Annotated in this window: 216 protein-coding genes, 5 tRNA genes, 3 rRNA genes and 1 pseudogene (2 of these 225 only partly in view); 78 read left to right on the forward strand and 147 right to left on the reverse strand. The window is 34.3% G+C overall.

Annotation, left to right across the window (positions count from 1 at the left end):
- The 10 genes from HQN62_RS17405 to HQN62_RS17450 form a co-directional block, all read right to left on the reverse strand.
- Nucleotides 1-2,229 carry the 5' portion of an SLBB domain-containing protein gene (locus HQN62_RS17405; RefSeq protein ID WP_173505308.1) on the reverse strand. It extends 297 nt beyond the left edge of the window, so 2,229 of the gene's 2,526 nt are visible here — the first part of the coding sequence; the start codon lies at nt 2,227-2,229; its stop codon lies beyond the left edge, outside the window.
- A gap of 384 nt (nt 2,230-2,613) precedes the next feature.
- On the reverse strand, nt 2,614-3,084 hold the full coding sequence (locus HQN62_RS17410; protein ID WP_173505309.1) for a UpxY family transcription antiterminator: 471 nt from the start codon (nt 3,082-3,084) through the stop codon (nt 2,614-2,616).
- Nucleotides 3,085-3,379: 295 nt separating this feature from the next.
- A complete protein-coding gene (gene rfbB, locus HQN62_RS17415) occupies nt 3,380-4,426 on the reverse strand; it encodes a dTDP-glucose 4,6-dehydratase (RefSeq protein ID WP_173505310.1) in 1,047 nt (348 codons plus the stop codon).
- Between the two features lie 158 nt (nt 4,427-4,584).
- A complete protein-coding gene (locus tag HQN62_RS17420; protein WP_173505311.1) occupies nt 4,585-5,868 on the reverse strand; it encodes a nucleotide sugar dehydrogenase in 1,284 nt (427 codons plus the stop codon).
- A gap of 319 nt (nt 5,869-6,187) precedes the next feature.
- Nucleotides 6,188-7,579 carry a UDP-glucose 6-dehydrogenase gene (locus HQN62_RS17425; RefSeq protein WP_173505312.1) on the reverse strand — a complete coding sequence of 464 codons (1,392 nt, stop codon included), beginning with the start codon at nt 7,577-7,579 and terminating at the stop codon, nt 6,188-6,190.
- 68 nt (nt 7,580-7,647) lie between these two features.
- Nucleotides 7,648-8,634 (reverse strand): SDR family oxidoreductase, encoded by a 987-nt coding sequence (locus HQN62_RS17430; protein WP_254454452.1) that lies wholly within the window; start codon nt 8,632-8,634, stop codon nt 7,648-7,650.
- A 29-nt stretch (nt 8,635-8,663) separates the two neighbouring features.
- Complete coding sequence (locus tag HQN62_RS17435) at nt 8,664-11,111, reverse strand: polysaccharide biosynthesis tyrosine autokinase (RefSeq protein ID WP_173505313.1); 2,448 nt, start codon at nt 11,109-11,111, stop codon at nt 8,664-8,666.
- A gap of 15 nt (nt 11,112-11,126) precedes the next feature.
- Nucleotides 11,127-11,918, reverse strand: coding sequence for a polysaccharide biosynthesis/export family protein (locus tag HQN62_RS17440; RefSeq protein ID WP_116797200.1), 792 nt, complete (start codon nt 11,916-11,918; stop codon nt 11,127-11,129).
- Nucleotides 11,919-11,987: 69 nt separating this feature from the next.
- Nucleotides 11,988-12,608, reverse strand: coding sequence for a recombination mediator RecR (gene recR, locus HQN62_RS17445; protein WP_116797199.1), 621 nt, complete (start codon nt 12,606-12,608; stop codon nt 11,988-11,990).
- A gap of 274 nt (nt 12,609-12,882) precedes the next feature.
- Nucleotides 12,883-13,248, reverse strand: a complete 366-nt coding sequence (locus HQN62_RS17450) for a CoA-binding protein (RefSeq protein ID WP_173505597.1) — start codon at nt 13,246-13,248, stop codon at nt 12,883-12,885.
- Nucleotides 13,249-13,461: 213 nt separating this feature from the next.
- On the opposite strand from HQN62_RS17450, the gene HQN62_RS17455 reads away from it, so the two are divergent.
- The gene (locus HQN62_RS17455) at nt 13,462-14,091 is read left to right on the forward strand and encodes a MarC family NAAT transporter (protein ID WP_116797198.1); all 630 of its coding nucleotides are present in this window, start codon (nt 13,462-13,464) and stop codon (nt 14,089-14,091) included.
- Between the two features lie 85 nt (nt 14,092-14,176).
- On the opposite strand, the gene ctlX is transcribed toward HQN62_RS17455, so the two are convergent.
- The 37 genes from ctlX to rpsL all read right to left on the reverse strand — a co-directional run bounded on the left by ctlX (nt 14,177) and on the right by rpsL (nt 37,683).
- Nucleotides 14,177-15,112, reverse strand: coding sequence for a citrulline utilization hydrolase CtlX (gene ctlX / locus HQN62_RS17460; protein WP_116798464.1), 936 nt, complete (start codon nt 15,110-15,112; stop codon nt 14,177-14,179).
- A 159-nt stretch (nt 15,113-15,271) separates the two neighbouring features.
- Nucleotides 15,272-16,186, reverse strand: coding sequence for a dimethylarginine dimethylaminohydrolase family protein (locus HQN62_RS17465; protein ID WP_116797197.1), 915 nt, complete (start codon nt 16,184-16,186; stop codon nt 15,272-15,274).
- Between the two features lie 72 nt (nt 16,187-16,258).
- Nucleotides 16,259-17,533 carry a citrate synthase gene (locus HQN62_RS17470; protein ID WP_111411018.1) on the reverse strand — a complete coding sequence of 425 codons (1,275 nt, stop codon included), beginning with the start codon at nt 17,531-17,533 and terminating at the stop codon, nt 16,259-16,261.
- 154 nt (nt 17,534-17,687) lie between these two features.
- Nucleotides 17,688-18,980, reverse strand: coding sequence for a phosphopyruvate hydratase (eno, locus tag HQN62_RS17475; protein WP_173505314.1), 1,293 nt, complete (start codon nt 18,978-18,980; stop codon nt 17,688-17,690).
- A gap of 118 nt (nt 18,981-19,098) precedes the next feature.
- Nucleotides 19,099-20,202, reverse strand: a complete 1,104-nt coding sequence (carA, locus tag HQN62_RS17480; protein WP_116797195.1) for a glutamine-hydrolyzing carbamoyl-phosphate synthase small subunit — start codon at nt 20,200-20,202, stop codon at nt 19,099-19,101.
- Nucleotides 20,203-20,494: 292 nt separating this feature from the next.
- Nucleotides 20,495-20,983, reverse strand: coding sequence for a 50S ribosomal protein L17 (rplQ, locus tag HQN62_RS17485; RefSeq protein ID WP_100433336.1), 489 nt, complete (start codon nt 20,981-20,983; stop codon nt 20,495-20,497).
- Between the two features lie 36 nt (nt 20,984-21,019).
- On the reverse strand, nt 21,020-22,012 hold the full coding sequence (locus HQN62_RS17490; RefSeq protein ID WP_035637337.1) for a DNA-directed RNA polymerase subunit alpha: 993 nt from the start codon (nt 22,010-22,012) through the stop codon (nt 21,020-21,022).
- 21 nt (nt 22,013-22,033) lie between these two features.
- On the reverse strand, nt 22,034-22,639 hold the full coding sequence (gene rpsD / locus HQN62_RS17495; protein ID WP_111411022.1) for a 30S ribosomal protein S4: 606 nt from the start codon (nt 22,637-22,639) through the stop codon (nt 22,034-22,036).
- Nucleotides 22,640-22,731: 92 nt separating this feature from the next.
- A complete protein-coding gene (rpsK, locus tag HQN62_RS17500) occupies nt 22,732-23,115 on the reverse strand; it encodes a 30S ribosomal protein S11 (RefSeq protein ID WP_024981527.1) in 384 nt (127 codons plus the stop codon).
- A gap of 8 nt (nt 23,116-23,123) precedes the next feature.
- The gene (gene rpsM / locus HQN62_RS17505) at nt 23,124-23,498 is read right to left on the reverse strand and encodes a 30S ribosomal protein S13 (RefSeq protein WP_100433334.1); all 375 of its coding nucleotides are present in this window, start codon (nt 23,496-23,498) and stop codon (nt 23,124-23,126) included.
- Nucleotides 23,499-23,500: 2 nt separating this feature from the next.
- Nucleotides 23,501-23,617 (reverse strand): type B 50S ribosomal protein L36, encoded by a 117-nt coding sequence (ykgO, locus tag HQN62_RS17510; protein WP_008992256.1) that lies wholly within the window; start codon nt 23,615-23,617, stop codon nt 23,501-23,503.
- 12 nt (nt 23,618-23,629) lie between these two features.
- Complete coding sequence (gene infA / locus HQN62_RS17515; protein ID WP_007136545.1) at nt 23,630-23,845, reverse strand: translation initiation factor IF-1; 216 nt, start codon at nt 23,843-23,845, stop codon at nt 23,630-23,632.
- A gap of 3 nt (nt 23,846-23,848) precedes the next feature.
- Complete coding sequence (gene secY / locus HQN62_RS17520; protein ID WP_111411023.1) at nt 23,849-25,195, reverse strand: preprotein translocase subunit SecY; 1,347 nt, start codon at nt 25,193-25,195, stop codon at nt 23,849-23,851.
- 13 nt (nt 25,196-25,208) lie between these two features.
- On the reverse strand, nt 25,209-25,661 hold the full coding sequence (gene rplO, locus HQN62_RS17525; protein ID WP_100433332.1) for a 50S ribosomal protein L15: 453 nt from the start codon (nt 25,659-25,661) through the stop codon (nt 25,209-25,211).
- 11 nt (nt 25,662-25,672) lie between these two features.
- Nucleotides 25,673-25,855 carry a 50S ribosomal protein L30 gene (rpmD, locus tag HQN62_RS17530; protein WP_026706255.1) on the reverse strand — a complete coding sequence of 61 codons (183 nt, stop codon included), beginning with the start codon at nt 25,853-25,855 and terminating at the stop codon, nt 25,673-25,675.
- A gap of 12 nt (nt 25,856-25,867) precedes the next feature.
- Nucleotides 25,868-26,392, reverse strand: a complete 525-nt coding sequence (rpsE, locus tag HQN62_RS17535; protein ID WP_116797193.1) for a 30S ribosomal protein S5 — start codon at nt 26,390-26,392, stop codon at nt 25,868-25,870.
- A 3-nt stretch (nt 26,393-26,395) separates the two neighbouring features.
- Nucleotides 26,396-26,746, reverse strand: a complete 351-nt coding sequence (gene rplR / locus HQN62_RS17540; RefSeq protein WP_116797192.1) for a 50S ribosomal protein L18 — start codon at nt 26,744-26,746, stop codon at nt 26,396-26,398.
- Between the two features lie 11 nt (nt 26,747-26,757).
- The gene (gene rplF, locus HQN62_RS17545; RefSeq protein WP_111411025.1) at nt 26,758-27,300 is read right to left on the reverse strand and encodes a 50S ribosomal protein L6; all 543 of its coding nucleotides are present in this window, start codon (nt 27,298-27,300) and stop codon (nt 26,758-26,760) included.
- An 18-nt stretch (nt 27,301-27,318) separates the two neighbouring features.
- Nucleotides 27,319-27,717, reverse strand: coding sequence for a 30S ribosomal protein S8 (rpsH, locus tag HQN62_RS17550; protein WP_077377752.1), 399 nt, complete (start codon nt 27,715-27,717; stop codon nt 27,319-27,321).
- Between the two features lie 109 nt (nt 27,718-27,826).
- Nucleotides 27,827-28,096 carry a 30S ribosomal protein S14 gene (gene rpsN, locus HQN62_RS17555; RefSeq protein ID WP_026707007.1) on the reverse strand — a complete coding sequence of 90 codons (270 nt, stop codon included), beginning with the start codon at nt 28,094-28,096 and terminating at the stop codon, nt 27,827-27,829.
- Between the two features lie 3 nt (nt 28,097-28,099).
- Complete coding sequence (gene rplE / locus HQN62_RS17560; RefSeq protein ID WP_077377755.1) at nt 28,100-28,651, reverse strand: 50S ribosomal protein L5; 552 nt, start codon at nt 28,649-28,651, stop codon at nt 28,100-28,102.
- Nucleotides 28,652-28,653: 2 nt separating this feature from the next.
- A complete protein-coding gene (gene rplX, locus HQN62_RS17565) occupies nt 28,654-28,968 on the reverse strand; it encodes a 50S ribosomal protein L24 (RefSeq protein ID WP_035668111.1) in 315 nt (104 codons plus the stop codon).
- Between the two features lie 11 nt (nt 28,969-28,979).
- The gene (rplN, locus tag HQN62_RS17570) at nt 28,980-29,348 is read right to left on the reverse strand and encodes a 50S ribosomal protein L14 (protein ID WP_007803649.1); all 369 of its coding nucleotides are present in this window, start codon (nt 29,346-29,348) and stop codon (nt 28,980-28,982) included.
- A 2-nt stretch (nt 29,349-29,350) separates the two neighbouring features.
- Nucleotides 29,351-29,611: a 30S ribosomal protein S17 gene (rpsQ, locus tag HQN62_RS17575; RefSeq protein ID WP_026707010.1), complete on the reverse strand. Its 261-nt coding sequence runs from the start codon at nt 29,609-29,611 to the stop codon at nt 29,351-29,353.
- A gap of 12 nt (nt 29,612-29,623) precedes the next feature.
- The gene (rpmC, locus tag HQN62_RS17580) at nt 29,624-29,815 is read right to left on the reverse strand and encodes a 50S ribosomal protein L29 (RefSeq protein WP_035668115.1); all 192 of its coding nucleotides are present in this window, start codon (nt 29,813-29,815) and stop codon (nt 29,624-29,626) included.
- 13 nt (nt 29,816-29,828) lie between these two features.
- Entirely contained in the window at nt 29,829-30,254 is a 426-nt protein-coding gene (rplP, locus tag HQN62_RS17585) for a 50S ribosomal protein L16 (RefSeq protein WP_100433326.1), read from the reverse strand.
- 19 nt (nt 30,255-30,273) lie between these two features.
- Entirely contained in the window at nt 30,274-31,026 is a 753-nt protein-coding gene (rpsC, locus tag HQN62_RS17590; protein ID WP_116797190.1) for a 30S ribosomal protein S3, read from the reverse strand.
- A 5-nt stretch (nt 31,027-31,031) separates the two neighbouring features.
- Nucleotides 31,032-31,445 carry a 50S ribosomal protein L22 gene (gene rplV / locus HQN62_RS17595; protein WP_007803631.1) on the reverse strand — a complete coding sequence of 138 codons (414 nt, stop codon included), beginning with the start codon at nt 31,443-31,445 and terminating at the stop codon, nt 31,032-31,034.
- Nucleotides 31,446-31,451: 6 nt separating this feature from the next.
- Entirely contained in the window at nt 31,452-31,730 is a 279-nt protein-coding gene (gene rpsS, locus HQN62_RS17600; protein WP_035637298.1) for a 30S ribosomal protein S19, read from the reverse strand.
- A gap of 6 nt (nt 31,731-31,736) precedes the next feature.
- Nucleotides 31,737-32,561 (reverse strand): 50S ribosomal protein L2, encoded by an 825-nt coding sequence (rplB, locus tag HQN62_RS17605; protein ID WP_077377767.1) that lies wholly within the window; start codon nt 32,559-32,561, stop codon nt 31,737-31,739.
- 6 nt (nt 32,562-32,567) lie between these two features.
- A complete protein-coding gene (gene rplW / locus HQN62_RS17610; RefSeq protein ID WP_077377770.1) occupies nt 32,568-32,858 on the reverse strand; it encodes a 50S ribosomal protein L23 in 291 nt (96 codons plus the stop codon).
- 6 nt (nt 32,859-32,864) lie between these two features.
- Entirely contained in the window at nt 32,865-33,494 is a 630-nt protein-coding gene (rplD, locus tag HQN62_RS17615; RefSeq protein ID WP_116797189.1) for a 50S ribosomal protein L4, read from the reverse strand.
- The gene (gene rplC / locus HQN62_RS17620; RefSeq protein ID WP_077377776.1) at nt 33,494-34,111 is read right to left on the reverse strand and encodes a 50S ribosomal protein L3; all 618 of its coding nucleotides are present in this window, start codon (nt 34,109-34,111) and stop codon (nt 33,494-33,496) included. The genes rplD and rplC overlap by 1 nt, the downstream gene beginning before the upstream one ends.
- A 154-nt stretch (nt 34,112-34,265) precedes the next feature.
- A complete protein-coding gene (rpsJ, locus tag HQN62_RS17625) occupies nt 34,266-34,571 on the reverse strand; it encodes a 30S ribosomal protein S10 (protein ID WP_007803605.1) in 306 nt (101 codons plus the stop codon).
- A gap of 11 nt (nt 34,572-34,582) precedes the next feature.
- Nucleotides 34,583-36,739 carry an elongation factor G gene (fusA, locus tag HQN62_RS17630; RefSeq protein WP_116797188.1) on the reverse strand — a complete coding sequence of 719 codons (2,157 nt, stop codon included), beginning with the start codon at nt 36,737-36,739 and terminating at the stop codon, nt 34,583-34,585.
- Nucleotides 36,740-36,749: 10 nt separating this feature from the next.
- The gene (gene rpsG, locus HQN62_RS17635; RefSeq protein WP_035637287.1) at nt 36,750-37,226 is read right to left on the reverse strand and encodes a 30S ribosomal protein S7; all 477 of its coding nucleotides are present in this window, start codon (nt 37,224-37,226) and stop codon (nt 36,750-36,752) included.
- A gap of 73 nt (nt 37,227-37,299) precedes the next feature.
- Nucleotides 37,300-37,683, reverse strand: a complete 384-nt coding sequence (rpsL, locus tag HQN62_RS17640; RefSeq protein ID WP_007136570.1) for a 30S ribosomal protein S12 — start codon at nt 37,681-37,683, stop codon at nt 37,300-37,302.
- 268 nt (nt 37,684-37,951) lie between these two features.
- On the opposite strand from rpsL, the gene HQN62_RS17645 reads away from it, so the two are divergent.
- The 4 genes from HQN62_RS17645 to rlmB all read left to right on the forward strand — a co-directional run bounded on the left by HQN62_RS17645 (nt 37,952) and on the right by rlmB (nt 45,296).
- Nucleotides 37,952-39,649, forward strand: coding sequence for a BamA/TamA family outer membrane protein (locus tag HQN62_RS17645; protein ID WP_254454453.1), 1,698 nt, complete (start codon nt 37,952-37,954; stop codon nt 39,647-39,649).
- 84 nt (nt 39,650-39,733) lie between these two features.
- Nucleotides 39,734-42,994: a SusC/RagA family TonB-linked outer membrane protein gene (locus HQN62_RS17650; RefSeq protein WP_173505315.1), complete on the forward strand. Its 3,261-nt coding sequence runs from the start codon at nt 39,734-39,736 to the stop codon at nt 42,992-42,994.
- Nucleotides 42,995-42,997: 3 nt separating this feature from the next.
- Nucleotides 42,998-44,476: a SusD/RagB family nutrient-binding outer membrane lipoprotein gene (locus HQN62_RS17655; RefSeq protein WP_173505316.1), complete on the forward strand. Its 1,479-nt coding sequence runs from the start codon at nt 42,998-43,000 to the stop codon at nt 44,474-44,476.
- An 85-nt stretch (nt 44,477-44,561) separates the two neighbouring features.
- The gene (gene rlmB, locus HQN62_RS17660) at nt 44,562-45,296 is read left to right on the forward strand and encodes a 23S rRNA (guanosine(2251)-2'-O)-methyltransferase RlmB (RefSeq protein WP_116797184.1); all 735 of its coding nucleotides are present in this window, start codon (nt 44,562-44,564) and stop codon (nt 45,294-45,296) included.
- A gap of 68 nt (nt 45,297-45,364) precedes the next feature.
- Here the strand turns inward: rlmB and HQN62_RS17665 are convergent, their stop codons facing one another.
- Nucleotides 45,365-46,162 (reverse strand): rhomboid family intramembrane serine protease, encoded by a 798-nt coding sequence (locus tag HQN62_RS17665; RefSeq protein ID WP_173505317.1) that lies wholly within the window; start codon nt 46,160-46,162, stop codon nt 45,365-45,367.
- 250 nt (nt 46,163-46,412) lie between these two features.
- Between HQN62_RS17665 and HQN62_RS17670 the strand changes: the two genes are divergently transcribed.
- Entirely contained in the window at nt 46,413-47,690 is a 1,278-nt protein-coding gene (locus HQN62_RS17670) for a replication-associated recombination protein A (protein WP_173505318.1), read from the forward strand.
- 54 nt (nt 47,691-47,744) lie between these two features.
- On the opposite strand, the gene HQN62_RS17675 is transcribed toward HQN62_RS17670, so the two are convergent.
- The 14 genes from HQN62_RS17675 to HQN62_RS17740 form a co-directional block, all read right to left on the reverse strand.
- Complete coding sequence (locus HQN62_RS17675; protein WP_116797181.1) at nt 47,745-48,524, reverse strand: hypothetical protein; 780 nt, start codon at nt 48,522-48,524, stop codon at nt 47,745-47,747.
- 3 nt (nt 48,525-48,527) lie between these two features.
- On the reverse strand, nt 48,528-49,217 hold the full coding sequence (locus tag HQN62_RS17680) for a YjjG family noncanonical pyrimidine nucleotidase (RefSeq protein ID WP_116797180.1): 690 nt from the start codon (nt 49,215-49,217) through the stop codon (nt 48,528-48,530).
- Nucleotides 49,218-49,226: 9 nt separating this feature from the next.
- Nucleotides 49,227-49,685 (reverse strand): RES family NAD+ phosphorylase, encoded by a 459-nt coding sequence (locus tag HQN62_RS17685; protein ID WP_173505319.1) that lies wholly within the window; start codon nt 49,683-49,685, stop codon nt 49,227-49,229.
- Nucleotides 49,685-50,188 (reverse strand): type II RES/Xre toxin-antitoxin system antitoxin, encoded by a 504-nt coding sequence (gene parS, locus HQN62_RS17690; protein ID WP_173505320.1) that lies wholly within the window; start codon nt 50,186-50,188, stop codon nt 49,685-49,687. Before parS ends, HQN62_RS17685 begins: the two co-directional genes overlap by 1 nt.
- Nucleotides 50,189-50,241: 53 nt before the next feature.
- Complete coding sequence (gene radC, locus HQN62_RS17695; protein ID WP_173505321.1) at nt 50,242-50,964, reverse strand: RadC family protein; 723 nt, start codon at nt 50,962-50,964, stop codon at nt 50,242-50,244.
- Nucleotides 50,965-51,008: 44 nt separating this feature from the next.
- A complete protein-coding gene (locus tag HQN62_RS17700; protein WP_116797176.1) occupies nt 51,009-51,482 on the reverse strand; it encodes a GNAT family N-acetyltransferase in 474 nt (157 codons plus the stop codon).
- Between the two features lie 153 nt (nt 51,483-51,635).
- Complete coding sequence (locus HQN62_RS17705; RefSeq protein WP_173505322.1) at nt 51,636-52,991, reverse strand: UDP-N-acetylmuramate--L-alanine ligase; 1,356 nt, start codon at nt 52,989-52,991, stop codon at nt 51,636-51,638.
- Nucleotides 52,992-53,051: 60 nt separating this feature from the next.
- Nucleotides 53,052-53,741: a tetratricopeptide repeat protein gene (locus HQN62_RS17710; protein ID WP_173505323.1), complete on the reverse strand. Its 690-nt coding sequence runs from the start codon at nt 53,739-53,741 to the stop codon at nt 53,052-53,054.
- A gap of 174 nt (nt 53,742-53,915) precedes the next feature.
- Nucleotides 53,916-54,356: a carboxymuconolactone decarboxylase family protein gene (locus HQN62_RS17715; protein ID WP_173505324.1), complete on the reverse strand. Its 441-nt coding sequence runs from the start codon at nt 54,354-54,356 to the stop codon at nt 53,916-53,918.
- Between the two features lie 68 nt (nt 54,357-54,424).
- Complete coding sequence (locus HQN62_RS17720) at nt 54,425-55,000, reverse strand: Crp/Fnr family transcriptional regulator (protein WP_173505325.1); 576 nt, start codon at nt 54,998-55,000, stop codon at nt 54,425-54,427.
- Between the two features lie 50 nt (nt 55,001-55,050).
- Nucleotides 55,051-55,629 carry a YdeI/OmpD-associated family protein gene (locus tag HQN62_RS17725; protein WP_173505326.1) on the reverse strand — a complete coding sequence of 193 codons (579 nt, stop codon included), beginning with the start codon at nt 55,627-55,629 and terminating at the stop codon, nt 55,051-55,053.
- Between the two features lie 35 nt (nt 55,630-55,664).
- On the reverse strand, nt 55,665-56,837 hold the full coding sequence (locus tag HQN62_RS17730) for an acetyltransferase domain-containing protein (protein WP_173505327.1): 1,173 nt from the start codon (nt 56,835-56,837) through the stop codon (nt 55,665-55,667).
- Between the two features lie 213 nt (nt 56,838-57,050).
- Nucleotides 57,051-57,695, reverse strand: a complete 645-nt coding sequence (locus HQN62_RS17735; RefSeq protein WP_173505328.1) for a hypothetical protein — start codon at nt 57,693-57,695, stop codon at nt 57,051-57,053.
- A 115-nt stretch (nt 57,696-57,810) separates the two neighbouring features.
- Nucleotides 57,811-59,721, reverse strand: a complete 1,911-nt coding sequence (locus tag HQN62_RS17740; RefSeq protein WP_173505329.1) for a M48 family metallopeptidase — start codon at nt 59,719-59,721, stop codon at nt 57,811-57,813.
- Nucleotides 59,722-60,168: 447 nt separating this feature from the next.
- Here HQN62_RS17740 and HQN62_RS17745 point away from each other — a divergent pair, with 447 nt between their 5' ends.
- Nucleotides 60,169-60,984 (forward strand): UDP-2,3-diacylglucosamine diphosphatase, encoded by an 816-nt coding sequence (locus HQN62_RS17745; RefSeq protein ID WP_173505330.1) that lies wholly within the window; start codon nt 60,169-60,171, stop codon nt 60,982-60,984.
- A 311-nt stretch (nt 60,985-61,295) separates the two neighbouring features.
- Nucleotides 61,296-62,285, forward strand: a complete 990-nt coding sequence (locus HQN62_RS17750) for a glycosyltransferase family protein (protein WP_173505331.1) — start codon at nt 61,296-61,298, stop codon at nt 62,283-62,285.
- Between the two features lie 80 nt (nt 62,286-62,365).
- On the opposite strand, the gene HQN62_RS17755 is transcribed toward HQN62_RS17750, so the two are convergent.
- The 5 genes from HQN62_RS17755 to hpt form a co-directional block, all read right to left on the reverse strand.
- Nucleotides 62,366-64,522: a S46 family peptidase gene (locus tag HQN62_RS17755; protein ID WP_173505332.1), complete on the reverse strand. Its 2,157-nt coding sequence runs from the start codon at nt 64,520-64,522 to the stop codon at nt 62,366-62,368.
- Nucleotides 64,523-64,698: 176 nt separating this feature from the next.
- Complete coding sequence (gene obgE / locus HQN62_RS17760; RefSeq protein WP_111411051.1) at nt 64,699-65,700, reverse strand: GTPase ObgE; 1,002 nt, start codon at nt 65,698-65,700, stop codon at nt 64,699-64,701.
- Between the two features lie 78 nt (nt 65,701-65,778).
- On the reverse strand, nt 65,779-67,008 hold the full coding sequence (locus HQN62_RS17765; protein ID WP_243412100.1) for a hemolysin family protein: 1,230 nt from the start codon (nt 67,006-67,008) through the stop codon (nt 65,779-65,781).
- A gap of 284 nt (nt 67,009-67,292) precedes the next feature.
- Entirely contained in the window at nt 67,293-67,865 is a 573-nt protein-coding gene (locus HQN62_RS17770) for an adenylate kinase (RefSeq protein WP_116797163.1), read from the reverse strand.
- Between the two features lie 31 nt (nt 67,866-67,896).
- Complete coding sequence (hpt, locus tag HQN62_RS17775) at nt 67,897-68,427, reverse strand: hypoxanthine phosphoribosyltransferase (protein WP_116798462.1); 531 nt, start codon at nt 68,425-68,427, stop codon at nt 67,897-67,899.
- A gap of 88 nt (nt 68,428-68,515) precedes the next feature.
- Here hpt and HQN62_RS17780 point away from each other — a divergent pair, with 88 nt between their 5' ends.
- The 12 genes and pseudogenes from HQN62_RS17780 (at nt 68,516) to HQN62_RS17835 (ending at nt 77,439) form a co-directional block, all read left to right on the forward strand.
- A complete protein-coding gene (locus HQN62_RS17780) occupies nt 68,516-69,064 on the forward strand; it encodes a hypothetical protein (RefSeq protein WP_254454454.1) in 549 nt (182 codons plus the stop codon).
- A gap of 65 nt (nt 69,065-69,129) precedes the next feature.
- Complete coding sequence (locus HQN62_RS17785; protein WP_116797162.1) at nt 69,130-69,390, forward strand: DUF6364 family protein; 261 nt, start codon at nt 69,130-69,132, stop codon at nt 69,388-69,390.
- Nucleotides 69,387-69,803 carry a type II toxin-antitoxin system VapC family toxin gene (locus HQN62_RS17790; protein WP_116797161.1) on the forward strand — a complete coding sequence of 139 codons (417 nt, stop codon included), beginning with the start codon at nt 69,387-69,389 and terminating at the stop codon, nt 69,801-69,803. The genes HQN62_RS17785 and HQN62_RS17790 overlap by 4 nt, the downstream gene beginning before the upstream one ends.
- A gap of 54 nt (nt 69,804-69,857) precedes the next feature.
- Entirely contained in the window at nt 69,858-71,015 is a 1,158-nt protein-coding gene (locus HQN62_RS17795; protein ID WP_173505333.1) for a 5-(carboxyamino)imidazole ribonucleotide synthase, read from the forward strand.
- A 79-nt stretch (nt 71,016-71,094) separates the two neighbouring features.
- The gene (gene purE / locus HQN62_RS17800; RefSeq protein WP_173505334.1) at nt 71,095-71,580 is read left to right on the forward strand and encodes a 5-(carboxyamino)imidazole ribonucleotide mutase; all 486 of its coding nucleotides are present in this window, start codon (nt 71,095-71,097) and stop codon (nt 71,578-71,580) included.
- A 307-nt stretch (nt 71,581-71,887) separates the two neighbouring features.
- Nucleotides 71,888-73,915, forward strand: a complete 2,028-nt coding sequence (locus tag HQN62_RS17805; RefSeq protein WP_173505335.1) for a M3 family metallopeptidase — start codon at nt 71,888-71,890, stop codon at nt 73,913-73,915.
- A gap of 136 nt (nt 73,916-74,051) precedes the next feature.
- Entirely contained in the window at nt 74,052-74,555 is a 504-nt protein-coding gene (locus HQN62_RS17810; protein ID WP_173505336.1) for a GbsR/MarR family transcriptional regulator, read from the forward strand.
- Nucleotides 74,556-74,622: 67 nt separating this feature from the next.
- Complete coding sequence (locus HQN62_RS17815; protein ID WP_173505337.1) at nt 74,623-74,970, forward strand: hypothetical protein; 348 nt, start codon at nt 74,623-74,625, stop codon at nt 74,968-74,970.
- Entirely contained in the window at nt 74,967-75,314 is a 348-nt protein-coding gene (locus HQN62_RS17820; RefSeq protein ID WP_173505338.1) for a hypothetical protein, read from the forward strand. The genes HQN62_RS17815 and HQN62_RS17820 overlap by 4 nt, the downstream gene beginning before the upstream one ends.
- 19 nt (nt 75,315-75,333) lie before the next feature.
- Entirely contained in the window at nt 75,334-75,705 is a 372-nt protein-coding gene (locus HQN62_RS17825) for a hypothetical protein (protein ID WP_173505339.1), read from the forward strand.
- A 372-nt stretch (nt 75,706-76,077) separates the two neighbouring features.
- Nucleotides 76,078-76,988, forward strand: a pseudogene (locus tag HQN62_RS17830) (TIGR01777 family oxidoreductase).
- A 1-nt stretch (nt 76,989) separates the two neighbouring features.
- Nucleotides 76,990-77,439 carry an SRPBCC family protein gene (locus HQN62_RS17835; protein ID WP_173505340.1) on the forward strand — a complete coding sequence of 150 codons (450 nt, stop codon included), beginning with the start codon at nt 76,990-76,992 and terminating at the stop codon, nt 77,437-77,439.
- On the opposite strand, the gene HQN62_RS17840 is transcribed toward HQN62_RS17835, so the two are convergent.
- On the reverse strand, nt 77,436-78,551 hold the full coding sequence (locus HQN62_RS17840; RefSeq protein WP_116798459.1) for an ATP-binding protein: 1,116 nt from the start codon (nt 78,549-78,551) through the stop codon (nt 77,436-77,438). The genes HQN62_RS17835 and HQN62_RS17840 overlap by 4 nt on opposite strands.
- A 114-nt stretch (nt 78,552-78,665) precedes the next feature.
- Complete coding sequence (locus HQN62_RS17845) at nt 78,666-79,493, reverse strand: UbiA prenyltransferase family protein (protein ID WP_173505341.1); 828 nt, start codon at nt 79,491-79,493, stop codon at nt 78,666-78,668.
- Between the two features lie 236 nt (nt 79,494-79,729).
- Here HQN62_RS17845 and gcvP point away from each other — a divergent pair, with 236 nt between their 5' ends.
- From gcvP to HQN62_RS17880, 7 genes are all read left to right on the forward strand, one after another.
- Nucleotides 79,730-82,579: an aminomethyl-transferring glycine dehydrogenase gene (gene gcvP / locus HQN62_RS17850; RefSeq protein ID WP_173505342.1), complete on the forward strand. Its 2,850-nt coding sequence runs from the start codon at nt 79,730-79,732 to the stop codon at nt 82,577-82,579.
- A gap of 423 nt (nt 82,580-83,002) precedes the next feature.
- Nucleotides 83,003-83,665, forward strand: a complete 663-nt coding sequence (locus HQN62_RS17855) for a TonB-dependent receptor plug domain-containing protein (RefSeq protein WP_173505343.1) — start codon at nt 83,003-83,005, stop codon at nt 83,663-83,665.
- Nucleotides 83,666-84,188: 523 nt separating this feature from the next.
- Entirely contained in the window at nt 84,189-85,247 is a 1,059-nt protein-coding gene (locus HQN62_RS17860) for a 3-oxoacyl-ACP synthase III family protein (protein WP_116797147.1), read from the forward strand.
- A 208-nt stretch (nt 85,248-85,455) separates the two neighbouring features.
- Nucleotides 85,456-85,980 carry a class I SAM-dependent methyltransferase gene (locus HQN62_RS17865; protein ID WP_116797146.1) on the forward strand — a complete coding sequence of 175 codons (525 nt, stop codon included), beginning with the start codon at nt 85,456-85,458 and terminating at the stop codon, nt 85,978-85,980.
- Between the two features lie 48 nt (nt 85,981-86,028).
- Nucleotides 86,029-86,877, forward strand: a complete 849-nt coding sequence (locus HQN62_RS17870) for a glycosyltransferase family 2 protein (protein ID WP_173505344.1) — start codon at nt 86,029-86,031, stop codon at nt 86,875-86,877.
- Between the two features lie 69 nt (nt 86,878-86,946).
- Entirely contained in the window at nt 86,947-87,696 is a 750-nt protein-coding gene (locus HQN62_RS17875) for an MlaE family ABC transporter permease (RefSeq protein WP_116797144.1), read from the forward strand.
- Complete coding sequence (locus HQN62_RS17880) at nt 87,693-88,454, forward strand: ABC transporter ATP-binding protein (RefSeq protein ID WP_116797143.1); 762 nt, start codon at nt 87,693-87,695, stop codon at nt 88,452-88,454. The genes HQN62_RS17875 and HQN62_RS17880 overlap by 4 nt, the downstream gene beginning before the upstream one ends.
- Before the next feature lies 1 nt (nt 88,455).
- Here HQN62_RS17880 and HQN62_RS17885 read toward each other — a convergent pair whose 3' ends face one another.
- The 5 genes from HQN62_RS17885 to HQN62_RS17905 form a co-directional block, all read right to left on the reverse strand.
- Complete coding sequence (locus HQN62_RS17885; RefSeq protein WP_173505345.1) at nt 88,456-89,379, reverse strand: EamA family transporter; 924 nt, start codon at nt 89,377-89,379, stop codon at nt 88,456-88,458.
- Between the two features lie 109 nt (nt 89,380-89,488).
- Nucleotides 89,489-90,547, reverse strand: a complete 1,059-nt coding sequence (locus HQN62_RS17890) for a mannose-1-phosphate guanylyltransferase (RefSeq protein WP_116797139.1) — start codon at nt 90,545-90,547, stop codon at nt 89,489-89,491.
- Between the two features lie 40 nt (nt 90,548-90,587).
- Nucleotides 90,588-91,187 carry a SprT-like domain-containing protein gene (locus HQN62_RS17895; RefSeq protein ID WP_173505346.1) on the reverse strand — a complete coding sequence of 200 codons (600 nt, stop codon included), beginning with the start codon at nt 91,185-91,187 and terminating at the stop codon, nt 90,588-90,590.
- A gap of 93 nt (nt 91,188-91,280) precedes the next feature.
- Nucleotides 91,281-92,534, reverse strand: a complete 1,254-nt coding sequence (locus tag HQN62_RS17900) for a hypothetical protein (RefSeq protein ID WP_173505347.1) — start codon at nt 92,532-92,534, stop codon at nt 91,281-91,283.
- A gap of 77 nt (nt 92,535-92,611) precedes the next feature.
- Nucleotides 92,612-93,289 (reverse strand): SDR family NAD(P)-dependent oxidoreductase, encoded by a 678-nt coding sequence (locus HQN62_RS17905; RefSeq protein WP_173505348.1) that lies wholly within the window; start codon nt 93,287-93,289, stop codon nt 92,612-92,614.
- Nucleotides 93,290-93,472: 183 nt separating this feature from the next.
- Here HQN62_RS17905 and HQN62_RS17910 point away from each other — a divergent pair, with 183 nt between their 5' ends.
- Together HQN62_RS17910 and HQN62_RS17915 are read left to right on the forward strand one after the other, a co-directional pair.
- Nucleotides 93,473-93,871, forward strand: a complete 399-nt coding sequence (locus HQN62_RS17910; protein WP_173505349.1) for a ribosomal maturation YjgA family protein — start codon at nt 93,473-93,475, stop codon at nt 93,869-93,871.
- Between the two features lie 56 nt (nt 93,872-93,927).
- Entirely contained in the window at nt 93,928-94,500 is a 573-nt protein-coding gene (locus HQN62_RS17915; protein ID WP_173505350.1) for a GNAT family acetyltransferase, read from the forward strand.
- On the opposite strand, the gene HQN62_RS17920 is transcribed toward HQN62_RS17915, so the two are convergent.
- From HQN62_RS17920 to HQN62_RS17980, 13 genes are all read right to left on the reverse strand, one after another.
- Nucleotides 94,490-95,140, reverse strand: coding sequence for a hypothetical protein (locus HQN62_RS17920; RefSeq protein WP_173505351.1), 651 nt, complete (start codon nt 95,138-95,140; stop codon nt 94,490-94,492). The genes HQN62_RS17915 and HQN62_RS17920 overlap by 11 nt on opposite strands.
- Nucleotides 95,141-96,022, reverse strand: a complete 882-nt coding sequence (locus HQN62_RS17925) for an ATP-grasp domain-containing protein (protein WP_371811618.1) — start codon at nt 96,020-96,022, stop codon at nt 95,141-95,143. It lies immediately after the preceding gene.
- Between the two features lie 181 nt (nt 96,023-96,203).
- Nucleotides 96,204-96,914, reverse strand: a complete 711-nt coding sequence (locus tag HQN62_RS17930; RefSeq protein ID WP_173505353.1) for an NRDE family protein — start codon at nt 96,912-96,914, stop codon at nt 96,204-96,206.
- Nucleotides 96,902-97,390, reverse strand: coding sequence for a DinB family protein (locus HQN62_RS17935; protein WP_173505354.1), 489 nt, complete (start codon nt 97,388-97,390; stop codon nt 96,902-96,904). The genes HQN62_RS17930 and HQN62_RS17935 overlap by 13 nt, the downstream gene beginning before the upstream one ends.
- A 1-nt stretch (nt 97,391) precedes the next feature.
- Complete coding sequence (locus HQN62_RS17940) at nt 97,392-97,781, reverse strand: DoxX family protein (RefSeq protein ID WP_173505355.1); 390 nt, start codon at nt 97,779-97,781, stop codon at nt 97,392-97,394.
- Nucleotides 97,782-97,787: 6 nt separating this feature from the next.
- Nucleotides 97,788-98,249, reverse strand: coding sequence for a YHS domain-containing (seleno)protein (locus HQN62_RS17945; protein WP_173505356.1), 462 nt, complete (start codon nt 98,247-98,249; stop codon nt 97,788-97,790).
- A 102-nt stretch (nt 98,250-98,351) separates the two neighbouring features.
- Complete coding sequence (locus HQN62_RS17950) at nt 98,352-99,233, reverse strand: helix-turn-helix domain-containing protein (protein WP_173505357.1); 882 nt, start codon at nt 99,231-99,233, stop codon at nt 98,352-98,354.
- Between the two features lie 24 nt (nt 99,234-99,257).
- Entirely contained in the window at nt 99,258-99,887 is a 630-nt protein-coding gene (locus HQN62_RS17955; RefSeq protein WP_173505358.1) for a pyridoxamine 5'-phosphate oxidase family protein, read from the reverse strand.
- Between the two features lie 6 nt (nt 99,888-99,893).
- Nucleotides 99,894-100,307 carry a nuclear transport factor 2 family protein gene (locus HQN62_RS17960; protein WP_173505359.1) on the reverse strand — a complete coding sequence of 138 codons (414 nt, stop codon included), beginning with the start codon at nt 100,305-100,307 and terminating at the stop codon, nt 99,894-99,896.
- A gap of 18 nt (nt 100,308-100,325) precedes the next feature.
- Complete coding sequence (locus HQN62_RS17965; RefSeq protein WP_173505360.1) at nt 100,326-100,961, reverse strand: thioredoxin family protein; 636 nt, start codon at nt 100,959-100,961, stop codon at nt 100,326-100,328.
- A 296-nt stretch (nt 100,962-101,257) separates the two neighbouring features.
- Complete coding sequence (locus tag HQN62_RS17970) at nt 101,258-101,794, reverse strand: carboxymuconolactone decarboxylase family protein (RefSeq protein ID WP_173505361.1); 537 nt, start codon at nt 101,792-101,794, stop codon at nt 101,258-101,260.
- A gap of 115 nt (nt 101,795-101,909) precedes the next feature.
- Nucleotides 101,910-102,587, reverse strand: a complete 678-nt coding sequence (locus HQN62_RS17975; protein ID WP_173505362.1) for a Crp/Fnr family transcriptional regulator — start codon at nt 102,585-102,587, stop codon at nt 101,910-101,912.
- 133 nt (nt 102,588-102,720) lie between these two features.
- Nucleotides 102,721-103,860 carry an acyl-CoA dehydrogenase gene (locus HQN62_RS17980; protein ID WP_173505363.1) on the reverse strand — a complete coding sequence of 380 codons (1,140 nt, stop codon included), beginning with the start codon at nt 103,858-103,860 and terminating at the stop codon, nt 102,721-102,723.
- A gap of 96 nt (nt 103,861-103,956) precedes the next feature.
- Between HQN62_RS17980 and HQN62_RS17985 the strand changes: the two genes are divergently transcribed.
- From HQN62_RS17985 to HQN62_RS18000, 4 genes are all read left to right on the forward strand, one after another.
- Nucleotides 103,957-105,024, forward strand: coding sequence for an anhydro-N-acetylmuramic acid kinase (locus tag HQN62_RS17985; RefSeq protein ID WP_173505364.1), 1,068 nt, complete (start codon nt 103,957-103,959; stop codon nt 105,022-105,024).
- Between the two features lie 258 nt (nt 105,025-105,282).
- Nucleotides 105,283-105,858, forward strand: a complete 576-nt coding sequence (locus tag HQN62_RS17990) for a chalcone isomerase family protein (protein ID WP_116797120.1) — start codon at nt 105,283-105,285, stop codon at nt 105,856-105,858.
- A 257-nt stretch (nt 105,859-106,115) separates the two neighbouring features.
- The gene (locus tag HQN62_RS17995; RefSeq protein ID WP_116797119.1) at nt 106,116-107,342 is read left to right on the forward strand and encodes a Glu/Leu/Phe/Val dehydrogenase dimerization domain-containing protein; all 1,227 of its coding nucleotides are present in this window, start codon (nt 106,116-106,118) and stop codon (nt 107,340-107,342) included.
- A 174-nt stretch (nt 107,343-107,516) separates the two neighbouring features.
- Entirely contained in the window at nt 107,517-108,428 is a 912-nt protein-coding gene (locus HQN62_RS18000) for an energy transducer TonB (RefSeq protein WP_173505365.1), read from the forward strand.
- 486 nt (nt 108,429-108,914) lie between these two features.
- Here the strand turns inward: HQN62_RS18000 and HQN62_RS18005 are convergent, their stop codons facing one another.
- Both HQN62_RS18005 and HQN62_RS18010 read right to left on the reverse strand, forming a co-directional pair.
- Entirely contained in the window at nt 108,915-109,310 is a 396-nt protein-coding gene (locus HQN62_RS18005; protein ID WP_173505366.1) for an ExbD/TolR family protein, read from the reverse strand.
- Nucleotides 109,311-109,313: 3 nt separating this feature from the next.
- Entirely contained in the window at nt 109,314-110,009 is a 696-nt protein-coding gene (locus tag HQN62_RS18010) for a MotA/TolQ/ExbB proton channel family protein (protein WP_116797116.1), read from the reverse strand.
- A 128-nt stretch (nt 110,010-110,137) separates the two neighbouring features.
- Here HQN62_RS18010 and HQN62_RS18015 point away from each other — a divergent pair, with 128 nt between their 5' ends.
- Both HQN62_RS18015 and HQN62_RS18020 read left to right on the forward strand, forming a co-directional pair.
- The gene (locus tag HQN62_RS18015; RefSeq protein ID WP_173505367.1) at nt 110,138-111,373 is read left to right on the forward strand and encodes a bifunctional folylpolyglutamate synthase/dihydrofolate synthase; all 1,236 of its coding nucleotides are present in this window, start codon (nt 110,138-110,140) and stop codon (nt 111,371-111,373) included.
- Between the two features lie 216 nt (nt 111,374-111,589).
- Nucleotides 111,590-112,288: a hypothetical protein gene (locus HQN62_RS18020; RefSeq protein ID WP_173505368.1), complete on the forward strand. Its 699-nt coding sequence runs from the start codon at nt 111,590-111,592 to the stop codon at nt 112,286-112,288.
- Between the two features lie 101 nt (nt 112,289-112,389).
- Here HQN62_RS18020 and HQN62_RS18025 read toward each other — a convergent pair whose 3' ends face one another.
- From HQN62_RS18025 to HQN62_RS18045, 5 genes are all read right to left on the reverse strand, one after another.
- Nucleotides 112,390-113,367 carry an MlaD family protein gene (locus HQN62_RS18025; RefSeq protein ID WP_173505369.1) on the reverse strand — a complete coding sequence of 326 codons (978 nt, stop codon included), beginning with the start codon at nt 113,365-113,367 and terminating at the stop codon, nt 112,390-112,392.
- A gap of 3 nt (nt 113,368-113,370) precedes the next feature.
- Nucleotides 113,371-114,147 (reverse strand): ABC transporter ATP-binding protein, encoded by a 777-nt coding sequence (locus tag HQN62_RS18030; protein WP_173505370.1) that lies wholly within the window; start codon nt 114,145-114,147, stop codon nt 113,371-113,373.
- A 2-nt stretch (nt 114,148-114,149) separates the two neighbouring features.
- Nucleotides 114,150-114,944, reverse strand: a complete 795-nt coding sequence (locus tag HQN62_RS18035; protein ID WP_173505371.1) for an MlaE family ABC transporter permease — start codon at nt 114,942-114,944, stop codon at nt 114,150-114,152.
- A 234-nt stretch (nt 114,945-115,178) separates the two neighbouring features.
- The gene (locus HQN62_RS18040; protein WP_173505372.1) at nt 115,179-117,935 is read right to left on the reverse strand and encodes an AsmA family protein; all 2,757 of its coding nucleotides are present in this window, start codon (nt 117,933-117,935) and stop codon (nt 115,179-115,181) included.
- Between the two features lie 228 nt (nt 117,936-118,163).
- Nucleotides 118,164-118,745, reverse strand: coding sequence for a MiaE family protein (locus tag HQN62_RS18045; RefSeq protein WP_116797109.1), 582 nt, complete (start codon nt 118,743-118,745; stop codon nt 118,164-118,166).
- 110 nt (nt 118,746-118,855) lie between these two features.
- Between HQN62_RS18045 and HQN62_RS18050 the strand changes: the two genes are divergently transcribed.
- Both HQN62_RS18050 and HQN62_RS18055 read left to right on the forward strand, forming a co-directional pair.
- Nucleotides 118,856-120,106 (forward strand): glycosyltransferase, encoded by a 1,251-nt coding sequence (locus HQN62_RS18050; protein ID WP_173505373.1) that lies wholly within the window; start codon nt 118,856-118,858, stop codon nt 120,104-120,106.
- A 276-nt stretch (nt 120,107-120,382) separates the two neighbouring features.
- Nucleotides 120,383-120,457, forward strand: a tRNA-Val gene (locus HQN62_RS18055).
- On the opposite strand, the gene HQN62_RS18060 is transcribed toward HQN62_RS18055, so the two are convergent.
- The 3 genes from HQN62_RS18060 to mobA form a co-directional block, all read right to left on the reverse strand.
- Entirely contained in the window at nt 120,448-121,971 is a 1,524-nt protein-coding gene (locus tag HQN62_RS18060) for a recombinase family protein (RefSeq protein WP_173505374.1), read from the reverse strand. The two genes, HQN62_RS18055 and HQN62_RS18060, sit on opposite strands and share 10 nt — an antisense overlap.
- Nucleotides 121,955-122,110, reverse strand: coding sequence for a hypothetical protein (locus HQN62_RS18065; protein WP_173505375.1), 156 nt, complete (start codon nt 122,108-122,110; stop codon nt 121,955-121,957). Before HQN62_RS18065 ends, HQN62_RS18060 begins: the two co-directional genes overlap by 17 nt.
- A 383-nt stretch (nt 122,111-122,493) precedes the next feature.
- Nucleotides 122,494-122,931, reverse strand: a complete 438-nt coding sequence (gene mobA / locus HQN62_RS18070; RefSeq protein WP_173505376.1) for a conjugal transfer protein MobA — start codon at nt 122,929-122,931, stop codon at nt 122,494-122,496.
- 218 nt (nt 122,932-123,149) lie between these two features.
- Between mobA and HQN62_RS18075 the strand changes: the two genes are divergently transcribed.
- Nucleotides 123,150-123,830 carry a nucleotidyl transferase AbiEii/AbiGii toxin family protein gene (locus HQN62_RS18075; RefSeq protein ID WP_077376663.1) on the forward strand — a complete coding sequence of 227 codons (681 nt, stop codon included), beginning with the start codon at nt 123,150-123,152 and terminating at the stop codon, nt 123,828-123,830.
- 39 nt (nt 123,831-123,869) lie between these two features.
- A complete protein-coding gene (locus tag HQN62_RS18080; RefSeq protein ID WP_173505377.1) occupies nt 123,870-124,187 on the forward strand; it encodes a DUF6922 domain-containing protein in 318 nt (105 codons plus the stop codon).
- Between the two features lie 7 nt (nt 124,188-124,194).
- Here HQN62_RS18080 and HQN62_RS18085 read toward each other — a convergent pair whose 3' ends face one another.
- Nucleotides 124,195-124,671, reverse strand: coding sequence for a hypothetical protein (locus tag HQN62_RS18085; protein ID WP_173505378.1), 477 nt, complete (start codon nt 124,669-124,671; stop codon nt 124,195-124,197).
- A 613-nt stretch (nt 124,672-125,284) separates the two neighbouring features.
- Here HQN62_RS18085 and HQN62_RS18090 point away from each other — a divergent pair.
- Complete coding sequence (locus HQN62_RS18090) at nt 125,285-125,614, forward strand: hypothetical protein (RefSeq protein WP_173505379.1); 330 nt, start codon at nt 125,285-125,287, stop codon at nt 125,612-125,614.
- On the opposite strand, the gene HQN62_RS18095 is transcribed toward HQN62_RS18090, so the two are convergent.
- From HQN62_RS18095 to HQN62_RS18105, 3 genes are read right to left on the reverse strand one after another with little or no spacing between them, the layout of a single operon-like run.
- Entirely contained in the window at nt 125,611-125,955 is a 345-nt protein-coding gene (locus HQN62_RS18095) for a hypothetical protein (protein WP_173505380.1), read from the reverse strand. The two genes, HQN62_RS18090 and HQN62_RS18095, sit on opposite strands and share 4 nt — an antisense overlap.
- Before the next feature lie 21 nt (nt 125,956-125,976).
- The gene (locus HQN62_RS18100; protein ID WP_173505381.1) at nt 125,977-126,345 is read right to left on the reverse strand and encodes a hypothetical protein; all 369 of its coding nucleotides are present in this window, start codon (nt 126,343-126,345) and stop codon (nt 125,977-125,979) included.
- Nucleotides 126,346-126,350: 5 nt separating this feature from the next.
- Entirely contained in the window at nt 126,351-127,214 is an 864-nt protein-coding gene (locus HQN62_RS18105; RefSeq protein WP_173505382.1) for a hypothetical protein, read from the reverse strand.
- A 170-nt stretch (nt 127,215-127,384) separates the two neighbouring features.
- On the opposite strand from HQN62_RS18105, the gene HQN62_RS18110 reads away from it, so the two are divergent.
- From HQN62_RS18110 to HQN62_RS18145, 8 genes are all read left to right on the forward strand, one after another.
- Nucleotides 127,385-127,777 carry a helix-turn-helix domain-containing protein gene (locus HQN62_RS18110; protein ID WP_173505383.1) on the forward strand — a complete coding sequence of 131 codons (393 nt, stop codon included), beginning with the start codon at nt 127,385-127,387 and terminating at the stop codon, nt 127,775-127,777.
- Nucleotides 127,778-127,887: 110 nt separating this feature from the next.
- Nucleotides 127,888-128,145, forward strand: coding sequence for a hypothetical protein (locus HQN62_RS18115; RefSeq protein WP_173505384.1), 258 nt, complete (start codon nt 127,888-127,890; stop codon nt 128,143-128,145).
- 469 nt (nt 128,146-128,614) lie between these two features.
- Nucleotides 128,615-129,070, forward strand: a complete 456-nt coding sequence (locus HQN62_RS18120; RefSeq protein ID WP_173505385.1) for a hypothetical protein — start codon at nt 128,615-128,617, stop codon at nt 129,068-129,070.
- Between the two features lie 292 nt (nt 129,071-129,362).
- Nucleotides 129,363-129,767, forward strand: a complete 405-nt coding sequence (locus tag HQN62_RS18125; RefSeq protein WP_173505386.1) for a DUF3293 domain-containing protein — start codon at nt 129,363-129,365, stop codon at nt 129,765-129,767.
- A gap of 6 nt (nt 129,768-129,773) precedes the next feature.
- Nucleotides 129,774-130,205 (forward strand): hypothetical protein, encoded by a 432-nt coding sequence (locus HQN62_RS18130; protein ID WP_173505387.1) that lies wholly within the window; start codon nt 129,774-129,776, stop codon nt 130,203-130,205.
- Between the two features lie 273 nt (nt 130,206-130,478).
- A complete protein-coding gene (locus tag HQN62_RS18135) occupies nt 130,479-130,640 on the forward strand; it encodes a hypothetical protein (RefSeq protein ID WP_173505388.1) in 162 nt (53 codons plus the stop codon).
- A 15-nt stretch (nt 130,641-130,655) separates the two neighbouring features.
- The gene (locus HQN62_RS18140) at nt 130,656-132,083 is read left to right on the forward strand and encodes a phospholipase D-like domain-containing protein (protein ID WP_173505389.1); all 1,428 of its coding nucleotides are present in this window, start codon (nt 130,656-130,658) and stop codon (nt 132,081-132,083) included.
- Nucleotides 132,073-133,257: a leucine-rich repeat domain-containing protein gene (locus HQN62_RS18145; protein ID WP_173505390.1), complete on the forward strand. Its 1,185-nt coding sequence runs from the start codon at nt 132,073-132,075 to the stop codon at nt 133,255-133,257. The genes HQN62_RS18140 and HQN62_RS18145 overlap by 11 nt, the downstream gene beginning before the upstream one ends.
- Nucleotides 133,258-133,648: 391 nt before the next feature.
- On the opposite strand, the gene HQN62_RS18150 is transcribed toward HQN62_RS18145, so the two are convergent.
- The 8 genes from HQN62_RS18150 to HQN62_RS18185 all read right to left on the reverse strand — a co-directional run bounded on the left by HQN62_RS18150 (nt 133,649) and on the right by HQN62_RS18185 (nt 140,910).
- Nucleotides 133,649-134,182: a hypothetical protein gene (locus tag HQN62_RS18150; protein ID WP_173505391.1), complete on the reverse strand. Its 534-nt coding sequence runs from the start codon at nt 134,180-134,182 to the stop codon at nt 133,649-133,651.
- 10 nt (nt 134,183-134,192) lie between these two features.
- Nucleotides 134,193-134,585: a hypothetical protein gene (locus HQN62_RS18155; protein ID WP_173505392.1), complete on the reverse strand. Its 393-nt coding sequence runs from the start codon at nt 134,583-134,585 to the stop codon at nt 134,193-134,195.
- A 27-nt stretch (nt 134,586-134,612) separates the two neighbouring features.
- Nucleotides 134,613-134,966, reverse strand: coding sequence for a hypothetical protein (locus HQN62_RS18160; RefSeq protein ID WP_173505393.1), 354 nt, complete (start codon nt 134,964-134,966; stop codon nt 134,613-134,615).
- A gap of 102 nt (nt 134,967-135,068) precedes the next feature.
- Complete coding sequence (locus HQN62_RS18165) at nt 135,069-138,086, reverse strand: CHAT domain-containing protein (protein ID WP_173505394.1); 3,018 nt, start codon at nt 138,084-138,086, stop codon at nt 135,069-135,071.
- Complete coding sequence (locus HQN62_RS18170) at nt 138,077-139,216, reverse strand: outer membrane protein assembly factor BamD (protein WP_173505395.1); 1,140 nt, start codon at nt 139,214-139,216, stop codon at nt 138,077-138,079. Before HQN62_RS18170 ends, HQN62_RS18165 begins: the two co-directional genes overlap by 10 nt.
- Nucleotides 139,217-139,218: 2 nt before the next feature.
- A complete protein-coding gene (locus HQN62_RS18175; protein WP_173505396.1) occupies nt 139,219-139,848 on the reverse strand; it encodes a sigma-70 family RNA polymerase sigma factor in 630 nt (209 codons plus the stop codon).
- A gap of 155 nt (nt 139,849-140,003) precedes the next feature.
- A complete protein-coding gene (locus tag HQN62_RS18180) occupies nt 140,004-140,411 on the reverse strand; it encodes a hypothetical protein (RefSeq protein WP_173505397.1) in 408 nt (135 codons plus the stop codon).
- Between the two features lie 76 nt (nt 140,412-140,487).
- A complete protein-coding gene (locus HQN62_RS18185; RefSeq protein WP_173505398.1) occupies nt 140,488-140,910 on the reverse strand; it encodes a hypothetical protein in 423 nt (140 codons plus the stop codon).
- A gap of 1,166 nt (nt 140,911-142,076) precedes the next feature.
- On the opposite strand from HQN62_RS18185, the gene HQN62_RS18190 reads away from it, so the two are divergent.
- Genes HQN62_RS18190 through HQN62_RS18200 form a run of 3 tightly spaced genes read left to right on the forward strand, consistent with a single transcriptional unit; the run spans nt 142,077 to nt 146,856 of the window.
- Nucleotides 142,077-142,862, forward strand: a complete 786-nt coding sequence (locus tag HQN62_RS18190; RefSeq protein ID WP_173504448.1) for a type IV toxin-antitoxin system AbiEi family antitoxin — start codon at nt 142,077-142,079, stop codon at nt 142,860-142,862.
- The gene (locus HQN62_RS18195; RefSeq protein WP_254454455.1) at nt 142,853-143,803 is read left to right on the forward strand and encodes a nucleotidyl transferase AbiEii/AbiGii toxin family protein; all 951 of its coding nucleotides are present in this window, start codon (nt 142,853-142,855) and stop codon (nt 143,801-143,803) included. Before HQN62_RS18190 ends, HQN62_RS18195 begins: the two co-directional genes overlap by 10 nt.
- 53 nt (nt 143,804-143,856) lie before the next feature.
- Nucleotides 143,857-146,856, forward strand: a complete 3,000-nt coding sequence (locus HQN62_RS18200; protein WP_173505399.1) for a DEAD/DEAH box helicase — start codon at nt 143,857-143,859, stop codon at nt 146,854-146,856.
- Here HQN62_RS18200 and HQN62_RS18205 read toward each other — a convergent pair.
- Nucleotides 146,819-147,649 (reverse strand): hypothetical protein, encoded by an 831-nt coding sequence (locus HQN62_RS18205; RefSeq protein ID WP_173505400.1) that lies wholly within the window; start codon nt 147,647-147,649, stop codon nt 146,819-146,821. The two genes, HQN62_RS18200 and HQN62_RS18205, sit on opposite strands and share 38 nt — an antisense overlap.
- 939 nt (nt 147,650-148,588) lie before the next feature.
- Between HQN62_RS18205 and HQN62_RS18210 the strand changes: the two genes are divergently transcribed.
- The 3 genes from HQN62_RS18210 (at nt 148,589) to HQN62_RS18220 (ending at nt 152,159) form a co-directional block, all read left to right on the forward strand.
- A complete protein-coding gene (locus HQN62_RS18210) occupies nt 148,589-149,362 on the forward strand; it encodes a polysaccharide deacetylase family protein (RefSeq protein ID WP_173505401.1) in 774 nt (257 codons plus the stop codon).
- 188 nt (nt 149,363-149,550) lie between these two features.
- On the forward strand, nt 149,551-150,738 hold the full coding sequence (locus HQN62_RS18215) for a hypothetical protein (RefSeq protein ID WP_173505402.1): 1,188 nt from the start codon (nt 149,551-149,553) through the stop codon (nt 150,736-150,738).
- An 11-nt stretch (nt 150,739-150,749) separates the two neighbouring features.
- Complete coding sequence (locus HQN62_RS18220; protein WP_173505403.1) at nt 150,750-152,159, forward strand: hypothetical protein; 1,410 nt, start codon at nt 150,750-150,752, stop codon at nt 152,157-152,159.
- A 295-nt stretch (nt 152,160-152,454) separates the two neighbouring features.
- Here HQN62_RS18220 and HQN62_RS18225 read toward each other — a convergent pair whose 3' ends face one another.
- The 3 genes from HQN62_RS18225 to HQN62_RS18235 all read right to left on the reverse strand — a co-directional run bounded on the left by HQN62_RS18225 (nt 152,455) and on the right by HQN62_RS18235 (nt 156,257).
- The gene (locus tag HQN62_RS18225; RefSeq protein ID WP_173505404.1) at nt 152,455-153,510 is read right to left on the reverse strand and encodes a serine hydrolase domain-containing protein; all 1,056 of its coding nucleotides are present in this window, start codon (nt 153,508-153,510) and stop codon (nt 152,455-152,457) included.
- 61 nt (nt 153,511-153,571) lie between these two features.
- Nucleotides 153,572-154,906: a sensor histidine kinase gene (locus HQN62_RS18230; protein WP_173505405.1), complete on the reverse strand. Its 1,335-nt coding sequence runs from the start codon at nt 154,904-154,906 to the stop codon at nt 153,572-153,574.
- A 1-nt stretch (nt 154,907) separates the two neighbouring features.
- On the reverse strand, nt 154,908-156,257 hold the full coding sequence (locus HQN62_RS18235; protein ID WP_173505406.1) for a sigma-54-dependent transcriptional regulator: 1,350 nt from the start codon (nt 156,255-156,257) through the stop codon (nt 154,908-154,910).
- A gap of 141 nt (nt 156,258-156,398) precedes the next feature.
- On the opposite strand from HQN62_RS18235, the gene HQN62_RS18240 reads away from it, so the two are divergent.
- From HQN62_RS18240 to HQN62_RS18260, 5 genes are all read left to right on the forward strand, one after another.
- On the forward strand, nt 156,399-157,637 hold the full coding sequence (locus HQN62_RS18240) for an efflux RND transporter periplasmic adaptor subunit (protein WP_173505407.1): 1,239 nt from the start codon (nt 156,399-156,401) through the stop codon (nt 157,635-157,637).
- 73 nt (nt 157,638-157,710) lie between these two features.
- A complete protein-coding gene (locus HQN62_RS18245) occupies nt 157,711-158,412 on the forward strand; it encodes an ABC transporter ATP-binding protein (RefSeq protein WP_116797087.1) in 702 nt (233 codons plus the stop codon).
- A 180-nt stretch (nt 158,413-158,592) separates the two neighbouring features.
- Nucleotides 158,593-160,950, forward strand: coding sequence for an ABC transporter permease (locus HQN62_RS18250; protein ID WP_371811619.1), 2,358 nt, complete (start codon nt 158,593-158,595; stop codon nt 160,948-160,950).
- 47 nt (nt 160,951-160,997) lie between these two features.
- Nucleotides 160,998-163,415 carry an ABC transporter permease gene (locus tag HQN62_RS18255; protein ID WP_173505409.1) on the forward strand — a complete coding sequence of 806 codons (2,418 nt, stop codon included), beginning with the start codon at nt 160,998-161,000 and terminating at the stop codon, nt 163,413-163,415.
- Nucleotides 163,408-164,712 carry a TolC family protein gene (locus HQN62_RS18260; protein WP_173505410.1) on the forward strand — a complete coding sequence of 435 codons (1,305 nt, stop codon included), beginning with the start codon at nt 163,408-163,410 and terminating at the stop codon, nt 164,710-164,712. The genes HQN62_RS18255 and HQN62_RS18260 overlap by 8 nt, the downstream gene beginning before the upstream one ends.
- Nucleotides 164,713-164,953: 241 nt before the next feature.
- Here HQN62_RS18260 and HQN62_RS18265 read toward each other — a convergent pair whose 3' ends face one another.
- From HQN62_RS18265 to HQN62_RS18275, 3 genes are all read right to left on the reverse strand, one after another.
- Nucleotides 164,954-166,411, reverse strand: a complete 1,458-nt coding sequence (locus HQN62_RS18265; protein WP_173505411.1) for an FAD-dependent oxidoreductase — start codon at nt 166,409-166,411, stop codon at nt 164,954-164,956.
- 368 nt (nt 166,412-166,779) lie between these two features.
- Nucleotides 166,780-168,435 (reverse strand): serine hydrolase domain-containing protein, encoded by a 1,656-nt coding sequence (locus HQN62_RS18270; protein ID WP_173505412.1) that lies wholly within the window; start codon nt 168,433-168,435, stop codon nt 166,780-166,782.
- 322 nt (nt 168,436-168,757) lie between these two features.
- Complete coding sequence (locus HQN62_RS18275; protein WP_173505413.1) at nt 168,758-169,513, reverse strand: NUDIX hydrolase; 756 nt, start codon at nt 169,511-169,513, stop codon at nt 168,758-168,760.
- Nucleotides 169,514-169,990: 477 nt separating this feature from the next.
- Here HQN62_RS18275 and HQN62_RS18280 point away from each other — a divergent pair, with 477 nt between their 5' ends.
- The 8 genes from HQN62_RS18280 to HQN62_RS18315 all read left to right on the forward strand — a co-directional run bounded on the left by HQN62_RS18280 (nt 169,991) and on the right by HQN62_RS18315 (nt 178,106).
- Nucleotides 169,991-172,321 (forward strand): glycoside hydrolase family 3 C-terminal domain-containing protein, encoded by a 2,331-nt coding sequence (locus tag HQN62_RS18280; RefSeq protein ID WP_217362501.1) that lies wholly within the window; start codon nt 169,991-169,993, stop codon nt 172,319-172,321.
- Nucleotides 172,322-172,414: 93 nt separating this feature from the next.
- On the forward strand, nt 172,415-173,557 hold the full coding sequence (locus tag HQN62_RS18285) for an acyltransferase family protein (protein WP_173505414.1): 1,143 nt from the start codon (nt 172,415-172,417) through the stop codon (nt 173,555-173,557).
- A 373-nt stretch (nt 173,558-173,930) separates the two neighbouring features.
- Entirely contained in the window at nt 173,931-174,758 is an 828-nt protein-coding gene (locus HQN62_RS18290) for a helix-turn-helix domain-containing protein (protein WP_173505415.1), read from the forward strand.
- Nucleotides 174,759-174,849: 91 nt separating this feature from the next.
- Nucleotides 174,850-175,410, forward strand: a complete 561-nt coding sequence (locus tag HQN62_RS18295) for a sugar O-acetyltransferase (protein ID WP_173505416.1) — start codon at nt 174,850-174,852, stop codon at nt 175,408-175,410.
- Nucleotides 175,411-175,485: 75 nt separating this feature from the next.
- Nucleotides 175,486-175,902: a cupin domain-containing protein gene (locus HQN62_RS18300; protein ID WP_254454456.1), complete on the forward strand. Its 417-nt coding sequence runs from the start codon at nt 175,486-175,488 to the stop codon at nt 175,900-175,902.
- Between the two features lie 75 nt (nt 175,903-175,977).
- A complete protein-coding gene (locus HQN62_RS18305; RefSeq protein ID WP_173505418.1) occupies nt 175,978-176,586 on the forward strand; it encodes a carboxymuconolactone decarboxylase family protein in 609 nt (202 codons plus the stop codon).
- Nucleotides 176,587-176,671: 85 nt separating this feature from the next.
- Entirely contained in the window at nt 176,672-177,634 is a 963-nt protein-coding gene (locus HQN62_RS18310) for an alpha/beta hydrolase (RefSeq protein ID WP_254454457.1), read from the forward strand.
- A gap of 10 nt (nt 177,635-177,644) precedes the next feature.
- On the forward strand, nt 177,645-178,106 hold the full coding sequence (locus HQN62_RS18315) for a cyclophilin-like fold protein (RefSeq protein ID WP_173505420.1): 462 nt from the start codon (nt 177,645-177,647) through the stop codon (nt 178,104-178,106).
- 398 nt (nt 178,107-178,504) lie between these two features.
- Here the strand turns inward: HQN62_RS18315 and HQN62_RS18320 are convergent, their stop codons facing one another.
- The 11 genes from HQN62_RS18320 to HQN62_RS18370 form a co-directional block, all read right to left on the reverse strand.
- On the reverse strand, nt 178,505-179,440 hold the full coding sequence (locus HQN62_RS18320; RefSeq protein WP_173505421.1) for a sialate O-acetylesterase: 936 nt from the start codon (nt 179,438-179,440) through the stop codon (nt 178,505-178,507).
- A gap of 6 nt (nt 179,441-179,446) precedes the next feature.
- Complete coding sequence (locus tag HQN62_RS18325) at nt 179,447-181,666, reverse strand: glycoside hydrolase family 3 N-terminal domain-containing protein (RefSeq protein ID WP_173505422.1); 2,220 nt, start codon at nt 181,664-181,666, stop codon at nt 179,447-179,449.
- Between the two features lie 181 nt (nt 181,667-181,847).
- The gene (locus HQN62_RS18330) at nt 181,848-183,587 is read right to left on the reverse strand and encodes a cellulase family glycosylhydrolase (RefSeq protein WP_371811621.1); all 1,740 of its coding nucleotides are present in this window, start codon (nt 183,585-183,587) and stop codon (nt 181,848-181,850) included.
- 198 nt (nt 183,588-183,785) lie between these two features.
- On the reverse strand, nt 183,786-185,243 hold the full coding sequence (locus HQN62_RS18335; RefSeq protein ID WP_173505423.1) for a glycoside hydrolase family 30 protein: 1,458 nt from the start codon (nt 185,241-185,243) through the stop codon (nt 183,786-183,788).
- Nucleotides 185,244-185,283: 40 nt separating this feature from the next.
- Nucleotides 185,284-186,750: a glycoside hydrolase family 30 protein gene (locus HQN62_RS18340; RefSeq protein ID WP_173505424.1), complete on the reverse strand. Its 1,467-nt coding sequence runs from the start codon at nt 186,748-186,750 to the stop codon at nt 185,284-185,286.
- Between the two features lie 3 nt (nt 186,751-186,753).
- Nucleotides 186,754-187,599 carry an endonuclease/exonuclease/phosphatase family protein gene (locus tag HQN62_RS18345; RefSeq protein ID WP_173505425.1) on the reverse strand — a complete coding sequence of 282 codons (846 nt, stop codon included), beginning with the start codon at nt 187,597-187,599 and terminating at the stop codon, nt 186,754-186,756.
- Nucleotides 187,600-187,734: 135 nt separating this feature from the next.
- Entirely contained in the window at nt 187,735-188,841 is a 1,107-nt protein-coding gene (locus HQN62_RS18350) for a glycoside hydrolase family 16 protein (RefSeq protein WP_116797069.1), read from the reverse strand.
- Nucleotides 188,842-188,920: 79 nt separating this feature from the next.
- On the reverse strand, nt 188,921-189,880 hold the full coding sequence (locus HQN62_RS18355) for a hypothetical protein (RefSeq protein WP_116797068.1): 960 nt from the start codon (nt 189,878-189,880) through the stop codon (nt 188,921-188,923).
- Between the two features lie 7 nt (nt 189,881-189,887).
- Entirely contained in the window at nt 189,888-190,970 is a 1,083-nt protein-coding gene (locus HQN62_RS18360; protein ID WP_173505426.1) for a hypothetical protein, read from the reverse strand.
- Nucleotides 190,971-190,984: 14 nt separating this feature from the next.
- Complete coding sequence (locus HQN62_RS18365) at nt 190,985-192,493, reverse strand: RagB/SusD family nutrient uptake outer membrane protein (RefSeq protein WP_173505427.1); 1,509 nt, start codon at nt 192,491-192,493, stop codon at nt 190,985-190,987.
- A gap of 14 nt (nt 192,494-192,507) precedes the next feature.
- Nucleotides 192,508-195,618, reverse strand: a complete 3,111-nt coding sequence (locus tag HQN62_RS18370) for a SusC/RagA family TonB-linked outer membrane protein (RefSeq protein WP_116797065.1) — start codon at nt 195,616-195,618, stop codon at nt 192,508-192,510.
- A 357-nt stretch (nt 195,619-195,975) separates the two neighbouring features.
- Here HQN62_RS18370 and HQN62_RS18375 point away from each other — a divergent pair, with 357 nt between their 5' ends.
- Nucleotides 195,976-198,873 carry a helix-turn-helix and ligand-binding sensor domain-containing protein gene (locus tag HQN62_RS18375; RefSeq protein WP_254454458.1) on the forward strand — a complete coding sequence of 966 codons (2,898 nt, stop codon included), beginning with the start codon at nt 195,976-195,978 and terminating at the stop codon, nt 198,871-198,873.
- Nucleotides 198,874-198,921: 48 nt separating this feature from the next.
- On the opposite strand, the gene HQN62_RS18380 is transcribed toward HQN62_RS18375, so the two are convergent.
- Both HQN62_RS18380 and gldJ read right to left on the reverse strand, forming a co-directional pair.
- Nucleotides 198,922-200,208: a UDP-N-acetylmuramoyl-tripeptide--D-alanyl-D-alanine ligase gene (locus HQN62_RS18380; RefSeq protein WP_173505428.1), complete on the reverse strand. Its 1,287-nt coding sequence runs from the start codon at nt 200,206-200,208 to the stop codon at nt 198,922-198,924.
- A 65-nt stretch (nt 200,209-200,273) separates the two neighbouring features.
- Nucleotides 200,274-201,974, reverse strand: coding sequence for a gliding motility lipoprotein GldJ (gene gldJ / locus HQN62_RS18385; RefSeq protein WP_116797062.1), 1,701 nt, complete (start codon nt 201,972-201,974; stop codon nt 200,274-200,276).
- 216 nt (nt 201,975-202,190) lie between these two features.
- On the opposite strand from gldJ, the gene porU reads away from it, so the two are divergent.
- The 5 genes from porU to HQN62_RS18410 all read left to right on the forward strand — a co-directional run bounded on the left by porU (nt 202,191) and on the right by HQN62_RS18410 (nt 210,612).
- Nucleotides 202,191-206,018, forward strand: coding sequence for a type IX secretion system sortase PorU (gene porU, locus HQN62_RS18390; protein WP_173505429.1), 3,828 nt, complete (start codon nt 202,191-202,193; stop codon nt 206,016-206,018).
- 42 nt (nt 206,019-206,060) lie between these two features.
- Nucleotides 206,061-207,224, forward strand: a complete 1,164-nt coding sequence (gene porV, locus HQN62_RS18395; protein WP_173505430.1) for a type IX secretion system outer membrane channel protein PorV — start codon at nt 206,061-206,063, stop codon at nt 207,222-207,224.
- Nucleotides 207,225-207,342: 118 nt separating this feature from the next.
- Nucleotides 207,343-207,825, forward strand: coding sequence for a cytidine deaminase (cdd, locus tag HQN62_RS18400; protein ID WP_173505431.1), 483 nt, complete (start codon nt 207,343-207,345; stop codon nt 207,823-207,825).
- A gap of 161 nt (nt 207,826-207,986) precedes the next feature.
- The gene (gene pdhA, locus HQN62_RS18405; RefSeq protein ID WP_111411594.1) at nt 207,987-208,985 is read left to right on the forward strand and encodes a pyruvate dehydrogenase (acetyl-transferring) E1 component subunit alpha; all 999 of its coding nucleotides are present in this window, start codon (nt 207,987-207,989) and stop codon (nt 208,983-208,985) included.
- Nucleotides 208,986-208,992: 7 nt separating this feature from the next.
- Nucleotides 208,993-210,612, forward strand: a complete 1,620-nt coding sequence (locus HQN62_RS18410) for a pyruvate dehydrogenase complex dihydrolipoamide acetyltransferase (RefSeq protein WP_173505432.1) — start codon at nt 208,993-208,995, stop codon at nt 210,610-210,612.
- 463 nt (nt 210,613-211,075) lie between these two features.
- Here HQN62_RS18410 and HQN62_RS18415 read toward each other — a convergent pair whose 3' ends face one another.
- Nucleotides 211,076-211,480, reverse strand: a complete 405-nt coding sequence (locus HQN62_RS18415) for a T9SS type A sorting domain-containing protein (RefSeq protein ID WP_173505433.1) — start codon at nt 211,478-211,480, stop codon at nt 211,076-211,078.
- A gap of 242 nt (nt 211,481-211,722) precedes the next feature.
- Between HQN62_RS18415 and HQN62_RS18420 the strand changes: the two genes are divergently transcribed.
- The 3 genes from HQN62_RS18420 to HQN62_RS18425 all read left to right on the forward strand — a co-directional run bounded on the left by HQN62_RS18420 (nt 211,723) and on the right by HQN62_RS18425 (nt 213,045).
- Nucleotides 211,723-212,070, forward strand: a complete 348-nt coding sequence (locus tag HQN62_RS18420) for an ISAon1 family transposase N-terminal region protein (RefSeq protein ID WP_173505434.1) — start codon at nt 211,723-211,725, stop codon at nt 212,068-212,070.
- A gap of 145 nt (nt 212,071-212,215) precedes the next feature.
- Complete coding sequence (locus tag HQN62_RS19185; protein ID WP_483299257.1) at nt 212,216-212,428, forward strand: hypothetical protein; 213 nt, start codon at nt 212,216-212,218, stop codon at nt 212,426-212,428.
- A complete protein-coding gene (locus HQN62_RS18425; protein WP_483299258.1) occupies nt 212,425-213,045 on the forward strand; it encodes an ISAon1 family transposase in 621 nt (206 codons plus the stop codon). The genes HQN62_RS19185 and HQN62_RS18425 overlap by 4 nt, the downstream gene beginning before the upstream one ends.
- A gap of 96 nt (nt 213,046-213,141) precedes the next feature.
- Here HQN62_RS18425 and HQN62_RS18430 read toward each other — a convergent pair.
- The 9 genes from HQN62_RS18430 to HQN62_RS18470 form a co-directional block, all read right to left on the reverse strand.
- Nucleotides 213,142-213,227 (reverse strand) — tRNA-Leu (locus HQN62_RS18430).
- A 7-nt stretch (nt 213,228-213,234) separates the two neighbouring features.
- Nucleotides 213,235-213,307 (reverse strand) — tRNA-Phe (locus HQN62_RS18435).
- A gap of 61 nt (nt 213,308-213,368) precedes the next feature.
- Nucleotides 213,369-213,478, reverse strand: a 5S ribosomal RNA gene (gene rrf, locus HQN62_RS18440).
- Between the two features lie 176 nt (nt 213,479-213,654).
- Nucleotides 213,655-216,539 (reverse strand): 23S ribosomal RNA (locus HQN62_RS18445).
- A gap of 126 nt (nt 216,540-216,665) precedes the next feature.
- Nucleotides 216,666-216,739 (reverse strand) — tRNA-Ala (locus tag HQN62_RS18450).
- Between the two features lie 94 nt (nt 216,740-216,833).
- Nucleotides 216,834-216,907, reverse strand: a tRNA-Ile gene (locus tag HQN62_RS18455).
- A 147-nt stretch (nt 216,908-217,054) separates the two neighbouring features.
- A 16S ribosomal RNA gene (locus HQN62_RS18460) occupies nt 217,055-218,568 on the reverse strand.
- Together the 16S, 23S and 5S rRNA genes with 4 tRNA genes alongside form the textbook arrangement of a ribosomal RNA operon.
- Nucleotides 218,569-219,429: 861 nt before the next feature.
- Nucleotides 219,430-220,665 (reverse strand): ABC transporter permease, encoded by a 1,236-nt coding sequence (locus HQN62_RS18465; protein ID WP_173505435.1) that lies wholly within the window; start codon nt 220,663-220,665, stop codon nt 219,430-219,432.
- Between the two features lie 107 nt (nt 220,666-220,772).
- Nucleotides 220,773-221,267: a YkgJ family cysteine cluster protein gene (locus HQN62_RS18470; RefSeq protein WP_173505436.1), complete on the reverse strand. Its 495-nt coding sequence runs from the start codon at nt 221,265-221,267 to the stop codon at nt 220,773-220,775.
- Between the two features lie 74 nt (nt 221,268-221,341).
- On the opposite strand from HQN62_RS18470, the gene HQN62_RS18475 reads away from it, so the two are divergent.
- The gene (locus tag HQN62_RS18475) at nt 221,342-222,049 is read left to right on the forward strand and encodes a class I SAM-dependent methyltransferase (RefSeq protein ID WP_173505437.1); all 708 of its coding nucleotides are present in this window, start codon (nt 221,342-221,344) and stop codon (nt 222,047-222,049) included.
- 86 nt (nt 222,050-222,135) lie between these two features.
- On the opposite strand, the gene HQN62_RS18480 is transcribed toward HQN62_RS18475, so the two are convergent.
- From HQN62_RS18480 to HQN62_RS18515, 8 genes are all read right to left on the reverse strand, one after another.
- Nucleotides 222,136-222,534 (reverse strand): energy transducer TonB, encoded by a 399-nt coding sequence (locus HQN62_RS18480; RefSeq protein WP_116797055.1) that lies wholly within the window; start codon nt 222,532-222,534, stop codon nt 222,136-222,138.
- A 389-nt stretch (nt 222,535-222,923) separates the two neighbouring features.
- The gene (locus HQN62_RS18485) at nt 222,924-223,556 is read right to left on the reverse strand and encodes a 7-carboxy-7-deazaguanine synthase QueE (protein ID WP_173505438.1); all 633 of its coding nucleotides are present in this window, start codon (nt 223,554-223,556) and stop codon (nt 222,924-222,926) included.
- Between the two features lie 162 nt (nt 223,557-223,718).
- A complete protein-coding gene (locus HQN62_RS18490) occupies nt 223,719-225,392 on the reverse strand; it encodes a tetratricopeptide repeat protein (RefSeq protein WP_173505439.1) in 1,674 nt (557 codons plus the stop codon).
- A 20-nt stretch (nt 225,393-225,412) separates the two neighbouring features.
- A complete protein-coding gene (locus tag HQN62_RS18495) occupies nt 225,413-226,336 on the reverse strand; it encodes a PstS family phosphate ABC transporter substrate-binding protein (protein ID WP_173505440.1) in 924 nt (307 codons plus the stop codon).
- Between the two features lie 232 nt (nt 226,337-226,568).
- Nucleotides 226,569-227,366, reverse strand: coding sequence for an energy transducer TonB (locus tag HQN62_RS18500; RefSeq protein ID WP_116797050.1), 798 nt, complete (start codon nt 227,364-227,366; stop codon nt 226,569-226,571).
- A 30-nt stretch (nt 227,367-227,396) separates the two neighbouring features.
- A complete protein-coding gene (locus HQN62_RS18505) occupies nt 227,397-227,966 on the reverse strand; it encodes an ExbD/TolR family protein (protein ID WP_116797049.1) in 570 nt (189 codons plus the stop codon).
- A 19-nt stretch (nt 227,967-227,985) separates the two neighbouring features.
- Nucleotides 227,986-228,609, reverse strand: a complete 624-nt coding sequence (locus HQN62_RS18510) for an ExbD/TolR family protein (RefSeq protein ID WP_116797048.1) — start codon at nt 228,607-228,609, stop codon at nt 227,986-227,988.
- 42 nt (nt 228,610-228,651) lie between these two features.
- Nucleotides 228,652-229,476, reverse strand: coding sequence for a MotA/TolQ/ExbB proton channel family protein (locus HQN62_RS18515; protein WP_116797047.1), 825 nt, complete (start codon nt 229,474-229,476; stop codon nt 228,652-228,654).
- Nucleotides 229,477-229,840: 364 nt separating this feature from the next.
- Between HQN62_RS18515 and HQN62_RS18520 the strand changes: the two genes are divergently transcribed.
- Nucleotides 229,841-230,686, forward strand: the 5' portion of a protein-coding gene (locus HQN62_RS18520; protein WP_173505441.1) for a helicase HerA-like domain-containing protein. 663 nt of this gene lie beyond the right edge of the window; the window shows 846 of its 1,509 coding nt (coding positions 1-846); the start codon lies at nt 229,841-229,843; its stop codon lies off the right edge, out of view.

Raw genomic sequence — 230,686 nt, forward strand, 5'->3', positions numbered from 1 at the left:
AAGCACATTTCCAGTTATTTTTACACTTTCATTATAAGTAGCTACTTCTATCTCATCTCCCGGCAAAAGAGTTATGTTGGTATTGTTGGAAGGATCTTTAATGATTTTTCTCCAATCTACTGGAATTGTAGCATATTTCTTTTCTTCCAATAATTTTTTAGCCAATTTATTTTGAATGGTATCCGATTTTACACCCGAACCGTTATTTTTATCACCTGCTTTTAATTGATCACTTTCAACATCACTAATTTTGGAGCTCACATTCATACTCACATTCTCCAAATCTTCAATTTGTTTGCCTTTGATAGGTCTCTTAATCTTTACACCGTCCAAATCAGCTACAGAGGTCAATCCGCCTGCTCTTTGAATGACATCATAAATTTTTTCTTTTTTACTGGCCAGAACATACTTTCCAGTATAGGCAACTGCCCCTGTTATTTTTACCATTTCTGGTTTTTCAAACACGGCCATTCTTCTAACATTAATTACATCATAAGGCTCTAATACAAAGTTTTTTATTTGTTCGTTAGATTCAGCAGTAATTTCAAGATTAAACAATGTAGAACGGTTGGGATCAGTATCATTAATGGTATCCGATTTAATCATACGGGCTACCTCAACATGTTTGGATGCAGAACCTTTTAAACCTCCTGCTTCAATCAATAGATCATTCAAGGTCAAACGATCATGATAATCATAAACCCCAGGCATTTTAACCTCACCATCTATCGTTATTTTATACTCTTCTCTAAAGTCTAAAATTGAATATACCGTTACTTTATCTTCTTTACGCAAAGCAATATCAGCATCCATGTCGCCAGACAAAGCTTTCTCCAAATTGACATTGACTATCTCAGTGGTCAGATCAGATTTCAATCGCACAATTATAGCCCTTTTCTTGTAGGCATCTTCTTTTAGTCCCTCGGCTTGTCGAACCAAATCCGAAAAACGCATTCCTTCATAAAAGGAGTAAGTATCCGGTCTAAAAACAGCTCCTTCAATGATGATACGATTTTCAAAACGGTTCAAAATTTTCGAAACACGATATACATCACCATTCAAAGGAGTATAACTGCCGTATTGCGCCGCTTGTATATCAGCCACCTTAAACTCTTTCCCTGTTTTTTGCAAAACATTTACCGACGCGGTATAAGCAAATTCATTAAATCCCGAAGCAAAATTTAATAAATCAGAAAAATGCTCCCCTTTTTTCATTTCAAAAATCCCGGGACGCTTTACCTGTCCATCAACCGTAACTCGATTGACATAAGCCGGAATCCGAATAACATCATTATCCTTTAAACCAACATTATCCGATTGATTGCCACTCACCAAAAAACGGTAAATGTCTATATTCTTATAGACCTTATTGTTTCGAATCAACTCTATGTTTCTATAACTTCCATTTTTCCCGGGACCTCCGCCCAAAAATAAAGCGTTGTAAACCGTCGCCAAAGAGGAGATAGAATAATTTCCGGGTTGTCTACTTCCGATAATCGTTACTTTAATGGTACGAATGCGGCTTAAACTTACACTAACTTGAGATTGTCCCGAACGCACCGTACTATAGATTCGCGCGATGGCTCCTTTTATTTTTTGAGTGGCCGCCTCAATAGTCATACCTGACACAGCAATTTGTCCAACGTATTGGATATTGACTTTTCCTTCCACAGATACAGGTACATTATCATCAAACTCTTGTACACCGTTTACGCTCACTTGTAATTCATCTCCAGGCCCTAAAACATAATTTACGGGCGTAGCCAACTTCAAATTGGGTTGAAAATTCAAGGTGGGGTTATCAAACAACTCCGAACCAAAAACAAGCGAATTCAAACTGTCTTTTACCTTCTTGTTTTCTATTTTTTCCTGTTTTCGTTGGGTATCTTCACTATCATCTTGTTCATCTTCCGACTCAGAATCTTTTGATTTCTTCTTGCTTGTTTTTTTATCTGTCGTCGCTTTGGCCGCTTCCGGAAGAGCCAAACGTTTTTTCAATTTGGCAAATTCTGTAGCACTCATACCTTTTGATAACGCCATAGATTCCGCTTGATCAATGGATACATTATTACTTTGCAATTGTGATTTTATCTTGGCAATATCCCCATCGGATAAATAATCTACTCTTACGGTGCTTAAGTCATTCCCTTTTAAAATATCCTGAGCCATCAAAGAAGAACTCTGAAAAAGAGCCACTAAAAGGACAATTGCTGTAATTATTTTTTTCATATTTGAATACTATTTTGGATATTATAGCTTAATAAATTAAAATTTTATATTTTTTACGTAATAATTACGTAATTTACTTTTGCAAATTATTTAATGATACTTCTCTACTCACTCCACACAAATCACAATCCATTTTTCAGTCCTTTACACGGCTTCGCCACAGTGAGTCCCAATTTGGTTCACCGATTTTTAATAATTTGCAAATTTATACTAAAAAAAAGGATTTTTCCCTCTTTTTACTGCATTGATTTGCTGTTTTTATTCAAAACTTTAATCAAAAACTAAAAACAACACAAATGACTCACCATCAAATAATTAAAAACAATAATCACTTTTTTTATACCTTAATCTGTTTGGCGTGACTATACTTTGTATAAAAAATAATCATTTTATTTTCTTTTCGACCTTAAGAATACATCCTAAAGACTCCAAGACGAGTACATAATGATTCTGTTTTACTTCTTGAACTATGGCCGATTGTGCTACAAATGGCCCTGATTCCAATACTATTTTATCCCCTTTTTGCCATTTGTCTACCATGACTTCAAAAGTTTCCGGTACATTCAACCAATCTTGTATCGCTTGAATCTCATTTTCCTTTACAATGGCAGGTTTTCCTAACCAAAATAAATAACGAATCGCACCAGGAATCTCAAAAATAACATTTCGTTCCTTTTCATTGACTTGAACAAAAATATAGGAATTAAACAACGGAACTTCTATTTTCTTTTTGCGATCCGACCATTGTCTAACTTTAGTGATGAAAGGACAATAGGCTGTAATCCCTATTTCAGTCAACCGTTCCGCAACTTTCTTTTCCCACTTGGGTTTGGTGTAAACTACGTACCAGTTCATTTTTTTTTCTCTTATTAATTCCTTTATATACGTAATTCAATCTCTTTTAAAAATCCACATCCATACAAGACACACCCCCCAACCCCTCTCGAGAGGGGAGTTACCCCCCGTAATCGTTAAATATTTTTCTTTTCAAAACAAAATTTTAAAAAAATACAATGTTTTTTTTTGATACTGAATTTCTTATTAGCACTCACAACTCATAACTCATAACCCACAACTCACTTGTCACCTCGAGCGCAGTCGAGAGGTACTTCTAACTATTCACTTCTTACCATTCACTATTCACAAAATCCTACGAATACTGCTTCTCATAATAAGAAGCATAAGCCCCAGAAGTCACATTATTCAACCAATCTTGGTTATTCAAATACCAATCAATGGTAATTTCCAATCCTTGCTCAAAAGTAACCGATGGTTTCCAGCCCAACTGGGTGTTAATTTTGGATGCATCAATGGCATAACGCAAATCATGACCTGGTCTGTCTTTCACGTAAGTGATCAATTGAGCCGACTCACCTGTAGTTCTCCCCAACTTTTGATCCATAATTTGGCACAATACTTTAACCAAATCAATGTTTTTCCATTCATTAAAACCTCCAATATTGTAAGTTTCATGATTTTTACCGTCGTGAAAAACCAAATCGATAGCCACGGCATGGTCTTTTACAAACAACCAATCTCTAGTATAATTCCCATCTCCATAAACGGGTAATGGCTTATTGTTGATGATATTATTGATAAACAAGGGAATCAATTTTTCAGGAAAATGAAAAGGTCCGTAATTATTGGAACAATTAGTAATTACATACGGCAATCCGTATGTTTCCCCATAAGCTCTCACAAAGTGATCTGAACTCGCTTTGGAGGCCGAATAAGGTGAATTAGGATCATAAGCAGTAGTTTCTGTAAATAACCCTTCAGCGCCTAGCGAACCATAAACCTCATCGGTACTCACATGATAAAAACGCTTGCCTTCAAAGTTCCCCAACCATTGCTTTTTGGCCGCATTCAATAAATTCATCGTTCCAATCACATTGGTTTTCACAAAAGCCAAAGGATCTTCAATAGAGCGATCCACATGCGATTCGGCAGCGAGATGAATCACTCCGTCAAACTGTTGATTTTGAAACAATGTATCGATAAAGCTTTCATTGGTAATATCTCCTTTTACAAAAGTATAATTCGGTTCATTCTCAATATCCTTGATATTTTCCAAATTCCCGGCATACGTCAAGGCATCCAAATTAAATATTTGATAGTTTGGATAATTTTGCACAAATCGTCTTACGACATGTGAACCAATAAACCCCGCTCCTCCTGTAATAAGTATCTTTTTCATTTTTTTATATTTTCTGTTTTTCTGCTCTCTGTATTCTGCTTTCTGAATTCTGCCAACTGTTATCTTTATTCCATTTTCTTTTCAAATTGACATTGCCATTGTTTTTTCCGACTTTTTTAAACTCACTACTCACAACCCACTTCTCACCACTCAAAACCCTACAACCTCCCATCAACCCCATCCGTCAAAATACCTTTAACATCATAAAGCACGCTACATTTTTCCCTCAACAAATTAATGTCCAAATTCAAAAACGCTGTATGGGCAACACCCAAAACTATTGCATCAAAACTAGTCTTTGCAACATCATTTACCATTGTTAAACCATATTCGTGTTGCACCTCAGCAGGATTGGCCCAAGGATCAAAAATAGTCACTTGAATTCCATAATCTTCTAATGCCTTTATCACATCAACAATCTTCGTATTCCGAACATCAGGGCAATTTTCTTTGAAAGTAATTCCCAGCATTAACAAACGAGCACCATTGATAGTCACTCCTTTTTTAATCATTAGCTTCACTACTTGCGAAGCCACATATTCGCCCATACTATCATTCAAACGACGTCCAGCCAAAATTATTTCCGGATGATACCCTTTTTCTTGAGCTTTTTGGGCTAAATAATAGGGATCAACTCCTATGCAATGTCCACCAACCAAACCCGGCTTAAATGGCAAAAAATTCCATTTGGTACCCGCCGCTTTAAGTACAGCAGCAGTATCAATGTCTAAAAGATTAAAAATTTTGGCTAATTCATTGACAAAAGCAATATTGATATCTCTTTGGGAATTTTCGATTACCTTGGCTGCCTCAGCCACTTTTATGGAAGGCGCGAGATGTGTTCCCGCTTTGATAACCGATTGATACAATTCATTTACTTTTTGCCCAATCTTAGGTGTGGATCCTGAAGTTATCTTTAAAATTTTCTCTACTGTGTGTTCCTTATCACCTGGATTAATTCGTTCTGGAGAATAGCCCGCAAAAAAATCGACATTGAATTGCAATCCCGAAACTTTTTCTAAAACGGGTACACATTCCTCCTCGGTAACACCTGGATAAACGGTCGACTCATAAATAACGATATCTCCTTTTTTCAAAACAGACCCTACTGTTTCGCTGGACTTGTATAATGGGATTAAATCGGGTCGATTATTTTTGTCTACTGGAGTAGGAACTGTAACAATATAATAATTACAATTGGCGATGTCGGCTATTTGTGAAGAACAATACAATCCTTTTTCATTGCTTGGTTTTGAAATCAAAACTTTTTGCAAAGTTTCATCATCAACTTCAAGCGTACTGTCGGTTCCCGACTGTAACGCCTCAACTCTTGATGTATTAATATCAAAACCTACAACTGAAAATTGGGTAGCAAATAATCGAGCCAAAGGCAAACCAACATAACCCAAACCTATTACTGCAATTTTTATGTCTTTATTCAATTTCTTAAACTATTGTTGGTTTTAAAAGTCCTATTCATTAAAACAGAGTGATTAGAAATATGTTTCCATAAATGCTACACAACTTTCCTCCGAATTAAGCTCACAAAGGTACAAAAAATAAGAATCCGTTTGAATCAAAAATAAGCCCCATACAATGCAAAAAAAAGATTTTTATAAACTAAAATTGTAAACAACTAATAGTCAATAAAAATCTTTTTTCAACAATAGCAAATTAAAGCTAAAAATCACTGTTTTTGGTGATGTCCAATACTATAAAAAAAGAAAATTCTATACATCTTTTTAGTATACTTTAAGAACATTAAGAACCTATTGCCTGATACACAAAACCAATACTTTCCAATTCCGATTTATTCAATATATTTCTTCCATCAAAAATAAAAGCGGGTTTTTGCATCCCATCATATATCTTTTGCCAATCATAAGTTACAAATTCATCCCACTCCGTAAGTACTGCGATAGCATGTGCTTTTTCACAAGATAAATAGGGATCATCAAAAGTAAATATGCTTTTTGCATTCTCCACTGCCGTTCTTGTTTCTAAATAATCCAAGTCTGAAAGTATCTTTTTACGAGACACTTTGGGGTCATAAACCGCAATTTTGGCCTGTTCGTTAATCAAATCATCAGCCACATATATTGCCGCAGATTCTCTGGTGTCATTGGTGTCTTTCTTGAAAGCCCAACCCAAAAAAGCAATCTTTTTATCGGCAACAGTATTGTATAATGTTTGCACGATGTTATTCGAGAAACGACGTTTTTGATGGTCGTTCATAATAATTACTTGTTCCCAATAATCGGCTACTTCATTCAGTCCATAAGATTTTGCAATATATACCAAATTCAATATGTCTTTTTGAAAACATGAACCACCAAATCCCACTGAAGCTTTCAGAAATTTAGGTCCTATACGACTATCCATTCCTATGGCTTTAGCAACTTCATTGACATCGGCTCCTGTTTTTTCACAAAGCTCAGACATAGCATTGATAGATGAAATCCTTTGTGCCAAAAAAGCATTAGCTGTCAATTTGGATAACTCGGAGGACCAAACATTGGTAGTCAATATTTTTTCTGGGCTTACCCAATTAGAATACACATCAACCAAAGCTTGAATTGCTTTTTGTCCCTCTTCTGTAGTATCTCCCCCTATTAAAATACGGTCTGGATTTAATAAATCCTGAACTGCAGTACCTTCGGCCAAAAATTCTGGATTTGACAGAATCTGAAACTGCACTCCATTTCCGGTAGTGTCAAGAATGCTTTTAATAGCCTCGGCAGTACGAACTGGTAAAGTAGATTTTTCCACAACTATTTTATTGCTTTTGGCAACTCTGGCAATCTGTCTGGCACACAATTCAATATATTTCAAATCAGCAGCCATACCTTTTCCTTTCCCGTAGGTTTTTGTAGGCGTATTTACCGATATAAAAATAATTTGAGCTTCGTTTATTGCCTTATCCACTTCGGTGGAAAAAAATAAGTTTCTCCCTCTGGCTTCAGCAACAATAGCATCCAATCCAGGCTCATAAATTGGAATATTATCCGTATTCTCATCATTCCATGCCGCAATTCTTTCTGTATTCAGATCTACAACTGTAACTTGAATGTGAGGGCATTTTTGCGCTATAACGGCCATGGTTGGTCCTCCAACATATCCTGCCCCGATGCAACAAATTTTTGTAATTTTCATATTGTTGTTCTATTTCTCAATTCTTTATTCTTTATTCTGCGTTCTGCGTTCTGAAATCCGCTACCTAATTATCTGCTAAGATTCTCCCAATACCAGCCTACAGCTTCCTTCAGTCCTTCTTGCAAGGAAAATTTCGGATTATATCCTAAAATTACTTTAGCTTTATCTATACTGGCTAATGAATGGGGAATATCACCCTCCCTAGTTGGGTCATATTCAATTGCTACATCAGCAATCTTTGGATCATACTCTGCCAAAAAAGTTTTCAAATAACCTACCAAATCATTCAAGGTATTACGATCGCCAAAAGCGGTATTATAAACAGTATTTACAGCTTCTGGCTTTTTTGTAGTCATTGCTAACTCATTCATCTGAATTACATTATCGATATAGGTGAAATCTCGCGAATAATTCCCATCACCATTTATTTTTGGACTTTCGTGCTGCATTAATTGCAAAACAAACTTTGGAATGACTGCTGCGTAAGCACCATTAGGATCCTGCTTTCTCCCAAAAACATTAAAATAACGCAACCCAATAGTTTCCAATCCATAGGTTCTGCTAAAAATTTCGGCATACAACTCATTTACATATTTTGTAATGGCATATGGAGAAAGTGGCTTCCCAATTACATCTTCTACTTTTGGCAACCCCACAGAATCCCCATAAGTTGAAGAACTGGCCGCATACACAAAACGTTTAACATTTGCGTCTCTTGCCGCTACTAACATATTCAGAAAACCAGAAACATTCACATCGTTTGTGGTAATTGGGTCATTTATCGATCTAGGTACAGAACCCAATGCAGCTTGATGCAATACATAATCAACACCTTTTACCGCTTGTTGACATGTTTCTAAATTTCGTATATCGCCTTCAATCAAACTAAAATTACCATTGTTTACGAAATCCTTTAAATTATGACGATGACCCGTAGCAAAATTATCCAAACAAACTACTTTGTATTTTTTGGATAAAAAATACTCACATAAATTAGATCCAATAAATCCAGCTCCTCCCGTAATTAGAACTTTTTCCATGTTATTTCCAGTCATTTTAATTCATTTTAAAATGAACATTATCGTTATTTTTTTCTTACAATTCTATCAATGATGCTTTTTTTCTTTTCATTCTCATGATAACCATTTGAATAATTGCCGTTTCCATAACCATAACCGTATCCATAACCTCCTCCATACTTGGCTTTGTTTTCAAAACCATTCAAAATAATGCTCGTATTATGAAGTTCTCCTCGATTTACCCTATTATTCAGTAAGGTTATCATTTCCTTTTTAGTGAAATTTTGCCTTACAATGTATAAAGTAACATCACAATATTGCGCCAACTCAAGAGAATCGGCAACCAAACCAACTGGTGGTGTGTCCAAAATAATATAATCGTATTGAGTTTTTAGCTCTTCTATCAATTCTTTCATTCCGTCACTCATAATCAACTCAGATGGATTAGGAGGTATAGGTCCTGAAAATATTACATCTAAAAAAGGAACTGAAGTATGATTTACGATCTCATCCAAACTTTTCTGTTTAATCAAATAATTGACAACTCCCGATGTATTGTTCAAATTAAATTCTTCAAACAGCTTTGGTTTTCTTAAATCCAAACCAACGATCACTGTCTTTTTTTCGCTTAAAGCAAAAACCGTAGCAATGTTTATGGAACAAAAAGTTTTTCCTTCACCGCTCACCGAAGATGTTATCATTAATGTTTTTGCTCCAGCAACATTACTCTTCTTGTACAAAAACTGAAGAGAAGAACGAATGGCTCTAAAGGACTCTGACAAGGCTGATTTTGGCTTTTCGAATACGGCCAAATCATTATTATCCTTATTTATTCCAACTATACCAATCAACGGAATACTAGTTAGTTTACTAATATCATCCGGATTTTGAATGGTATTATTGATAAAGAAAATAACAACGATAACCAACAAAGGCAGTAAAAACCCTAAAAATAAAGCCAACACGTAATTCACCCCTGTCTTAGGCCCTATAAGACCTCCTCCAATATCTTTAGCTGAATCAATAAAATGAATGTCCGACAGATTAGCTGCTTTTACAATATCAGCTTCACTCCTTTTTTGGAGAAAAGTGCTGTAGATATTATCATTTAAGTCATATTTTCTTTTGATTTTTATCAATTCTTGCTGGTCATCCGGGAGACGCTTTATTTTACTTTCTGCTTGATTGATTTTGCTCTCTACTAGTGCCAAATCATATTCCACAGAAGTTTTTGCAGTAGTGATATTTTCCAATAAAACGTTCTTGACCGCTTCCATTTGATTATCAAAATCCCTAAATATTTTTTCACTTTTTACAGCATAAGCCATTTCCGATCGCTGAGTAGAAAGAGCTATTAATTTAGACACATTAACAACAATATTGGGATCCTCAATTCCAGCCACAGAAGGCGCAGGTAATTTCGAATAATCAACACTATTTCTTAAATAAGACTTTAAAGAATTATAATAGGCAATTTTTCGGTTAATCGCATCTTTTTCAACATCAAAGTCAAGGATTTTATCTGAAAATTTAGTCGCCCCTCCTTCTTCAACATCATAAATATTTTTATCTTTTCTGAAAGTTTTCAACTCATCCCCCGTCTGTTTTAGCTGAGATTCCATTGCCACAAGCGTGCTATCAATAAAATTAATGGTGTTTGTTGCAAATTGATTTTTACTGTCTAGCTGTCTTTTAATCAGCATTTTTACAGTCGAATTCAGATAATCAACCATTCGGGCTTTATTAGTACCTTGCATTCCCAAAGTAATTATAGAACTTCCTTTGTCATCAGTTCTGACATTTATGCTTCTATAATTTGCAACTGTACCGTCAAAGTCATTGAATCTCACAAAGTATTCATTTCCCTTGTACAAACCGGGATTGTCATTTATTTGTAATGTCCAATTCAAAAAAGGCAAAGATACTTTTTGACCAACTTTGTATTTTTTTACAAATTCACCCTCTACAATTGATGTATTACTATAACTATTATCGGAATAATGAATTAGCGAAACAGATGTTCCTTCAAAGGGGATTCTTAATTCATATTCATTTTCAGTAATAAATTTAATTCCTATAAGATTCCCTACTACTTGGCCCTGCTTTTTATCAATATCAAGATGAAACGGAACAGCTCCATAAGCATCAACAAGATTGTATTCTCCTTGCACCAAATAATCAATATAGAATTGTAATTTATCAACCACCAACTCATTGTGTGAGCGGGATTGCAAAGTGGTCGAGATAGTCTGCATTTGATCTGAAGCACCTCCCCAATTAAAAACCAAGTTGGTACTGGATGTAAAAAGCGGATTGGTTTCTTCCTTAACCGAAATTAGGGTTTCAATTCCATAAATCTTCTCTTTACGTATATTAACCTGATACGCAATCATTAAAGCTATAATTACGGATAGCAAAAACCATTTCCAATAACTTAATATCTTTATTAAAAACCCCTTGAAATCAAAACTGGGCTGATTTTCAAAAACCGAAAAATCTTTAATATCTAACATATTGGAAAATTGATTTTATTTTTTAAGTAACAAATAAGTGGTACTAACTAAAGACAATAGAGTAATAAGGGTCGTCAAAGACTGAATTCCAGTACTGCCAGTTCCCCACGTTTTTTGTTTAAGCGGTTTTACATAAATATAATCGTTAGGCTGCAAAAAGTAATATGGCGAATTCATTACATTAATATTGGTTAAATCCAAATCCTTCATCTCGGTTCCATTGGGAGTTTGTCTAATAACCGTTACCGCTTTTCTATCCCCTGTTGTGGTTATATCCCCTGCATTGGCAATAGCCTCCATTATATTTACTTTTTCCTGAAACAAAGTTTTAGTACCTGTACTTCCTACTTCCCCATTAATGGTATATCGAAAACCGGCTAATTTAACTACCACAAAAATACTGGCATTATCTTTAAAATAGTCAGCCAATAATTGTTTTTCAATACTAACACGAACTTCTTCTAAAGTAAATCCCATAACATTCATCTCTCCCAATACAGGAATTCGAATATTTCCATGATCGTCTACAGTAAATCCATCAAAATACAAACCAGATTCCGATTGGGCTGTTTCAGAACCACTAACGGTTGGATTAAAAATAGTTACCAGTTTTGGATCCGAGGCTTTGATAGTGATACTTAATACATCATGGGTTTGTAAACGATACGGTTTTGACTCCACCATTACGACTGGTCCTTCATTGGAAGAATTATCTTTTTTTTGAAGATAAACCAAATCCTTTACTGGAATACAGGATGTAAATAACACACCTATAAATAAAAAAATAAGGAGTAAACGTTTGTTCATTCGTGTTGATTTAGTAACAAATATAGTTTTTCAATTAGTATTAAAAAAGCATCATGCTTAATAAACCACTTAATTGTTTTTTAATGATTTTTCAAAAGGTACCCTTTGCAGTATACTTCGCCCTAGAGTAACTTCATCTGCGTATTCTAATTCATCTCCGACAGCAATTCCTCTTGCTATTGTTGAAACTACTAGTGGCAAATCTGCTATCTGTTTGTAGATATAAAAATTGGTGGTATCTCCTTCCATTGTTGAGCTTAAAGCAAATATTATCTCTTTGACTTGACCTAGCTTGACTTTCTCTACCAACCTAGAAATGGTAAGCTGACTAGGCCCCACTCCATCAATAGGAGAAATTTTACCACCTAAAACATGGTAGATTCCTCTAAATTGTCCCGTATTTTCGATTGCCATCACATCTCGAATATCCTCAACAACACAAATAATCTGATGGTTCCTACTAGGATTCGCACAAATTTCACAAACTTCACTATCTGATATATTATGGCAGCTATTGCAATATTTGATTTCCTCACGCATTGTAACTAATGCTTGAGCTAAAAAAGCAGCCTGTTCTTTGGGTTGCTTTAAAATATGCAAAACCAATCTCAAGGCGGTTCTTTTGCCAATTCCTGGCAATTGAGCCATTTCATTAACTGCTTTTTCTATTAGTTTTGAAGAAAATTCCATGGATACAAAAGTAAGCAATTTGACAAACTGCCATTTAGAAAATTGAATCTATTTTAAAAGTCAATATATCCGTTTTGAAATAAACAAAGACATCTCTTTTTTTGCACTAAGCAAATGCCAAATATTTCCAAAAAATCAAATTCTTTCAATTAAGATTATTGATTGTTATGGTTTATCCCAGATGGAAGCGGCATCCCACGCTTTTTTGCGTGGATATAGCGTACAGCTGGACACGAGCAAAGCGAACTGACGAAGTAAATAGATCCTTAAAAAATTAATATTTATTTAATGTCAGCAAAACCAATGTACAGGCAGCTTCATATTTTATATTATTCAATTCCAACAATTGATAAAACTCTTGGTTTTCGGTTCCTGGGTTAAATAAAACACGTTTGGGCTTGGCATCGACAATGTAATTATAATAATCCCTTTGACGAGTTGGATTTAGGTATAACGAAATGGTATCAATATTTTTAACGGGAATCGCTTTGGTATTTATTTTAATTCCAGCCACTTCTCCACCGTTTTGTCCTAATGCAAGAACTGAATGTCCTTTGGCAACCAACATTTCAACAGCTTTGAATGCAGCCCTTTCTGGTTTTGTTGTAGCTCCAAGAACTAAGGTTTTTTTATTTTTTATCATTTTAATTCAATATAAGGTGCAAAAGTAATCAAAAAGGATTAAGCACTAACTAAATAGTTGTCATAAACCTAGAAATAGCCATCAAACATTACACCTTTTAACTAATTCCGTAATTGATTCCGGCATTTAATGAAATAAACAATTACATAACTCTTGTTTAAAGTTATTTATACATAAATTCGTAATTTTACAATCAAAAACCAAAACTGGATGGATTTATTTATTTACTTATTTGTTGCTTTATTTTCTGTTTTAAATCCCATAGGAACCGTTCCAATCTTTGTAGGTCTAACTCAAGGCGACTCCAAACAAGAATGTTCAAGAATTTCATTATGGACTTCCATAAATGTATTTTTAATCCTTATTATTTCGTTTTTTATTGGAAAGTATGTTTTGAGTTTTTTTGGCATTAGTATTGATTCCCTTCGAATTGCTGGCGGTTTAATCATTGTAAGTTCTGGCTTTTCCTTACTTTCAGGAAAGTTCAACAAAAAGCGAGGGATCAATAAAAAAATAGAAACCGACGCTCAAAAACGAAATGACATTGCTTTGACACCATTAGCTATCCCAATGCTTGCCGGCCCAGGTTCTATTTCCCTTTTAATTGCATTTTACCAAGAACATAATTCCACTAATGAACTTATAATTGCCTCACTAGCCATATTGGCAATTGCGATTGCAATTTTTATTATTCTGAGAAGTGCACATTATCTGGCCCAAATACTTGGCGCCTCTGGGATAGTAGCAATTTCAAGAATTGTAGGCTTTATAGTTATTGCAATTGGCATTCAATACATTGTAAGTGCCCTTATCAATATCATCAAAAGTAATTTGATGTAATCCTAAAATTAGCAATAAAAAAATCCAAATTCCAATCGTTGTCAGCAATTGGAATTTGGATTTTTTTATTTTAAACTTTTATATTTTATTCTCTCGGTAGGAAAATTTCTGCCATCATACAGCGGGCACTTCCACCGCCACAAGCTTCGATAGTATCTAAACTTGAACTCAAAATAGTTACATGCTCTTCTAATTGAGCAATTTGTTTTTTTGTCAAACTTTGATGGGCTGAAGTACTCATTACCAAATACCTTCTATCATCGGCCCCTTTTACTTCAAGCATGTTTCCTGCAAAGTTATTCACTTGCTCTTCGGTAATCAAAATAATTTCTTTTTCGTCACCTTTAAGGCTTTCAAGAACCATTTTTCGCTCTTTTTTATCGTCGATACAATCCGCACAAATAACGGCAAAAGTCTCTCCAATACACATCATTACATTGGTATGATAAATTAGCTTTCGTTCGTTATTAACAGTATGAAAGGCTTCAAAAATTACAGGTGTAAATTCAAAATCTTCACAAAACTCAATAAACAGCTCTTCATCAGCTCTTGGAGAAAGCGCACAATAAGCCTTTCCATTCTCCCTGTCCAATAATAAACTTCCTGTACCTTCCAAGAAAAAACCATCTTCTTCGGCAGAAGTATAATCCATAATGTTATCGATTATAAATCCTTTTTCTTCCAGAGTATCCAAAATATCTTCACGACGTTCCAGACGACGATTCTCTGCAAACATAGGATATAACGCCACATCCCCGTTCTCATGAAAAGAAATCCAATTGTTTGGAAAAATACTGTCTGGCGTATCTGAATTTTCTTTGTCATCAACCACCGTTACATCGACCCCAACCGAGCGAAGCTTCTCAACAAAAACATCAAATTCCTGTTGCGCTTTTGCATTTACAGTTGCGGGCAAAAGACCATCTAAAACTTTTTGATAATAATTATTCACTGCTGTTTGCTCATTCATACGGAATGCAACTGGCCGAATCATCAAAATGGAGTTTGTTGTTTGTTTCATATGTTGATATTTATTGTTTTTTTTATGGTCATATGTAATTCGCATATCATCATTAGCACTAGCGACCAATAATCAATTATGCTCATTTCATATTTTTATGGTATTATCATTAAAAAAATCTATTGCCTAAAGTTAAACAATAAAACCCAAAACGAATCGCTAATCTCTTATTAATGGCAAAGTAGAACATCGCAATAATCCCTCTTGCTTTGCAATTTCTGCATAAGGAATTTCTTCTACTGTAAACCCATTAGCTCTAAGCCAATTATTTAATCTTGTAAAATTCTTTTCAGAAACAACAACATTTGTGTCTATCGAAAATACATTGGAATTCATATTATACATTTCATCACGTGTAATATGAAACAAGTTTTCTTTTCCAAAAAGATTTACTAGAAACATATAATCTGCTTCTTCCCTAAATCCTCTTTTGTATATAATCCCTTTGTCTTTTCCCACTGGCTGAAAGCAACAATCAAGATGCAAAGCATTATCGCGAGCTTCAATTCTTGATTTAACCAAATCAAAATCTTTTACAATCTTATTTGGAAATAACTCTTTTATAAAATTTACTCCTTGCCAATTAGTCCTAGCGGTTACATAACTTGAATAATCACTTCCTTTATAGGTCCCAACAAAAATATAATCATTCCAGAGCATTACATCTCCTCCCTCAATATGAACTTCTTCGGGAGGACGAACAACTTTTGCAGGATTCATTTGATCAATTACATATTGAATAGCATCCAATTCTCGTTCGCGATCTGGTAAAATATTTGATTTGACAAAAGTATCATCTATTACAAAACCAATATCTCTAGCAAATATCTGATTGTAATTTTCGATCATTTCTGGACGCAAAACAGTTACTCCGTATTTTTGGAATACTGAATTAAAAGCTTCCATTTCAACAACCATATCAGCCTCTATTGGGTAGGTATTGGCTAAAATATGCTCTAAAGATTTAGGATCATAAGCTTCTTCCGCCTTTGGCGTAGGGCCATTGTTAACAGCAGAACCTAACACCACTAGCCTCAATTTTGAGGTCTCATTTTTTATGTTTAATTCTAGCATTTTTATAACTTTTGCCAAAGATAAAAAAAAAAGCTCCACCGTAAAGTGAAGCTCTAATAATCTATTTAAGATTTATGATTTAACATATTCTCTCAAAGGATACCCAGTATATATCTGCCTTGGTCTTCCTATTGGTTCTTTGTTTTCTCTCATTTCTTTCCATTGAGCAATCCAACCTGGCAATCTACCAATTGCAAATAATACAGTAAACATATCTGTTGGAATTCCTAAAGCTCTGTAAATAATACCTGAATAAAAATCAACGTTAGGATACAAATTTCTTGATTTAAAATACTCGTCTTCTAATGCCGAAACTTCCAGTTTTTTAGCAATTTCAAGAATAGGATCATTTACTCCCAAAGTCGCAAGCACTTCATCAGCAGCTTTCTTGATTATTTTTGCTCTTGGATCAAAGTTTTTATAAACTCTATGTCCAAAGCCCATCAATCTAAAAGGATCGTTTTTATCTTTGGCTTTCGCTAAATATTTCTCTGCGTCTCCCCCTGTAGCATGAATTTCTTCCAACATTTCTAGAACCGCTTGGTTTGCACCACCGTGTAATGGCCCCCATAAAGCAGAGACTCCTGCAGATATTGAAGCAAAAAGACCAGCATGTGATGAACCTACCATTCTCACTGTTGAAGTAGAGCAGTTTTGTTCATGATCTGCATGAAGAATAAATAATTTATCTAATGCATCAATAACAATTGGATCTGCAGTATATGGCCCAGTAGGCAATTTAAACATCAAATTCATAAAATTCTCAACATACCCAATTGTATTATCATAATAATTCAATGGATATCCCATACTTTTTCTATAAGTCCAAGTAGCAATAACTAAAAATTTAGCAATAGTTTTACAAACTGCATCATACATATCTTTTTCATTATCCGCATCTACTGACTTTGGATTAAAAGCAGTCAAAGCACTTGTCAAAGCAGATAACACTCCCATAGGGTGAGCCGTTCTTGGAAAACCGTCCAAAATAATCTTCATTTCTTCACTCACTAAAGTGAATTTTCGAATGTCATTTTCAAATTGCTCCAATCTTTCAGTAGAAGGCAATTCACCAAATATTATTAAATATGAAACTTCTAAAAAATGAGATTTCTCGGCTAATTCTTCAATTGAATACCCTCTATAACGTAAAATTCCAAGTTCACCATCCAAAAAGGTAATTTCACTTTTACAAGAACCAGAATTTTTATACCCTGGATCAAGGGTAATTACGCCAGACATATCTCGTAATTTACTAATATCAACAGCAGCTTCATTTTCACTTCCTACAATTACAGGAAGCTCAAATTTATTGCCGTCAATTTCTAATATTGCTATTTTTGACATATTTTTTTATGAAATAAAATTTAATTTATAATTTACCAAATCTAAGGAATTCCACATTAAATTAAAAACTAATTGAACATTGAATTTGTTAAAAATTCAATAAAAAAGCCATTCATCATAGACGAATGGCTCAATTACTATAATTTCATTACAATTACTTTATTTTGAATGCCTTTTTCCCAGGAAAATATGCAGAATTCCCTAATTCCTCTTCAATTCTTAATAGTTGATTGTATTTTGCCATACGATCAGAACGTGAAGCAGATCCAGTTTTAATTTGACCACAGTTTAATGCAACTGCCAAATCAGCAATAGTATAATCTTCTGTTTCTCCGGAACGGTGAGACATAACTGAAGTATAACCTGCATTTTTGGCCATATTAACTGCTGCAATTGTTTCACTCAAAGTACCAATTTGATTTACTTTTATCAAAATAGAATTAGCAATTCCTTTTTCGATACCAGTTGACAAACGGTCAACATTAGTTACAAACAAATCATCTCCAACTAATTGAACTTTATCACCAATTTTTTCGGTTAATAATTTCCATCCTTCCCAGTCATTTTCATCCATTCCATCTTCAATAGATATAATTGGATATTTTGCAGCTAATTCAGCTAAATAATCTACTTGTTCAGCAGATGTTCTGATTTTACCTGTAGGACCTTCAAATTTAGAATAGTCATACTTACCATCTTTGTAAAATTCAGATGAAGCACAATCCAAAGCAACCATAATATCTTCTCCGAAAGTATAACCAGCAGCCTCAACCGCTTTTTTGATTGTATCTAAAGCATCTTCCGTACCACCAGCTAATGTTGGGGCAAAACCTCCTTCATCACCAACAGCCGTAGAAAGACCTCTGTCATGCAATACTTTTTTAAGGTTGTGGAAAATTTCTGTTCCCATTTGTAAAGCTTGAGCAAAAGAAGTAGCCTTAACTGGCATAATCATAAATTCTTGGAAAGCGATAGGCGCATCAGAATGAGAACCACCATTGATAATATTCATCATTGGCAAAGGCAAAGTATTTGCAGAAACACCACCAACATATCTGTATAAAGGCAATCCTAGCTCTTCAGCTGCAGCTTTAGCAACCGCCAAAGAAACTCCTAAAATAGCATTTGCTCCTAAGTTTGATTTAGTTGGAGTACCATCTAAATCAATCATCATTTGATCTATAAGATTTTGTTCAAAAATAGAAGTCCCAACTAATTCTTCAGCAATTTTAGTATTTACATTTTCAACCGCTTTCAAAACTCCTTTTCCTAAGAAGGCTTTACCTCCATCACGTAACTCATGTGCTTCATGCGCTCCTGTAGATGCTCCAGAAGGAACAGCAGCTCTTCCCAATACTCCATTCTCAGTAATTACATCAACTTCTACTGTAGGATTCCCTCTTGAATCAAAAATTTGTCTTGCGTGAATTTTAATAATAATACTCATTATTCTTATTTTTTATGTTATTAATTTGTATTTTACTCAAAATTAAGTAAAAAAAATCATAAGTCTTTATTCCAAAAACGTTAATATACTTTTATTTATTAACGATAACGTTTTAGTCTTATACAGATTTGATATTTTCAATAAACTGGTCAAAAAGATAAGAAGAATCGTGCGGTCCTGGACTTGCTTCTGGATGATATTGTACAGAGAAACAATTTTTGTTTTTCATTCTCATACCAGCTACAGTTCCATCATTCAAATGCAAATGTGTAATTTCTAAATCAGGATGATTATCTAGTTCTTCCTTATTTACGGCAAATCCATGATTTTGCGAAGTAATTTCACCTTTACCTGTTATTATGTTTTTTACCGGATGATTAATTCCTCTATGTCCGTTAAACATTTTGTATGTTGAAACACCATTTGCCAAGGCGATAACTTGATGCCCTAGACAAATACCAAATAAAGGTTTGTTATTTTGAATAATCTCTTTTGCTACTTGTATAGCACTATCCAAAGGATCTGGATCTCCAGGTCCGTTTGACAAGAAAAACCCATCCGGATTAAAAGAAGCTAATTCGGCGTAGCTCGCATTGTAAGGAAAAACCTTTATATAACAATCTCTTTTGGCTAAGTTGCGCAGGATGTTCTCTTTAATACCTAAATCCAAAGCTGCAATTTTATAAGTTGCATTTTCATCTCCATAAAAATATGGTTCTAGAGTAGAAACTTTAGAAGCTAATTCTAGACCTTTCATATCAGGAACTTCCGCTAATAATACTTTCAATTCTTCAATAGGAGTATCATCTGTACAGATGACAGCATTCATAGCTCCATTTTCACGTATGTAACTTACTAATGCACGGGTATCGACATCTGAGATACAAATCAAATTTTGTTTAATAAAATAATTTTCTAAACTCCCTGACGAATCAACTCTAGAATAATTAAAACTAAAATTTTTACAAACCAAACCAGCAATTTTTATACTACTAGATTCAACTTCTTTGTCATTTACCCCATAGTTTCCAATATGAGCATTTGTTGCAACCATTAATTGACCAAAATAGGAAGGATCTGTAAAAATCTCTTGATATCCAGTCATACCGGTATTAAAACAAACTTCCCCAAAAGTTTTTCCGCTTATTCCAATTGATTTACCGTGGAATATGGTTCCGTCACTTAATAAAAGAATAGCGCTTTTTCGTGTTGTATATTTCATGTGTAATTTAATATTGTGCAAATTTAAATTTTTAAAACAGTGGACGCAACGTTTTTTATGAATAATTAAGCCTATTTGAAACTCAATGTTAGAGAGTAACAAAATGATAGTAAAATGTTTAAAAATGACAAAATACTTTATCCAAAAAAACTAACATGCAAAGCACCTATTCGATTACTAATCAATAACTGCAGTCGCAATACTTGCTTATTTCTTTATAAAAAAATCAAAAAAAAAAGGATAAACTATAAATAGCTTATCCTTGATTATTATCGAATGATTATTTTCATAATTATTCAGCTGCGTCAGTTGTAGGTTCTGCTTCAGCAGCTGGAGCTTCAGTAGCCTCATCTGCTTTTTTAGCTTTTCCACCACGACGGCTTTTTGCTTTTTTAACTTCTTTTTTACCTCCGTTGTAAAGTTCATTAAAATCTACTAATTCGATCATTGCCATATCAGCATTATCTCCTAAACGATTTCCAACTTTAATGATACGAGTGTATCCTCCTGGACGATCTCCTACTTTCGCTGCAACATCTCTGAACAAGTCAGTTACTGCATATTTACTACGTAAGTAAGCAAAAACGATACGACGATTGTGAGTAGTATCAGATTTTGATTTTGTTATAAGCGGCTCAACGAATTGTTTAAGTGCTTTAGCTTTAGCAACAGTAGTGTTAATACGTTTGTGCTCGATAAGAGAACAAGCCATATTTGCCAACATAGAACTTCTATGTGCAGTCTGTCTGCTTAAGTGATTGAATTTTTTTCCGTGTCTCATTGCTTTATGAAATTTAACCCCGCAAGCGGGATTAGATTATTCTTTATCTAGTTTGTATTTTGCTAAATCCATACCGAAGGTTAAATTCTTTATTGCAACTAGTTCGTCTAGTTCAGTTAAAGATTTTTTACCGAAATTACGGAATTTCATTAGGTCATTTTTATTGAACGATACTAAATCACCAAGTGTATCAACTTCAGCCGCTTTCAAGCAATTTAATGCTCTAACAGAAAGATCCATATCAACAAGCTTAGTTTTAAGCAATTGTCTCATGTGTAATGACTCTTCATCATAAGATTCTGTTTGTGCAATTTCGTCAGCCTCTAGTGTAATTCTTTCATCAGAAAACAACATGAAATGGTGAATTAAAACTTTTGCAGCTTCAGTAAGAGCATCTTTAGGATTGATTGAACCATCAGTTTTAATTTCAAAAACCAATTTCTCATAATCTGTTTTTTGCTCTACACGGAAGTTTTCAATTGCATACTTCACATTTTTTACAGGAGTAAAAATTGAGTCAGTAAAAATAGTTCCTATTGCAGCATTCTGTTTTTTGTTCTCTTCAGCAGGAACATATCCTCTACCTTTTTCGATAGTTAAATCGAAATTCAGTTTAATTTTACTATCTAAATTACAGATAACAAGCTCTGGATTCAAAACTTGGAAACCTGAAATAAATTTTTGAAAATCACCAGCTGTTAATTGATCTTTACCTGAAACAGAAATAGTAACTGATTCATTATCTATATCTTCAATTTGACGTTTGAAACGTACTTGTTTAAGATTAAGAATAATTTCGGTAACGTCCTCAACAACTCCTGAAATAGTAGAAAACTCATGATCTACACCTTCTATACGAACAGATGTAATTGCATAACCTTCTAATGCTGAAAGCAAAACTCTTCTAAGTGCATTACCAACAGTCAATCCGTAACCAGGTTCTAAAGGTCTAAATTCAAATTTACCTTCAAAATCGGTTGAATCGATCATGATAACTTTATCGGGCTTCTGAAAATTAAATATTGCCATAAATTTCGACTAAGTCAATTATTATTTGTTGTACAACTCTACGATTAATTGTTCTTTAATGTTTTCTGGAATTTGAAGTCTAGCAGGAACGCTTACAAATGTACCTTGTTTAGTTTCATTATTCCAAGTAATCCACTCATAAACATGACTTGAATTAGATAAAGAACGTTCGATAGCCTCTAAAGATTTAGATTTTTCACGAACACCTACTACATCACCTGGTTTCAAGTGGTAAGAAGGAATGTTAACATTTTCTCCATTAACAGTAATGTGACGATGAGAAACGATTTGACGAGCACCTCTTCTAGAAGGAGCAATACCCATTCTAAAAACAACGTTGTCTAATCTAGCTTCGCATAATTGTAACAATACTTCACCAGTTACACCTTTGGTAGCTGATGCTTTTTCGAATAAATTTCTGAATTGTTTTTCTAAAATTCCATAAGAATATTTAGCTTTTTGCTTTTCCATTAACTGAACAGCATACTCAGATTTTTTTCCTCTTTTTTTTGCCATCCCGTGTTGTCCAGGAGGGTAATTTCTTTTTTCGAAAGCTTTATCGTCTCCGAAAATTGCCTCGCCAAATTTACGAGCGATTCTTGTACTAGGACCAGTATATCTTGCCATTTTAAATTGTTTAAGATTGAGATTATGAATTCAGGTCTTATCCTTCGATAATCTATTTTCAATCTAGGTTATACTATAATTATTTTTGAGTACTAAACTCTACGTCTTTTTGGAGGACGACATCCATTGTGGGGCATTGGAGTAACATCGATAATCTCTGTAACTTCAATTCCACCGTTATGCAAAGAACGGATAGCAGACTCACGTCCGTTTCCTGGTCCTTTAACATACACTTTTACTTTTTTAAGTCCAGCCTCAAGAGCTACTTTACTACAATCTTCTGCTGCCATTTGAGCTGCGTATGGAGTATTCTTTTTAGAACCTCTAAAACCCATTTTACCAGCTGAAGACCAAGAAATAACTTCACCTTTTTTGTTAGTCAAAGAAATGATGATGTTATTGAAGGTAGCAGAAATATGAGCTTCACCCGTTGATTCAACGATAACTTTACGTTTTTTTGCAGTTGCTTTAGCCATATTACTTATTATTTAGTTGCTTTTTTCTTGTTAGCAACAGTTTTTCTTTTACCTTTTCTTGTTCTAGAGTTGTTTTTAGTTCTTTGTCCTCTTAATGGAAGACCTGATCTATGACGAATACCTCTATAACATCCAATATCCATTAAACGTTTGATGTTTAAAGAAACTTCAGAACGTAATTCTCCTTCAATTTTGAATGTTCCAACAGCTTCACGAATTGCTCCGATCTCGTCATCATTCCAATCTTGAACTTTTTTATCTTGGCTAACTTGAGCTTTTTCTAAAATCTCAATTGCTCTACTTCTTCCTAATCCGAAGATATAGGTTAGTGCTATAACACCTCTCTTATTTTTTGGGATATCTACCCCTGCTATTCTTGCCATAATTATCCTTGTCTTTGTTTAAATCTAGGATTCTTTTTGTTTATTACGTACAATCTCCCTTTTCTACGCACAATTTTGCACTCGGGACTTCTCTTTTTTACTGATGCTCTAACTTTCATAGTGAATATCCTTTAATATCTATAAGTAATTCTTGCTTTTGACAAATCATAAGGACTCATTTCTAGTTTCACTTTATCACCAGGTAATAATTTGATGTAATGCATACGCATTTTTCCAGAAATATGAGCGATTACAATATGTCCATTTTCTAACTCTACACGGAACATTGCATTGGACAATGCCTCAATGATTGATCCGTCCTGTTCTATTGCTGATTGTTTTGCCATAAGTTAAGCTACTGCTTTTCTATTTTTACCACTTTTCATCAAACCATCATAATGTTTATTCAACAAGTATGAATTAATCTGTTGAATAGTATCTATTGCAACTCCAACCATAATTATCAATGAAGTCCCTCCAAAAAACATAGCCCAAGATTGTTGAACATCCATAAGACTTACAACAATGGCTGGGAACACAGCTATCAAAGCAAGAAATAAAGATCCTGGAAAAGTTATTAAAGACATCACTTTATCAAGATAATCTGAAGTCTCAACACCCGGTCTAATACCTGGTATAAAACCACCACTTCTCTTTAAATCATCAGACATCTTATTAGTAGGAACTGTAATTGCTGTATAAAAGAAAGTAAATACAACTATTAACGTTGCAAAAACTAAATTATACCAAAAACCGAACATGTTACTAAAAGCACCAACAACAGATTGAGAAGCATCTGACTTAGATAAACCAGCAACAGCTGCAGGAATAAACATAATAGCTTGTGCAAATATTATAGGCATTACACCTGCTGCATTAAGCTTTAATGGAATCCATTGTCTATTACCACCCATCATATCTTGTTCGAAATCACCAGATGTCGTACGACGAGCATACTGTACTGGAATTTTTCTAATTGCCATAACAAGTAGTACACAAGATATTATCACAAGTAACCAGATAATGATTTCAACAACCAATAACATTGGTCCACCATTATTGTTAGTTACTCTTGTGGTAAATTCTTGAATAAAAGCTTGTGGCAACCTAGCCAAAATACCAACCATTATCAAAAGGGAAATTCCATTTCCAATTCCCTTATCAGTTATTTTTTCTCCCAACCACATAGCAAAAATTGTACCAGTAACTAAGATTACAACTGAGGAAAATAAGAATTCAAAAGAGTTAAACCCTAAAATAAAAGCTGAACTAGGTAAAGTTCTGTAAAGATTGTAGATATAAGTTGGTCCTTGTACTAAAGTTATAACAATAGTTAACCAACGGGTAATTTGATTGATTTTTTTTCTACCACTCTCTCCATCACTCTGAAGTTTTTGCAAATAAGGAATCGCAATTCCCATCAGTTGCACAACAATAGATGCAGAAATATAAGGCATAATTCCCAAAGCAAAAACTGAAGCTTTAGAAAATGCACCTCCGGTAAACATGTCTAGAATAGATCCTAATCCATTTTTTGTTTGCCCAGCTAGTCCTGTTAATTGAGTTGCATCAATCCCAGGAAGCGTAACATGAGCTCCAAAACGATAAACAAGAAGTAGACCTAAAGTAATTAAAATTCTATTTTTTAGTTCTTCTATTTTCCAAACATTACTTATTGATTCAATAAATTTCTTCATCTTAATTGTAATATTACATGATTACAGCTTCTCCACCAGCAGCTTCGATAGCAGCTTTTGCAGTAGCAGTAAATTTGTGAGCAGTTACTTTTAATTTTGCTTTCAATTCTCCTCTACCTAAAATCTTAACGATTTCATTTTTGGTAGCAAGACGATTAGCTACATAAACTGTCATATCAACAGTATCTGTAATTACTCCATTATCAACTAATAATTGAAGAGTATCAAGATTAACACCTTCGTATTCTTTACGATTGATGTTAGTGAAACCAAACTTAGGTACACGTCTTTGAAGTGGCATTTGCCCTCCTTCAAAACCAATCTTTTTAGAATAACCAGAACGAGATTTTGCTCCTTTGTGTCCTCTTGCAGAGGTACCACCTTTACCAGAACCTTCACCTCTACCTAATCTTTTGTTTTGATTGTGTGTAGAACCCTCAGCAGGTTGTAAGTTACTTAAATTCATAACAGTATTTGTTATTTAGCTTCTTCAACAGAAACTAAGTGTTTAACTTTATTTATCATCCCAAGGATAGCAGGATTTGAATCATGCTCTACAACTTGTCCCATTTTACGTAGGCCTAAAGCTTCCAAACCTCTTTTTTGAGTAAGAGGACAGTTGATTTTGCTTCGAACTTGTTTTACTAATAATTTAGCCATAATTTCCTTGAATTAACCTTTAAAAACTTTTTCTAAAGAAACACCTCTTTGTTTTGCAACAGTGTAAGCGCTTCTCATTTGTAATAAAGCATCAAAAGTTGCTTTCACTACGTTGTGAGGATTTGAAGATCCTTGTGATTTAGATAATACATCATGAATTCCTACTGATTCAAGAACTGAACGAACAGCTCCACCAGCAATAACTCCTGTACCATGAGAAGCAGGAATTAAAAATACACGTGCACCACCAAATTTACCTTTTTGTTCGTGAGGAACTGATTGCCCGTTCAAAGGAATTTTCACAAGATTTTTCTTTGCATCTTCTACTGCTTTCGCAATTGCTTCAGAAACGTCTTTAGATTTTCCTAATCCATGACCTACAACTCCATTTTCATCACCTACAACTACAATAGCAGAAAAACCGAAAGCTCTACCTCCTTTTGTAACCTTAGTAACACGATTTACACTCACCAAACGATCTTTTAATTCAAGACCACTTGGTTTTACTAACTCTATATTTTTGTATTTAGACATAATATATTAGAATTTAAGTCCAGCCGCTCTTGCGCCTTCCGCTAATGATTTAATACGACCGTGATATAAATAACCTCCTCTATCGAAAGTTATCACTTCAATACCAGCTTTCAAAGCTTTCTCTGCTACTAGTTTCCCAACTGCAGTTGCCACTTCAAGGTTCGTACCTTTTCCAATTTCTTTTTCTCTTGAAGAAGCAGCTAATATAGTAACTCCGTTTACATCATCAATCAATTGAGCGTAAATTTCTTTGTTACTTCTAAAAACAGATAGTCTCGGGTTAGTAGCAGTACCACTAATCGTTTTTCTAATTCTGAATCTAATACGTTGTCTTCTTTCAGGTTTTGTTAATGACATAATCTTATTTTTTAAGCTGATTTACCTGCTTTTCTTCTTAATACTTCACCTACAAATTTAACACCTTTTCCTTTGTACGGCTCAGGCTTACGGAAACCTCTAATTTTTGCCGCAACTTGACCTAAAAGTTGTTTATCTAATGATGTTAATTTTACAATTGGGTTTTTACCTTTTTCAGATATAGTCTCAAGAGTTACCTCTGGAGCTACTTCTAAAATAATATTGTGAGAGAACCCAAGCGCTAAATCTAACTTTTGTCCTTGATTTGAAGCTCTATAACCAACTCCAACCAATTCTAAAGATTTTGTAAAACCTTCTGTTACACCAATAACCATGTTATTAATTAAAGATCTGTACAAACCGTGTTTTGCTCTTTGGTCTTTATGATCAGAAGATCTTTCTACTAGAACTTGATCTCCTTCAACCGTTACAGTTACGTCCGAAAACTCCTGTGTAAGTTGACCGTTTTTTCCTTTTACTGTAATAATACCGTCGGCAACTGTAATAGTTACACCAGCTGGTATTGTTACTGGGCTTTTACCTATTCTTGACATCTTATATAGTCTTTAAAATTAGTATACGTAACAAATTACTTCTCCACCAACATTTAATTGCTTGGCTTGTTTTCCTGTCATCAACCCTTTTGAAGTTGAAACAATAGCAATTCCTAATCCGTTAAGGATTCTCGGTATTTTAGAAGCACCTGCGTACTTACGTAAACCTGGTTTACTAATTCTTTGGATATCTTTGATTACTGGCTCTTTAGTATCTTTATCATACTTCAAAGCAATTTTGATAGACCCCTGAACAGCGTTGTCTTCAAATTTGTAACTTAAGATATAACCTTGATCAAATAAGATCTTTGTTATCTCTTTTTTTAGATTAGATGCTGGAATTTCGACAACTTTGTGGTTTGCAGCCACAGCGTTTCTAACTCTCGTCAAATAATCTGCAATTGGATCTGTATACATATGTATTGATTTGCGGCTATGGTTTTCAATTAATACTACATTAACTGAACCTTTAACCAGTTTATAAATGTGAAAAACAGACGTGATTACTCACGTCTGAATATTTTTTCTACCAAGATGCTTTTTTAACACCCGGTATCAATCCATTGTTAGCCATTTCACGGAATGTAACACGTGAAATACCGAATTGACGCATATACCCTCTTGGTCTACCTGTCAATTTGCAACGATTGTGCAAACGAACTGGCGAAGCATTTTTCGGTAATTTTTGCAAACCTACGAAATCTCCAGCTTCTAACAAAGCTTTTCTTTTCTCAGCATACTTAGCTACCGTTTTTTCTCTCTTAACCTCACGGGCTTTCATTGATTCTTTAGCCATATCTTAATTCTTTTTAAAAGGTAAACCTAATTCAGCCAACAATGACTTTGCTTCTTTATCTGTTTTTGCAGTAGTTACAAAAGAAATGTCCATTCCAGATATTTTATTTACTTTGTCAATATCAATTTCAGGGAAAATGATTTGCTCTAAAACACCTAAATTATAGTTTCCTCTACCGTCAAAACCAGTTGCTTTAATACCACTGAAATCTCTAACACGTGGTAATGCAGAAGTAATAAGTCTATCTAAAAACTCATACATTCTTTCTCCGCGCAAAGTAACTTTTGCTCCAATAGGCATCCCTTTTCTCAATTTAAAAGACGCAACGTCTTTCTTTGAGATAGTAGATACTGCTTTTTGTCCAGTTATCTTTGTCAATTCATCAACTGCATAGTCAATCAATTTTTTATCAGATACTGCTGCACCAACTCCCTTACTCAAAACGATTTTTTCCAATTTTGGAACTTGCATTACGTTTGTGTAACCGAATTCTTCTTTAAGAGCAGAGATAACTCTACTCTTATATTCTTCTTTTAGTCTAGGTATATATGCCATTACTATAGTACTTGATTAGATTTTTTTGAAAATCTTACTTTCTTATCTCCTTCAACTCTGATACCCACTCTTGTTGTCTCCTTAGTTTTAGGATCAATTAGAGAGATATTAGAAATTTGAATAGAAGCTTCTTTCTTTACAATACCACCTTGAGGGCTTTTTGCACTAGGTTTCGTATGTTTAGAAACCATGTTTACACCTTCAACAATTGCTTTGTTTTTCTCACGGTAAACACGCAAAACTTTACCTTCAGCACCTTTATGGTCTCCAGCAATTACTCTTACGATGTCTCCTGATTTTATTTTTAGCTTTATCATCTTAAAACGAATTAAAGCACTTCTGGTGCTAATGATACAATTTTCATGAATTGTTTTTCACGAAGTTCTCTTGCTACCGGACCAAAAACACGTGTTCCTCTCATTTCACCTGCAGCATTCAAAAGAACACAAGCATTATCATCGAAACGGATATAAGAACCATCAGCTCTTCTCACTTCTTTTTTGGTACGTACAACAACTGCAGTTGAAACAGCACCTTTTTTAACGTTTCCGTTAGGTGTTGCGTCTTTTATAGATACTACAATCTTGTCTCCAACAGAGGCATACCTTCTTTTGGTACCTCCTAAAACACGGATAGTTAAAACTTCTTTTGCTCCCGTGTTATCTGCTACTTTTAGTCTTGATTCTTGTTGTACCATAATTATTTAGCTCTTTCTAGGATTTCAACTAATCTCCAACATTTTGATTTACTCAAAGGACGCGTTTCGCTAATTCTTACAGTATCTCCTATGTTACAGTCGTTTGTTTCGTCATGTGCAACAAATTTCTTTGTTTTCAACACGAACTTACCGTATAATGGGTGTTTTACTTTAGTTACCTGAGCAACCACAATGGATTTATCCATTTTGTTTGAAGTAACAACCCCAACTCTTTCTTTTCTTAAATTTCTTTTTTCTTCCATCTTTCAGCAGAATTATTGTAATTCTCTTTTAGTAAGTTCTGTAGCTAATCTCGCAACTGTTCTTCTTACACTTCTAATTTGAAGTGGGTTCTCAATTGGAGAAATAGCGTGAGCCATTTTTAGATCAGCATATGCCTTCTTAGTTTGGCTAAGTTTTTCTTGCAACTCCGCTGCAGAAAGATCTTTTATTTCTGATTGTTTCATAATATAATATAGATTATGCTTCGAAATCTCTAGCAATAACGAACTTAGTTTTTACTGGAAGCTTTTGAGCTGCAAGGCGTAAAGCCTCTTTTGCAACTGACAAAGGAACTCCTCCAACTTCAAACATAATTCTTCCGGGTTTAACAACGGCAGCCCAATATTCAACGGCACCTTTACCTTTACCCATACGTACCTCAAGAGGTTTCTTAGTGATAGGTTTGTCTGGAAATATTTTGATCCATAATTGTCCTTCTCTTTTCATAAAACGAGTTGCAGCGATACGTGCAGCTTCGATTTGACGAGAGGTTAAGAACATTCCATCTTCATGTACAGATTTAATACCAAACATTCCATTAGAAAGTTCATGTCCTCTTTGAGAATTTCCTTTCATTTTACCTTTTTGTACCTTACGGTATTTTGTTCTTTTAGGCTGTAACATTTTTCTTTAGTTTAAAAATTTACTTTCGTTTACGAGCGTCTGGTTTTCCACCTTTATTAAACGGCTTTCTGTCTCCTCTAGGAGAATCTCCACCTTTACCACCAGCTTGTTTTTTGTCCATTCCAGCAAGTGGAGAAAGATCTCTCTTTCCATAAACTTCACCTTTCATGATCCATACTTTGATACCCATTCTACCATAAGTAGTATGAGCTTCAGCCAAAGCATAATCAATATCAGCTCTGAAAGTTGATAGAGGAATTCTACCTTCTTTGAAACCTTCTGAACGAGCCATCTCAGCACCATTCAAACGACCAGAAATCAAAACTTTGATACCTTCAGCGTTCATACGCATACTAGCAGCAATAGCCATTTTGATTGCACGTCTGTAAGAAATTCTGCTTTCGATTTGACGACAGATGCTTGTAGCAACTAGATACGCGTCAAGTTCAGGTCTTTTTATTTCAAAGATGTTGATTTGAACCTCTTTGTCAGTAATTTTCTTAAGTTCCTCTTTCAACTTGTCTACCTCTTGTCCACCTTTCCCAATAATAATACCAGGTCTTGCAGTAGTGATAGTAACGGTTACAAGTTTCAAAGTTCTCTCGATGATTACTTTCGATACACTAGCTTTTGATAAACGAGCATGGATATACTTTCTGATTTTATAATCTTCGGCTAATTTATCACCGTAATCATTTCCACCATACCAGTTTGAGTCCCATCCTCTGATGATACCAAGTCTATTTCCAATTGGATTTGTCTTTTGTCCCATGCTGCTTAAGAATTGCTTTGTGTGTTATTGATAGCTCCTAACACGATTGTAACGTGATTAGAACGTTTTCTTATTCTGTGTGCTCTACCTTGTGGAGCTGGACGAAGTCTTTTCAACATCATTCCACCATCTACACGGATTTCTTTAACAAATAATCCAGCTTCTTCAAGATTACCTTCACTATTTTTTTGCTCCCAGTTATTGATTGCAGATAATAATAGTTTTTCTAATTTTCTTGAAGCTTCTTTTGAACTGAATCTTAATATGTTAAGTGCTCTTTCTACCTTCTGACCTCTTACCAAGTCCGCTACTAAGCGCATTTTTCTAGGTGAAGTAGGGCAGTTATTCAATTTTGCGAAAGCTATAGACTTATTAGCCTCTTTTCTCGCATCTGCTGTTTCTCTTTTACGAACTCCCATTGCTTCTTATTTTTTACCTTTATTTTTTGCTCCAGCATGACCTCTAAAAGATCTAGTTGGTGAAAATTCTCCTAATTTGTGACCTACCATGTTTTCTGTTACGTAAACTGGTACAAATTGACGACCGTTATGAACTGCGATAGTTTGCCCAACGAAGTCTGGAGTAATCATAGAAGCTCTTGACCATGTCTTAACAACTCCTTTATTTCCACCTGCGATGTTTTCTGCAACTTTCTTGTCTAACTTATAATGAACGAAAGGTCCTTTTTTTAATGAACGTGCCATATCTTATTATTTCTTTCTACGTTCTACGATATACTTGTTACTCGGGTTTTTCTTAGAACGAGTTCTATAACCTTTAGCTGGTATTCCATTTCTTGAACGTGGATGTCCACCAGAAGAACGTCCTTCACCACCACCCATTGGGTGATCGACAGGGTTCATTGCAACAGGTCTTGTTCTAGGTCTTCTTCCTAACCATCTTGTTCTACCTGCTTTTCCAGATACAACTAATTGGTGGTCTGAATTAGAAACTGCTCCAATTGTAGCTGAACAAGTCAACAAGATTAATCTTGTTTCACCTGAAGGCATTTTAATTGTCGCATATTTTCCATCTCTTGCCATTAATTGAGCAAATGTTCCAGCAGAACGAGCGATTACAGCCCCTTGTCCTGGTCTCAATTCGATACAAGATATAACAGTTCCTAAAGGAATTCTGCTTAAAGGTAAAGTATTACCAATTTCAGGTTGAGATTCTGGCCCAGAAACTACTTTCTGACCAACTTTCAATCCGTTTTGAGCAATAATATATGTTTTCTCACCATCAGCATAAGCTAATAAAGCGATAAACGCAGTACGATTTGGATCGTATTCGATTGATTTCACTGTAGCTGGAATTGCTTCTTTTGTACGTTTGAAATCAATAATACGATATCTCTGCTTGTGACCACCACCCGTATAACGCATGGTCATCTTTCCTTGACTATTTCTACCTCCAGAGTTTTTTATCGGCGCTATCAAAGAGCGTTCCGGCTTATCAGTTGTAATGGCGTCATAACCATTCACAACTCTAAATCGCTGACCTGGGGTAATAGGTTTTAATTTTCTTACTGACATTTTATCTTAGATATTGTTGTAAAAATCAATTGTTTCTCCTTCTTGTACTTGAACAATCGCTTTTTTAATTGCGTTAGTCTTTCCACTGATTAAACCACTTTTAGTGTATTTTGTAGTTCTATCTGGTCTCACATTCATTGTATTAACACTCAAAACATTTACTCCATAAGCAGCCTCAACAGCTTTCTTAATTTGTACTTTGTTTGCTTTTCTGTCAACAACGAATCCGAAGCGGTTTAAAACTTCACTTTCTTTGGTTACTTTTTCCGTTACTATAGGTTTAATTATGATGCTCATATCCTATTATTTACTTAAATTTTCTTCAATTACTTCCAAAGAACTCTCCAAAAGCACTAAATTATTAGCATTTAAAATAGCGTAAGTGCTTAATTCATAGCTACTTACGACATTTGCAGCCTTTAAATTTCGTGAGGACAAATATACGTTTTTATTCGTATCACCCAACACAAACAGTGATTTTTTATTTTCTAACTCTAAAGCTTTCAAAACATTAATGAAATTTTTAGTGTTTGGCGTTTCAAAATTAAAATCTTCAAGTACGATTATATTCGACTCTTTTGCTTTAATTGAAAATGCAGATTTTCTAGCAAGACGTTTCAAGTTTTTATTCAATTTAAATGAATAACTTCTTGGTCTAGGTCCAAAAACCGTACCTCCACCTTTAAACAAAGGGTTTTTAGCACTACCCGCACGAGCTGTACCTGTTCCTTTTTGTTTTTTAATCTTACGTGTACTTCCCGCAACTTCAGCTCTTTCTTTAGCTTTGTGAGTACCTTGTCTTTGATTAGCCAAATATTGCTTTACATCAAGATATACAGCATGATTATTTGGTTCGATTGCGAAAACTGAATCAGAAAGTTGAACTTTTCTTCCAGTATCTTTTCCGTTGAAATCTAATACTTTTACTTCCATTACTTCTGAATGATTACATAAGAGTTTTTGCAACCAGGAATACATCCTTTAACAACAAGTAGGTTCTTATCAGCAACTACTTTTAAAACTCTAAGGTTTTGAACTTTTACATTATCTCCTCCCATTCTTCCAGCCATACGCATTCCTTTGAATACTCTAGATGGATAAGAAGAAGCTCCTACAGAACCTGGCGCTCTTAAACGGTTGTGTTGACCGTGAGTTGCTTGTCCAACACCACCAAAACCGTGACGTTTCACAACCCCTTGAAAACCTTTACCTTTAGATACACCTTGTACATCTACAAATTCTCCTTCAGCAAAAATAGAAACATCAATAAGATCTCCTAATTTTTGTTCTGTTGCAAAATCCTGGAATTCAACGACTTTTTTCTTAGCTACAGTTCCAGCTTTCTTAAAGTGACCTACAGCCGCTTTTGTGGAATGTTTCTCGTTTTTGTCATCGAAACCAAGTTGCAACGCTTCATACCCGTCAACACCTTTGGTTCTGACTTGGGTAACAACGCATGGTCCAGCTTCGATTACTGTACAAGGAATATTCTTCCCGTTTTCGTCGAAAATACTAGTCATGCCGATTTTTCTACCAATTAACCCAGACATAAATATTAATTATTAATTATTAAATATAAATATAGAACGCAGCTTTTAAGCAAATCCTATTTTTTAAGTGGGTGCAAATGTATAACTTATTTACACACAAACCAAAAAAATATTTTTTACCTAAAAACGGCGTTCCTTTTTACTCTTAAAGTACTTAAACTTTTATTTCAACTTCAACTCCACTTGGCAATTCAAGTTTCATTAAAGCATCAATAGTTTTAGATGAAGATGAATAAATATCAATTAATCTCTTATATGACATTACTTCAAATTGCTCTCTAGCTTTTTTGTTTACGTGTGGAGAACGCAATACTGTAAAAAGTTTTTTGTGTGTTGGTAATGGAATTGGACCAGTTACAACAGCACCTGTTGTTTTTACCGTTTTTACAATCTTTTCAGCAGACTTATCTACCAACATGTGATCGTAAGATTTTAATTTTATTCTGATTTTTTGACTCATTTTCTTAAAGATTATGCGTTTCCTTTTGCTTTTTTGATAACTGCTTCTGAAATATTAGAAGGCGTTTCAGCGTAGTGTGAAAATTCCATTGTTGAAGTTGCTCTACCAGACGACAATGTTCTCAATGTTGTCACATATCCAAACATTTCTGATAAAGGCACATCAGCCTTAATAGTTTTAGCACCTGCTCTGTCTCCCATATCATTCACCTGACCTCTACGACGGTTAATATCACCAACGATATCTCCCATGTTTTCTTCTGGCGTAATCACTTCCATCTTCATGATTGGCTCAAGAATTACAGCTCCAGCAGCCTTAGCTACTTCTCTATACCCCATTCTAGCTGCTAATTCAAACGAAAGAGCATCAGAATCGACAGGGTGGAAAGATCCGTCTAACAAAGTTACTTTCAAACTATCTACTTGGTACCCTGCTAAAGGACCAGTTTTCATAGCTTCACGGAAACCTTTTTCAACAGAAGGGATGTATTCCTTAGGAACGTTACCTCCTTTTACAGCATTCACAAACTGTAATCCAACTGGAGTTTTACCATCAACTTCATCAGCAGGCTCTAAAATAAATACGATATCACCGAATTTACCACGACCTCCAGATTGTTTCTTATAAGTCTCTCTATGTTGTGCTTTTTTAGTAAACGCTTCTTTGTATTCAACCTGAGGCTCACCTTGATTTACTTCAACTTTGAATTCACGTCTCATTCTATCAACCAAGATATCTAAGTGAAGCTCACCCATACCAGAGATAATAGTTTGACCTGAAGCTTCATCAGTTCTAACCGTAAAAGTTGGATCCTCTTCAGCTAATTTAGCCAAAGCCATACCCATTTTATCTACGTCAGCTTTAGTTTTAGGCTCAATAGCAATACCAATTACCGGTGCAGGGAATTTCATAGACTCAAGAATAATTGGGTGTTTTTCATCACACAATGTATCTCCAGTTTTAATATCTTTAAATCCAACAGCAGCTCCAATATCACCAGCCTCAATATATTCGATTGGGTTTTGCTTGTTAGCATGCATTTGGTAGATACGAGAAATTCTTTCTTTGTTACCAGAACGAGTATTCAATACATAAGAACCAGCATCAAGTCTTCCTGAATATGCACGGAAGAAAGCCAAACGACCTACGAATGGGTCAGTAGCAATTTTAAAAGCTAAAGCAGCGAAAGGCTCTTTAACATCTGGCTTACGCAAAATTTTAGTTTGATCTTCTTCCAATAATTCAGCATCATCTGGATGAATACCAGTAATACCTTCTTTATCCATAGGAGACGGCAAGTACTTACATACCGCATCTAACATGAATTGAACCCCTTTGTTTTTAAAAGAAGAACCAGCAATCATTGGAATGATAGCCATATCCATTACAGCTGCTCTTAAAGCAATGTTGATTTCTTCCTCCGTAATAGAGTCTTCATCTTCCATGAATTTTTCAAGCAAAGTCTCATCATAATCCGCAACTGCTTCAATAAGAATCGACCTGTACTCTTTCACTTCTTCAAGCATATCTTCCGGAATAGGCACAATGTCATAAGTAGCCCCTAAACCTTCTTCATGCCAAACAATAGCTTGGTTTTTAACTAAATCAACTACCCCTTTGAAATCATTTTCTTCACCAATTGGCAAAGTGATTGCAACAGCATTTGATTTTAACATATCTCTTACTTGTTGACAAACCATCAAAAAGTTAGACCCTTGTCTATCCATTTTATTAACGAATCCAATACGCGGTACACGGTATTGATCTGCTAATCTCCAGTTAGTTTCAGATTGAGGCTCAACACCATCAACTGCACTAAATAAGAAAACCAAACCATCAAGTACACGCAAAGAACGGTTAACTTCAACTGTAAAGTCAACGTGTCCTGGGGTATCGATAATATTAAAGTGATAAGGCAATGTATTAGGTAAAATTCTACCTTGTTCTGTTGGGAAATTCCATTCACAAGTAGTAGCAGCAGAAGTAATTGTAATACCTCTTTCTTGCTCTTGCGCCATCCAGTCCATTGTTGCAGCACCATCGTGTACTTCACCAATTTTATGTGATTTTCCAGTATAGAATAATATACGCTCAGTTGTTGTTGTTTTACCAGCATCAATGTGAGCAGCAATTCCTATATTCCTTGTATATTTAAGATCTCTAGCCATTTCTTAAGAATTAAAATCTAAAGTGAGAGAAAGCCTTATTAGCTTCTGCCATTTTGTGAGTATCCATTCTTTTCTTAACAGCAGCTCCTTCTTCTTTAGCCGCAGCTAAACATTCTGAAGCTAATCTCTGAGCCATTGATTTTTCGTTTCTTCTTCTTGAATAAAGAATCAACCATTTCATAGCCATAGAAATTTTTCTGTCTGGTCTAATTTGCATTGGAATTTGAAATGTAGCTCCACCAACTCTACGACTACGTACTTCTACGTGAGGCATAACGTTTGTTAAAGCATCTTTCCAAATTTCTAATGAAGATTTTTCTGAATCTTGCTTTTTAGTTTCTATAATGTCAATTGCATCATAAAAAACTTTAAAAGCTGTTGATTTCTTACCATCCCACATTAAGTTGTTTACAAAACGTGTTACCAATTGGTCGTTAAACCTTGGATCTGGTAAAAGTGGTCTTTTCTTTGCCGCTCTTTTTCTCATGTCTTTTTTTTAATAAAATTTCATACCCATACAGCTACGACGAATCGCACCCCTACAGGAATAACTTTTTAAATTACTTTTTCGCTTCTTTTGGTCGTTTTGCTCCGTACTTAGATCTTCTTTGCGTTCTTCCTGCTACTCCTGACGTATCAAGTGCACCACGAACGATGTGATATCTTACTCCTGGCAAATCTTTTACCCTTCCACCCCTAACTAATACTATCGAGTGCTCTTGTAAATTGTGTCCTTCTCCAGGGATGTAGGCATTCACTTCATTACCATTTGTCAAACGTACACGCGCTACTTTACGCATTGCAGAGTTTGGTTTTTTTGGTGTTGTAGTGTAAACACGCGTACAAACCCCTCTTCTTTGAGGACAAGAATCTAAAGCAACCGATTTACTCTTCTTAGTTATCTGAGTTCTTCCTGTTCTTACTAATTGTTGAATTGTTGGCATAATTAATACTAAAAATTTCTTATTATATTAAAATCCCGCTTTTTACGGGGTTGCAAATGTATAAATTAATTTTCACTTTACAAACCATAATCAATTAATTTTCAATAGAAGTAAATATTTGTTTATCAACACCATTAACATTATTCAAACAATCCACATTTCAATCCAACAAAAGACTTTCTAACGCACTGCAACTTCGTCAATCCAACACTATGATTATTCCAACAAAGAACAGATATTTGCAATACCTTAATTAAAGAAATTAAAATTGAAATCTAAAATTCTTATTCTATTATTTCTATTTAATCACTTGACTTCAACGAGTCAAACTTTACAATTAAAAATAATTGGCAAGACCACAATTGAAACTGCACTTATTGATTCAATTGGCTACGTAGCAAAACATCAAAACACAAAACAATTAATTGACGAAATAAATTCAACAAGAAAAAAACTTTCCGCTACCGGCTATATTGAGAACAAAATACTAGAAGAAAAAAAGGAAAATGATAGCATTTACACCACTATAATCTCATTAGAAAACAAAACAAAAAACATACATATATATATAGGTATAAAAAACACCTCATTTATACCAAATTACTATATCATAAATCAAGACAGCATAATATTACCATATTCTCAAACAGAATCATTTTTAAAACACACTACACAAAATTTAGAACAAAATGGTTACGCCTTCACAAAAGTAAAACTCACCAATATCCAAACGAAAAAACAAAATCTCTATGCTGACTTATCAATCTATACAGGAAACAGAAGAACAATAAATACCATTGAAATAAAATATACCAATCAACAACAAAACAACCTCATCCCAAAAGCTGCCGAAAAACAAATCAACAAAAAATACAAGAACACAATATTCAGCCAAAAAACAATAGAACAAGTACATGATGATTTTCAAAAATTTGGATTCATCAATCAAATAAAATATCCAGAAATTCTATTCACAAAAGACACAACCAAAGTATTTGTGTATTTAGAAAAAAGAAAAGCAAATATATTTGACGGATATCTAGGCTTCAACAATACAGAAAATAAAAAAATACAACTTAACGGATATCTAGATTTAACTTTAGTCAATACACTTCGAAACGGAGAAGAGCTATCCATATACTGGAAAAACGATGGGAATAATCAAAAAATATTCAACGCCAATCTGACTGCTCCATATTTGTTTAAAAGCCAAATAGGAATTAAAGCGATCCTAAACATTTTTAAGCAAGACAGCATTTTCCAAAACACAAAAACTGCCGTACAACTAAGCTATTCCACAGACTACAATAAACGATTCTACTTAGGATACGAGTCAACCGAATCAAGCGATATTCAAAACTCAAACAACCAAAATCTAAGTGATTTCAAAAATTCATTTTACACCACCTCACTTGATTTCAAAAAAGAATCAACTGAAAACAAACTATTCCCCATAAAAACGTTTTTGAATATAACAATAGGCACGGGAAACAGAACCACAATAACAAACCCATCTCTGAAACAAAATTTTGCAAATTTTAACATAATGAACGATTTTTACATTAATAAGAAAAACATTATAAATGTTAAAAATCAAAACTATTATCTAAAAAGCAAAAACTATCTAACAAATGAATTATTTCGTTTTGGAGGCATCAACTCCATAAGAGGATTTGCAGAAAATAGCTTACAAGCCAATCTAATGATTACACTCATGACGGAATATCGCTATCTAGTTTCACCAAATTTATACTTCAATTCCATCTTAGATTACAGCTATTACGAAGACCCAACAACAACAATAGAAAAAAATAAAACCGAAAAACTTCTTGGGATTGGAATGGGTTTGGGCCTACAAACCACCAATGGTTTACTGAAATTTGCCATCACAAATGGAAAGGCAAAAAATGAAGAATTGAAATTTTATAACACAAACATAACTATAAGTTATAATGTTAAATTTTAGCTTTAACAAAAAAAAGAGTTTCAGATATTAGGATAGTTAACAAATTATTATGATTTTTGCCTCACTAATTCAAAATATTTAAAAATGAAACTAAAGTTCAATGGATTCTTAGTACTCCTAGTAGTACTAGTGGCGCAACTAACTTTTGCGCAAGAAAGATCTGTTTCAGGGATTGTTTCTGACAATGCAGGTATACCTTTACCAGGTGTAAGTGTATTAGTAAAAGGAACAAAAAATGGAACTCAATCAGATTTTGATGGAAAGTATTCTATCAAAGCTGCACCAAGCGATGTATTGGTATTTAGCTATGTTGGAATGAAGACTTCAGAGAAATCTGCAAGCTCAGCCACAGTTAATGTGAAATTAGCAAGTGATGCTACTCAATTAGAGAGTGTTGTTGTTACTTCATTAGGTATTAAAAGAGATAAAAAATCTCTTGGATATGCTACACAAGAAGTTAAAGGTGAAGATTTAAAAAGTGGCGCACCAAGCGGAAACTTTTTAAATGAACTTTCAGGTAAAGTAGCTGGTGTAAACATTACAAGAAACAGTAACTTTGGAGGTTCAACAAGTGCAGTATCTAGAGGTATCAAAGCATTGGGACAAAGTAACGAAATGCTTATTGTAATTGATGGTATGCCAATCAACAATGCCAATACCACAAATGACGGCACAGCATCTCAATCTACTGGAAGACAAGGTTTTGACTACGGAAACAATGGTATGGACATTAACCCAGAAGACATCGAAAGTATCAACGTATTGAAAGGTGCCGCGGCATCTGCATTATACGGATATTTAGCAGGTAACGGGGTTTTAATGATTACAACTAAAAAAGGGAAGTCTAAAAAAGGAATGGGAGTTACCGTTTCATCTGAATTTGCTGTAGGATCAGCAGACAAAGACACTTTTGTAAAATATCAAAAACAATATGGAGGTGGTTATGGAACTTCTTTCTTTGATCAAGACATTGACGGAGATGGTATTGATGACCAAGTGGTTGCAATGGGAGATGATGCTTCTGCCGGAGATCCTTTCAACTCATCACAAAATGTTTATCAATGGGATGCATTCTCAGCATATCCTGGAAATGCAAATTACGGAAAAGCGACTCCATGGGTAGCTGCCAAGAATGACCCAAACTCATTCTTTGAAAAATCTACTTCATTAGTAAACAGTATTTCATTTGAAGATGCAAACGATAAAAGTAATGTAGTTTTTAACTACAGTAACTCAAAACAAACAGGTCTTTTGCCTAACAGTGAATTAAAGAAAAATAATTTTAGTTTAAAATTAAATCACCAATTCACAGACAAATTATCACTTAGTACTTTTGCTAATTATTCTGCTCAAACTACATTAGGTAGAAACATGACTGGATATAGCGATAATATGGTAACTGGTTTCCGTCAATGGTGGCAAACTAACGTTGACATTAAACAACTAGAACAAGCTTATTTCAACTCAGGTGGACAAAACCTTACTTGGAACAGAAATTCTGTAGCAGATGGAAAACCAGCTTATTGGAATAACCCATATTTTGAACGTTACCAAAACTATCAAAATGACAGTAGAAATCGTTTTGTAGGATATGCTAATTTAACTTACAAAATCAATGATTGGTTGTCAGCAACAGGAAAAATCTCTACAGATACTTATGCCGAAATACGTGAAGAAAGAGTTGCAGTTGGTTCAGTTGCAAAAACATTCGGTATTAACGGACTTGACGAAACATCTGGATACCAACGTTACAATGGTAACTTCTCTGAACAAAACTATGATTTCCTTTTAAATTTCAAAAAGAATTTTGGTGAAGACTTCAGTTTAAGTGGAGTTGCTGGGGGTACTATAAAAAGAAACACTTTCAATTCAATTCTTGCTTCAACTCAAGGAGGTCTTATTATTCCAGGCATCTATAGTTTGTCAAACTCAATTTCAGCAAGTCCTTACGCATTTGAAAGAGACACTAACTCTGGTGTAAACAGTTATTACATTTCTGGATCTTTAGGTTATGTTGACACATTCTTCTTGGATGTTACAGCACGTAGAGATGCTTTCTCTGGCTTACCTAAAGGAAACAACAATATAAATAGTTATTCAGCTTCTGGAAGCTGGGTTTTCTCTAAAAACATTGATGCTAGCTGGTTATCATTTGGTAAATTAAGAGGTGGTTATTCTGAAAGCCCATTAGGAACTCCTGCTTTGGCTTTGGTTGATACCTATGCTAAATCAGATCCATTTAATGGAAATCAAATGTACTCAGTAAACTCTACAAAAAACAACCCAAATTTAGAGCCAATCAAAACTACAACATATGAGGTAGGTCTTGAAATGCAATTTTTGGATAGAAGAGTAGGTTTTGATGTATCTCTTTACAAAAACATAAATGATGGTGAAGCAGTAAGAGTTCCTTACTCAACTGCAACAGGAAATGGATTCCGTTATGTAAATGCGGCTACTATTGAAAATAAAGGTGTTGAAGTTCAGTTTAATGCTACTCCAGTAAGAACAGAAGATTTTGCTTGGGACATTAATGTAAACTGGTCTAAAAACAACAATATGGTAACGGCACTAGCTCCAGGTATTGACAATTTACAAATCAGTTCATTCCCTGGTGGTGTTACATTGAACGCTGTAGTAGGACAACCTTTTGGTGTATTAAAAGGAACTGACTATACTTATGCTGCAAATGGTCAAAGAATCGTAAACCAAACAACTGGTAGATATGTAATAAATACTTCTACTAATAATATCATTGGAAATGTAAACCCTGATTGGATTGGTGGTATTCGTAATAAATTCACTTACAAAAGTCTTTCATTTAGTTTCTTAGTTGATATGAAACATGGAGGAGATGTTTTCTCAACCGACCAATGGTATGGAGTAGGGACAGGTTTAGGTGAACAAACAGCTGGAAATAATGATTTAGGAAACCCAATAAGAAATTCTGTAGCCACTGGTGGTGGAGTAATATTCGAAGGGGTAACTGATGCCACTGGAACAACTCCAAATACAATCAGAACTGCCTATTTCAGACCTGCTGCTGGAGCTATCACAAATTCATACTCTGGAGGAGCAAGAAAAGAATATGTTTATGACGCTGGTTTTATTAAATTGAGAGAGGTAAACATTACTTACACTCTACCAAGTTCAATTGTATCAAAAATGCAATTAAGTCAATTACAAGTATCCTTAGTTGGTTCTAACTTATGGATAATTGACAAAAATCTTCCAGATGCCGATCCAGAAAGTGGATTAGGGTCTAACGCTGGTTCATTAGGATTATCTATTGGATCTTTACCAACTGCTAGAACAATTGGTTGTAACCTAACAATAAAATTTTAAGCTATGAAAAATAGACTGCTCTTATTAATTCCAATCATATCCTTGTTTATATCATGCAGTGATGATATTACAGGATTGAATCAGGACACCAAAAACGCTACAAGCGTTCCCGCTAACTATTTGTTCACCAATGCTGAAAAAGCAATGATGGATCAAGTGACAAGTACATCAGTAAACTTTAATGTTTTTAGATTATTCTCTCAACAATGGACAGAAGTTCAATACCCACAAGAAAGTCAATATGACCTTACTGGGCGAAAGATTCCTGATACACATTGGACAGTATATTACCGTGATGTATTAAGAGATTTTAAAGAAGCCAAAGATCAATTAGTTGCATCAAAAGCTAATTTTGTTGGATCTCCTAGCGAAGCTAAAGCATTAGACAATAAAATTGCGATAATTGACATCCTATCTGCTTATTCATATGGTATATTAGTAGATACTTTTGGAGATGTCCCTTATTCAGAAGCTTTAGACATTCTTGGTCATCCACAACCAAAATATGATGATGCAAAAACTATCTATGTAGATCTTATAGCAAAATTAACTACTGCTTCTCATGCTTTGGATCAAACTAACGGAAGTTTTGGTAGCGCTGATTTAGTTTTCCAAGGAAACACTAAAAAATGGGCTAAATTTGCTAACTCTCTTCGTTTAAGAATGGCTATCAATATGGCTGACGTTGACGCTCCTTATGCATCTACACAAGTACTTGCAGCTTTAGCTGATGGCGTAATTGCTGCACAAGCTGATAGTGCATATCTAGTTTACACTCCAAATCAACCAAACACAAACCCATTGTATGTTGATTTAGTAGCTAGTGGTCGTAATGACTTCTTACCTGCAGATACATTTGTAAACAAAATGAATACTCTTGTTGATCCAAGAAGAGCTAAATATTTCACAGAATATCCAGTAGGATCAGGAAATTACAAAGGAGGTATATATGGTGAACTTAATACTTATCCTAATTTCTCTCACATCACTCCTACTATTACAGCGCCAGCATATCCTGGTGTATTGTTCACTTATTCTGAAGTAGAATTCTTGTTGGCAGAAGCTGCTGCAAGAGGAATTGCTGTAGGTGGTACTGCTGAAACACACTACAATGCTGCGATTACTGCTTCTATGTTAGATTGGGGTGTAGCTCCAGCTACTATTACAACATATCTAGCAAATCCAGCTGTTGCTTATACAACTGCAGCAGGGACTTGGCAACAAAAAATTGGAGAACAATCATGGATTGCTTTATACAACAGAGGTTTTGAAGCTTGGACATCTTACAGAAGATTAGATTTCCCTGTTTTAAAAGTTCCTTCTGTGACTTTTGAAGATGCAGATGGTCCAATTACAGTAGTACCAAGACGTTATTCTTACCCAGGTGCAGAAGAAACGCTTAATGCTACTAACTTAAATGCTGCTGTTGCCAAATTGGGTAGCAATGGTACATCTAAACGTATTTTCTGGGATAAATTCTAAATTTACCTCATTAATTTAATACATCTAAACCACCAGCCTTTGCTGGTGGTTTTTTTTATACAAACCTTTTACTTAACTTTGCCGCATGGAAAAAGAACATCAAATTTTTGGAATAAGAGCAATAATTGAAGCCATACAAGCAGGCGCAACAGTAGATAAAGTCTATATTCAGAAGGAAGCGAGCAGCGAACTAATGAAAGACTTAATGAAAGTGATGAAAAGAGGGAATATCAATTTCTCTTATGTTCCTGTTGAAAAACTGAACCGATTAACGCCCAATAACCATCAAGGTGCTGTAGCTACCGTCTCTCCTATTTCATTTTATGATTTAGAAACCTTGATAGAAACCGTTATTGAAAATGGCAAAAAACCTTTGTTTTTAATTTTGGACCAGATATCGGATGCGCGTAATTTTGGTGCTATAATCAGAACAGCAGAATGTACAGGCGTTAATGGGATTATCGTTCAAAAAGCAGGTTCGGCTCCTGTAAATGGAGACACAGTAAAAACATCGGCAGGCGCGGTATTTAATATTCCGATTTGTAAAGTAGAACACATTAAAGACGCTATTTTTCTTTTGCAGGCCAGCGGCATAAAAACTGTTGCTGCCACCGAAAAAACAGAACAAAATATTTATGACATTTCTTTGAACGAACCGGTAGCAATCATTATGGGATCGGAAGATAGAGGAGTAAATCCATCTGTTCTTAAAATCGTAGATGAAAAAGCAAAACTTCCTATGTTTGGCTCAATAGGTTCTCTAAATGTATCTGTAGCTTGTGGCGCTTTTTTATACGAAGCCGTTAGACAGAGAAGTTAATAATTACAGAATATAGATAAAATGTAGATTTAAGAATGTAAATTTTTAAATTAAAAAAAGCAAATGAATCAAGACTCCAGTTTTGATTCATTTTTTTCGTTTATATCTTCTTGATTTTCGATAAAATCATAAACAACATTAGAATCCGTCTGAAAAAAAGGGTCAATCTCTGTTTGATTTTCTTCGATGATTTCGGGTTTGGGTGGATTGACGAAATTACCGTTTTCGTCAAAACGCTGCATGAATTTATCTTCCGATGGATCGTAATCTGGACGCTCCCAATCGTATTTTATCACTTTTTTGAATTCTGGTTTTTTGTATAAAAAAGTAATTACAAAACCAGCAATCAACCCTGACAAATGACCTTCCCATGAGATAGTTTCATCAATTTTTGGAAAAACGTACCAAACCATTCCACCATAAAGCACAACAACCGTGAGTGACAAGGCTACCAATCGATAATATTGGGTTTGGATTCCTTTGAAAAAAATAAAAGAAACCAATACATAAATCAAACTACTGGCACCGATATGATAATTTTCTCTCCCGATGAGCCATGTTATAGCTCCTGAAAGTAAAATTCCGTACACTAATATTCCTATTGCTTCTTTACTATAAAAAAAGAACAACGCCGCTAATAGCACTATTAATGGTATAGAATTATTATAGAGATGTTCGATATTCGAATGAATAAATGGGCTGAAAATTATGCCTTGCAATCCTGAAAAAGTTCTCGGTAGAATTCCGTTATCATCAAAATCAAATCCAAAACGGATTTCTAACCAATAGACAAACCAAAGGAATAGCACAAAAAAAAGAGGCACTCCCACTACTGCATTGGTGAATTTAAAATGATTTTCTTCCATTCTTAAATATTGGATTATTAGACTAAATAGATTCTTAATATAAATCAAAAATGTATCCAAAAGCAATTTAATGCTATTTTGTCATATAAAATAATAACTATTATGAAAACGAATACCCTAGCCCTGATAGTAGCGGTATCCTTTTCATAAGGTGATTTTTCTTCACCTTATGAAAAGATACAAGCGGATAGCAGGAAAGAGCTCCTAAAAAATATACTCTTAAAAACTGAAAATTGTGTAATTTTACCATATGGAAGCACCACTGGCAGAACGCATACGCCCACAAAAATTAGAGGATTACATCAGTCAATCCCATTTGGTTGGGCCTAATGGCTCGTTGACGCAACAAATTGCAAAAGGAATCATCCCGTCGTTAATATTTTGGGGTCCTCCAGGAACTGGTAAAACAACTTTGGCACAAATTATTGCCCAGGAGTCCAAACGTCCTTTTTATATATTAAGTGCCATTAACTCGGGGGTAAAGGACATTCGGGATGTAATTGAGAAAGCGAGACAGAGCGGTGGTTTATTTACTGCCAAAAACCCTATTTTATTTATTGATGAGATTCATCGTTTTAGTAAATCGCAACAGGATTCTTTATTGGCCGCAGTCGAAAAAGGATGGATTACGCTTATAGGAGCCACGACCGAAAATCCGAGCTTTGAAGTTATTCCCGCTTTATTGTCCCGTTGCCAAGTATATATTTTAAATGCGTTTACTAAAGCGGATTTGGAACATTTATTGCAAAGAGCCATGAAAACAGATACTTATTTGGCTACAAAAAATATTCAACTGCAAGAAACAGAGGCACTATTGCGACTTTCTGGTGGCGATGGACGCAAGCTATTAAATATTTTTGAACTTGTCGTAAATGCTTCCTCCGAAGATGAAATCTTGATCACCAATGACCGAGTTTTTCAATTGGTACAACAAAATACGGTTTTGTATGACAAAAGTGGAGAACAGCATTATGACATTGTTTCGGCCTTTATAAAATCGATTCGGGGAAGTGATCCGAATGGTGCTGTCTATTGGCTGGCGCGAATGATTGAAGGTGGTGAGGATGTGAAATTCATAGCCAGAAGAATGTTAATTTTGTCCAGTGAAGATATTGGTAATGCCAATCCGACGGCTTTTATAATGGCAAATAATGCTTTTCAGGCGGTTTCTACAATTGGTTATCCCGAAAGCCGAATTATTCTGAGCCAGTGCGCTATTTATCTTGCCACTTCACCCAAAAGCAATGCTTCGTATTTGGCTATTGGAACGGCTCAACAATTAGTGAAACAGACTGGCGATTTACCTGTACCTATCCATTTGCGCAACGCTCCTACCAAATTAATGAAAGAATTAGGATATGGCGAGGATTATAAATATTCGCATGATTATGCCAATAATTTTGCCGAACAGGAATTCTTGCCAGACGCAATAAAAAATACCCCTATTTATGTTCCTGGAACTAATTCCAGAGAAAACACAACTCGTGAATTCTTGAAAAATAGATGGAAGGATAAATACGGGTATTGAGGTCTTAGATTGCAGAATTAAGATTGCAGGTTTTAGATTTTAGGTTGTTATTGCCTAAAACTTCACAGCTATTTTCTCAGACATTAAAGTATCTTTTTCATAATACTCAAAGAACCATTGATTTTCTTTTAAAACCATAACTCCTTGAATATTTTCTTTAAATGCCAAATAAATAGAAGGGTTTGTGGTTTTATATGCTTTTATAACCACTTTTGGTGTGCTATCCACTAATTGAAATCCATTTTTGATAGGTTGCGCAAACAATACATTACCATCTGGTTCGATACTGCTACTTAGCACATTCACAGCTACGGCTGCTGTAGTGACAGGAACGGCAGTTACATAGGATGCAGGTGATGTTTCCGCAGGTGATGAAACAACTGTAGTGTTTTGATTCGAAGCAGTCACTTTTCCATTGTATTTATAGTGCAATGCATAAACAGATGCAAAAGCCATATTTAATGCTTCGGTGTAGGCAACTTCATAATCTTTCTCTTTGCTTTTTCCTACTTCGGATTTAAAAATCACTTTACCATTACAATCTTTAAGAGCAACATACAATTTAGTTATCAAAAATCCGCTTTCTTTCAATACATCCACATTTAATAGACTGCATCTATCACTGTATTCTTTTGGAATTGTTTCATTGGCATAAAAAGCCTCAAAACCTGCTTTTTTTAAATTAACTTTTGTCAATGTACTCAGTCGGTACTGATTTTCGCTTTTAAGAAAATCATATTTTAAAGGAATAATAACTGCGGGATAATCATTGACCGATTGGGAAAAACCATAGCTTGAAACAAGCAACAACAGGAATAGAAATTTAGTCTTCATGTTTTATAAATATTTTTTTAATTCTAATAAATGAGTCACTTGTTTGATGTTTTTCTCTACTTTAATTTTTTTATCATTAAAAAAAATAGCATCTAATCCTGCATTCAACGCACCTTGTACATCGGCCTCTAGACAATCTCCAATCATGATACTGCTTTCTTTATTGGCTTGAGCCGCATTAAGTGCATACTCAAAAATAACAGGATTAGGTTTCTTAACACCTGCCATCTCTGAATTGGTTATCGTTTTGAAAAAACCAGAAATGTTCGAATTGTTCATTTTTTTGTATTGCACATCGGCAAAACCGTTGGTAATAATATGCAATTTATACTTTTTTTCTAGATATTCCAGTACTTCAATTGTACCATCAAATAAACGATTATTTTCAGGCAATAACTGAATATAATCATGCGCTATACTTTCTATTTGAGCATCCGAAACAAAATATTCCAACGCATCGAAAGTATGTTTGAGACGATTATATCGCAATTCAGCATGTGTAATTTTATCATATTGGTATAATTTCCAACAGGCTTGATTGATTGGAACGTACTTTTCTATGAAATCAGCAATTTCGATTGTTGGATGATCTTTCTTCAAAATGGTATCAAAAGCCAATTCCGAATTGACATCAAAATCCCAAAGTGTATGATCTAAGTCGAAGAATATATCGGTAATTTTAGTAGAAAACATGTAATGGCATTATTTAAAAATTCGTTTGTCGAAAGGAAAATCAATTTGTTCAGTAATTTTAATTTTATAAAAATCTATATGATATGGATTAATTAAAAAATTGAAATCACCTTTTACTACAGCCGATGGAACTTTCAAAATACAAGCTACGTTTCTTCTTATGAAATCATCTCCCAAAAGAGGTGTCTCAAAGGTACAAGGAAAAACATTCCAATCTATAGATAATTTATTGGGATCTAAAATTTCTACGAAAATATCATCAGGAATATCAATTGTCAGCATCACAAAATCATTGGGCAAAGTGGCCAATGAAAGATGAACCAAGACTTCGGCCATTGCCAAGGCTCTATTCTGGGCACAATAAATAATCTCTGTCCCTTTTGAATTCCAACGCGCACCAGAAATTGAAGCCCCTTTTCCTGACAATTCAATAGGGTGTTTTTTGCGTGCTAATCGAAAAACTTCCATTAAACAAAAATCCCTTGATCTATTTTATTCAATTCATTCACTACCATTTCTTTACCGTAAGAATCTCGGAGTAATTCAATTGGTTGTAAATTTCCAAGCGCAAATGAAGGTGTATTTAACCACAAGTAAAATTGTGTTTCTGTGTCAAAAACATCATTCCCTAAAGAAGTCACCTCAGCCAATTCTAATATTTTTTCGGATTGTAAAGGTTTGAAAATAAAATCTTCTTTGATTTTATTCCTTTGAAGTGATTTTGTGGAAATCCCTAAAAAAGAAGCCCAATCCTCTTCATTAAAAGGGGTTATTTCTTTTATCAAATTAAAAAGCTCATACGGAATTCCTTCGCGGATAGCGTGAACAATCAGCATTCTATTTTTCAAAAACTCATCATAAGTGATTTTCTTATTCAAAAGCTTATATCCTCTCTCCTGCTCCACTCTATTTACCAAAACTCTAACAGCTTTATCAATAGCTTCTCTTGGTTTTAATTTAATCGCTTCCATAAAAATACATTTGTCTGTAAATATAAGACAAATGTCTTATTTAGGCAAGTTTTTTAAAATATTCCTTCATCAACAAAACTAAAGTAACCATTTTCTGTTATGATTATATGGTCCAAAACAGGAATATCTAATTGTTGCCCTGCCGTTTTAATCTTTTTAGTTATTTGAATATCGGCATCGCTGGCTTGCAATTTTCCGGAAGGATGATTATGTGCGAGGATTATTGCAGTTGCGTTTTGTTCAAAAGCAATTTTGAATACAATTCGGACATCGACCATTGTTCCGGTCATTCCTCCCTTGCTTAACTGAGTTTTGAAAAGCACTTTGTTGGAATTATTCAAAAACAAAACCCAAAATTCTTCGTGAGGTAACTCGCCTATTATCGGCTGCATAATTTCGAAAACTGCTTTACTGGACGTTATTTTCGTCAACTCAGCTGCATCTTCGTTTCTCCTTCTCCTTCCCAACTCCATTGCGGCAATTATCGAAATCGCTTTGGCTTCGCCAATTCCTTTAAAATTCATTAATTGTGCAATAGATAGCTTCCCCAAAGCATTCAAATTATGATCTACACTTGCCAAAATTCGTTTACTCAAACCCACCGCCGATTCATTTCGGCTTCCAGAACCGATCAGTATTGCAATCAATTCGGCATCACTCAAAACACTTTTGCCTTTGAGCATCAATTTTTCACGAGGCTTATCGTCTTCGGACCAATTGGTAATGGGAAAAGCCCCCTGGCCCCCGAAGGGGGAATTAGAATCGTCTAAAATCATAATTTCATAAAGATTTAAATTTATACTATTTCAAGCGACCCTACTTACTTATCTATTTTCCCTATTATTTTTTGCATACAAACACTTTTATCTAATCCAATATAAGGCCCGTAATTATCGACAATTACATATCCTACTTTTTGATACAAACTAATCGCTTCTTGCTGTTTATGCAACGTTTCTAAAAGTGAAACTGAATAGTCCAATTCTTTTGCCCAAAGTTCCAATTCTTGCAATACTCTTTGAGCCAATCCCAATCCGCGAGCTTCTGGAGAAACAAACATTCGTTTTATTTCAATTGTATTCTTATCATATTTCTTGAAACATCCACAGGCAACTGGTTTTTCATCCAAATAAATTACTACTACATTCCTGTTCAACTCTATGATATTGTTTCCCCAATAATTGGTCTTCAATTCTGGGTATCGTTCCCACAAATACATATCAAATGTCTTTATCAACGACAAAAAATCAGAATTCTCGCTGGTTGTTTTTACAACTTTTACTATTGAGTCCATAAATCTTAAATCTTAGTTTTGCTAATGTATTAAAAAAAGAGAAAAATCATACAATAAAATTAATTTCTTATTTGATTTTGAAATAACTATGCAAAAAAAATATGCCAATTACAAAATTGCAATTGGCATATTGTACATTATAAAGAACCATTTCTATTCAATCAAACTTTTCACCTCATCAAAATTCAATCCACCATAATTCCCTGAACTCATTAATAATAAAGCAGAATTTTCAAGATTTAGATTAAACAAATAATCTTTAAAATCTTTTGGATTGGTATAAATAATCAAATCCTCTCTATTGAAAGCTTTGGCAATTTGTTCATATGTAACTTCTTCCAATTGTTTGATTTTTACAGCATCCGGCGAATAAAAAACTACTGCTACGTCAGCATATTCCAATGCGCCTTCATATTCTTTCAAGAACTCTGCATTCAAACTGCTGTAGGTGTGTAATTCTAAACAAGCCACAACTGTACGATTTGGATATTGCTCTTTCACGGCTTTGGTAGTCGCGGCCACTTTACTTGGTGAATGAGCAAAATCTTTGTAGGCTACTTTTGTTTTACTTTCGGCAATTTTTTCCAAGCGTTTAGATGCTCCTTTGAAACTGGCAATCGCTTCATAAAAATCGGCTTCATCGACTCCCATGTTCTGGCAAATCCATTTGGCTCCGGCTAAATTATTTAAATTATGCGCACCGAATACTTCAATAGGCATAGGCCCTTCTGGGGTTTCCAACAATGTTACCCCATCGTTTACAGTATAATTTGGCGTATGATAAGCCAATTTACGTATAGGATTAGTCGCTTTTTCGGCAACACGTTTTACTTCAGAATCGTCTTCATTGTAAACCAAAATTCCACCGTTTGTAATTTTATCAATAAAAATTTCAAACTGCTCCACATAAAAATCATAGGTTGGAAAAACATTAATATGATCCCAAGCAATTCCAGAAATCAAGGCGATATTTGGCTGGTATAAATGAAATTTAGGTCTTCTGTCAATTGGAGAAGACAAATATTCATCACCTTCCAAAACCATAAAATCATTCTCTTCGGTAAGATGCACCATCGTATCAAAGCCTTCCAACTGTGCTCCCACCATATAATCCACTTCAATATTATGATAATGCATCACATGCAAAATCATCGAAGTTATCGTCGTTTTCCCGTGTGAACCACCAATGACTACACGGGTTTTGTTTTTGGACTGTTCGTATAAAAACTCTGGATACGAATAAATTTTAAGTCCTAATTCCTGCGCTTTCAAAAGTTCAGGATTATCGGCTTTGGCATGCATTCCAAGTATTACGGCTTCAATATCGGATGTGATTTTTTCAGGAAACCACCCCAACTCTACTGGCAGAATTCCTTTTTTTTCCAATCTTGATTTTGAAGGTTCAAAAATGGCATCGTCACTTCCCGTAACTTGATATCCTTTGTTATGTAATGCCAATGCTAGGTTGTGCATTGCGCTTCCGCCTATGGCAATGAAATGTGTTCTCATTTATGTTTATTCGTTTATTCGTTAATAGGTTTAATAGACAAAAATGTTATCGAATAACCTTTACTTTCTGTTTTTATAATCTTCCCAAACCTTATTGGCTTTATCGGGTTGTTTCATTTTATTTTTATACAAATCGGCCAATTTTTGATAACAAACCTTTGAACCTCCTATCAAAATAGCTCTTTTATACTGTTGTTCGGCATTTGAATATCTATCGAAATATTCCTCGATATGACCACGTGACAAATACCCGTCAACTGGAGATATTTCTCTTAATTCACTCGAATACTTGATAGCTTTGGATTCACTTCCTCCCACAATTCCAGGCAATTTCAAATTCAACTCAATGAGAGCCCAACGTGCATCGATGTGTTTTGGGTTTAAAGCTATGGCTTTTTCAAAAGAAGATCTCACTTCACTAATCATTCCCAATGCTCTGAATTTATTGACTTCCAAAGATTTCATTCCCAAAGCACCACCGTATTTGTAATAATAATTAGCTTCTGTGGGTTTTAATGTTTTCAGATTATTATAATAGGAAATTGCTTTGTCCCAAGACTTATTATACCCTGCAATATCTCCCAAATACTCTATGGTTTTAAGATTTGACGGATTGTTTTTTAAGTAACTCTCCAGAATAGGCTGCGCTTGATCGAATTTTCCATCAATGAACAGTTTTTCTCCTTTTTCAAAAGATTGAGAAAACAATAATATTGGAAATAACAAAAAGACGCTTGCCAGTAGTTTCATTCACCAAAAATAAAGAATTTTTAAAAGAATAGAAGCCTTTTAACTTAAAAATAGGAATGAAATCAAATCAATAATACAGCTAGGAACTTTGCACAACTTAGACTTTAACCACAAAAAAAGCGTAAAAGTTCTTGACTCTTACGCTTTTCTGTTATTCCATTGTAAACAAACGTTCTATTTCGCTGGCTCCAACTGTGTGCTCACGGCAATTCTGTTCCAAGCATTTATGGTTACGATAGCCATTATAATCTGTGCGATGGTGTTTTTATCAAAAAACTGTTCTGCTTTTTTATACGTATCATCAGATAAACCATGATTATGAATCAAAGTAATTTCTTCGGTAATGGCCAAAATCACTTTTTCTTCCTCGGTAAATAAATTGGTCTCACGCCAAGCATTCAGTAAAAAAATACGTTGATTGGTTTCTCCATATTTCAGTGCATCTTTTGTATGCATATCAATACAAAACGCACATCCATTAATTTGGGATGTTCTAATTTTTATTAATTCTTTATTTGTTTTTGACAATTGAGATGCTGCCAAATAACCCTCCAAAGCGTACATCGCTTTATAAGCCTGAGGTTCTATTTCGTTGATGTTTATTCTCTTTTCCATTTTATTTGTTTGTTTTAAATTAACAGGACAAATTTCTGAAATAGATAATGGAAAAAACTTAAACCAGTTTAAGAACGCTTTTTATTTCTGATTTCGCTTAAATATTCAGGTGTAAAACCTAAAAAGGAAGCAATTAAATACTGTGGAATCCTTTGTACAAATTCGGGATGTCCTTTACACAAATGATCGTAGAATTCTTCCTTAGAAAAATCATACAGATATTTTATTCGCATTTGCGTTGCTGCGTAAGCCCGTTGGTAGATAAATCTAAAATAACGTTCAACTTTCGGGAATTCAGTCAATAGCTTTTCTTGTGCATCACGGTCAATTACTAAAATCTCAGAATTTTCAACAGCTTGAATATAAAATTCTGTTGACAGACCTCGCTCGTAAGCAAAGTTGTCTGTAATCCACCAATTTTCTATTGCAAATTCCGTAGTTTGTTCCATTCCTTTCGCATTGATAAAAAATTTTCGCAGACAACCGTTCAGTACAAAATAATGGGATTTGCAAACCTGTCCTTCAGCAAGTAAATTCTCTTTTTTCTTGACTTTTTTAATCTGAAAAAAAGCTAAAATATCCGAAAACTCTCTTTCGTCTATTACGATGAATTTTTCTAAATGATTTTTGAATATTTCAGACATGATTTTTATTCAAGGGTTAAAATAGATTCTTTATTTTTTCCTCAAATATACTAATCATTCAATCCTTTTCCGTCGAGAATTTGCGGTATGCATTTTTCAACCCTCGACTCACGGGTTTTCGATTGTTTGGGTGCCGAAAAATGCAACATATAGGCTCTTTGTCGTCCAGGTGTCAACGCTTCGAACACCTTTTTCAAATCTGGCAGTTCGTCCAATCTCTTTTTAAATTCTTCCACAAGAATGAATTCTTCCGTTTTTTTGAATTTAACTTCCAACCCTGCTTTTTCCACTTCAATGGCTTCATAAATATGGGCTTTCAAAATAGCTTCCTGACCCACTATTTCCTGAACATCGGTGAACCGAATCTGTCTCGCCGCCTGCACATTCTTTGATTGTTGGATCAAAATACCATCGGCATTACTTAACAAAGCTCCTTTGAAAAACAGAAAAGCGCAGTATTCTTTAAAATCATGAATTAAAACAATGTTCTTACCTTGAAACGTGTAGCAAGGAGCACCCCATTTCAACTCCTCGGTTAGCTGACAATCAAGAGCAATTCTTCTTAATTGCTCCAATGCTGGTTGCCATTTTGAGGTTTTATCAAAATAAAAATCAACTTTAGGATTCATGTTATTCTATTCATTTATTGATTAACAAATTATTTTTACAAATAACTCAACCACCATTTTTCCCTGTTCATTTGTTTATACTCGTCAAACTTTTTACATAATGGATAAAGCATAAGAACAATTCCAATCCAAACTGCATAAACCACAAAAAGACTAAAACCATAGCCTTTCATATTGGGTTCAAATCCTATCCAAGTTGAGAAAATGAATTTTTGCCAACCAAAACCAGACAGTTCAGCAAAAATCATTGCAATTATATGAATAAAGTAAAGATGCAGAATGTAATAAAAAAAAGGAACTCTCCCGAAAATCGAGAAGAAGTCAACAATTTTTCCTTTGAGTTTTTGTGTGTTAGCCAAAAACAAGAAAGCCCCACCCAAAGTCATCAACAAATACAAAAGTGAAGGAGGATATTTACTTGGATTCAAAAACGAAATTAAGTCTTGAGATAAAGTGCTATAGTGTTTAAATTCCTTTGGGTCTCCATACAAATTTGTTAATCTTAATAGAATAAAAAGAGCTATAGCAATTCCTCCTACAGAGTTGAACAATTTTCTTCGCTTATTATCGTCAACAGATTTATCATAAAATGCACCGAAATAATATCCTAAAGACATTACGGCAATCCATGGAACAAGTGGGTATCCAATTAGTAATTGAGTATGCTCAGATAGTGGATAAAAAGTTTGTTCATGAATAAGGGACCACAGTATATTACCCGAAAAATGAACGTTGTCAAACAAGTTATGGCAGCAAATAAGCAACAAGCTAAAAACTAGAATATAAATTCTTGGCAAATAAATTAAAGCCGCCAAGACTATCATACTAATCCCCAATGACCATATCACAAGTAGACCAAAAGTCCTGAAGTGAATATCAAAAAACCACGCAAAACCTACTACCGTCAACTCTATAAAAACCAACCAAAGTCCACGCTTGAATAAAAAACTGAATAACTGATGCTGCGTTTTCCTTTTGCCCACCATAAATGCGGACATCCCTGCCAAAAAACTAAATGTAGGTGCACAAAAATGGGTTATCCATCGTGTGAAAAAAATAGGCAAATTACTTTGAATTGGGTCTGTTGGGTCAAAAAAGAAAGCCGAATAATGAAAATAATCCCTCACATGGTCTAGCGCCATTATGACCATCACCAAACCTTTTAGTAAGTCAATGGATTCTATTCTGGTATTAGTAAGTGATGCCATAAATTGGTCTATTGAATTGTTAGAGTTAACAAAAAAAACATGCTTTATTATGGTAGAGAACCAAAACACAAAACGCTCTTTATTAGTAATTTAACTCTAAATTAATTCTTATTTTTGGATTTTCAAAAACTTATAGAATAGAGAATCATTTTCAAATTAGGACAATTGCTTAAATTAATTCTAGCACTATTGTATATTACTGTCTTTCGATTTTTAAATCTCAACTAATCCATTTAGAAAATTTTCCAACTCTTTTTGAATACTGTCAAAATATTGTTGGCTTGAAAAACCTAACAATTGAACTGTCCCATTTGGATTTGAATAATAATACCCAAAGTATGCTAATTTAATTCCCTTGACGGTTCCTTGAAATTTTAGGCACAACATTTTTTTATTATTTACGATTCTATACTCAGCACTTGTTTCTTTTACATCAAAAGATGCTTTTTGCGCATTCAGAAGAGCAATTTGTCGCATATTTTCAAGATCGACCTGAGTCTTCTCTGTAATCATCAATGCATATCCCTCTCCTGATTTTAAACTAAACCTATATTCAGGGGTTTTCTCATTGTCTTTATGTGATGCGAAAGCCCATTTGGAAGGATTTATAAAAACACCAACATTAAAGGAAGTACTTTTTACTAAAAATGTTGCTTGGCTTGTTTTGGTAAATTTATTTTTGTTTAATGTCAATGAGTCAATTGAAGTTGAATTCACGCTACTACTGTCTTGCAAATATGTCCAAGTACCATTGTCAAATAGAAGCACTTCTTTTCCATTATCAGTAAGAGCTTTAGTCTGAGATTTTGCAATATTTGAAATTGTCAAAAAGCAAATCATAAAGAAAATTTTATTCATATTTTATTGTTTTCGTTAAGGTTGCAAACGTTTTGATAATATAGGAGATTTGAAACTAAATCAAGACTCTTTATTCGAATTTATCAAAACATCCAATTCTTGTGAATTATAACTATTAGTTCCTGTCAATCCTAGCTTCTATCGTTTTGGTCATTTCATCAGTCAAACCACTCCAATCTTGGAACAAATCTTTCACTAACGAATCATCTTCCAAAATATTTGCAGTTTTAATTCCATCTATATATCTGAATCTGTCAGCCGGACTAGGGTGTGTATCGTCTTCAGTGGTTACACTGTTTATCAATTTATGCAGTTCTTCTTCAATTGTTGCACTATGATTCCCTTTTAACTCATAAAGATTATTTATCGGTCTTTTCAATTCCACAGCTTCTTCAATTTCAACATTAGCATATTTTCCAAACTCAATTTGTCTTTTAATAACGTGAGTCAACCCATTTACAAATGAAGGTGTACCAAATGTTTCGGCTGCTACCCTGTCGGCAAGAACTTCTTGAAGACGTGTTGCTCCACAGCTTATCCTTTGAAATATAAAATTATACAACCTGAGAAAATGAAAAGCAACGTTCCATATCGTATTCTGTTGTGCATTGTGTAATGCTATAAAATATTTGGTAATATCGTTTTGCACTCTAAATGCAACTTCACCACCGGCCGTATCCCTGTGTGTGAAATGTCCATACTCATGGGCCAATACAGCTTTAAAATCTCCCTTTTTGAAATCTTTTAAAACAGCGGTACCAAGTATCAGAATTCGTTTTCCTCTATCATTCATTTTCTCCCTCCTTGTCCCTTTTTCATAAACGGCCAAATCGTTCAATGGAGTAATACGAATTTCTTCTATGGGGCGAGTTCCCATTATCTGTGCTACTTCATCCGTCAGATTGTATAGATTTGGAGCCTCATCTCTTTTTAATTCTCGACCTGGATCTGTATAATCAACTTTTAAAAGCAATGAACGGATCATATTATAAATAGTGACTACTGCACCAATAACCAAAATAGCTACAAGTTTAATGGGAATAGTTCCAGCCAATAAAAAGAGGTATATTATTCCAACTGTGAGTCCTATAACCAAAACAAGTATTATAGGTAGCGATATATAATAATAAAACCCACCTACGTTAATTAGAGTTTTATATCCTGAGCGCAACCAACCTCCTGGTTTTACAGAACTTGTTTCCAACTGATTATTCTCGATGGCTTTCAAAGTAACGTTTGAGAAAAATTTGCCTACAAGGAACAACAATAAAAGCCCAAAAGCCCAAACAGCTACAATTACACCAAAATAAATGACTGCATTCATTTTGAGTATTTCATTATTTATGCCCAAATTCAAAATTCTATCAACTTCTTCTTGCGGAAGGCCCTTTTCTTGTGCTTTGAGTATTTCTTTTTTGGCTTCTCTCCATTGTTCTCCATAGGCCAACATTATAGACGAATAATAATGGGTAAGCATCTCATTTGGATATTTTGCTTTCAATTTTTCCACTACTTCTTTTGCAGTGGTGATATCATTTACTTGAAGTGAAATTTGAACATACCCAGCTAAAATATCTACATCTTCCCCGTTTGGAAGTTTTGTGGCTTCTTTAAATAATTGTTGCGCTTCATAGAGCTTTGTTGTATCCTTCGAAATCAAATATCCCTCCGCTAAACTTGTTAAGTTGTAAGCTGATCTGTTTATTTCGACTGCCTTTTTACATAAATCTATTCCTTCTTTTGTGTTTCCTAAACTTGATTGTAAACTGCCGTGTCGGCGTAGGACAGGATCAAAATTGGGAGCTTTCGAATAAACAATAGAATATAGACTGTCTGCCAGTTTATAATTTTGTTTGTCCATGGCAACGGTAGCCTCTTTAAAAATTTGTACCAATGAAGGATCAATCGCCTCGAGTTGTTTTTCAATTTTTTCTTCTTTTTGACGATCTCTTGTTGGTGCTTGTGCCTGCAATTGAGTACAGATTATTGAAAGAATAATTATCAGACTTAACTTTACTTTTTTCATAAATGGATATAAGGTGGTTTTATGGTTAATTAGTTTTTATTGGGGTTTCTGTCAATTCCAGAAACCGATTTATTCCTTCTTTACACACATTGACTTGAAATATTGCTGCGATGACTTGAAATTTATTAGCAACGTGTGTTTTTTGTTTTAAGTTATATTTGTTTTAATTTTTCCATCCAATTAAAATAGGCGTTACAAAATCTGACCTACGCACTCCATTTCAATTATAAGGACTTAGTCTGACAAACATAATGTTAATTTTTTAAATTAGAAGTGATATATCAATTTTGATATCATTTATTACTTCCTAATCATTTCTCTAAACACCTTCAGCTGTATTTTAATTCCTAAAAATATCATCTATAAAAACCAATACTTTTTTATACACAAATAATACTAAGAATACATTAGGATAACATAGCGGTCTTACTTTCGTAAAAACTAAAAATGAAAAGGAAAAGAAAAATTCCACTGGTGGTTATAAGTGATGTCCATTTAGGAACTTATGGCTGCCACGCCAAAGAGTTACTGCAGTATCTAAAATCAATAAACCCACAAACATTAGTTCTTAATGGCGATATTATCGATATGTGGAGTTTCACCAAAAGCTACTTCCCGGCTGCTCACATGAATGTTCTGAGACAGATCATAAAAATGTCCAATCTCGGTACCCGTGTCATTTACATTACCGGAAATCACGATGAGGCGCTACGAAAATATTCTGATTTTGTTTTAGGCAATTTCGAATTGGTTGACAAACTGACATTGGATTTGGACGGCAAAAAAGCATGGATTTTTCATGGCGATGTGTTCGATTCTTCCACTCAAGGCTATGCCAAAATACTTGCCAAACTGGGCGGAAAAGGATATGATTTATTGATTCTGATCAACAGTTTGATTAATTGGTTTCTGACTCTTTTAGGCAAAGAAAAAAGAAGCTATTCCAAAATGATAAAAGACAGCGTCAAGAAAGCGGTTTCTTTTATATCCAATTTTGAAACTACCGCAGCCGATGTTGCTATTCAAAAAAAATGTAGTTATGTTATTTGTGGACACATTCACAAACCCCAGATGAAGGAAGTAGAAAATGAACACGGAAAAGTCATGTACCTGAACAGTGGAGATTGGATAGAAAATCTGACTGCATTAGAATACAAAAAACAAAAATGGAGCCTTTATCAGTATAAAAAAGAGCATTACAAGGATGCCGACAGCAATGAGGAAAAAATGGTCAACGACATTGTAAACAAGATTCTCTCCTAAAAATCGGAAATAGTCTCATGCTAAGTTTTGCTAAATTTTTCTCTCGCAAAGGCGCTAAGACGCAAAGAGAAACAAAATTAAACTTTGTGACTCTGCCGATTTGCGAGATAAACAGAAACACTATTAATAACATTGAGAGATTTCATGCTGAGTTTTGCTAAATCTTCTCTCGCAAAGGCGCTAAGACGCAAAGAGGAAAAAAATAAACTTTGCGACTCTGCGGCTTTGCGAGATAAACAAAAGACACTATTAATAACATTGAGAGATTAGACATTTATCGAGTTCTTATAAAAAAATAAAAATATACAGCAATGAAAATATTTTATGCCATACAGGCAACAGGCAACGGACACATCAGCAGAGCGGTACAATTGTATCCTTATCTGCAAAAATTTGGAGAGGTTGATTTTTTCTTAAGCGGTAACAATGCCAGTCTGGACATCAATTTGCCTATAAAATACAAAAGTGAGGGTTGTAGTTTGCATTACAGTAAATGCGGCGGTTTGGATTATTGGGACATTGCCAAAAACATTAAACCGAGACAAATCTATAAAGACGCCGATGCTTTGCCCCTGAAAAATTACGATGTGGTCATCAATGATTTTGACTCGATTACTTCGTTGGCTTGCAAGCTTCAAAAAGTGCATTCGATACAATTTGGACATCAAGCAAGTTTTATATCGTCCAAAACTCCCAGACCGGACAAGAAAAGTGTTATGGGCGAAATGATTCTCAAACATTACGCTCCCTCTCCAAAAAACATTGGATTGCATTTTGACAAATACGATGATTTTATTTATCCTCCCATCATCAAAGACGAAATCGTAAATGCCGAACCCAAAGATGCAGGGCATATAACTGTTTACTTGCCTTCTTTTCAAAAAGATTGCTTAGAAAAAGCATTCAACAAACTTCCTAATTTAAAATTTCATTGGTTTTTGAATGACATAAAAACCAAACACACAATTAAGAACGTTACCTATTTTCCAGTCAATCAACAGTACTTTAATAAAAGCCTCATCAATTGTGAAGGAATTATTACTGGAGGTGGATTTGAAACGCCTGCCGAAGCATTATATCTTGGTAAAAAAATACTTTCGATTCCTATTCGCAAACATTATGAACAAGAATGCAATGCGGCCGCTCTGAAGAAAATGGGTGTTCCTGTACTGTACGATGTTGGTGATGATTTTGATCTAATAATCGAAAACTGGCTTGATTCCCCTATCAAGTACCCAACCATGAAAGCCAATAATATCGATGAAACCCTTCAGTTTTTATTTGACACTTATTATGATTAATCATTTTATAAAAAGAAACCCCGTCTGTTTTAATAACTAGACGGGGTTTTAATTTTCAATAACAATATGTGATTTATTTTTTAAGGTTGTGATTCTTTCACAATCGTCATTTCGTCAATGATGTTATGAGCACCGGCATATTTGTCAATAACCCAAAGCACGAAACGAATGTCAAGATTGATGGTACGTTGCAATTTTTTATCAAAAATAACATCTCCTGCCATCGCTTCAATATTTCCATCAAAAGCCACACCGATTAATTCTCCTTTTCCATTCAATACTGGAGAACCTGAATTCCCACCAGTAATATCGTTATCAGTCAAGAAATTCACAGGCATATATCCAGCTTTATCTGCATATTCACCAAAATCTTTTGCTTTGTTTAATTCCAACAAACGAGCTGGCAAATCAAATTCAGAATCTCCTGCTTTATACTTATTGACCATACCGGTCATTGTTGTATAATTGTTTATTTTGGCATCATTTCTTTTGTCAGCAGGTAAAGAACGAACTTTACCATACGTTAAACGCAAAGTAGAATTGGCATCTGGATACTGAATGGTATTCAATTTTGATTCTCTTAAACCTTCCACCAATTTGCGGTAAGCAATAGCGAAATCATCATCCGCTTTTAATTGTTCCTCAGATTTGGCTCTGACTTTTGTTACCAAATCATTTGAAATCACATACAAAGGATCGGCAACTATTAATTCGGCATTTGGATTTTTCATAAAAGCCTCAACCGTTTCTTTATTGGTAAAAATACTTCCCGAAATTGCTTTATCCACATCGGCAGCAAAATTACCTTTATTGGTTTCCTTCATTTTAGCCACAATTGGAGCCAAACCATATTCAGATGCTTTAGCAGCATACAAATTCAATTGTGCTGTCAAAACTTCCTTTTCCAAAGGAGCATAAAACTCACCATAATAATTATCAATTAAGCTATTTATCTTCGGTAGCATTTCGGCTCTTTTAGCATCATTTTCTTTGTAATAACCAATCAATGCATTCCCTAATACAGACGGTCCTGCTCCAAAAGAAGTCGTTCTCATCAATTGGGTAAGATAATTGTCATGACGTGATTTCAAATTTGTTTTTGCATAATAGTCATTTATTGTAGCAATAACATTTCCGTATTTTTCTTTGTTCTCAGGTTTATTGGCCCAAGCATTGAACTTAGCTTCTTCATTTGACTTTGCACTAGCTGTTTTTGCTTTAGTCAATGCATCAATCATCCCTTGGCGGTTTTTCCAATAATTAGCAGTCGAAGCATATTTAGAAGCGTATTTCAAGTTTATTGTCGCATCTTGTTTCATGAATTTCTTCATGTTGTCCATTCCAGTCTTCGCTCCTTCAACCCAAGCAGGATAAGCATAACTAACATTTTGTGCAATTCCTCCCGATGGCATCCAACGATTCGTTCTTCCAGGATAACCCAAAATCATCGCAAAATCATTTTCTTTTACTCCGGTAATATTTATTGGCAAATGGTGTTTCGGCTGCAAAGGCACATTGTCTTTGGAATATTCGGCAGGATTTCCGTCTTTATCTGCATACACTCTGAACATTGAGAAATCGGCAGTATGACGTGGCCACTCCCAGTTATCAGTATCTCCACCAAATTTCCCAAGACTTTCAGTAGGTGTTCCTACCAAACGAACGTCTTTATAATCTTGGTAAACAAAATAGTAATATTCGTTTCCTTGAAAAAATGGACGAACGGATACTGTGTATTTTCCACCTTCATTATTTTCTTTTTCAATCAGTGCAATTTCTTGTTGGATTACTTTATTGCGTTCTGTTTCGGTCATTTTATCATTTACTTTTGATAAAATTCTTTTGGAAACGTCATCCATACGAACAAAGAAACGCACGTACAATGATTTTGGTTTTAACTCCTCACTTCGGTTTTTAGCCCAAAATCCATTCTTTAAATAGTTTTGTTCTTCGGTAGAAAGTTCTGCAATGGCATTGTATCCGCAGTGGTGATTGGTAAGTACCAAACCTTCTTTTGAAACAATCTCGGCCGTACAACCTCCGTTGAATTGAACTACAGCATCTTTCAAACTATGATGATTGATACTATAAATTTCTTCGGCTGTCAATTGCAAGCCCATTTTTTCCATATCTCTATGGTTCAGTCTTTCGATAAACATCAAAAACCACATTCCTTCATCGGCTCTCACTGGAAAAGCCATTAGGCACATGGTCAAGAATAATACAATTTTTTTCATTTGGGTATATTTTATTTTAGCGGCACGAATATAATCATTTTAATAACCATATTAAAGTTTTACTACTTTAAACACAATCAAATACTTTCCAATTAACCCAATTTTAAGAATTGTTCAAAACAAAAAAAAGGCACTCTATTGCTAGAATACCTTTTTCTTTTTAATCATAATGCCTTTTAGTCATTCAACATCTTCCATAATTTGTCTTTCAATTCAGTCAAACCTTGTTGGGCTACCGACGAAATAAACATATAAGGAATGTCTTTGAAAGCAACGTCTAATTCTGTTTTCAATTCTGCTTTTAATTCATCATCGAGCATATCGCATTTTGAAATCACCAATAAACGTTCTTTGTCCAACATTTCTGGATTGTATTTGGTCAATTCATTTACCAGAATGTCATATTCCGCCTTAATATCTGGCGTATCAACTGGAACTAAAAACAATAAAGTCGAATTACGCTCAATATGACGCAAGAAATAGTGACCTAATCCTTTTCCTTCGGCAGCACCTTCTATAATTCCAGGAATATCGGCAATTACAAAAGATTGAAAATCTCTGTACGCTACAATTCCAAGATTTGGTTTCAGTGTTGTAAATGGGTAATCTGCAATTTTTGGTTTTGCAGAAGTCAATACAGATAGTAATGTTGATTTTCCTGCATTAGGAAAACCTACCAAACCTACATCGGCCAATACTTTAAGTTCCAAAATCACATCCATTTCTACACCTGGTAAACCTGGCTGTGAATATCTCGGCGTTTGATTCGTCGAACTTCTGAAGTGCCAGTTTCCTAATCCTCCTTTACCTCCTCGGGAAAGAATTTGCTTCTCTCCGTCTTCCGTAATTTCAAAAAGGGTTTCGCCTGTTTCTTTGTCTTTTACAACTGTCCCCAACGGAACTTCGATGTATTTATCCTCACCATCGGCACCTGTACTGCGATCTCCTCCTCCATCTCCACCGTGACCTGCTTTGATATGACGTGCAAATTTCAAGTGAAACAAAGTCCAAAGTCCTTTATTACCAACTAAATAAACGTGTCCGCCTCGTCCTCCATCACCACCATCTGGTCCACCTTTTTCAATAAATTTTTCTCTATGCAAATGCGTAGATCCTTTTCCTCCTTTTCCTGAAGAAACATAAATTTTTACGTAATCTACAAAATTCCCTTCTGTCATTTTTCTCAATTTCAGATTTTAGATTTTAGATTTTAGATTGAAAAAAATCAAACTACCATCGCCATCTGCCATCTATTTTTATTTCTGTTTTTGTAATGATTTAACCATTACTTTATCAATCTTCACGCCATCCATATCGATGACCTCTAACTCAAATTTTTGCCAAATCAACTTTTCTCCTTCTTTTGGGATACGAGATAATTCGGTCATTATTAATCCACTTACTGTGGTCACTTCATAATCATTTATCAAATCATCCAACTCGAAATACGTCAGAAAATCGTGTAGCGAATAATGCCCGTCTACCATCCACGTTCCGTCCTCTCTTTCGATTAACTGGAAATCGTCCTTATAAAAATCGGAAGCATTACCAACCAGTGCTTCAAGAATATCATTCAACGTAATTACCCCCTGAAAAACTCCATATTCATCTGAAACCAATGCATAATGAATTCCTGTTTCCTTAAACTGCTCCAGTGCTTTGTATGCCGTGGTTTGTTCCATCATAAATGGAGCGTCGGTCATTATTTCAGCCAAATTAAAACTTTCGTTTTCAAAATGGGCGAAGATATTTTTCAAATTTACAACTCCCACAATATCATCGTGATTTTCCCCATAAACAGGATAAATGGAATGCAATTCTTTTAGCATAAATTCCTTTACCTTATTTTTATCAGCGTGTAAAGGCAAGAGCATAACCGATTTTCTGTGCGTCATCAACGAATTGATTTTTCGGTCTCCAATGTGAAAAACGCGCTCTACTATATCTTGTTCTATTTCCTGAACCTCACCAACTTCAGTACCTTCTTTGATGATGGCTTTTATTTCTTCCTCAGTTACTTTTCCGTCGGCTGTAGGTTTTATTTGCAACACATCCAATAAAAATTCTGTCGAAGTAGTAAGCAACCATATAAAAGGTGCGGTAATTACAGAAACAATTTTCATAGGCCATGCCACTGCTTTGGCAATTCCTTCTGGATGGTTCAACCCAATTCGTTTTGGCAATAACTCTCCCAATACCAAAGAAAAGAACGTCAATATTACAACAACAATTCCAACCGCAATTGATCGTGCAAACGGAATCAATACATGAAATCCTTTTACAAATACCTCCATATCCGCGGTGATTTTATCTCCACTGTAAATACCGGTAAGTATTCCAATCAATGTTATTCCTATTTGTACTGTTGACAAAAACTTATTTGGGGAATTGGCTAAATCCAAAGCTATTTGAGCACTTTTGTTACCCTTTTTTGCCGCGGTTTCCAATCTGTTTTTTCTGGCCGAAATCAATGCGATCTCTGACATAGAAAAAAATCCATTTAAGAGTATCAGAAAAAATATTATTACTATTTCCAATGTTTAGATAATTCGTTTATACTTTTGATTCTTAGAACCTTGTTTTGTGTAATCTTATTTTAATAGCCCAGATGGAAGTGAAAAGCTCACTGCTATAAAAAACTAATTTTTCTTGTTATAAAAGAGCGACCAACGGAAGCTCCTTTTATGACATAGAAAAATAGTTTTTTTATGGCTGTGACTTGAAACGTACAGCTGGACACGAGCAAAGCGAACTGGCGAAGCAGATGCTCCTATAAATTATCGATAACAGCGGTAAGTCTTTCTGTAATTTCTTGAATAGATCCTATTCCATTTACAGCGTGAAACTTATTTTGTGCTTTATAATACCCCATTAATGGAGCTGTTTTTTCGTTATATTCTTGGTAACGATTTCTGATTTTGTCTTCGTCCTGATCGTCAACTCTTCCACTGGTTTTTCCTCTTTCCAATAATCTGGCCACTAAAACCTCATCATCGGCTTCAAGCGCGATCGTTGCTGCAACTTTTGAACCAATTGTTGGCAAAAAAGCATCTAATGCTTCAGCTTGAGCAATAGTTCTTGGATAGCCATCGAATAAAATCCCGTTAGTGTCTAGGTGTTTGTTTACCTCATCAATAAGCATTTTGGTAGTCAATTCGTCTGGAACCAAATCCCCGGCATCCATGTACACTCTTGCTTCTTTACCTAATGGAGTGTCGTTTTTCAAGTTGTAACGAAAAACATCTCCAGTTGAAATGTGTGTTAATTTGTATTTTTCTTTTAAAAATTCTGCCTGAGTTCCTTTTCCTGCTCCTGGCTTTCCAAATAAAACTATATTGATCATTCCTTTTTTATATATGATTTTTACTATTTTGTTATTCCTTTAATTGATATACTTCGGGTAAGTTTCTGCCAAGACCATCGTAATCTAAACCAAAACCAACGATAAATTTGTTGGGAATACGAATACCCACATAGTCAATTTTCAGGTCCTTTTTGAAAGCATCCGGTTTAAAAAACAGCGTTGCAATCTTAAAATGTTTTACATTTTGGCTTTTGAACAAATGTTTCAATTCTTCCAAAGTGTTTCCTGTATCAACAATATCTTCAATAACAATTACGGTACGTCCTGTTAAATCTTGGTTTAAACCGATTAATTGCTTAACCGATTCTGTAGAGGAAGTTCCTTCGTAAGAAGCTAATTTGATAAAAGATACTTCACAAGGTTTTTTGTATAATTTTAAAAAATCGGAAACTACCATAAAAGAACCATTCAATACTCCAATAAAAATTGGTGTTTCGTCAAAAAAATCGTCTTCTATTTGCGCTACCATTTTTTCAATAGCAAAGTTTATCTCTTGGGCTGAAATAAACGGAACAAATTGTTTATCGTGTAGTTGTATCACAGTTTTATATTTTAAAATATTTGGCAAAGATAGGGATTTCACTTTTGACAATTGTCAATTGATTTGTACTTTTAAATCAAAAACAGAGATGATGCTCACCGAATTCCAAAAAAACTTAGATTATGTAACTGGACATCGAGCCAACAGACAAAAATATGCCAATGAAGTTCTGGATAATCGGGAACTTTTTTCGGAGTTGATTCAGTTGTGTTTTCAGACTTCAAACAAAAATGCATCCAAAGCCTTTTGGATTCTGGAATTTGTATGTTACCGAAAATTGGAATGGATTACAGCCCATTTGGATTTTTTTTGTTCCCAAATCAAGAACTTAAAAGACGAAAGTGCCATACGACCAGCGGCAAAAATTTGTCAGCTTTTAGTACTTTCTCATTACAAGAAAATGGAAATTATTCTTTCCGAAAAAAATTTAGAAGAAATCATAGAAAGCTCTTTTGACTGGTTGATAAATGATATCAAAGTAGCTTCCAAAGCCTATTCAATGCGAACTTTATACATTTTAGGACAACATTATGACTGGATTCATCCCGAATTGAAAATTATAATTACCAAAGACTTCCCAAATCACAGTGCGGCTTATAAGGCTGTCGCCAAAGAAGTTTTGAAGAAAATAAAATAGCATTTTATACTACCAAAAATAGGCAAAATAAAAAATATCCGTATCTTTGCAAAAACTATACGTACATGAATACTAAACTCACATTATCGTTAGAAAAAGATGTCATAGAAAAAGCTAAAATCTATGCCAAAGGAACTGGTAGAAGTTTATCGGAAATGGTAGAAAATTACTTTAAAAGTTTGGTTTCAAATTCAAATAATAATAAAAACGATGAAGATGAATTGGAGTCTAGGATAAAAAAAATCACTGGTATTGTAAGTTTACCTCCTGATTTTGATGAAAAAAAAGCTATTCAAGAATATTTAGAAGAAAAATATTTAAAATGAAGCACGTTTTTTTAGATACCAATATTTTAATGGATATACTAGCAAACAGACAACCATTTTATAAATCATCTTCAGAAATTTACAAACTTGGTCTGAGCAAGAAAGTCATCTATTATACCTCATCAAACACAATAGTTACATTACACTATTTATTGAAAAGATTTATTGATGAAGATAAAATCAGAATGGCTTTGGACGAAATTACAGATGTAATTAATATTATTCCTGTTGATAAAAATATTATTAAAAAAAGCCTCAAATCCAGTCACAAAGATTTCGAAGACGCTATTCAGATTACCACAGCACAATCAATAAACACTATGGATTGTATTATAACTAGAGATTTGAAAGATTTTAAATTTTCAGAAATCAACGTATATACCCCAGATGAATTTTTAAATAAATTAACATAAATGACACGAGCGAAGTGACTGCATTTGACCGTTAATAAACAATAAACAAAACAAATGAATTATTTTTCATCCCCTTTTAAATTAGGCATACTCGGTGGCGGACAATTAGGCAAAATGCTATTGTTTGACACCCGTAAATTTGATATTCAAACGTATGTACTTGATCCTAGCGACGAAGCTCCTTGCAAAATTGCGTGTAATCATTTTTTTCAAGGCGACTTGATGGATTTTGAAACCGTTTACAATTTTGGAAAACAAGTAGATGTTTTGACTTTTGAGATTGAATTGGTAAATCTTGATGCTTTGGAAAAATTGGAAAACGAAGGCTTAAAAGTATATCCTTCGCCAAAAACACTGAAACTAATACAAAACAAAGGAATTCAGAAAGCGTTTTATAAAGAGAACAATATTCCAACGGCTCCTTTCAAACGTTATGCAACTTTAAAAGAATTGGTAGTGGATTTAGTGGATTCTAATATCCAACTTCCTTTTGTATGGAAGTGTACCGAATTTGGATATGACGGAAACGGCGTAAAAGTCATCAGAAAAGCTTCTGATTTAGAAAATTTACCAAATGTGGAATGTATTTCAGAAACGATGGTTCCTTTCAAAAATGAATTGGCCGTAATTGTATGCCGCAATCCTCAAGGAGAAATAAGAACCTATCCTGTGGTAGAAATGGAATTTCACCCCGAAGCCAATCAAGTAGAATATGTGATTTGCCCTGCCAGAATTGACGAAAAAGTAGCAGACAAAGCAAGAGCAATTGCGCTGAATGTTTCTCAGCAATTCAATCATGTTGGTCTTTTGGCAGTTGAAATGTTCCAAACCGAAGACGATGAAATCTTGGTAAACGAAGTGGCTCCTCGCCCACACAATTCAGGTCATTATTCGATTGAAGCGAGTTATACTTCACAATTTGAAAACCATTTGCGTGCCATTTTAGATTTGCCATTAGGAAATACAGAGAGCAAAGTAGCCGGAATTATGGTCAATCTTTCTGGAGCAGAAGGTTTCTCTGGAGATGTCGTTTATGAAAATATAGAAAAAATATTAGGATGGAATGGCGTTACACCACACATTTACGGCAAGAAACAAACCCGCCCTTTCAGAAAAATGGGACATGTAACAATTGTCAATGAAGACATCAATGAAGCAAGAAGAATTGCCGAGGACGTGAAAAATACGATAAGAGTAATTAGTACAAAATAATCAAACACAGATTTCACAGATTACTACAGATTGAATTTGTGTAAATCTGTGAAATCTGTGTTAAAAAAAAAAAAACATAATGAGCAAAGTTGCCATAATAATGGGAAGCATTTCGGATATGCCGGTAATGCAGGATGCCATAGACATTTTAAAAGGATTTGATATAGCGGTAGAAGTCGATATTGTATCGGCACACAGAACCCCTGAAAAGTTATTTGATTTCAGCAAAAATGCCCACACTCGTGGCATTTCGGTGATTATTGCCGGAGCTGGAGGCGCTGCTCATTTACCTGGAATGGTGGCTTCTATGTCTCCGTTACCTGTGATTGGGGTTCCTGTAAAATCTAGCAACTCTATTGATGGTTGGGACAGTGTTTTGTCCATTTTACAAATGCCAGGCGGTGTTCCTGTTGCCACTGTTGCTTTAAACGGAGCAAAAAATGCCGGAATCCTCGCCGCACAAATCATAGGAAGTGCTGATAAAATTGTTTTGGACAAAATCATCACCTATAAAGAAGGACTGAAAGAAGCCGTTTATAAATCTTCTGAAAACTTGAATAAATAAAAAAAGCTCCTGAAAAAGGAGCTTTTTTGGTATTGTAAAATCTAAACTTGGGGGAATTTAGTTTTATCAATAAATGTGTGTGGTATTTAATGATATAAATTTCTTTGTGATTTGGGACAAAAAGAGCTTATAAATTCGACTGAATTAATTCATGCGTTAATTAATTTCTCGACAAAAGTACATAAATAATCGACAAAATACATGCTTGTCGAAAATTTTAACATATTTTTCTTGTCTTTTGTTTTCAAAAGATAAAAATGCAACCCCATAATAACCACTTGTTTGAAACAAAATAGAATATAGAATTATGAATATACTACTTCAAAAATTTGGCACCAAGCTAGATACTGCGCCATTTTCAAAAATAAAAAACGAAGATTATCTTCCTGCTTTTCAGGAAGCTATTGATTTGGCCAAAGCCGAAATTGACGCAATAGTTGGTAACACAGAAAATCCTACTTTTCAAAATACTATTGAAGCGTTATCATTTAGCGGAGACACCTTGGATCGAATTTCAAGTATCTTTTTCAATTTAAATTCGGCTGAAACGAGTGACGAAATGCAAAAAATTGCTCAAGACGTTTCGCCTTTATTATCTGAATTTGGAAATGATGTTCGTTTGAATGCTGCTCTATTTGCCAAAATAAAAATGGTTTATGAGCAAATGGATTCATTGAGCTTGAATCCAGAGCAAACAACACTTCTGGACAAACAATACAAAAGCTTTTCCAGAAATGGAGCTAATTTACCCGAAGACAAGAAAAATAAGTTACGAGAAATCGATAAAGAACTATCGAAATTGAGCTTGCAATTTGGTGAAAATGTTTTGGCTGAAACCAATGCTTTCGAATTGCATCTTATAGATGAAAAGGATTTGGGAGGTTTACCGGAAGGAACCATCGAAGCGGCTCGTTCTTTGGCGAAAGCCCAAGAAAAAGAAGGTTGGATTTTTACATTGGATCATCCAAGCTATATTCCGTTTGTGACGTATGCTGACAATCGTGAATTGCGTAAAAAAATGGCGATTGCTTTTGGTGCCAGATGTTTTCAAAATAACGAATTCGACAATCAGGAGATTGTTTTAAAAATTACTAAACTGCGTTTCGAAAGAGCCAATCTTTTAGGCTATAAAACTCATGCCCATTTTGTTCTTGAAGAGCGCATGGCTGAAAGTCCTGAGAAAGTATTATCGTTTTCCAATGATTTATTGGCCAAAGCCAAACCGGCTGCACAAAAAGAATTTGATCAATTATCGGCTTTCGCCAAAGAATTGGACGGTATTGAGCAACTTGAAAAATGGGATGGTGCTTATTATTCGGAGAAATTGAAACAACAATTATTCAATTTAGATGATGAAAAATTGAAACCTTATTTTCAATTGGAGAAAGTTTTAAATGGTGCTTTCACCATTGCAGGAAAACTGTACGGGCTGACTTTTACTGAGGTTTTCGATATCGACAAATACCATGAAGAAGTAACCACCTATGAAGTAACAGACAAAAACAACGAATTGGTTGCTGTTTTTTATGCCGATTTCTTTCCGAGAAAAGGCAAACGAAATGGTGCTTGGATGACTTCTTTCAAATCACAATACATTAAAGACGGCATAAACGAAAGACCTCATATTTCGAATGTTTGCAACTTTACAAAACCTACTGAAACGAAACCGTCTCTTTTGACATTTAATGAAGTAACGACTTTATTTCACGAATTTGGTCACGGATTGCACGGAATGTTAGCAAATACTACATATCCGAATCTTTCGGGAACATCTGTTTATTGGGACTTTGTGGAATTACCAAGTCAGATTATGGAAAACTGGTGCTATGAACCAGAGGCTTTGGCTTTGTTTGCACACCATTACGAAACCGGTGAAGTTATTCCGCAGGAATATGTACAAAAAATCAAAGAAAGTGCAAGTTTCCAAGAAGGAATGGCAACAATGCGTCAATTGAGTTTTGGACTACTGGATATGGGTTGGCACGGACAAGATCCTACAAACATTACAGACATCAAAGCGTTTGAAACAGAACAATTTGCTTCGACACAATTGTATCCGGACGTAGCAGAAAATGCGATGAGCACTGCTTTTTCGCATATTTTTCAAGGAGGATATTCTTCTGGCTATTACAGCTACAAATGGGCTGAAGTATTGGATGCTGATGCATTTGATTATTTCTTAGAAGAAGGTATATTTAATACTGAAGTAGCAGAGAAATTTAAGGAAAATGTACTTTCAAAAGGAGGAACCGAACACCCAATGATTTTATACAAACGTTTCAGAGGGCAAGAACCAAAACCAGATGCTTTGTTGAAAAGAGCAGGATTGTTATAGATTTCTAGATTGTTAGAAATATTAGAAACCGAAGTAGTAATGCTTCGGTTTTCTTTTTAAAATAAACTTTCATTTATTTTTGAAAGTTTAAAAACTTTTACTTACCTTTGTTTCAACAAAAGGAAATAAACCAAAAATGGAATTCAAAGAAGCAAAAAATAAATTCGTACAAACTTGGGGAGCTTTAGGTTCACAGTGGGGAATTAATAAAACCATGGCACAAATCCATGCTTTATTGATGGTATCAAACGAGCCTGTTTCGATGGAAGACATTATGGATGAATTACAAATTTCCAGAGGAAATGCTAGCATGAATCTTAGAGCTTTGATGGATTGGGGAATTGTTTACAAAGAATATAAAGCAGGCGAACGTAGAGAATTTTTTATTGCCGAAAAAGATTTAGATGAACTGGCCTCTAAAATTGCCAGAGAAAGAAGTAAACGTGAAATCAAACCTGCTCTTAAAATCCTAAAAGAAGTTTCATCCATAAAAACTAATAATACTATTGAAGAAAAACAATTTATAGACCAAACTACCAAACTTTATGATTTCGTTTTGAAAGCCGATAATATGTTGGACAAAATGACAGAGTTTAATGAAAATTGGTTAGGGCGCTTGGTTCTAAAAATTATGAAGTAAATTTCAAATTAAAAAAATTTAATCAAAACTTTCATTTTTTTCTGAAAGTTTAAAACAAAAGATAACTATGAAAAATCTAAATTACCTAAATTACTTTTTTGTTGGAATTCCTGCACTACTCATTTCATTAGGGTATATAACAAACCAGAATTCCGGAAACCTTATTGGCTATGGCTTATTATTTATGATCCTTACGGGATTATTTCAAGTCGTTATTGGCATCAAAATATTAATTAATGAACCTAATGATAAAATGCTTCAAACATACATTGCATTAGTAATTCTCTTTTTTGCGACATGGTTTGCCAATGGGCTGATTCTTAGCAACGATATTTTATATCTCATCTTACTATTTATTCCACCCGTTTTAGCAATCTATCTTTCTATACTAATCTATAACAAAGCAAACAAATGAACCACAATATTATTGGATATTTAATTTACTTAACAATTACAATCTTAATAATTGTTAGAGTTGGGAAAATCTGTTATAAAAATGGGAATGTTTATGTTTCAGAATTGATTCCAAATCATACCGATTTATGCCACAAAATAAATCAGGCTCTACTATTAGGCTATTATCTTTTAAACATTGGTTATTGCTCAATGACATTAATTTCGTGGGAAAAAATACTTTCAGCAAACCAACTTATTGAAGCCATAGCGATAAAAACAGCAACAATTGTTTTTATTATTTCAGCATTACATTACACAAACATTATAATTATTACCAAATACATTCACAAATTAATTGAATAACACTTAAATACTTATTATCATGGAAACTACAAAAATTCTAATCGGTTACGCAATCTATTTACCAATTGCAATCTTCTTAACTTATTATGTTTCAAAAACATTATTCCAAAACGGGAAAATATATATGCTTGACATTTTCAAAGGCAGAGAAGAAATTGCAAATGCAACTAACAAACTATTTGAAACGGGCTTTTATCTTCTCAATTTGGGTTTCGCATTAATGATTTTACAATTGAGTATTTATGACAACAGTTACCAATCACTTATTGAAGCCTTGAGTTATAAAATTGGAGGATTTTCTATCTATCTTGGATTAATGTTGTTCCTCAATTTATATTTCTTTTTCAGAGGAAAAAGAAAAGCTAAAGAAACTCAAAATGAACAGAATTAGTTTTTAAAGCTTAAAAACCATGAAACATTAAAATATACTGGGGTCTCAAACAAAAGTTAAAAATAAAAGAAACTATGAAAGCAATAAAAACCCTAAATACAATTGCATTATGCATCCCAATATTCATCTCTTTATTTGCAATATTTGAAAGTGGACTACTTGCGTTAGCATTACTATCGACAATGGTCACAGGTTTAATTCAAATGATACTTGCATTTAAGTATTGGCAAGAAAATCCAAAAAACATATTTATTAACATTTACTTTTTCATTGTGGCTGTATTTTTTTTCTTTTTATGTTACTACAATGAAAGTTGGATTTGGTATCTACCTCCAGTCTTATGTTTATATTTATCACTATTAATTTACACCAATGAAACTAAATAAACTCATCATTGCAGCAGGAACTGGCTTTTTGGGGCAAAGCCTAATACATCACTTTCAAGATAAATTCGACGAAATTGTAATTCTTACTAGAGGAAATAACAGAACGGTCAGCACTCTAAAATATATCAACTGGAACGCCAAATCTTTTTCTGGTTGGGAAAATGAATTAGAAAACGCAACGGTTTTAATAAATCTAACTGGAAAATCAGTTGATTGTCGCTATACTAAAAAAAATAAAAAAGAGATTTTGTTATCTCGAATTGAGAGCACAAAAATTTTAAACAAAGCGGTTTTAAACTGTAAAAACCCTCCGAAACACTGGCTGAATTCATCAACTTCTACAATTTATCGTTTTTCATTAGACAAGCAAATGGATGAAATTAACGGAGAAATTGGAAATGATTTTTCCATGAATGTTGCTCAATCTTGGGAAAAATCATTTTTTAAAATTGAAACTCCAAATACGCTAAAAACCGCTTTGAGAACTTCAATAGTTTTAGGCAAAATGGGGGTGCTTTTATTCCTCTGAAAAATTTGGCTAAAATGGGTTTTGGAGGAAAACAAGGAAAAGGAAACCAATTTATAAGTTGGATTCATGAAGAAGATTTTGCGAGAGCAATCGCTTTTATAATTGAGAATGAAATAACAGGAGCTATAAATATTGTATCCCCAAAACCAATTGAAAATAAAAGCTTTATGTCATTATTACAAAAAGCAGTCGGAATTTCTTTTGGCTTTCCAATAAATCAATCGCTACTAAAATTCGGAGCTGTACTCATTGGCACAGAAGCTGAATTGGTCTTAAAAAGTAGAAATGTAATTCCAAAGCGATTACAAGAAAATGGTTTTCAATTTAAATTCGACACTTTAGAAAAAGCATTAAAAAACATAACATAAAATGACAACTATAAACCTCGCAACTAAAATTAAAGCCTCAAAACAAATTGTTTTTGACGTATCTCGAAATATTGATATCCATCAACAATCTGCTAATAAATCTAAAGAAAAAGCTATCGCTGGTATAACTTCTGGATTAATAAATTACAATGAGACTGTAACGTGGAGAGGCAAACATTTTGGATTTTACTTAACCCACAAAAGTCGAATTACTGCGATGACCACTCCTGATTATTTTATGGATGAAATGGAAGAAGGAAAATTCGAATCATTCCAACATCAGCATTTTTTTGAAGAAATAGATGGAGAAACAATTATGACAGATAAACTGCAATATGAAACTCCGTTTGGTATTATTGGAAAATTATTTAATTTTTTATTCTTAAAAAGACATTTAACTGATTTTCTTTTGAATAGAAATCAGATTTTAAGAGAGTTCTCGGAAGATTAAACCTTCAAAAACTCCCTGAAATTCTCCACAGTCACAACCGTAAAACTCCCTTGATAATTGTCCGAAAAAGTTTTGGGCAGTTTCACTTTTTTAGTTTTCCATTTGAATTCAAAAGCATTGACTTCATCGGCAACCGTTTCGATATAATCGATTTCTTGTTGTTGAGTCGTACGCCAAAAATAAGGTTTTGCTACACTATTTTGATAACTCAACACTTTCATTCGTTCCGAAATTAAGAAATTTTCCCAAAGCGCTCCTTTGTCCTGACGGAATTCCAAAAAGTTAAAATTCCCAATCAACATATTTCGAACGCCATTATCATAGAAGTATATTTTCCTATTGGCTTTGATTTCATTTCGAACATTTCGGCTAAAACTGTTCAACCTAAAAATCACAAAACTTTTTTCGAGTAAATCAATATAATTACTAACCGTATTTTTATCAACACCCACCAATTGAGCTATTTCATTGTAACTTACTTCGCTACCAATTTGTAACGCCAAAGCTTGCAGAATTTTTTCTAAAACTTCTGATTTTCGAATGCCTGTCAAAGCCAAAATATCTTTGTATAAATAACTCGACACTAAATTTTTAAGAATCTCATATTCATTTCCAAAGTTATTGATTACATCTGGATACATTCCGTATAACAATCGGAGTTCGAGTTGTTGCTTCGCTTTGATATAACCCACATTATTTTCGAATTCATTCCAAGAAACAGGAAACATTTGGAACTCAAATTTCCTTCCCGTAAGCGGTTCTTGCGTTTGATTATGAATATCCAAAACCGAAGAACCACTCACGATAACTTGGACTTCTTTTATTTGATCAACAATGATTTTTAGTTTCAATCCTATATTCGGAATCCGCTGTACCTCATCGATAAAAACATATTTATATTCACCAATGATACTCTTTAAGGTTTCTGTATTAGCATTGGATAAAGTTTCTATTACCACTGAATCGTCTCCGTCCAAAAATAAATACGAAATATCCTTTAACAATGCATTTATCAAGGTCGTTTTCCCTACCTGACGCGGGCCGACAAGAACGATTGCTTTTCCTTTATTCAGCCTATCTCGTATTCTATCTATTAAACTCCTTATTATCATCACATTCATTTTAAACAAATGTAATAAAATATTTTTATATTCACCAATTATTATGTTTTTTGGTGATTATATTCACCAAATAATATATTTTTTAGTGATTATATTCACCAATCATTACATTTTCCAAAAACACAAAACACAAACCCACCAAAAAATTGGAATACTTTCTGCCCAAAACGAAGTGTAATATTTGGAACGTTTTTCATTGGCGAAAGCCAAAAACAAAGCGGTAATAGTGGCTATGATAATCATTAATACTAAATGCACAATATTGTATTTGAAATTACTATTAAACAATTCCAAAATACAAAAAAGCATTAATAAAACATATCCAAGATTTTTAGTCCGCCTCACTCCTATTTGCTGAGGAACGGTTTTTAAATGAGGATCATCATTGGCCAAATCTATAATTTCAAAAATAAGAATCAATACAAAAACCAATATAAATCGTTGAACACTTTTTAGATAAAAATCCAACGTTATTGCAATTCCAGCATCCAGAATTGGCAATACTAAAGTTACTCCAACCCAACACAAAGCCACAATATAAATTTTGACACCAGCCCAATTTCTAGCATTTTTCCGATTCGGAAAAAATGGTAACGTGTACAATAAAGTCAGCGATAAAACCCCTACTGAAACAATTTGTGTTATGCGTTGCAATTGAAAAAAGTAAAAACCAACCGCCAAAAAAGAAAAAACACTAAACAAAACAATCAGTTTCAAAGTACCTCTCATTTTTATTTTACGTGTTCGAGCAAAACTATCGTACTTGACAAAATTATACCCCACAATAGTTCCAAAAAAAGCAAAATTTGCTATCGGCTTATCCTCTGGAATGTGGAACATAAAATTAGTCATTTGTACCAAAGCAAAACAGGACAAACCAACATGAATGCTGCTGTTTATGTAAAATTGGAGAATGCTTTTTAAAACCTTCATTAAACAAATTTAATCAATTGTTAATAAACCAGCCAATTAGTTGAAAAATCCCTATAAAATCAAGTTAAAAAAGGGCTTTATTAAGAGATTAATATTTATTTTTGCACCACAAAAAAACACAACACTTTTATTTCTACACTAAATAGTCTCGATTGGACTGAAATTCAAATATAATTGAATATTTAAACAATCTGGCTTTTCCTTTAGACATAAAAATAAATAGTAGCTACACACATATGAAAACAGATTCTTTTGCTTTAAGACACATTGGCCCGAGAGAAACAGATTTACAACACATGTTGAAGACCATAGGAGTTGACTCTATAGAGCGACTTGTTTATGAAACACTTCCGGATGATATTCGTCTAAAAGCACCTCTTGCATTAGACCCTGCCATGACCGAATATGAATATGCCAATCATATCACCCAGCTTGGAAGTAAAAACAAAATGTTTCAATCATACATCGGCTTAGGATACAATCAGGCTATTGTTCCTGCTGTTATTCAAAGAAATATTTTTGAAAACCCAGGATGGTACACTGCTTATACACCTTACCAAGCCGAAATTGCTCAAGGTCGTCTGGAAGCTATTCTAAATTTCCAAACTATGGTAGTTGAACTTACCGGAATGGAAATCGCCAATGCTTCTTTATTGGACGAAGCGACTGCAGCTGCCGAAGCAATGGCTTTATTATTTGATGTAAGAACACGCGATCAAAAGAAAAACAATATCAATAAATTCTTCGTTTCCGAAGAAATATTACCTCAAACTTTATCGGTTTTACAAACTCGTTCTACTCCAATCGGAATAGAATTGGTTGTTGGAAACCACGAAACTTTTGATTTCTCATCAGACTTTTTCGGGGCTATCCTTCAATATCCAGGTAAATATGGTCAAGTAAACGACTATACTTCATTTATTGCAAAAGCTGCAGCAAATGAAATTAAAGTAGCCGTTGCTGCCGATATTTTGAGTTTAACAAAACTAACTCCTCCAGGAGAAATGGGAGCTGCAGTAGTAGTTGGAACCACACAACGTTTCGGAATTCCGTTGGGTTATGGTGGACCACACGCTGCTTATTTTGCTACCAAAGACGAGTACAAAAGATCTATGCCAGGAAGAATCATCGGGGTAACTGTTGATACTAACGGGAATCGTGCTTTGCGTATGGCTTTGCAAACTCGTGAGCAACATATCAAACGCGACAAAGCGACTTCAAATATTTGTACTGCACAAGTTTTACTTTCTGTAATGGCGGGAATGTACGCTGTATATCACGGACCAAAAGGTTTGCAATATATCGCTGATAAAGTTCACTCTTTGGCAGCTACTTTGTCTAACGAATTAGAGAAACTAGGTTTGCAACAAACCAATACTGCTTTCTTCGATACAATCGTTATCAAAGCAGATGCTCAAAAAGTTCGCACTATTGCAGAACAAAACGAAGTAAACTTCTACTACATCGACGACAATACGGTTTCAATCTCTTTGAATGAAACGACAAGTATCGCCGACATCAATAAAATTGTTGGTATTTTCGCTTCCGCAAATGGTAAGCAAGCAACAACAATCGAAACTTTATCAGAAGCCGTTCATTTCCCTGAGGATTTAGCAAGAACATCTTCTTTCTTACAACACGATGTTTTCAACCAATTCCACTCAGAATCAGCAATGATGCGTTACATCAAAATGTTGGAGCGTAAAGATTTATCATTGAATCACTCGATGATTTCTCTAGGATCTTGTACAATGAAACTGAATGCAGCTTCAGAGATGTTACCATTAAGCAATGCACTTTGGAACAACATTCACCCTTTTGCACCGCTAGACCAAGCACAAGGATACCAAGAAATGTTATCTAAATTGGAACAACAATTAAACGTAATTACCGGTTTTGCAGGAACAACTTTGCAGCCTAACTCAGGAGCGCAAGGAGAATATGCAGGATTAATGGTTATTCGTGCGTACCACCAATCTCGTGGTGATCACCACAGAAACATTGCTTTAATTCCATCATCGGCTCACGGAACCAATCCAGCTTCTGCAGCTATGGCGGGTATGAAAGTAATCGTAACCAAAACATTAGAAAACGGTAATATTGACGTAGAAGATTTGCGTCAAAAAGCAATTGAGCACAAAGATGACCTTTCTTGTTTGATGGTTACTTATCCGTCGACTCACGGGGTTTTTGAAAGTGCTATTATCGAAATCACAAGAATTATCCACGAAAACGGTGGACAAGTTTATATGGACGGAGCCAATATGAATGCACAAGTTGGTTTGACCAACCCTGCAACTATTGGAGCAGACGTTTGTCACTTGAACCTTCACAAAACATTCGCCATCCCTCACGGTGGTGGTGGACCAGGTGTTGGACCAATTTGCGTTGCGGAGCACTTAGTTCCTTTCTTGCCATCAAACCCAGTTATCCCAACAGGAGGAAGCAGTGCGATTACAGGTATTTCTGCAGCACCTTGGGGATCGGCATTGGTGTGTTTGATCTCTTACGGTTACATCACAATGTTAGGCGCCGATGGATTAAAAGAAGCTACTGAACACGCTATCTTAAACGCCAATTACATCAAAGAAAAATTAAACGGTCACTACGATACGTTATACTCTGGTGAAATGGGTCGTGCGGCTCACGAAATGATTTTAGAATGTCGTCCTTTCAAACAAAAAGGAATCGAAGTTACCGATATCGCAAAACGTTTAATGGATTATGGTTTCCACGCACCAACCGTTTCTTTCCCAGTGGCAGGAACCTTGATGATCGAACCAACCGAAAGTGAAAACCTGGAAGAATTAGACCGTTTTTGTGATGCTATGATTGCCATTCGTAAAGAAATCGAAGCAGCAACTATCGAAGACAGTAACAACGTATTGAAAAATTCACCTCATACATTGGCAATGCTTACTGCCGAAACTTGGGATTTCCCATACAGCAGAGAGCAAGCCGCTTTCCCACTCGATTACATCGCCGAAAACAAATTCTGGCCTACCGTTCGTAGAGCCGATGATGCTTACGGTGACAGAAACCTAGTGTGTAGCTGTGCGCCTATCGAGGCTTATATGGAAAGTTAGATTCCAGAAAGCAGAATTTAGATTGCAGATTGCAAACTTCAGATTATACAAAACCCTTTCAGTATTACAACTGAAAGGGTTTTTCATTTTATAATCCTAATAAAAATAAGGAGCAGAAATTATTCGCTCCTCATTAACATCAGTCCTGCTGTACACTGTATTCCCGATTAACAAAAACTACGGCAAAAAAGCCTTGTTTTTCTAAATCGGGAGATGCCGCTTCCATCAGGGCTAGGAAACCTATTCTGCTTTTCATAAAATATTTTTCAAAAAAATGTCATTCCCAAGGAGGAGAACCCTAGTAACAGCGAATAGACGAAGTAACTCCACACTAGTGGAAATTGATAAACTTTTAATACATTAATGATTATTCAAAAAAATTAAATAACTTAACTCCCTAATCCCTAATTAAATAATCTCATTATGAAAATTTCAAAAATATTACTTACTATTTGTTTATCATTTGTGTTTTTTGGATACGGTCAAAATAGACTAACTGGGAAGGTCGTGGATTTTAACAATAAACCTGTTGCAAAAGCTAAAATATATCTAGATTCCATATACTCCAAAGTAACAACAGATAAGAATGGAGATTTTGAAGTTTCAATTCCTGCAAAGGTGGGCACAATTAATGTTTACTCTCATGAATACGGATTATTATCTTCTAAATATAATAATGAAAACAAGATGAGTTTTGTGTTTTTAGAAGCCGATCAATCAAAAAAAACAGAAAAAGGGAATGATGTCTCAATTGCATATTCAAAATCAGAAGACAAATATGTTGCCAAATCTCAAGGTAAAAGTACCCAAAGTGACAAGAGTAATTACAATACTATCTACGACATGATAAGAGGCAAAGTACCCGGAGTGACCGTTTCAAGAGATCACAAAATAACCATTCAGGGAGTTAGTTCAATAAATTATGCTTCTGAGCCATTATTTGTTGTTGACGGGATGATAGTATCAAATATCGATTATCTTATTCCTAATAATGTAAAATCAATAAGGGTTTTAAAAGGCGCTGAAGCTTCTTATTATGGATCTCAAGGATCTAGTGGTGTTATAGTAATAACGACAATAAAATAATTTTCATTAGATTTAAATTTAAAAGAATAAGCTACCCCTTTCAGCAAGAAACTGAAAGGGTTTTAATTTATTAGAATTCTGAATAAAAATCTAGGAGCAGATGTTTTCCATTTTTCATCAGCATTCCTACTGCTATCTACTATATACACCTCGTAGAAAAAACGAGATGGGATGCCGCTCTCAACGGTTTATTCAACGTATTTAATTTTCATGAAATATGTACCAAAAGCCTTTCTAATTCTAGACAAAATCATCCTTTTACCGTTAAAACTTTTTATTTAAAATCAAATGACATTTATCCTTTTAAAACAAAGAATAAATTTTTTAACAAAAAATACCCGCTTTGTTATTTATAGTGATTCCAAGAATAAAATGCATCATTTAATAATTTTCAATAAAATATATTCAATAATTTTGCCATATATTTAATATTCTGCAATTATATGCATGCATAGTAAATAATTTGCCCTTTATACATTTATTATAATTAATTTAGCCAAAATTTATTCTGGAAAATATCACAATGAAAATAAAAATAACTGGTATAGGAAGCTATATTCCTGAGAAAAAGATTAGCAACACCGATTTTAGTGAACATGTGTTTTTAAATGAAGATGGTTCACCTTTTGCTTATCCAAACGAAGTCGTAATTAACAAATTCAAAGGTATTACGGGTATCGAAAAAAGAAGATATGCCGAGGATAAATACACTGCCTCAGACTTAGCGTTTTTCGCCTCCCAAAAAGCGATAGAGAACGCAGGAATAGATCCAGAAACCTTGGACTATATCATTTTTGCACACAATTTTGGAGATGTAAAATACGGTACAACCCAATCGGATATTATCCCAAGTTTGGCCACAAGAGTAAAACATCAATTACAAATAAAGAATCCAAAATGCGTTGCTTACGATATCCTTTTTGGATGCCCAGGCTGGATTGAAGGCGTATTGCAAGCCAATGCATTCATAAAATCGGGTATGGCAAAAAAGTGCCTTGTCATAGGTGGCGAAACATTGTCCCGAGTAGTAGATGCCCACGACAGAGATTCCATGATCTACTCTGATGGAGCCGGAGCTTCTGTGATAGAAGCCTCAGATGACGAAACTGGAATGTTATCTTACGAAAGCGCTACGTATGCAGCAGAAGAAGCCAACTTTCTTTATTTCGGAAAATCATACAACCCAGATTTAGATCCCGACACTAAGTACATCAAAATGTACGGTCGTAAAATTTATGAATTTGCTTTAAGCCAGGTTCCTGCAGCCATGAAAAGCTGTTTGGATCAAAGTGGCCTGGGGATTAATGATGTTAAAAAAATCCTCATTCACCAAGCCAACGAAAAAATGGATGAAGCCATCATTCATCGTTTTTACAAATTATACGGGCAAACTCCCCCAAAAGACGTTATGCCAATGAGCATACACGAACTTGGAAACAGCAGTGTTGCAACCGTGCCTACCCTTTTTGACCTTTTGATTAGAGGACAAATCGAGGACCAAGAAATCCACAAAGGAGATGTACTCATTTTTGCTTCTGTGGGAGCAGGAATGAACATCAATGCATTTGTTTATCGATATTAAACTAAGCTGTACGCTTATTTATTTTAAGGCTCACTCACTTTTTTTAGTGCAGTGGGCTTTTCTTTTTGAAAACAAGATTGAAAACACACAATACATCTCAAAAATCAATCGATAATCTTGGACAAATCTTAAATTACAAACCGTATAAGAAACAGAATCTTTATATTTGCAAACTCTAAAGCAAAAGCGATAGTTAAAAATTAAAAACATGTACGAAAAAACGTTTCCCAATAAAAGATTCAAACATACTTTAGAATTTTTAAAAAAACACGTATCCACTTCTCAAACCATATTGGACTTGGGTGTCGACAACCCCTTTTCTAAAATCATGAAAGCTGAAGGTTACTCAGTAAAAAACACTACTGGCGAAGATTTGGACATTAACCAAAGTGTTTTTTCCGAAGACAAAAAAGATGTAGTAACCGCTTTTGAAATTTTCGAACATTTACTCAATCCCTATACTATTTTAACCGAAATCAAATCGGATAAATTATTAATATCAATTCCATTGCGTCTTTGGTTTTCTTCTGCTTACCGCAGTAAAACGGATATGTGGGACAGACATTACCACGAATTTGAAGATTGGCAATTGGACTGGTTATTAGAAAAAACAGGCTGGAAAATCATTGACAGAGAAAAATTTACACATCCTGTTAAGAAAATTGGATTTCGCCCATTATTGCGATTTTTCACTCCAAGATATTATATTGTTTACGCTGAAAAAGCAAAATAAACAGCTTTGTCAAAGTTTTAAACTTTGACAAAGCTTTGAACAAAACAAATGAAATATTACATCGTAATTCCGACCTACAACGAAGAGGCTTTTATCGCTTTGACCTTGCAATCCTTGATTTCGCAAACTGTTTTACCAAAAAAAGTAGTGGTTGTCAATGATAATTCGACCGATAAAACTGCCGAAATTGTTTTGGCTTTCGCCAAAGACAATCCGTTTATTACTCTGGCAAACAAAACTTCCGAAGCGATACATTTACCTGGAAGCAAGGTGATTCAAGCTTTTCAGAAAGGATTTGAAACTTTGGACGAAGATTACGATTTAATCGTAAAAATTGACGCCGATTTAATTTTTCCTTCTAATTATTTCGAAACCGTAATTAAACATTTTCAATCCGACGCAACAATCGGAATGGCAGGCGGATTTTGTTATATCGAAAAAAATGGCGACTGGGTTTTAGAAAACCTTACCGATAAAGATCATATTAGAGGCGCATTAAAAGCCTATCGAAAAGAAACTTTCCAACAAATTGGAGGCTTAAAACCTGCTATGGGCTGGGATACAGTTGACGAATTACTTTGCAAATACTACAATTGGAAAGTAGTCACAGATTCGAGTTTACATGTAAAACACCTCAAACCAACAGGTGCTAATTATAACAAAACATCACGTTACAAACAAGGTGAGGCTTTTTACACTCTTGGATATGGTTTCTGGATTACAGCAATCGCATCGGTGAAATTAGCCATGATGAAAAAGAAACCATTGCTTTTCTTGGATTACATCCAAGGTTTTTGGAAAGCCAAAAAGGCCAAAACTCCTTTATTGGTAACCAAAGAACAAGCCCGTTTCATTCGAAATTATCGTTTACAAAAAATGAAACAAAAACTTTTCTAAGGAAAAACCCATAACGCATAACTTATAACTCACAACAAGTTTGTAATTTAGCCCATATTCTATATAATTATGATGCTCATTCGCTATTTATCCCAAATCGGGAAATATTTTTTAATGTGGAAAGAAATCTTCAACAAACCAACAAAATGGTCTGTTATGAAAGGTTTAATTTTCAAAGAAGTCGATGATTTAATTATTGATTCGTTGGGAATTGTTGCTTTCATTTCTTTCTTCGTCGGCGGAGTTGTTTCTATGCAAACGGCTTTGAATCTAACTAATTCTTTTATTCCAAAATATCTTATTGGATATGCCACACGTCAGTCGGTAATTTTAGAATTTGCACCAACTTTCATGTCTATCATTATGGCAGGAAAAATGGGCTCTTTTATAACATCCAGTATAGGATCGATGCGCGTTACCGAACAAATCGATGCGTTAGAAGTAATGGGCGTAAACTCTCTTAATTATTTGGTTTTCCCAAAAATTATAGCTTTACTTTTATATCCTTTTCTAATAGGTATTGGAATGTTTTTAGGTATTGCAGGTGGATATATCGCAACTGTTTATGGTGGTTTTGGAGCTAGTATTGACTTTATCGAAGGTATTCAAAGAGATTTTATCCCTTTCCACATTGCATATGCTTTTACCAAAACTTTTATTTTTGGTATGCTACTAGCCACTATTCCTTCTTTTCATGGCTTTTACATGAAAGGTGGAGCACTTGAAGTTGGTAAAGCCAGTACTGTATCTTTTGTATGGACTTCAGTTACCATCATCTTGCTAAATTATATTATTACCCAATTACTCTTAACAAAATGATAGAAATAAAAAACATAGAAAAATCATTTGGCGGTGTCAAAATTCTTAAAGGAGTTTCTTGTGTTTTTGAAGCAGGAAAAACCAATTTGATTATCGGACAAAGTGGATCTGGAAAAACTGTTTTATTAAAATCATTATTAGGAATTCATACACCAGAAGTAGGAACAATTTCTTTTGATGGTCGCATTTACTCTGAATTAAGTGCCGATGAAAAAAGAGAAATTCGCACCGAAATTGGTATGCTTTTTCAAGGAAGTGCTCTTTTTGACAGTATGACCGTTTCGGAAAACGTGGGTTTTCCTTTAAAAATGTTTACCAAAGACAGCAATGCCAAAATCCAAAAACGTGTGGATTTTGTTTTAGAAAGAGTAAATCTAGTAGGCGCTCACAAAAAACTACCCTCTGAAATTTCTGGAGGAATGCAAAAAAGGGTTGCTATTGCACGTGCTATTGTAAACAATCCTAAATATTTGTTTTGTGACGAACCCAATTCGGGATTAGATCCAAACACCGCAATTTTGATAGATAATTTAATCCGAGAAATTACGGAGGAATACAATATCACAACCGTCGTAAACACTCATGATATGAATTCCGTAATGGAAATTGGGGATCATATTTTGTTTCTAAAAAATGGTGTAAAAGCCTGGGAAGGCACCAAAGAAGAAATTTTCCTTACCGAGAATGAAGCTATTGTTGAATTTGTTTATTCTTCCGAATTATTCAAAAAAGTAAGAGAAGCTTATCTTAAAGGATAAATTAGACTTTACTTTTTTCAAATAAAGTCTTTCGATATCCAGCCCAGTTGATTAGAACCACGCCTATTAGAATCACAATTAAGGCAAGTATTTGTTTTGCACTTATGGTTTCTTTGGCAAACAACCAACCTAAAAAAACTGCTATAACTGGGTTTACATAAACATACGTTCCAACTTGTATCAATGAGCGCTTCGTTATTAGCCATAAATAAGCAACAAAAGCCAGTATCCCAAAAACAATAAGATATCCCAAACTCAACCAAGAAGTTAATGATATATTGCCAAAAACAAAACCATAGGTCTCTTTCGTGAAATAAGACAGCATGAAACAAAACAATCCTGCGCTTAGCATTTGCAAAGCGACATTCATCAAGGTAGGCAAATCTGTTGGATAGTATCTAGAGAACAAAGAACCTAGTGCCCAAGAAATTCCTCCGGCAATAATTACTATTACACCTAAAACAAAATGATCTGAAAAAACAGATTCATTGACATCAAAAAGGATTATAACCCCAGCAAAACCAATAATCAATCCCAAAAGCGAATTAATGTTTGAAAAGTTTTCTTTCCACTTTGGATAATCCAGCATTAAGAACCAAAAAGGCAAACTACAAACTACAATAGAAGCAATTCCTGAAGGAACAAATTGTTCTGCCCACATCACCGATCCTGTTCCACCAACAAGCAAAAGGGTTCCGTAAATTGAATTTTTGATTATGGCTTCCTTACTTGGTCTCTTTAAATTCCCTTGTGCTTTTATCAAAATCAACAAAAGTAAACCCGCAATTACAAATCGCATTCCCATCAACATAAATGGCGGAATCGTTTCAAGTCCCAAAAAGATAAAGAAATAAGTGCTTCCCCAAATGATAAAGATAGCCGCAAAAGCGAGATAGATGAGAAATTGGTTTTCGTTTTTAGACATATGATTTGGTGGATTTTAAAAAATAAAAAAAATGATCCCTTTCTGAAAATTGAGTCTCCTCAAAATTCTCAAGAATTCACTTTTTTATTTAATGGAAAAAAAGTATTTATTAGGATTTCAACTGAGATACAATTGCTTTTATCTCTTGTTCCTTACTTTTAGGATAAATCAATAAGACAGAATCTTTGTCTACAATAATATAATCATCAAGTCCATCAACAATCACTTGTTTTCCAATAGCGGTTCTAATAATATTATTTGATGCGTTCTGCAATAGCACGATTGCATTTACCACCGCATTATTATTATCGTCTTTTGGTAGTTTTTCATGCAATGAGCCCCAAGTTCCGAGATCGTTCCAATCAAAAGTGGCTGGTAGAACATAGACATTTTGGGCATTTTCCATGATGGCATAATCAATGGAAATGTTTTCAGCGTTTGGATAATGGGACTGAATAAAAGCATTTTCATTTTCAGTGTTGTATATATCATAACCCTCCATAAAAAGAGCAAACATCTCTGGTTGAAATTCTTCAAAAGCTTTTAAAATAGATCGTACGCTCCAGATAAAAATTCCTGCATTCCACAAATAATTCCTGCTTTGAATGAATCGTCTGGCTGTTTTGGAATCTGGTTTTTCTCTAAACTGAATTACTTTTTTTATGGAACGACTATCCAATTTGTCAAATTCAATATAACCATAGCCTGTGTTGGGAGAAGTTGGCAAAATTCCTAGTGTCATTAAGGACTCTTCTCTTTCGCACAAATCAAAAGAGCGTTGCAAATTAGCCACAAACTGCATTTCATCTTCAATCCAGTGGTCGCTTGGTGCAACAACCATTACTGCATTTGGGTTCAGCTTTTTAATTTTTAATGAAGCATATAAAATACAAGGAGCTGTATTCCTCATGGCAGGTTCCAAAACAATTTGCTCTTGTTTAACCATTGGCAATTGCTCCAAAATCAAGTCATTGTAACTTTCGTGTGTCAGAATCAAAATATTCTCTTTCGGAATAATTTGCGATAATCGACTAAATGTTTTCTGAATTAAGGTCTCTCCGGAACCCAACATATCATGAAATTGCTTCGGGAATTCTCTCGTACTTACTGGCCAAAATCGCGAACCGATTCCACCTGCCATCAATATTGCGTAATAATTTTTGTTCATTTTATTTTTTTGTCTTCGCTACTTTATAGCTAATCATTTTTTAACCAGGCAACAACTCTACCTCGGCATTTGGGTTAAATAAATACAATCGTCCGGAACTTATTTCCAAACATTCATATCGTTTGGTTCGTATGGCTATTTTCTTGAAGATCTTTCCATTTGAAATTCGAAAAACGCTACCGTAAGGAATATCAAAGATATAGTTTTTATCATTTGGTTTATCATACTGCTTTAAAGCCAATGCCAACGTAGTATCTGTATCACTGCTTGCGGTCGGATTTCTAAAATGTCGAGCCAGTAATGGCAACAAATGATTTGGAAAAATCTCTGGTCGAATAAATGGCACCATCATCCTTTGGAAACAATGTTTCCATTCGTGCCCATGAGGCTTAATATGTCTTCCAAATTTTTCAAAGGCCACCAAATGCGAAATTTCATGAATCAGAGTAATCAAAAACTTGTATTTATTGAGACTCGCATTCACCGTAATTTCATGTTTCCCATTCATTCCTTTTCGGTAATCTCCATGACGCGTTTGTCTCTCATTTACAATTTTGAGATGCACCTGATGCGTAACAATCAGTTCAAAAACTGGCTTTACGGCATGTTCCGGCAAATATTTTAAAAGTGTTTCGGGCAATTATATGAGATTTTGACAAGTGATTATTTCTAAACTGAATACAGATCAATAATTGTTAGAGCAGGTTTAAAATAATTTAAACCTGCTCTAATGTTAAATATTAAAATATTTTAAATACCCATTATTTAAATCCTTTTTCAAATTTCCATCGGCATCAAAAAAATTAAGGTAATCTTTTTGAAGACTAAGATTTTTTTCTTCTATTTCCCTAACTTTAGACTTACTAATATCTAATACTTTAGCTTTTTCTACATACTCCAAACTACTTTTAAAATCATTCAAAAACAAAAAACTAGAAGCAATATTCATATAACAAGCCCATACCGCCTCTTTTTGTTTTTTATCATTTACATCAAATTCTTTCGAATATGCTTCCATCTTTAAAATAAAATTACCTAAGAAATTTTTACTTGCAACAACATAATTATAACGTTCTTTTGCTTTACTATCGACAAACGCATTAACATTATCTCCTTTTATCCGCAAATTATGATTTTTAACAAATTCTGAATTTTCTTCTAATGTCAATAAATTGGTTTGAATCTCAGAATTAGCTTTCTTCCAATTTTTAAAAAGATCAATCTCTTCATTAATTTTTTTATAAAATGGATGTTTATCTTCTTTAGACATCCTAGAAAAAAAATAGGTATTGGGAAAATACTGTACATCTAACCAGGAAGATAATGCAGGGGCGACAGTACTCTGGATTGAATGAATTAACTCATTCACAATTAAATTTTCCTCAATGTATTTATTTAGATAGCTTTTTACTTCAGCTTTAGTTTTGAAATTATAAATTCTAGGAGTACCATCTGTATTTTTATCAGCTCCAGGCTTTGAATGTGAATTTTTAACCACAATTGTTTTCTCCAAAAAAGTTTGATTTGTCATGCTGTTCTTCAGTTGGCAAACTACATTATACCCATAAAAAACTTCAAAATAGTAAGGAGTTTCTCCACTACTGCTTTGTTTTATTTCTCCATAATAGGTAATATCCTTAATCTTTATGTCAGCTATAAATTTGCCGTCCATTTTATTACAATCTTTATCATAACGCAAATTGATGAGTGAGGATAATCCATTGATCAACTGATCTTCTTGAAAAAAAGTATTATACTCCAATCTTGTTCTTGATTGCATTGCTTCGCCATCAATAATAACTTTAGTCGGCTGAGCTGATAAATCCAATTTAATGCAAAAAGATTGATACTCATTTGTAATATACTTTTCAGGAAAACCGAAACTATAAAAAGTCTGATAGTCACTTTTATAAGATTGAGCATTTAAGTTGGTTGCTACAAAAAAACAAAATAATACAATTTTAAAAACACGCATAGTTACAATCATGGTAGGTTTGGTTAGATTAAAAAAAATCAAAAATAATATGCTTTATGAAACACAAAAAAACTCAAGAAAGTGGGTACTTAAGGATTCGTGGAAGAAACGGGCAATACTTTACCGTTAAAATATTTATTTCCTGTAAGCGTAAAATCATAAATATAATTGGCCATTTCACTAGCCGAAAGTGGTGCTTGATAGCCTGGAAATGCTTCTTGCAACATTTCGGTTTGAACAGAACCCAAAGCCAAAACATTAAAAGAAATTCCTCGTTCTTTATATTCTTCGGCTAATAATTCGGACAAGGTAATTACAGCTCCTTTACTGGAACTGTAAGCTGCCAATCCAGCAAACTTCAAACTTCCCTGCACACCTCCCATAGAACTTATGGTTACCACATGACTGCCACTCTGCAAATATGGCAAACAGATTCGGGTTAAATTGGCTACGCCAAAAACATTGACTTTGTATATATTTTCGAAATCATGTTGCGTCGTTTCTGAAAAGGGTCTTAACAACAAACTCCCGGCATTATGGACAACGGCATCTATTCTATTCCAAGTGGAGGAAAGAAAATCAGTTACTTGTTGCAATTCTCCTTCGCTAGACAAATCGACCGAAAGACAAGTAATGTTTTTATGGGAAATTAAGGCTTGATTTGTTTTTCTAGACAAAGCAAGCACCTGATGTCCTGCATTGGCAAACTGCAAAGCCAACTCCAAACCTATTCCTCTACTGGTTCCTGTAATGATAATATTCTTCATGAAGCAAAAATAGTCAAAACAGTTAAAAAACTGTAATTATAAATTTTAAAAAATACATTTTTATCCTGTAGTAAATAGACAAAAAATCTTAATCAACAAATAAAAACAAGAACCGAAAAACTGGAGAATAGTTTAAAAAGACTTAATATTACAAACTGCCTTATATTTTCGTAAATCAATATTATGCTAACATTTAACAAAAACTATTTTGGCTTTGCAATTCTACTATTTTCTATTGAAGTATTGATTGCACTTTATATCAATGACCGCTTTGTCAGGCCTTATCTAGGGGATGTTTTGGTTGTAATTCTAATCTATTGCTTTTTAAAATCCTTCCTCAAATTACCGGTTTTAACTGCTGCGATAGCTGTATTGGGTTTCTCTTTCACAATAGAATTTCTGCAATTTTTGAATATCGTCGAAAAACTAGGTTTAGAAAAATCAAAAACTGCCAGAACAGTCATTGGAACTTCATTCTCTTGGATTGATCTACTAACTTATATCATAGGAATTACAATCGTATTAATTATTGAAAAATATTGGCATAAAAAAACAAATGATCAAAAACTCAAAATAAAGTAATGAGTTTAACTTTACTTATTTTTGCAGAAAATAATTTCAACTAGAATTTATAAAAAATGATTGAAAACATCCAATTTGAAGTAGCAAAAAACACAGACATAGAAGGCGTATTAGCATTACAGGATCTTTATTTGGTATCCAATATGACCGAAGAAGAAAAAACTTCAGGATTTGTTACAACTCCTTTTTCTGTTGAACAATTACAGGAAGTGATTCGTCAAGAAGGTTTGTTTATTGCCAAAGACAACCAAAAAATCATAGCTTATATTTTTGCAGCGAGCTGGCAGTATTTCAGCCAATGGGCTATTTTCAATCACATGACTCCTATGCTTCCTGGGCTTTCATTCAAAGATTTTAAGATGACTGACACCAATACTTTTCAATACGGGCCTATTTGCATTGACAAAAAATACAGGGGAAAAGGCTTGATTAATCCTTTCTTTGATTTTATGCGTCTACACCTTTTGAAAAGATTTCCAGTCAGTATCACTTTCATTAACAAAACCAATTTACCTTCACAAAAAGCGCATATCGAAAAGTTAAAATGGTCGGTTATTGGAGATTTCCAATTCAACAACAATAATTATTTCATTTTGGCTTATGATATGGGTCAACCGTCTATCGAATAGTTTTTTTTAAATACTTTTTATAGACTTTATGCGCCTGAAAACAGGCCAAAACCACAAAAAACAAAGGAATTACAATTGGAATAATTATTTTGGAATAATCCAATATTTTTTCGGAAAGTGAATTCAATAAAACGATTACGGCTAGCATTCCAAAAAAAGTCCCAACTAAAGTTCCAAAAATATAATGAAATTTAAGTTTCTTTGATAAAGTTATGTATTTGGCATTCATTAGATACAAATTCCAAGCCATCCAAAACGGTATTTGGAGAAAATTCAAGCCACACAACACCAATCCAATCAAAAAAGGAGAATACCGAATATAATCCTTCAAATAGTCATGCTCCTGATTCGTTTGATTCGAATAGGCATAAAATGCATAAGCAATTATCAAAAGAAAAAAGATAGCAAAAAATTCGATGCTCTTCATCAATTTTTTGTTTTCAGCCAATTGGTTTGAAAAAATAACGGTAAAATAAATAACAACTGCCTCGATAAAAATCACACCCAATAAATAAAAAACCAAAGAATTCATTCCCAGTTTTGCCAAAATCTCAACTCCTATAATATTCAAATAACCCAAAGGCAGTGAACCCACAAAGCTCACGATAAATCCAACGATTATATTTTTTAAGGCTTTCATTTACTGGAAATTGATAATTTTCTGATTCTGTTTTTGGTGCAGACGGTATTCTTTCATACCTGCTTTGTGTTCCAAATAAGGAAATCCATTTTGATAATTAGCGACACTTATCTCAAACATATAGGTAATGTGTCGAGCGAGTTCTTTCCATGCAAATAACAAGTTGTGTTTGGGGTCGTAAATATGAGTTGGTTCACTTGCAGCTCCATTCAGTTCGACAACAGAGAAGTTTATCCCTTTTTCCAAATCTTCAAACGAACCATACATTATATCCAATCTTCCAAAATAAAACCCTGGAATTTGCACACACATTTCGTTAAAAGTATCGGTAAGCTTCGGGGTTAACCAATGACTTACATCAATAAATTTGGCACCACGCGCATGATTTCCGTAAGGCACGAGATTTATTTTTTCGCCCTCAGGCAAAACTTCTCGCAACTTACTTCCATACTCCTGTCTCAAAACTTTTAATTGCAATTCATATCGGGGATTTTCTTTTATCAATTCTTCGATAGTAGCCACTCCATTTCCTGTAATGATTAAAAATTCCTTAGCAACTATACCTGTAATTCTGCCAACCTTTTCGTGTGGATAGCGGACATAAAAAACACCTATTTCATTTTCATACGGAATCAAATCCTGTACAATAAAGTCGAAATTCGCTCTTTCTGTATATTGTTTTAAATCGTCTGAAGTTTCTATTTTTTTTACGGCGGAACCTCGCAAACCGATATCCGGTTTGGCAATAAAGGGATATTTAATTCCAGAATTTTCCAATACTTTATTTATTTCTACAATAGAAGTTCCCGCTTTCACCAATTCCGTTCTAGGATAATATTTTTTTGGAATTAGATTGTAAATCTGCTTTTTGCTTTCCATCATAAAACCGCCATTTTTGATGGTCGGATTGGATGCGTTAAAGAAAAAAATGGATTTTGCTTTGATCGAATAGTAGGCCCATAAAAAATATATAGGTATATACACTATTTGAAAGGGCCAGTATTCCCAGTGGATCAATTTATGGATGAATAGTTTCAATTTTGTAATTGTTTATTAAGCTTTATTAAATGCATATAAATGTTTTGGAATATTCATTTTCTGCGATCAAGTCCAAATGATACATTATCACTTTGTTTTTCTCGATTACAGCCTGTGTAATGCTCAAAGTTTTCAGCTCATTGTTTCGATTAATCACCAAGCCATGTTCGGTATTATCCGTTTCGGTATAGCGATGAAAATGCAGCATTTTTTCTTCTGTAATTTCAGGATTGGCAACTAAAAAAGAATAAAACCAATTCGAACGTTGCTCTCGAATATCTTTTGAATAAAGGGTTGACGATGACCAAACATAATTTTTATCAGTTTCTAAAACTATAGTTGATTTTTCGATTCCATTCCAACGCAATTGAAAAAGCTGTTTATCCTGAAACAAAACTAAAGTAAACGGCTCGATGTTTTCTAAATCAATTTCATTCCAAAAAACCTTTGGTGACACGCTACTTATCATTTCGAGAACAATTTGACCACGGCTTTTTCGATAAGGCAATTGCACTTGGTGTTTTTCGTTGGCTCCGTTTAACAAAACCAAAACCGTTCCGTTTTCATCCACCACAAACCAAGTTCCTCCTGCTTTGGAGTCTTTTGGATAAATAATATTTTTCCCGTTCAACGTGTAATTCTTTGGTGGAATTGCACTTGGCCTTATTATTTTTTCATCCCGATTCGAAGTAATGATAACTTTATCATTGGAACAAACAAAACTTACTGTACACATTGTTTTCTATATTCAATTGTAGAACGAGCCACTCCAAAATTATCGTCAACGGCTATGCTTTCACATTTTAAAATCGCCACTTTAATTAAAGCTTGATGATGAATGCAATGTTCCAAATTATATAATAATTCTCGATAATAATTGCTTTGAATATGGACAGCATTACCATCAATGATTTGTTGCAGTTCTAGATTTTTATTTTCTTTTGAAATGCTGTTTTTGCTATCCAAAATCACTTGAATAGCAAAATCAGTATTGGTTTCTATCAATTTATTACGATCTCTTTTATCATAATTCACGATTCCTGAATCATAATTTCTTACTAAGCACTGAAACATTTCAACGATATGTCGCGTATGTTCTCCTATACTGGAACCACTCAGTTCAAAACAAGATTTAGAATATTCCTCATCAGACAATTGATTGAGCAATTCAATCAGTTCGTCCAGGCTATTGTTTATAGATGGAATTAGCATATTATAGTTTCATTTTTAAGAGGTTGATAATTTTACTTTTATTCCAATAAATCAATGCAATACAACAAAGAAAGGTAATTATTGCTAAAATAAACAACTCGCCTCCATCATTTTTAACCTCGATTCCCAATACAAAAAGATGTGATAAAATAGCGCCAAGCATTACTCCTGCTCCCATTAATGCACCTAACCAAGTTGTTCTTGGAATCAGAATTAAAATAGCAGCGATTAACTCGGCTATTCCAGATCCAATTCTGCCGTACGGTTCTATTCCTAAGGTAGAGAAAATATAAACACTTTCTTCGGCGGCCGTGAATTTAAAATACAGCGTTTGCAATAAAATGATTGCTGCCGTTAATCGCACAATCCAAATTAAAATTGATGTTTTCATGATTTCTTACTTTATAATTTTCTTCCAATTGGTATCCGCTTTTGCTTTCAAACTAACTTCCTCCTTGTTCCAACTTTTTAAAGTATTATTGAAATAAGCATTATAAAACAAATACAATTTCCCATCAATAATTTTGAAAGTCTCAGGATTTATTTCGACTTTTTCGCCGACACTTCCCATCGCATAGGCACACCAACCACCGTATTGTGGCTCGAAAGAAGCTGGACTTTTCAAGAAAGTTTCTTTATTTGCGGCAGAAGAAAATTGATAAATAACCCCATCGTAAGTAGTAAAAATTTCTTTTTTACCCTTTATGGCTTTATTTTGTTTAAAATAAGACACGGGATCGTAGCCTTGAATGGCGACTCTTTTTTCCAAATTATATTCGGATAATTTTTTGGCTGAACTTTGTGCGAATGTTACCGAGAATCCAAAAACAACCAACAGCAGTACAATTACTCTTTTCATGATAACTTTTTTTTAGTTTATCTATTTTGATACTACAAATTTAGAGTAGTAATAAAAAGCAAAATGTCAGGTAGTTTACATTGGAGGCAAAATTTATCTAAATCAACTGACTGCCTTGGCAAAACCAACGGTATCACGATACATCTGAGGAGAAACTTCGGCATTGATTTTAAAGAAACGACTAAAATAATGCTCATCATCGTACCCAAGTTCATAGGCAATTTCTTTAACTGGTTTATTCGTTAAGTACAATTCCCTTTTGGCTTCGATGATAATGCGTTCTGCAATTAAATTAGTCAATGTTTTATTGAAGTGATTTTTGGTGATTTTGGCTAAAGCCTTTGGAGAAATATTAAGTAAATCGGCATAATCACTTGCAGAATGTTTGGTTTTGAAATTCTGCTCAATGAAATTTTTTAAATTTTGAAGAATAAATGGCGCTGTATTTTCTTCTATTGAAACAAACTCTTTTGGTTGCTGCTCTTTTTTTAATCGAGAAGCTGTAATGAGAAAAATTTTCAAATAGGATATCAACAACTCATATTGTGCCAATGCTGGATTCTGCATTTCAATCTTCATTTGTTCCAAAACCATATTGAATGTAGCTCTAGCCCCTTCATCAATTATTACATACGGAGGTTCATAAATATTGTTGAACAAAACCCCATTGCAAGCTACTTCATCGTGGTGTTTCATAATGCAAAAAAAATCGGGATGAAAATGAATCACTTTTCCCTCGATGGCATCAGTGGATGACAACATAAAAGGCTGATATGGCGCAAAAGCCAATAATTGATTTTCTGAAAAATCATATTCTGAAAAATCTACTTTTACTTTACCTTTCCCCTTTTGAACCCATATTAATGAATAATAATTCAATCGCTGAATGTGGTCAAAACAAGATAAGCTTTCTAAAGAAAAAAGTTTGAAAGCCAAATTTCCGTTTTGTGGATTGACTAAAGTAAAAGTGGATTGATCTATCATACGATTCTATTTTTATGAACAAATTTAGTTTAAACCAGAGTCTTTTAGTCTGCTTTTAAGATTTTCTATTTCTTCTTCTAATTTTGAAATGTATTGAAACTTTGGTTCAAAAGCAATTTGTATTTCTTCCAAAGTAAACCGCTGTTTGATATGCTGAGGACAATTCCAATCAAAAGCTTCAATATGAAAAAGCATCATCCGTTCTGGACGAAACTGATAGTCATCTAAATCGAGTTTGGACAGTAATTCTGGATTGTCCTTGAGTTCAATAATTTCTGCTTTGGCTAAAATTTTCAGTCTCGCCCTTGCGGGATAATCCATCATTATTAGCGCTACATTATTGTTGGTTGCAAAATTTCCAACCGATATATATTGCTTGTTTCCTGAAAAATCGATAAAACCAATAGTATTTTTATCCAAGACTTTCACAAAACTTTTGGGTCCGCCGCGATGCTGAATGTAAGGGAAATTTTTTTCACCAATGGAGGCTAAATAAAAACTGTCTCGATTGCTTATAAAATCCATTTCATTTTGGGATAAACCGTCAATGATATTGAACTTTTCCATTCGTTCATAACCTTTTCGGCTTCCGTGTTGCTCCTGCAATGCTTTGACAGCATCGGTAAAAGCTATTTCTGCGAAATTTTTGGCCATGAGAAATTATTTAAATTTTCTGTCTTTCTCGTCAATTGGTAAATCATTGATACTGGCAAATCGTTTGCGCATCAAACCATTTTCATCAAACTCCCAGTTTTCATTTCCGTAGGCCCGAAACCATTGTCCAGCCACATTTCGATATTCATATTCAAAACGAACCGCCATTCTATTTTCGCGAAAACCCCATAACTCTTTTTTTAGTTTATAATCGAGTTCTTTTTCCCATTTGCCTTTCAGAAATTCTTTAACAGCATCTCGACCATTAATAAAATCAGTTCTATTACGCCATTCCGTATCAATAGTATAGGCCAAAGCAACACGTTCTGGGTCTTTGCTATTCCAAGCATCTTCGGCCAATTGTACTTTTTGCAAAGCAGTTTCCATATTAAATGGAGGAAGTGGATATCTTTGTTCCATGATAATTAAAATTTTAAATTAAGATAAAGCGTCTATTTGCAATAACGTGGATTGCACTAAAAGTTCAGAGATTTCAATTTCTAAAGATTTTTGTCTGTCTTTTGCATACCACAAATGAAGCTGATTTGCGTAGGTGTCTGCCGTTGTTGGATTGGACTTTAACACCTTAACTAAATTTTGCGCAAATTCCGGTCTTGGGCCCCAAATACCAGTTACATTATAATTAGAATCCAATTGAATTAATTTTGGAATTGACCGACCGTTATTGGTTAAATACTGATCCATCAATTCCAAATTCTGATCTCTATAAACTAATTTCATTTCAATTTTCCCTTCGCTCTCTGCCTCTATTTTATGCAATGCTGGTAATATCTGCGAAGCATCACCACACCAATGCTCAGTTAAAACCAACCAATAGGTTTTGTTTTTTAAGAGTTGTACTTCTTTCATTAATTTATTTGAAACAACATATGTTTTTTCCACACGATGCATACGATGCTGATTCAAGCTAATGTATTCTTTTATTTTGACATCAGAATTAGCAGCCAAATCATCTGCCATGTGTTCCTTGTATTCATTGTAATTTATTCCTTTTTGAAAGTAGGCTTTGTATTCTAAATTTGTAATGGAGCTAAGATTATTTTCCGTTGTCATAGTTGTATTGTTTTAATTCGGTACAAAGTTGCGATATGAAACTCAAAAATAAAATGGATAAAAAACGTAAGATGATGGACAATTTTCCCTGTAAATAGAATTGTCACGATTAGAGTGAACGAATTTCTAATTCAGTAAAATTACCATTTTAATGCTACTATCTCAATTTAATGTCGGTAGAGTCAAACTCTACCAATAATTAAAACACACAAAAGCCCCAAAAAATTAAATTTTGGGGCTTTTTGATTAATGTTTCTTTGTCATCTTAATCTAACCTTTTTGAACACGAATTACAATTATAAAGCTGGTGCCAAAGGAAAATCAACTGGCACTTGTGTTAAATTGTGTAAATAGTTCATTGCTGTTTTATCACTTATTAAAAGCATCAAATCAATTAGATTTTCATTAGTATAACCTTGAGCAAAAAAAGCGTCTACTAAATCAGAATTAGCATTTCCTCTAGTTTTAGTAATTTCTGCAGCAAGTTGTACTAATGCGTTCAATTTTGGATCAGTAGCTTTTCCTCTTCGGATATCCAATAATTGCTCATCTGTAAAACCATTCATTTTCCCAATAACAGTGTGGGCACTTTGGCAATATGTACAGTTGTTAACTTGACTTACGATTAAATTTACCGCTTCTTTTTCTTTATTGGATAAAGTAGTTTTAGCATTCTGAAAGGCTAAAAAACGCTCTAATCCATTTTTTGAATATCCAATTGTAGCATATAAATTAGGAACAAATCCTAATGCTTTTTGCAGGTTGTCAAAAATTGCTTGGTTGTTTTCTGAAACTTCTGATCTTGTTGGGACTAAAAATGTTGTAGTTGTCATCTTAATTGTTTTTAAATTTGCTTGTCGTTATTGACATTACAAAGATGCGACAGCTTTAAAAGTTATAAAATGGACAATAAACGCAAGGTAATGGACGATTTTCCCTCCTCAAAAATTATAATCTAGTGATGTCTTCAATGATGATTTCTTTTCGATTGTAATACAACAAGCCTTTGGTTTCCATTTCATTTAGCAATTGCGTGGTAGTTTGTCTGGAAGTACAAATAATTTGAGCTATATCATTCTGAGTTAGATAATTTTCAAGAACAACTCTATTATCAGTTCGCTTACCTTCTCGTTCAGCCCAATCTTTTAGGAATTGATACAACCGGGTTTTGGCATCCTTCGAAATTAAATTAGCATAACTGTTTTTAATGCGTTTCATTTTCAACCCTACAAACTTGGTGTAAGACAAAGCCAAACTAGGATTTTGAAGCAATAAATTTTCAAAATCGGATAATAAAAAACTGCAAATAATGATTTCATCCGTCAATGCTTTTGCATATTCATTGGAATTTACATCATTTTCCAAGGTCAATTCACCAAACAAATCTCCTTTTTGGATAATGTCTTTGATAGTTTCATTTCCATCTTCATCGACAGCAACAATTTTGATATTGCCTTTTTTCAGTAAAAAAACTCTTGGTACATCTGAGGAAGAAAAATAGATGACATCTCCTTTTTTGGCTTTTTTAAAACCTGTAATAATACACAACTGCTTAATTTGTGACATACTCAATGTCCAAAATAATTTGTGATCCCGAAGGTACCAATATTTTAATTCGTCGTACATAACAATTTATAAGTGTGTTGCCAATTCGTGTAAAAATAAAAAAAGTCTTGTTCAAAAAAATGCTTCGGTTAAATAAAAAATCCAAACTCGAAAATTCAAGTTTGGATTTTTATATCGATTTATAGAAAATCAATTATGCGATTAAGGTTCTTGAAATTACAATACGTTGAATTTCGGAAGTTCCTTCATAAATTTGAGTAATTTTCGCATCACGCATCATACGCTCTACATGATACTCGGCTACATAACCGTTTCCTCCGTGAATTTGTACAGCTTCGATCGTAGTATCCATAGCGGTTTGTGAAGCAAATAATTTAGCCATTGCACCAGATTGAGAAATATCCATTCCTTGATCTTTTTGGTAAGCTGCATTAAAACACAACAATCTCGCTGCCGAAATTTGTGTGGCCATATCAGCCAATTTGAAAGCTATTGCCTGATGTTTGAAAATTTCTTTTCCAAAAGCTTTACGCTCTTGAGAATATTTCAACGCCAATTCATAAGCACCAGTTGCAATTCCCAATGCTTGAGAAGCAATACCGATACGTCCACCGTTTAAAACCGCCATGGCAAAATTGAATCCAAAACCATCGGCTCCAATTCTATTTTCTTTAGGCACTTTCACATCATTAAACATTAAGGAATGAGTGTCGGAACCACGAATACCCATTTTCTTCTCTTTTGGACCAATATCAAATCCAACCCAACCTTTTTCAACAATAAAAGCATTGATTCCTTTATGTCCTTTTTCAATATCAGTTTGGGCAATCACAATATAGGTTGAAGCTGATGCTCCATTGGTAATCCAGTTTTTAGTCCCATTCAATAAGTAATGATCCCCTTTGTCAATCGCAGTAGTTTTTTGTGAAGTCGCATCCGAACCAGCTTCTGGCTCCGATAAACAAAATGCTCCAATTACCTCTCCTTTGGCGAGTGGAACCAAATATTTCATCTTTTGTTCTTCATTGCAGTATTTTTCTAAACCTGCACAAACCAATGAATTATTCACAGACATAATAACAGCTGCCGAAGCATCAATTTTGGCAATTTCAGAAATTGCAAGAACATAAGAAACGCTATCCAAACCAGAACCACCATATTTGGTATCAACCATCATTCCCATAAATCCAAGTTCAGCCATTTTTTTGACCTGTTCGGTAGGAAATTTAGAGTGTTCGTCTCTTTCTATTACTCCTTCCAACAATTCAGTTTGAGCAAAATCTCGCGCTGCTTGCTGTATCATTAATTGTTCTTCGGTTAGATTAAAATCCATAATAATATAAAATAAATATTGTTTTTTGTTTTAAAAATGTTGTCAAAGGTACTTTTTAATTATGAAATTTTCAATTTTGAATCGTAAATTTGGCCTATGAAAAAAGATTACTATAACGTTATCGGAGTGATGTCAGGAACTTCGCTAGATGGAGTCGATTTGGCTCATATTCAATTTCAAATAAAAGATAGCAAATGGGCATTTGAAATACTTGAATGCGAAACTATTTCTTACAATTTAAGTTGGATTTCAATCCTAAAAACAGCTGTAGATTACAGTAAAAATGAACTACTGGAATTAAACAAAAACTACACTCAACTATTGGCATCCATCATTTCTGATTTCATAAAAAAGCACACCATTGAAAATTTAGATGCAGTTTGTTCGCATGGACACACGATTTTACATCAACCCCAAAATGGCTTTACACTACAAATTGGGAATTTACCTGAAATTGCAAAACTTACACAACAAAAAGTAGTTTGCGATTTTAGAGTCCAAGATGTTCAATTGGGAGGACAAGGAGCTCCATTGGTACCCATCGGCGATCGCATATTATTTTCTGAATATGATTATTGTATGAATCTTGGTGGTTTTTCAAATGTATCTTTTGAAGAAAATAATAGACGAATTGCTTTTGATATTTCGGCCGTAAATACGGTTCTTAATTTTTATGCCAATCAATTGGGACTGGACTATGATGACAAAGGTCAAATTTCAAGAACAGGCAATTGCAATGCTGATTTACTTAATGAATTAAACGCTTTGGATTTTTATCAAAAAAAACACCCAAAATCATTGGGCTTCGAATTTGTAAAAGAAGTTGTTTTGCCAATAGTAGATCGTTATCCAATATCCATTGAAGACAAATTACAAACCTATACCGAACATATAGCTATCCAAATAGCATTGGCTTTGCCAAAGAAAAAAGGAAGCATGCTAACTACAGGAGGAGGTGCCTACAATGATTTTTTGATCGAAAGAATTCAATTTCATTTGCCAGAAATGGAGGTTATCATACCGTCAAAAAAAATCCTGGAATTCAAAGAAGCTTTAATTTTTGCATTACTGGGTGTTTTAAAAATGCGGGAAGAAGTTAATGCACTTCAGAGTGTAACAGGAGCAAAATACGACCACAGTTCTGGAGTAATTTATAGTTTTTAAGTACAGAACATATTAGAAAAATCAATTTTGTATTATTTCATAAAAGCATTCCAACTGTTTTCAATCCAATTTTAAATCCAAATTAGGACATTTTTCACCATATATGTAAGTCATTATTTACTAAGTGATTACATTTTGACAAGAAACATCCAATCAAACCAACATCTTTTACGCATTTAACAAAATAACAGTGATTTGAAACTGGATTTTTAACTATTTAGCATTAATTTTGCTTCCAATTTAAAAATTCACCTACCAATGAAAAAAATATTATTAATAATAACACTAGTTATTTCTGCCTTGTTTTCTGAGGCAAATGCACAAAAACAAATCGTATTTGAAGGAGTAACTATTCCTCGAACAATGAAATTTGAAAACAAAACATTGCAACTGAATGGTGCAGGATCCAGATCTAAAATGTGGGTCGAAGTATATATTCAAGCTTTGTATTTAAGCCAATTATCCCAAAATCCGAAAGAAATTATTAACGACAATTTAGAAATGTCTGTTCGAATTGAAATTACTTCTGCATTAGTTTCTTCTGGTAAATTAACCAGAGCTATGCAAACAGGGTTTGAAAAATCTGCAGGAACCGATTTCAATACGTTAAAACCAAAAATGGAATTATTAAAAAGCTACTTGGCTGACGAAATTAAAAGAGGAGATGTTTTTGAATTAACATATAATCCAACTGACAGTTCTGTTTGGGTTACAAAGAATGGTACCCTTAAAGGAAAAGTTCCTGGATTTGATTTCAAAAAAGTGTTTTTCGGTATTTGGCTAGGCGACAATCCAGTAGATGAAGAATTAAAAAATAGTTTATTAGGAATTTAATAATCATTATTTACTGTTTAAAAAACTTTAAATACCACATTTATAAATGAGCATGACTCAGCATTGGTTGCCAATACCAATGCCGTCATGCTCATTCTCTTTTAAAAAGAACCAAAAAAAGAAGTGCTTTTTTATCTATCGAAGATACAAAAGCACTTTTTTATTGGTGAAATTCAGAGGCAAAAAAATTTAAACCAAATACATATTTCTCATAAAACCTTTTATATATTTGTCGAAAATAAATATATCACAATAATATGAAAGATTTATTAAAGAAATTTGAAAATAAAGCTCCTGAAATCATTTTCAACTGGAAAGACTCTGAAACAGAAGCTGAAGGCTGGACAGTGATTAACTCTCTTCGCGGTGGTGCTGCAGGTGGTGGAACCCGAATGAGAAAAGGACTGGATATGAATGAGGTTTTGTCATTGGCAAAAACCATGGAAGTGAAATTTTCGGTTTCTGGACCAGCGATTGGTGGTGCTAAATCTGGAATCAATTTTGACCCGAACGACCCCCGCAAAAAAGGGGTTTTGCAACGTTGGTACAAAGCGGTTTCCCCATTATTAAAAAGTTATTACGGAACAGGTGGCGATTTGAACGTAGATGAAATTCACGAAGTAATTCCAATGACCGAAGAATGTGGTGTTTGGCATCCGCAAGAAGGTGTTTTTAACGGACACTTCAAACCTACGGAAGCTGATAAAATCAATAGAATTGGACAATTGCGCCAAGGTGTAATCAAAGTAATAGAAAACCCAAGATTCTCACCAGACGTAACCAGAAAATACACGATCGCCGATATGATTACCGGTTATGGTGTTGCCGAAGCGGTACGTCATTTCTACGATATTTATGGTGGTTCCGTAAAAGGAAAAAAAGCCATTGTTCAAGGTTTTGGAAATGTAGGTTCGGCTGCAGCCTTTTATTTGGCCGAAATGGGAGCCAAAATCATAGGTATTATTGACCGAGACGGTGGATTAATCAACGAAGAAGGTTTTACTTTTGAAGAAATAAAAGCATTATTCCTTGCCAAAGACGGAAATAAATTGGTAGCGGATAACATGATTCCGTTTGAAGAAATCAACCAAAGAATCTGGACAATTGGTGCCGAAATATTTACTCCTTGCGCTGCTTCAAGATTGGTGGCTCAAAGTCAAATTGATAGCTTAATTGCTAATGGATTGGAAGTAATCTCGTGTGGAGCTAACGTTCCTTTTGCCGACAAAGAAATTTTCTTTGGTTCAATTATGGAAGAAGTAGATCACAAAGTAAGCTTGATTCCTGACTTCATTTCGAATTGCGGAATGGCGAGAGTTTTCGCTTATTTCATGGAAAAGAAAGTGCAAATGACTGACGAAGCCATTTTTAACGACACTTCCGAAACTATCAAAAAAGCCATTGCAAAAGCATATGACTTAAACAACTCCAAAACAAACATTAGTGCTACAGCATTTGAGATTGCCTTAAAGCAATTGACATAACAAAATACAATTTATTCAAAATCTCCAACACGGATTGAACAGCTTTAAAACTGTTTGATCCGTGTTTTTTTATTACCTATTCTGGGTTTAACACTCTAGTCGTTTTTTATTCTTGACAATTTTTAGTACTTTTCAACGTTTTTATAAGTACACTTTTTTAATTCAATTTCCACAATGAGTTCTACCCTTTCCAACGATCAAAAGAAATCATTAGTCCTATCCATACTCATTTACGCATCCTTATTGTTGCTGTTATTTTTCATCCGTTTTTGGCCACCATATAATCCAGAAAACAATGTCGCACTTGCTGATGGCGGAGGTGGTGGCGGAGGTGTTACCTTAAACTTTGGTGATAGTGATTTGGGATCTGGAAAAAACACCCAAAGCAAGGTGTTGAATGTTCAAAACCAAGCCAAACAAGTCCCTGCCAAAAGCACGCCCGACGAAGCTATTTTATCTCAAGAGAATGCCACCGAAGAAAGTGTTGTTATTCCTCAAAAAGAAAAACCTAAAAAAACGGAAGTTGTCGTAAAACCCGAAATCAAGCCCGAGGTTGTTAAACCAAAAGTATCCAATTCCACTAATGACGCTCTGGCAAGCATCCTAAAAGGCTCCAACAAAGGCGGTGACGGCGACGACAAAACTGCTGGCAACAAAGGAAAATCCAACGGAAGTTTAGCCGCTACCGGCTATTACGGCACGGGAGGTTCTGGTGGAGGGACCGGCGGAGGAAATGGAACCGGAAACGGTATTGGTAATGGCAGCGGTTACGGCCCAGGTAGCGGCGGTGGTTCTGGCGGAGGAAACGGAGGCGGTTCCGGTTATTCGCTTGGCAACAGAAAAGCGCTCTCCAAACCCGCTCCCAAATACACTTGCAACGAATCCGGTAAAGTGGTTGTCGAAGTTTCTGTGGATCGAAATGGAAATACCATCAACGCTATCCCAGGCATAAAAGGCACTACAAACACTGCAAAATGCCTGCTGGATCAAGCCCGAATTGCCGCGATGAACACCAAGTGGGACGCCAGCAATGACGCTCCCGAAAAACAAGTCGGCAAGATTATTTACAACTTCAATCTGAATTAGGAGCAGGACTTTTTCGTTTTCTGATCAACAGTTGTCCCGCTGTACGTTATATTCCCGATTAACAAAAACTACGGCAAAAAAGCCTTGTTTTTCTAAATCGGGAGATGCCACTTCCATCGGGGCTAGTTTACAGGTTTAGTTTTTTAGGAGATATTTCCCTTAGTAGCAGTCTATAATTAAGTTCGCTCCTCATTGCGAGGAACGGAAGTAACCTCACTCCATATTTACTTTCCAATTATTTAAGGTGGTTCTTTTGTTAGTGAGTTTGCTTCGTTCCTCGAAATGACCCATTTTGTGTGGTTCAGTACATTGCGTGAGGGATTACTTCACTATACATTTATTTCCATAGGAGTTCAGTCAACTTCGTTTGGAATAAGCTACCGAAGTAGCATGGATAGCCCGACCGCAATAAAAAATGGGGCGACTCTAGATAATCTAAAGTAGCCCCATTTTTTATTGTGGTCACGCCCAACTCATTTTTATAATTTACTTCGGACTCGTGGCGATGACGAATTTTAAGTTGTTCTTCACTCCTATTTGCAATACATCTACCAAATCCTGCACCTGCAAATTGAACGGAATTCGGACAATAACAGTTTGGTCTTTTCGAGTGTTTATTTTGGACATCAAAGTGGTTTCGAGCTCTTCGTAGGCAACGAGTTGTTTGTCGATGTAGAATTTCTTGTCTTCGGTAACCGATAAACTAATGTATTGTTTGTTGGTTTTTTCATTAGTTTTCGACTTTGGCAGCGTCATTTTTATAACGTTTGGATTGGCCAAAGTAGAGATGATTAAGAAAAACAGCAACAAAAAAAACATGATGTCACTCAAGGAGGATGTGGCCACTTCGGCGTGAAATCTTCTTTTTCTTTTGATAGACATGACTTATGCTTTTTGAATAATATTCACGAATTCCAATATTTGCTTTTGTACTTTCAAAGCATAATTATCAATCTTTCCGTTCAGTAAGTGATAGGCGCTGTAGGCAATAATTCCCACGATTAATCCTGAACCACTACTGATCATTTTTTCATATAAACCTCCCGAGATATTCCCGATACTGATATTTTCGGTCACCGAGATGCTATAAAAAATCTTGATTACCCCCGAAATCGTTCCGATAAAACCTAGCGTAGGCGCAATACCTGCAATCAATCCCAATTGTCCAAGATGCTGTTCCATTTCGGCAATTTCAATATCGGCGGCACGATCCATGTTTGACTCAATCTCAGCAATCGGACGTCCTATTAATAAGATTCCTTCTTTAATCACATTTCCAGAGGCAGTATTGGTTCTTTCGGTAATGGAACGGGCCAAGTCAAAATTTCCTGCAGTCAAGTGATCTCTTACATCCCGCATCAAAAGCGGATCCACTTTCGACACTTTGTTGATGTACAAATAGCGCTCTATAATTAGATAAAAGGTGTAAAATAATAGGATTGCGATGGGAATTAAAAAAAATCCTCCTTTGAGAATAAAACCTAAAACGGAGATTTCATTGTTGGTTGCTACTTTTTCTATAACAACATTGGACGCAGCATTGGCAAGAGTATCAGCTTGTAATTGTATAAAACTAAACATATATTATTTTGGGTTTATAATCATTAATTCTAAAAATTATTTCAATTTTGCATAAAATAATTCAACTGTAATATTAAACTAAAAAAAGCGAAAATTATTTCAATTTACAACTATTTTATCAAAAAATAATGAACTATCAAGAAACTACAAACTGGATGTTTAATCAACTTCCGATGTATCAATTGCAAGGGGCTTCGGCTTATAAAAAAGACTTAACCAATGTTAATTTACTGGCAGATCATCTTGATAATCCTCATAAAAAGATAAAATGTATTCACGTTGCCGGCACCAATGGTAAAGGTTCTACCTCCCATATGCTGGCCTCCATTCTGCAGGAAGCGGGGTACAAAGTAGGTCTATATACTTCTCCACATTTAAAAGATTTTCGGGAACGCATCAAGATTAATGGAGCCGAAATTTCCGAAGAATTTGTTTGCGAATTCATTGAACAGCACAAAGCCTTTTTTGAAGAAAACGACATGAGTTTCTTTGAAATGTCTGTTGGATTGGCTTTTGATTATTTTGCCAAAGAAAAAGTGGATATCGCCATTATTGAAGTGGGTTTGGGCGGAAGACTGGACGCCACAAACATTATCACGCCATTGATTTCTGTAATCACCAATATTGGGATTGATCACGTTCAATTTTTGGGCAACACTTTAGAATCTATCGCAGCCGAAAAAGCAGGAATTATCAAACCCAAGATTCCAGTTGTTATTGGCGAATATACTCCAGAAACACAGCCTGTCTTTTTGGCAAAAGCCAAAGAAAATAAAGCTGAAATCTACTTTGCATCTGATTTGATTTCAGAAACATATCCCTCCGATTTAATTGGTGATTATCAAGAACATAATAAAAAAACAGTTATTCAAACTTTCAAAATTTTGAACGAACAAACTGACTTTAAAGTAAGTGACGAAAACATAAAATCGGGATTGTTACAAGTCGTAAAAAACACTGGATTACAAGGTCGATGGCAACAACTGGGCACAAATCCAAAAGTGATTTGCGACACGGCACACAACAAAAACGGTCTCGAAATTGTTTTGAACCAAATACAAAAAGAGAATTATAATCACCTGCATATTGTAATGGGAGTTGTCAATGACAAAGAGCTAGATGAAGTATTACCATTGTTTTCCAAAAATGCAACCTATTACTTTTGCAAACCAAATATTCCTAGAGGTTTGGATGCTTCTTTGCTACAGGAAAAAGCATTGCAATTTTCACTTATCGGAAAAACATACAACTCTGTTGCAGAAGCCTATAGTGTGGCTCAGAATAATTCTACAAAAGACGATTTTATCTATGTTGGCGGAAGTACCTTTGTGGTAGCAGAATTGCCGTTAAATAAAGAGGTTTAAACAATTCTTAATTTTTCTCTTAAAAATAAATTAAAATTACATAATTACTTGATTAACAATTAACTAACTTTATAAGTGTTTTGTGTTAATTAATCATTTAATTTTTAGTTTATTATGAGAAAGAGAAGCTTTTTTTCGTTGGGAATGCTAATTTTAACATTCCTCCTAAGCATGAATATCCATGCTCAAGATCCCCCCAAACCTGTATTTATTACGATGACAACCCTACACAGAAATTACGATACGGACAGTAAAGATTGGAAGGCAACGGAACAAGAGTACTTTGACAAAGTAACGAGCAAAAATGATTTGATAATTGGTTCTGAAATTCTCACTCATTATTACACCGAAAACAGCTCTGAAATTATTTTGGTCAATGTTTTCAAAACCTGGGAAGATATTGAAAAAGCTGGCACGCTCTCCGATGAGCTTGCCAAAAAAGCTTGGCCCGATGAAAAAGCCAGAACCGCTTTTTTCGACAAACAAAATAGCTATTATCTTCCGCAACACTCTGACGAAATCTACTCCTCTATTGAAACGATTGGTCAGAAAGAATTCAAACCTTCCACAAAAGAGCCCATGATTGTTTACATCCGAAAATCTCAAATGGCAATGACCGGAAAAGGAAAAGGAATGAAGGAATACAATGAGAAAATTACTTTGAAAGACCCGTACATCAAAGGATACTACCCTTTTCGCCACGCCTGGGGATCAGACAGCAGGGATTTCATGGAAGCCTACTTTTATGATTCTTTTGGCGATATAGAAAAATCAAACCTAAAGCAAGATGAATTAATAAAAGCAGCTTGGCCGAAAGAAGCAGACAACAAAGCTTTTTTCGATCAATTAAAATTAGTATTCACAGGGATTCACGGGGATTTTATCTACCACAATTTACCAGGAGTTTCCAAATAAAAAAGAACAGTACAAACTGCACTGACAATATCATAAAGTGCAATTTGTACTGTTTTTATTTTACAAATTAAAACATCCTTTTATCATTAATAGAGATAGCGTTATTTTTGGGAAGCTGCTTTTTTAGCCTCTTTATCTTTATCCTTGAAATAGCCCCTTAATAAAAAACTACTTTGGGCTGCCTTTAGATCTTCATCTAATTTTTCGGAGCTGCTTTCTAAATTCTCTATTGTTTTTTTCAAACTGGCCCCTGATTCTTTATCATGCAACAAAACCCCAATAGCCGAATTGGGATTAGCACTGGCTTCTTTGAGATTTTCCATAAATATATTGGCCGTTTTGGTCATTTTTTCCAATTCTGAAACCGATTTTTTGATCGAATTAAAAACAATTGTGTCGGTAACCAGATCATTTGCAAGCGATCCCTTTCGATTTAATTTTGCGGTATACTCATTAAGAGAAACAATTAATTTATCTGCTTTTGCAGAAGCGTTATTAAGTGAAAAGGCCACTGAATTTATATTATCATACAAAACATTGTCATTCAGTAATTTCCCAACTGTCCCTTCATTTGTTGTCAACTTATGACTTATTTTTTTAAAATCAGTAGTTATCGCCAGAAGGTTTTCATTGTTTTTCTGCAAAGTATTCATCATATTCTCGGTGGAATACGTACTCCCAACCTGCAAAGTATCCCCATCATTGACTGATTGAGTATTCTCGGTTCCTCCATAGATTATTACGACTTTGTTTCCTATAAGTCCGTCCGTTCCTATTTTGGTTTTAGCATCTTTTACTATAAACTGTTGTGCTGTGTTTTCGATATCCAAAGTAACCCAAACATTTCTGCTTTTACTAATTCTAATACTCCTTACCTTCCCGATTTTTACTCCTGAAAGCCATACATTGGCTCCTGTCTGCAATCCATTTACTTCATCAAAAAGAGAAACTAATTGCATTTTTTTCTTAAAAGTTTCATGAAGATTTCCAACCATAAGAATACCTCCAAATAAAAATATCATACCTATAAAAATAAATAGACCTACATACAGTGGACGTTTACTTGATGATTCATTCATGATTTAAAGTGTAAAATTATAGGAGAAAAATTTTTTAATCTGTTCTTCGTCGGTTGCAAAAACCTCATCGAATGTTCCAATTTTCAAAAATGTTCCATCAATTAACATAGCGATGCGTTCACAAGTGTTTTTTGCACAAGTGAGATCATGCGTTATGATAATAGAACTTGTTTTGTATTTCTGCTGAACCTCAACAATAAGGGCATTAATTTCGGCACAAGTTACAGGATCCAAACCTGCTGTTGGTTCATCATACAACATTATTTCAGGTTTCATAATTAACGTTCGGGCAATACCTAATCTTTTTCGCTGTCCGCCGGAAAGCTCTTCTGGATCTCTTTCTATTTTGTCGATTAAGCCTACTGCATCCAGTGCTTCCTCAACAGCATCCCTTACTTGTTTTTTATTAAGATTCTTTACATTCATGGTCAATGGAAACGACAAATTATCATACACACTCATACCATCATACAAAGCACTACTTTGAAATGAAAACCCCATACGCAACCGCAATTCATCCAATTGTTTTGGTTTTAATTGATTCAATTGTTTACCCAACATGGTTACAGTTCCTTTGTCTGGCTTTAATAAACCTGCCAAAATTTTTATTAAAACCGATTTACCGGAACCTGATTTCCCCAATACCGCTAAATTTTCACCTTTTTGAATCGTCAAATCAATCCCTTTCAAAACCTCAAGTTCGCCGAAAGATTTATACAACCCTTCAATTTTTATGACCGTATCTTCTGTATTGGCAAATTGAATCTTTTCTTTTTCCATGATTAAAAATATCTAATCCAATTGACAATCTGTACTATTATTAACTCTTCAAGAAAGATGAGAAATATGGAAAGTATTACTGCTTGATTGGTTGCTTTACCAACACCCCGAGTTCCATGTGTTGCAAAAAAACCTTTGTAACTACTGACTATTCCTATCGTAAATCCGTAAACCAAGGCTTTTGTAAACGATGAAAAAATATCCAAAAAAGCAATATTTGAAAAAGCATTATGATAAAACACTTGCAAGCTTGTTGCCTCTTCGCTCGAAACATTATAGTATGATCCTACCAATCCTATAAAACTGCAATAAAATGAAAGTATGGGAATAGAAATAGATGTAGCCAGAACCCTGCTTACAACCAGATATTTAAAAGGATTAATAGCGGAAACTTCCATTGCGTCAATTTGCTCGGTCACTTTCATGGATCCCAGCTCGGCGCTGATGCTGGAACCTACTTTCCCAGCACAAATGAGCGAGGTTACCAAAGGCCCCAGAGCCCTAATAATAGCAATCCCCATTAACGAAGGCAGCCAAGACACCGCCCCAAAACTTTCCAAAGAGGGTCGTGATTGTTTGGTAAAAACGACTCCAATGATAAAGCCTGTCAGCGTTATTAACGAAAGTGATTTTAATCCAATCTCGAAGCACTGATTGATAATTTCTCGAAAATGAAAAGGGGATGTAAAAGCTTCTTTAAAAAAACGCAGCGTAAAACGGTAACCATTATAAACACCCTCAAAATAAGAATCGATTTCCTTTGAAAACAAATATTTATTGGTGCCTAAAGTATTCATCTTATTATTTTACATTAAATTTCTGGTTTGCAGCTTTCTTTATTTATGTATTGAGCACCTTATCTAAAGATTCGAACAATAAAGAAACCTTTATAAATTTACAAAAAAAGCCACACAATTCACATCCTTTCTAAGTAATTTACTTTTAATAAACAAAAAACGGATATAAAAAAGACATGATAAATGTTTTTTTTATATCCGTTTTTTTAGCTGACAAGCTAATCCCATCTTACTTTACTCTTCCTTATCCTGAATTTCCTCTATTTCATCTCCTTTTCTTCCCACTTTCACTTTAGGATTGTCCTTAGTTCCAGTTACTGTAAGTGGAACCCCAATAATCCCCAACGGAGGCAATCCCAATCTCATTTTGATATTTAATTTACCGTCCAAGCTTGATGTTCCTTCAATTCTCGGTCTGAAACCTGCAAATTTGAATTTGAATCGTTCAATGGTAATAATATTGTTTTTTACTGTTGATTTGATATCTACTTTGGACAGTTCTGGGTTCTTAATGGCTTCGTGATCTGTCGTTGCGCTCACTGCATTAAACATTTTCATCCCTTTTACTTTCACATCTTTTATAGACAACACACCTCCGCCTATTAACGAAGGGTAAACTGGCATCATTTGTTGATTCAGCCTTCCTTTTATTTTATAATCCAATGAAACAATTCCCTCCGCGTTTTCAGCTGCACTTGCCATTTCTTTGAACATTTTCACTTCTTTGTAAGCTCTTTTTATATCAAAATCCGTGGCTTTTATTTCATATTCAAAGACTGCTTTTTTAGGTGTCATTCCTTGATAAGAGGCATTCATCGCAACATTGCAGCCAATTAAATCGAATCCAGTATTCTGCATCAGCATTTTTCCGTCTTTCATTTTCACGGCGCCTTTCCCGTCTTGCAACATTAGTCCTTGATAATTAATTTTATGTGCCGTTGCATAAAATTGCAAATCTAGATTTGAAGGAATGAGAATTACTCCTGTCTCTTGAACTGTAGGTTGTGGAGCGCTATCTGGAACAGCCGTTGTCGTAGCAACAGGTGCTGTCGATTTACTGGACATAAATTCATCAATATTGATGTATTTTGAATTTAGCGTAAAAGAACCTCTTAAAACTCCATTTTTGGAAGACATGAAATTGAATACATTTTGCAAATACCCATTCAGCTTAAAATCGGACTGGCCGTAGGAAGCCAAAAAGGTATTGAAAGACATTTTATCCTGATTGAATCTGAATATCCCTTCTTTAATCAACAATGATTTTGGCAGATACTCCGTTTCAACATTTATATTTCGAAGTTCAAGTGTTCCTTTATTTTGTAATTTACTGTAATTCCCTTTTTCGGCATCACTTTGAGTTCCTTTCAAAACTAAATCTGCTTTGATAAAACCATCGACATCCAATCCTTTTTGAGAAAACACTTTGTAAATTTTACTGATATTCAAAGTCCCTTTGGCTTTGATATCATAATTCAAATCATCAAAATTTTTCAAATCAGCTTCGACCAAAAACGGTTCTCCTTCAAAAGTAAAACCTGCAGGTTTCAACACTACCGAAAGACCATCATAAGTTCCTTTTTGATTGTCTATTTTCGAAACAATATTGATATCGGTTATTGGATTTGGGTAATATGGAGTTTTTACAAATCCATTTTTCAGATTCAACGTTCCACTTGCATTAGGAAAAAGTCTTTGCTTTTGATCGTATTTTCCTTTGGCTTTCAAATCACTCACAAGCATTCCTTTTAATTCTATATCTGGAATTCCAAGCGCCCGGTTTAATTTCTCCAAATCGATTTGAGAATTTAAAACCAAATCAATGTCTGGGGTAGACATCCCGTTAACTTTCAGTTGCGTTTTAAGATAATTTTTTCCAATGTTTAAAGATACCATTTTGGCATCCAGCTGTAAAAGTTCCGGATTCAAAGAAGGCACTTTTGTCGCAATATCCATATTTAAATTAGAAACCGGGAAAGCGCTTTTTTTATAATTCACAAATCCGTCTTTTAGTTTAAAATTCAGATTTAAATCTGGACCCAGATTTTGAGATGCAATATATTTCCCTTTAAGCGTCAGTAATAAATCTACACTCCCTTTTAATTCGGTATCTTTTAGCCAAGTAATATATTTAGGAGGAAAAGCAGTAAAAAGATCATTCAAATTACTTTTGTTTGATTTTATTTTAAAATCAATATCATAACCATCTTTCAAAAAATCAAATTTCCCTTTAAAATCAACCAATAGTTTATTAATCGAAAGGTCATTTTGCTCAAAAACAAAGGATAGCGAATTGGTATTTATCTTGGTAATCAAATCCCCATCCACTTTTTTATTCATCAAGTAGGGTTCATTTTCATAAATGACATTTAGCTTTTCTATTTTTGCTTTCGAATGCAAAGCAAATATCGCCTTGCTAAAATCTCCATTCCCTAGATAATTAAACCCGAAAGCATCGACGTGAACATTCGCAGATTGATCGTCATAAATAAGCTTACTGTTCGTAATTTCGATCTCTTCCAATTTCAAACCTGTTTCCGATTCTTCCTTCGGTCCAGTTTCCTTCTCGGCAATGTACACATTATAATTGGCCTCTCCTTTTTTGTTTACTTTGACATTAATCAAAGAATTGGAAAGGAAAATTTGATCAACTTTTATAGTTTTCCCAAAAACAAGACTACTCAAATTGATTCCGAAAGCAACCTCATCTGCAGCAATGAATTTTTCATTTTGAAAAGGTGCCGAACCATTGAGCTTAAAATCAGCCAGAGTCAAGGTCAATGAAGGAAAGTGCTTAAAAAAGGAAACATTCGCCTCCGAATAATTCAGCTCTCCATTTAATTTCTCATTGGCTGTCTTCTTTACCTCTTCCTTTATTTTATCCGAAAAAATCAAAGGCGTAATAAACATCAGCGCCAACAAACTCACAAGGGTGATTCCTGTATATTTTAATATTTTGAAAAAAATTGATTTAAAATTGGTTACCGCCATCTTTGATTGGTATGAATTAAAAAATAAATTGAGTTTGGAGCTGAAAGATTGGGTATTTTTAAACACATCATCCCGCTTTCCGTTACAATCTTATAAGCCGAACCCCGGCTTATAAGGATTTCCACTATAATCGGGGCTAAAAGTTTATATTTTGCATTTGCCATTTTCCAAAAAAGAAAAATAACAATAATCGAACACAACTGCAAAATGTATCGTTCAAAGGTTATTTTATCCGTGCACGGTTTCGTTTTTACCGTAATTGACAATAATTGAAGTTTCAAATTCAATCCATTCTTGCCAACGCTTATCTACATCAAAATTGTCTACATATTTTCTGGCAAAGCCAAGGAAAGTAGTGTAATGTCCCGCTTCTGAAATCATAAGATCTCTATAAAACTTAGCCAATTCCGGATCTTTTATATTCTCAGACAACACTTTGAAACGCTCACAACTTCTGGCTTCAATCATCGCTGAAAACAACAATCGATCCACCAAGGCATCTTTGCGGCTTCCATCTTTTTTCATGAATTTAAAAAGTTCATTCACATAATGGTCTTTGCGTTCCCTGCCCAAAGTCAAACCTCTGCTTTTTATTAAATTGTGTACCAATTGCAAGTGATCCAATTCTTCTTTGGCAATTACCAATAACTCCGTTACCAATTCTTCCAACTCCGAATTGTAAGTAATCAAACTAATGGCATTGGAAGCTGCTTTTTGTTCACACCAAGCGTGATCAGTCAATATTTCTTCAATATTACTTTCTACAATATTTACCCAACGTGGGTCCGTAACTAATTTTAATCCAAGCATAACAGGTGATTTTAGTGCTGCAAAATTAGTGTATTCCTGCCGATTTTCTATTTAAAATGATGCTTTAACCATCTAAATTGTATTATTTTGCACCATTATCTCAAATTATTATGAACCAAATTCAAACGCTTTTAGTCATTGGTTTCGTATGGCCAGAGCCCAATTCTTCTGCTGCAGGTGGTAGAATGTTGCAGTTGATCGATCAATTTCAGCAACAAGGCTATGCCATTACATTTGCCAGTCCGGCTATGGACAGTGATTACATGGTTGATTTGGCTTCATTGAATGTGGACAAAAAATCAATTGCCTTGAATTGCTCCAGCTTTGATGCTTTTGTCAAAGAGTTGAATCCCACTGTTGTTTTGTTTGACCGATTCATGATTGAAGAGCAATTCGGTTGGCGTGTTGCTGAAAACTGCCCCGATGCCTTACGAATATTGGACACCGAAGACTTGCATTGTCTGCGATTGGCAAGACAAAAAGCATTCAAAGCACATCACGATTTCACTATAGCCGACACTTTAAAAGAAGAAGTTGCCAAAAGAGAAATCGCCAGTATTCTGAGATGCGACCTTTCCTTGATGATTTCTGAATTTGAAATAGAGTTACTGAAGACCACTTTTAAAGTAGACGAAAAACTGCTGTATTATTTGCCTTTTTTACTAGAACCTCTTTCAGAAAAGACTTTTGAAAAGCTTCCTTCTTTTGAGGAAAGAAATGATTTTATTTTCATAGGCAACTTTCTTCACGAACCCAATTGGAATGCTGTTCAGTATCTGAAGGAAACCATTTGGCCTTTGCTAAGAAAGCAATTACCAGATGCCAATCTTAACATTTATGGAGCTTATCCTTCCCAAAAAGTAATGCAATTGCACCAGCCCAAAGAAGGCTTTCACATCAAAGGACGTGCTATCGATGCCAACGAAGTAGTCCAAAATGCAAGAATTGTTTTGGCTCCACTGCGTTTTGGTGCGGGCATAAAAGGAAAACTGATTGAAGCCATGCAATGCGGAACACCGAGCGTTACAACCACTATTGGTGCCGAATCTATGCAGGGAAATCTGCCTTGGAATGGATTTGTAACTGATGATGCAGACGAATTTACACAAACTGCCATCCAATTATACCAAGACAAAAAACTTTGGAAGACTGCACAACAAAACGGAATCGCCATTATCAATCAACGGTATTCAAGAGAATTGTTTGAAAATGATTTTTGTGTCAAAGTTCAATTTTTACGCTCCAACTTACAACAGCATCGTTTGGATAATTTCTTCGGATCATTGTTGCAGCACCACACATTAACCAGTACTAAATACATGTCTCGTTGGATTGAAGCCAAAAACAGCAAGAAAGAGTAATCCTGTAGCGCAATCGCTCATGGATTATATAGATTAGACGAATTTTTGGTGATGTTCCCCAACTTAGAATCTTAGTAACTTAGTCTCTCAGCCCCTTAATCAAGAATTAAACTCATTTTTAGTGCATTTTTTTTACTTTTTAAAACACTAAATACCAGCAAACTGAATATTTTTTAAAAATAAAAAGTAAAAATTCTTTAGAAATGTTTTGCATAAGCGAAAAACTAGCCTATATTTGCACTCGCAATCACAAAATGATAGCAACCTAGTAAAATAGGGCGATTAGCTCAGCTGGTTCAGAGCACCTCGTTTACACCGAGGGGGTCGGGGGTTCGAACCCCTCATCGCCCACTTTGAGGGATAACAGAAATGTTGTCCCTCTTTTTTTTGTATAAAAGATATCCTTTTTCCTCCATTTTACTGGCATTATGAGAAAATATCTCCATCATTGTAGGTGTTCGATATATACCCTCTTGATAGTATAAGTTGCCATCGAACACCATGTTCACAAACTCTCGTTTCTGCAAAGTACCTGATTTGTTGTAGATATGTCTTATATCTCCCAATAAATCCAGATTACTTTCTAAAATCTCAAAAGCTTTACCTTGATTTATGTTGAGTCTTTCTATCGATGCTGTAAGAGTCAGGATATGATCACTATATGTAGAATACCATCTTTCGTAAGTATCTTTATTTATTTCATCCCTGAACCATTTTTCTTCTACAGCATTTAATCTCTGCTGTATTTCTTCAAGTTCATTTTTTTTGTCTACAGCCTTTTTCTTGTTTGTTTTTACTTCCTGCTCAATTGAAGCATAACTGCCATCTCTTATATCCTTAATCTGTCTTTCTGAAACACTCATTAGGTCGCAGGCGTTTAAGAACTGCTCATGTGCTTTTACAGCACTTATATTGTTATGTTTGGAATGCTTGCATTTATAATAGTAGAAGTATTTTCCAGATTTTCCACGGGAAGGAGCACCTGTAAGAGGTGTACCGCAATGACATTTTACAACGCCTCTTAATGGTATCTCATCATCAACGGTTACTTTTATCTTATCTTCCTTTTTCATTTTGGACTGCACCATTGTCCATGTTATCTTATCCACTATTGGCTCGTGAATGGCTGGAAAAAGACCTCCTGGCAGATCCTTGAACGACTCAACCTTTACGAGTCCTGCATAAACAGGATTTGCCAGCACACGGTCAATAGCCATATTGCCTTTTCTGTCAAAACCTGACTGGTAAGCTATTTCCTTGATTTTATATAATGGCACATTACGAAGGAACATATCATAAATTAATCGGACAATTTTAGCTTCCATCTCATTTACTTCGAGATGTCTCTGTTTTCCTTCTCCAACTTTAGTATAGCCGAAAGGTTTCTCTCTGGTAAGAAAACGACCTTCTTTAGCACGGGCTGTATAGAGTCCGCCACGCACTTTTATACTCCTGTTGATATTGTCTTCTTCGGCAAGCAGTAATTGCAAGCCTGCCCTGAAAAAGCTTCCTGGTGTATCATAATCAAAGACTATCCCTTCGGTCACGCTGATAATCTGTATACTGTATTTTTTTTGAAATTGTTTAACCATGTTCATAGCTTCCCCCGCATCTCTGCTGAATCGGTCAAGCTGGTCTACAAGCAGGTAATCCACTGATTTATAATGTTTAGCAATGAATGCTTGTAATTTTATAAAATCAGGACGGTCAAAAGTCTTGGCACTTTTACCCCTGTCGATGAAGGAATCCACCAACTGAATATTATTATATTGCAGGTACTGGTCGGTATACAATTCCTGTCTTTCAATCGAGCCATTACTTTGCCCTAACTGACTAAATCTTAAATATCTAATCGCCCTCTTCATATAATTCTTTCAATGTTAATGATACAATAATTTCAATCATTAGATTTACTAATTTCTGTTCTTTTTCCCTTTCTAAATCTTCATAATTTTTTGATACAATATCATCATTTTCAAACTGTTCATCTTTTAAACTTTCCATATCAATATCATTAAATTTAATTAAGACGCCGTGTATCTCACGGAACCAAAACTAATTTAAAATACAATTTTGCAGTTTTAATTATTTTGCTTTTAATGGAACAATGTGACTGTCTTTGGCTTAAAACACTATAAAAGATACTGTTCTTCAAATTCCTCCGTAAGCTTTACAATCTTTTGATAAAATGCTAATTATAAGATCTCCTTTTCCAATTTTATACAGGTATACCTAGAATATATTTTGTACTAACCAGCAATTAAAAAAAACAAAATAATGTATCCTATCAATTCTTTATATATGGTACATTCAAAAGCATGTTACATACATTTGACGTAAATCAATACTATTGCAGACCTACTGCTCTTGGAATTTTCGCTGTCATATCAAGACTTTTTTTTTAGATGCTTTTCCTCAAATTCCTCTGTGAGCTGTATGATTTTTTTGGATAGAACAGCAAATTCCGCTGTCTGCTTTTCCAATTTGTACAGATAAGCAGAAGCTTTCTTTTCTGAAAATTTTTGATATAGAATCTTCACAACCTGATTGTAATTTACTCCAACAGCTCGAAACTGGCTGTAAAAGGAGGTCAGGCGCATATAATAATCCATTGTTGCTTTATCGATCTTAACTGTTTTTATTCCTTTTTGAAAAACACACGCTGTAATAAAGTGCGCCATTACATGCATTCCTGATACTTCAAAAAGAGTCAGAAAACGAGTATTTTCTTCTGCAGTAAGACTTATAGAATAACGGTAAACGGCGGGATCTATTTTAGAAGGTCTGCCTCCTTTATGCGGGTTCTTTGTTTCTTTATTTTCCATGACATCAATTAATGCTATTACTTAAAACCCAATATATCTGAGAATCGGCAATTAAACTCCAATTTGGAAGTGTTTGGAAGTACTTGGAAGCATTTGGCTTATTTGTAACCTAGTATTAAACCTTTAGCATTTGACATTCGCTGTCAAATAAAGCCATCAAAGGACACTTCAAAAGAGCAGGACTTTTTCAGAATTAATTTTTCTGAAAATATAAAATTATGCTCTACAAAGAAACAGTTACCGAGGAGATGTGGGAACTTCTCCAAAGGCTTATGAAAGATGAAAAACTGAAGGAATTTAATCTTGTAGGAGGCACTGCCTTAAGCCTAATGATAGGACATCGATTAAGTATCGATTTGGATCTATTCTCCACACAGGATTTTGATGTACAATGTATGCTTGCGCATTTAAGCAGTCAACATCCTGTTACAATAAGGGATCTATTTGACAATACAATGCTTTTAAATATAGGTAAGGTTAAAGTAGATATTCTAGCCCATAAATATCCATGGCAGGAAGCGATTCAAACCGAGCAGGGAATTAGACTGGTATCTTTACATGACATAGGTGCTATGAAGCTACATGCTATATTTCAAAACGGCACAAGAATAAAAGATTTTGTGGATATGTATTTTCTTTTGGAACATCATCCCCTTAAAACTTATTTAGATGCTTACCAAAACAAATACAATGGAAATCCCGCACTAGCTTCTCATTCCTTACTCCATCATGAAAATATAGACAGAGAAGAAAAAGTTAAACTCCTGAAAGGAAAAGAAACCAACTGGAACAAAATGACCCAGCGTCTAAAAAAAGCAGTTTTCAATCCTTCTTTTAATTTTTCCGAGCCAAAAAATCAAATTCCTTCACCCAATAAAAGACGTGGATTTAGGAGATAGAAATTTGAATAAGAAGCATAAAAATCGTATTTTTACTATATGGCAGTAGTTAAAAAAAATAACAGAGTTCCTAATTTGGATCGGGTCTTTTTTTGGGATTTCGATATAGATGCTATGGACTTTGAGAAAGCCTACAAGACTATTATTGCCCGTATCATAGAGCGTGGAGGGCAGGATGAAATAGATGAAATCGTGCTTTTTTATGGACATGAAAAAGTTATCAAAACTATTCGTGACGAAATCTATTTCCTTCCCAATTATGCCATTGCCCGTGCTTTAAAATTCTTTCCCGAACTTCAAAAAGAAGAAATGTACTGCTACCTCAACCGCAAGGACAAACCTTATCACTGGATTTAGTGAATACCTAAATCCCTAAGCGGGTTTTTCTTGGTTTATTTAATTCCTCATCTTTACTCTGCTGGGTCTTAACGCCAATATTAAGTGGCTGGTTTGTACGTTGTCTTAATGATTCTTTTTCGCTTGGAGTTAAATTGTCCCTGCTATTATTGTTTACATAACGAAAAACCGTTTTTACAGACCCCATTATATCCAAAGGCTTTTCATGCTTCTCTGCTGGCTTCTTTTCACTTTCCTTAATTTTAATAACCAATAGCTTATCTAACAGTCTGCTTAGTCCTATTTTTTTTGGGTTTTTAAATTGTTTGAGAAAATTAGAGAAGAAATTTGTAAAGATGTTTCCACCCCTGTCTACCTGCATAAATGGAGTTTTATTCTTATTCTTTTTTTTAATTTCCTTCTTTTTTTCCTCCTCAGGTTTTGGCAGTATCAACGGCTTTTTCTTTTTTTTCTGCTCTTGATTTTTGTGCTTATCTTTTTTCATGATTTTGATTTTAAGGCAAAAGGTAATTATAAGACTTTTTAGATTCTTCTTTTTGGCACTTTAAGACTTTGATTGGCAGTATATGTCAGGTTTTTAATTATCATGGATTTTTATAATCTGCCAAAAGAAATAATAAAAAGAAAACCAAGGTAGGACGTGATGGATCAGACTAGCCAAAAGCTTACGGCATAATGGTTTGCTCGTACCTCACAAACCACCCTTCGGGACTTATTCCGTTTCCTTTTTGCTAGTCTGAATCCCGTCCTGTAAAATTGCTTTCTTTTTCTTTTTTTCGGTTTTTCTGTTTCTTTTGAAAATATATTTATGTTGTTGGATATGGATATATGTCCGTATATCAAAGCCTATTTACTTATGTAGCATAGGAAGCATTCATATCTATGCGTAAAAGCATACCTATGTAAAAGAGTAAAATTGTAAAAACGTATGTACATAAGTACAGCCATACAGGCGCATTTACTTATGGGATTAAATACTTCCTTAAATCAGTACGTCCATACAGAATTGCATTTATACTCAAGTAGACATGAGAATATGCATCTAAAAATCTAAATTTTAATGTACGCATCTGTATATTTTCCAATTCGGCATAGAATTGAAGTTAAGTTTCTCCGGTATTTATAGAGGTAAACCCATTAAGGTCAGGACTGCCAATACCATCCTATTTCTGCACGGTCATATCAAGGCTGATTTTGGTCAACCAATCATAACACATAACATTCCTAAATACCCGCAAAACAAAAAAAAGGGCATCAAGCCCTTTCAATTAAAACCATCGGTAATAATGTTTTCGAAAGAAAACGGCAAGTTGTGTTTTGAGATGCTTGAAATGAATTCAGCATCTCAAAACAACTTGCCCTGCCGGGGGCTGAAAAACGTCTCCAAAGTCGCCGTTTTATTAAAATTACAAATGGAAACAGGTTAATTGGAATCACTCTTCTTCTTTTTTTCATTTAAATGTTTTAGGTAAATTATGTCCAGTAATTCTGACTCTTCCAATGGAATCAGCATTTCAATTATTCTAAGCAGACTTCCAACATATCTTTCAGTATTTATAGTACTCTCAGTACTCACTTCAATTCCGTCTAAGGCAAATTTTGCTGTTTTAAGCAAATCCATTATCATACAAAACAGGTCTCTATATCCTTGCACATTTATTTCAATAATGTGTATATCATTTCTTGTTTCTAATGCCGGCTTGAGTAATACAAAATAATGCTCTGGGTTCTCTATGAACTCATTTAATTTGATTTTATCTTTTTCCATAATCTTTATTTTTATCATTAATTATTTATCCAGTGATAATGTATCAGTCTTTTCAAACTCTTTCGCTTTTAAAACAAACTTATGAACTGCATCAAATGCCTCTCCTTCGTTAATAGGCAATAATTGCACAGCGATTTCTAACAGGGTTTTAAGATGTATTATAGGATTTTCAACCTCTGTTGCGTTTCCATTCTCATGATTATAAATAGTATTCAGACAGGTTTTTAATAAATCCTGTACCGCAATAAGCATAGAAGAGTATCTGTCAAAGCCTATCTTTGCATTAAACAGATAATTTTTTCTATCATCAGGTTTTAAAGTTGTAAAGTAACCGCATGTGGTTATTTCTTCAATGAAATAGTCTAGATCTTTATTTTTATGTGTTTCCATATTATTTATTTTATTATCTCGGGTTCATTTTCAACTTCATTTTGTCGGTTTATTTCATTTTGTATCAAAATCTCCGCTTGGTTTTTAAAATTTTTGCATCTCTCTTCCACTACCTGATAATATAAATAATCAACATCGTTAGCCTTACTAAAACGTAATGTATTAGGCTGTTGCTTAAGAAGTTTAAATATGGATTTGTCTTCACGGGTTTGTCGGGGGAAAAAGTCTGCAGTTATGGTAGTAAAGTATTCGCAGAGATTAAATAAATACTCCAAGGTAAAATGATTAGGAGTATAGCCTATAAAGACACGGATCAAAGACAAACAGATTTGCTCCACTATTTGATGAAGAGCAGACATTTTTACTTCATCCGAACTGGAAGAATCATCATCATTATATACCCAGCCCCAGATTGTAGCAATATTATTCTTCCTCCATGCTATATAATGCGATGTGGATTTTAAATTCCTTTTTGGAGTTTCGCTAATATTTAAATAAGGAGGCTTGTTAATATCTTGAAGTAACAGCTCTGCGTTCTGCATGATCTGCCAAAAGAAAAACTTCTGGTCTTGGCAGAGATCTTTAAGACTCTGTACGTGGTGTATAAGAACAGTAGCGGTCAAAGCCCCTTGAGTCTTTGCTTTTATTTTATCACTAATATCACTGCCCGCATTTTCTTTGGTTTCATGTACAAAAACTAAGAGGTATAAATGACTATGCTCTTTTTGCAGTTCTTTGTCAGGATAAATTTTCCTGCTCGAACGATAAGCTGTTTCCTGCCTGCCAAAACAATAAATAGCAGATATTTTAATGTGCTCAGTAATTACTTCCTTCAACTCTTTTTGCTGTGAAAATTCAATTGCATTCATAATTTTAAATTTTTAGTTAATAATTATTTGAAAAATTGTATTTTTGTTTAACACAGGCAAGTAAGTGATTACTTGTGCAGTACCGTATCAATTTATCCCGTACCGTACAAGACTATCTCTATATCATACATAGGACTTACTTTTTTATTCTTAATTATTATCTTTGAGCGATGAGTACATTAACAAAACCAAATCACATAGGACGAAAAATCAGTCGTATTCGTGAATTAAAAGACATGAAACAGGAAGCACTGGCGCAGGCTTTAGGAACAAACCAGCAGGCTGTTTCTGTTATGGAAAACAGCGAGACGATAGAAGAAGAAAAACTTATGGAAGTAGCAAAAGCTTTGGGCGTAAGCGTGGAAGCAATTAAGAATTTTTCAGAAGAAGGTGTGTTTAATTATTTCAATACCTTTAATGAGGCTGTTGCAAATAATAATTTTGGGCGACAAGACACTTGTAACTTTAATCCACTAGATAAAGTGGTAGAACTTTACGAACGTTTGGTTCAGTCCGAAAAAGATAAAGTCGAATATTTGGAAAAATTACTAAAAGCGAAATAGGCTTTTATAAAAGATATATTAATTCCAAAAAAGAGGCTCTAAACAGGGTCTCTTTTTTTGTTTGAGAATACTTTTACTTTATATTGCAATCATAATAAAAGACTAACAAAATGGATAAAACTATTAAACTCCGTGTGAAAAAGGAAATTGGCAATGAGGAAGAGCTTAAAGTATTGAAACTAAAAGGTGCACTAATTGTTAAGAAGTACACTGAAATAATTCACATTTCTGATGAAAATGAAGACTTTTATCTTAACTCATTTTCTTCTTCACCAGCCCACAAAAAAGAAGTTGTAGATTTTATACTGGATTATATTTCAAATCATAATCTTACAGATACTATTACTCTAGTTAGCGCAAAAAATTAGACAGTTTTTGATTACCATTATTCCCTATAGATCTCCCAAAAATCTTCCTGAAAAGAGTCAGAATTTTGTGGATTTTAAAAGTAGTATTGTTTGAAAAGTACGTTTCTTTTCTTTGATTTGTTCATTTGATTTAAGGAAACGTCCACTTTTAAATAATCATTAAAAAATGATTATTAGAGCTTTTTTGCTAAACAACTTTGCTTATAGCGTCTTAAACCCTTATAATCTTATAAATTAATATTCCTAGATTGGATCTCAAAATAATACTTCTATTTAAATTACGACTTAACACATAATTACTTATTTCTTTTTAGAATAAAATTGTTCTAAAAAAGTTGTGGAAATTTCAATTGAAATAAAAAAATAATGGATTCCTATTTTGAAAACAATTTACATGTTTGGGTTACCTTTTATGAAATTCGGTATTAATTGAAAAAGTTAGATCTGAAATCCATAAAAAGAAGAAAACATGAGCAACACAACAATTATTTTAGACAGAGAATATTTTACAGCAGAAATCACTAAAGCATTTTTATACGATTTGGAAATTGCATGTAAAACGATGGAGCCAGTTTTGTTTGCAAAGCTTTTCATTACTTATGATTTATCCTTTGTGGAAGATTATAAGGAAGTTTTAAGCACTATTTTAAGCCGTATGGAAAGTTGGAACAACCTGCATAAAGAAACAGAACTACTAGGCGTGAAACAATTCGATTCGAAATGCATGTTTTGTAAAATTGGGAAAACAGTAAAAGCGTATCGTTGGACTTACAAATACACAAAGGATTTAAAATATAAAAATGTAATTTTTGGCCTGTCCATAGCATTTTATTTCGACTTTGATGAAGACCGATTAATAGAGTTTGGTGTTTGTAATGGCTTTTTGGATAAAGAAGAAATGAACAAGCTAAACTCCCTTGGATAACCACATTTAAATTACCCAACAAATTATATAAAAACATCTTTTAATCATCCCGAAGAAGATAAAAACAATAGCCTTCCAATTACGGCTCCAACCTTTAATGTTCAAGCAACAATTGGGTTGATAAAAGGTTATTCCAAACTTAATTGCTTTCGATAAAGTGGTAAAGGATAAAAGATAATATTTTTGGGTTACCTTTTCTTGTATTTTGCTATTAATCGATAAGAAAACAATTGAATTGTTAATTTGAGCACAAATAACTTATGATGTTTTCATTAAAAACCAAACTATTTGTATGAATATAGAAAATATACATCTGGCCTTTCTAAATACAACTTTTAGAATCCTGAGCATTCCCATAATTGATGTAAGAATCGCTAAAACAATACCAGAATTAAATTATTTGAATTCTTGGGTATTCCTCACAGCTAGGAATCCATTACCGAAAATTCTTTCTGAGGCAGAAAATAAACGTAGAAATTTAGAATTAGAGGAAGATATCATGGCTTTGGACTTACAATATAAAATAGGCGTAGGTATTTCCGAAGATAAAAAATGGCAAGAAGATAGTTTTTTCATAGAAAATTGTACAGAAGAAAAAGCCAATGAATTGGCAATAAAGTATGGTCAATTAGCATTTGTATGTGGAGAAAGAAATAAACCTGTTTCGCTAGTTTATACTCAAAAATATAACTTTTAAATTGTTATGAAAACATCATTAATTCATTTCCTAAAATATAAAAATAAAAACATTTCAATTACAGTACAAACTTTTACAGCCCAAGCAACCATTGGACTAATTAAAGGCTATTCGAATGAATTGATCTCAATTAGCGATTTCAAAATGGCATTATTGACAGCTCAGAAACAAATAAAAACGGAGTTCGACGTTGTTTTGAGTACTAAAATAACGACATGCGAAATTGTTTGTTTAGGACAGGAAGAGCTCTCCGTTTCTTTGGATTTTATTCAATATCCAAAATTCCAAATTGAGGAAACAGTGCTGAAAAAAGCGATTATCCGTTTGATAGAAATTTTGATGGAACTGCTCCAGCAAAACAGAGTGGTAATCGTCTTTTCAGACGAAACCATTATGTTAGAACAATCCGAAATGATTGATCCAAATATTACACTCTAAATTTAAAAGTAAAGATATTCTATTATCAAAAAAGTAAAAACCTACAATCTATCAGGTTGGAAATTAATAGAGGATTATATTTAGTTGAACCCTCCAATGTGAAATCCGATCGATATCAGGAAATATAACAAATTGTTAAAGAGTTTTTGAGTGTAATTAGAAGATTTTGAGCCTTTTTATTCAGTGATGTTGAATTTAGAAATTTTGTCAAAAAATACAATCTAAAAATTAGATTATATATTAATATTCGGTACTTTTAAAAACACTAAACTCATGCTGATACAAGATAAAATAGAACTTTACGAGAAACTGGAAAAGTATTTGCTCAACGAAGGAATTGATATATTTAAAGAAGAAAAAAAGCAGATTCAAAAAGAAATAACAAAAGCAGATCCTTCTTTAACAGAATGTAATAACCTGTTAAAGAACAAGTAGTCCTAAAACAAGAATATGAAATCACAAGCATACTTCGAAAAAATACATAAACAAATTGAAATCCGATTGCAAGAAGCTGATACAAGTATTCGCCTTGCTGTAGCCTGGTTTACTGACCAAAGATTATTTCAATTAATTTGTGAAAAAGCAAAAAGTGGAGTTGATGTGGAATTAATAATTGCTAATCATGAGATAAATCAAGATAGTAACATTAATTTCAGACAACTGAAAGAAAGTGGGGGACATGTTTATTGGATAGGTACAGGCTATAGATATGAAGCTTTAATGCATAATAAATTCTGTATAATTGACAATCATGTTCTTATTACAGGCTCTTATAATTGGACACAAAAAGCAAAGTCAAATCACGAAAGTATTACCGTTATTGAAGATGATGATAATTTAATATTAGATTTTAATCAGGAATTTGATAAAATCATCAATAAGTATTTCAACAAAGAAAATACTGAAGTCGATTGGGGAAAGGTTATTATCCGATTAGAAACCTTGCTAAATGTTATTCGATTGGAAGACGAAGAAGATATAAATTATCAGTCTGATAAAATCAAAAGTTTATTACCCAAAAAAGCAGATGATGAAAAAATAACTACAATTATTTCGATTCTAAATCTTTGTAAAAAGAGAGAATATAGTAATGCTGTGAATGCAATTCAAGAATTTACTCGGAAATACAAACAAATAGCAATTTACAATGATCCTATGGTTCCGGCTTTGCAATTGGAAATTAGAGGATTGGAATTCCAAGTTTCAAGTTTAGAGGATGAAAAAACAGATATAGAAAAACTTATCTCTGGCTACCAATCTGAGTACAATATACAGCTTGGTGATTTGATTAAAAAAATACTTCTTCTAAAAAAACAATTGGCAAAATACGATGTTGAACAAGACAAAAATAACGAGGAAAAACAAAAAGAATACGATGAAGCATCCAATGATTACGATGATTTTTCCAAAGCACATGAAGAAAATTTAAAAGGGCCAAAACCATTTGAACTTACAGAGGATAAGCTAAAAGAGCTAAAACAAAACTACCGTAGAGCAACCAAACTGTGTCACCCAGATAAAGTAACCGATGAACAAAAAGAACAAGCACAAAGAGTTTTTACAGAACTAAAAACAGCCTACGACAATAATGATCTTGAAAAAGTAAATGATATATTAACAAACCTTGAAAAAGGAATTTTTAAATCACAGGGAGAAACCATTACCCAAAAAGACAAATTGCTTATAGTAAAACAGGAATTAGAATTAAAAAGAAAAGCATTGGAAGAAGCTCTTCACAAATTAAAATTAAGCGATACATATCAAAAAATTTCGAATTTGGATGATTGGGAAACTCATTTTCTAAACTCTAAACAAAAATATGCCAGTGTCTTGGAAGCTTTAAAAAATAAATACGAAAAAGTCAGTTATGGAGAATAACAAGAATCAAATAATTCCAATTAATAACTCCCTGGCTAATTTTGAAAGACAGATTACTATTGGAGAGAAATTATTAGGGTTATTAAACGTAGATAGCGATAATCTTATATACGAAGACAGCCAGAGAGGGGCATCCGCCCGAAAAGAATGGTTTAATAGTCTGGATGACAAATGGAAATATTTGCTTGGAGTTGAAAAAGCCCAATCAGATACTGAATTGCTACAGATTTTGAGAAATTTGGCTGTGTTAGATTTGACTGAAAAGTTAATAATTGATCTTACTCCATTGAAAGATTTAACTAAATTGACAGACTTAAAATTAAATCAAAATGAAATATTTGACGTTACTCCTTTGAAAGATTTAACCAAATTGACAGTGTTAGATTTGAGTGGAAATACTAGGCATGGTGGTATACGTGATCTTACGCCATTGAAAAATTTATGCAATTTGTCCGACTTAAAATTGAGTCATCTTAGTATAATTGATATTACTCCATTGAAAGCGTTGACCAATTTGACCAATTTAGATTTGAGTAAAAATAAAATAGTTGATGTTTCACCATTGAATGTTTTGACCAATTTGACTGTTTTAGATTTGTATCAAAATAAAATAATTGATGTTTCACCATTGAAAGCTTTGACCAATTTGACTGTGTTAGATTTGAGTTATAATAATAAATATGATGATTATAAATATAATCAAATTGATTTTACACCATTGAAAGCTTTGACCAATTTGACTCGCTTGAGTTTGTCCAAGACCCAAATAATTGATGTTACACCATTGAATGTTTTAACCAATTTAACTAGATTAGATTTGTATTATAATAAAATAGTTGATGTTTCTCCATTGGAAGCTTTGACCAATTTGACTAAATTAGATTTGTATGATAATCAAATAATTGATGTTAGCCCGTTGAAAGCTTTGACCAATTTGACTGAATTAAATTTAAGTAATAATAAAATAGTTGATGTTTCACCACTGAAATCTTTGACCAATTTAACTCGGTTAAGATTGGAATGTAAACAAATAATTGATCTTACACCATTGAAAGCTTTGACCAATTTGATTATGATACATTTAAATGATAATCAAATTAATGATACTTCACAATTAAGAGAATTGACTAAAATTACTGGTTTAAAAATATACTACTCCAATATTGGAAATTAGTATGTCAAAAGCAGTATTTTTTAGCTAATTTTTTATTTTATTGGAAAAAATATTTTTATGGCTGTACTTAGAATAGACTGATATTTTCCTAATAATACTTTTATTACATTTAAAGCAAAAAACATGAAGCACAATTTAATAAAATTTCCAACGGAAAATGGTACAATTAATATAGATTATTGAATATGTTGATGCAAATTCTTTGATAATTAAAATAATAGCAACGTTGTAGACAACATTAACGGCTATTTACCAAAATGTATTTTCTGTTTTTACCGAAACATATTCTCCGCTTTCCTGTTTTTTTGGAAGATAATGAATTTTAAGAATCTTGTAAGTTACTCCAACATCATAAAACCCACCTAGGAATAATTAATTAAAAAAGCTTATTTTATCCAAACAGTTTAATAAAACTCTCAACTTCACGTTCAAAATCTTCGAATTCTGATTCTAAAATATAATACGAGCAGATTTGATCATTATCATCCAAGAATTTCATAAGAGAACCATCTTCAAATTTAACCTGCAATCTTATGCCGTCTTCGTTTTCTGTTGATTCAATTATTTCATCTGCTTTATCATAATATCCAAAGTCTAAACCCTTAAATAATGGAGCATCTTCGTCGAACCATTTATTATTGAACCTTTTTAATAAATCAAAATTATCAGATATCCTGCTGTTTAATTTTGTCACAAAATCATATTCGGATTTGCTTCCGTCAAATTCAGATAAAAGAAAATTTAATACTGATATTTGGTAGCCTAGAGAACATTTTTTTAATTCATTATACCAATCAAGATAAGATTGTTCGCGGTCATAAATATTCAATAAATCGAAATCATAAGTAAGTTCGCTCCATCCAATATCTACATATCGTTGAAACGGTTCCGCGAGAGATTTTGTATATTCAATTACTCTATTCATTTTATTTTTTTTAAACAGTGTTACTTTTCATTTTAAGCAATAATTCTGCGTATTTCAATTTTTGCTCTTTCTGAAATGACCATATAGGGCCTACTTTATGCCCAATTGTACCACCTCTCTTTCTTGCTTCCTGAAGATACAAAAAAGAATGTATCACAAGTTCCTCCCATTTCAATAACAATTCAATATGTATTTCGTTAGCGCGTTCGGAAGTAATTGAATCCAAAACAGGTTCCCATGTTTTTCTTTCATAAAATTGCTCCCACCTTTTCTTTTTTTCGGATTGGATGAGTTCAATTTCAACTAGGATAGGATTATTAAATGAAATCAATTTTGTTGTTTCAAGCAACAACATAAATTGATCCCAAGTTCTAAAAACATCTTCTTTTTTCTCGTCAATCATATTTTTAATTTTTATTAAGGAAATAATTTAATTAAACGAAAAATTGAGAAGCTTATCAAGTTCAATCTTTTCTTTATAAGGGATTAATAAAATATGTTTTGCCGTTGTTTGAATAGAAAACAGATGTTCAGGACTTCCCAAACTGAATGAGCCTCCGATAAATTCCTTATTTTCGTTAAAGTAAATCAATTGAAAGGGTGTGATTTCGGTTAAATCCAAAACAGTATTTAACTGTTCGTGTTTTATAGAAAACAAGTGAGACTGATTGTTGATAATACCATGATTGCGGACAATAGTGGTCGTAAAATCAATTGCGATTAGGTTAATCGAAAGTGTTTGAATATTGTTTTCAAACTTTAAAATTATTTCAGAGGTATTCATATTTTAAAAAAATTAAAAGATTATGCTTTTAAGGTAAAAGCGTTTATTATTTTTCTATTTATACCAAATGCTTCAAAAGGTAACCCATAAAAAAATAAAAATTTACTCCAACAACACAAATCCAGCCCAATAATAAGGCAATTGATATTTACTTTTTATGATATTCTGCGCTTTTTTAAGGGATTCTTTTTTTGAAAAACCCTTCAAATAAAACTCATAAAAATGCACCATTAATTCAGAAGTAGATTTATCGGGAACTTGCCACAAACTTACAATCATAGATTTTGCTCCAGCCAATTTAAATGCTCTTTGAAGTCCAAAAACGCCTTCACTTCCCTTAATAGAACCCAAACCTGTTTCACAAGCAGATAAAACAATTAAATCAACATTCGACAAATCCATTTGTGAAATTTCAAAAGAGTTTAATATTCCATCATTTTTAGTATCTGTAGAATTATTGTTTGCATTAGAAAAAATCAAACCACTTTTTAGCAGAACATTATCGATACTATTATCATCCAACCCATTAAACACACTACCAAAAGCATTATAAAATCCGTGGGTAGCAATATGGATGATATCAAAATTACGACCATTAAGTTTTCTGAAATTTTCTTCAGAAGCGACATTCTGGGAGAAAACTGAAACTTTCTTTTCAGCCGTAGCTTCAAAAATTGACTTTATCCGATTAACTTCGTTTTTAGAGTATGGCAAAAAAGTATACTTTAATTTATTTGACCCAATTCTGTTTTGTGACTTTAAATTCTCATGGTTTTTGTTCTCACCATAATTTATGTTTCCGAATAATGCGATACTGTACTTTTTTGAAGTTCCTTTTTTTATTTCTATAAGTTCTTTTGTGCTTCCTAAATAAGTAATATCAATATCTTTTTCATTCAATAATGCCGGAAATGAAATGGAATGGAGCAGGCCACTTACAGATAAATAAATCTTGTCATTGCTGGAGATTTTATTCTCAATATTTTTCCAAATCAAATTGCTTAATTTTTCTTTGTTTTTTAGATAAATAGAATTTATCCTTTCTTTAGTGTCACCTTTCTTATTTAGAATATTTGACAATTCACTTTCCAAAAATAATGGAATAACTTCTGGTAAATTGGAATTGTTTTTTATCAACAATGCGAAATAACCTCTGTCATTCTTTCCTGTTTTGTTTACTGGAACATTTATTATTTCGATAGCAATTTCTTTTTCATCCAGTGAATTCTTAATGTCTTCCCATTTAATTGCAGTTGGATCTATAAAGTGATAATTTGAATCAGATGCTATTTGTTCTATTAAGCCTCTTTGTTTTCTATTTAAATTATATTCGATTTCTTTCGATTTAGTATGAAGCAATTTTTCTTTTTCTTCTAAAAGACTTTGATAGCTCTTTTTTAAATTCGAATTAGCAACATTCAAATAAGATCGAATATTTTGATTGGAATACAAGGCAATGTTCTTTAAAGCTAAAGTATTATTATACAAATGCGTTCCTGATTTTTCATTCCCTACATTAATGTAAATACTGTTTATTATCTCAAATTTTCTTTCAGTATTTATTGAAAAACTCACTTTCTCATCTTCGGTAAGAAAAAAATAGTTATCCGTTAATTTTTGATAATAATATTTTTCAAGTTCTTCAAGAGTAGACTGATTTGCATTTTTATTCGATTCAACAGATGTCGAATTCAATAAAGTACTATAATACAGATCTTTATTTATTTCTTTATTCGGTTTTAAAATAGACAAAGCTTCATTGTAATTTTTTTGTGCCAAATGAAAATTTCCTATGCTACCGTAAAAACTAGCCAATTGATTCAAAGACACCAGATATTCAGAACTATTTCCTCCTGATTTTTCTTTGGTTATTTGTACTAATTCTTTAAAACAATTTTCGGATTCCTTAAATAGTTCGTCATTCAAATTTGGCTTATCTGAAAAGAATCCTTTTACTTTTTGCCACCAGTTTTTATCTATAATTGCTTCATTTCCACGATTGTTTAATGCAGAAGAATAACAGTAGCTAGCTTTTGTAGATAAATACAGACTGTAAATTGCTTTCTTTTGTTTTTTTTCAGCAATAGGAATGGATTTTAATAATAAACCAGAAGCTTTTTCAAAATTTTGAAAATATAATTCACTTGCCGTGGCAAGCAAAAGGAGGCCTAAATAATTAGATGAAGTTTTACTTAAATCCGTTTTTTCATAAAGCGTAAGATTTTCTAATTGAAGTCTCATAGCTTTAGATATATCTCCAACCCTTAAAGCTTGATCACCAAAGAGCATGTTGCTGTTTATGATATAATAAACATCTTCTTGGTCAGAGTTTTTATTTAGCTCATTAAGTTTGCTGAAATAATTTTCCGCCTTGATATAGTTTCCTTTTTGCAAATTAATCTCGGCCAATGAAAGAGTTGGAAATATTGCTAAATTATTCTTCTCCTGTTTTAACAAATCAGAATTTACCAATTCCAATCCTGCATTAAATAACGATTCAGATTTTAAAATAAATTTTTGGTCTGACTTTAAACAATGAGCATAGCTGACTAATGCAGAATATTTGTTTATTAGTTTTTGTTTTCTGTCAAAATTCGATTTACTATATAGCTTAGTAAGAAAAAGATAGTTTGGTATTTCACTCCTATTTGTCTCTTTTTCGTAGGATGACTTTGCATATTCAAAAGCTGAATTTTTATCACCTTCTTGTAAATATTCTTCTGTTTTATTAAGATTACTATATTTATCAGAAAGATTTTTCGAGATATATAATGAAAAACCTGAAGAATAAAAATAGTTAAAAATAGACATAACTACCCCCAATAATAAAACTCCAAATAGTTGTATGAATTCTTTCTTATTAGCTTGTTTTTTTAAAATTGAAATTAATGAGGAAATCAATAAACCAATAATGATGATTACAAAAACTAATATGAATAGTGCAAAAATAGCTATTCGCAATAACTCCCAAAAATAGTTGAATCCCCAAAAACCTTCTGGATTAGCAATGTACCATATCAAATATAAAAAGTTGATAACCAAATACATTACAAACAGAAATACTAATAGATTTAAAATAGTAGTAGCTTTCTTTTTAACATAATCAAGATTTAAAACCATCTCATATTGTCTAAAATTTCCTGTGCTGTATTTGAATATTTACTATTTGTATGAACTAGAGAAATTAATAAATCTTTTGCTTTCCTCTTTTCGTTTTGATTGATGTAGCCCAAAGCTAAATGAAACTTTACTTCATCTGCAAATTCATAATTGGCTATTGTACTAAGATATTCTAAATTAGAAACTGCTTGATTTACTTCATCTGTTTTTAATTGGGCTATTGCTAGAAACAATAAAAGCTGATTGTTTTTTTCTTTAGGGTTTAAAGTAATCAGCAATTGTTTTGATTTTTCAAAATTGTTGTTTTTAAACAACTCAATCGCTTCCATTGCTTCATCAGTTTCTGATTTTGTATAATTTTGGAATAAGATTTCTCCTCCTCTTACGTCTCCTGATTCAGAAATTGTTGCCATTTTTTGATAATCTATAGACTGGATAATTGATTCGTCAGAATTATATTGGGAAAAAAGGTTCTCATTAGATAACTTATTAGGTTGCCAAATCATAAATCCAATAATAAAAATTGCAACTATACTGGCATATTTCATCCAAGACAAAGAAATGACTTTCGTTTTCTCTTTTTCATTGGTCAACATAGAAATTACAGGTACAGAATCTTGTTCCTCTAATTCGCTATCCCATTGCTTAAACTTAGCTTTCAAGTCTTCACGTCCTTGTTTTTTCGCAACACGGATAATGTCATCTTCAGAGAGTTCAAAAGCCAGGCGATCATACGAATTTGGCAAATCTTCCTTTATTCGTTGTCGTTCCACCTTTTTAATGGCTTGTTCCAATGTTTGAAAAAACTGTATTTCCTTTAAAAAAATTGCATTACCGGTTTTAAGCAAATATTCCGTTGCTCCTGACGACCGTCCTAACACATAACTTTCGGCCAAATCTTTTATGAATTTCGAATAAAAAACGGATAATTTAGATATTACCTTTTCAGGATCAGATAATTCTAAACTATAAATAGAAACATAAACCGGCTTTGTGTCTTCATCAATATGTAATAAACCGGTAGTTAATTTTTTCCAAAAAACGGCATCACATTTTTCCAAGGAAAACTTTGGATCTTTTTCCAATTGGGGGAAAACGATATTTTTTACAATTTCAATAGCTGTTTTCATTTCTAAGCATTCAATACATTAAAAGCTATTTTCTCTAATCGTTTTTGGCATTTTGCCTTTTGGTTTTTAGTATTATCAGAATTACTGTACCCAAAATGCTGGGTCAATTCATTCATTGATTTTTTATGGTACCAAAATAAAGTCAGCATTTCGTAACAATGACCTCCAGCTTCTTTTATCGTCAATAAAGCACGTTCAATTGCCGTAAATTGCGATTCCTTTGGGTCTTCTATTTCATCCAAAGAATCGGTAATACTGGATTTATAACCCATTGGATTTTCATCGTCGTCATCTTTTCTACCATCAGCGTCATAATCAGAATACAACTTCTCCTTGCCCAATTTATTTAACAACTGAAAACGGCAAACGGAATTCAAATAAGTTTGTAAGGATGCGGTTAATTCAAAATCCCCTTTGATGATTTTTTCATACAAAACCAACATCGAATCATGAAAAACATCATCCAGTTCATAATCGCTTTTCGTTCCATGGGTCATTTTTCGCATAAACTGAATGCTATACGATTTACATCGCTTGTAAACTTCTCCGAGGTAATCTTGATTTTGGTGTATCAGTTTTACTAATTCAGCATCTGTCAAATGTTGAAACTTTGTTGTAGTAATTTGTGGCATTTATAGAATATTTTGCAAGTCGTATTTAATCGTCACAAAATAAGAATTATTTTTTTGATTAAGCCCCAATTACAGAAAGAATCACCTTTATGGCCTAGAATAAAAACAATAACAATCTCTCAAATTATTTCGAGAGATTGTTATTGTTTACAGACTTACTGTTTAATAAAAACGGAACCGCTAACAGCTGTCCATTCAATTTTATTATTGGCCAATTTTCTAAACGAATAAATCACTGATTGGCCTGCATAATACTTTATTTCGGCAGTATAAGTAGTCTCCGTAGTAGTTTCTGTTACAGTAACAGAATTGCCAGGTTGTCTCATTTGATTTACGTAATCCTGTTGGCATTGTTTGGCAATGCCTGAATTAGTGAAACAAAAATCATTTGTTGAGAAGCTAAATGTTACACCGGCGACTCCTGGGAGACTGCTTTGTTGTTCCCATACGCCTTGAATCCAAGCTGGAGGATGAAAATCTGAATTAGAAGAATTGGTATTGTCATCAGAATTGGAACAGGAAAATAATAAGAAGATGCCAAATAAGAAGAGTAATTTTTTCATGCTAAGTAATTTTTAAATTTCTTGCTAACAGTTGGCAAGAGATTGACAATAATTGATTTAGAGCTTTTTTTTAATTTTAGTTAACGTATGACTTGTTTCCGTTGCTGTTGATATAATACGTTCCGCCTCTTGGCCCTGTATAGATGGTTGGAGATGTACTATAACTTGGAGTTGAATAAGTTGTTGTAGGTGCTGTATATGTGGGAGTATAAGTAGGAGCCGAATAAGTACTAGTATTGCTATAAGTTGGAGCACTGTAATTACTAGAAGTAGTTCTTGTCGTCGTGTAACCGTCTCTCGGTTTTGTTCCTGCTTCTCCAGTGTATGGATTCACATTTCCAATGGTACTATAATTGTCATTTCGGGTGTAATTTGGCACTGTTCTTTGATGCGGTTGAACATATGTGCCATTACTTCTGTAATATCCTCTAACGGAAACTTGGGCAAAAGATAAAACTGTAGTAAATAAAAAAGCGATAAGGAAAAGTAAATTTTTCATAATAAGTAAATTTAAAATTGTTAATGTTTATTTGTTTATACTCATTAATAAGGGAACAGTAAAAAGGTAACCCTCGATTTTATTTTATTTTCACTTAAAACATAAAAATCTTTTAAGTGAAAATAAAATAACAGTGAATTGTAATATTACAGCAACAGCAATTTTTTCTGAAGACAAATGGAAAATCTTAAAATTAGAAAAAGTATAAGCCACCGCATCTGATAACATCTTTGCAGTTTTTTCCAAAATCAAAACGACACGAGAATAAACAGACTAACAACCACTGAAAAAATAAGAAGGAGGGATAACTGCTTGGGAATATTGCAGAATTACTTACTTTTAAGTTGGTTTTGTACTTATAAAATTAGTATTTTACCCAAAAAATTGTGCTTCCTTAATCCGCCACATCACCAAAAGATCAAACGCTATGTATCGCTTTATCTATAAAAAGAGAAAATGCTGAATTCGATATTTTTTTACAAAGTAATATGCGATAAAAGACTTACTTTTGTCAATTAATTTCAAACGTATAACCTTTGAAAAAAAGTCAAAATCGGTATTAGGAGTTCGATTGTTGTCCCTGACAGCCCACATAAAAGACAAACAAAGCCACTGGATGACAGTGGCTTTGTTTTTTTTCAAAACTTTTAAGTCTATTTGTTGACACTAGTCTTAAAAATAGGATTAAGCATAAAACTTGGAAACATATTTTTTTTAACATTCTCAATTTTTAAAATATTCTTTTATAGTTTCAAAAAAAGTCAAAACAGGTATTAAGTGTTCGACTGTGAACCTGATACACCATAATTTAAAAACCTCCAAAGTCATTTGATATTGGAGTTTTTTTTGTTCGAAAATTTATTTTCCTTTTTTGGCTCCTCCATCATGCCCCAAAGTTTCTTTACTGAAAATGCCATTCGAACCTTAAGGGATCATTGAAAAAAAATGTTGGATAAGCAACTAAAAATTTGTGAATCCTTTTGAATTAAATTACAATGACGAATCTACAAACTACGTTTATAATAAAAATGACAATAATTACAAAGTTTAATAAAATTATAAATAACGGCGATAATCGCCGTTATTATTGTATTTTGCAAATAAAATAATTTATATTATATTTGTATAACGGCGATTAACGCCGTAATTAGCAAAACTTTTAAATTATGGCTGTAAATGTAATGCGAAGAAAAGAGTTGTACGAAATAATGCCCGAGGGTTTAGTAACCACTCATAAGTGGCTTACGGAAAACAACTTAACCCGTCACGCAATAGACAATTTGGTAAAAAGTAACCAACTAGAATCCATAAGTAAGGGCGTTTATGTTAGAAATGCCAGTAAAATATCTTGGCAGTCAGTAGTTTTCTCTTTGCAGTCAATCTTGAAAACAGATTTTGTTGTAGGTGGTTTAACTGCACTTGAAATACAGGGATTATCACATTACTTGTCATTATCAGAATATAAAATAGTGCATTTATTTGGAAATGATGTACTACCTGAATGGATTACAAATTTAGATTTGAATGTAAAATTTGTAAGACATACTACCAACAGTTTATTTGCCAAAAAATTAGAAGAAAACAAACTATTACAACCTTTTACAGTAGAGAGAGATTGGGATAATGACAATAGAAAACTGATCATATCTTCACCAGAAAGGGCATATTTAGAAGTGTTATTAGACGTGCCACAAAAAATAACTTTTGAACACGCTGATCAATTAATGCAGGGGCTAACAACATTATCGCCTAGAAATCTCCAAAAAAACCTGGAATGCTGTCAAAATGTGAAAGTAAAACGGCTTTTCTTTTGGTTTGCAGACCGTCAAAATTATGTTTGGTTGAGTAAAATAAATCGAGAAAACATAACATTAGGTTCTGGAAACAGAATGCTGATAAAAGGTGGAAAATTAGATAATAAATATAAAATAACAGTTCCAGAATGGCTATAGATGCAAACAATATATACCGCAGACAAGTACAACTTTTAGTTCGTGTTCTACCGTTAGTGGACACCGAAAAATGTTTTGCGCTAAAAGGAGGAACAGCAATTAATTTATTTTACAGAGCACTTCCTCGTCTTTCGGTTGACATCGATTTACTATACATACCAATGGATGATCGAGAAACAGCTTTGATAAATATTAGAGCAGCTTTATCAAGAATAAGTAAATCGATTCAGCAAAAAATACCTGGAAGTAAAGTACAAGATGCTCACGAACAAAGCGATGCACTACGCTTAATTGTAAGTCAAGGAGAAGTACGCATTAAAGTAGAATTATCTCCGGTAATCAGAGGAACGGTTTTTCCAGAAGAAAGAATGGAAGCTATAGAAGAAGTAGAAAGAGAATTTGGATATGTAGAAATGCAAGTAGTATCACTTCCCGATTTATATGCGGGTAAATTATGTGCTGCTTTAGACAGACAACATCCGAGAGATTTATTTGATGTAAAATTTCTTCTCGAAAACGAAGGGCTAACAGATAATTTACGAAAAACATTCTTAATATTTCTAATAAGTCATCAAAGACCAATGTCAGAACTATTAGCTCCAAATCGAAAAGATATTACTGAAATTTATGAAACAGAGTTTAAACAAATGGCTGAAGTAGATGTTCCTCTAGAACAATTGGAAGAAGCTAGAGAAAATCTAATTCACCAAATCAATTTTCAAATGACAGACAATGAAAAGAGATTTCTTTTGTCATTCAAAAACAAAACTCCTGATTGGGATTTACTTGAAATGGAAAATGTTTCCGTAATTGCTAACCTTCCTTCTGTGCTTTGGAAAATGATAAATCTTGAAAAGATGCCCACTCAAAAGCACAAAGAAGCATTTGATAAATTGCAACATATATTATATCCAACACACAAAAATGGTCTGCAGATCTAGCAATTAATTCACTTTTGATTTCTTTAAAAATAAATTTTTGAATAATATAAACTATGCAATCAAACCCCATAAATAACATTGAACTATTTAAATCTGTTTTTACAGGAAGAGAAGATGTGTTTGCTGTTCGATGGGAAAAAGGAAGCAAAAGTGGCTATATGCCAGCCTATTTATATGACCCATACCGTTACCGAGTTCATAAAATGAATGGTGGCACTTTTCAAAATTATTTGGATAAGGAGCATTTACTACTTTCTGAAAGGGAAATTGAAAAACACTTAAACGGCGAACAGCATATTGGAATTTATCCGCTGCTTAAAGACAATACTTCTTGGTTTATTGTTGCCGATTTTGATAAAGTTGATTGGTTAGAAGACTGCAAAAAATTTATAAATGCTTGTAATGAAAAGGGAATTCCTGCCTATTTGGAACGTTCTCGTTCGGGTAAAGGCGGACACGTTTGGATATTTTTTGAGCAACCTTATCCAGCGATAAAAAGCCGAAAGGTTTTCATTTCAATTTTAGAGCAAACAGGAATTTTTTCTTTATTTGACAAGAGCTCCAGCTTTGACAGAATGTTTCCCAATCAGGATTTTTTGTCCGGAAAAGGATTTGGCAATTTGATAGCTCTTCCGTTATATAAGAAAACCTACGAACAAGGAAACAGTTGTTTTATTGATGTGAAAAGTCTAGAACCAATTCCGAATCAATGGGATTTTATAAAGAATATTCAAAAAATTTCGACAATAAAACTTGATGAACTACATCAAATTTATAATGCACAACAAGATATTCTTGCTTCGATTGTTCCAAAATCACACAATGAAAAATTAACTATAAGATTAGCAAACGACATAAAAATTAATCGCTTTGCCATTTCAACTGCATTAATTAATTTTCTGAAAGAAGAATTAAATTTTCTAAATACGGAATTTTTAGTCAAAAAGAAAATTGGAAAAAATACTTTTGGGACAGAACGTTATTTCAAACTAGTTGAAGAAACGGAAAACGAAGTAATTATTCCTCGAGGTTTTATTGGTAAAATAATTCGATTTTGTAGAGACAATAAAATTGAATATGATTTCAAGGATGAAAGGAGAAAATTAAAAGAAGTTTCATTTTTATTCAATACACAACTCCTAGGACATCAGCAAATAGTGATTAATGCGATTGAAAAAAAAGATTTAGGAATTATTGTGGCACCGCCGGGTTCAGGAAAAACTATTGTTGGGCTAAAAATTATTGCAGATAAAAAACAACCAGCATTAATCATCACTCATCGCAAACAAATTGCCGACCAATGGATTGAAAGAATTGAAACTTTTCTTGGAATTCCAAAAAATGAAATTGGAAAAATAGGTCAAGGTAAAACCAAAATCGGTAAGCAAATAACTGTTGCTATGATTCAGAGTTTATCAAAAGAATTAGATAAACCTGATACCGGAAAAATTTTGAATGCTTTCGGAACTATCATTGTGGACGAATGTCATCATATCCCTGCTGAAACATTTAGAAATGCAATTTCAAAATTACAAACCTTTTATTTATATGGCTTAACAGCAACGCCATTTCGAAAATACAATGACAGTAAACTTATTTTTATTCATTTAGGCGAAGTAATTGCTGAAATAAAATCAAACGAAATAAGCACATCTAAAAGACCAAAAATTATCATTCGCAACACTGAACTTGATGTGCCATTCAACTCAAAAACAGACAAATTTGAAACTTTATCAAAAATTCTGGTTCACGATTCTACTCGAAACAAATCAATTCTTGAAGATGTGATTAATGAATTGAAATTTGACAAAAAAGTTGTTATTATTACAGAACGTAAAGAACATATTGACTCGCTAAATCAATATTTAAAACAATCTTACGAAGTGATCACTTTAAGTGGTGAAGATTCTGAAAGTGCCAAAAACTCAAAATGGAAATTACTAAAGGAAGGAAATTATCAAGTATTAATCACCACTGGGCAATTCTTTGGTGAAGGAACTGATTTGCAAAACACCAATTGTCTATTTCTTGTTTATCCTTTTTCTTTTGAAGGTAAATTAATTCAATACATCGGTAGAGTCCAACGATCGGAAATAGCTCCAACTATTTACGATTATCGAGACATCAAGATTGATTACTTAAACAAAATGTTTCTGAAGAGAAATACCTATTACAGAAAAATAGATAAACTAGCTACCTTATTTGATGAACCCGAAGAGGAAATTGCTGTTTCAAAAGATTCTTTCATAATTGATCAAAAAATAAAGGTTTCTTTTGAAAAACTTGAATTTAGATACGGAAGTATTGCTTTTAAACACAATGTACCTGAAATTAAAACAGAACTTGAATTTGATATTGAAAATCTTGAAATTAGGCCGGAATTTGAAGTTTTAAAAGATTATTTCTCTAAGACACTCAAAATTAAAAACATTACTGCTATAATTCACGCTGAATTTGAAAACGGAAAATTGATTTCACAATTGGCACTATCCAATGATCTAGAAAAAATAACTCAAAAATTGATTGAAGGAGTGAAGTTTAAATTCATTGCGAAGGCATTCTTAGGCAAAACAAACACAATAGGTCAAGAAAACTTGCTTGATATTAATCAATTGCAGAATGAAAACAATCAAAAATTATATGATTCTGGAGATGAATTATTGAATGATTTTTTGCGGAATCAAAATTACAAACACCAAATACATTTACAATATTTAGCCAAGCATCACGAGAGAACTATTCTTAAAATCCGATTTGTTTTGAATCCATTTTCATTTGTTTTCCTTCTAGCGGGAAAAACGGGATTTCATATTGTTTTAGAAACCTTAAATACAGAAGAAGCAACCTATATTTGGCATTTTTACAAAGACAGACAATTTATTCCCGATATATTAAAGCAGATTGACAACTACCTAAATACCATTAGAAATAACGGCAGACAAGCTTTTATAGAAAATCCGCCTGATAATTTCAGTAAAGTACTTCACGATTATTCCACGGATAGAAAAGGTTTTATCATTTGGAAAAATTTAATTGAAGAAAGGCTAACTTAAAACTCACTGGACACAGTGTATAGGTAAGGCATATCAAAGGCATGGATAGTGTATGAATAGTGTATGAAAAAGTGGGAAGTAATATTTTAAGGTAAAACGTGACCCACTTGGTATAGAATTCGAATCTCTTCTTGAAAAAATTTAAAGATTTTAAGGATGATTCATAAGGTTTATCCGAAGGGATTCTTTTATTCTTTTCTCTTATTTCAAAATGAAATTCAACATCGTTTACTACAATACGTGGCCCTCTTTTATTTATATCTCTTCTAAATGAATGCCCTCTGTATCTTAGTAATTTTATAAACGTATCCATAATTCTTAAAGCTCTACTATAATTATCGGGAACTACAAAAATGGAAACAGTATCAATTTTTTCATCCCTATAATAATGATCAATCTTTCTTTTTTCATGAAATGCTATAGTGTTTTGAATTAAAACATCTGGATTACTTAATCTTTCAGGAACAATTAAAGGGGATTTAGGATCACTTAAGATTTCTTTCGTTCTTATAGTAAGCGGAGATTGGTCTATGTTAACGAGATTCCCATCTCCTCGTAAAGTTAATATGATTTTATCTTCTCCATCAAAAAGTGGATTAAATTTTGGCTTTTCAATTTCTTTATTGAACTTCAATTTCATCCAATAGCCATTATCAGGCATAGGGATTTCAAATTGTTTACAGAGTTTTTTTAAACCTTCATTTGAAAAAGCATATTGCAATGTGAGCTTACTAAGTGATGTTGACCACACCAAATCATATAATTCTTTCCTTGTAAATTCCTTTGTTTCCATAAACTTCCTTTTATAATAATTTCTATTAAATTTATAGAAAGTCTTTTAGATATTGAGCAGATAATCTTGAAAAATTTAACGAGTTTATCGACGATTTTTATAGTATTGTTTGTACTTGTGATTACTTTTGAGATAATGTACGGGGGAAGTAATCCTAGCACATCTGAACAAACTGAGTAAATACGTACGAACTGCTAACAGTCATCCGTCACCTTATCTATAAATAAAGATAAAATGCTGGACTCGATATTTTTTTTCAAAGTAATATTCGATAAAATGCTTAATTTTGTAAAAAAATTTCAAACGTATAACCTTTGAAAAAAAGTCAAAATCGGTATTAGGAGTTCGATTGTTGTCCCTGACAGCCCACAAAACTTCTCAAGAAATTGAGAAGTTTTTTTTTGTAGTAAACTGAGAAATTTAAAAACGGATCAGGTGCAAAAGTTTTTCATAAATTATTCATACACTATCTATGCCTTTGACTAGGCTTTAATATACATTATCTATAACGCAGTTTTGTGTATGACCCGTCCTGAAATAACTATACAGATTATTAAATAAATCCTGTTATAACTATACAGATTTTATCAGTACCTAAGCTGGTAGAGATTGAAGATCCCCGATAGCTCGGATTTACTTCGTCAGTTCGCTATCGCTCGGATGTAATCAATCCCACAAAGATTCGTAATTTCAATTTTATAAAAAAAAGCTACAGGAATTATTTTCTTGCAGCTTTTTTTGTGTGTTAACTTTATGGCATATTGCTGTGGGCATGGATTACTGTATCAGTTCACTTCGCTCGTGTACAAATCCTCGCTATCGAACTCGAGGATATATACGTGTGATTTTGGTTCTTTAAAACGCGAATCCGTAAAATATGGAAGCAAAAAAGATTAAATTTGAATGTCGATCCTATTCTTTAATAAAACAAAGTAATCCATGAAATTATCTTTATTTAAAATTTTGCTAGTTTCTACATTTTTGGCATTACTTTCTTGTGAAAAGAAAGCGGAAAAACCAAAACCATATCAAGCGGGAGTACTTATTTCTTTTGATGATGCTTATGTAGATGAATGGTTTGATACCGATAAAGTTTTGAAAAAATACAATTGGAAAGCTACTTTTTGTGTTTGCAGAATTGATTCTATTGGTGCACCACAAATCAAAAAACTATTTGAATTGCAAAAGGAAGGTCACGAAATTGCAGGTCACGGATACCACCATTACAATGCCGTCAAATTTGTAGCAGCACATGGGATTAACGAGTATATGAAACAGGAAATAGACCCCATGATGGCTTCGATGAAAAGATTATCCTTTAATGTTACATCGTTTGCCTATCCTTACGGCGAACGATCTGACGCACTTGATGCAGCATTGTCAGCCAAATATAAAGTGATCCGAGGAAGAGCTTTTTGCGAAGATGTTCCTGAAAAAGAGGGTTGTTATTTTAGAAATTCTAAATTTCTTTATGGTTTTGATATTGACGATAGTCACGTTCATTTTAGCATTCCTTATCTTTTGGAATTATTGGATGATGCCAAGAAAAAGAATAAAATATTGATTCTATGCAGCCACAAACCCGTTAAAAAATTGACCGGCAATTATCAGACAAGAATTGAAACTTTAGAGTTTTTATGCAAATACATGAAACTGAATAACCTAAAATTTTATAGGTTATCGGACCTGGATAATTTAGAAACTATAAAATAGAACAAGAATTCTCTCAAAAACAACAACAGTTACCCTTATTTAATTCATCAATAAAAATCTAAATAGAAAAATCAACAACTTAAAAAGCTAACTTTGTCTAAATGCAATATGACTTTATGTTTTGATATAAGTCATGTATTTTGTATTTATATTATGTTATTTTTGAAAGAATTTTAAACCTAAATCATATGAAGTTAGATTACCTACTAGGTCTTTTTCTGTTTCCCCTTTTTACTTTAAATGCACAAAGCATTTCAACAGAATTAGTAGAATACCAGGTTTTAAGAGAACCAAAAATTAGTATCGACGCCAATTCACGTCAGTATTCAGTAAAAGTTACTTCGCCTTACAATTTGACAAGTGATGAAGTTTATGCCCAATCTAAAGTTGATTTTCAAACCGAATTAAAGAATTTTGATAAGGTAACTGCAGATAGTGAAAACGAGTTTAAACAAAAAATAGCAGATTATGATGCTGATGTAGCAAAAGCCAATGCTAAGTATAAATCAGAATCTGAAGAATTTAAAAAGCTTACTTTATTAGAGCGTTTAACGCTACAGGATAAAAATCAAAATCCTAGACTTGTTCTTCCAAACAGACCGCTTTATGTAGCACCACTAAAACCGGTTTATCACGAACCAAATCTTCAAAACTTTGTTATTATTGACAATAATGTTTTAGCTTCTCAGGTAAACATTGACGGTTTTACTAAAGACGGAAATTATCTGACTATTTTATTGGACATCAAAAAAACCAATTTTCAGGATAATTCAGGACAAACGTATGCCAATCAGCCTACAACACTTATCGTAAAGCAAAATGGGCAAGAAAAAATAAATAAAATCTTTTTTCAGGAATATAAATACATTAGTTCGTCTCCAACGAACAATATCAATAAACCTCGTGAAGAACAACAACATTTGAAAAAAGTCGTAGCTTTTATCAATGATTATTTAAATGAAACATTTGCTTTTAAAACAATCCGATATAGTGTAAGACTTCAGAATGTTAAAAACAAAGGGCAATATGATGATTTGGAAAAAGCACATATTTATGTTTCAACTAATTTGAAAAAATTAAGCCCTGAAAATCCGCAAATTAATGCCGCAGCTTTTACCGGAATGCAAAAAGGAATTGATATCTGGAGAGAAACCTTAACTAAGATTGATTTTAAAGATCCAAAAGCCGATTTTAACGCAAAAATTGCAAAGTTTATTTACTTCAATTTAATGAATTTAAACTTGGCGTTAGATAAAAAACCTGAAGCAGAAAAAGTACTTAATGAGATGCAGGAAAATTTAATTTACATCAAGTTAAATTCAAGCGAAGAAACCGAATTAAAAGCCATCGAAAAGCAAATTTACAAAACGACTTAAAAACTACTATTATGAGAACAAAAATACTTGCACTCCTTTTTTTACTGGTAAGCCATTCTGGATTTAGCCAGATTAATAAAGAATACGGAACTAAATTTGACTATGATTCACGAGAAATAGATTTTAAAGTAGTTTTGGTTGATAACTACAATCATTATATGTCTTCTATAATAAATGTGGACGCCGGAATGCAGTCTAGCAACAAAATTATTATTAGGAAATTTGATCAAAAAAATCAATTAGTTGAGACCTTTACAGAAGAATTTCCATATAAAGACACATTTACACTTCATAATTATGTTGGAAGTTATGAGCTTGGAAAAGAGAAGCTTATAGTTTTAACGGATTGTTATTCCAATAAAACAAAAAAGAAAGAAATTCATCAAATTACATTTGATAAAAAAACGGGTTTATTTGACAAAAAAGTAATCGCGGAATATACTTTTGAAAGCCTTTCAAAATCTGGAACTACTTATGCAATGGTTTCACAAAACAAAAACTATTTCGGAATTGTTTACAGTAAATTTGCTAATAAGAAAATAGCAGAAGAACATCAATGTACCATTATAGATGGAAGAACAGGAGATTTACTTTGGCAAAAAGACGTTTCCTTTCCGTTATTATCATTTACAGACAATGTAGTTTTAAGCGATAGCGGAAAAGTGATTTTCGTCAGAACAACTAAAGAAACTGGATCTCAAAACGTATTGGCCATAGCAGACGGAAATACTGTTGAAAACAAAGATTTTGGCAAAGAAGATGTGAAGATTAAGAAACCGCTTTCTTTTTCAGTAGGTCCTAACGAGTATCTGATCGCATTTAATAATTATGCACACGGAATAAATCGCGGCGAATTTGATAAAGTTCTTGTTTATGATCTAAATGCAGGTACGGTCCTGAAAAATAATCCTGTAGAAAGTTTAAGAAATATTAAGGATTTAAAGAAAGTTAATTTCAATACTTTGTCTATACAAAATGATGAAATCAATTTATTTGTAGACTGTGACTTTCAGAGCGGAACAAAACCGGATCCTACCTTTCCAAATTCTACGTTCAAAATTCCGGAATACTCAAACGGTTTCCCAAGTTTGCTAATATTTAATATGAGTGGGGAACTGACAAGAACTGTAGATTATAATGTACGACCAACCAGAGAAGGTTATAAATCAATTGGAGTTCAAAACATTAAAGGGAACTATTTTCTAAACACACATCTAAGCGGACAATATGAAGTTCCTGGAATTTACCGATTAAATAACGGTTCTATTGACAACAATCTTAAAATAAAATCTTTAGATGATGATGGAACAATAATCACAGGCTTTGCGAATTATTTACCAGAGGCTAAAAGATTAATTTTGGCGAAAACAGAAGGCAATAAACAAATGGTTTTTATTAATCTTTTGAATATTCAGCTGTAAAAAGTTAACTCAAAATAAAATTACTTTATAATAGAAAGGCACTTGTTTACAGCAAGGGCCTTTTTTATATTTATGCTTTCCGGCAAGATCGTAATTACTTTGAAGTACCGCTGGTGTTTAATAGTTTTATCAGTTGTCGGAATAAAACATAAAGAATGGTTTAGAATCTAATTAAAAAACCACTGGAGTTATTTTCCTGCAGCTTTTTTCGAAGTCCAGTCGAAGTCTGCGCAAATGTTTGAACCGAAAGAAGAGCAATACACAGCAGTAATATTGTTTTTTTTATACAGGAGTCTTATTTCAAAAGGTTACTTTCTTTGACAATTTTTCTAATTTCCTGCTCAAAATAGTAAGCAATATCAAAATTTTCGTTTGCTTGATTTTCCATGACAATCACGCTGGTATTCGTTTTGGGATAATATAAATTGACTGCTGTAAATCCTTCGCCTGGATGAAAACCGGTGTGGCCAATTTCCATTATGCTGTCTTTGTCATTTATTCGCAATCCATACCCATAGCCGATCGGTTTTTCGCTAAAAAGCTGATGCGTATTGGTAATGGAATAGCTGGTCATCATTTTATAAGTATCGGGTTTTAGTAATTTGCTATTATGCAGACATTCGTTCCATTTTGCTAAATCAGGAGCTGAAACTATTAAATGGCTTCCAAAATAATTATGAATGTCAAAATCTAATTTTTCATTCAATTTATAAGAACCGTCTTTTTTTACGGTGTGCCCTTTTGTCAAAAACTTATTATTGCTCTTGTTAGGATAATAACTGTCATTCATTTTACATTTTTTGAATAAGGCCATTACTAATTCCTCGAAACTTTTGTGACTTTGCTTTTCAAGAACCTGCCCTGCTACATAATAGCCAATATTTGAATAACTAAAAGCGGTTCCCGGTGCAAATTTTAAAGGTTTGTCAATATCTTCACTATTCAGACCCGAAGTATTGTTAAGCAGCTGATGAACTGTAACAGTGTCTGCCCAGGAATATTTAAAATCCGGTAAATAGTTGCGGATAGGTGTCTGCAAATCAATTGTTCCTTTTTCTACTTCCTGCAAGATCAGCACAGCGGTAAATTGCTTGGCAATTGACATGGTAGAAAATTTATCAGAAATTTTCAAAGTCGTTTTTTTATTGAAATCAGAATAGCCGTATGATTTTGCATATTTTCTTTTTCCGTTTTGCTGTATAAAAACAACCCCATTAAAACTTCTTGGATTTGTTTTTTGAATCAAGCTGTCAATTTTGGCGGCATAGTCGTCTTTCGTCTGTCCAAAAGAGCTGCACGAAGTTAGTACAATTGCGATGGCAATACAGGTTAACCTGAAAAAATGTTTCATTTAGAGTGCTAGGAATTATTTAATTGATATAACAAAGCGAGAGATGAATCCGAAATTAAAACTAACTATCCACCAGACAAATCACAAAAGTGGTTTTTCCGTCATCATTCCTGTATGCCAGATAGCCGCCGTGTGCTTCTACAATGTTTTTGGACAAGGTCAGTCCAATTCCAGCTCCTTCTTTTCGGGTGGTAAAAAATGGAAGGAATATTTTGCTTTCAATTTCTTTTTCTATGCCTTTTCCTGTGTCGCTAATCATGATGAAAGTTCTTTTTTCTTTGACCTCAGCCGAAATAATAATCTGTTTATTCAGCGTTTCTTTCAAAGTATAAATACAGTTTGTCAAAAGATTAATCAATACCTGCTCCATTTGTTGCGGATCAAGATATAACCTACGGTCGAACGCAATCGTGTTCACTACTTCGATTTCCTCTTTTTTAAACAATGGAGCCATAATTTGAAAACTGTTTTCAATCCATTTCGAAAGTTCAATTTTTTCTTTTTTGGGAGAAGGCAACATGGCCAGTTTACGGTAACTTTCTACAAACTGCTGCAGATGATCGCTTCGTCTCAACATCGTGGCAACACTGCTTTTCATATCGTCCAGATCTTCCGCAGAAATGGTTTCCTGCTGTACCAAGTCCTGCAGATTCTGCGAGAGTGACCGAATAGGAGTAATTGAATTCAACAGTTCGTGAGAAATAACTTTCATTAGATTAATCCAAGCCTCTTTCTCTTTTTTCTCAATTACATTTTGGATCGAATCCAGTAAAACAATAAAGTAATCGTGATTAAAAATCTGACTTCTGGAGGTTTGCATCACAAACGTCTGTGTGTCCTGGTGATTAACACGAATCTCTAATGATTGTTTAATTTCTTGAAAACCCTGACCTTCAATAATTTCACACAACTTAGGCAGGTAATTTTTTAAATACTTCCATCTGGAAACTTTTGGGACATCAAAATGTTTTGAAAAATAATCATTCATTAAAAAGATATTCCAATCGGTTTCTTCCTTTTGCAGAATAATAATTCCTGTTTCGATGTTGTTTAAAATAGAACGGTACACAATATCTTTTGAAACCTGCTCATTTTCTTTCTTTTTAAGCGTTTCATACAATTTGAATAAAGCGGAATAGTTCTGATAGGATTTATACTTTGCAAAACTGGATGTAAAATCATTTTGCAAAATCGAAGTAATTGTTCTGTCGTAAACTGAAAATGCATTTTTTAGATAAAAATACAGTTCAAGAAGGAGCAGAAAAATGATGAGAAATCCGAATATAGCCGAAAAAACAAGTCCTTTTTGAAAAAGAAATATGGAAATTCCCGTGCCAAAAAGAATAAATATTAATCGGAGAAAAAGGAAATGATGTATTTTCAGTGATTTATGCATATTAGCCAATGGTAATGTTATACTTTTCTAAACGTCGGTATAAAGAGGCTCTTGTCAATCCTAATTCTTTAGCCGTTTTACTGATATTGTTATTGTTCTTGCTCAGTATTTTTTCAATAGCTGATTTTTCAACGGCAGACAGCTGAATATCGTCTTGATTTTCTTCGTAAGTCGTTATTTGTTCCAAATCTAAATCTGAAACAGTGATACGATTGTTTTCACAAAGAATCACGGCACGCTCTATTCTGTTTTCCATTTCTCGGATGTTTCCGTTCCAAGCATGCTTTTCAATTTGATCTAATGACTTTTCGTCAAGAGTAATTTCGTCTCGACCGTATTTAGTCATCATTTTTTGTAAAAGATAATGTGCCAATGGAATTTTGTCTTCGTTTCGCTCCCGCAATGGCGGCAACACAATTTCCATGGTATTGATGCGATAATATAGATCTTCCCTAAAGTTTTTATCACTAACTTCCTGTTTCAAATTCAGGTTGGTGGCTGTAATAATACGGACATTCAAAGACCTTGGCTTAGACTCACCCAATCGCGTTACTGTTTTGGTTTGAATAACCTGCAAAAGTTTCGATTGCAGATGCAGGGGAACATTCCCTATTTCATCCAAAAAAATAGTCCCGTTTTGAGCCATTTCAAAGCGTCCGGCGGTATCCGTTTTAGCATCGGTAAAAGCGCCTTGTGCATAACCAAATAATTCACTTTCAAAAATATTGGAATTTAATGACCCCAAATCTACGTGAATAAAAGGACTGCTTTTTCGTTCTGATTGCCGATGGATATGGTATGACAAAACATATTTACCGGTTCCGTTTTCGCCAAGGATTAAAATATTGGCATCCGTTTTGGCCACTTTATCTGCCAGAGTATAAGCCTTTTTTATTACTTCCGAATTACCAATGAAGAATTCGTCCACGCTCTCAATAGTATCTGGTTTCTTTTGTCCTTTTCGGCTTTTATCAACTGCCTGTTTTACAACGCTAAGTAATTTTTCATTTTCCCAAGGTTTCAAAATATAGTCAAAAGCACCCGCTTTTAAACCTTCAACGGCGGTCTCCACTTTACCAAAAGCGGTCATCAAAATAATAACGGTCTTTGGCGAAAGCGTTTTTATTTCTTTTAACAAATACAAACCTTCCCTCCCATCTTCAAAACCTATTCTGTAATTCATGTCCAACAAAACGACATCGATGGTGTTTTTTGCCAATAATTCAACCACATTTTTCGGATTATTGAGCGTAAAAATGCTTTCGAAATGCTTTTTTAGGAGCATTTTGGAAGCAAAAAGAATGTCTTCTTGGTCGTCTATGATTAATATAGAGGCGTTGGTCTTTTTCATTGTTGTTCGGTTTCGGACAAAAGGTGTTCATTATCGAACACTTGAAATATTTAGTTAAAAAATAAAGTCTTAAAAATAAGCGGATTATGATGTTTAAATTTCTGGCACGATAATCCCTTTAGGTTTATCAAATTATCAGCAATGGACACCATAATTACACGTAAAACTAACAAAAATAAGTATCTTTTAATCGCATTACCAATTATCTTACTCTTTGGATATTTCGTTTTTACTTCAGCAACCAAGAAAAGAAGTCTTACAATAAAGAAAGACGAAATCACGGTTAAAACAGTTGAGAATAATTATTTTGAAGATTTCATGTCTTTTCAGGCAAAAGCGGTTCCCTTACATTCGATGCTGGTTAATATAATTGAAGGCGGAGCGGTTCAGGAAATATTTGTTGCAAATGGTGATATGGTTATCAAAGGACAACCGCTGGCAAGATTGTACAATCCTAATGCAGAATTGGCCTATATGCAGCAAGAAACAGCAATCATTGAACAAATCAATAATTTAAACAAAGCCAAGCTCGATTTGAGAAACCAGGAATTGAATTTGGAAAAAGATTTGATTGCAATAGAGCACGATTATTTGGATGCCAAAAATTTATACGATTTGAACAAAAAACTTTTTGAACAGGAAATATTGTCTAAAAATGAATGGGAAAAGACTCAAGAGAATTATCGTTTTCAAAAAGAGCGTATGAACATTATTAAGCAAAGTGTCAAAAAAGAAAAACTAGCCAATCAAGTTCAGATTGGGCAACTCAATCAATCCATTGGTTTCATGAATAAAAGTTTGGACATATTAAGAATGAACAAAAAGAATTTTCTGATCACAGCGCCAATTTCCGGAAGGCTTTCTTCATTCGAACCAATATTGGGCAAAACCTATGCACAAAACACAAGTATTGGTTCTATTGATGACATGAAAGGGTATAAATTGGTCGCTGACATAGATGAGTTCTATTTGGACAAAATTGCTGAGAAACAAAAAGGAACGGTTGATTTTGACAATAAAGCTGTCGAAGTCCAAATAACCAAAGTAATCCCCGAAGTTAAAAACGGAAGGTTTCAAGTGGAATTAGATTTTGTTTCCTCTGAAAAACTAGATTTAAAACAAGGATTGAGTTTTGGGGTAAAATTAAATTTATCTGAAAAAACAAAAACCAAAGTGCTTTCAAAGGGAAGCTTTTATGAAGAAACAAACGGTAAATGGATTTTTGTTGTCAATGGAAACAAGGCCGAAAGAAGGGCTATCAAACTAGGGAGAGAAAACCCTCTGTATTATGAAGTGCTTGGCGGCTTGAGGGCAGATGAAAAAGTAATTACCTCATCCTATAAAGATTATAAGGACATAGAAATTTTGAGTTTAGAATAGCGATGAAAGAAGCAAAAGAAAATAACAATAAATAATTATATAAAATAGCATCAATCAAAAAACGAACAATAGTATGATCACAATTAAAAACCTTTCAAGAATATTCAGAACCGAAGAAGTGGAAACAATGGCACTAAGCGAAATTTCATTAACCATCAAACAAGGAGATTTTGTTTCCATTATGGGGCCTTCGGGAAGCGGGAAATCAACTTTATTGAATATTGTTGGATTGCTGGACAGCGCCTCCGGTGGAAGTTACCAATTGCTTAATCAGGAAATGATTGGGCTGAAAGAAAAAGAAAAATCGAGAGCAAGAAAAGAAAACATTGGCTTCATTTTTCAGAATTTCAATTTAATTGATGAACTATCAGTATATGACAATATCGAATTGCCTCTGATTTACAACAAAGTTTCTTCGGGGGACAGAAAGAAAAAAGTCGAAGCAATTGCTAACAAATTAGGCATTTCGCATCGATTAAAACATTATCCGCAACAGCTTTCCGGTGGACAGCAACAACGTGTAGCGGTCGCAAGAGCCTTGATCAACGACCCGAAAATTATTCTTGCCGATGAACCTACAGGAAATCTGGACAGTAAAAACGGAAACGAAGTAATGGAATTGTTGACTGATTTACATGCCAACGGCGCAACAATATTAATGGTTACGCACTCTGATTATGATGCTTCTTTTTCGCAGAAAACGATTCTTATGAAAGATGGTGCGGTTATTTCTGAAAAAGTAAATCAAAGAAATGTTGATGTTTTTAAAGTGTAGATATGATCTTCAAAATTATACTATCAATCATAACCATCTTACTCGAATTGCTTAATCAGGTAATCTAGTGAGTTCATTAATCAAATAAAAGAATCAAATCACATGTTAAAAAATTGGACTAATATATTTTTATATCACATCAGGAACAACAAGCTTTTTACGGCTTTAAATATTTTGGGTTTGAGCATTGGAATAGCAGGATTGATTTTTGCTACTTTATATTGGAATGACGAACACAATTACAACGATTGGAATCCTGAAAAAGAAAATGTTTATCAGGCATTGAGCGTAGTTGGCAAGGATATGATTTGGCCGAATAACTTAGCTAGTTATGAGCCTTATTTCAAAAAAGAAATTAAAGAACTTGATTCGTACTGTTATTTTGAAAATTGGTATTCAAATAAAATCATTAAGCACAAAGACAAAAAAGGCATTTTTACGATAACCAATACCCAAAAAAACTTTTTTGACTTTTTTCCTTTTGAATTTATAAAAGGAAACAGTAAAACTGCTTTAAATGATGAAAATAGCATTGCGCTTTCCGAAGAGGCTGCAACCAAACTTTTTGGCACAGAAAACCCAATCGGAAAGGAAGTTTCATATTCAGATAAAAAGCTGATAGTTCGAGGTGTTTATACTATTCCAGGCAAATCATCCCTTGCTCCTCAAGCTTTAACTTGTTTATTAGATGCACGATTAAAAGACGACTACGACCAGTGGGGAAATTTCAATTATGGTTTAATGCTCAAAATTAAAAATCCAAATAATAAAGTTGTTGTTATACGAAAAATGGAACAGTTACTTTATATGAATAGAACTGTAAAATGGGCCAAAGAAGAAGGTATTACTCCCAAAGAATGGAATGAAAAAAATGGTTCAGAAAACACAAAAATAATATTAGAACCATTAAAGGACGCAAGGTTACATTCCATAGTTGACGGCTATGCAGAAGGCAGAGGCAATTATCAGTTTTTGATGATTATGATGGGGCTATCGGTTTTAATATTAATCCTGTCTGTTTTTAATTATGTCAATTTGGCTACTGCCAATGCAATAAAAAGAGCCAAAGAAGTAGGTGTCCGAAAAATTTCAGGTGCATCAAAAAGCAATATTGTACTGCAGTTTCTTTTTGAAATTGTGCTGATTACTTTCTTTTCCTTACTCTTATCGCTGGCAATTGTGGAGTTATCGCTGCCTTATTATAATGAATTTTTAGAAAAAAAATTAATAATCTATGGCAGTCAGTTTTATTATGAATTAGTAATCATTTTTATCTTAACAGTGATTATTGCCGGAATATTCCCTGCCATTTATGTTTCCAATTTTGAAGCTCTGAAAGTATTAAAAGGCAACTTTGGGCGAAGTAAAGGTGGTGTTTGGCTACGCAACGGAATGCTGATTTTTCAATTTGCTATTGCTTCCTTTTTTATCATTGGATCTTATATTGTATATGAACAAGTACATTTTTTGAGCACCAGAGAGCTAGGCTTTAAAGGTGAGCAAGTTCTTCAAATAAAATACAGAAAACCCGATTTTGATTTTAAAGATAAAAATATATCTGAAAAATTATTCACCAGATACCAAACCCTCAAACAAGAAATTGCCAAGATTAATGGCGTTACGCAAGTGGCCACAGGAGCTTTCTCGTTTGGAAACAGTGATAATTCGTCTTCCAGTTTTACTTATCATGACATCAATATTCAAGGTCAAAATATGGCTGTTGATTTTGGAATGCTCGAAATGTTAAAGATAAAAATGGCTCAAGGACGTTATTTAGACAACCGCATTTCATCAGATACTATTGATGCAGTAATGGTCAATGAAGCAGCTTTGAAATTGATGAAAGAAAAAAGTCCAATTGGAAAAATCGTCAATTGGAATGGCAACAAACTCAAGATTATTGGGATTGTAAAAGATTTTAATTTTGGGGGACCAAAAGCTGAAATTCCTCCAATGGTATTTTTCCATCTCAAAACAATAGATTGGATGAATATGAATGTCAATAACATATTTGTGAAAGTGAATCCCAATGAAATAGAAAACACCATTCCGGCTCTCGAAAAATTCTGGGCTAAAAACATAGATTCTGATTATCCGTTCAATTATGACTTTGTTGATAAAGCGTATGCGCGGACATACAAGGAATTTGTAAATCAAAAAAACTTGTTTTCATTACTGAATATTGTGGTTATTCTGATTGCCTTGTTCGGATTATTTGCCTTGGCCTCCTATTCGATAGAAAGACGAATGAAAGAAATTGCCATTAGAAAAACACTCGGTGCAGAAACCACTGTTTTGCTAAAAGAATTATCCAAACAATATATTGTTTTTTGTGTAATTGGATTTCTGATTGCAGTATTCCCAGGGTATTATTTACTCAACAAATGGCTGGAAAATTTTGTTTTTAGAATAGACATGACGGTATTCCCATTCGTTTTTGGATTCATACTATTATTAGTTTTAACACTGATAATTGTGCTATCAAGAGCGTATCAGGCAACAAAAACAGATGTTTTGAAATATTTGAAATACGAATAAACACAAAGAATTCATGTTTTTTTTACAATTAACCTATAATTTCAAATATGTTATTAAACTATATAAAAATATTTATCTACCATTTAAAGCAAAACAAACTGTTTTCATTTCTGAATGTTTCGGGATTGGCGATAGGAATTGCAGGATTGATTTTCGCGTTGCTGTATTGGAATGACGAACAAAGCTATAACGATTGGAATCCTGAAAAAGAAAAAGTTTATCAAGTTTTAGTTCAATTGACTGATATGCCGGTTTTTTCAGATTGTTCTTTATTTCTAAAACCTGTTTTAGATAAAGACTCCAATGTCGAAACAGTATTGTATGCTGACAGTTGGTATCAAAAGGATAAAATTATTTACAATGGAAAGAAAGAATTAGTCGATAAAATCATCAATGTACAGCATAATTTCTTTTCTTTTTTTCCATTCAAAATCATAAATGGAGATGCTATTTCGGCCATAAAAGATGATTCCAGCATTGCCATTTCTGATGTAATTGCCAAAAGAGTTTTTGGTAATGAAAACCCAATCGGAAAACAAATAAAATGTCTTGACCAAATGTTTGTTGTGCGTGCCGTATATCACATTCCAGGGAATTCATCAATCGCTCCAAATGTCATAATGAATAAAATGGAGAAATTGGTGACTTCAGGTATGACAGCTCCATTTGCTTTCAAACTTTTGCTAAAAATTAAAGATCCATCAAAAATTGAACATACGCGAAAGAGCCTAGAAAACAAATATAATGGCGATTTCATTAAAAGAATTGCGAAACTAGAGGGCTTTACTCCAAACGAAATGGCTAAAAAAATAGGGCATTTTACCGTTGTCATGGAACCACTCTCAAAAGCAAGATTACATTCGATAACAGATGGTTATCCGGAAGGGCGAGGCAATTATCAATTTTTATTAATTATGATGAGTTTATCAGTTTTGATTCTCATTTTATCCATTGTCAATTATATCAATTTGGCTACTGCCAATGCCATAAAACGTGCGAAAGAAGTGGGAGTACGTAAAATCGTAGGGGCATCAAGAGGTAATATTATTACACAATTTATTTTTGAGACTATTATCATAAGCTCACTTTCAATTTTATTGGCTTTAGTGATCGTAGAATTGACTTTGCCGTATTACAATGATTTTTTAGGTAAAAACTTGATAATGATTGGAGGTCAATTTTATCTACAGTTAATTCTAATTTTCATCATTATTATTTTGGCAGCAGGGATATTTCCAGCGGTGTACGTTTCCAATTTTGAAACACTTAAAGTGTTAAAGGGGAATTTTGGAAGAAGCAAAAGCGGCGTTTGGCTGCGCAACGGAATGCTGGTTTTTCAGTTTGCCATTGCCTCTTTTTTCATTATTGGATCCTATATTGTATATCAGCAAATTAAATACTTAAACAATAAAGACCTTGGTTTTAAAGGAGACCAAGTGATTTCCGTATGTTTAAACTTTCCAAATTCAGACTATGAAGTAGAAAACGTTGGACAAAATATTTACAACAAATACAATACTATAAAACAAGAATTAACCAAAATAAATGGGATTGAACAAATTTCAACAGGTCTCATTTCTTTTGATGGTTCGGATAATTCGATCGCGCCAGTTTTATTTAACGATGAACTCTTTAAAGAGCGGAGCATTGCTTTTGACTTTGGAATGTTTGAAGTACTGAATATAAAAGTAGTAAAAGGGAGGGATTTTGACAGAAAACTAGCTTCTGATACCATTAATTCAGTTATAATAAACGAAACTGCTCTAAAATTAATGAAGATTAAAAATCCACTTGGAGCAGAAATTCGAATAAATAATAAAAAATTAAAAATAATTGGTGTTGTTAAGGATTTCAACTTATTAAGTCCTGAAGTAAAAGTACCACCAATTGTTTTTTGTCATCTCAAAACGATGAATATAGCAGGAAATATAGACAAAGTTTTCATAAAGCTGAATTCTGACAATGTGGAAAACACTATTGCTAATATTGAAAAATTATGGGCCACATTCGATACTGAGCATCCATTTAAATATGATTTTGTAGATAAACAGTATGCCAGAACTTATGAAAGTTACGTAAAACAGAAGAACCTTTTTTCATTGCTGAATGTAGTTGTAATTGGTATTGCGCTTTTTGGATTGCTTGCGTTGGCTTCCTATTCGATACAAAGACGCATGAAAGAAATTGCCATTAGAAAAACGCTTGGTGCCGAAACCAATACTTTGTTGAAAGAATTGTCAAAACAGTACATTTTATATTGCATCATCGGTTTTCTACTTGCATTATTTCCAGTGTATTATTTACTGAACAAATGGCTTGAAAATTTCTCTTTTAGAATAGATATGACTGTATTGCCATTCGTTTTCGGATTTATAATATTGTTGGTTTTAACATTGATAATTGTGCTGTCAAGAGCGTATCAGGCAACCAAAACAGACGTTTTGAAATATTTGAAATATGAATAATAAAAACTTTTTGACAATAGTCTTCCTACTATTTTGTGCTTTGGCAAGCGGGCAGGGAAACTCCTGGTCGCTCACAAAGTGCATAGATATGGCCTTGCAGAATAATCTCGAAATAAAAATCAGACAGCTTGAAATAAAAAGAACTCAAAAATCACAAAATTCAGTTTTAAACCGAATGTTACCCGTTGTCAATTTATACGGAGAACAAGGGTATAATTTTGGATCAAGTATTGACCCTTCAACTAACGGAAGGGTAAGCTCTAATTTTCAAAATGATAATTTCTATCTCAATGCCAAAACAAATCTGATTGATTTTAATGCTTTTGCAAATGCAAAAAAAGACAAAATCAATATTGAACTCGCCAAAGCAGAGAAAGAAGTGATTGAAAATGAATATAAATTGCAGCTTTTGGAAAGTTATTATCAGGCGCTTTATACGCAGGAATTATTGAAAATTCAAAAAGAGCAACTCAAACAAGCAACTTTAAACTTAGAAAGAGTGACCAAAGAAGTTGCCATTGGGAGCAAGCCCCAAAGTGATTTGTATGATATGCAATTGAGCTTTTCGGAAGAAGAAAACCGAAATTTAGAAACCGAACAGTTATACGGAATAAAAAAAACACAGTTGTTTCAACTGATGAATGTTGTGGATGTTGTAATTGATGAAGTGATTTTGGAACCTTATCTGAAAGAAAGACCAGCTTATATTGCTGAAAGTACGTCCTACAATCCTAAAATAAAGTTTGCTGAACTCAATTACCAAAGCAGTTTAAAATCAATAGGTTTGGAAAGGGCCAATAATTTGCCCGTATTGTCAGCCTATTATGGGTTTTCTACTTTTTATTATAAAACGCTAAGTCAGGCAAACACAAACACTGATAGTTTTAATAATCAATTAGCCGACAATAAAAGCCAGCAAGTAGGCATCCAGTTGAACGTTCCTATTTTTAATGGCTTTAGAAACAACAAAAAAATCGATGCATCGAAAATTGAAAGCGAAAAGACAAAATTAGTCATAGAACAGGAAAAGCAACAGCTGGATAAACAAGTGGCATTGGAAGAACAAAACAAAAAGAATTATTTGCAAATTCAGAATAAGTGGATGGAGAAGCTGCGATATGCCAAAGCCTCCCTAACCACTACTCAAGCCAAATTTGCCAGCGGAAAAATAGAAGCCATTGTATATTCATCAGTGAAAAATCAATTTCTTTCAGCAGAATATGAAGTTTTAAAAAATAACCTTCAACTGCAATATATTGACTTGAAAATCAATTTATTGAAAACAAATCATTTATAAAATGAAAACTAAAATTAAAAGCATTTACAATTTAAATTGTTAACGCCAACTTGTTTCAATCCTACAAGAAATGGTTTATAAATGATAGTGTATGGCCCACAAAACTTCTCAATTCCTTGAGAAGTTTTTTTAGATTGCAAAGTACAGTAGTGGGACGATACCGGCAAAAAGCCTAATCTTTCTGCTCCAAAAAATTATAAGTGAATGCACATGGCATGAAGTGCCTATAGCCATCTTAATTTTACGCCTCTTTTCTCTTCAGACACCTTCCTCTCGGCTCATCACCCTCATGAAGTACAATTTCGGAATGCAGGAATTGTGCGGCTTCTGCTGAATCTTTCACTTTGACAGCAGAGCGCTTTAACATTTCTGATTCAAACTCATTTAATACACTTTCCCTCAGTCCGGCTTTTCGCCATTGGGATAAAGGCCTGCACCCTCTTGTGATCCCTCGCGCCAGCGTAAGCGCATCCAGCACCGCCTGATTCGCCCCCTGACCTTTAAACGGACTCATTGGATGAGCCGCATCTCCAATCAGAGTCGCTTGTCCCGATTTCTGCAACAATTCTGAATCGAGTAATTCTCGATCATACACAGGATAACCAGAAATCTGAGCTTCGAGAGTAGCCGTTAAAATCTGAGGAATGGGATCGTGCCATTGCGTTCTGTGACACGCTTCTTCCTTGAGTGCTTTAGTTCCCTGAGCGCTTAACGCCTTAGCCTCTTCTTCCGGCATAGGAAAGCTAAGTTGCCACATCACCGAGTCTGATGTATAAGGCATTATGTAGATTCGCTCATTTCCATTGGCGGTTTGAAATACAGTGGCCGAGTCCAGCAAAGAACTATCAACACCTTCGAGAGCGCTCAAAGGGCAAATTCCCAATATCACAATACAACCTAAGTAACGCAATGGGGTAATATCCTCACCTATTAATAGTCTCCGCACCGAACTGCGAATACCATCGGCTCCAACCACAAGATCCGCTTTGCAGGTCTTCATCTCCCCGTTTACTTGAAAACTTAAATTGACACCTTCACCCTCACATTCTTTAAAGTCAATTAACTGGTGTCCCCACTGTACAATATCATGTCCGCCGAGCTGATCAAGCAATGCTAAGCGCAAAGATTGTCTTGCAATATGTACGTTTGTACGTTTCGGAGATGTTTTCACATCAGTCTGCATCCACTTTCTGATCCCCCATTCACCAATCACTTTTCCTTCTGTTGTATGCACCAGATGCCTTGTTGAAACCACCCCTTCTTCTAACGAGAAAACACCTAATCCCTCAATCGCTTTACTGGCTTGTTGCAAAGTGAGTCCGTAGCCCTGAGATCGGGCATCGAAGTGGTTATCGCGTTCATAAAGGGTAAAAGGGATTCCGCGGTGCAAACAGGCCACAGCCAAAGCCACACCTCCTATACCACCGCCAATAATAGCAACGTGTGGGTAGTTTTCTTTATCAACTATAGGATTACTGGCAGAATGAATTAACCCAGATCCGAAACAATTTAAGCATGAATTTAGGTGACTCTTAGGACGAACTGGAGTCGTCCCTTCTCCATTTGTTTTTTCAAATTGTTCGAGTTCCATCTGGTAGCGGAGTCTCACTTTCTTGCTGAGCCGTTGTTTCTTTTTGCCGTGTCCTTGACATTCCTGGCAAATAGTCCAGCTTACTCCTTCATTTTCCGCTTTTTTCACTTCCTCTTTTTTAACTTGATCTTGACTACTCGCTATGGAAAAAATTTAATTGATACTAAACCAATAGCAAAGCAATGATTTCCAATTTTATAACTTCAATGTTATTTGACGGAATAAATTTATATTTTTCAGCGTTTTCACCTTTGTAACAGGTGCGCAAATTTAAGACAAAAGATCACCAGTACAAAACTACTTTAGAATTTACAGAGAAAACGCCAAACACAATTGAATTAGCTTGATTCGTAAGAAGCAAAAAACTTCTCAAGAAATTGAGAAGTTTTTGCTTTACATTTTTATAAGATTACTATTCTCCCAGTCTTGCTAAAGCCTTTTGTTTTGATTTTTTTATCACACCACCTGTCACTTGGTTATTTTATTAGTGCAGGCAAAATATATTCTTCCATCATTTTATCCACTTGTGGATGTCCGTAAGGTCTGTTGTAAGCCTTTGCAGTAATAACAATTGTTAAAGGCAAATCTTTAAAAATAAATATTTTGCTCCCGCCATTTCCTGCACAATAAAACGTTTCATAATTTTTTCCGTTTACCGTATATGTTTTGTTCCAAAATAAGTAACCGTAAAACTCATCCACTCTTTCAGGAATCTGGATTTGTCTTGTAAATGTTTTGTTTACCCATTCAGCTGGCAAAATTTGCTGTCCTTTCCATTGCCCTTTATTTTTATACAATTGTCCAATCTTTGCAAATTCCAACGAAGTCATTTGTAAACCACCTGCTGTATTAACTACTTTTTGTGGTGTGTATTGCCATTGGTATTTATCAATATTTAAAGGCTTAAATAACTTTTTATCTGCGTATTCTTCTAATCCCTTTGGCACTGATTTATTTAAAACATCGCCCAATAAAACTACCCCAGCCGTAAAATAATCCCATTGTTTGCCATTTGATTTAAAACTGTCCATAGGTAAGTCCAATGCAAACTTCACCCAATTTTCGGTTGGGTACATATTATCTTCATTTCCTGGTGAATCGCTGTTTTGGTCTGAACCATCAAATGCAGAACTCATTGTCAATAAATCTTTCAACTTTACAGTATCTTTTTTTATACTGTAATTTGAAAACTTAGTCAAATCGTAAAAAGAGTTTAATGTTTGGTTTTCATTTTTTATATATCCGTCTTTTATAGCTATTCCCATCAATGCAGATGTAAAAGATTTTCCGACTGAACGGGTGTCGTGTAGTGTATTTCTATCAGCATTGTTGAAATATTCTTCCAACAAAAGTTTACCGTCTTTAATAATGACTATGCTTGTAATTGCTTTGAATGAATTTTCGGCAATGCTTTTATTAAGTGCTTCAATCTTCTTTTTATCATAATCTGAATGTGATATTTCAAAACCGCTGTTAGTTGCAATGGGGTGAATCGCTATTTGTTTTGCCGTTATTTCTGGAGTATTAATTATTAAATCAAGTTTGCCTGATGCGATTAAATCTCCAACCATTGCTTCACTATTTTCATCCAATCTCACATAAGGTCGCAATTCCACTGTTAGTTTATGCGTTCCATTTGTTAATGCTTTTTCGCCACCATTGTTTTTAAATCTTTCGAATAAATAAATTGACCACCAATCACCGCCTGCTGTATCCGTAAATGGAACTCGAAATGTGGTAGTTGTACTTTTTCTTAATCCGCAACCGTGATGGATATTTTCTTTATAAATGAGGTTATTGTCTACGAAAAATGAAAATTGATAATTCCCTTTTAAATTAAGTTCGTCCTCCGTAAGTCCAGGAGCAAGTCGGTGCATATAATTTGTAATCGAGTTGTCCATAAAAACTCGAATGTTCAAATTACTTTCTTGCGTTAATTCGAATCTTGTCAAAAAGTCTGACTCCTTGTATTGTTCCAAAGGAATATTTCCATTCATAAAAGTCACCTTGCCGATATTATCTTTATGAATTTGGGTTTTTATTCCGTCAGTCTGAACAATGTCTTTGATTTGTCCAAATGAGGCAAACCAAGTAAGATTGCTAATTAAGATTAATACTGTAATTTGTTTCATTTGTTTTGAAGTTAATTTTTCCTGTTCGATTATTTTAGGATGTTGGCACTTAAATAAAAATCACATTCTCAACCCTATAGCCGTTACAAGTTGTGAAAATAAGTATTTTCTGTTAAACTTTTCTATTAAATTATTATTAACCCAAAAGCTATTATGAAAAAGTAAATTCTATGAGGGATGGAAATGGCATCCTTTTCTTTTCCTTCTTTAGGAAAAGAAAAGATACAATGGACAGCCCGACCTCGTTGCCCAAAATTGATGTTATGAAATCAAAATGTTGTGCAACGAGGTCATGCCAAAATTAAAATTATGGAGTTTTTTTTTACCAGCCTTGCGTTAGGCCATTCTTCAGGACTTCTTCGTATTTGTCTTTGTCAAAACTGTAGAGATTCGGTGCTTTGTGAGCTACGTTGCTTTTCTTTTCGTCCAGTTTGGTGAGTATGCCAATGGAGGTAATTTTTCGAAGAAAATTTCGGCGGTCGAGTGTTCTTCCCAATATGGTTTCGTATAATTTTTGAAGCTCGGGTATAGTGAACTTCTCTGGAAGAAGATTGTAACCTACTGGCATTAAATTCAGCTCTGTTCTTAGCGTTTCTAGGGCTTTGTCTAAAATTTCCCTGTGATCCAAAATCAATTTTGGAACTTCATTGTGATCAACCCATTCGACCATTTCGCCAGAATTATCAGTCTGTGGAATTGCTTTTAAAAAATTGACTAACGCATAATAACCTATGGTCACAAACCTACTTTTATACCATTTTTCCTCCTCAAGGGGAATTCCAAAATAGGCTAAAGCATCACTGCTAAAATGGTCCTGATTTCTCTTGACCTTACCAAAAGTGGCAAATTGTCTCAGAAAAATACCTTTAAGACCTGTCCTTGACTGCAAAATACTAACAGCCGCTGTATCAATATCTTCATCAATCGAAACGAATCCGCCGGGCAAAGACCAACTGTCATCATATCCTGTTTTGATCAACAAAACCTTGAGTTGATTGTCATCAAAACCAAAGATTACACAATCGATAGACAATCCGGGCTGATACTCTTTACTGTTTTTCAGATGTGTTTTTAACATGACTTTGTAGTATCGTTATTCTTCTAAATTATAGTTTTGCAATTTAGTTCATTTTTGATACAGCAAATAAACTAAATAAATCTATACCATTGAAACTTATTTTGATAGCAAAAAATGCTTCAAAATTGTTATGGATTTTAAAAGTGGATTTCACTAAAAACAAACCGTTATGTCTTAATAACCTAAGGTTCGAGCTTTTTAATTTGCCACAGATTAAAAAGATTCACACAGATTAATCAGTGATAATCCATTTAATCTGTGGCTAAACATTTTTTATAAGCTAAAGCAGAAAACACTAGTATATAGTTTTAAGAATTTCTGTAACTTATAAAAAATCATCTAAAAATACTGATGATTTCATGCAAATCAATATTCAAACCCACTTTTTTTTATAAAAATGTTTTTTGTATTAAAATTAAATGTACATTGCGTCATATTAACACATAGCATTTTATTAAAAACCAACCACTTATAATTATGAAAAATATTTTTTTGCTCATTATGGGAATTTTTATTTCTGTGACAGCATTCGCCCAAACCATCGATTATAGAGAAAAAGCCAAAAAACTGGTTTCACAAATGACACTGGAAGAAAAAGCATCTTTATGTTCTGGTGAAACGGCTTGGTCCACACAAGCAATCCCAAGATTGGGAATTCCTTCTATATTTATGACAGATGGTCCTCACGGTTTGCGTAAGGCTGTTGGTTTCGATTTTACCAATAGTGTTCCAGCGACTTGTTTTCCTACTGCCTCTGCTTTGGCTTCCTCTTGGAATACCGCTTTAGCACAAAAAATGGGAGAAGCTTTGGCCATAGAATCTCAAGCCAATGATGTTCAGATTCTATTAGGACCTGGGGTAAATATGAAAAGATCTCCATTGGGTGGTCGTAATTTTGAATACTTTTCGGAAGATCCAATTTTGGCTGGTAGAATTGCTACGGCATTTATAAACGGAGTACAAAGTCAAGGTGTAGGAACTTCGATGAAACATTTTGCTGCAAACAATCAAGAGTTTGAAAGAATGTCCAATAGCTCTAATGTTGATGAACGTACCTTGAACGAAATCTACTTTCCCGCTTTTGAAATGGCAGTAAAAGAAGCGCAACCTTGGACGGTAATGTGTTCGTATAACAAACTGAATGGAGTTTATGCCTCGGAAAATAAATATTTATTGGATGATGTTTTAAAAGAAAAATGGGGTTTCAAAGGATTTGTTGTTTCCGATTGGGGAGCTGTAAATGACAGACCGCTAGGAGTTCAAGCAGGTCTAAATTTGGAAATGCCTTCAAGTGGTGGTTTTAACAACAAAAAAATCATTGAAGCTGTAAAAAACGGTTCTTTGGCGGAAGCCACATTAGACGAAATCGTAATTGAAACTCTTGCCGTAACGCTTAAAGCAAAAGACAGCCACCAGTCCGGAATCGTTGTGGACAAGCCAAAACACAATGCGTTGGCTAGACAAGTAAGCGGAGAATGTATTGTTTTATTAAAAAATGACAACGCTATTTTACCGTTATCAGCTTCAACAAAGAAAATTGCAATTATTGGTGCCTTTGCAAAAACACCTCGTTACCAAGGCGCAGGAAGTTCTCAAGTGAAACCAACACAAGTAGAAAATGCTTTCGACGAATTGCAAAAACTGTCCAAAGGAACTTCATTAACATACTCAGCTGGATATACTTCTGATGGAGCAACGAATGAAACTTTGATCGCCGAAGCAGTACAAAATGCAAAAGATGCCGAAACCGTTTTGGTTTTTGCAGGTTTACCAGATGTTTATGAATCTGAAGGATATGACAGAGCAAATATGGATATGCCCGAAGGCCACAATAAATTGATTGAAGCAGTTGCCAAAGTCAATAAAAATGTAGTGGTTGTTTTAATGAATGGTGCGGCAGTTTCTATGCCTTGGAAAAAGGATGTTTCGGGAATTGTAGAAGCTTATTTGGGTGGTCAAGCCGGTGGTGGAGCTATAGCTGATGTGCTGACTGGAAAAGTAAACCCTTCTGGAAAATTATCTGAAACCTTCCCGATGCGTTTGGAAGATAGCCCTACTGCAATTGATTTCCCTTCAAGAGATGGCAATGCCAATTACGGAGAAGGAATATACATTGGATACCGTTATTATGACAAAAAGAAAATCGAGCCAAATTTCCCTTTCGGATACGGATTGAGTTATACAACTTTCAGTTATTCTGATATTCAAACCAATACTGCCAGTGCAAGAGATACAGATGACATTATCATTTCATTGAAAGTTAAAAACACAGGCAAAGTGGCCGGTAAAGAAGTAGTAGAATTATATGTGCACGAACAAGCAACCGAAACTTCCCGACCAGAAAATGAATTGAAACATTTTGAAAAAATAGCACTGAATCCAGGTGAAGAAAAAACAGTTAGCTTTCACTTAACATCTCGTGATTTTGCTTATTACAGCACAATTGCACACGATTGGGTAATAAAATCAGGGAAATTTGATATTCGTGTAGGAGCTTCTTCAAGAGACTTGCCTTTGCAACAAACTATCGATATTCAATCGACTAAAACTAACAAAATAGTTTTCACCCGTAACTCTTTGTTCAAAGAATTTAAAAACGCTCCTAATAGTGCGGTGATATACGAACAGCTTACCAAAGGTTTTACCGGTAACAATAAAAAGGCTGTAACGGAAGATGAGAAAAAAGCAGAAGCCTTTTTACAAGCGATGCTGGCCGATATGCCAATCAACAAATTTATGTTGCTTTCCGGAGGAAAATTCACAGAAGAAAACTTGCAAGCTATTTTAAAAAGTGCCAATACCAATTAAAAAAAGAACCTGTATATTTGATTATTAATAGTTGTTAATGTTTGAGGCTGTCTCTGTCGGGCAGCCTCATTTTAAAAAAAAATCTATTTAGGTATGGAAAAAACTACTTCATTAATTTCAAAAAAACATTATCCAATATTGGATGGTTTACGCGGTGTTGCGGCAATCATGGTGGTTGCTTTTCATATTTTTGAAGCTCATGCGACCAGTCATCTGGATCAAATTATAAACCACGGATATCTTGCCGTTGACTTTTTCTTCTTGCTTTCTGGATTTGTTATCAGCTATGCTTATGATGATCGCTGGAGCAAAATGAGCGTCACTGATTTTTTTAAAATCCGCCTTGTCAGACTACAGCCGATGGTGGTTATGGGAATGATTATTGGAGCCATTTGTTTTTATTTTCAGGATTCGGTGTTGTGGCCAACAATCCATGAAGTACCGGTATGGAAAATGCTTGGAGTTATGATTATCGGATTTACGTTGATTCCTGTAACCTCAACTCTGGACATAAGAGGCTGGCAAGAAATGCATCCGCTTAATGGACCTGGTTGGTCTTTGTTCTTTGAGTATATCGGCAATATTCTTTACGCATTATTCATAAGAAAGTTTTCGAATACAGCACTTGCTATATTGGTATTTTTGTCAGGTTGCCTTTTAATTCATCTAGCGGTAACAAGTCCAAACGGAGACGTGATTGGTGGTTGGTCGCTTGAACCGACTCAACTTCACATTGGTTTTTCACGTTTGCTGTTTCCTTTCTTTGGTGGATTATTATTGCACCGAATGGTAAAACTAACTTCTATCAATAACGGATTCTTTTGGGCTAGTTTGTTAACTGTTATTGTTCTGGCAATGCCCAGAATTGGTGGAAGCGAACATTTATGGATCAATGGTTTATATGATTCTTTGAGCATCATTATCATTTTTCCATTAATTGTATTCATAGGAGCAAGTGGTGAAGTAACTGGCAAGTACTCCACTAAAATCTGTAAATTTCTAGGTGATATATCCTATCCTATTTACATAACACACTATCCGCTTATCTATATTTATACGGGTTGGGCTGTAGGCAACAAACCTTCCTTTCAAGAAGCATTACCTTTTGCTTTATTGACACTAATAGGGGCTATTCTTCTTGCTTATACTTGTTTAAAATTATATGATGAACCAGTACGCCTTTGGTTAAAACAGAAAATGCTAACCTATAAATCTGCATTCATTACAGTCAAATAATTATATACTACCATTGGCAAAAAAGTTCTTTATAAATACCACATTATCTCCCCGATACTACCTTCGAAAGAAGAAAAAAATATCGAACTTTTTATAAACGCCAATGGTAATTTTTTACAAAAAAAGGGATACGATTTTTTCGAATCGTATCGCGAATTACTCTCAGTATACTAGAATTTTAAATGCATTCACAAAAGTGTGCGGAAAGGAAAATAGTATATTTAAAAAAAATAGGCTGTCCTAAAACGCCACAGCTAACCAACTGGTCTATAATTGTATTGAGCTTTACAGAAAGACAAAATGAACCTTACAGCAAAGTAATTCAGCTATAAAAACTTTACTTTTGTACGTTCATAAAGTAATAACTGAAATAATGGAAGTACTACAAGACGACAAATTAAAAACGTTAAGCTATTCAGGAATATTTCTTTCGTGCTTTGCGGATTACAGCGAAAAGTGTATTCACTCAACGCCTGAACACGTTTTGGTGTATCTGTATTCGGGCGAACAAGTTATTGAAGACAGAAACAAAAAGATAAAATTACAAGCGGGCGATTGTGCTTTTATTCGAAGAGACCACCGTTTGAAAATGTACAAAAACAGCAAAGGCGAAGATTTGTACAAAGGCATTTCGTTGACTTTCAAACGTAATGTTTTACGGGATTTTTATAGCAAAATGAACAAATCTGAAATTCCGAAAGCTGTAAAAACTTCTGACAAAACGGTTTTCAAGTTAGATCGAAGTCCTGCAATAGAAAGTTTATTTCAATCGCTTACCCCTTATTTTGACAGCAATATACAACCAATTGAAGGTGTTACAAATTTGAAATTATTGGAAGGAATTTATGCTTTACTAAACAGCGACGAACAACTCTATCCAATACTTTTTGACTTTGCTGAACCTTGGAAAATTGACCTTTTGGAATTCCTTAACGGCAACTATATGGAAGAACTTTCAATGGAGCAAATTGCTTCTTTTACAGGGCGAAGTTTGGCGACTTTCAAAAGAGATTTTAAGAAAATTAGCAGCCTCACACCTCAAAAATGGCTGATAAAAAAACGCTTGGAAATGGCGTACATAAAACTAAAAGAAGAAAGCAAAAAAGTACAAGATGTTTATATGGAAGTTGGCTTTAAAAATCCTTCTCATTTTTCAACCGCATTTAAAAAGCAATATGGAATTTCACCAACAGAAATTTAATATTGAGCTTCTCAGAAAGATTCTTTGAGCCTCGCAGTAAAGTTACTGCGAGGCTTTGTCTTTAACTTTGCATTGTAAATCTTAATAGACAATGCAAACAAAAACGATATTCGAGCGATTAAAAAACGGAGAAATCATTTCGCCAACCGATAAAGACGCCTATAAAATGCGTGAAGCTTCTTTTGCTACAAAGAAATTATTGGTTCAGATGAATAATTCGTCAAATCCTGCTGAAATCAGAAGTTTATTATGCCAAATTACTGACTCTGAAATTGATGAAAGCGTAACCGTATTTACTCCATTGCACATCAATTACGGAAAACACACCAAAATTGGCAAAAACGTTTTCATCAACTTTGATTGTGTTTTTCTGGACTTAGGTGGAATTACGATAGAAGACAACGTATTGATAGCACCGAAAGTAAGTCTATTAACGGAAGGGCATCCAACGGCAATCGAAGACCGACATTCTTTAATTCCAAAACCAATTCACATCAAAAAAAATGCATGGATTGGTGCAAATGCAACCATTTTGCAAGGTGTTACAATTGGCGAAAATGCTATTGTAGCATCGGGTTCGGTCGTTTCAAAAGATGTGCCTGACAACACGGTTGTAGGTGGTATTCCTGCAAAATTTTTAAAAACAAGTTAAAATAAAAATATAACAATAACTCTTGCACTCATCCTGTCATTGACAATGATTTCGTGCAATCAAAACAAAGAAAAAATGAATACAGAAATTCCAAGAATAAGTGATTTCCCTACAGGCGAAGAAAACATTGGATACGCACAATATTTCATAGGTAAATCTTATATGGCAACACTTACCACGAACAAGGATCTGAATGTTCCTCTTTTAAATGTAACCTTTGAGCCTGGTTGCAGAAATAACTGGCACAAACACACTGGCGGACAAATTTTAATTGTGGTAGGTGGCGAAGGATTATATCAGGAAAGAGGAAAACCTGCAAGACATCTGAAATCCGGAGATATCGTAGAAATTGCATCTGACATCGAGCATTGGCATGGCGCAACAGCAAAAAGCTGGTTTTCTCATCTCGTTATCGCTTGCAACCCGAAAACCAATGAAAACATCTGGTTGGAACCTGTAACGAATGAATCGTACAGTGAAGCTAATCAATAAATTATAAAATAAATAAAAACGAAAAAGTTTAAATATATAGCACTCTTTTTTGTATTCATTTTAAACGCAACAATTATGGACGCTCAAAATAAAGACATATTAGATGCTAAACAACAGAGTTTAGTAAAAATTTCATCATTAACGGCAGTAGGAAATCTAGAAGACCTTAAAATCCAATTGAACAAAGGATTAGAAAATGGATTAACCATCAATGAAATAAAAGAAGAGCTCGTACAACTTTATGCTTATTGTGGTTTCCCGCGAAGTTTGAATGCAATCAATACTTTTAAAACGGTTGTAGAAGAACGAAAAGCTAAAGGAATAAAGGACATCGAGGGCAAAAAAATCATCACCGAAAATCATCCTCAGGACAAATACGAACAGGGAAGAAAAGTCCTGGAAACAATAAGCAAAACGCCACAGACCAAGCCTGCTCCGGGATTTGGAGAATTTGCACCAAGAATTGATGGATTTTTAAAAGAACATTTATTCGCCGACATTTTTGCAAGTGATGTACTCAGTTATCAGCAAAGAGAACTCATCACTATCTCAGCTTTATCCTCAATGAAAGGATTAGAATCACAATTGAAATATCACATCGAGATGGGCAAAAATACAGGAATTACCGATGGTCAACTTGCTATTTTAGCAACCATTGTTGAAACTATAATCATTAAAGATTAAAATGAAAAACATAAAAATAGTATCAATCGCAGCAATACTTTTGTTCACGCAGGCGTTTGCTCAAAAAAATTCAAATTCAGAAAAAATGAATACCTCAAAAGAACATTATACATTCGAATTAAGTAATAAAGTAACCCGCCAAAAAATATCATTCAAAAACCGCTACGGTATCACACTTTCGGGAGATTTATATCTTCCAAAAAATACAGGAACCGAAAAATTATCAGCATTGGCCATCAGTGGACCTTTTGGAGCAGTGAAACAGCAATCGTCAGGATTATACGCTAACCAAATGTCAGAACGTGGTTTTATAGCTTTGGCTTTCGACGCGTCTTATACAGGCGAAAGCAGTGGCGAACCACGAAACGTTGCATCACCTGACATTAATACCGAAGATTTTAGTGCTGCAGTAGATTTTTTAGGTTTACAAAAAAATGTGGACAGAAATAAAATTGGTATCATCGGAATTTGTGGTTTTGCAGGATTTGCTTTAAACGCCACCGCTATTGACAAACGAGTAAAAGCAGTAGCTACAACAAGTATGTACGATATGACAAGAGTAATGTCTAAAGGCTATTACGATGCGACAACTTTAGAGCAACGCTCGCAACTATTAGAACAATTAGGACAACAACGTTGGAAAGATGCCGAAAACGGAAAACCGGCAAATGGCTCACGTAATTTACCCGAAAGTTTGAAAGGCGACGAACCTCAATTTGTAAAAGAATATTTTGATTATTACAGAACGTCACGTGGTTTTCATACTAACTCCGTGAACTCAAACGGAGCTTGGTTGGTGACAAATCCAATATCCTTTATGAATATGCCTATTTTAACCTATATCAAAGAAATATCTCCGCGACCAATACTTTTGATAGCCGGTGAAAATGCACACTCAAGATATTTTAGCGAAGATGCTTTTAAAATGGCGAATGAACCTAAAGAGTTACTAATTATACCTAATGCTGTTCACGTAGATTTATATGATAAAGTGGATGTTATTCCTTTCGATAAATTAGATGCTTTTTTTAAAGAACATTTGAAATAAAAGCAGGTTTATGAAACATTCATTTTTAATGCTATTGACTTTTTTATCAATTACCATAAGTAGTGCTTCGTCTTGTAATAAAGACGACGACAATATCAACACGGAAAATAACAACGCAATGACAAATGGTAAAATTAAAATAACAGTCAATTCTCAAACATTTACAGCTACACTATTGGATAATAATTCAGCAAAAGCTTTTAAGAAAATGTTTCCGCTGACAATTAATATGATTGAATTGAATGGAAATGAAAAATATTATGATTTGCTAAACAGTATTCCAACAGATGCTTCCAATCCCGGAACTATAAATAATGGTGACTTAATGTTGTACGGCTCAAAAACATTGGTGTTGTTTTACAAAACCTTTTCGACATCATACAGCTACACAAAATTAGGAAAGGTAGATGATGTAACAGGTTTAGAATCTGCATTGGGCTCGGGAAATTCAACCGTTACTTTTGAATTGTAATAACAAAACCACAAGAACCACAGCCCATAACAGAAAAGGTTATATATGCTGGACGAACAATGAAATCCGTGTTGAACGAAACCTATTATTCCACTTCCCTCACAATATAAAGTTATCGTAAAAGAATAAATAACACAAAAACCATTTCAAAAGCCTTTATAAATACCACATTATCTCCCCGATACTACCTTCGAAAGAAGATAAAAATATTGGTCTTTTTATAAATGCCAAGCGTAATTTTACAAAAAAAGCGATACAATTCTTTCGAATCGTATCGCTTTTGTGTTTAAGAAAGTCGCGCTATTTTACTAATTCAAAACTGTCTCTCAAACGGATTTATAGGAAAACAAATTCCAATGTTATCGTAAAAGACAATTAATCATGTCTTTTACAATTTTTTAATTCAAAGACTCAACTTTGGTCTTTTTCGTATTCTTATTATTCAGAAGGAAAACTGCTTTTGCAAATTCTTTTCCCAAATCAATATATCCATCGCTTTTATAATGGTATTTGTCTGTATATTTATAACTATTTGTCGTTCGTACAATGGCAGTGTTGGATTCGGTTGCAGCAAATTTTTCTTGTCCATATTGCACCAATTCGCCAAAACGCCAAATTTTTCCATCGACATCATCACCTGAATCCGATATTTTCCCAATTACAATAGGTAAATCATTATTTCTAAAAGTGGCTCGCATGAGTTCCATCAACCTTTTTAAATTCGCATAATATTGGTTGGCAACTTGTTCTGTTTTATCCGAATCGCTTTCTCCTTGCATCCAAATAATACCACTTGGAATCAAAACATCTTCAACTCCATCACCGTTTATGTCCTGAACAGCCATTGCATTATTGACTGTTTTTAGAAAATAATCGTATTGATTCATTCCTTTTCCTCCTCTAAAATCAGGTTCCCAAGCACCAAAATATGCAGTTCCGGCACTATCAATCGAAGACCCATTTCTGGCATATTTTATTATGGCCAGTTTTTGGTTTGGATATAATTCTTGCAGTTTTTTAGCAAACGAAAGCTCCACACCAAATCGATCCGAAAGTATATTGCTCTTTCCATCAGATGCAAATCCAGTTCCGTTCCCGGGCTGAAGTACCTCCCATTTTCCTAATCCTCCATTTTTATCATTATCGCCAACAGGATTTCCTTGGTAAATAAAAACATTTTTATTTTTTTTATTCAAAGAATCGGGAAGCTCTTTTACATACCCATACCCTTGCATATTCGACTGACCACCTAAATAAAATACTCTTATTGTATCATTTTTGGCTTGTGCCAAAAGCATACAGGGCATGAGAAGAAACAGTAGAATATATTTCATCTTAAATTACTTCACCAATTCAAAACTATCTCTCAAACGGATATCTGCTGAAGACGAACCAATCATTAAATCGAAATCACCGGGCTCTGAACCGAATTCTAATGCATTGTTGTAAAAAGACAATTTTTGGTTGTCAATAGTAAACTGAATGGTTTTGGTTTCCCCTCTATTCAATGTTATTTTCTGAAAATCTTTCAACTCAATTATCGGACGTACTACAGAACCCACTTTGTCTCTCAAATACAATTGAACTACTTCTTCACCTTTCACGCTTCCAGTATTTTTTATGTTTACCGAAACTGTAATTGACTCATTGTTTTTCATTGTTTTTTGAGACAATTTCAAATCCGAATATTCAAAAGTCGTATAACTCAATCCGTATCCAAATGGGAATTTCGGAGTTGTTGGTAAATCGATGTAAGCCGATTTGTAAATTTTATCTTCATTGACAGAAGGTCTTCCAGTATTGAAATGATTGTAGTAAATTGGAATTTGTCCTTCGTTTCTAGGAAATGACATCGGTAATTTTCCAGATGGATTGTAATCTCCAAAAAGCACATCGGCAATAGCATTTCCAGCTTCTGAACCCAACCACCAAGTATAGACAATGGTTGGCATATTATCGGCGATCCAATCAATAACAAGAGGTCTTCCCGCATTAATTAAAATTACAATTGGCTTCCCAGTTTTTTGAAGTTCTTTGATTAAATCTTCTTGAACACCTGGTAAGTGCAGGTTGCTTTTACTCTTGGCTTCACCGCTTTTATTGAAGTTTTCTCCAATACTCAAAATAATAACCTCAGCTTGGTTTGCAACCTTCAAAGCATCTGCAAAACCTTCCTTGCTTTTATCTTCAACACCACATCCTTTGGCATACAAAATTTTGGTTCTTTTGCCTACTTTATTCTCCAAACCTTCCCATTGGGAAACAATATAAGTCGAATCAATACCTTTTACATCAACAGCCCAAAACCCGTGATTGTCTCTTTTCGGCTTCACCATTGGCCCGATAAAAGCAATTGTTTTTAATCCTTTGGAAAGTGGTAAAACGTCTCTTTCATTTTTCAGCAGTACAATACTTTTAGCTGCCATTTCTCTAGCCGCCTTGGTATGTTCTGGATTATTCAATTCCTTTTGCTCTCTTTCTGGATTGCAAAATTTATATGGATCATCAAACAAACCCAATTCAAATTTTTTGCGCAAGATTCTTTTTACGGCGTCATCTATTAAGGCAACAGGAACTTTATTTTCTTTAACCAGTTGTTCCAAATTATATCGATACGCATTGCTCTCCATATCCATATCGCTTCCTGCAGTTATCGATGCAAGAGCGGCTTCTTTATTGTCTTTTACATAACCGTGATTTACCATTTCGCCTATCGAACCCCAATCGGAAACTACAAAACCTTGAAAATTCCATTTTCCTTTCAAGATATCTCTTAGCAAATAATTATTAGCACTCGCCGGTATTCCGTTCAGGTCGTTAAACGAATTCATAAAAGTGGCAGCACCTGCATCCAAAGCCGCTTTGAAAGGAGGCAAATAAGTTTCCCAAAGCATTCTGTTACTCATGTCAACCGAGTTGTAGTCTCGTCCACCAACAGCAGCTCCATAAGCCGCAAAATGTTTAACACACGCCATAACCGAATTCACATCGCCCAAGTTTCCTTGAAATCCTTTCACTCTCGCATAGGCAATTTTGGAACCCAGATAGGTATCTTCCCCTGCGCCTTCCATCACTCTTCCCCAACGCGGATCACGAGAAATATCAACCATCGGTGCGAATGTCCAGTGAATTCCACAGGCAGCAGCTTCGGTCGCCGCAACTCTAGCCGAAAGTTCTATCGCTGTTAAATCCCAACTTGCCGCTTCGGCCAACGGAATAGGGAAAGTAGTTTTGTATCCATGAATCACATCCAGACCAAACAGCAACGGAATTTTCAATCGGGACTGCATTGCCAAATCTTGGTACTGTCGCGTGTATTTGGTACCCATAATATTCAACATCGAACCAATCAATCCTTTTTTGATTTCGCTTTGCTTGTTGGAATTAATGGTGATTGGTCCCGTGGCGGAATTATCGCCCGTATATTGGTTGAGCTGTCCTATCTTCTCTTCAAGTGTCATTTGCTTAAGCAAAGCATCGACTTTCTGGTCTATCATTTGTTGCTGTGAAAAGGCAAAAACCGATACGAATACGAATGCCAGTGTTATTGTTTTTTTCATTTTTAAAATTTTATATTCAAATTGTGTTTCAACAAATATTTAATTTTAACCATATAAGAAATATAAGGTCATATAAGTTGGGAGGCAAAAAGCAAAGACTTAAATGCTCTTATATTTCTTATATGGTAAGCTTTCTCAGCGTTTTTTTTATTTTAAATTTAATGTTTTGAAGCAAATTCTTTTATTTAGCATTTTTAAATTCCAAAAAATTAAGGTTGAAATTCCCTCCTTCAAAGTGAACGCGAATTTTATTGATTCCTTGTTTAAGAGCAACATTTTTAAGCGCGATTGTTTTCCAAACTGTTTCTCCACCGGTAACCGGAAGCTCCGTTATTTCCGAAATTTTCTTTCCATCTTGTTCCAAAAACAATTTTCCACCTGCTTTTTCACTAGAATAGCGAATAGCAACATCAAAAATGCTTTGTTTTTTCACATCAACTGTAAATTGCAACCATTCGCCCTCTTCAATAAAGGAGACTTGAAAACCGTTGGTTATTTTATCCGTACAGGCTACGATATCAACACCATCGTTTCTCATTTTGCCCCCTTTATTCCATTGGGTGAATTTAGTTCCATCATAATTCGCCACATCCTTATCGGAATAAGCAAAACCATTTTGTCCCAAATCAAATTCTGTTGCAAACACTTTTCCTGGAGCCACATGGTTTTTATACTTTTTGGTATCGTTGGTTTGTACTTGTCTAAACATCGCATCAATCACATCATATCTGATTGTTAAGTGCTCCATTTTATAGTTCTCGGCAGTTTGCATCAATACTTTTTTGGCAAAATCCGAATTGGGTTTTTCGCCCCCATTCTTCCAATAATCCAATAATTTATCATAATCTGGCGCTTTTGTAACCGAAGTAACACCAGCTAAATTCTCAATCTTTTTCATTGGCCAAAAAGCCCAACCAATATTATTGGATTCCATCAACATAATGTTTTCCTTAAACCATACATTAGAGTTCTCGCCGCTTTCGCCCAACCAAATTGGCACATTATATTGCGTTCTGTAATTCAGCATTGTTTGAATTGAAGCTACATCATTTTGATTCCAGTATTTATGGAAACTCAAAGTCATATTATCATCCCAAAGCGGGAACATACCATTGTAATTATTCCCCCAACAATTCCCCTCAATGATAATCATGTGATGAGGGTCAATGGCTCTTATCGCATTTGTAAGTCTAACCTGCAAAGCTTTTAAAGGAGCGTTTGAGGTTTCGTCGCAGCCATTTTGATTCGTTCCCGTAAAATTCCAATTGGGTTCATTAATAATATCATAGCCCCCAATCCATGGACTGTCTTTATAACGTTGCGCCAATTTTTCCCAAAGTGCCACCATTTTGTCCTGATTTGCAGCACTCTCCCAAAGCGATGGTTTTGAATCATCGTAGTCGGATATTGCAGCATCTTTCCCTTGTCCCCCAGGAGTTGCATGCAAGTCAAGAATTAAATAGATTTTATTGGCCGCACACCAGCTTAATAAATCATCGGTCATTCTAAAACCTTCTTCAAGCCAAGTAATTTGCCCGTCTTTTTCGGTTTCAATCGCTGGAGTGTATAAATTGTAATGCATCGGCAATCGGATGGAATTAAATCCCCAAGCCGCCAAAGAGTCAATATCTCTCTTTGTTATTCCGTTTGCTTTGTATGCTTTATAGAATTTTTCGGTACCTTTCTCACCTATTAAATCCGTAATTTTTTGTTTGATTTTATATTGAGGACCGGCAAAAGCACCTGTTTGAATCATGTAGCCTTCCTGAACCATCCAGCCTCCAACACCCAAACCGCGCAAAACGATATTTTTACCGTTTCCATCCACAATTTTTTGTCCATCTCTGTGCAAAAAACCCTGTCCAAAAGAAGCCATGGCAAAGCACATAAGAGAAAATACAATTATTATTTTTTTCATCATAATATTTATAAAATTTGAATAGTGTAAAGAGTCTTTCTTCAAACTTTTTCTAAATCTGGTTCTCGTAAAGGCGCAAAGACGCAAAGTTTAAAACTGTTTTCTTTGCGTCTTTGCGCCTTTGCGAGAAAAAAAAGTTTAATCCAATAGTATTATCCGAAAGCAGGTTGACCCGCAATTAAATAAGTTTTTTTTATCTGATTAATACACCAAAGTCTGAATAGAATTTGGCAAAATAGTAATTTGGGTAGCTTGAGTTCCTACACACAAATTATAATTTACACTAGCTTCACTTTGGTTCATAACAACAGTTATCATTTTTCCATCTTTATTCAAAAATGAAGTACTCAACAAGCTGCTTCTGCTTACGGCAGTACTTACTCTTTTGGCTTCAGGCTTAATAAATTTTGAAAAATGTCCAATATAATAATACGATGGAGTATAAATTAACTCTCCTGTTTTAGTATCTGCATGAACCGGAGCAAAACAAAAGTTACCCACGTGATTAGGTCCACCATTTTCATCCAAAAGAATATTCCAATCTGTCCAACCCACAGTTCCGTTATTAAAATCATGAATCATAGAAGTACCATAACGTTCTCCATTCGCCCACAATTGGTAATTTTTAGAGTCGAATTTTTCTACACAACCCTCCGTAAACATTAAATTTTTATCAGGGTACGCTTCATGAACTCTCGCTACATTCTCAAACATTGGATCACCACCTGCCCAAGTTTCATACCAATGGAATCCCATTCCCCAAATATATTTTGATGCTTCGGGATCAGAGAAAATAATATTGGCTCTTTGAACCATTAAATCACGATTGTGATCCCAGGCAATAATTTTTTTATCGCCCAAACCTTCTTTTTTCATAGTTGGTCCAAGATAATTTTTTACAAAATCTCTTTCTGCTTCAGCTGTATATACACAAGATTCCCAGGTTTGCACCGCCATTGGTTCGTTCTCTGCACTGATTCCCCAAATTGGAATTCCTTCTTTCTCATACGCCTTTACAAACTTGGTATAATACGTAGCCCAAGTCTGAAAAAACTCTGGCAATAATGTACCGCCTTTCAACATGTCTTTATTACTTTTCATAAAAGCTGGAGGACTCCAAGGAGTTGCATACACCGTCATTTTTCCGCCTGCAGCAGCAATTGCTTTTTTAATCAACGGAATTCTATATTTTCTATCGTGCTCAATAGAAAATGTTTTCAATGCAGTATCTCCTTCATCAATATAGGTATAACTCGCTGAACTAAAATCGGAACTATGAATAGTAGTACGTATCAAATTGTAGCCAATTCCTTTTTCTGTGTTATAATAAGCATCCAGTAATTCTTGCTGTTTATCATTGGATAATTTGGCAAAAACTTCGGCACTTGCATCCGTTATCGCTCCGCCAATTCCCATAAAAGACTGGAATGTTTTATCTGGATTTACAAAAACGCAAATTTGTCTTTCATTAGGTTGTGCCAATTCTGAAAACGTAAGATTATCTGTTTTTGACAATCTCAAATTAGTACTTTCTGCAGTAGTATACACTGCGACTGTTTTTCCTTTTGTTGAAAAAGAATGTGCTTGTGATTTGCTTTTTTGCTGTGCAAAAACAAAAAAACTGGCGAGTACTAATGCTGTGGTGGTTATTTTTTTCATAATCTATAGTGTGGTGGTTTCTTATTTTTTGGTGGTAACGTTACCAAGTATAGGTCCCTACTGCTCCAGCTTCCAGAGACGTAGTAATCCATTTTCCTTTGCATTTAATATTAAATAATGCCGCAGCATCGCCATCATTTACAACTAATAAAACTTTCTTTCCTGCCGGAGTTTTGAAAGCAACGTTATGTAAATTTCCGATTATATTACTTGAAATCCTAACCGAACCTGCCGGAATAAATTTTGACGCATGTGCCGCTATATAATAACCAACGTTACGCACCACTGATTCAGTGCCACTTACTGTTACTGCTCCTTTGCAAACAGTACATCCACCGTCAGTATGTGGCCCAAAAGAACCATCATTGGCAAGATTCCATTGCAAGGCATTTTTACTCCAGTTACGCATTGAACCTATAATTACATTTTTCACTTGCCATCTTAAATCACCATCAAATGATCCAGTAGATGACGTGTATTGCTCCGTAAAATAAACATCTTTATCAGGGTAAGCATTATGAACCGTAGAAAGCGCACTAATATCTCCACCATACAAATGAAAAGCAGAACCGGTTACAAAAGGGTAAGCTGCAGCATCTTTTAGGATCGTAATTGGATATTGGGGATTATCACAATTATGATCGTAGGTGATGATCTTTGTGGCAATATTAGCTGTTTTAAATGCAGGTCCCAAATTATTTTTTATAAAATCTGCTTGTTGCAAGGCTGTCATCACCATACTCGGATTATTACCCCCGTGTAAAGGTTCGTTTTGAGGAGTAATTGCATCTATCACAATTCCCTCATCTTTCATTTTTTGAATATATTTTACAAAATATTGTGCATAGGCTTCATAATATTGAGGTTGCAAACTTCCTCCCATAAAATTATTGTTGTCTTTCATCCAAACTGGTGCAGACCAAGGCGAACCCATAATTTTAATATTAGGATTAATTGCCAAAATTTCTTTCAATAATGGAATAACATCACCCATATCAGGAGTCAAGCTGAAGTTGGTTAAATTAACATCTGTTTGTCCAGTAGGCATATCATCATAGGTAAATGGAGTAGCATTTAAATCAGACGCTCCAATACTAATTCTTAGGTAACTTAACCCAACTGAAGTATCTCCAGAACCAAACAATTCTTGCAATAAATCTTTCTTTTTCTGGGCAGCCAATTGATTAATCACTTGTGCACTTCCGCCAGTCAATGTAAATCCAAAACCATCAACGGTTTGATACGTTTGAGCTTCATTAACTTCTATACTTGGATAAATGTTCACTCCGGTTCCAAAAGCCAGAATACCTGTTTGCTTTTGCAAAAGCGATGTTTGATTTCCTTTGGTCAACCAAAAATCAACTTCGTTTTTTACTACCGGAGTTGGTGTTGGAGTTGGCGTCGGAGTTGGTGAATCACCCCCTTCATTGGAAGAGGAACAACTGATGTGTATGGATGATAAAGCGATTAAGAAAAACAGCTTTGTTAATTGATGTATTTTTTTCATTATCTATTTGTAATTAATTTCGATAAAAACAGGAAAATGATCCGATGGGTATTTCAAATCTTTGGCATCTGATAAAACAGCATATTTATTAACTGTAACGGAGTTGCCTTTTGATAAAAAAATGTAATCAATCAAATGTGTTGATGCCTCATTATATTTAAAATTGTTAAAAGTTCCATAGGGGCCAAAAGGTTTTTCTTTCGAAATCGTTCTGGCGTCATTCATTTTATTTTTCAACGCAATTATCCGGTCAGTCTCTGGTTCTGAATTAAAATCACCCATCAAAATAACAGGATATTTATTGGTATTTAATTTTTCAATTCTTGAAAGTATCAGTTCCAATCCTTTGGTTCTTGCTTCTTCACCAACATGATCCAAATGGGTATTAAAAACCCAAATCAATTTTTTGCTTTGCTTATTCTTCAAAAGCGCATAGGTGCAAACTCTGTTGTAGGCGGCATCCCATCCTTTTGAAACAGTATCAGGTGTTGATGATAACCAAAAGGTATTGGATTCCATTACCTTAAATTTTTCTTTGGAATAAAAAACATTCGATGACTCTCCTTTTCCTATTCCGTCTCTTCCTATGCCAACATAACTGTATTGAGGAAGTGCTGTCGCAATATCCAATATTTGATTGGGTTTTGCTTCTTGAACCCCAAAAATATCGGGGGCATAAAATTGAATCTGTGCATTAAAAAAATCTTTCCTGTGTGTCCAGTCATTTTCTCCATCCGATTCGGTATCTAGTCGGATATTGTAAGTCATCATTTTTAAAGTTTGTCCGTTGGAAAAAATACCCATCAGAACAAAAATGATAGAAATTGCTGTTTTTTTGGAGAGATTCATTTATTCTTTTTTTGATTGGTTTCTGTTAGTCAGACAATGCCAGGTAATTCTTCATCAGAGCTTCTGTTCAACTTGATAAAAACAGAAGCCGCTAATGAAGACCAAACTCAAACTACCTAACTTAACCAAAATATTTTAATTGTATACTCTTATATAATCCACCTCCAAAGTAGAGGAAGTAAAATTTGGATCTACAGGACCTCCCCAATTACCTCCCATTGCTAAATTTACAATTAAGTAAAAGTTTTTATTGAATGGGAATTTATCTGAATTTACAAAAGTGTAAAACAACTTGTCATCTACATAAAACTTTATATAACTTGCTGTCCAATCTGCTGTATAGATATGAAATTCGGTATTGTCATTAGGCACATTTATAGTTCCTGTATCTGGAGTATTTCCTGAACGTCCAGGAGAATGCAATGATGAATGATTGACATTCAACTCTTTTCCAACAGATTCTAAAATATCTATTTCTCCACATGCAGGCCACCCAACACTACCAATATTACTGCCCAGCATCCAGACTGCAGGCCAAGTCCCGACTCCAGTAGGGAGTTTTGCTCTGATTACCACTTTGCCATAAGTAAAATCGAATTTTCCGTTTGATTCTAATCTACCAGAAGTGAAATCACCTTTACCATATTTTTCCCTGATGGCTTTTATTTTCAAAAGACCTCCTTGAACAATTGTGTTTTCGGGGCGATTGGTATAAGATTGAAGTTCATTATTAACATTCCCAGGATCCCAAATTTGGAAAGTCCATTTAGTTGCATCTGGTGCACCATCTGTATTAAATTCATCAGACCATACTAATTTTGACCCTACAAAAACTGTTATGGAGAGTGTTTTGCTAACAAATTGTCCCGCATTATAAGCAGACACATATAACACATAAGTATTAGAACCTGATGTCGTATAGGTGTAAGAAAAGCTGCCATTTGTCACTTCCTTTGTTTCTCCATTACCAAGAACTATTTTATATGATGTTGCATTTGTTGCCGATAATTTAAAATTTACGACTCCGCTTCCGTCTCCATTTGGATTTTGAGCGTCTGTTCCAACAACAGTTGCTGTTACCGAAAGATCAGAAGGCTTCGCTTTTGAAACATCTTCACCACCGCCATTGCTGTCGCTACACGATAATAACATTAAAAAAACGGATAGACCAGTGAAGAGCAAACCAAGCGATAATAAGTAATTCTTACTTTTTAAATCTGTAAACCATATATTATTTCTCATATTTTTTTTAAATAAATACTAAAACAAAGCTCAGAACAGTCTCAAAAAAAGTTCTGAGCTTAGGTTTTAGTTAAATTAATTAAGGTGCTGGTTTCAGTTTAAGATACCAAGCATTTCCAGTTTCAGTTCCTTGTACTCTTAGATATAAATAATCGGATGTAATAACCAAGATTTCATATTCTTTTAGTACAGCACCGTATCCGATAAAAGTATCTACTCCAGCCAATAAAATACTCACTTGGGTAGATGGTGAATTATCAGCACTTGACCCTACTGCAGGCGCGCCACTTGAAGCAGGAACAAAAGAGAATGCAGAAGTACCGCCTGGATAATTATAACATCCTTCGGCTCCAGAACTTGGAATACCCGGAAGAGTTGTTAATGAACCCGTTTTCGTAAAAGCTCCATCAGGAGTTGTAACTTTTAATTGAAAACTTCCTGTAGCAGCAACTTTAGCAAAAGTAAAAGTAGCCGTATAGAAACAATTTGCAGAAGCTACCTTTTCATTAACTCCAGCAGCCCACCACTCTGGTCTGATAGAACCAACATTCCAAGGACCAACACCAAGATGACCTGGAACACTTTTATCAACAACCCAAGTTTTTGTACCATCATTAGTCAATGCTTTCACTATTTCTGGAGAAGCCGTAAAATCGCTTCTTACAGTAACATCTTTTGTAATTAATGATGAAGTACCGCCAACTCCATAAACCACTGCAGTAACTGTATAAGTGTGAACCCCTACATTGGTATATTTTTTGGTCGTTTTTCCATTTGGTAACAAAACCAAATCCACAGGTGTATTAGCATCGTAGTCTATTTTATAAGAAAGAGCCTTATCACCCGTTATGGTAAATTTCACATCACCAGAACCATTCCCATCTGGATGGGTAGCATCTTTACCAACAACTTCTGCATTTATTACAATATTTGAAGGCGCTGTCAAATCTCCCAGACTGTATTCTTGCTCATTACAACTAACTAAAGTTAGAGTCATAGCGATGAAAAGCCCTAAAATGTATTTTATATTTGTTTTCATATTTTTTCTAATTAGTTAATCTAACATTATCGATATAAATTACTTCTCCAGCTCCATCGGCTGAATCATTAAATCGCAAAACAAGTTGAGTAAATTTGGTTCCAGCTGGTATTCCTGAAACAGCGCTATAATCAAAAACAAGTTCTTCCCAAGCACCAGAAGTGGTAAATGCCGTTTTTTGTACTGCAACACCATTTGCCGGAGTTCCACCAACTGCCCATTCCAATTCAACATTTAATTTTTTACCAATATTTGCTGCGTCAGGATTATATGCCAAAACTTTAATTTTTTTACCATAGGCAAAATTAATTGGAATATTCAATGGACTATAAGTCCCACTCCATGAAGCCACTCCATTTGGTTTTGTATATTTACCTACAGTTGCACTAGTATTTAAACCTGTAGCATTTGGGTTTGCCACTTTAGAAAAAGTCACATCACCAAAAGTCCCAAAAAAGTAATCTACTCCTGCAGTTTCAAAATCAATGGGAGTTCCAAATAATGATTTGGTTCCTTCAGTCTTTGCAGCACCTCCGCTTAGGGCTACAACTTTCAATACAAAAGGACCTCCAGTTGCTGGATAAGTATGGGCAGGTAATACTTGGCCTATAGCCATTGGAGTACCTTTCTCACCAGCAACATCTCCATAATATACTAAAAATGAGCTAGCATAATCAGCTTTAGCACTAACTTTCATCTCATCAGCAGTTGTAATTTGTAAGTTTTCGGGAGCTCTATAAACAACCTTCAACGGAAATGTCTGCTCACTTGCACTTCCAGATATAGAAATAGCTGTAATTTTTACAGTATAGTCACCTTCAGGATAAGCATGAGTTGTACTTTCACCAGGTGCTACTGTAACTGCACCATCAGTACCATGACCATACTCTACAGTAAATGATGTAGCACCATCTCCAATTGGAGTTATTTTTACCTTTCCTGAATTGTCTTTACTAATATCAAATACTTTATTAACATTTCCAGAACCTGCCCCTGGCAAAGATGTATCATTGCTGATACCCTCTATCGAACAACTTATGGCAACAGCCATCAATGCTACAAGGCTTAATATAAATTTTATCTTTTTCATAATTTTATCTTTTATTAATTATAGCCAGGGTTTTGTTTCAATTTGGTTCCTTGAAGTTCTCTTGTTGGAATAGGGAAAATTTCATCTACACCAGCATTGAAACCTCTATTTCCTAATTTAGCAGCTGCATCACCCCATCTTACTAAGTCAAAAAATCTTTGTCCTTCACCAGCAAGTTCCATTCTTCTTTCATTTTTAATGGCTGCAAGTGTAACTGGAATTGAAGGCAAACCAACTCTTGATCTAACGGCATCAAGCAATGCTTGCGCTCTTGCCCCTGAACCTAATGCTTCAGCTTCCATTAAATAAGAATCCGCAAGTCTAATAATATAAGAATTTTGTTTGTAGTTCAATTCAGCAGCTCCCCCACCTGTACGAACATCTGCTTTACGGGGAACAAATTTGTTTAAGAAATACCCTGTATCTTGATAACCACCGATATAATCTGCTTCACCAGCAGCTTTCATAGCTTTAAGATCCAATACAGTAGCTGCAAATCTTGGGTCTAACTTTATTGCATCGTACAAATCTTGTGTAATAACATTAAAACTCCATCCTGACGGTAGATCAGGAGCTGGCGATCCTGCTGGCTTAGAATAAGTTCTAGGTCCTACCATTATATTCACAGAATTCCCTTCATCTCTACCGGAACCCCAGAATCCCCAATCAGAATTTCCAGCACTTGTATGAGATACCTCGATAAGTGACTCTGTATTAAACTTATTGGAAACAACCCATAAATCACTGAATTTTGTCAACAATTTGTTTCCGTATTGATTTGCAGCACCCGGAGTACCATTCACTTCAGCCAAAACAGCTGCAGCTTCGGCTTTTTTACCTTCAAACAAATATACTTTTCCAAGCATTGCCTGAGCTCCACCTTTTGTAAGACGCCCAGATTCTGTATTAGCTGGAACGGTAGAAGGCAAAGCAGGAATCGCTTCGGTCAAATCTTTTTCGATTTGAGCATAAACTGCTTCAGGAGTTGCCTGTTCAACATTATACATGTTTGTAGTCGTCAAAGGGTCCAAAAGCAATGGAACATTCTTAAACATGCGAACCAAGTTAAAATAATAAATGGCACGCAAAGCTTTTGTCTCACCTGTAAATCGGGATTTCAAATTATCCCCCATATCAACATCCGGCAATTTTGAAAGCAATGTGTTGGCTCTGAAAATTCCTTGATAATGGTCATTCCAAAAACTTCCAGGTATATTTGTTGAAGTAAGTGAGTGAGTTGAAAAATTTTGAATTCCTTCTCCATCTGTAGATCCACCACCACCGGCGTAGAAATCATCGGAACCAGCATTCATCATCGCGATCATATTTTCAAAACCTCCTGAATTTTTTCTAATTGCATCATAAACTCCAACAAGTGCAGCAGTAGCTTGTCCTTCGTTTGAGTAATAATTCTCGGAAAGGAATGATCCTTTTGGTGCTACATCTACAAACTCTTCAGAACAGGATCCAAAAGAAACCATTGCTATCGCAATAAAAATGTATTTATATTTTATCGTTTTCATAATTCTTAGTTTTATTAAAATTGTAGATTAACTCCAAGCATGAATGTTCTTGCCTGTGGATAAACTCCTTTATCTATTCCAAATACACCGCCACCAATTTCAGGATCATACCCAGTATATTTAGTAAATGTGAACAAGTTCTCTCCCGTTAAGTAAAAACGTACTTTGCTTGCTCCTATCTGTGAAACTACATTCGTTGGTAATGTATAACCAAATTGAATTAATTTTAAACGTACATAATCTCCATCTTCCAAGTAGAAATTTGACATCTTACCAAAGTTACCATTAGTATCATTGTTAGTAAGTCTAGGATAATCGTTTGATGTTCCTTCTCCTGTCCAACGACTCATAGCCTCAGTTTGATAATTTGCATTTCCAACATCTAATCTGCGTAATCCCTGGAAAATTTGATTTCCTGCAGCTCCTTGTGCAAAAGCCATAAAATCAAAATTTTTGTAGTCTAAATTCAAGGTCAATCCAAATGTATATTTTGGAATATTACTGCCCAAGAACTGTTTGTCATCATCATTAATAGAACCATTACCATCTGTATCAACCCAACGGAAGTCACCAGGACGAGCATTTGGCTGAATTAAACCACCTGAAGTATTTGTATAGGCTGCAATTTCAGCATCATTTTGAAAAATTCCTGCCGTTTTAAAACCATAAAATGAGTTATAGGAATGGCCAACTTGAGTTCTAGTCACAGCTCCCATTGATTGGAAAGAAGCATCTCCAACAATATAATTTGTATCAGAAGCAACATAAGTTACTTCATTTTCTAAATACGCAAAGTTTGCATTAACCGAAAAGTTAAAGTCTCCAAATTGCTTTCTATATCCTAATTCAACCTCAAGACCTCTATTTTCCATATCGGCAACATTTCCAGTTGGATTATCTGTAACCCCAACATAACCTGGAATATTTATCGGACGTAGAATTCCGTTGGTTGTTTTATTGTACACATCAACCGTAAGGGTTAAATCATGGAAAAATCTTGATTCAAATCCAATATCAGCTTGAGATGTTTCTTCCCATCTTAAATCAGGATTGTCTAAGGTAAGGTTTGCATACCCTGTAGTTATTGCTCCAGTATTTCCAAAAGAATAATTGTAACCACCTTGTACCAAAGAAAGATATCTAAAGTCTGGTATAGCATCATTTCCAACCACACCATATCCACCTCTGATCTTCAAACTATTGATCACATCATTTTCATTCCAAAAGTCTTCTTTAGAAACTACCCATCCTAAATTGAACGATGGGAACACACCAAATTTATTATTTCCTCCAAAACGAGAAGATCCATCACGACGTATAATACCGGTAAATAGGTATTTTTCTTTAAAATCATAATTCACACGGGCAAATAAAGATGTTAATTTGTGCTCAGTCATATCATAAGTACTGCTGCTTCTGTCAGACTGTGGTATGTCAAAATTAAAAGAAGCATCTTGGTAACTTGTAATAGGCAAACCATACATTGTTGCCCCTGAACCTCCACCAATATTATCTACATAAGAACCTTGTCCTAACAATACCGTAAAGTTATGATCACCTATAGAATTTGTATAAGTCGCAATATTTTCATTATTCCATGCGAAACTGCTGTTTTCACTTTGACCATAACTATTTTTAAGTGTGTTCACAGTAGCACTCAAATAACTAACAGGCGTAAATCCTTGATTACCCCAATACGCAATTTTTCCTCCAAATGTAGTTCTGAATTTAAAGTGCTTTGAAATAGTTGCCTCCAAATAAGCATTACCAACCAAGTCATCAGACCAGTTAAATCCACCAAGTCTAGTTTTAGCATAAGCTAGAGGGTTCGTCATCTCTTGACCAACTAAACTTGAAATTCCGTAAGGATTTCCATTAGCATCACGAATAACCGGATTTGTACTGTAAGGTGATGAATTAGCTAAAACAGGATCTGTTTCAATAACTGGAGTAATTGGGTCCAAATTAATTGCAGAACTCAACGGCCCTCCAAATTCACTATTAGTATTACCAATACCAACTGATTTTTGTCTTGTGAAACCTAATGTCTGTCCAAAAGTGAAAACTTTAGATATGTGGTGAGTAGAGTTCAAACGGAAATTCTTTTTATCATAGTTCGAAATCTCTGACAAAACAATCCCTTCTTGATTTTGAAGCCCAAAAGAAGTATAAAAATTAGAAGCATCATTTCCTCCACTAATACTCAATTCATGAGAATAACGGAATGCACCCGTATTAAAAATCTCTTTTTGCCAATCGGTTCCTTTACCTAAAGCAGAAAGATTAGAAAACAGTACAGGTCCGCCTGCAGCTGTTGATTTCTCATTTAATAAAGTAGCATACTGCGTTGCATTCAATAAATCCAAAGTCTTTTCAGGAGAAGAAACTCCAGCAAATCCATTATAGTTTACCGTAATTTTTCCCGATTTTCCTTTTTTAGTTGTCACTAAAATTACACCTGTTGCGGCACGAGTTCCATAAATTGCTGCAGAAGCAGCATCTTTAAGAACCTCCATAGATTCTATATCGGATTGATTAAGAAAACCAATACCTCCAGCATCTACCACAACACCATCTACAACCCAAAGCGGATTATTTCCACCGTCACCAAAAGTAGTTATACCTCTAATACGGATTGTTGATGCTGAACCTGGCTGTCCAGAACTGGCAGCAATCGTAACTCCAGAAACTCTACCTTGTAGCACTTGCTCAATACGACCGTTAGGAACTTTTTCGATATCTTTTGCTCTCACACTAGAAATCGCACCGGTTACCACACTTTTCTTTTGGGTACCATACCCCACAACAACAACTTCATTCAAGTCTTGTGTAGAAGAATACATTTTAACCTGTAATTGTGTTCGCCCACTAATAGATTCCTGAACCGTTTTATAGCCTATAAAACTAATAGTCAAAATTCCATCTTTAGGGGCTTTAATTTGAAACCTACCATCAAAGTCTGTCGCTACTGATGTTGTTGTTCCACTTAAAACAATGGTTGCCCCTGGAATCGGCAAGCCCTTTTCATCAATCACTTTTCCATTAATGGACGCTTCCTGAGCATGCCCATAAACTGAGAATAAGATTAACGAAATACAAAAAATAAATGTTTTTAATAATTTCATTTTTCTGATTATTTTGGTTAATTAATTAGTTATTTACTGCAATACTAAGGCTAAAATTTTTACATTGACAATTAACAACTACTACAAAAACACATCAATAACGTTGTAGCAATATTACAAAAACACATCAAAAAAAATTTAAATATATGATTATGAATAATTTAAAAACAAAAAATCATTACTTAAAAAAATATTAATTTAAAAAAACCACTACAATTGTGATAAATTAAATACTTTAGCCTAAAATCCATTAAATACTACTGAAATCCAGTTCAAAAAGGTTCTCAACAGTTAGCTTAAAGCATATCTAGAAATCAATTATACATACCTATAAAACTATACACTAACATTCAATCAATGAAGCACAATAAACACCAACTCATGAAATTAAAGAGCTTTCTTTTACTGTTTGTTTTGATTAATCTGCCCTACATTTCTTTGGGACAAGTAAAAAAAATTGGATTGCCCCATATCAAGAATTTCAGCAGAACAGAATACAAAGGCGGAACCCAAAATTGGAATATCGAACAAGACATGAATGGTAATCTATATTTTGCAAATAATAATGGTCTCCTGCAATTTGACGGTTCCGCATGGACAAAGTACCCTATGCCAAATGTTACATTTGTTAGGTGTCTTAAAATTGATGCTTCAGGCAGAATTTTCGTGGGAGGTTATGATGAATTTGGCTATTTCAAACCTAATACAAAAGGGAGGCTAGAATACTTTTCTGTTTCCAAACTCATAAAGAAGGATAATCCCAAAATAATTGATAACATTTGGAAAATTCATTTTTTTAAAGGCGCTGTTTTTTTTCAGTCTTTCAAAACCACATATATCTTTAAGAATAATAAAGTAAAAATATTAGAAGCGCCGAACAAATTCCAATTTTCATTTCAAGTTAACGATCAGCTTTATTTTCAAGATCTTTCAATGGGCCTAATGAAGTATAGTAATGGCCAACTTATTCCTTTAAAAGGCACAACCTTTTTGAATAACACAGAAATCTGGGGAATGTTTGCGATGCCAAATAATAAAATATTAATTGCAACTTTGGACAAAGGGCTTTATTTGTATGATAATGAAAGAATGATTCCATGGGAAACCGAAGCCAACCAATTTGTTAAAAAAAATAGTTGTTTGGGAGGATCGATCATTCAAAATGACTACATAGTTCTTAATTCTATTTTGAATGGTATTATTATCTGTGACAGCAATGGAAGAATAGTTCAACAAATCAACCATAAAAAAGGAATACAAAACAACACTGTACTTACATCCTTTGTTGACAGTAAAAGCAATCTTTGGTTAGGTCTTGACAATGGAATCACTTTTATTAATGAAAATTCCCCCTTTACCTATTTTGGTTCCAGTTTTGATTTAAGTACGGTTTATGCATCTGTTGTTCATAAAGGGAATTTATATGTAGCCACGAATCAAGGTTTATTTTACCATTCCTGGGATCATACCTTTAAAGAAGATACTTTTAAACTTGTGGAAGGAACAACTGGCCAGGCATGGAACATTCAAGTTGTAGATGGAGAGCTATTGTGTGCACATAACAGGGGTGCTTTATTAATTGATGGAGGAAAATCAATTAAAACTTTAGACAATGTAGGATATTGGATATTCAAGCAAATACCGAATCATCCGAATTATTTAATTGGTTCCAACTACAATGGTTTTTCAATATTTGAAAAAAAAGTAAATGGTTGGCAGTTTAGAAATAAAGTTGGAGGACTTATTAAATCTATTGGGGAATTTGAACTGGACGATAAATCCATTTGGATAAAAAAAGACAATTTAATTCAACAAATGACATTAACCAAAGATCTAAAACAATTTAAGACCATTAAAACATATCAAAATCTAACAAATACAGCCAAAGGGATTGGAAGTATTCAACAGTTAAAAAACAAAATTTATTTTCAGACTAACAATAAATTTTTCAAATATTCCTATGAACAGGGACTATTTTTTGAAGATGAAATGATAACCCGCTTGTTTAAAAACATCCCAAAAGTCAGTACTTTAAAAGAGGACAGTCAAGGAAATATTTGGTATGTCTACAATGAATCCTTAGGAGTGTTAATGAAAAACAAAGACGGTAGTTATAAAAATAGTGCTGCCCCATTCTCTAACTTAACGGGGAATCTAGTCTATAACTATTTATCTATAAACGCTATTAATTCCGAAAACATTTTAATTGGTCTAACTGAAGGCCTTGCTCATTACGATTCCAAACTATTGAATAATTTTGCAAATAAACCAAAAGCTTTCATAAGAACGTTTACGTTCCCAGGGAATACTTTTATACTTGGAAATGGACAAAAAATAATCGAAAACTATGAAATACCGTATTCGTCAAATCAAGTAAAATTTACATTTTCCTCTCCTATCTATGAAAACCTTGAAAATGTCGAATTTTCCTATCAATTAGTGGGCTTTGATGAAAATTGGAGCCCTTGGTCAAATAGTTGGACAAAAGAATACACGAATCTAAAAGAAGGCAATTACATAATGAAAGTAAAAGTCAGAAACAGTTACGGAATCCAATCTGATGAAACCTCAATTGCTTTCAGAGTATATCCTCCTTGGTACAGACATTCATTGGCCTATTTATTTTACCTGTTATTAGCTGCCGGTTGTGTTTACTACATCCGCCTAAGAATCAGAATAAAAATCAGAAAAAACAAACATTTTGAAACACTGGAGCAACGAAGATTGTATTTAGAAAAAGAAACAAAAATCAAGCAAGAGCAATATGAGCTTGAAAAAGAGATTGAAAAATTAGAAAATGAAAAATTGCAGATAAAAATCCTTTCCAAGGACAAGGAACTTGTAAACAACACGCTGCAGGTTGTTAAGAAAAACAAAATATTAAACGGAATAATTCATAAATTAAAAGACATCAACACGAGCTCCTTTGATGAAGCAACTAAAGCTCAATTCACAAAATTAAACAGAAGTATCACCAAAGAAGTGAATACAGACAAAAGCTGGAAGGACCTTGAAAAACACCTCAAAAATGTACATTTTGATTTCCTGAAAAAACTAAAAGAAAAGCATCCTTCAATTTCACCAAGAGAAATGGATTTAGCCACTTATTTATTAATGAATATGTCCACCAAAGAAATTGCTGAGTTCATGAATATATCAACTGGTGGTGTAGAATTGGCGAGATATCGCCTGAGAAAAAAATTAGATCTAAATCAAAAAGAAAATTTAATTGGTTACTTGATGAGTATCAAATAAAAAAAGCTCCTTCAAATAATCCTGAAGGAGCTTTTTAAATAATAAAAACTATTTTATAAATTCTAAGGTTCGTTCCAAAGCCATTCCTCTGGAGCCTTTAATGAGTATCATGTTATTTTCAAACTTTTTGTTTTTAATGGAATCCGAAAAAGTATCAAAGTTTTCAAAGAAAAAGAAGTTTGATTGATTTGTTTGATTCTGATAAAAATCTTTACCAATAAAATAACATTCAATATCATTTTGATTCATCAATAAATCAACAACATCCTTATGTTCCAATAAACTGTCATCTCCTAATTCAAACATATCACCCAAGAAAACAATTTTATTTTCTTTGTTCAAAAGGACGAAATTCTCAATAGCAACCTTCATACTACTAGGATTCGCATTATAAGCATCCAAAATAATTTCATTTGTTCCTTTAGTCATTAATTGCGACCTATTATTTTCAGGAATATAACTTTCCAGTGCTTGTTTAATATCACTTTCTTCAACACCAAAATAAGTCCCTATAGCAATTGCCGCATTAATATTGTTTGCATTATACAAACCAATTAAATGAGTCGAAATGGTGTTTTGAGAATAAGACACAGAAACAAACGGGTTGGCCTCTATGCGACTTATATTAACATTAGCAAAATCTTTACCTATCCCAAAAGAATATGATTGTATAGTTTTCGTCTTTTCAACTTGAATAGGATCTTCAAGGTTAACAAATGCTAATTTGTTATTGTTTGAAAGATAGTGATACATTTCGCTTTTACCTTTAATGACACCTTCTACTCCACCAAAACCTTCAAGGTGCGCTTTCCCAAAATTGGTGATGTATCCGTAATCAGGCTGTGCAATATCACATAGAAATTCTATCTCTTTTTGGTGATTTGCCCCCATTTCAACAATCCCTATTTCGGTTTCTTCATTAAATGACAATAGCGTTAAGGGCACTCCAATATGATTATTTAAATTCCCAATAGTGGCTTTGGTTCTAAATTTTTTCGAAAGTACCACATTAATCAATTCCTTTGTAGTTGTCTTACCATTACTTCCTGTAAGTGCAATTATCGGTAATTTCAAATAGTTCCTATGAAATTTGGCTAATTCCTGCAAAGCCACTAAACTATTTTCAACCAAAACAGTTCTGTCGTCAATGTAATACTCTTTACTATCAATTACCACATAGGAGGCTCCTTTATCTAGCGCTTCCCTTGCAAAAGTATTGGCATCAAAATTATCTCCTTTTATGGCTACAAAAAATGAATTAGATCCAATTTTTCGTGTATCAATTGAAATTGAATTGCATTTCAAAAACAAACTATGAATGTATTTAATATCCATATAAATATAGTTTAAAAAATAAAAGCCCTAATGAAAGGGCTTTTATTGTAATGTATATAAAAAAATTAATTTCTAGGTGATTTTTTTGTGTTTGATTTAGAACCTACTCTAGACATAGCACATCTGAAACCGATGTAATCTGTTGCCATATCTTGAGGGAAGAATCTTCTTTGTGCAGGATCCAACCAATAAGCTCTGTCTCTCCAAGATCCTCCTTTGTACACACGAACTGCATCATTTATCAAAGTAGTTCTTTTACTAGACTTGTCATATTTTCTTTCCATGTTTCCTAAACTGTCAATTTTAACATTGTGTTTAGGAGCATTGTACATGATTTCTTTATCTGAAGTTTTCCCTTTATCAGCGTCAGCACCACCAAACTTATAATATTTACTAGATTGTTTATCACCATCTCTGTAATTAATATTATCGCTTGTACTAAAATTTTGTCTCAAATAAGTTTCATTTTCGTCTACCGGAACTTGAGCAATTTCACCAGCTAAGTATTTAGGTACTAATTTACCGTTACTTAATGTGTCAAAAACAACATTTTTATTAGTGATGATTTCAATTTTACCGTCTTTACCAATTTTATTTTTGGTATAAACGTTACCTCTGAAATAGTTAAAATCATTTGTCTCAACATCAACAATAGGTCTGTAAACATCCGCAACCCATTCAGCCACGTTACCTGCCATATCATATAGTCCAAAATCATTTGCAGGATAACTTTTCACTGCATTTGTAATATCAGCTCCGTCATCAGACCAACCTGCGATTCCGCCATAATCTCCATTACCTTGTTTGAAGTTAGCCAATTGGAATCCTTTATTAGATCTTTTTCCAGAACGAGTGTAGCTTCCAGACCAAGGATATTTCTTTTGTCCTTTATAGATATTGTATTCTCTTTGACCTACGTCAGCTGCTGCAGCATATTCCCACTCCGATTCAGTTGGTAGTCTATATTCAGGTAATAAAATCCCTGATGATCTTTGAGCATATACATTTTTCTCTTCAACTACATTACCATTTTTGTCTGGTCTTGGAGCTTTTTTAGACGCTCCTTTTCCTTTCAAAAGAATTTCTTCATTTCCTCCGTAAGTCATTGTAGGTGCAGCCAAATACGTTTCAGAATTAAAATTACTTTCAGCAGAAACATCTAATGTTTTAGCGTTTTTCTTCAAATATCCATTTTTCTCCAAAACAGCTTCGTTTACACGATCCGTTCTCCATTTACTAAATTCAACAGCCTGAACCCAATTTACCCCTACAACAGGATAGTTGGCATAAGCAGGATGTCTTAAATAGTTATTGGTCATTGTTTCATTGTAACCCAATCTGTTTCTCCAAACAAGAGTATCAGGCGAAGCTCCTTCGTAAATGTTTTTATAATTTTCTTCTGTTGGAGGGTAAACCTTTTTCAACCATTCAAGGTATTCAAGGTACATTAAGTTGGTAACTTCCGTTTCGTCCATATAGAAAGACATAACGTGTTGTTGATTTGGAACATTATTCCAATCATGCATTACATCGTCTTGAACTAATCCTCTTGTAAAAGTTCCTCCTTCTACAAATACCAATCCTGGTCCCGTTTCCTGTGTTTTATGTCCAGCTCCTTTTGTAAAACCGCCTTTAGAACTGCTTACATTCCAACCTGTACCTCTTGAGGCACTCTCGGATTTAGATTTTTTGCTACAACTAGCTAGTCCTAATATTAATGCCAGGGACAGCATTATCTTTAAGGGGATAGTTTTATTTACTTTCATAGTTTCTAGTAGGTGATTATTAAAATTTAGGTTGCGCAATGTAATAATTAAACATTAAATCACAAAACCCTTTTTCAACTTTAATTTGTAATGTTTTAACAGCTGTAATAAAAACGCAAAAATATATTTTTTATTACACAAAACAACGAAAAGAACATTTAATATTTTTTATTTACTTTTAGCAATTATTCACAATACACTTCGCCATCAATTCCAATGAAAAAACTCGTATTTTGTTTTATTCTTTTACTGCCAATAATAACTTTTGCTCAAATAAAAGGAGACATAAATATTGATTGGATAGAAAACAATACTACAACCCCCTATAACAAGTTTCAAACGCCTAGTTTCAAAGGGAACAGTTATTTTTACGACGGGTACAATCAATCCATTTATTACAATTTAAATCTAAAAACTGGTACTGATTTGGACGAAAAAAGTATTCAGATTTCTAATATAGTTTATGAATCCATAGCGACATCAGCTCTTGGAAACTTGAATACCTTTATTATTCCTTCCACGATAAAAACTACACTGTATACATCAAAATCAAGAAATATTATTCAAAATTTCCTCAGAATATCACCAATAATAAAAGAGGGTTCTGGCTACAAAAGAATTAAAACCTTTTCATATACCATAAATAACGGTTCGTCGAGAAAAACTAGTTCGATTAAAAACAAAACGACTATTACAAATTCGGTTTTGGCTTCAGGGAATTGGTATCGTTTTTATGTTGAAAAATCAGGCGTTTACAAAATATCCTTAAAATTTTTACAGGATTTAGGATTGAATTTAAATGGAATTGACCCGAAAAGAATTAAGATATATGGAAATGGCGGAAAAATGCTGCCTTTAGCAAATGACACTTACTACCCGACAGATTTAACAGAAAATGCAATCCAAATTCAAGGAGAAAGCGATGGTGTATTCAATAATGATGATTACATATTGTTTTATGGCGAGGGAATTTATAATTGGAATGACGAAAGTCAAACCAATTTGAATTTATACGATTCGAAATCCTATTATTACATCACCGTAGAAGGAGATAATGGAAAGAGAATATTAAATATGGTACAGCCTACGACTTCAAGTACTTTAAATATTTCAACATATGACGATTATCAATTTCATGAAGTTGACTTAACAAATATTGCTCAAGTCGGACGACAATGGGTTGGCGAATCATTTGAAATTAATCAGGAACAAGAATTTACATTTGATTTTCCAAATATCGACTCATCAATCCCCGTAAAAATAAATGCGGTATTAGCGTCAGCAGCCTACACTCCTACTTCGTTTAAAGTTACAGCCAATAGTCTTGATGTTGGTAATGTAAAATTCTCTGCATTAAATACCAATTCAGATATACAATATTTTAATGGAGCACTTCCAAACAACACTACTTTTCCAGCCAGCACTAATATAAAAATCAAATTATCCTATAACAACAATGGAGTACCTGGATCTAAAGGCTTCCTAGACTACATTCAGTTAAAATCAAAAAGTAAATTACAGGGATTCGGAAAACAATTCCCTTTTCAATACGACTTAGCCAGCTCAAATCTTGGAGTTATATCATATGCTTTTTCAAATGCCACTGCTATTTCTCAAATTTGGGATATAACCGACATATATAATATCTCTAAAATAGAAAACAGCAACCAAAGTGCCTTTTCATTCAAAGCAAATTTAGGAGAACTTAGAAAATATATTGCTGTTGATTCAAATGATTACTATACCCCATCAAAAGAAAGCAAATCAAAAATAACCAATTCAAATATAAAAGGAACGCTTTTTAAAAACACCCAAGGTCAATTTCAAGATATTGATTACGTAATTGTTACACCCGAAATTTTAAGACCCCAAGCGGAGAAGCTTGCCAATTTCCATCGAATAAATTCTAATTTAAATGCAAAAGTTATTACTCTTGAATCAATATATCAAGAGTTTTCCTCAGGGAAACAAGACATAGCCGCGATAAGAAACTGCATTAAATACATTTACAATAACGCTTCATCTGTAGATAAAAGAGTACGATATGTAAATCTCTTCGGAGATGCTTCATTTGACTATAAAAAAAGGATAACAAACAACACCAATATTGTACCTATATATGAGTCTTTAACCAGTAATACTATAGGTGAAGCATCATTTGCTTCAGATGACTTTTTTTGTCTAATGGATGATTCCGAAGGAAATATTACTACATATTATGGAGGAGTAGACATCGCTGTTGGCAGAATGCTGGTCAGCACGACCACACAGGCAGACGAAATGGTCAATAAAGTCATCGAATATTATGACAAAAAAGCCTATGGAAGCTGGAGAAATAACTATGTCACACTTTCCGATGATTCAGATAAATCTACTGACGCTTCTCTGCAATCAAGACAAAACACTCTTGCTGATGAAATTACCGTCCAAAAGCCATTTCTGAATGTTTCGAAAATATTTTTGGACTCTTACACACAAGAAGCTTCTGCTGGAGGAGAAAGGTATCCCAAGGCAAAATCTGAATTTTACAACGAATTTGAAAAAGGAGCATTGGTCTTTAATTATTTGGGACACGGTGGAGAAGATGGCTTGGCGAGTGAAAGACTTTGGGACAAAGCAGATAGCCAAAGTTTAAGCAATCAGTATAAATACCCATTATTTATTACAATTACTTGCGAGTTTTCTCGTTTTGACAATCCCACAAGACCTACCGCTGGAGAATACATTTATTGGAATTCAAAAGGCGGGGCTATTTCTTTGGTGTCTACAATTCGTTCAATTGGACAATTTAGCGCTGAAAATTTCAATGATGTATTTGCAAAAAACCTTTTATCCTATGATTCCAACCAATACGTTTCTATAGCAGAAGCCTTAAGGCTTTCCAAAAATGAAAATCCAAATACTGCAACAAACGTAGTCCTTTATCTTGGCGATCCAGCAATATTCTTAGCTATTCCCAAGCCAAAAGTTGTATTAACCAAAGTGAATGATGTGCCCGTAAATCAAACCCTCCCAGATTTTAAATCATTAGCCAAAATGAAAATATCTGGAGAAATAACCGATGAGAACAATATTCCTTTAACCAACTATAATGGTGTTTTATCAACTATTTTATTTGATAAAAAAATAACGAAGAGCACTTTAAATAACGACGGCTATAGTCCAGTGATGAATTTCACGACTTTAGGCGAGGCTATTTTTAGAGGAAATGCATCCGTTACGAATGGTCAATTTGAATATAGTTTTATAGTACCAAAAGACATTCGTATTCCATTGGATACAGGAAAGCTAAGTTTTTATGCCCAAAAGAATGAATTGCTTGAAGATGTCACTGGTTACGACACCTCAATTAAGGTCGGTGGTGTAAATGAAAATGCAGTTGCAGACAATAATAGTCCAAAAGTGAAGTTATATATGAATGATGAGACTTTTGTGTCTGGTAGTATTACCAATGATTCTCCCACATTTATTGCTTATATGGAAGATGAAAGTGGAATCAATACAGCCGGCGGAATCGGTCATGACATTGTAGCTGTTTTAGATGGTGATGTGAGCAATCCATTTATTTTGAATGATTATTATCAGACTGAACTCGATAATTTCACAAAAGGGAATTTACATTTTCCCTTCCGAAATTTAAAAGCCGGTTTACACACCATTACTTTTACAGTTTGGGATGTTTATAATAATGCTACAACATCCGAAATGCAATTTTTAGTAATTGGAGACGAATCCATTACACTTACTAATGTATTGAACTATCCTAATCCATGTGTGAATTACACTGAGTTTTGGTTTACTCATAATAAACCAAACGAACCTTTGGAGGTACAAGTTCAAGTGCTAACAATAACCGGAAAAGTAGTTTGGACAAAAAACCAAACCATCACAACTCCAGGTTTTTTATCACGTGAAATAACATGGGATACTCGAGATGATTTTGGAAATAAAATTGGTAAAGGGGTTTATGTTTACAAATTAACGGTAAAGGCAACCCTCTCTAATAAGAAGATTGAAAAGTTTGAAAAACTTGTGATTCTTTAATAATATAGTATATTTACCTCAAATTAATTTTTATTTTAAATAATGAAAAGAGCTACTTTACTGATTATATTTTTATATAATTTTAATTTTGTTCATGCACAGGAAAGCGTAATTACAACTGCTGTTCCTTTCCTTTTAGTAGCTGCAGATGCTAGAGCTGCGGGTATGGGCGATAATGGCGTTGCATCATCAACAGACTCATTTTCGCAACAATGGAATCCTTCAAAATACGCCTTTGCCGAAGACAAACAAGGTTTTTCATTAAGCTACACACCCTATTTAACGGATTTAGTAAATGACATATCATTAGCTCAAATAACTTACTATAATAAATTTAGCGAAAGAAGTGCTTTTGCTGGTAGTTTTCGTTATTTTGGTTTAGGCGACATTGAATTAAGAACTGATTTCGACAGCCAAGTTGTACTAGTCTCTCCAAATGAATTTGCTTTTGATGTATCTTACTCCCAAAAATTAAGTGAAAAATTTTCAATGGCTGTAGCGGGTCGCTACATAAATTCAAACCTAAAAGTAGCTACTGATAATAATGACGCAACCTCTTCAAGTAGTTTTGCAGTGGATGTAGCCGGTTTTTTTCAGTCAGAGGAGATTGCGTATAGCGATTTTAACGGCAGATGGAGAGCGGGATTTAATTTTCAGAACATGGGTCCAAAAATGAGCTATGATAATGATGATATAAATGCTAATTTTCTACCTGCCAATATGAAACTTGGAGGTGGATTTGATTTTATTTTAGACGAATACAATAAAGTAGCCGTGAATTTGGAAGTTAGCAAGTTATTAGTACCAACCCCACAAAACCCAGATTTAAACGGTGATGGAAACGTTACTTCAGAAGAATCACAACAAAACAGAGATGATTACCAATCTATTGGATGGTTTGCTGGAATGTTTCAATCATTTACTGATGCACCAGGTGGATTTAGTGAAGAATTAAAAGAGGTAACCTACTCTTTAGGATCAGAATATGTATATCAAGATTCATTTTCATTTCGTGCAGGATATTTTTATGAAAGCCCTGATAAAGGCGCTAGAGAGTTTTTCTCGCTTGGTGCTGGTTTTAAATATAGCTCTGTCAAAATTGATGTTTCCTACTTATTCTCAGCTTCAAAAGTACAAAACCCCTTGGAAAACACATTGCGTTTCTCTTTGACATTCAATTTTGGAGAGAAATATGAAAGTTTTTAATCTCCATTTTACTTTTATACAAAACAAAAATCCAAACTTCAATATTTTGAAATTGGATTTTTTTGTTTTTAATATAACTACATCTTCAAAATACTTAATTTAAAAATAGCTTTAACTAATGAAAGAAATAATAATCACTTCGAAAATTAATGTTTTTGAAACCATTCAAGAATTACCTTTAGTTGAACAGAATTTAATGTTAAAAGCTATTGAAGTTAGAAAAAATGCTTATGCTCCTTATTCAAAATTCAGGGTTGGAGCAGCTATACTTTTAGACAATGGTGAGATTATTGTTGGTTCTAACCAAGAAAATGCCGCATATCCTTCGGGACTTTGCGCAGAACGAGTAGCTATTTTTCATGCAGGAGCTATTTATCCTAAAGTAACCATTTTGAAAATGGCAATTACTGCAGCCTCTGACAACAATAAAACAGAGACTCCAGTTCCACCATGTGGAGCTTGCCGTCAATCCATCGCTGAATATGAAATTCGACAAGACATCCCTATCGAAATCTATTATATGGGAGAAACAGGGGCAATTCATCAATCAGCATCCCTAAAAAACCTACTCCCTTTTATGTTTGAAAAAAAATTACTTTAAAAAAAACCAAAATTTAGCTTTTAAATTTTAGTTCTTAGTAGGAATGTCTTATTTTTGCATCCCGATCCCTTCGGGGCGCAAATTTGTGGTGAGGAAACTATTTTGCGTTACTAGGTCATAATTGATAATACAATAACACTTAAGCAAAAGAATTATTTCAGATGAAAGAAGTTACAAAAGAAGTTTATTTAAAGTGGTATGAAGACATGTTACTTTGGAGAAAGTTTGAAGACAAACTTGCGGCATTATACATTCAACAAAAAGTTAGAGGTTTTCTACACTTATATAATGGTCAAGAGGCTGTATTAGCAGGAGCTTTACACGCTATGGATTTGACAAAAGATAAAATGATCACTGCCTATAGAAATCATGTTCAGCCAATTGGTATGGGCGTAGACCCTAGACGTGTAATGGCTGAACTTTTAGGAAAAGCTACTGGAACATCCAAAGGAATGGGCGGATCAATGCATATTTTCTCAAAAGAACACCGTTTTTATGGAGGACATGGAATTGTAGGTGGCCAAATTCCATTGGGAGCTGGTCTCGCATTTGGAGACAAATACAATGGAACCGGTGGAGTTACAATGACTTATTTTGGAGATGGAGCTGCACGTCAAGGTTCATTACATGAAGCCTTCAATATGGCAATGTTGTGGAAACTACCTGTAGTTTTTATAGTTGAAAACAATGGTTATGCTATGGGAACTTCAGTAGAAAGAACAGCTAATCATACTGATATCTGGAAACTAGGTCTAGGATACGAAATGCCATGTGGACCAGTTGACGGAATGAATCCAGTGAAAGTTGCCGAAGCAATGACCGAAGCAATTGACAGAGCTAGACGTGGCGACGGACCTACTTTCCTTGAAATGAAAACATACCGCTACAGAGGACACTCAATGTCAGATGCACAATTATACCGTTCAAAAGAAGAGGTTGAAGAGTATAAAAAGATAGATCCAATCACTCAAGTTTTGGATGTGATTTTAGATCAAAAATACGCTACACAAGAAGAAATCGAAGTAATTGATCAAAGAGTAAAAGATCTTGTTGAAGAATGTGTTCAATTTGCTGAGGAATCTCCTTATCCAGAAATCCAACAATTATACGACGTAGTGTACGACCAAGAAAACTATCCATTCACACCTCATAAATTATAAATCAATTATGGCAACAATTGTAACAATGCCTCGCTTGAGCGATACTATGACAGAAGGAACGGTAGCGGCTTGGCTTAAAAAAGTAGGAGACAAAGTAAGCGAAGGTGATATCCTTGCAGAAATTGAAACCGACAAAGCAACAATGGAATTTGAATCCTTCAACGAAGGAACACTATTATATATTGGAATCCCAGAAGGAGAAACTGCTCCGGTAGATTCTTTATTGGCAATCATCGGAAATGAAGGAGAAGATGTTTCAGCTTTAATTTCTGGAGGAACTACTGCACCAGCTGCGGCAGAATCAGCACCAATTGCAACTGAAACAAAAACTACCGAAGCTCCAGCAGCAGATTTACCGAAAGGAGTAATCGTAGTAACGATGCCTCGTTTGAGTGATACGATGACTGAAGGTACTGTAGCTACTTGGTTGAAAAAAGTAGGTGATAAAGTTGTTGAAGGCGATATCCTTGCTGAAATCGAAACAGATAAAGCAACAATGGAATTCGAATCCTTCAATGAAGGAACTTTATTATTCATCGGAATCCAAGAAGGAAACACAGCTCCAGTAGACAGTCTTTTAGCAATCATCGGACCTGCAGGAACAGATATTAGCGGAATCGCAGAAAATTATAAAGCAGGCGGAGCTGCACCAGCAGCTACAGCAGCAAAAGAAGAAGCTAAAGTTACTTCATCTGAATCTACTGAAGTAATCGAAACAATAAGCGACGGAAAAAGAATTTTGGCATCACCATTAGCTAAAAAAATAGCAAGTGATAAAGGAATTCAATTAACACAAGTAAAAGGAACAGGTGAAAACGGTCGTATCGTAAAAAGCGATATCGAAAACTTCACTCCTCCAGCTGCTGCTGCACCAAGTGCAACAACTTCAAAAACCTCAGAAGCTGTAAAAACTGAGTCACCTAAAGTATTTGTACCTGCAGGCGAAGTTTTCACAGAAGAAATCAAAAATTCGCAAATGCGTAAAATCATTGCGAAACGTTTAGCTGAATCATTATTTACGGCACCTCATTACAACCTTGTAATTGAAGTAACAATGGACGAAGCAATGCAATCGAGAGCAGTTATCAATAGCGTTCCGGATACCAAAGTATCTTTCAACGATATGGTAATCAAAGCTTGTGCATTGGCTTTGAAAAAACACCCAAAAATAAATTCTCAATGGAAAGAAGACGCCATCATCATCAATCACCATGTAAATGTAGGTGTAGCTGTAGCTGTTGAAGATGGATTGGTAGTTCCTGTACTAAGATTTACTGATGCAATGAGTTTATCACAAATTGGCACAAGCGTTAGAGATCTTGCTGGTAGAGCCAAAAACAAAAAATTATTACCAACTGAAATGGAAGGAAGTACTTTTACAGTATCTAACCTTGGAATGTTTGGTATTACTGAATTTAATTCTATCATCAATCAACCAAACTCTGCTATTTTATCAGTAGGGGCTATTGTAGAAAAACCAGTAGTTAAAAACGGTCAGATTGTAGTAGGAAACACAATGATGCTTTCATTGGCTTGCGACCACCGTACAATTGACGGGGCAACCGGAGCACAGTTTTTACAAACATTAAAACAATACATCGAAAATCCAGTAACTATGCTTGCATAAACACTTGATTCAATATTTAAAAATCCCGTCCGGTTTAAAACTAGACGGGCTTTTTTTTGCAAAAGAAATCTCCATTACGTCCTTTCACATTTTAAAAATTAAGACGATAAAAGCCAAAAATAAGAATTGGTACAAGAATTCATTTCTTTATTAACTTATCTTAAAAAGGCCAAAAACTAAATTATTCTCCATATTAAGATTACATTCTCCTCTCCATAATGGCATGTCCCTACGGGTCGGGCTGTCCATTGTATTCCCGATTAACAAAAACTACGGCAGAAAAGCCTTGTTTTTCTAAATCAGGAGATGCCATTCCCATCCCTCATGCAATCACGTTTCCATAACCGTATTTAGTATTTAATGATTAAATTTAGTATTGTCCTATAAACAAAAAAAAAGCCCCAAAGAGGAGCTGTTTTTATAATTTCGAAGTAAGCACTTTTTTTTAAAATAACCGAATTAATTAATTCACCGTGGCCACATTTTGGTTCTTCATTTTCAGATCCCCTTTGTACACCTCGGCCACTGATTTTCTCGATAGTGTAGAAACCTCATTGGTAATCACAATCTCGTGCGTCACTTTCTTAAGATCGGTTTCCACTTCCAGGAAATAAACCCCGTCAGGAAACTCCTCAAGGCTGTAGGTTTTCAAAATCCCCCCTTTTCCCGTGGCAGTCTCAGAATAGATTACATTATGAGATTTATCGTAGATTGTTACATTGGCTTTCTGAATCTCATTTACCGAAAAACTAATTTCTTTACCGGTTCCTTTTTTTACGTTAAGTAAAAAATCACCGTCGATTGCATAGCTACTCATCGTAGTCATCGCTACCAATACCACCAGACTAAGTTTTAAAATCGTTTTCATAATACTGTCGTTTTAAATTAGTAATAATTTCTATTGCTAAAGTAGTATCATAATTCTGTTTAAAACACAACTGCATTTTCCGATACAAATGCTATTTTAACATTACGAAAACGATATATTACATATTAAGACAATTTAGTATCTATCTAGGGTAATTTTGAATAGTTTCTAAAGGATCAAGAACAAAATCTGGGGAGGAAATGTCAAAATAAAATAAGAGCTTTGTAATCTAAGAATTAGAGATGACTCCTATAGACCTTTTAAAATTTATGCTACCTGATTTTTTAGTAGATCACTTTGAAGTGATTTCCGCTACTAACACAGAAGAAATAGTACACTTGTATTTTAAGGAGAAAATTAAGCCTCCACAAGAGTTTAATGCATTTGAACTGGTATCAAAAGGCTTTCAGGAGGAGATTACTATTCAGGACTTTCCTCTGCGGGGTAAGTATGTGTATCTGCACATCAAGAGACGTCGCTGGACCAATAAAACCACAGGAGAACTTATTAAAAGAGATTGGCAGTTAGCAGCCAAGGGAACCCGCATGACTCAAGAGTTTGCGGCTTTTTTAAAAGAAATTAATAGATAGCAGCGCTACTGATTGCCATACCATTGGAGGCTTCTTCGGTGTCAATGGCAAAAAACTTCAAAGACAATATAAAAAGCACCTGAGTGCCTTTAACACCTGGGCTCCACGCGAACATGCACACCAATGGATTGTTTACCCTGAAAACATGGGTACACATTTGTCAATTGATGAAGTAGCTTTATCTCAGGGAGAACTCTATACTATTGTGACCAACAAGAAATTCAAAGGCAAAAAGGGAGCTTTTGTGGCTATTGTTGCGGGAACTAAGGCGGATCAGGTCATAGAACACATCTGTAAAATTGATTATAAAAGTAGATGCTCTGTCAAAGAAATAACTCTTGACATGCCAACTCTATGAAACTAATCTCAAAAAAATGCTTCCCGAAAGCCATACAGGTCACCGATAGATTCCATGTTCAAAAATTAGCCTTGGAAGCATTACAGGAAATCAGAATCAAGCATCGATGGGAAGCTATGGATATGGAAAATCAATTCATAATACAGGCAAAATCAGAAAATAAGAAATACATCCCACAGCTTTTACCCAACGGAGATTCTGTAAAACAGTTATTGGCCAGAAGCAGATATTTACTTTATAAATCTCGTGAAAAATGGACCCAAAGCCAAAAAGAAAGGGCACAAATGACATTTGAATTATACCCCGATATAAAGACAGCCTATAATCTAAATCAGCAACTTCGAGGGATTTACAATAAAAATAATGACAAGCATATTGCCATGACCAAACTAGCTCATTGGTATAGAAATGTAGAAGAATCAGGCTTTAAAAACTTTAATATCCTGCTTAATACCATAACTTTTAATTACAAATCAATCTTAAACTATTTTGATAACAGAAGTACGAATGCTTCTGCCGAATCTTTCAATGCAAAAATAAAAGCTTTTAGAAGTCAATTTAGAGGAGTGAGAAATATAGATTTTTTCTTGTTCAGATTATCTAATCTTTTTGCATAATCCCCAACTTTTGCACCTGATCCGTTTTATCTATTTCAAAACGTTATAGGCTAAAATAAAAAAACTCCATTTGCAAAAGCAAATGAAGTTTTCTAGTACTCAGAGCGGGACTTGAACCCGCACGAACATTGCTGTTCACTGGATTTTAAGTCCAGCGTGTCTACCAATTTCACCATCCAAGCATTAAAGTGGTACCTCCAGGGATCGAACCAGGGACACATGGATTTTCAGTCCATTGCTCTACCATCTGAGCTAAGGTACCTAATCTTCAATTAGATTTTGGTATAAAAAACCCCGTTTCTTTCGAAACAGGGTTTTGTAAAAAAAGGCAGCGACATACTCTCCCACATAACTGCAGTACCATCTGCGCAGGCGGGCTTAACTACTCTGTTCGGGATGGGAAGAGGTGAGCCCCGCCGCAATAACCACCTTAAGTCGTTAGTTGCTTTGGACAACTTTTTTAATTAATAATTAGCTTCGCTCCGTTCGGCTTTCGCCTCGGGTGATCATTAACCATTAATAATTAAAATAATATCTTAACATACTGAGATAAAGAACATAAAAAGTATTAGAAAGTTTCTCCCCCCGACTTGCATCGGGGGAAAAGGTGTACATAAGCTTACGGGTTATTAGTACTACTCGACTATGACATTACTGCCTTTACATCTATAGCCTATCAACGTGGTCATCTCCCACGACCCTTAAAAGAAATCTCATCTTGTGGTGGGTTTCGCGCTTATATGCTTTCAGCGCTTATCCCTTCCCAACGTAGCTACTCTGCGGTGCCCCTGGCGGGACAACAGATACACTAGAGGTTAGTCCAATTCGGTCCTCTCGTACTAGAATCAGATCCACTCAAATTTCTTGCGCCCACAGTAGATAGAGACCGAACTGTCTCACGACGTTCTGAACCCAGCTCGCGTGCCACTTTAATGGGCGAACAGCCCAACCCTTGGGACCTTCTCCAGCCCCAGGATGTGACGAGCCGACATCGAGGTGCCAAACCCCCCGTCGATATGAGCTCTTGGGGGAGATCAGCCTGTTATCCCCGGCGTACCTTTTATCCTTTGAGCGATGGCCCTTCCATGCGGAACCACCGGATCACTATGCTCTACTTTCGTACCTGATCGACCTGTATGTCTCTCAGTCAAGCTCCCTTATGCCATTGCACTCTACGCACGGTTACCAAGCGTACTGAGGGAACCTTTAGAAGCCTCCGTTACTCTTTTGGAGGCGACCACCCCAGTCAAACTACCCACCAAGCAATGTCCCCCGAATTTCGGGGTTAGGCCTCAGATAAACAAAGGGTTGTATTTCAACAATGACTCCACAACGCCTGGCGACGCCACTTCACAGTCTCCAACCTATCCTACACATCATTTATCCAAGGTCAATACTAAGCTATAGTAAAGGTGCACAGGGTCTTTTCGTCCCACTGCGGGTAAACGGCATCTTCACCGTTACTACAATTTCACCGAGCTCATGGCTGAGACAGTGTCCAGATCGTTACACCATTCGTGCAGGTCGGAACTTACCCGACAAGGAATTTCGCTACCTTAGGACCGTTATAGTTACGGCCGCCGTTTACTGGGGCTTCAATTCAATGCTTCTCCGAAGATAACATCTCCTCTTAACCTTCCAGCACCGGGCAGGTGTCAGGCCCTATACTTCATCTTACGATTTTGCAGAGCCCTGTGTTTTTGATAAACAGTCGCCTGGACCTCTTCACTGCGGCCTCTGATTACTCAGAGGCGACCCTTCTCCCGAAGTTACGGGTCTATTTTGCCTAATTCCTTAGCCATGAATCTCTCGAGCACCTTAGGATTCTCTCCTCGACTACCTGTGTCGGTTTGCGGTACGGGTACTAATTACCTGAAGTTTAGAGGTTTTTCTTGGAAGCCCTTAGGCGCACTATCTCTTTGTCCGAAGACTCCGAGTACTATCGTATTTCCCCAAGCCGCGTGGATTTGCCTGCGCAGCTTATAGGTAGGTACTTCAACGAACTATTCCGTCAGTTCGCGGCGCTTTCATCACTCCGTCACCCCATCACAGTAATCAGTAGTACGGGAATATTAACCCGTTGTCCATCGACTGTCCCTTTCGGGTTCGCCTTAGGTCCCGACTAACCCACAGCTGATTAGCATAGCTGTGGAAACCTTAGTCTTTCGGTGTGCGGGTTTCTCGCCCGCATTATCGTTACTTATGCCTACATTTTCTTTTCTAACCAGTCCAGCATACCTTACGATACACCTTCAACCCTGTTAGAATGCTCCCCTACCACTTAGAGTAAACTCTAAATCCATAGCTTCGGTAATATGTTTATGCCCGATTATTATCCATGCTCGTCCGCTCGACTAGTGAGCTGTTACGCACTCTTTAAATGAATGGCTGCTTCCAAGCCAACATCCTAGCTGTCTGGGCAGACAAACCTCGTTCTTTCAACTTAACATATATTTGGGGACCTTAGCTGATGGTCTGGGTTCTTTCCCTCTCGGACTTGGACCTTAGCACCCAAGCCCTCACTGCACGGAAACATTATATAGCATTCGGAGTTTGTCAGGAATTGGTAGGCGGTGAAGCCCCCGCATCCAATCAGTAGCTCTACCTCTATATAACTTTGCGCCGTGCGCTGCACCTAAATGCATTTCGGGGAGTACGAGCTATTTCCGAGTTTGATTGGCCTTTCACCCCTACCCACAGGTCATCCGAAGACTTTTCAACGTCAACCGGTTCGGACCTCCACACTGTGTTACCAGCGCTTCATCCTGCCCATGGGTAGATCACACGGTTTCGCGTCTAACACTACTGACTAAAGCGCCCTATTCAGACTCGCTTTCGCTACGGATCCGTGGCTTAACCACTTATCCTTGCCAGCAACGTTAACTCGTAGGCTCATTATGCAAAAGGCACGCCGTCACCCCACAAAAGGGCTCCGACCGCTTGTAAGCGTATGGTTTCAGGATCTATTTCACTCCGTTATTCACGGTTCTTTTCACCTTTCCCTCACGGTACTGGTTCACTATCGGTCTCTCAGGAGTATTTAGCCTTAGCGGATGGTCCCGCCAAATTCAGACAGGGTTTCACGTGCCCCGCCCTACTCAGGATACCACTATCAATATCTTCTATTACTTATACAGGGCTATCACCTTCTTTGGCTCTACTTTCCAGTAGATTCTAATTCTATCCGCATTAAATCTCGTGGTCCTACAACCCCAACATTGCCGTAACAACATTGGTTTGGGCTAATCCGCGTTCGCTCGCCACTACTTACGGAATCACTTTTGTTTTCTTCTCCTCCGCCTACTTAGATGTTTCAGTTCAGCGGGTTTGCCCACCTATCGGTGTACTATGTCTTCAACATAGTGGGTTGCCCCATTCAGGTATTTACGGATCATATCGTGTGTGCCAATCCCCGTAACTTTTCGCAGCTTATCACGCCTTTCATCGCCTCTGAGAGCCAAGGCATCCCCCATACGCCCTTATTTTGCTTATTGTACCAATCGTAAAATCAATTACGACCGTTTTTTTTCGTTTTCTCTAATAAATTAGAAAAAACTGCTTTCTACTTTTTATTATTTCTTATCTCAATATGTCAATGAACTTTTATCCTTTCGGATCTGTGGAGAATAACGGAGTCGAACCGTTGACCTCCTGCGTGCAAGGCAGGCGCTCTAGCCAGCTGAGCTAATCCCCCAATTTTTTGAGTTATTAGTTGTTAGTAATTAGTTATTAGTCTAACTCTTAACTTCTCAACTCTAGAATTTCCTTTTTTTTAAAGGTGAAAATAGTTGTCTCGGACAGACTCGAACTGTCGACCCCTACATTATCAGTGTAGTACTCTAACCAGCTGAGCTACGAGACACTCTTCATTCTTATTTTTGCGCTTTTTTTAATTTTACGCATGTTTTTTAAATTAACAGCAAGAGTAATATAATCTTTGTTTTTGTAACCAATAGTTCTTTTCGTCTTCTTTCCTCAGCGTGTATTGCTACTAACACTAAGGCTCTAGAAAGGAGGTGTTCCAGCCGCACCTTCCGGTACGGCTACCTTGTTACGACTTAGCCCTAGTTACCAGTTTTACCCTAGGCAGCTCCTTGCGGTCACCGACTTCAGGCACCCCCAGCTTCCATGGCTTGACGGGCGGTGTGTACAAGGCCCGGGAACGTATTCACCGGATCATGGCTGATATCCGATTACTAGCGATTCCAGCTTCACGGAGTCGAGTTGCAGACTCCGATCCGAACTGTGACCGGTTTTGTAGATTCGCTCCTGGTCACCCAGTGGCTGCTCTCTGTACCGGCCATTGTAGCACGTGTGTAGCCCAAGGCGTAAGGGCCGTGATGATTTGACGTCATCCCCACCTTCCTCACAGTTTGCACTGGCAGTCTCGTTAGAGTTCCCGACATGACTCGCTGGCAACTAACAACAGGGGTTGCGCTCGTTATAGGACTTAACCTGACACCTCACGGCACGAGCTGACGACAACCATGCAGCACCTTGTAAATTGTCTTGCGAAAGATCTGTTTCCAAACCGGTCAATCTACATTTAAGCCTTGGTAAGGTTCCTCGCGTATCATCGAATTAAACCACATGCTCCACCGCTTGTGCGGGCCCCCGTCAATTCCTTTGAGTTTCATTCTTGCGAACGTACTCCCCAGGTGGGATACTTATCACTTTCGCTTAGCCACTGAGATCGCTCCCAACAGCTAGTATCCATCGTTTACGGCGTGGACTACCAGGGTATCTAATCCTGTTCGCTACCCACGCTTTCGTCCATCAGCGTCAATCCATTAGTAGTAACCTGCCTTCGCAATTGGTATTCCATGTAATCTCTAAGCATTTCACCGCTACACTACATATTCTAGTTACTTCCTAATAATTCAAGTCTGGCAGTATCAATGGCCGTTCCACCGTTGAGCGATGGGCTTTCACCACTGACTTACCAAACCGCCTACGGACCCTTTAAACCCAATGATTCCGGATAACGCTTGGATCCTCCGTATTACCGCGGCTGCTGGCACGGAGTTAGCCGATCCTTATTCTTACGATACCGTCAAGCTCCTTCACGAAGGAGTGTTTCTTCTCGCACAAAAGCAGTTTACAATCCATAGGACCGTCATCCTGCACGCGGCATGGCTGGATCAGGCTTGCGCCCATTGTCCAATATTCCTCACTGCTGCCTCCCGTAGGAGTCTGGTCCGTGTCTCAGTACCAGTGTGGGGGATCTCCCTCTCAGGACCCCTACCCATCGTAGCCTTGGTAAGCCGTTACCTTACCAACTAGCTAATGGGACGCATGCTCATCTTTTACCGTTGTGACTTTAATGTGAAGATGATGCCATTCTCACATACTATGAGGTATTAATCCAAATTTCTCTGGGCTATCCCTCTGTAAAAGGTAGATTGCATACGCGTTACGCACCCGTGCGCCGGTCTCTAGTCCCGAAGAACTATACCCCTCGACTTGCATGTGTTAAGCCTGCCGCTAGCGTTCATCCTGAGCCAGGATCAAACTCTTCATCGTATATTGTTTGCTTAATTGCTTAAGCTATTAATGTTTGACTGAAGTTCTAGTGGTTCTTTATTCAAATCTTCCGATTCTATTACTCTTATTCTTTTGTTCTGATTTTCATCAGAACGGCTGTCAATTCAATATGTCTAGGAACGTGTTCTTCTTGTTCTTTTCGTCTCGTTTAACTCACATTGTGTGTCTCTCGAAGCGGGTGCAAAAGTAGTTATTCTTTTTTAACTGGCAAGTAAATTTTGAAGTTTTTTTGGAAAAATTATTTTTTCGTTTTCTTCTCTTTTTCTCAGCAGTATTTCAAGGAACGTTACGCGTTTTGCGGGCTGCAAAAATAGCTTACGTTTTTAAATCTCACAAGCTTTTTTAAATCTTTTTTGAAAATAAATTTTCGTTTCGATTTCTTCAGGCTTGTCAGGATTTCTAAGAACGTACTCGTTGTTGCGGGTGCAAAAGTAGCTAGTTTATTCGTGTAAACAATGGCTTTTTCAACCTTTTTTCAAAGTATTTTTTAATCCATTGGTATGTTGGTATTTATGAAATGGCTTTTTTGAGGTTTTGACATTTCAGCCCCTTCCCTTTATCCTTTTTTTGAGATTTTATCAGTATTTCTGGGCTTTGGTTGATTTTTTTAATGCCAAATTGAACACTGACGATAGCAATTCGTCTGAGCGATGAGGAGATTTTCGAGGATTTGTTTCCGGATCTTTCTCTCCTATATATAAGGTGTATTTTTTTCGGTTTCTTTCTAATGAAAAACCCAAGCCATAGCCCCGATAGAAGCGAAAATCCTTATAAGCCGGGGTTCGGCTTATAAGATTGTAGCGGATAGCGGGATTAAGCTCCTGAATTATTTAAATAAATTTAATCGAAGCGAATTGCTTTCACAGGGGAAATTTTGGTGATTATATACGATGGAATCAACAATACCAATGCACAAATCGTTACAGTAAGCAGGTTTAGAGCCAATATGTACCCCAGATTAAGATACACAGGTGCTTGATTGACATAATAATTTTCAGGATTGAGCTGTATAATTCCGAAATGCTGCTGAATTAACAGCAAAGAGATTCCAATTAAATTACCCCAAAACAAACCTCTTACTATAAGGTAAAATGCATTGTAAAGGAATATTTTTCTAACAGACCAATTGTTAGCTCCTAGTGCTTTTAGAATTCCGATCATTTGAGTTCGCTCCAGGATGAGTACCAACAAGGCAACAACCATATTTATCGTTGCGACTAGTATCATTACGACTAATATCACAATAATATTGAAATCGAAAAGTTGCAACCACTCGAATATGTAACTGTATTTCTCAATAATTGTTTTGCTATCCAGAGTTGAAGACGTCTTTTTATATACTTGATCCCCGGTTTCTTTTATTTTATTGAAATCCTTTACGAAAACTTCAAAAGCCCCAATTTGATTTGGATTCCATTTATTGATTCGCTGTATGTGTCGAATATCACCTATTATATAGGTAGCATCGAATTGTTGAAATCCTGAATTGAAAATTCCAGCTATTTTGAATCTTCGAACATTCGGCAATTGATTCTGATCTTCTTTTATAAAGAACGTATTGAAAGAGTCTCCTACTTTTAAATTCAGTCGATTGGCTAGAAATTGAGAAATCACTACTTCTTGAGTGATATTCTTAGAAAAATTTGGCAATTTTCCCGAAACGATATACTCTTTTATATTACCCCATTGATAATCATTGCCAACCCCTTTGAAAATTATTCCTTCAAACGCAGTTTCGGTTCTGATTATTCCCGCTTTACTCGCTATTGCCTGAACATGACCTACTCCAGGAACAGAATTGAAATTTGGATAAAAGTCTTGATTTTTTTCAATGGGTAGTAATGTAATCTCGGACTGATTATTATCGTAGTTTGAAATTATGATATGACCGTTGAAAGCGGCTATCTTTTCCCTTATTTTATTTTGCAAACCTATTCCAGTGGCTACTGACACAATCATCATAATCATACCAATTGCAATTGCCGAAATTGCAATGTTTATTATAGGTGCCGATATACTGCTTTTATAATCTTTGGCAGTAATAAGTCTTTTGGCAATAAAATATTCTAAATTCAAATTGATTTATTTTGAGGAACTGAACAAATATACATAAAGTTTCATTTAGCGCTTTGCCAATCGATTTGGTTAACTTCAAATTGGCAATAATATCTGAAAGCAATCCATTAGAGCGGCAATCTTTTTTTTATTTCTTCCACAATATTGAAAGCTGCAGGACAAATTGAAACATTCTTAAGCGTTAAATCAGTAATTTGCTGAAACTTTTTACGATCTGTATGAGGGAATTCTCTACAGGCTTTTGGACGCACATCATATATCATGCATTCATTCTCATTATCTAAGAAAGTACAAGGAACACTTTGCAACACATAATCCTTATCTTCATCAACACGCAAATATTGCTCGATAAACTGTTGTGGTTTTTGCCTTAAAGACTTAGAAATTCGTTCAATATCGGCTAAAGTAAATAATGGCCCGGTAGTTTTACAACAATTGGCACATTTTAAACAATCGGTTTTTTTGAATTCGTCATCGTGAATGTCCTGCATTACGTAGTCCAAATTCTTGGGCGTTTTCTTTTTTAGCTTATCAAAATACTTTTTGTTTTCGATATGCTTATCTTTGGCTAGTTTTCCTAATTCGTTTAAAGCTGGTTTCAAATTTGAAATTTGTTGATGATTTCGCAAAAGTACTAAACTTTAAACTCGGAAATTTAAACTTGAAACTAAATTTTATGAAAGACCTTTTCGGAAAAGCCATACTTGACTATCAAACTAACAACCAGCCCGAGGATTTAATTACAGAAACATCTATTTCTGAAGAAGACGAAATGAGTGTCGCCTACCTTTTTAGAAATTATGATGAAATGCCAAGCATTGAACAAAAAGCATTACAACTGGCAAAAGGAAAAATACTCGATGTGGGATGCGGAGCCGGAAGTCATAGCTTGACTTTACAAAATGACAGGAATCTCGATGTGACTTCTATAGACATTTCAGAGAATGCAATTCAAGCCTGCAAACTTCGCGGATTGAAGAATGCAAGAGTCCAAGACATAATGACATTGGAAAACGAAAAATTCGATACCATTTTATTACTAATGAATGGCACAGGAATCTTTGGGAAACTAAAAGAAACTCCCGTTTTTTTGCAAAAATTAAAAAGTCTTTTAAATCCTAGCGGGCAAATCCTCATCGATTCTTCAGACATCATATATATGTTTGACGAAGATGAAGACGGAGGCAAATGGATTCCATCAGAAAATGAATATTACGGGGAAACTATCTTTAATATTACGTACAAAGGCGAAAAAGAAGTTCCTTTAGATTGGCTCTTCTTAGATTACAACACCCTTCAAAATGCGGCATTCGCCAATGGGCTTCAGTGCGAATTAGTTCTAGAGGGGGAACATTATGATTATTTAGCCCGCCTTTCAATCTAAATCAAAAATAGCAATTGAAAAAAAAACCAAATGCTTAAAAACATTTGGTTTTTGAAAAAATAATTATTCTTTATGCTTTATCCCTTTTATCCTTGACTAGCAATTTTTATAGGCAACTCATACAAAACCCGAACTTTTTTACCTCTAGTCTCACCTGATGTCCATCGAGGAGATGAAGAAATTACTCGCTTAGCTTCAGCTCCAGTTCCTTCGCCAAGATCTTTTACAACTTTCACATTAGTAATAGATCCATCAATTTCTATAATGAAAGCAATTTTTAAAGTACCACCGTTTCCTTCGTAATCTGGTATTTTAAAATTTTTGCCAATAAAATTCAGCAACTCATTATTTCCACCAGGAAATTCTGGTCTAACCTCTACTTCGTCATAATTATAGGGAGCATCATCAATAATAGTAGCTGTTGCTTGAGCTGAGGCAAAACTCACAATAAACAACGCAATTAGCGAAAGTAAAATTCTTTTCATGTGGTATTTTTTATTTATGAATGTTTACAAAAAACAAATCATAGTAGGTTTTAGTAAATATATAAAAAAATACGCTTATAAAAACCAAATACACAAAAATATATGATCAAAATTATCATATAATCACGAATAAAATCCAACTTACTGCATCAGAGTAAGTTATTTATTTCTTTGATAAAATCAGAATAAAATATTTATAAGAAAAATTAGCTGCAGTTATAAGTAGCTACAGGCCAAGTATTAAGTATTTTTTTACATCATCTAAAAAAAAATGTCGCAAATAAATCTCCCTATCTATATTATGATCTAAAAAACGAAAACCTATTACTAATATTCGTGAAAATTGGATAAAATAAAGACAGCTTGAAAATTGAAAATCTCAATTTAATTTATGGAATATTCAAATATTTATGAGTTTGAAGTGAAACACGCCATTTTGGATTGTTCATAACGTATTCAACTATTAAGGGAGTCATTTCTTCCTTTTTACTCCATTCCGGCTGGAGAAAAAGAATAGCTTTTGAATTCACTTTTTCAGCTTGTTCTTCTGCAAAAATAAAATCATGCTTATTGTAAATGATAACTTTAAGTTCATCTGCATTATCATAAACTGTTTGGGTTGGTAATTTATTTTTCTTTGGTGAAAGACAAATCCAATCCCAAGTTCCACTTAAAGGATATGCTCCTGAAGTTTCTATATGAACTTTTAAATTATTATGCTTCAACATTTGCGTCAAAGGAGCCATATCCCACATTAAAGGTTCACCTCCTGTAATAACAATCGTATCTGCATGCTTGGCAGCATTATCAACTATTAAATCAATTTTAGTAGGAGGGTGCAATTCTGCATTCCAACTCTCCTTAACATCGCACCAATGACAACCAACATCACATCCCCCAACTCTAATAAAATATGCAGCAGTACCTGTATGGAAACCTTCCCCTTGAATTGTATAAAATTCTTCCATAAGAGGAAGCATGGTTCCTTTATTGACTTCTAATTGAACTTCTTTAGATAACATTATATAAATTTAAGCTACAAAGATAAGCAATTAAAAGAAATCTCAAGAAAGGACGACATATAAGAGCTTTGTGTTTTATCCTAAAAATATCAAAACAAATCCGCTAAAACAAAAAAAAGACAATCATTTCTGATTGTCTTTCTTAAATATTTGAAAAAATCTTTATTTTAAAGACTTCAATGAATCAAGCGCATATTGATTAGCCGGATCCAAAGCTAAAGTTTTATTGAAATACTCGATTGCTTTAGCTTTATCAGTATTTGCATAACTAGCAGCAGAAGTATTATAACTTTCAATTATTTTTTTAACAGTTGCAGGTTTTGCCAATTCTTCAGGTCCTTTCTCTGTAACCACATTTACATAATCATTATAGTATTTAATTGTCATTTCATCGTTCTCCAATAAACTATTCGTTCTTGCTCTATACAAATAAGCGTCCTGTGTTTTTGGTGATGCTTCAATAACAGCGCCGTAAGCCATATCAGCTCTTTGTAAAGCTATTGGATCTGGTTTTACAATATCCTTTCTTGTATTGTCAAAATACAAGCTATTTCCTAAATAAAAATTATCCAAAACATAGTTTTTAGACTCTTTATTAGCTACAGCTATTTCATAAATGGCAGCGGCTTGTTTGAATAACTTTAACTCATACAATTTTTTTCCAACATCACTGATATTTAATGATAATCCATTAGCATCCATTTCAGACGCTTTTTTAACATCTAGAATTGCATTATCAAACAAAGCATTATCAATAGCTTTACCATCTTCTCCAACGGCCTTTTTTATTTTAGCAAACCCCAATGTTTGATAATCCATAGCAATAATTTTATTCGCAGGATTAGCGATAAAACCTTCTAAAGATTTGATAGCAACATCATAATTACCATTCTGATAAGCTGAAATTCCTAAATAACGAAGAATTCTTGGATTCACTTTATCCAATTCAATCATCTTATTAGCCTCAGTTTCCAAAGCTTTATACTCGCCCGCAAGAACTAAAAAATCGGCATGACGCATTCTTGAGTTAAGAGAATAGTCAGTTAAAGACAAGTATTTTTCATAATTCACTAAAGCTTTATCCACATAAACTCTATATTTAGAAGGTTCGTTTCTTCCCCATAAATAATAAGTTTCAGCCAATTCACGATAAACTGGTCCATAATTTGGATTAATAGCGATTACTTCATCAAAAGCTTTTATCGCTTCTGTATATGCTTTAGCTCCTTTCAACAATACACCCAATTGCATTTTAGCTCTAATCAAAGTATTGTCAATCGTATAAGCGTTTCGGTAAGCCGAATACGCTTCATTTTGGTTTTTATCACCAAAATATGCATTCCCTAGTGCCAAATTCAATTGAGCATCCTGAGGGTTTATCAATTTCGCTTTGTTTAAAACTTCAATCGCTTTTTTATAATCTGGTTTTAAAGAATATGTATAAGCTCTACCTATAAATAAATACTCTTCAATATCCTTCTTTTTCAAATCTTTAGTAGCTAAAGCAAATTTTTCTTCAGCGGCAGCAGTATTCCCATTATCAAGGTCAATTAAACCAAAACCAATGTTATTCAATTTTGCTCCTTCAGTACCAGCTAATCCTTTTTGATAATATATTTTAGCAGAATCAATATTATTTTGCAACATATAAACATTCCCTAAATAAAATGCAGCCGTACCATTGGCTGGTTTTGCATTTATTATAGATTTTAAAATTGTTTTTGCACTTTCAAATTGTTCAGCATCAATTGCTTTTTTTGCTTGATTAAGGTCTTGCGCTCGGCTTGTTGCCACGATAGCCAATAAAGCAATACTTAAAACTTTAACTTTGTTCATCTTCATTAAATTAATTTATTTTATTTCTTTTCATTATTAGATTGACCACGTATTATATTTAATTTTCTAGTGGGTATTTGATAAGGCAGTAAACCAGATTTTAAAACAATTCTTTGTCCGATATCGCCAGCAACAAAAGATGCAAATCCCATACCTAAACCATCATATCCCTGACAATTTACAACATACAAGTCTCTTAATAAAGGATAAGTTCCTTCGGCAAAATTATTTTGTGAAGGCGAATAATAACCTTCCTTATTTAAACCTTTGACACTTAACACATTTATATTATTTATAATAGAATTCATTGAAGGATTAGGTTGCGACAACCAATTTACTCCAACTACACCAATCATTCCATCATTTTCCGAAACAAATTTTAAAACTTCATTATTAGTCTTAAAAGTGTAAACATCTTTATCTGCCAACCCACTCAAATCAGCCAAATTATTCATATAACTTACGGTACTTGAATTGGGATTATCAAAAACTAAACCTTTAATTTTTGAGCTTCTCTCTCCTTTCATAAAACCGATTACATCTTTCAAAGCAATCAAAGTATCTTTACTCGATTTATTAGCAACAAAAGCGACACCATCTATCGCAAATTTAGTTATTTTAGGAACTATTTTCCTTTGTTCGAAAATATTTAACTCTTTTTTAGTCAAATTTCTTGCAATCACGACAATTTTGGCCTTTTTATTAAACAGAGAGTTTAAAACCTCTGATTCGGATTTAGAAATTAAAGTAAATTTGGCGTCATACTGACTTTCGAAAACCATGGTTTCGTCTTCCACAATAGGGGCAATAGTTTCATCCACATAGATTTCCGCTTTCCCTTTTAAGATTGTTTCTTTGTTTACATCCTCATTTTCATTTTTTTTACAATTAAAAAAAATGAAAACAACAGACACTAAAATTAAATAAACTTTAAATCTAGACATACCTATTCCTTGTTAGCATTATAGACGCGGAAAAAACGAATAATAGAATATCCCATTAATACAACGCCAAGAGCAATTCTATATTGCATTTGCATATTAAAAGGAAATTTTTTCCAAAAGATAACCATTAGACCCAAAAAAAAATAAGCCAAAAAAACCAAAATGGTTATAATAAGAAGAAATCGCTCAATAAGCGATTTCTTCTTCAAATTATTAAATATATTTTTTAACATTATTCTGCTGATTGAATAGTAATAGGAAGAGAATACAGTACTCTCACTTTTTTACCATTTTGCTCACCTGGAAGCCATTTCGGACATTTACTTAAAACTCTAATTGCCTCTTTTCCAGTACCATAACCGATATCTCTAACAACTTTTATATCTGTTAATGATCCATCTTTCTCAACAACGAAAGTCACATAAACTTTTCCTTTAAGACCTTCCTCTTCGGGAGCTTGATAGTTTTTACCAACAAATTGATAAAACTTTTCAATTCCACCTGGAAATTCAGGTTTTTGTTCAATCCCAGCTAAAGAGTGTACACTAGTATCTTCCTCAATAACTTCTACCACAGGTCCATTTCCAACTTCCTCTACAGTAAGTGGAGCATCTGGATCTCCTTTGATTGTTTCAGCACCAGTTTTTTTGTCTTTGATATCTTCCATTTTTGGTGGATCTTCAGTAACATCTTCAGCCTTAGCAACAACAGGTTTCACGAACTTAACCTGATCTTGTTTAGGTGGTGGTGGTGGTGGTGGTGCAAGATCTTTTACATCTTCAACTTTCTTCTTAGGAGGTAACTTAACGGCAGTTATCTTGATATCGGTATCCATTTCATCACCTCCTTTTGGCAAGTAACTCGCAATAAGCGGAGCACTAACTGCTAGGCTAAAAAGAACACTACCAATGATAAGCGCTCGCATAGAAGTCTTGCGATTCGATTTTCTAAGTACGTAAGCTCCGTAAAGCTTATTACGCCCTTCAAAAACGATTTCTATCCATTGATTTTTAATTAAATCTAATTTCATTTTTTATAATTATTAGGTTATTAGTAAAAATTATTTTTTTACTTCTAACAATTTTTGTTCTTCTGGTGTAAATTCATTAACTATTGCATAAGAGCCAGTCTTATTCACCCCAACAATTGCCATTTCATCCAAAACATCAACCAAATTACGATATGTTGATTTTTTACTTGGTTTGATAATTACAATAATTCCATCATTTGGTTTTCCTTTAGCAGTTGAATATTGCTTTACTGTTTCCATTCTAGCAATCAATTCTTTACGAATACCTTCTTTACCATAAGAATAATCTTTTGGTGCCGCAAGAGGTTTTTCCAACATCCCCATATAACGTACCAATTTACCATTTTCACCAAGCAATAATGTCATAGTACGATTCTCATCTACTTTAATATTAGTCTGAGGAGTATCATCTTTTTCTTTATCTGGTAACGTCAAATCCATTGATTGAGGTTTAGACAACGTAGTGGTAAGCATAAAGAACGTGATTAATAAGAAAGCCAAATCCACCATGGCAGTTAAATCTACCTTTGAGTTTTGTTTTTTACTTCTTACTTTGCCACCTTTTCCGCCTCCACCGTCGCCGGTATTTAATTCAGCCATTTTAGTGTGTCTTTTTTAATTAAAAATTCTTTCCTCTTAAACCTGTAACCAAATTAAAGCTATTGACCTTTTGATCTTGCAAAATATCCATTACTTGTTTGATTGCAGGATATTGCTCCTTAGCATCACCTTTTATTGCAAAATTCAATTCCTTGTCATTAACCTCAATATTTGCTTTTCGCGAATACAATACCCAGTCTTTCAATTGATTATCCAAAGAATCTTTAGGTATTCCAGGCTGCCCCGCTTTACTTCTATCAGCTGCTTTCATATTCAAAATTGTTTTTAAATTTTGAATTGGCACACCAAAACTTTCCATTAATCCAAACTCCTCTGACTCTTTTTCAGTAAAAGAAACATTATATTTATCAGCCATAAATTCAAGTGCTTTTTTACGAACATCTTTTCCTTTTAGGTCAAAAAATACAGCAGTTTTCCCATTAGCCTTACCAATTGTCAAAGTAGACAAATTATCAGCAGGCAATTTTGTTTGCACAGTAGACTGTGGAGTATCAACTGGTAATACTTCAGGTGTTTTAGCAGTGGCAGTCAAAATAAAGAACGTAAGCAAAAGAAACGCAACATCACACATCGCCGTCATATCGGTAGATGTGGACTTTTTTTTCATTTTTATTTTAGCCATTATTTATGTCTATTATTTTGATAAAAAATTATCAAAAATTAATTATTGTTTTAAACTACCTCTGAAATGTCTGTAAGTATTTACAATTGTAGTTCCAGCCTCATCAATAGAATAAGTCAAATCATCAATTTTTGAAGTAAAGAAGTTGTAAGCAACAATCGCCGTGATTGAAGTAGAGATCCCTGTAGCTGTGTTAATCAAAGCCTCAGAAATACCAACCGCAAGTGCAGCTTGATCAGGAGTTCCAGCAGTTGCCAAAGCTCCAAACGCTTTAATCATACCAGATACTGTTCCTAATAATCCTCCAAGTGTACCTAAAGAAACCAAAGAAGAAATAATAGTCATGTTTTTTTCTAACATTGGCATTTCAAGAGAAGTAACCTCTTCAATTTCTTTGTGAATTACTTCAGAAGCTTCTTCACTATTGAATCCTTCTTTTTTAACATCTTGGTATTTAACTAACGCAGATTTAATTGCATTTGCAACAGAACCTTGTTGTTTATCACATGTAGCAATAGCTCCATCAATATCTCCAGATTTGATACTTACTTGAACTGTTTGCATAAATTTATCTAAATTCCCTTTACCAGCAGCTTTTGCGATAACAAAAAATCTTTCAAGAGAAAACACAATAACCATTAATAACATACCTAATAATACCGGTACTATAAATCCTCCTTTATAAACTTGACCTAATGTATTTAATGGATGTCCTTTTTCAATATCTCCCCCTTCAAAATTCGAAGGATCTCCCATCACTTGAGACCAAACTAACCAACCTACAAATACACATAATGCAATAATAATCCCTGAAACCATTCCTCCTCCGTTTGAAGTGCTTTCTTTTTTAACTTTAACGTTTGCCATTTTTTTAAATTTTAAATATTTATTTTAGTTTTAATAAACTTGTATAGGAGCAAATTTAATTTTTTAGTTGAAATAAAAAAACTTTTTTTTAAGTAATCTTACAATTTATTTTATTCTTAAAACAGAACTATAACGTTTTTTAAGAATAATTGAAGATTTTATATAACAATTTATTCTAAAAAATTCTAAAAAAAAACGTTTTTAAGCATTCTGAATATTTTTATTCAAAAAAAGGCCTAAATCAAAAAAACAAATAAATCTATCGAATCAATAGTATTTTGTGATATTTTATTACAGAAAACACTTAATTATTCATTTGAAAAAAATTAATATCTTGCAGTAGATTTTAACACCCCCGTAAGCAATGAGCAAAGAAGAAAATTTTATTCAGCAAATAAACGAAGGCTATCTATCACAAGGAGAGAGTATAACGCTAGGCGGAGCCATTCTTGACGGCAAAGCATTACCTAATACATTTGTCAAAATTCCGCTAAAAACATTAAATAGACACGGACTAATTGCCGGCGCTACAGGAACAGGAAAAACAAAAACCATTCAAGTTCTTTCAGAACAACTATCCTCATTTGGCATTCCGGTATTGATGATGGACATAAAAGGTGATTTTAGCGGAGTTGCAAAGGAAGGCGAAGAAAAAGACTTCATAAAAGAACGTCATGCTAAATTAAACATCCCCTACTCTGTGTCGAGTTTTCCTGTAGAATTACTATCCCTCTCTAAACAAGAGGGAGTTCGACTTCGATCTACAGTTTCTGAATTCGGACCCGTTCTTTTTTCTAGAATTTTAGATTTGAATGATACACAGGCTGGAGTTGTTTCGGTTATATTCAAATATTGTGATGACAACAAAATGCCATTATTAGATTTAAAAGACATTAAAAAGGTCATTAATTATATTACCGATGAAGGAAAAGACGAAATTGAAGAAAGTTATGGTAAAATATCGACTTCGACTACAGGAACTATTTTAAGAAAAATAATCGAGCTGGAACAACAAGGTGCCGATTTGTTTTTTGGAGAACTATCCTTCGAAATTGACGACTTATTTCGTCTTGACGAAAATGGAAAAGGATACATTAATATTATACGACTAACAGACATTCAAGACAAGCCTAAATTATTCTCCACTTTCATGCTGAGTTTGCTTGCCGAAATTTACCAACAAATGCCCGAAAAAGGCGATGCAGACCAA

It is taken from the genome of Flavobacterium sp. M31R6 (assembly GCF_013284035.1).
Taxonomy (GTDB): Bacteria; Bacteroidota; Bacteroidia; order Flavobacteriales; family Flavobacteriaceae; genus Flavobacterium.

What these genes read in the sequence shown, in the direction of transcription:
- HQN62_RS17410 (WP_173505309.1), bottom strand. Translation starts at nt 3,084, where the DNA reads ATGAACTGGTACGTAGTTTACACCAAACCCAAGTGGGAAAAGAAAGTT.
- rfbB (WP_173505310.1), bottom strand. Translation starts at nt 4,426, where the DNA reads ATGAAAAAGATACTTATTACAGGAGGAGCGGGGTTTATTGGTTCACAT.
- HQN62_RS17425 (WP_173505312.1), bottom strand. Translation starts at nt 7,579, where the DNA reads ATGAAAATTACAAAAATTTGTTGCATCGGGGCAGGATATGTTGGAGGA.
- HQN62_RS17430 (WP_254454452.1), bottom strand. Translation starts at nt 8,634, where the DNA reads ATGACTGGAAATAACATGGAAAAAGTTCTAATTACGGGAGGAGCTGGA.
- HQN62_RS17435 (WP_173505313.1), bottom strand. Translation starts at nt 11,111, where the DNA reads ATGTTAGATATTAAAGATTTTTCGGTTTTTGAAAATCAGCCCAGTTTT.
- HQN62_RS17440 (WP_116797200.1), bottom strand. Translation starts at nt 11,918, where the DNA reads ATGAACAAACGTTTACTCCTTATTTTTTTATTTATAGGTGTGTTATTT.
- recR (WP_116797199.1), bottom strand. Translation starts at nt 12,608, where the DNA reads ATGGAATTTTCTTCAAAACTAATAGAAAAAGCAGTTAATGAAATGGCT.
- HQN62_RS17455 (WP_116797198.1), top strand. Translation starts at nt 13,462, where the DNA reads ATGGATTTATTTATTTACTTATTTGTTGCTTTATTTTCTGTTTTAAAT.
- ctlX (WP_116798464.1), bottom strand. Translation starts at nt 15,112, where the DNA reads ATGAAACAAACAACAAACTCCATTTTGATGATTCGGCCAGTTGCATTC.
- HQN62_RS17465 (WP_116797197.1), bottom strand. Translation starts at nt 16,186, where the DNA reads ATGCTAGAATTAAACATAAAAAATGAGACCTCAAAATTGAGGCTAGTG.
- HQN62_RS17470 (WP_111411018.1), bottom strand. Translation starts at nt 17,533, where the DNA reads ATGTCAAAAATAGCAATATTAGAAATTGACGGCAATAAATTTGAGCTT.
- eno (WP_173505314.1), bottom strand. Translation starts at nt 18,980, where the DNA reads ATGAGTATTATTATTAAAATTCACGCAAGACAAATTTTTGATTCAAGA.
- carA (WP_116797195.1), bottom strand. Translation starts at nt 20,202, where the DNA reads ATGAAATATACAACACGAAAAAGCGCTATTCTTTTATTAAGTGACGGA.
- rplQ (WP_100433336.1), bottom strand. Translation starts at nt 20,983, where the DNA reads ATGAGACACGGAAAAAAATTCAATCACTTAAGCAGACAGACTGCACAT.
- HQN62_RS17490 (WP_035637337.1), bottom strand. Translation starts at nt 22,012, where the DNA reads ATGGCAATATTTAATTTTCAGAAGCCCGATAAAGTTATCATGATCGAT.
- rpsD (WP_111411022.1), bottom strand. Translation starts at nt 22,639, where the DNA reads ATGGCAAGATATACTGGTCCTAGTACAAGAATCGCTCGTAAATTTGGC.
- rpsK (WP_024981527.1), bottom strand. Translation starts at nt 23,115, where the DNA reads ATGGCTAAAGCAACTGCAAAAAAACGTAAAGTTATCGTTGAATCAACG.
- rpsM (WP_100433334.1), bottom strand. Translation starts at nt 23,498, where the DNA reads ATGGCAAGAATAGCAGGGGTAGATATCCCAAAAAATAAGAGAGGTGTT.
- ykgO (WP_008992256.1), bottom strand. Translation starts at nt 23,617, where the DNA reads ATGAAAGTTAGAGCATCAGTAAAAAAGAGAAGTCCCGAGTGCAAAATT.
- infA (WP_007136545.1), bottom strand. Translation starts at nt 23,845, where the DNA reads ATGGCAAAACAATCAGCAATAGAACAGGACGGATCAATCATTGAGGCA.
- secY (WP_111411023.1), bottom strand. Translation starts at nt 25,195, where the DNA reads ATGAAGAAATTTATTGAATCAATAAGTAATGTTTGGAAAATAGAAGAA.
- rplO (WP_100433332.1), bottom strand. Translation starts at nt 25,661, where the DNA reads ATGAATTTAAGTAACTTACAACCTGCTGAGGGTTCTACACACAATCAA.
- rpmD (WP_026706255.1), bottom strand. Translation starts at nt 25,855, where the DNA reads ATGGCTAAATTATTAGTAAAACAAGTTCGAAGCAAAATCAACTGTCCT.
- rplR (WP_116797192.1), bottom strand. Translation starts at nt 26,746, where the DNA reads ATGTCATTAACAAAACCTGAAAGAAGACAACGTATTAGATTCAGAATT.
- rplF (WP_111411025.1), bottom strand. Translation starts at nt 27,300, where the DNA reads ATGTCAAGAATAGGTAAAAGCCCAGTAACAATACCAGCTGGTGTAACT.
- rpsH (WP_077377752.1), bottom strand. Translation starts at nt 27,717, where the DNA reads ATGTATACAGATCCAATTGCAGATTATTTGACGAGAGTTAGAAACGCT.
- rpsN (WP_026707007.1), bottom strand. Translation starts at nt 28,096, where the DNA reads ATGGCTAAAGAATCAATGAAAGCCCGTGAGGTTAAGAGAGAAAAAACG.
- rplE (WP_077377755.1), bottom strand. Translation starts at nt 28,651, where the DNA reads ATGGCATATATACCTAGACTAAAAGAAGAATATAAGAGTAGAGTTATC.
- rplX (WP_035668111.1), bottom strand. Translation starts at nt 28,968, where the DNA reads ATGATAAAGCTAAAAATAAAATCAGGAGACATCGTAAGAGTAATTGCT.
- rplN (WP_007803649.1), bottom strand. Translation starts at nt 29,348, where the DNA reads ATGGTACAACAAGAATCAAGACTAAAAGTAGCAGATAACACGGGAGCA.
- rpsQ (WP_026707010.1), bottom strand. Translation starts at nt 29,611, where the DNA reads ATGGAAGAAAAAAGAAATTTAAGAAAAGAAAGAGTTGGGGTTGTTACT.
- rpmC (WP_035668115.1), bottom strand. Translation starts at nt 29,815, where the DNA reads ATGAAACAATCAGAAATAAAAGATCTTTCTGCAGCGGAGTTGCAAGAA.
- rplP (WP_100433326.1), bottom strand. Translation starts at nt 30,254, where the DNA reads ATGTTACAGCCTAAAAGAACAAAATACCGTAAGGTACAAAAAGGTAAA.
- rpsC (WP_116797190.1), bottom strand. Translation starts at nt 31,026, where the DNA reads ATGGGACAAAAGACAAATCCAATTGGAAATAGACTTGGTATCATCAGA.
- rplV (WP_007803631.1), bottom strand. Translation starts at nt 31,445, where the DNA reads ATGGGAGTTCGTAAAAGAGAAACAGCAGATGCGAGAAAAGAGGCTAAT.
- rpsS (WP_035637298.1), bottom strand. Translation starts at nt 31,730, where the DNA reads ATGGCACGTTCATTAAAAAAAGGACCTTTCGTTCATTATAAGTTAGAC.
- rplB (WP_077377767.1), bottom strand. Translation starts at nt 32,561, where the DNA reads ATGTCAGTAAGAAAATTAAAACCTATTACCCCAGGTCAGCGATTTAGA.
- rplW (WP_077377770.1), bottom strand. Translation starts at nt 32,858, where the DNA reads ATGAGCATCATAATTAAACCTATAGTAACGGAAAAAGTAACCAAAGAA.
- rplD (WP_116797189.1), bottom strand. Translation starts at nt 33,494, where the DNA reads ATGGAAGTAAAAGTATTAGATTTCAACGGAAAAGATACTGGAAGAAAA.
- rplC (WP_077377776.1), bottom strand. Translation starts at nt 34,111, where the DNA reads ATGTCTGGGTTAATTGGTAGAAAAATCGGCATGACTAGTATTTTCGAC.
- rpsJ (WP_007803605.1), bottom strand. Translation starts at nt 34,571, where the DNA reads ATGAGTCAAAAAATCAGAATAAAATTAAAATCTTACGATCACATGTTG.
- fusA (WP_116797188.1), bottom strand. Translation starts at nt 36,739, where the DNA reads ATGGCTAGAGATCTTAAATATACAAGGAATATAGGAATTGCTGCTCAC.
- rpsG (WP_035637287.1), bottom strand. Translation starts at nt 37,226, where the DNA reads ATGAGAAAAAGAGCGGCAAAGAAAAGACCACTTTTACCAGATCCAAGG.
- rpsL (WP_007136570.1), bottom strand. Translation starts at nt 37,683, where the DNA reads ATGCCAACAATTCAACAATTAGTAAGAACAGGAAGAACTCAGATAACT.
- HQN62_RS17650 (WP_173505315.1), top strand. Translation starts at nt 39,734, where the DNA reads ATGAAACTAAAGTTCAATGGATTCTTAGTACTCCTAGTAGTACTAGTG.
- HQN62_RS17655 (WP_173505316.1), top strand. Translation starts at nt 42,998, where the DNA reads ATGAAAAATAGACTGCTCTTATTAATTCCAATCATATCCTTGTTTATA.
- rlmB (WP_116797184.1), top strand. Translation starts at nt 44,562, where the DNA reads ATGGAAAAAGAACATCAAATTTTTGGAATAAGAGCAATAATTGAAGCC.
- HQN62_RS17665 (WP_173505317.1), bottom strand. Translation starts at nt 46,162, where the DNA reads ATGGAAGAAAATCATTTTAAATTCACCAATGCAGTAGTGGGAGTGCCT.
- HQN62_RS17670 (WP_173505318.1), top strand. Translation starts at nt 46,413, where the DNA reads ATGGAAGCACCACTGGCAGAACGCATACGCCCACAAAAATTAGAGGAT.
- HQN62_RS17675 (WP_116797181.1), bottom strand. Translation starts at nt 48,524, where the DNA reads ATGAAGACTAAATTTCTATTCCTGTTGTTGCTTGTTTCAAGCTATGGT.
- HQN62_RS17680 (WP_116797180.1), bottom strand. Translation starts at nt 49,217, where the DNA reads ATGTTTTCTACTAAAATTACCGATATATTCTTCGACTTAGATCATACA.
- HQN62_RS17685 (WP_173505319.1), bottom strand. Translation starts at nt 49,685, where the DNA reads ATGGAAGTTTTTCGATTAGCACGCAAAAAACACCCTATTGAATTGTCA.
- parS (WP_173505320.1), bottom strand. Translation starts at nt 50,188, where the DNA reads ATGGAAGCGATTAAATTAAAACCAAGAGAAGCTATTGATAAAGCTGTT.
- radC (WP_173505321.1), bottom strand. Translation starts at nt 50,964, where the DNA reads ATGATTTTAGACGATTCTAATTCCCCCTTCGGGGGCCAGGGGGCTTTT.
- HQN62_RS17700 (WP_116797176.1), bottom strand. Translation starts at nt 51,482, where the DNA reads ATGGACTCAATAGTAAAAGTTGTAAAAACAACCAGCGAGAATTCTGAT.
- HQN62_RS17705 (WP_173505322.1), bottom strand. Translation starts at nt 52,991, where the DNA reads ATGAGAACACATTTCATTGCCATAGGCGGAAGCGCAATGCACAACCTA.
- HQN62_RS17710 (WP_173505323.1), bottom strand. Translation starts at nt 53,741, where the DNA reads ATGAAACTACTGGCAAGCGTCTTTTTGTTATTTCCAATATTATTGTTT.
- HQN62_RS17715 (WP_173505324.1), bottom strand. Translation starts at nt 54,356, where the DNA reads ATGGAAAAGAGAATAAACATCAACGAAATAGAACCTCAGGCTTATAAA.
- HQN62_RS17720 (WP_173505325.1), bottom strand. Translation starts at nt 55,000, where the DNA reads ATGTCTGAAATATTCAAAAATCATTTAGAAAAATTCATCGTAATAGAC.
- HQN62_RS17725 (WP_173505326.1), bottom strand. Translation starts at nt 55,629, where the DNA reads ATGAATCCTAAAGTTGATTTTTATTTTGATAAAACCTCAAAATGGCAA.
- HQN62_RS17730 (WP_173505327.1), bottom strand. Translation starts at nt 56,837, where the DNA reads ATGGCATCACTTACTAATACCAGAATAGAATCCATTGACTTACTAAAA.
- HQN62_RS17735 (WP_173505328.1), bottom strand. Translation starts at nt 57,695, where the DNA reads ATGAATAAAATTTTCTTTATGATTTGCTTTTTGACAATTTCAAATATT.
- HQN62_RS17740 (WP_173505329.1), bottom strand. Translation starts at nt 59,721, where the DNA reads ATGAAAAAAGTAAAGTTAAGTCTGATAATTATTCTTTCAATAATCTGT.
- HQN62_RS17745 (WP_173505330.1), top strand. Translation starts at nt 60,169, where the DNA reads ATGAAAAGGAAAAGAAAAATTCCACTGGTGGTTATAAGTGATGTCCAT.
- HQN62_RS17750 (WP_173505331.1), top strand. Translation starts at nt 61,296, where the DNA reads ATGAAAATATTTTATGCCATACAGGCAACAGGCAACGGACACATCAGC.
- HQN62_RS17755 (WP_173505332.1), bottom strand. Translation starts at nt 64,522, where the DNA reads ATGAAAAAAATTGTATTATTCTTGACCATGTGCCTAATGGCTTTTCCA.
- obgE (WP_111411051.1), bottom strand. Translation starts at nt 65,700, where the DNA reads ATGACAGAAGGGAATTTTGTAGATTACGTAAAAATTTATGTTTCTTCA.
- HQN62_RS17765 (WP_243412100.1), bottom strand. Translation starts at nt 67,008, where the DNA reads ATGTCAGAGATCGCATTGATTTCGGCCAGAAAAAACAGATTGGAAACC.
- HQN62_RS17770 (WP_116797163.1), bottom strand. Translation starts at nt 67,865, where the DNA reads ATGATCAATATAGTTTTATTTGGAAAGCCAGGAGCAGGAAAAGGAACT.
- HQN62_RS17780 (WP_254454454.1), top strand. Translation starts at nt 68,516, where the DNA reads ATGATGCTCACCGAATTCCAAAAAAACTTAGATTATGTAACTGGACAT.
- HQN62_RS17785 (WP_116797162.1), top strand. Translation starts at nt 69,130, where the DNA reads ATGAATACTAAACTCACATTATCGTTAGAAAAAGATGTCATAGAAAAA.
- HQN62_RS17790 (WP_116797161.1), top strand. Translation starts at nt 69,387, where the DNA reads ATGAAGCACGTTTTTTTAGATACCAATATTTTAATGGATATACTAGCA.
- HQN62_RS17795 (WP_173505333.1), top strand. Translation starts at nt 69,858, where the DNA reads ATGAATTATTTTTCATCCCCTTTTAAATTAGGCATACTCGGTGGCGGA.
- purE (WP_173505334.1), top strand. Translation starts at nt 71,095, where the DNA reads ATGAGCAAAGTTGCCATAATAATGGGAAGCATTTCGGATATGCCGGTA.
- HQN62_RS17805 (WP_173505335.1), top strand. Translation starts at nt 71,888, where the DNA reads ATGAATATACTACTTCAAAAATTTGGCACCAAGCTAGATACTGCGCCA.
- HQN62_RS17810 (WP_173505336.1), top strand. Translation starts at nt 74,052, where the DNA reads ATGGAATTCAAAGAAGCAAAAAATAAATTCGTACAAACTTGGGGAGCT.
- HQN62_RS17815 (WP_173505337.1), top strand. Translation starts at nt 74,623, where the DNA reads ATGAAAAATCTAAATTACCTAAATTACTTTTTTGTTGGAATTCCTGCA.
- HQN62_RS17820 (WP_173505338.1), top strand. Translation starts at nt 74,967, where the DNA reads ATGAACCACAATATTATTGGATATTTAATTTACTTAACAATTACAATC.
- HQN62_RS17825 (WP_173505339.1), top strand. Translation starts at nt 75,334, where the DNA reads ATGGAAACTACAAAAATTCTAATCGGTTACGCAATCTATTTACCAATT.
- HQN62_RS17835 (WP_173505340.1), top strand. Translation starts at nt 76,990, where the DNA reads ATGACAACTATAAACCTCGCAACTAAAATTAAAGCCTCAAAACAAATT.
- HQN62_RS17840 (WP_116798459.1), bottom strand. Translation starts at nt 78,551, where the DNA reads ATGATAATAAGGAGTTTAATAGATAGAATACGAGATAGGCTGAATAAA.
- HQN62_RS17845 (WP_173505341.1), bottom strand. Translation starts at nt 79,493, where the DNA reads ATGAAGGTTTTAAAAAGCATTCTCCAATTTTACATAAACAGCAGCATT.
- gcvP (WP_173505342.1), top strand. Translation starts at nt 79,730, where the DNA reads ATGAAAACAGATTCTTTTGCTTTAAGACACATTGGCCCGAGAGAAACA.
- HQN62_RS17855 (WP_173505343.1), top strand. Translation starts at nt 83,003, where the DNA reads ATGAAAATTTCAAAAATATTACTTACTATTTGTTTATCATTTGTGTTT.
- HQN62_RS17860 (WP_116797147.1), top strand. Translation starts at nt 84,189, where the DNA reads ATGAAAATAAAAATAACTGGTATAGGAAGCTATATTCCTGAGAAAAAG.
- HQN62_RS17865 (WP_116797146.1), top strand. Translation starts at nt 85,456, where the DNA reads ATGTACGAAAAAACGTTTCCCAATAAAAGATTCAAACATACTTTAGAA.
- HQN62_RS17870 (WP_173505344.1), top strand. Translation starts at nt 86,029, where the DNA reads ATGAAATATTACATCGTAATTCCGACCTACAACGAAGAGGCTTTTATC.
- HQN62_RS17875 (WP_116797144.1), top strand. Translation starts at nt 86,947, where the DNA reads ATGATGCTCATTCGCTATTTATCCCAAATCGGGAAATATTTTTTAATG.
- HQN62_RS17880 (WP_116797143.1), top strand. Translation starts at nt 87,693, where the DNA reads ATGATAGAAATAAAAAACATAGAAAAATCATTTGGCGGTGTCAAAATT.
- HQN62_RS17885 (WP_173505345.1), bottom strand. Translation starts at nt 89,379, where the DNA reads ATGTCTAAAAACGAAAACCAATTTCTCATCTATCTCGCTTTTGCGGCT.
- HQN62_RS17890 (WP_116797139.1), bottom strand. Translation starts at nt 90,547, where the DNA reads ATGAACAAAAATTATTACGCAATATTGATGGCAGGTGGAATCGGTTCG.
- HQN62_RS17900 (WP_173505347.1), bottom strand. Translation starts at nt 92,534, where the DNA reads ATGATTGTAACTATGCGTGTTTTTAAAATTGTATTATTTTGTTTTTTT.
- HQN62_RS17905 (WP_173505348.1), bottom strand. Translation starts at nt 93,289, where the DNA reads ATGAAGAATATTATCATTACAGGAACCAGTAGAGGAATAGGTTTGGAG.
- HQN62_RS17910 (WP_173505349.1), top strand. Translation starts at nt 93,473, where the DNA reads ATGCTAACATTTAACAAAAACTATTTTGGCTTTGCAATTCTACTATTT.
- HQN62_RS17915 (WP_173505350.1), top strand. Translation starts at nt 93,928, where the DNA reads ATGATTGAAAACATCCAATTTGAAGTAGCAAAAAACACAGACATAGAA.
- HQN62_RS17920 (WP_173505351.1), bottom strand. Translation starts at nt 95,140, where the DNA reads ATGAAAGCCTTAAAAAATATAATCGTTGGATTTATCGTGAGCTTTGTG.
- HQN62_RS17925 (WP_371811618.1), bottom strand. Translation starts at nt 96,022, where the DNA reads ATGATGGAAAGCAAAAAGCAGATTTACAATCTAATTCCAAAAAAATAT.
- HQN62_RS17930 (WP_173505353.1), bottom strand. Translation starts at nt 96,914, where the DNA reads ATGTGTACAGTAAGTTTTGTTTGTTCCAATGATAAAGTTATCATTACT.
- HQN62_RS17935 (WP_173505354.1), bottom strand. Translation starts at nt 97,390, where the DNA reads ATGCTAATTCCATCTATAAACAATAGCCTGGACGAACTGATTGAATTG.
- HQN62_RS17940 (WP_173505355.1), bottom strand. Translation starts at nt 97,781, where the DNA reads ATGAAAACATCAATTTTAATTTGGATTGTGCGATTAACGGCAGCAATC.
- HQN62_RS17945 (WP_173505356.1), bottom strand. Translation starts at nt 98,249, where the DNA reads ATGAAAAGAGTAATTGTACTGCTGTTGGTTGTTTTTGGATTCTCGGTA.
- HQN62_RS17950 (WP_173505357.1), bottom strand. Translation starts at nt 99,233, where the DNA reads ATGATAGATCAATCCACTTTTACTTTAGTCAATCCACAAAACGGAAAT.
- HQN62_RS17955 (WP_173505358.1), bottom strand. Translation starts at nt 99,887, where the DNA reads ATGGCCAAAAATTTCGCAGAAATAGCTTTTACCGATGCTGTCAAAGCA.
- HQN62_RS17960 (WP_173505359.1), bottom strand. Translation starts at nt 100,307, where the DNA reads ATGGAACAAAGATATCCACTTCCTCCATTTAATATGGAAACTGCTTTG.
- HQN62_RS17965 (WP_173505360.1), bottom strand. Translation starts at nt 100,961, where the DNA reads ATGACAACGGAAAATAATCTTAGCTCCATTACAAATTTAGAATACAAA.
- HQN62_RS17970 (WP_173505361.1), bottom strand. Translation starts at nt 101,794, where the DNA reads ATGACAACTACAACATTTTTAGTCCCAACAAGATCAGAAGTTTCAGAA.
- HQN62_RS17975 (WP_173505362.1), bottom strand. Translation starts at nt 102,587, where the DNA reads ATGTACGACGAATTAAAATATTGGTACCTTCGGGATCACAAATTATTT.
- HQN62_RS17980 (WP_173505363.1), bottom strand. Translation starts at nt 103,860, where the DNA reads ATGGATTTTAATCTAACCGAAGAACAATTAATGATACAGCAAGCAGCG.
- HQN62_RS17985 (WP_173505364.1), top strand. Translation starts at nt 103,957, where the DNA reads ATGAAAAAAGATTACTATAACGTTATCGGAGTGATGTCAGGAACTTCG.
- HQN62_RS17990 (WP_116797120.1), top strand. Translation starts at nt 105,283, where the DNA reads ATGAAAAAAATATTATTAATAATAACACTAGTTATTTCTGCCTTGTTT.
- HQN62_RS17995 (WP_116797119.1), top strand. Translation starts at nt 106,116, where the DNA reads ATGAAAGATTTATTAAAGAAATTTGAAAATAAAGCTCCTGAAATCATT.
- HQN62_RS18000 (WP_173505365.1), top strand. Translation starts at nt 107,517, where the DNA reads ATGAGTTCTACCCTTTCCAACGATCAAAAGAAATCATTAGTCCTATCC.
- HQN62_RS18005 (WP_173505366.1), bottom strand. Translation starts at nt 109,310, where the DNA reads ATGTCTATCAAAAGAAAAAGAAGATTTCACGCCGAAGTGGCCACATCC.
- HQN62_RS18010 (WP_116797116.1), bottom strand. Translation starts at nt 110,009, where the DNA reads ATGTTTAGTTTTATACAATTACAAGCTGATACTCTTGCCAATGCTGCG.
- HQN62_RS18015 (WP_173505367.1), top strand. Translation starts at nt 110,138, where the DNA reads ATGAACTATCAAGAAACTACAAACTGGATGTTTAATCAACTTCCGATG.
- HQN62_RS18020 (WP_173505368.1), top strand. Translation starts at nt 111,590, where the DNA reads ATGACAACCCTACACAGAAATTACGATACGGACAGTAAAGATTGGAAG.
- HQN62_RS18025 (WP_173505369.1), bottom strand. Translation starts at nt 113,367, where the DNA reads ATGAATGAATCATCAAGTAAACGTCCACTGTATGTAGGTCTATTTATT.
- HQN62_RS18030 (WP_173505370.1), bottom strand. Translation starts at nt 114,147, where the DNA reads ATGGAAAAAGAAAAGATTCAATTTGCCAATACAGAAGATACGGTCATA.
- HQN62_RS18035 (WP_173505371.1), bottom strand. Translation starts at nt 114,944, where the DNA reads ATGAATACTTTAGGCACCAATAAATATTTGTTTTCAAAGGAAATCGAT.
- HQN62_RS18040 (WP_173505372.1), bottom strand. Translation starts at nt 117,935, where the DNA reads ATGGCGGTAACCAATTTTAAATCAATTTTTTTCAAAATATTAAAATAT.
- HQN62_RS18045 (WP_116797109.1), bottom strand. Translation starts at nt 118,745, where the DNA reads ATGCTTGGATTAAAATTAGTTACGGACCCACGTTGGGTAAATATTGTA.
- HQN62_RS18050 (WP_173505373.1), top strand. Translation starts at nt 118,856, where the DNA reads ATGAACCAAATTCAAACGCTTTTAGTCATTGGTTTCGTATGGCCAGAG.
- HQN62_RS18060 (WP_173505374.1), bottom strand. Translation starts at nt 121,971, where the DNA reads ATGAAGAGGGCGATTAGATATTTAAGATTTAGTCAGTTAGGGCAAAGT.
- HQN62_RS18065 (WP_173505375.1), bottom strand. Translation starts at nt 122,110, where the DNA reads ATGGAAAGTTTAAAAGATGAACAGTTTGAAAATGATGATATTGTATCA.
- mobA (WP_173505376.1), bottom strand. Translation starts at nt 122,931, where the DNA reads ATGGAAAATAAAGAAACAAAGAACCCGCATAAAGGAGGCAGACCTTCT.
- HQN62_RS18075 (WP_077376663.1), top strand. Translation starts at nt 123,150, where the DNA reads ATGCTCTACAAAGAAACAGTTACCGAGGAGATGTGGGAACTTCTCCAA.
- HQN62_RS18080 (WP_173505377.1), top strand. Translation starts at nt 123,870, where the DNA reads ATGGCAGTAGTTAAAAAAAATAACAGAGTTCCTAATTTGGATCGGGTC.
- HQN62_RS18085 (WP_173505378.1), bottom strand. Translation starts at nt 124,671, where the DNA reads ATGAAAAAAGATAAGCACAAAAATCAAGAGCAGAAAAAAAAGAAAAAG.
- HQN62_RS18095 (WP_173505380.1), bottom strand. Translation starts at nt 125,955, where the DNA reads ATGGAAAAAGATAAAATCAAATTAAATGAGTTCATAGAGAACCCAGAG.
- HQN62_RS18100 (WP_173505381.1), bottom strand. Translation starts at nt 126,345, where the DNA reads ATGGAAACACATAAAAATAAAGATCTAGACTATTTCATTGAAGAAATA.
- HQN62_RS18105 (WP_173505382.1), bottom strand. Translation starts at nt 127,214, where the DNA reads ATGAATGCAATTGAATTTTCACAGCAAAAAGAGTTGAAGGAAGTAATT.
- HQN62_RS18110 (WP_173505383.1), top strand. Translation starts at nt 127,385, where the DNA reads ATGAGTACATTAACAAAACCAAATCACATAGGACGAAAAATCAGTCGT.
- HQN62_RS18115 (WP_173505384.1), top strand. Translation starts at nt 127,888, where the DNA reads ATGGATAAAACTATTAAACTCCGTGTGAAAAAGGAAATTGGCAATGAG.
- HQN62_RS18120 (WP_173505385.1), top strand. Translation starts at nt 128,615, where the DNA reads ATGAGCAACACAACAATTATTTTAGACAGAGAATATTTTACAGCAGAA.
- HQN62_RS18125 (WP_173505386.1), top strand. Translation starts at nt 129,363, where the DNA reads ATGAATATAGAAAATATACATCTGGCCTTTCTAAATACAACTTTTAGA.
- HQN62_RS18130 (WP_173505387.1), top strand. Translation starts at nt 129,774, where the DNA reads ATGAAAACATCATTAATTCATTTCCTAAAATATAAAAATAAAAACATT.
- HQN62_RS18135 (WP_173505388.1), top strand. Translation starts at nt 130,479, where the DNA reads ATGCTGATACAAGATAAAATAGAACTTTACGAGAAACTGGAAAAGTAT.
- HQN62_RS18140 (WP_173505389.1), top strand. Translation starts at nt 130,656, where the DNA reads ATGAAATCACAAGCATACTTCGAAAAAATACATAAACAAATTGAAATC.
- HQN62_RS18145 (WP_173505390.1), top strand. Translation starts at nt 132,073, where the DNA reads ATGGAGAATAACAAGAATCAAATAATTCCAATTAATAACTCCCTGGCT.
- HQN62_RS18150 (WP_173505391.1), bottom strand. Translation starts at nt 134,182, where the DNA reads ATGAATAGAGTAATTGAATATACAAAATCTCTCGCGGAACCGTTTCAA.
- HQN62_RS18155 (WP_173505392.1), bottom strand. Translation starts at nt 134,585, where the DNA reads ATGATTGACGAGAAAAAAGAAGATGTTTTTAGAACTTGGGATCAATTT.
- HQN62_RS18160 (WP_173505393.1), bottom strand. Translation starts at nt 134,966, where the DNA reads ATGAATACCTCTGAAATAATTTTAAAGTTTGAAAACAATATTCAAACA.
- HQN62_RS18165 (WP_173505394.1), bottom strand. Translation starts at nt 138,086, where the DNA reads ATGGTTTTAAATCTTGATTATGTTAAAAAGAAAGCTACTACTATTTTA.
- HQN62_RS18170 (WP_173505395.1), bottom strand. Translation starts at nt 139,216, where the DNA reads ATGAAAACAGCTATTGAAATTGTAAAAAATATCGTTTTCCCCCAATTG.
- HQN62_RS18175 (WP_173505396.1), bottom strand. Translation starts at nt 139,848, where the DNA reads ATGCCACAAATTACTACAACAAAGTTTCAACATTTGACAGATGCTGAA.
- HQN62_RS18180 (WP_173505397.1), bottom strand. Translation starts at nt 140,411, where the DNA reads ATGAAAAAATTACTCTTCTTATTTGGCATCTTCTTATTATTTTCCTGT.
- HQN62_RS18185 (WP_173505398.1), bottom strand. Translation starts at nt 140,910, where the DNA reads ATGAAAAATTTACTTTTCCTTATCGCTTTTTTATTTACTACAGTTTTA.
- HQN62_RS18190 (WP_173504448.1), top strand. Translation starts at nt 142,077, where the DNA reads ATGGCTGTAAATGTAATGCGAAGAAAAGAGTTGTACGAAATAATGCCC.
- HQN62_RS18195 (WP_254454455.1), top strand. Translation starts at nt 142,853, where the DNA reads ATGGCTATAGATGCAAACAATATATACCGCAGACAAGTACAACTTTTA.
- HQN62_RS18200 (WP_173505399.1), top strand. Translation starts at nt 143,857, where the DNA reads ATGCAATCAAACCCCATAAATAACATTGAACTATTTAAATCTGTTTTT.
- HQN62_RS18205 (WP_173505400.1), bottom strand. Translation starts at nt 147,649, where the DNA reads ATGGAAACAAAGGAATTTACAAGGAAAGAATTATATGATTTGGTGTGG.
- HQN62_RS18210 (WP_173505401.1), top strand. Translation starts at nt 148,589, where the DNA reads ATGAAATTATCTTTATTTAAAATTTTGCTAGTTTCTACATTTTTGGCA.
- HQN62_RS18215 (WP_173505402.1), top strand. Translation starts at nt 149,551, where the DNA reads ATGAAGTTAGATTACCTACTAGGTCTTTTTCTGTTTCCCCTTTTTACT.
- HQN62_RS18220 (WP_173505403.1), top strand. Translation starts at nt 150,750, where the DNA reads ATGAGAACAAAAATACTTGCACTCCTTTTTTTACTGGTAAGCCATTCT.
- HQN62_RS18225 (WP_173505404.1), bottom strand. Translation starts at nt 153,510, where the DNA reads ATGAAACATTTTTTCAGGTTAACCTGTATTGCCATCGCAATTGTACTA.
- HQN62_RS18230 (WP_173505405.1), bottom strand. Translation starts at nt 154,906, where the DNA reads ATGCATAAATCACTGAAAATACATCATTTCCTTTTTCTCCGATTAATA.
- HQN62_RS18235 (WP_173505406.1), bottom strand. Translation starts at nt 156,257, where the DNA reads ATGAAAAAGACCAACGCCTCTATATTAATCATAGACGACCAAGAAGAC.
- HQN62_RS18240 (WP_173505407.1), top strand. Translation starts at nt 156,399, where the DNA reads ATGGACACCATAATTACACGTAAAACTAACAAAAATAAGTATCTTTTA.
- HQN62_RS18245 (WP_116797087.1), top strand. Translation starts at nt 157,711, where the DNA reads ATGATCACAATTAAAAACCTTTCAAGAATATTCAGAACCGAAGAAGTG.
- HQN62_RS18255 (WP_173505409.1), top strand. Translation starts at nt 160,998, where the DNA reads ATGTTATTAAACTATATAAAAATATTTATCTACCATTTAAAGCAAAAC.
- HQN62_RS18260 (WP_173505410.1), top strand. Translation starts at nt 163,408, where the DNA reads ATGAATAATAAAAACTTTTTGACAATAGTCTTCCTACTATTTTGTGCT.
- HQN62_RS18270 (WP_173505412.1), bottom strand. Translation starts at nt 168,435, where the DNA reads ATGAAACAAATTACAGTATTAATCTTAATTAGCAATCTTACTTGGTTT.
- HQN62_RS18275 (WP_173505413.1), bottom strand. Translation starts at nt 169,513, where the DNA reads ATGTTAAAAACACATCTGAAAAACAGTAAAGAGTATCAGCCCGGATTG.
- HQN62_RS18280 (WP_217362501.1), top strand. Translation starts at nt 169,991, where the DNA reads ATGAAAAATATTTTTTTGCTCATTATGGGAATTTTTATTTCTGTGACA.
- HQN62_RS18285 (WP_173505414.1), top strand. Translation starts at nt 172,415, where the DNA reads ATGGAAAAAACTACTTCATTAATTTCAAAAAAACATTATCCAATATTG.
- HQN62_RS18290 (WP_173505415.1), top strand. Translation starts at nt 173,931, where the DNA reads ATGGAAGTACTACAAGACGACAAATTAAAAACGTTAAGCTATTCAGGA.
- HQN62_RS18295 (WP_173505416.1), top strand. Translation starts at nt 174,850, where the DNA reads ATGCAAACAAAAACGATATTCGAGCGATTAAAAAACGGAGAAATCATT.
- HQN62_RS18300 (WP_254454456.1), top strand. Translation starts at nt 175,486, where the DNA reads ATGAATACAGAAATTCCAAGAATAAGTGATTTCCCTACAGGCGAAGAA.
- HQN62_RS18305 (WP_173505418.1), top strand. Translation starts at nt 175,978, where the DNA reads ATGGACGCTCAAAATAAAGACATATTAGATGCTAAACAACAGAGTTTA.
- HQN62_RS18310 (WP_254454457.1), top strand. Translation starts at nt 176,672, where the DNA reads ATGAATACCTCAAAAGAACATTATACATTCGAATTAAGTAATAAAGTA.
- HQN62_RS18315 (WP_173505420.1), top strand. Translation starts at nt 177,645, where the DNA reads ATGAAACATTCATTTTTAATGCTATTGACTTTTTTATCAATTACCATA.
- HQN62_RS18320 (WP_173505421.1), bottom strand. Translation starts at nt 179,440, where the DNA reads ATGAAATATATTCTACTGTTTCTTCTCATGCCCTGTATGCTTTTGGCA.
- HQN62_RS18325 (WP_173505422.1), bottom strand. Translation starts at nt 181,666, where the DNA reads ATGAAAAAAACAATAACACTGGCATTCGTATTCGTATCGGTTTTTGCC.
- HQN62_RS18330 (WP_371811621.1), bottom strand. Translation starts at nt 183,587, where the DNA reads ATGATGAAAAAAATAATAATTGTATTTTCTCTTATGTGCTTTGCCATG.
- HQN62_RS18335 (WP_173505423.1), bottom strand. Translation starts at nt 185,243, where the DNA reads ATGAAAAAAATAACCACCACAGCATTAGTACTCGCCAGTTTTTTTGTT.
- HQN62_RS18340 (WP_173505424.1), bottom strand. Translation starts at nt 186,750, where the DNA reads ATGAAAAAAATACATCAATTAACAAAGCTGTTTTTCTTAATCGCTTTA.
- HQN62_RS18345 (WP_173505425.1), bottom strand. Translation starts at nt 187,599, where the DNA reads ATGAATCTCTCCAAAAAAACAGCAATTTCTATCATTTTTGTTCTGATG.
- HQN62_RS18350 (WP_116797069.1), bottom strand. Translation starts at nt 188,841, where the DNA reads ATGAGAAATAATATATGGTTTACAGATTTAAAAAGTAAGAATTACTTA.
- HQN62_RS18355 (WP_116797068.1), bottom strand. Translation starts at nt 189,880, where the DNA reads ATGAAAACAAATATAAAATACATTTTAGGGCTTTTCATCGCTATGACT.
- HQN62_RS18360 (WP_173505426.1), bottom strand. Translation starts at nt 190,970, where the DNA reads ATGAAAAAGATAAAATTTATATTAAGCCTTGTAGCATTGATGGCTGTT.
- HQN62_RS18365 (WP_173505427.1), bottom strand. Translation starts at nt 192,493, where the DNA reads ATGAAAACGATAAAATATAAATACATTTTTATTGCGATAGCAATGGTT.
- HQN62_RS18370 (WP_116797065.1), bottom strand. Translation starts at nt 195,618, where the DNA reads ATGAAATTATTAAAAACATTTATTTTTTGTATTTCGTTAATCTTATTC.
- HQN62_RS18375 (WP_254454458.1), top strand. Translation starts at nt 195,976, where the DNA reads ATGAAGCACAATAAACACCAACTCATGAAATTAAAGAGCTTTCTTTTA.
- HQN62_RS18380 (WP_173505428.1), bottom strand. Translation starts at nt 200,208, where the DNA reads ATGGATATTAAATACATTCATAGTTTGTTTTTGAAATGCAATTCAATT.
- gldJ (WP_116797062.1), bottom strand. Translation starts at nt 201,974, where the DNA reads ATGAAAGTAAATAAAACTATCCCCTTAAAGATAATGCTGTCCCTGGCA.
- porU (WP_173505429.1), top strand. Translation starts at nt 202,191, where the DNA reads ATGAAAAAACTCGTATTTTGTTTTATTCTTTTACTGCCAATAATAACT.
- porV (WP_173505430.1), top strand. Translation starts at nt 206,061, where the DNA reads ATGAAAAGAGCTACTTTACTGATTATATTTTTATATAATTTTAATTTT.
- cdd (WP_173505431.1), top strand. Translation starts at nt 207,343, where the DNA reads ATGAAAGAAATAATAATCACTTCGAAAATTAATGTTTTTGAAACCATT.
- pdhA (WP_111411594.1), top strand. Translation starts at nt 207,987, where the DNA reads ATGAAAGAAGTTACAAAAGAAGTTTATTTAAAGTGGTATGAAGACATG.
- HQN62_RS18410 (WP_173505432.1), top strand. Translation starts at nt 208,993, where the DNA reads ATGGCAACAATTGTAACAATGCCTCGCTTGAGCGATACTATGACAGAA.
- HQN62_RS18415 (WP_173505433.1), bottom strand. Translation starts at nt 211,480, where the DNA reads ATGAAAACGATTTTAAAACTTAGTCTGGTGGTATTGGTAGCGATGACT.
- HQN62_RS18420 (WP_173505434.1), top strand. Translation starts at nt 211,723, where the DNA reads ATGACTCCTATAGACCTTTTAAAATTTATGCTACCTGATTTTTTAGTA.
- HQN62_RS19185 (WP_483299257.1), top strand. Translation starts at nt 212,216, where the DNA reads ATGGGTACACATTTGTCAATTGATGAAGTAGCTTTATCTCAGGGAGAA.
- HQN62_RS18425 (WP_483299258.1), top strand. Translation starts at nt 212,425, where the DNA reads ATGAAACTAATCTCAAAAAAATGCTTCCCGAAAGCCATACAGGTCACC.
- HQN62_RS18475 (WP_173505437.1), top strand. Translation starts at nt 221,342, where the DNA reads ATGAAAGACCTTTTCGGAAAAGCCATACTTGACTATCAAACTAACAAC.
- HQN62_RS18480 (WP_116797055.1), bottom strand. Translation starts at nt 222,534, where the DNA reads ATGAAAAGAATTTTACTTTCGCTAATTGCGTTGTTTATTGTGAGTTTT.
- HQN62_RS18485 (WP_173505438.1), bottom strand. Translation starts at nt 223,556, where the DNA reads ATGTTATCTAAAGAAGTTCAATTAGAAGTCAATAAAGGAACCATGCTT.
- HQN62_RS18490 (WP_173505439.1), bottom strand. Translation starts at nt 225,392, where the DNA reads ATGAACAAAGTTAAAGTTTTAAGTATTGCTTTATTGGCTATCGTGGCA.
- HQN62_RS18495 (WP_173505440.1), bottom strand. Translation starts at nt 226,336, where the DNA reads ATGTCTAGATTTAAAGTTTATTTAATTTTAGTGTCTGTTGTTTTCATT.
- HQN62_RS18500 (WP_116797050.1), bottom strand. Translation starts at nt 227,366, where the DNA reads ATGAAATTAGATTTAATTAAAAATCAATGGATAGAAATCGTTTTTGAA.
- HQN62_RS18505 (WP_116797049.1), bottom strand. Translation starts at nt 227,966, where the DNA reads ATGGCTGAATTAAATACCGGCGACGGTGGAGGCGGAAAAGGTGGCAAA.
- HQN62_RS18510 (WP_116797048.1), bottom strand. Translation starts at nt 228,609, where the DNA reads ATGGCTAAAATAAAAATGAAAAAAAAGTCCACATCTACCGATATGACG.
- HQN62_RS18515 (WP_116797047.1), bottom strand. Translation starts at nt 229,476, where the DNA reads ATGGCAAACGTTAAAGTTAAAAAAGAAAGCACTTCAAACGGAGGAGGA.